Source organism: Pseudomonas sp. HMSC065H01, assembly GCF_001815235.1.
In the GTDB taxonomy this organism is placed as follows: domain Bacteria; phylum Pseudomonadota; class Gammaproteobacteria; order Pseudomonadales; family Pseudomonadaceae; genus Pseudomonas; species Pseudomonas aeruginosa.
Genome location: NZ_KV819906.1, coordinates 179,914 through 381,686 on the forward strand (window position 1 = coordinate 179,914; position 201,773 = coordinate 381,686).

209 protein-coding genes, 2 tRNA genes and 1 other RNA gene are annotated in these 201,773 nt (G+C 65.2%); 138 read left to right on the forward strand and 74 right to left on the reverse strand.

Going from position 1 to position 201,773, the window contains the following annotated elements; genetic code table 11:
- From HMPREF3014_RS21025 to pdxJ, 6 genes are all read left to right on the forward strand, one after another.
- On the forward strand, positions 1-176 hold a 176-nt coding region (locus HMPREF3014_RS21025), incomplete at its 5' end, for a S26 family signal peptidase (RefSeq protein ID WP_049291184.1).
- Positions 177-344: 168 nt separating this feature from the next.
- Positions 345-722, forward strand: a complete 378-nt coding sequence (locus HMPREF3014_RS21030) for a DUF4845 domain-containing protein (protein WP_003085562.1) — start codon at positions 345-347, stop codon at positions 720-722.
- Positions 719-1,408 (forward strand): ribonuclease III, encoded by a 690-nt coding sequence (rnc, locus tag HMPREF3014_RS21035; protein WP_003085565.1) that lies wholly within the window; start codon positions 719-721, stop codon positions 1,406-1,408. Before HMPREF3014_RS21030 ends, rnc begins: the two co-directional genes overlap by 4 nt.
- Complete coding sequence (era, locus tag HMPREF3014_RS21040; RefSeq protein WP_003085566.1) at positions 1,401-2,318, forward strand: GTPase Era; 918 nt, start codon at positions 1,401-1,403, stop codon at positions 2,316-2,318. Before rnc ends, era begins: the two co-directional genes overlap by 8 nt.
- Before the next feature lie 60 nt (positions 2,319-2,378).
- Positions 2,379-3,080: a DNA repair protein RecO gene (gene recO / locus HMPREF3014_RS21045; protein WP_003101972.1), complete on the forward strand. Its 702-nt coding sequence runs from the start codon at positions 2,379-2,381 to the stop codon at positions 3,078-3,080.
- Positions 3,073-3,819, forward strand: coding sequence for a pyridoxine 5'-phosphate synthase (pdxJ, locus tag HMPREF3014_RS21050; protein WP_003101974.1), 747 nt, complete (start codon positions 3,073-3,075; stop codon positions 3,817-3,819). The genes recO and pdxJ overlap by 8 nt, the downstream gene beginning before the upstream one ends.
- A 90-nt stretch (positions 3,820-3,909) precedes the next feature.
- Here the strand turns inward: pdxJ and cmoB are convergent, their stop codons facing one another.
- The 6 genes from cmoB to lon all read right to left on the reverse strand — a co-directional run bounded on the left by cmoB (position 3,910) and on the right by lon (position 10,189).
- Entirely contained in the window at positions 3,910-4,878 is a 969-nt protein-coding gene (cmoB, locus tag HMPREF3014_RS21055) for a tRNA 5-methoxyuridine(34)/uridine 5-oxyacetic acid(34) synthase CmoB (protein WP_003085573.1), read from the reverse strand.
- Positions 4,875-5,615: a carboxy-S-adenosyl-L-methionine synthase CmoA gene (gene cmoA, locus HMPREF3014_RS21060; protein ID WP_003123029.1), complete on the reverse strand. Its 741-nt coding sequence runs from the start codon at positions 5,613-5,615 to the stop codon at positions 4,875-4,877. Before cmoA ends, cmoB begins: the two co-directional genes overlap by 4 nt.
- A 104-nt stretch (positions 5,616-5,719) precedes the next feature.
- A complete protein-coding gene (locus HMPREF3014_RS21065; RefSeq protein ID WP_003085577.1) occupies positions 5,720-6,292 on the reverse strand; it encodes a hypothetical protein in 573 nt (190 codons plus the stop codon).
- A 131-nt stretch (positions 6,293-6,423) separates the two neighbouring features.
- Complete coding sequence (locus HMPREF3014_RS21070; RefSeq protein ID WP_003114186.1) at positions 6,424-7,176, reverse strand: substrate-binding periplasmic protein; 753 nt, start codon at positions 7,174-7,176, stop codon at positions 6,424-6,426.
- Between the two features lie 98 nt (positions 7,177-7,274).
- A complete protein-coding gene (locus HMPREF3014_RS21075) occupies positions 7,275-7,679 on the reverse strand; it encodes a protease inhibitor I42 family protein (protein ID WP_003085581.1) in 405 nt (134 codons plus the stop codon).
- 110 nt (positions 7,680-7,789) lie between these two features.
- The gene (gene lon, locus HMPREF3014_RS21080) at positions 7,790-10,189 is read right to left on the reverse strand and encodes an endopeptidase La (RefSeq protein WP_003101982.1); all 2,400 of its coding nucleotides are present in this window, start codon (positions 10,187-10,189) and stop codon (positions 7,790-7,792) included.
- A gap of 190 nt (positions 10,190-10,379) precedes the next feature.
- On the opposite strand from lon, the gene HMPREF3014_RS21085 reads away from it, so the two are divergent.
- On the forward strand, positions 10,380-11,132 hold the full coding sequence (locus tag HMPREF3014_RS21085; RefSeq protein ID WP_003085585.1) for an AraC family transcriptional regulator: 753 nt from the start codon (positions 10,380-10,382) through the stop codon (positions 11,130-11,132).
- A 120-nt stretch (positions 11,133-11,252) separates the two neighbouring features.
- Here the strand turns inward: HMPREF3014_RS21085 and HMPREF3014_RS21090 are convergent, their stop codons facing one another.
- Positions 11,253-13,316, reverse strand: a complete 2,064-nt coding sequence (locus tag HMPREF3014_RS21090; protein ID WP_023087763.1) for a TonB-dependent receptor — start codon at positions 13,314-13,316, stop codon at positions 11,253-11,255.
- Positions 13,317-13,779: 463 nt separating this feature from the next.
- On the opposite strand from HMPREF3014_RS21090, the gene putA reads away from it, so the two are divergent.
- Together putA and putP are read left to right on the forward strand one after the other, a co-directional pair.
- Positions 13,780-16,962 carry a bifunctional proline dehydrogenase/L-glutamate gamma-semialdehyde dehydrogenase PutA gene (gene putA, locus HMPREF3014_RS21095; RefSeq protein ID WP_070734488.1) on the forward strand — a complete coding sequence of 1,061 codons (3,183 nt, stop codon included), beginning with the start codon at positions 13,780-13,782 and terminating at the stop codon, positions 16,960-16,962.
- 311 nt (positions 16,963-17,273) lie between these two features.
- On the forward strand, positions 17,274-18,794 hold the full coding sequence (gene putP / locus HMPREF3014_RS21100) for a sodium/proline symporter PutP (RefSeq protein WP_003103073.1): 1,521 nt from the start codon (positions 17,274-17,276) through the stop codon (positions 18,792-18,794).
- Positions 18,795-18,938: 144 nt separating this feature from the next.
- Here putP and HMPREF3014_RS21105 read toward each other — a convergent pair whose 3' ends face one another.
- Positions 18,939-19,868, reverse strand: coding sequence for a LysR substrate-binding domain-containing protein (locus tag HMPREF3014_RS21105; RefSeq protein WP_023912739.1), 930 nt, complete (start codon positions 19,866-19,868; stop codon positions 18,939-18,941).
- Positions 19,869-19,994: 126 nt separating this feature from the next.
- On the opposite strand from HMPREF3014_RS21105, the gene azoR1 reads away from it, so the two are divergent.
- Genes azoR1 through HMPREF3014_RS21120 form a run of 3 tightly spaced genes read left to right on the forward strand, consistent with a single transcriptional unit; the run spans position 19,995 to position 22,167 of the window.
- The gene (azoR1, locus tag HMPREF3014_RS21110) at positions 19,995-20,633 is read left to right on the forward strand and encodes an FMN-dependent NADH-azoreductase AzoR1 (RefSeq protein WP_010793862.1); all 639 of its coding nucleotides are present in this window, start codon (positions 19,995-19,997) and stop codon (positions 20,631-20,633) included.
- 9 nt (positions 20,634-20,642) lie between these two features.
- A complete protein-coding gene (locus HMPREF3014_RS21115; RefSeq protein WP_003103070.1) occupies positions 20,643-20,948 on the forward strand; it encodes a DMT family transporter in 306 nt (101 codons plus the stop codon).
- Between the two features lie 55 nt (positions 20,949-21,003).
- Positions 21,004-22,167: an AAA family ATPase gene (locus tag HMPREF3014_RS21120; RefSeq protein WP_023087762.1), complete on the forward strand. Its 1,164-nt coding sequence runs from the start codon at positions 21,004-21,006 to the stop codon at positions 22,165-22,167.
- Positions 22,168-22,171: 4 nt separating this feature from the next.
- Here HMPREF3014_RS21120 and HMPREF3014_RS21125 read toward each other — a convergent pair whose 3' ends face one another.
- Positions 22,172-25,297, reverse strand: a complete 3,126-nt coding sequence (locus tag HMPREF3014_RS21125) for a transglycosylase domain-containing protein (RefSeq protein ID WP_003123023.1) — start codon at positions 25,295-25,297, stop codon at positions 22,172-22,174.
- A 154-nt stretch (positions 25,298-25,451) separates the two neighbouring features.
- On the opposite strand from HMPREF3014_RS21125, the gene HMPREF3014_RS21130 reads away from it, so the two are divergent.
- Both HMPREF3014_RS21130 and HMPREF3014_RS21135 read left to right on the forward strand, forming a co-directional pair.
- On the forward strand, positions 25,452-25,661 hold the full coding sequence (locus HMPREF3014_RS21130) for a hypothetical protein (protein WP_009875978.1): 210 nt from the start codon (positions 25,452-25,454) through the stop codon (positions 25,659-25,661).
- Positions 25,662-26,073: 412 nt separating this feature from the next.
- The gene (locus tag HMPREF3014_RS21135) at positions 26,074-27,489 is read left to right on the forward strand and encodes an amino acid permease (RefSeq protein WP_009875979.1); all 1,416 of its coding nucleotides are present in this window, start codon (positions 26,074-26,076) and stop codon (positions 27,487-27,489) included.
- A gap of 125 nt (positions 27,490-27,614) precedes the next feature.
- On the opposite strand, the gene HMPREF3014_RS21140 is transcribed toward HMPREF3014_RS21135, so the two are convergent.
- The gene (locus tag HMPREF3014_RS21140; protein ID WP_003085615.1) at positions 27,615-28,430 is read right to left on the reverse strand and encodes a sulfite exporter TauE/SafE family protein; all 816 of its coding nucleotides are present in this window, start codon (positions 28,428-28,430) and stop codon (positions 27,615-27,617) included.
- Between the two features lie 106 nt (positions 28,431-28,536).
- On the opposite strand from HMPREF3014_RS21140, the gene HMPREF3014_RS21145 reads away from it, so the two are divergent.
- Positions 28,537-29,325: an AraC family transcriptional regulator gene (locus tag HMPREF3014_RS21145; protein ID WP_009875980.1), complete on the forward strand. Its 789-nt coding sequence runs from the start codon at positions 28,537-28,539 to the stop codon at positions 29,323-29,325.
- Here HMPREF3014_RS21145 and prpD read toward each other — a convergent pair.
- The 6 genes from prpD to HMPREF3014_RS21175 all read right to left on the reverse strand — a co-directional run bounded on the left by prpD (position 29,303) and on the right by HMPREF3014_RS21175 (position 37,813).
- On the reverse strand, positions 29,303-30,787 hold the full coding sequence (gene prpD / locus HMPREF3014_RS21150; RefSeq protein WP_009875981.1) for a 2-methylcitrate dehydratase: 1,485 nt from the start codon (positions 30,785-30,787) through the stop codon (positions 29,303-29,305). The two genes, HMPREF3014_RS21145 and prpD, sit on opposite strands and share 23 nt — an antisense overlap.
- A gap of 133 nt (positions 30,788-30,920) precedes the next feature.
- Complete coding sequence (prpF, locus tag HMPREF3014_RS21155) at positions 30,921-32,108, reverse strand: 2-methylaconitate cis-trans isomerase PrpF (RefSeq protein WP_003103056.1); 1,188 nt, start codon at positions 32,106-32,108, stop codon at positions 30,921-30,923.
- A gap of 118 nt (positions 32,109-32,226) precedes the next feature.
- Positions 32,227-34,833 (reverse strand): Fe/S-dependent 2-methylisocitrate dehydratase AcnD, encoded by a 2,607-nt coding sequence (gene acnD, locus HMPREF3014_RS21160; RefSeq protein ID WP_003085627.1) that lies wholly within the window; start codon positions 34,831-34,833, stop codon positions 32,227-32,229.
- A 130-nt stretch (positions 34,834-34,963) separates the two neighbouring features.
- Positions 34,964-36,091 (reverse strand): bifunctional 2-methylcitrate synthase/citrate synthase, encoded by a 1,128-nt coding sequence (prpC, locus tag HMPREF3014_RS21165; RefSeq protein ID WP_003103050.1) that lies wholly within the window; start codon positions 36,089-36,091, stop codon positions 34,964-34,966.
- Positions 36,092-36,183: 92 nt separating this feature from the next.
- Positions 36,184-37,080, reverse strand: a complete 897-nt coding sequence (gene prpB, locus HMPREF3014_RS21170; protein ID WP_003103044.1) for a methylisocitrate lyase — start codon at positions 37,078-37,080, stop codon at positions 36,184-36,186.
- A gap of 10 nt (positions 37,081-37,090) precedes the next feature.
- Positions 37,091-37,813 carry a GntR family transcriptional regulator gene (locus tag HMPREF3014_RS21175; RefSeq protein WP_003085635.1) on the reverse strand — a complete coding sequence of 241 codons (723 nt, stop codon included), beginning with the start codon at positions 37,811-37,813 and terminating at the stop codon, positions 37,091-37,093.
- Between the two features lie 117 nt (positions 37,814-37,930).
- On the opposite strand from HMPREF3014_RS21175, the gene HMPREF3014_RS21180 reads away from it, so the two are divergent.
- On the forward strand, positions 37,931-38,581 hold the full coding sequence (locus tag HMPREF3014_RS21180; protein WP_003118644.1) for a class I SAM-dependent methyltransferase: 651 nt from the start codon (positions 37,931-37,933) through the stop codon (positions 38,579-38,581).
- 13 nt (positions 38,582-38,594) lie between these two features.
- Here the strand turns inward: HMPREF3014_RS21180 and HMPREF3014_RS21185 are convergent, their stop codons facing one another.
- Positions 38,595-40,586 (reverse strand): DEAD/DEAH box helicase, encoded by a 1,992-nt coding sequence (locus HMPREF3014_RS21185; RefSeq protein ID WP_073647892.1) that lies wholly within the window; start codon positions 40,584-40,586, stop codon positions 38,595-38,597.
- 655 nt (positions 40,587-41,241) lie between these two features.
- On the opposite strand from HMPREF3014_RS21185, the gene HMPREF3014_RS34835 reads away from it, so the two are divergent.
- From HMPREF3014_RS34835 to HMPREF3014_RS21210, 5 genes are all read left to right on the forward strand, one after another.
- Positions 41,242-41,538 (forward strand): DUF3649 domain-containing protein, encoded by a 297-nt coding sequence (locus HMPREF3014_RS34835; protein WP_003085639.1) that lies wholly within the window; start codon positions 41,242-41,244, stop codon positions 41,536-41,538.
- Positions 41,535-43,055 carry a PepSY-associated TM helix domain-containing protein gene (locus HMPREF3014_RS21195; RefSeq protein ID WP_003103038.1) on the forward strand — a complete coding sequence of 507 codons (1,521 nt, stop codon included), beginning with the start codon at positions 41,535-41,537 and terminating at the stop codon, positions 43,053-43,055. The genes HMPREF3014_RS34835 and HMPREF3014_RS21195 overlap by 4 nt, the downstream gene beginning before the upstream one ends.
- Positions 43,055-43,378 carry a DUF3325 domain-containing protein gene (locus HMPREF3014_RS21200; protein ID WP_003103035.1) on the forward strand — a complete coding sequence of 108 codons (324 nt, stop codon included), beginning with the start codon at positions 43,055-43,057 and terminating at the stop codon, positions 43,376-43,378. Before HMPREF3014_RS21195 ends, HMPREF3014_RS21200 begins: the two co-directional genes overlap by 1 nt.
- 85 nt (positions 43,379-43,463) lie before the next feature.
- The gene (locus tag HMPREF3014_RS21205; protein WP_003085641.1) at positions 43,464-43,904 is read left to right on the forward strand and encodes a VOC family protein; all 441 of its coding nucleotides are present in this window, start codon (positions 43,464-43,466) and stop codon (positions 43,902-43,904) included.
- 31 nt (positions 43,905-43,935) lie between these two features.
- The gene (locus HMPREF3014_RS21210) at positions 43,936-44,757 is read left to right on the forward strand and encodes an aldo/keto reductase (protein ID WP_003109743.1); all 822 of its coding nucleotides are present in this window, start codon (positions 43,936-43,938) and stop codon (positions 44,755-44,757) included.
- 209 nt (positions 44,758-44,966) lie between these two features.
- Here the strand turns inward: HMPREF3014_RS21210 and HMPREF3014_RS21215 are convergent, their stop codons facing one another.
- A complete protein-coding gene (locus tag HMPREF3014_RS21215; RefSeq protein ID WP_003085644.1) occupies positions 44,967-45,194 on the reverse strand; it encodes a hypothetical protein in 228 nt (75 codons plus the stop codon).
- 560 nt (positions 45,195-45,754) lie between these two features.
- On the opposite strand from HMPREF3014_RS21215, the gene HMPREF3014_RS21220 reads away from it, so the two are divergent.
- The 3 genes from HMPREF3014_RS21220 (at position 45,755) to HMPREF3014_RS21230 (ending at position 48,086) form a co-directional block, all read left to right on the forward strand.
- Entirely contained in the window at positions 45,755-46,150 is a 396-nt protein-coding gene (locus tag HMPREF3014_RS21220) for a DoxX family protein (protein ID WP_023087760.1), read from the forward strand.
- Between the two features lie 626 nt (positions 46,151-46,776).
- Positions 46,777-47,544 (forward strand): N-acetylmuramoyl-L-alanine amidase AmpDh3, encoded by a 768-nt coding sequence (gene ampDh3 / locus HMPREF3014_RS21225; RefSeq protein WP_003106625.1) that lies wholly within the window; start codon positions 46,777-46,779, stop codon positions 47,542-47,544.
- 68 nt (positions 47,545-47,612) lie between these two features.
- Positions 47,613-48,086, forward strand: a complete 474-nt coding sequence (locus tag HMPREF3014_RS21230; RefSeq protein ID WP_023086586.1) for an SRPBCC family protein — start codon at positions 47,613-47,615, stop codon at positions 48,084-48,086.
- 51 nt (positions 48,087-48,137) lie between these two features.
- On the opposite strand, the gene HMPREF3014_RS21235 is transcribed toward HMPREF3014_RS21230, so the two are convergent.
- The 6 genes from HMPREF3014_RS21235 to HMPREF3014_RS21260 all read right to left on the reverse strand — a co-directional run bounded on the left by HMPREF3014_RS21235 (position 48,138) and on the right by HMPREF3014_RS21260 (position 54,798).
- A complete protein-coding gene (locus tag HMPREF3014_RS21235) occupies positions 48,138-49,454 on the reverse strand; it encodes an Nramp family divalent metal transporter (RefSeq protein ID WP_003159597.1) in 1,317 nt (438 codons plus the stop codon).
- Positions 49,455-49,559: 105 nt separating this feature from the next.
- Complete coding sequence (locus HMPREF3014_RS21240; RefSeq protein ID WP_003116497.1) at positions 49,560-50,261, reverse strand: haloacid dehalogenase type II; 702 nt, start codon at positions 50,259-50,261, stop codon at positions 49,560-49,562.
- Positions 50,262-50,291: 30 nt separating this feature from the next.
- Complete coding sequence (locus tag HMPREF3014_RS21245; protein WP_003085654.1) at positions 50,292-51,539, reverse strand: MFS transporter; 1,248 nt, start codon at positions 51,537-51,539, stop codon at positions 50,292-50,294.
- A complete protein-coding gene (locus HMPREF3014_RS21250; RefSeq protein WP_003085656.1) occupies positions 51,536-52,831 on the reverse strand; it encodes a 3-keto-5-aminohexanoate cleavage protein in 1,296 nt (431 codons plus the stop codon). The genes HMPREF3014_RS21245 and HMPREF3014_RS21250 overlap by 4 nt, the downstream gene beginning before the upstream one ends.
- A 288-nt stretch (positions 52,832-53,119) precedes the next feature.
- Entirely contained in the window at positions 53,120-54,367 is a 1,248-nt protein-coding gene (locus HMPREF3014_RS21255; RefSeq protein WP_023086585.1) for an aminotransferase class V-fold PLP-dependent enzyme, read from the reverse strand.
- Positions 54,364-54,798: a RidA family protein gene (locus HMPREF3014_RS21260; protein WP_003158601.1), complete on the reverse strand. Its 435-nt coding sequence runs from the start codon at positions 54,796-54,798 to the stop codon at positions 54,364-54,366. Before HMPREF3014_RS21260 ends, HMPREF3014_RS21255 begins: the two co-directional genes overlap by 4 nt.
- 220 nt (positions 54,799-55,018) lie before the next feature.
- Here HMPREF3014_RS21260 and HMPREF3014_RS21265 point away from each other — a divergent pair, with 220 nt between their 5' ends.
- Complete coding sequence (locus HMPREF3014_RS21265) at positions 55,019-55,972, forward strand: LysR family transcriptional regulator (protein WP_003085661.1); 954 nt, start codon at positions 55,019-55,021, stop codon at positions 55,970-55,972.
- On the opposite strand, the gene HMPREF3014_RS21270 is transcribed toward HMPREF3014_RS21265, so the two are convergent.
- Positions 55,945-56,829: a LysR family transcriptional regulator gene (locus HMPREF3014_RS21270; protein WP_009875989.1), complete on the reverse strand. Its 885-nt coding sequence runs from the start codon at positions 56,827-56,829 to the stop codon at positions 55,945-55,947. The two genes, HMPREF3014_RS21265 and HMPREF3014_RS21270, sit on opposite strands and share 28 nt — an antisense overlap.
- Positions 56,830-56,929: 100 nt before the next feature.
- Between HMPREF3014_RS21270 and HMPREF3014_RS21275 the strand changes: the two genes are divergently transcribed.
- Positions 56,930-57,355, forward strand: a complete 426-nt coding sequence (locus tag HMPREF3014_RS21275; RefSeq protein ID WP_003116492.1) for a VOC family protein — start codon at positions 56,930-56,932, stop codon at positions 57,353-57,355.
- 30 nt (positions 57,356-57,385) lie between these two features.
- Here HMPREF3014_RS21275 and HMPREF3014_RS21280 read toward each other — a convergent pair whose 3' ends face one another.
- Positions 57,386-57,658, reverse strand: a complete 273-nt coding sequence (locus HMPREF3014_RS21280; RefSeq protein ID WP_003124230.1) for a hypothetical protein — start codon at positions 57,656-57,658, stop codon at positions 57,386-57,388.
- Positions 57,659-57,864: 206 nt separating this feature from the next.
- Here HMPREF3014_RS21280 and HMPREF3014_RS33780 point away from each other — a divergent pair, with 206 nt between their 5' ends.
- On the forward strand, positions 57,865-58,125 hold the full coding sequence (locus tag HMPREF3014_RS33780) for a hypothetical protein (protein ID WP_049234094.1): 261 nt from the start codon (positions 57,865-57,867) through the stop codon (positions 58,123-58,125).
- A 298-nt stretch (positions 58,126-58,423) separates the two neighbouring features.
- Positions 58,424-59,236, forward strand: coding sequence for an HNH endonuclease (locus HMPREF3014_RS21285; RefSeq protein ID WP_023087758.1), 813 nt, complete (start codon positions 58,424-58,426; stop codon positions 59,234-59,236).
- A gap of 106 nt (positions 59,237-59,342) precedes the next feature.
- Here the strand turns inward: HMPREF3014_RS21285 and HMPREF3014_RS21290 are convergent, their stop codons facing one another.
- The 7 genes from HMPREF3014_RS21290 to HMPREF3014_RS33785 form a co-directional block, all read right to left on the reverse strand.
- Positions 59,343-60,431: a DUF3396 domain-containing protein gene (locus tag HMPREF3014_RS21290; protein WP_003140888.1), complete on the reverse strand. Its 1,089-nt coding sequence runs from the start codon at positions 60,429-60,431 to the stop codon at positions 59,343-59,345.
- 16 nt (positions 60,432-60,447) lie between these two features.
- Positions 60,448-61,149, reverse strand: a complete 702-nt coding sequence (locus HMPREF3014_RS21295) for a VRR-NUC domain-containing protein (protein WP_003111822.1) — start codon at positions 61,147-61,149, stop codon at positions 60,448-60,450.
- On the reverse strand, positions 61,146-61,664 hold the full coding sequence (locus HMPREF3014_RS21300; RefSeq protein WP_023087757.1) for a PAAR domain-containing protein: 519 nt from the start codon (positions 61,662-61,664) through the stop codon (positions 61,146-61,148). Before HMPREF3014_RS21300 ends, HMPREF3014_RS21295 begins: the two co-directional genes overlap by 4 nt.
- A 173-nt stretch (positions 61,665-61,837) precedes the next feature.
- The gene (locus HMPREF3014_RS21305) at positions 61,838-62,173 is read right to left on the reverse strand and encodes a TM2 domain-containing protein (protein ID WP_003140884.1); all 336 of its coding nucleotides are present in this window, start codon (positions 62,171-62,173) and stop codon (positions 61,838-61,840) included.
- 242 nt (positions 62,174-62,415) lie between these two features.
- Positions 62,416-63,054: a hypothetical protein gene (locus tag HMPREF3014_RS21310; RefSeq protein ID WP_023087756.1), complete on the reverse strand. Its 639-nt coding sequence runs from the start codon at positions 63,052-63,054 to the stop codon at positions 62,416-62,418.
- Positions 63,055-63,717: 663 nt separating this feature from the next.
- Positions 63,718-65,589: a DUF262 domain-containing protein gene (locus HMPREF3014_RS21315; RefSeq protein ID WP_023087755.1), complete on the reverse strand. Its 1,872-nt coding sequence runs from the start codon at positions 65,587-65,589 to the stop codon at positions 63,718-63,720.
- A 73-nt stretch (positions 65,590-65,662) separates the two neighbouring features.
- Complete coding sequence (locus HMPREF3014_RS33785; protein ID WP_079263281.1) at positions 65,663-66,148, reverse strand: Arc family DNA-binding protein; 486 nt, start codon at positions 66,146-66,148, stop codon at positions 65,663-65,665.
- A gap of 37 nt (positions 66,149-66,185) precedes the next feature.
- Between HMPREF3014_RS33785 and HMPREF3014_RS21320 the strand changes: the two genes are divergently transcribed.
- From HMPREF3014_RS21320 to HMPREF3014_RS21350, 6 genes are all read left to right on the forward strand, one after another.
- Positions 66,186-66,404: a hypothetical protein gene (locus HMPREF3014_RS21320; protein WP_003109441.1), complete on the forward strand. Its 219-nt coding sequence runs from the start codon at positions 66,186-66,188 to the stop codon at positions 66,402-66,404.
- Positions 66,401-66,616, forward strand: coding sequence for a hypothetical protein (locus HMPREF3014_RS21325; protein ID WP_023087754.1), 216 nt, complete (start codon positions 66,401-66,403; stop codon positions 66,614-66,616). Before HMPREF3014_RS21320 ends, HMPREF3014_RS21325 begins: the two co-directional genes overlap by 4 nt.
- Complete coding sequence (locus HMPREF3014_RS21330; protein ID WP_070734485.1) at positions 66,609-66,998, forward strand: hypothetical protein; 390 nt, start codon at positions 66,609-66,611, stop codon at positions 66,996-66,998. The genes HMPREF3014_RS21325 and HMPREF3014_RS21330 overlap by 8 nt, the downstream gene beginning before the upstream one ends.
- A gap of 634 nt (positions 66,999-67,632) precedes the next feature.
- Positions 67,633-68,925: a hypothetical protein gene (locus HMPREF3014_RS21340; protein ID WP_023087751.1), complete on the forward strand. Its 1,293-nt coding sequence runs from the start codon at positions 67,633-67,635 to the stop codon at positions 68,923-68,925.
- Entirely contained in the window at positions 68,925-69,920 is a 996-nt protein-coding gene (locus HMPREF3014_RS21345; protein ID WP_023087750.1) for a phage integrase, read from the forward strand. Before HMPREF3014_RS21340 ends, HMPREF3014_RS21345 begins: the two co-directional genes overlap by 1 nt.
- A gap of 160 nt (positions 69,921-70,080) precedes the next feature.
- Complete coding sequence (locus tag HMPREF3014_RS21350) at positions 70,081-70,926, forward strand: DUF2971 domain-containing protein (protein ID WP_049233430.1); 846 nt, start codon at positions 70,081-70,083, stop codon at positions 70,924-70,926.
- Between the two features lie 178 nt (positions 70,927-71,104).
- Here HMPREF3014_RS21350 and HMPREF3014_RS21355 read toward each other — a convergent pair whose 3' ends face one another.
- The 8 genes from HMPREF3014_RS21355 to HMPREF3014_RS21400 form a co-directional block, all read right to left on the reverse strand.
- Positions 71,105-71,647, reverse strand: coding sequence for a hypothetical protein (locus HMPREF3014_RS21355; RefSeq protein ID WP_070734483.1), 543 nt, complete (start codon positions 71,645-71,647; stop codon positions 71,105-71,107).
- Between the two features lie 59 nt (positions 71,648-71,706).
- Positions 71,707-72,828, reverse strand: coding sequence for a tyrosine-type recombinase/integrase (locus HMPREF3014_RS21360; RefSeq protein WP_031634636.1), 1,122 nt, complete (start codon positions 72,826-72,828; stop codon positions 71,707-71,709).
- Between the two features lie 202 nt (positions 72,829-73,030).
- Entirely contained in the window at positions 73,031-73,360 is a 330-nt protein-coding gene (locus HMPREF3014_RS21365) for a hypothetical protein (RefSeq protein ID WP_132445111.1), read from the reverse strand.
- Positions 73,353-74,072 carry a hypothetical protein gene (locus tag HMPREF3014_RS21370; RefSeq protein WP_049885769.1) on the reverse strand — a complete coding sequence of 240 codons (720 nt, stop codon included), beginning with the start codon at positions 74,070-74,072 and terminating at the stop codon, positions 73,353-73,355. The genes HMPREF3014_RS21365 and HMPREF3014_RS21370 overlap by 8 nt, the downstream gene beginning before the upstream one ends.
- Before the next feature lie 172 nt (positions 74,073-74,244).
- On the reverse strand, positions 74,245-74,436 hold the full coding sequence (locus tag HMPREF3014_RS21380) for a hypothetical protein (RefSeq protein ID WP_003129607.1): 192 nt from the start codon (positions 74,434-74,436) through the stop codon (positions 74,245-74,247).
- 112 nt (positions 74,437-74,548) lie between these two features.
- A complete protein-coding gene (locus tag HMPREF3014_RS33790) occupies positions 74,549-75,859 on the reverse strand; it encodes a hypothetical protein (protein ID WP_079382038.1) in 1,311 nt (436 codons plus the stop codon).
- Complete coding sequence (locus HMPREF3014_RS21395) at positions 75,856-76,191, reverse strand: hypothetical protein (RefSeq protein ID WP_034017227.1); 336 nt, start codon at positions 76,189-76,191, stop codon at positions 75,856-75,858. Before HMPREF3014_RS21395 ends, HMPREF3014_RS33790 begins: the two co-directional genes overlap by 4 nt.
- Positions 76,192-76,193: 2 nt before the next feature.
- On the reverse strand, positions 76,194-76,424 hold the full coding sequence (locus tag HMPREF3014_RS21400) for an Arc family DNA-binding protein (protein WP_034017225.1): 231 nt from the start codon (positions 76,422-76,424) through the stop codon (positions 76,194-76,196).
- A gap of 158 nt (positions 76,425-76,582) precedes the next feature.
- Here HMPREF3014_RS21400 and HMPREF3014_RS21405 point away from each other — a divergent pair, with 158 nt between their 5' ends.
- Positions 76,583-76,954, forward strand: coding sequence for a hypothetical protein (locus tag HMPREF3014_RS21405; RefSeq protein ID WP_034017223.1), 372 nt, complete (start codon positions 76,583-76,585; stop codon positions 76,952-76,954).
- Between the two features lie 5 nt (positions 76,955-76,959).
- On the opposite strand, the gene HMPREF3014_RS21410 is transcribed toward HMPREF3014_RS21405, so the two are convergent.
- Together HMPREF3014_RS21410 and HMPREF3014_RS21415 are read right to left on the reverse strand one after the other, a co-directional pair.
- On the reverse strand, positions 76,960-77,346 hold the full coding sequence (locus HMPREF3014_RS21410; RefSeq protein ID WP_034017221.1) for a helix-turn-helix domain-containing protein: 387 nt from the start codon (positions 77,344-77,346) through the stop codon (positions 76,960-76,962).
- Positions 77,347-77,488: 142 nt separating this feature from the next.
- The gene (locus tag HMPREF3014_RS21415) at positions 77,489-78,226 is read right to left on the reverse strand and encodes a LexA family protein (RefSeq protein ID WP_226021080.1); all 738 of its coding nucleotides are present in this window, start codon (positions 78,224-78,226) and stop codon (positions 77,489-77,491) included.
- Between the two features lie 22 nt (positions 78,227-78,248).
- On the opposite strand from HMPREF3014_RS21415, the gene HMPREF3014_RS33795 reads away from it, so the two are divergent.
- The 17 genes from HMPREF3014_RS33795 to HMPREF3014_RS21500 all read left to right on the forward strand — a co-directional run bounded on the left by HMPREF3014_RS33795 (position 78,249) and on the right by HMPREF3014_RS21500 (position 87,331).
- Positions 78,249-78,542, forward strand: a complete 294-nt coding sequence (locus tag HMPREF3014_RS33795) for a transcriptional regulator (protein ID WP_071537964.1) — start codon at positions 78,249-78,251, stop codon at positions 78,540-78,542.
- Positions 78,543-79,071: 529 nt separating this feature from the next.
- Positions 79,072-79,422 carry a hypothetical protein gene (locus tag HMPREF3014_RS21420; protein WP_019396628.1) on the forward strand — a complete coding sequence of 117 codons (351 nt, stop codon included), beginning with the start codon at positions 79,072-79,074 and terminating at the stop codon, positions 79,420-79,422.
- Positions 79,419-79,697: a hypothetical protein gene (locus HMPREF3014_RS21425; RefSeq protein WP_031630392.1), complete on the forward strand. Its 279-nt coding sequence runs from the start codon at positions 79,419-79,421 to the stop codon at positions 79,695-79,697. The genes HMPREF3014_RS21420 and HMPREF3014_RS21425 overlap by 4 nt, the downstream gene beginning before the upstream one ends.
- Positions 79,694-80,002: a hypothetical protein gene (locus tag HMPREF3014_RS21430; RefSeq protein WP_023123497.1), complete on the forward strand. Its 309-nt coding sequence runs from the start codon at positions 79,694-79,696 to the stop codon at positions 80,000-80,002. The genes HMPREF3014_RS21425 and HMPREF3014_RS21430 overlap by 4 nt, the downstream gene beginning before the upstream one ends.
- Complete coding sequence (locus HMPREF3014_RS34840) at positions 79,999-80,595, forward strand: hypothetical protein (protein WP_177344156.1); 597 nt, start codon at positions 79,999-80,001, stop codon at positions 80,593-80,595. Before HMPREF3014_RS21430 ends, HMPREF3014_RS34840 begins: the two co-directional genes overlap by 4 nt.
- The gene (locus tag HMPREF3014_RS21445; RefSeq protein ID WP_031630393.1) at positions 80,592-80,921 is read left to right on the forward strand and encodes a hypothetical protein; all 330 of its coding nucleotides are present in this window, start codon (positions 80,592-80,594) and stop codon (positions 80,919-80,921) included. The genes HMPREF3014_RS34840 and HMPREF3014_RS21445 overlap by 4 nt, the downstream gene beginning before the upstream one ends.
- Positions 80,914-81,249 (forward strand): hypothetical protein, encoded by a 336-nt coding sequence (locus tag HMPREF3014_RS21450; RefSeq protein ID WP_015980939.1) that lies wholly within the window; start codon positions 80,914-80,916, stop codon positions 81,247-81,249. The genes HMPREF3014_RS21445 and HMPREF3014_RS21450 overlap by 8 nt, the downstream gene beginning before the upstream one ends.
- Positions 81,246-82,007 carry a Rha family transcriptional regulator gene (locus HMPREF3014_RS21455; protein ID WP_023123501.1) on the forward strand — a complete coding sequence of 254 codons (762 nt, stop codon included), beginning with the start codon at positions 81,246-81,248 and terminating at the stop codon, positions 82,005-82,007. The genes HMPREF3014_RS21450 and HMPREF3014_RS21455 overlap by 4 nt, the downstream gene beginning before the upstream one ends.
- Positions 82,004-82,234, forward strand: coding sequence for a hypothetical protein (locus HMPREF3014_RS21460; RefSeq protein ID WP_029528997.1), 231 nt, complete (start codon positions 82,004-82,006; stop codon positions 82,232-82,234). The genes HMPREF3014_RS21455 and HMPREF3014_RS21460 overlap by 4 nt, the downstream gene beginning before the upstream one ends.
- On the forward strand, positions 82,231-82,416 hold the full coding sequence (locus tag HMPREF3014_RS21465; RefSeq protein ID WP_034017217.1) for a hypothetical protein: 186 nt from the start codon (positions 82,231-82,233) through the stop codon (positions 82,414-82,416). Before HMPREF3014_RS21460 ends, HMPREF3014_RS21465 begins: the two co-directional genes overlap by 4 nt.
- On the forward strand, positions 82,403-83,404 hold the full coding sequence (locus HMPREF3014_RS34940; RefSeq protein WP_023094542.1) for a DUF1376 domain-containing protein: 1,002 nt from the start codon (positions 82,403-82,405) through the stop codon (positions 83,402-83,404). Before HMPREF3014_RS21465 ends, HMPREF3014_RS34940 begins: the two co-directional genes overlap by 14 nt.
- On the forward strand, positions 83,401-84,189 hold the full coding sequence (locus HMPREF3014_RS21475) for an ATP-binding protein (RefSeq protein WP_003123987.1): 789 nt from the start codon (positions 83,401-83,403) through the stop codon (positions 84,187-84,189). Before HMPREF3014_RS34940 ends, HMPREF3014_RS21475 begins: the two co-directional genes overlap by 4 nt.
- A complete protein-coding gene (locus HMPREF3014_RS21480; protein ID WP_052155245.1) occupies positions 84,186-85,616 on the forward strand; it encodes a replicative DNA helicase in 1,431 nt (476 codons plus the stop codon). The genes HMPREF3014_RS21475 and HMPREF3014_RS21480 overlap by 4 nt, the downstream gene beginning before the upstream one ends.
- On the forward strand, positions 85,613-85,984 hold the full coding sequence (locus tag HMPREF3014_RS21485; RefSeq protein WP_073661850.1) for a hypothetical protein: 372 nt from the start codon (positions 85,613-85,615) through the stop codon (positions 85,982-85,984). Before HMPREF3014_RS21480 ends, HMPREF3014_RS21485 begins: the two co-directional genes overlap by 4 nt.
- Positions 85,981-86,670 carry a metallophosphoesterase gene (locus HMPREF3014_RS21490; protein ID WP_010791981.1) on the forward strand — a complete coding sequence of 230 codons (690 nt, stop codon included), beginning with the start codon at positions 85,981-85,983 and terminating at the stop codon, positions 86,668-86,670. The genes HMPREF3014_RS21485 and HMPREF3014_RS21490 overlap by 4 nt, the downstream gene beginning before the upstream one ends.
- Positions 86,667-86,945, forward strand: a complete 279-nt coding sequence (locus HMPREF3014_RS21495) for a hypothetical protein (RefSeq protein ID WP_010791980.1) — start codon at positions 86,667-86,669, stop codon at positions 86,943-86,945. Before HMPREF3014_RS21490 ends, HMPREF3014_RS21495 begins: the two co-directional genes overlap by 4 nt.
- Positions 86,942-87,331, forward strand: a complete 390-nt coding sequence (locus HMPREF3014_RS21500; RefSeq protein ID WP_004353175.1) for an antiterminator Q family protein — start codon at positions 86,942-86,944, stop codon at positions 87,329-87,331. Before HMPREF3014_RS21495 ends, HMPREF3014_RS21500 begins: the two co-directional genes overlap by 4 nt.
- 317 nt (positions 87,332-87,648) lie before the next feature.
- Here HMPREF3014_RS21500 and HMPREF3014_RS21505 read toward each other — a convergent pair whose 3' ends face one another.
- Both HMPREF3014_RS21505 and HMPREF3014_RS21510 read right to left on the reverse strand, forming a co-directional pair.
- Complete coding sequence (locus tag HMPREF3014_RS21505) at positions 87,649-87,975, reverse strand: helix-turn-helix domain-containing protein (RefSeq protein WP_003129667.1); 327 nt, start codon at positions 87,973-87,975, stop codon at positions 87,649-87,651.
- Positions 87,959-88,213, reverse strand: a complete 255-nt coding sequence (locus HMPREF3014_RS21510; RefSeq protein ID WP_010791979.1) for a type II toxin-antitoxin system RelE family toxin — start codon at positions 88,211-88,213, stop codon at positions 87,959-87,961. Before HMPREF3014_RS21510 ends, HMPREF3014_RS21505 begins: the two co-directional genes overlap by 17 nt.
- Positions 88,214-88,349: 136 nt before the next feature.
- On the opposite strand from HMPREF3014_RS21510, the gene HMPREF3014_RS21515 reads away from it, so the two are divergent.
- The 32 genes from HMPREF3014_RS21515 (at position 88,350) to HMPREF3014_RS21665 (ending at position 111,681) form a co-directional block, all read left to right on the forward strand.
- Positions 88,350-88,425: transfer RNA gene (locus tag HMPREF3014_RS21515), tRNA-Met, on the forward strand.
- 63 nt (positions 88,426-88,488) lie between these two features.
- Entirely contained in the window at positions 88,489-88,821 is a 333-nt protein-coding gene (locus HMPREF3014_RS21520) for a phage holin, lambda family (protein ID WP_003129668.1), read from the forward strand.
- A complete protein-coding gene (locus HMPREF3014_RS21525; protein WP_034017214.1) occupies positions 88,818-89,435 on the forward strand; it encodes a glycoside hydrolase family 19 protein in 618 nt (205 codons plus the stop codon). The genes HMPREF3014_RS21520 and HMPREF3014_RS21525 overlap by 4 nt, the downstream gene beginning before the upstream one ends.
- Positions 89,435-89,674 carry a hypothetical protein gene (locus tag HMPREF3014_RS21530; protein ID WP_227373443.1) on the forward strand — a complete coding sequence of 80 codons (240 nt, stop codon included), beginning with the start codon at positions 89,435-89,437 and terminating at the stop codon, positions 89,672-89,674. The genes HMPREF3014_RS21525 and HMPREF3014_RS21530 overlap by 1 nt, the downstream gene beginning before the upstream one ends.
- Positions 89,671-90,141 (forward strand): lysis system spanin subunit, encoded by a 471-nt coding sequence (locus HMPREF3014_RS21535; RefSeq protein ID WP_031634617.1) that lies wholly within the window; start codon positions 89,671-89,673, stop codon positions 90,139-90,141. Before HMPREF3014_RS21530 ends, HMPREF3014_RS21535 begins: the two co-directional genes overlap by 4 nt.
- Complete coding sequence (locus HMPREF3014_RS21540) at positions 90,138-90,881, forward strand: hypothetical protein (RefSeq protein ID WP_031634616.1); 744 nt, start codon at positions 90,138-90,140, stop codon at positions 90,879-90,881. The genes HMPREF3014_RS21535 and HMPREF3014_RS21540 overlap by 4 nt, the downstream gene beginning before the upstream one ends.
- A gap of 151 nt (positions 90,882-91,032) precedes the next feature.
- A complete protein-coding gene (locus HMPREF3014_RS21545; protein WP_023083814.1) occupies positions 91,033-91,578 on the forward strand; it encodes a terminase small subunit in 546 nt (181 codons plus the stop codon).
- A complete protein-coding gene (locus HMPREF3014_RS21550) occupies positions 91,550-93,514 on the forward strand; it encodes a phage terminase large subunit family protein (protein ID WP_031634615.1) in 1,965 nt (654 codons plus the stop codon). The genes HMPREF3014_RS21545 and HMPREF3014_RS21550 overlap by 29 nt, the downstream gene beginning before the upstream one ends.
- Positions 93,505-93,720 carry a hypothetical protein gene (locus tag HMPREF3014_RS21555; protein WP_003159069.1) on the forward strand — a complete coding sequence of 72 codons (216 nt, stop codon included), beginning with the start codon at positions 93,505-93,507 and terminating at the stop codon, positions 93,718-93,720. The genes HMPREF3014_RS21550 and HMPREF3014_RS21555 overlap by 10 nt, the downstream gene beginning before the upstream one ends.
- A complete protein-coding gene (locus HMPREF3014_RS21560; protein ID WP_031634614.1) occupies positions 93,720-95,366 on the forward strand; it encodes a phage portal protein in 1,647 nt (548 codons plus the stop codon). The genes HMPREF3014_RS21555 and HMPREF3014_RS21560 overlap by 1 nt, the downstream gene beginning before the upstream one ends.
- The gene (locus tag HMPREF3014_RS21565) at positions 95,338-97,419 is read left to right on the forward strand and encodes a ClpP-like prohead protease/major capsid protein fusion protein (RefSeq protein WP_034017240.1); all 2,082 of its coding nucleotides are present in this window, start codon (positions 95,338-95,340) and stop codon (positions 97,417-97,419) included. The genes HMPREF3014_RS21560 and HMPREF3014_RS21565 overlap by 29 nt, the downstream gene beginning before the upstream one ends.
- Before the next feature lie 66 nt (positions 97,420-97,485).
- A complete protein-coding gene (locus tag HMPREF3014_RS21570; RefSeq protein ID WP_003129701.1) occupies positions 97,486-97,803 on the forward strand; it encodes a DUF2190 family protein in 318 nt (105 codons plus the stop codon).
- A complete protein-coding gene (locus tag HMPREF3014_RS21575; RefSeq protein WP_003159073.1) occupies positions 97,800-98,129 on the forward strand; it encodes a hypothetical protein in 330 nt (109 codons plus the stop codon). Before HMPREF3014_RS21570 ends, HMPREF3014_RS21575 begins: the two co-directional genes overlap by 4 nt.
- Positions 98,126-98,596, forward strand: a complete 471-nt coding sequence (locus tag HMPREF3014_RS21580) for a hypothetical protein (protein WP_033943140.1) — start codon at positions 98,126-98,128, stop codon at positions 98,594-98,596. Before HMPREF3014_RS21575 ends, HMPREF3014_RS21580 begins: the two co-directional genes overlap by 4 nt.
- Before the next feature lie 3 nt (positions 98,597-98,599).
- Complete coding sequence (locus HMPREF3014_RS21585) at positions 98,600-98,794, forward strand: DUF7210 family protein (protein ID WP_004351266.1); 195 nt, start codon at positions 98,600-98,602, stop codon at positions 98,792-98,794.
- Between the two features lies 1 nt (position 98,795).
- Positions 98,796-99,548, forward strand: coding sequence for a phage tail tube protein (locus HMPREF3014_RS21590; protein ID WP_034017211.1), 753 nt, complete (start codon positions 98,796-98,798; stop codon positions 99,546-99,548).
- An 81-nt stretch (positions 99,549-99,629) separates the two neighbouring features.
- Positions 99,630-100,271, forward strand: a complete 642-nt coding sequence (locus HMPREF3014_RS33805; protein ID WP_079382037.1) for a pilus assembly FimT family protein — start codon at positions 99,630-99,632, stop codon at positions 100,269-100,271.
- Positions 100,272-100,330: 59 nt separating this feature from the next.
- Complete coding sequence (locus HMPREF3014_RS21595; RefSeq protein ID WP_024082449.1) at positions 100,331-100,633, forward strand: phage tail assembly protein; 303 nt, start codon at positions 100,331-100,333, stop codon at positions 100,631-100,633.
- A 102-nt stretch (positions 100,634-100,735) separates the two neighbouring features.
- The gene (locus tag HMPREF3014_RS21600; RefSeq protein ID WP_034017209.1) at positions 100,736-103,219 is read left to right on the forward strand and encodes a tape measure protein; all 2,484 of its coding nucleotides are present in this window, start codon (positions 100,736-100,738) and stop codon (positions 103,217-103,219) included.
- 39 nt (positions 103,220-103,258) lie between these two features.
- Positions 103,259-103,780, forward strand: a complete 522-nt coding sequence (locus tag HMPREF3014_RS21605) for a hypothetical protein (RefSeq protein WP_031642692.1) — start codon at positions 103,259-103,261, stop codon at positions 103,778-103,780.
- Positions 103,780-105,477: a hypothetical protein gene (locus HMPREF3014_RS21610; RefSeq protein WP_034017207.1), complete on the forward strand. Its 1,698-nt coding sequence runs from the start codon at positions 103,780-103,782 to the stop codon at positions 105,475-105,477. The genes HMPREF3014_RS21605 and HMPREF3014_RS21610 overlap by 1 nt, the downstream gene beginning before the upstream one ends.
- A gap of 2 nt (positions 105,478-105,479) precedes the next feature.
- Entirely contained in the window at positions 105,480-105,890 is a 411-nt protein-coding gene (locus HMPREF3014_RS21615) for a hypothetical protein (RefSeq protein WP_003129732.1), read from the forward strand.
- On the forward strand, positions 105,890-106,435 hold the full coding sequence (locus HMPREF3014_RS21620; protein WP_034017205.1) for a hypothetical protein: 546 nt from the start codon (positions 105,890-105,892) through the stop codon (positions 106,433-106,435). Before HMPREF3014_RS21615 ends, HMPREF3014_RS21620 begins: the two co-directional genes overlap by 1 nt.
- 10 nt (positions 106,436-106,445) lie before the next feature.
- Complete coding sequence (locus HMPREF3014_RS21625) at positions 106,446-106,850, forward strand: hypothetical protein (RefSeq protein ID WP_004351256.1); 405 nt, start codon at positions 106,446-106,448, stop codon at positions 106,848-106,850.
- Positions 106,847-108,505, forward strand: a complete 1,659-nt coding sequence (locus HMPREF3014_RS21630) for a hypothetical protein (protein ID WP_034017204.1) — start codon at positions 106,847-106,849, stop codon at positions 108,503-108,505. The genes HMPREF3014_RS21625 and HMPREF3014_RS21630 overlap by 4 nt, the downstream gene beginning before the upstream one ends.
- Positions 108,506-108,534: 29 nt before the next feature.
- On the forward strand, positions 108,535-109,122 hold the full coding sequence (locus HMPREF3014_RS21635; RefSeq protein ID WP_034017203.1) for a hypothetical protein: 588 nt from the start codon (positions 108,535-108,537) through the stop codon (positions 109,120-109,122).
- The gene (locus HMPREF3014_RS21640; protein WP_003159486.1) at positions 109,115-109,306 is read left to right on the forward strand and encodes a hypothetical protein; all 192 of its coding nucleotides are present in this window, start codon (positions 109,115-109,117) and stop codon (positions 109,304-109,306) included. The genes HMPREF3014_RS21635 and HMPREF3014_RS21640 overlap by 8 nt, the downstream gene beginning before the upstream one ends.
- Positions 109,307-109,310: 4 nt before the next feature.
- The gene (locus HMPREF3014_RS21645) at positions 109,311-109,871 is read left to right on the forward strand and encodes a hypothetical protein (protein WP_031634607.1); all 561 of its coding nucleotides are present in this window, start codon (positions 109,311-109,313) and stop codon (positions 109,869-109,871) included.
- A complete protein-coding gene (locus HMPREF3014_RS21650) occupies positions 109,871-110,152 on the forward strand; it encodes a hypothetical protein (RefSeq protein ID WP_023092536.1) in 282 nt (93 codons plus the stop codon). The genes HMPREF3014_RS21645 and HMPREF3014_RS21650 overlap by 1 nt, the downstream gene beginning before the upstream one ends.
- Complete coding sequence (locus HMPREF3014_RS21655) at positions 110,145-111,128, forward strand: pyocin knob domain-containing protein (protein ID WP_031634605.1); 984 nt, start codon at positions 110,145-110,147, stop codon at positions 111,126-111,128. Before HMPREF3014_RS21650 ends, HMPREF3014_RS21655 begins: the two co-directional genes overlap by 8 nt.
- Positions 111,128-111,439 carry a cupin domain-containing protein gene (locus HMPREF3014_RS21660; protein WP_023093256.1) on the forward strand — a complete coding sequence of 104 codons (312 nt, stop codon included), beginning with the start codon at positions 111,128-111,130 and terminating at the stop codon, positions 111,437-111,439. The genes HMPREF3014_RS21655 and HMPREF3014_RS21660 overlap by 1 nt, the downstream gene beginning before the upstream one ends.
- On the forward strand, positions 111,436-111,681 hold the full coding sequence (locus tag HMPREF3014_RS21665) for a hypothetical protein (RefSeq protein WP_031634603.1): 246 nt from the start codon (positions 111,436-111,438) through the stop codon (positions 111,679-111,681). Before HMPREF3014_RS21660 ends, HMPREF3014_RS21665 begins: the two co-directional genes overlap by 4 nt.
- Positions 111,682-111,782: 101 nt before the next feature.
- Here HMPREF3014_RS21665 and ssrA read toward each other — a convergent pair.
- Positions 111,783-112,135: a transfer-messenger RNA gene (gene ssrA, locus HMPREF3014_RS21670) on the reverse strand.
- A gap of 61 nt (positions 112,136-112,196) precedes the next feature.
- On the reverse strand, positions 112,197-113,075 hold the full coding sequence (locus HMPREF3014_RS21675) for a hypothetical protein (RefSeq protein ID WP_023087748.1): 879 nt from the start codon (positions 113,073-113,075) through the stop codon (positions 112,197-112,199).
- An 87-nt stretch (positions 113,076-113,162) separates the two neighbouring features.
- Here HMPREF3014_RS21675 and HMPREF3014_RS21680 point away from each other — a divergent pair, with 87 nt between their 5' ends.
- The gene (locus tag HMPREF3014_RS21680) at positions 113,163-113,846 is read left to right on the forward strand and encodes a TetR/AcrR family transcriptional regulator (protein WP_003116489.1); all 684 of its coding nucleotides are present in this window, start codon (positions 113,163-113,165) and stop codon (positions 113,844-113,846) included.
- 108 nt (positions 113,847-113,954) lie between these two features.
- A complete protein-coding gene (locus HMPREF3014_RS21685) occupies positions 113,955-114,896 on the forward strand; it encodes an alpha/beta fold hydrolase (RefSeq protein ID WP_003085798.1) in 942 nt (313 codons plus the stop codon).
- A 135-nt stretch (positions 114,897-115,031) separates the two neighbouring features.
- Here HMPREF3014_RS21685 and HMPREF3014_RS21690 read toward each other — a convergent pair whose 3' ends face one another.
- A complete protein-coding gene (locus HMPREF3014_RS21690) occupies positions 115,032-115,865 on the reverse strand; it encodes a metal-dependent hydrolase (protein WP_003109433.1) in 834 nt (277 codons plus the stop codon).
- Between the two features lie 124 nt (positions 115,866-115,989).
- Here HMPREF3014_RS21690 and oruR point away from each other — a divergent pair, with 124 nt between their 5' ends.
- The 3 genes from oruR (at position 115,990) to HMPREF3014_RS21705 (ending at position 118,571) form a co-directional block, all read left to right on the forward strand.
- Entirely contained in the window at positions 115,990-117,009 is a 1,020-nt protein-coding gene (gene oruR / locus HMPREF3014_RS21695) for an ornithine utilization transcriptional regulator OruR (RefSeq protein ID WP_003114220.1), read from the forward strand.
- A 101-nt stretch (positions 117,010-117,110) separates the two neighbouring features.
- Positions 117,111-117,752 (forward strand): MBL fold metallo-hydrolase, encoded by a 642-nt coding sequence (locus HMPREF3014_RS21700; protein ID WP_003085806.1) that lies wholly within the window; start codon positions 117,111-117,113, stop codon positions 117,750-117,752.
- 105 nt (positions 117,753-117,857) lie between these two features.
- Positions 117,858-118,571: a YiaD family glycine zipper/OmpA-like lipoprotein gene (locus HMPREF3014_RS21705; RefSeq protein ID WP_003085808.1), complete on the forward strand. Its 714-nt coding sequence runs from the start codon at positions 117,858-117,860 to the stop codon at positions 118,569-118,571.
- 69 nt (positions 118,572-118,640) lie between these two features.
- Here HMPREF3014_RS21705 and HMPREF3014_RS21710 read toward each other — a convergent pair whose 3' ends face one another.
- The 4 genes from HMPREF3014_RS21710 to HMPREF3014_RS33810 all read right to left on the reverse strand — a co-directional run bounded on the left by HMPREF3014_RS21710 (position 118,641) and on the right by HMPREF3014_RS33810 (position 123,381).
- Positions 118,641-119,555: an acyltransferase gene (locus HMPREF3014_RS21710; RefSeq protein ID WP_003085811.1), complete on the reverse strand. Its 915-nt coding sequence runs from the start codon at positions 119,553-119,555 to the stop codon at positions 118,641-118,643.
- A gap of 126 nt (positions 119,556-119,681) precedes the next feature.
- Positions 119,682-121,796 carry a phosphate acetyltransferase gene (pta, locus tag HMPREF3014_RS21715; RefSeq protein ID WP_023087747.1) on the reverse strand — a complete coding sequence of 705 codons (2,115 nt, stop codon included), beginning with the start codon at positions 121,794-121,796 and terminating at the stop codon, positions 119,682-119,684.
- 62 nt (positions 121,797-121,858) lie between these two features.
- Complete coding sequence (locus HMPREF3014_RS21720) at positions 121,859-123,043, reverse strand: acetate kinase (protein ID WP_003085814.1); 1,185 nt, start codon at positions 123,041-123,043, stop codon at positions 121,859-121,861.
- Positions 123,043-123,381, reverse strand: coding sequence for a DUF3565 domain-containing protein (locus tag HMPREF3014_RS33810; protein ID WP_003109430.1), 339 nt, complete (start codon positions 123,379-123,381; stop codon positions 123,043-123,045). Before HMPREF3014_RS33810 ends, HMPREF3014_RS21720 begins: the two co-directional genes overlap by 1 nt.
- Between HMPREF3014_RS33810 and HMPREF3014_RS21725 the strand changes: the two genes are divergently transcribed.
- The 5 genes from HMPREF3014_RS21725 to HMPREF3014_RS21745 all read left to right on the forward strand — a co-directional run bounded on the left by HMPREF3014_RS21725 (position 123,350) and on the right by HMPREF3014_RS21745 (position 127,567).
- Positions 123,350-123,835 carry an FKBP-type peptidyl-prolyl cis-trans isomerase gene (locus tag HMPREF3014_RS21725; RefSeq protein ID WP_003085816.1) on the forward strand — a complete coding sequence of 162 codons (486 nt, stop codon included), beginning with the start codon at positions 123,350-123,352 and terminating at the stop codon, positions 123,833-123,835. The two genes, HMPREF3014_RS33810 and HMPREF3014_RS21725, sit on opposite strands and share 32 nt — an antisense overlap.
- A 205-nt stretch (positions 123,836-124,040) precedes the next feature.
- On the forward strand, positions 124,041-124,523 hold the full coding sequence (locus HMPREF3014_RS21730; protein ID WP_003109429.1) for a glutathione peroxidase: 483 nt from the start codon (positions 124,041-124,043) through the stop codon (positions 124,521-124,523).
- Positions 124,524-124,673: 150 nt separating this feature from the next.
- A complete protein-coding gene (locus HMPREF3014_RS21735; RefSeq protein ID WP_003085819.1) occupies positions 124,674-125,264 on the forward strand; it encodes a TetR/AcrR family transcriptional regulator in 591 nt (196 codons plus the stop codon).
- A gap of 40 nt (positions 125,265-125,304) precedes the next feature.
- Positions 125,305-126,417 carry an NADH:flavin oxidoreductase gene (locus tag HMPREF3014_RS21740; protein WP_003120762.1) on the forward strand — a complete coding sequence of 371 codons (1,113 nt, stop codon included), beginning with the start codon at positions 125,305-125,307 and terminating at the stop codon, positions 126,415-126,417.
- 190 nt (positions 126,418-126,607) lie between these two features.
- On the forward strand, positions 126,608-127,567 hold the full coding sequence (locus HMPREF3014_RS21745) for a DegV family protein (protein WP_014603213.1): 960 nt from the start codon (positions 126,608-126,610) through the stop codon (positions 127,565-127,567).
- Between the two features lie 3 nt (positions 127,568-127,570).
- On the opposite strand, the gene HMPREF3014_RS21750 is transcribed toward HMPREF3014_RS21745, so the two are convergent.
- The 6 genes from HMPREF3014_RS21750 to HMPREF3014_RS21775 all read right to left on the reverse strand — a co-directional run bounded on the left by HMPREF3014_RS21750 (position 127,571) and on the right by HMPREF3014_RS21775 (position 137,224).
- Positions 127,571-128,791, reverse strand: a complete 1,221-nt coding sequence (locus HMPREF3014_RS21750) for a glycosyltransferase family 4 protein (RefSeq protein WP_003116486.1) — start codon at positions 128,789-128,791, stop codon at positions 127,571-127,573.
- A gap of 87 nt (positions 128,792-128,878) precedes the next feature.
- On the reverse strand, positions 128,879-129,502 hold the full coding sequence (gene plcR, locus HMPREF3014_RS21755; protein WP_003134321.1) for a phospholipase C accessory protein PlcR: 624 nt from the start codon (positions 129,500-129,502) through the stop codon (positions 128,879-128,881).
- A 17-nt stretch (positions 129,503-129,519) separates the two neighbouring features.
- Positions 129,520-131,712, reverse strand: coding sequence for a phosphocholine-specific phospholipase C (locus HMPREF3014_RS21760; RefSeq protein WP_003159645.1), 2,193 nt, complete (start codon positions 131,710-131,712; stop codon positions 129,520-129,522).
- Between the two features lie 341 nt (positions 131,713-132,053).
- On the reverse strand, positions 132,054-134,066 hold the full coding sequence (gene cerN / locus HMPREF3014_RS21765) for a ceramidase CerN (RefSeq protein WP_023087746.1): 2,013 nt from the start codon (positions 134,064-134,066) through the stop codon (positions 132,054-132,056).
- Positions 134,067-134,443: 377 nt separating this feature from the next.
- Entirely contained in the window at positions 134,444-135,184 is a 741-nt protein-coding gene (gene cysZ, locus HMPREF3014_RS21770; protein WP_003116482.1) for a sulfate transporter CysZ, read from the reverse strand.
- Positions 135,185-135,268: 84 nt separating this feature from the next.
- On the reverse strand, positions 135,269-137,224 hold the full coding sequence (locus HMPREF3014_RS21775; protein ID WP_031633408.1) for a sensor domain-containing diguanylate cyclase: 1,956 nt from the start codon (positions 137,222-137,224) through the stop codon (positions 135,269-135,271).
- Positions 137,225-137,408: 184 nt separating this feature from the next.
- Here HMPREF3014_RS21775 and HMPREF3014_RS21780 point away from each other — a divergent pair, with 184 nt between their 5' ends.
- The 3 genes from HMPREF3014_RS21780 (at position 137,409) to HMPREF3014_RS21790 (ending at position 139,765) form a co-directional block, all read left to right on the forward strand.
- On the forward strand, positions 137,409-138,008 hold the full coding sequence (locus HMPREF3014_RS21780) for a peroxiredoxin (protein WP_003085842.1): 600 nt from the start codon (positions 137,409-137,411) through the stop codon (positions 138,006-138,008).
- 133 nt (positions 138,009-138,141) lie between these two features.
- Complete coding sequence (gene trxB, locus HMPREF3014_RS21785) at positions 138,142-139,092, forward strand: thioredoxin-disulfide reductase (RefSeq protein WP_003114229.1); 951 nt, start codon at positions 138,142-138,144, stop codon at positions 139,090-139,092.
- Between the two features lie 253 nt (positions 139,093-139,345).
- Positions 139,346-139,765, forward strand: a complete 420-nt coding sequence (locus HMPREF3014_RS21790) for an MAPEG family protein (protein ID WP_003085846.1) — start codon at positions 139,346-139,348, stop codon at positions 139,763-139,765.
- A 10-nt stretch (positions 139,766-139,775) separates the two neighbouring features.
- Here HMPREF3014_RS21790 and HMPREF3014_RS21795 read toward each other — a convergent pair whose 3' ends face one another.
- The 5 genes from HMPREF3014_RS21795 to HMPREF3014_RS21815 all read right to left on the reverse strand — a co-directional run bounded on the left by HMPREF3014_RS21795 (position 139,776) and on the right by HMPREF3014_RS21815 (position 145,522).
- Complete coding sequence (locus tag HMPREF3014_RS21795) at positions 139,776-140,738, reverse strand: threonine dehydratase (protein WP_003114230.1); 963 nt, start codon at positions 140,736-140,738, stop codon at positions 139,776-139,778.
- Between the two features lie 176 nt (positions 140,739-140,914).
- Positions 140,915-142,084 (reverse strand): chitin-binding protein CbpD, encoded by a 1,170-nt coding sequence (gene cbpD, locus HMPREF3014_RS21800; RefSeq protein ID WP_003120756.1) that lies wholly within the window; start codon positions 142,082-142,084, stop codon positions 140,915-140,917.
- Positions 142,085-142,363: 279 nt separating this feature from the next.
- Positions 142,364-142,987 carry an NAD(P)H-dependent oxidoreductase gene (locus tag HMPREF3014_RS21805; protein ID WP_003114232.1) on the reverse strand — a complete coding sequence of 208 codons (624 nt, stop codon included), beginning with the start codon at positions 142,985-142,987 and terminating at the stop codon, positions 142,364-142,366.
- Positions 142,980-144,374 carry a class II fumarate hydratase gene (locus HMPREF3014_RS21810; RefSeq protein WP_003085854.1) on the reverse strand — a complete coding sequence of 465 codons (1,395 nt, stop codon included), beginning with the start codon at positions 144,372-144,374 and terminating at the stop codon, positions 142,980-142,982. The genes HMPREF3014_RS21805 and HMPREF3014_RS21810 overlap by 8 nt, the downstream gene beginning before the upstream one ends.
- 128 nt (positions 144,375-144,502) lie before the next feature.
- Positions 144,503-145,522 (reverse strand): DUF2804 domain-containing protein, encoded by a 1,020-nt coding sequence (locus tag HMPREF3014_RS21815; RefSeq protein WP_003114233.1) that lies wholly within the window; start codon positions 145,520-145,522, stop codon positions 144,503-144,505.
- Positions 145,523-145,689: 167 nt separating this feature from the next.
- Between HMPREF3014_RS21815 and HMPREF3014_RS21820 the strand changes: the two genes are divergently transcribed.
- From HMPREF3014_RS21820 to HMPREF3014_RS21850, 7 genes are all read left to right on the forward strand, one after another.
- Complete coding sequence (locus tag HMPREF3014_RS21820) at positions 145,690-146,238, forward strand: DUF2059 domain-containing protein (RefSeq protein ID WP_003120754.1); 549 nt, start codon at positions 145,690-145,692, stop codon at positions 146,236-146,238.
- Positions 146,239-146,251: 13 nt separating this feature from the next.
- On the forward strand, positions 146,252-146,557 hold the full coding sequence (locus HMPREF3014_RS21825; protein WP_003114234.1) for a BolA family protein: 306 nt from the start codon (positions 146,252-146,254) through the stop codon (positions 146,555-146,557).
- A gap of 164 nt (positions 146,558-146,721) precedes the next feature.
- Entirely contained in the window at positions 146,722-147,660 is a 939-nt protein-coding gene (locus HMPREF3014_RS21830; protein ID WP_003085861.1) for an oxygen-dependent tRNA uridine(34) hydroxylase TrhO, read from the forward strand.
- A 39-nt stretch (positions 147,661-147,699) separates the two neighbouring features.
- Positions 147,700-148,302 carry a DsbA family protein gene (locus HMPREF3014_RS21835; protein WP_010895526.1) on the forward strand — a complete coding sequence of 201 codons (603 nt, stop codon included), beginning with the start codon at positions 147,700-147,702 and terminating at the stop codon, positions 148,300-148,302.
- Complete coding sequence (locus tag HMPREF3014_RS21840) at positions 148,295-150,085, forward strand: ABC transporter ATP-binding protein (RefSeq protein ID WP_023087744.1); 1,791 nt, start codon at positions 148,295-148,297, stop codon at positions 150,083-150,085. The genes HMPREF3014_RS21835 and HMPREF3014_RS21840 overlap by 8 nt, the downstream gene beginning before the upstream one ends.
- 294 nt (positions 150,086-150,379) lie before the next feature.
- Complete coding sequence (locus HMPREF3014_RS21845) at positions 150,380-152,836, forward strand: EAL domain-containing protein (RefSeq protein ID WP_034017199.1); 2,457 nt, start codon at positions 150,380-150,382, stop codon at positions 152,834-152,836.
- A gap of 74 nt (positions 152,837-152,910) precedes the next feature.
- Positions 152,911-153,693, forward strand: a complete 783-nt coding sequence (locus HMPREF3014_RS21850; protein ID WP_003106577.1) for an iron-containing redox enzyme family protein — start codon at positions 152,911-152,913, stop codon at positions 153,691-153,693.
- A 51-nt stretch (positions 153,694-153,744) separates the two neighbouring features.
- Here HMPREF3014_RS21850 and HMPREF3014_RS21855 read toward each other — a convergent pair whose 3' ends face one another.
- The 3 genes from HMPREF3014_RS21855 to HMPREF3014_RS21865 form a co-directional block, all read right to left on the reverse strand.
- The gene (locus tag HMPREF3014_RS21855; protein WP_023087743.1) at positions 153,745-154,704 is read right to left on the reverse strand and encodes a quinone oxidoreductase family protein; all 960 of its coding nucleotides are present in this window, start codon (positions 154,702-154,704) and stop codon (positions 153,745-153,747) included.
- A 25-nt stretch (positions 154,705-154,729) separates the two neighbouring features.
- The gene (locus HMPREF3014_RS21860) at positions 154,730-154,903 is read right to left on the reverse strand and encodes a DUF1427 family protein (RefSeq protein ID WP_003106572.1); all 174 of its coding nucleotides are present in this window, start codon (positions 154,901-154,903) and stop codon (positions 154,730-154,732) included.
- An 83-nt stretch (positions 154,904-154,986) separates the two neighbouring features.
- Positions 154,987-155,775 carry an AraC family transcriptional regulator gene (locus HMPREF3014_RS21865; protein WP_003106570.1) on the reverse strand — a complete coding sequence of 263 codons (789 nt, stop codon included), beginning with the start codon at positions 155,773-155,775 and terminating at the stop codon, positions 154,987-154,989.
- 321 nt (positions 155,776-156,096) lie between these two features.
- On the opposite strand from HMPREF3014_RS21865, the gene hppD reads away from it, so the two are divergent.
- The 4 genes from hppD (at position 156,097) to arfB (ending at position 159,956) form a co-directional block, all read left to right on the forward strand.
- The gene (hppD, locus tag HMPREF3014_RS21870) at positions 156,097-157,170 is read left to right on the forward strand and encodes a 4-hydroxyphenylpyruvate dioxygenase (RefSeq protein WP_003106569.1); all 1,074 of its coding nucleotides are present in this window, start codon (positions 156,097-156,099) and stop codon (positions 157,168-157,170) included.
- Between the two features lie 297 nt (positions 157,171-157,467).
- Entirely contained in the window at positions 157,468-158,886 is a 1,419-nt protein-coding gene (locus HMPREF3014_RS21875; RefSeq protein ID WP_003085884.1) for an amino acid permease, read from the forward strand.
- Positions 158,887-159,038: 152 nt separating this feature from the next.
- A complete protein-coding gene (locus HMPREF3014_RS21880; protein ID WP_003085889.1) occupies positions 159,039-159,422 on the forward strand; it encodes a lysozyme inhibitor in 384 nt (127 codons plus the stop codon).
- 120 nt (positions 159,423-159,542) lie between these two features.
- Complete coding sequence (gene arfB / locus HMPREF3014_RS21885) at positions 159,543-159,956, forward strand: alternative ribosome rescue aminoacyl-tRNA hydrolase ArfB (RefSeq protein ID WP_003105972.1); 414 nt, start codon at positions 159,543-159,545, stop codon at positions 159,954-159,956.
- A gap of 22 nt (positions 159,957-159,978) precedes the next feature.
- Here the strand turns inward: arfB and pbpG are convergent, their stop codons facing one another.
- The 4 genes from pbpG to phhA all read right to left on the reverse strand — a co-directional run bounded on the left by pbpG (position 159,979) and on the right by phhA (position 163,670).
- Positions 159,979-160,911, reverse strand: coding sequence for a D-alanyl-D-alanine endopeptidase (gene pbpG / locus HMPREF3014_RS21890; protein ID WP_003105974.1), 933 nt, complete (start codon positions 160,909-160,911; stop codon positions 159,979-159,981).
- Positions 160,912-161,224: 313 nt separating this feature from the next.
- On the reverse strand, positions 161,225-162,424 hold the full coding sequence (locus HMPREF3014_RS21895) for an amino acid aminotransferase (protein ID WP_003114240.1): 1,200 nt from the start codon (positions 162,422-162,424) through the stop codon (positions 161,225-161,227).
- Positions 162,421-162,777, reverse strand: a complete 357-nt coding sequence (locus HMPREF3014_RS21900) for a 4a-hydroxytetrahydrobiopterin dehydratase (protein ID WP_003085898.1) — start codon at positions 162,775-162,777, stop codon at positions 162,421-162,423. Before HMPREF3014_RS21900 ends, HMPREF3014_RS21895 begins: the two co-directional genes overlap by 4 nt.
- Before the next feature lie 104 nt (positions 162,778-162,881).
- Positions 162,882-163,670: a phenylalanine 4-monooxygenase gene (gene phhA, locus HMPREF3014_RS21905; protein WP_003105977.1), complete on the reverse strand. Its 789-nt coding sequence runs from the start codon at positions 163,668-163,670 to the stop codon at positions 162,882-162,884.
- Positions 163,671-163,953: 283 nt separating this feature from the next.
- Here phhA and HMPREF3014_RS21910 point away from each other — a divergent pair, with 283 nt between their 5' ends.
- The gene (locus HMPREF3014_RS21910) at positions 163,954-165,513 is read left to right on the forward strand and encodes a sigma-54-dependent phenylalanine hydroxylase transcriptional regulator PhhR (RefSeq protein WP_003105980.1); all 1,560 of its coding nucleotides are present in this window, start codon (positions 163,954-163,956) and stop codon (positions 165,511-165,513) included.
- Positions 165,514-165,730: 217 nt separating this feature from the next.
- Here HMPREF3014_RS21910 and HMPREF3014_RS21915 read toward each other — a convergent pair whose 3' ends face one another.
- Positions 165,731-165,997, reverse strand: a complete 267-nt coding sequence (locus HMPREF3014_RS21915; protein WP_003085904.1) for a DUF2790 domain-containing protein — start codon at positions 165,995-165,997, stop codon at positions 165,731-165,733.
- Between the two features lie 268 nt (positions 165,998-166,265).
- On the reverse strand, positions 166,266-168,461 hold the full coding sequence (locus HMPREF3014_RS21920) for an FUSC family protein (RefSeq protein WP_003105982.1): 2,196 nt from the start codon (positions 168,459-168,461) through the stop codon (positions 166,266-166,268).
- 219 nt (positions 168,462-168,680) lie between these two features.
- Here HMPREF3014_RS21920 and HMPREF3014_RS21925 point away from each other — a divergent pair, with 219 nt between their 5' ends.
- The gene (locus HMPREF3014_RS21925) at positions 168,681-169,625 is read left to right on the forward strand and encodes a LysR family transcriptional regulator (protein ID WP_003085907.1); all 945 of its coding nucleotides are present in this window, start codon (positions 168,681-168,683) and stop codon (positions 169,623-169,625) included.
- Positions 169,626-169,758: 133 nt separating this feature from the next.
- Here HMPREF3014_RS21925 and HMPREF3014_RS21930 read toward each other — a convergent pair whose 3' ends face one another.
- Positions 169,759-170,655 carry a LysR family transcriptional regulator gene (locus HMPREF3014_RS21930; RefSeq protein ID WP_003085908.1) on the reverse strand — a complete coding sequence of 299 codons (897 nt, stop codon included), beginning with the start codon at positions 170,653-170,655 and terminating at the stop codon, positions 169,759-169,761.
- A gap of 116 nt (positions 170,656-170,771) precedes the next feature.
- Between HMPREF3014_RS21930 and HMPREF3014_RS21935 the strand changes: the two genes are divergently transcribed.
- The 16 genes from HMPREF3014_RS21935 (at position 170,772) to argR (ending at position 187,675) form a co-directional block, all read left to right on the forward strand.
- On the forward strand, positions 170,772-171,599 hold the full coding sequence (locus HMPREF3014_RS21935; protein WP_003085910.1) for an HTD2 family dehydratase: 828 nt from the start codon (positions 170,772-170,774) through the stop codon (positions 171,597-171,599).
- Between the two features lie 45 nt (positions 171,600-171,644).
- The gene (locus tag HMPREF3014_RS21940) at positions 171,645-172,805 is read left to right on the forward strand and encodes an acyl-CoA dehydrogenase family protein (protein ID WP_003085913.1); all 1,161 of its coding nucleotides are present in this window, start codon (positions 171,645-171,647) and stop codon (positions 172,803-172,805) included.
- 14 nt (positions 172,806-172,819) lie between these two features.
- Positions 172,820-173,200 carry a VOC family protein gene (locus tag HMPREF3014_RS21945; protein WP_034068082.1) on the forward strand — a complete coding sequence of 127 codons (381 nt, stop codon included), beginning with the start codon at positions 172,820-172,822 and terminating at the stop codon, positions 173,198-173,200.
- A 38-nt stretch (positions 173,201-173,238) separates the two neighbouring features.
- The gene (locus HMPREF3014_RS21950) at positions 173,239-174,591 is read left to right on the forward strand and encodes an MmgE/PrpD family protein (RefSeq protein WP_003120744.1); all 1,353 of its coding nucleotides are present in this window, start codon (positions 173,239-173,241) and stop codon (positions 174,589-174,591) included.
- Between the two features lie 55 nt (positions 174,592-174,646).
- The gene (locus HMPREF3014_RS21955) at positions 174,647-175,849 is read left to right on the forward strand and encodes a CaiB/BaiF CoA transferase family protein (protein WP_003085918.1); all 1,203 of its coding nucleotides are present in this window, start codon (positions 174,647-174,649) and stop codon (positions 175,847-175,849) included.
- Between the two features lie 10 nt (positions 175,850-175,859).
- Complete coding sequence (locus HMPREF3014_RS21960) at positions 175,860-176,687, forward strand: HpcH/HpaI aldolase/citrate lyase family protein (protein WP_003123245.1); 828 nt, start codon at positions 175,860-175,862, stop codon at positions 176,685-176,687.
- Between the two features lie 113 nt (positions 176,688-176,800).
- Positions 176,801-177,796, forward strand: coding sequence for a TRAP transporter substrate-binding protein (locus HMPREF3014_RS21965; protein WP_003114244.1), 996 nt, complete (start codon positions 176,801-176,803; stop codon positions 177,794-177,796).
- Positions 177,797-177,844: 48 nt separating this feature from the next.
- On the forward strand, positions 177,845-178,483 hold the full coding sequence (locus HMPREF3014_RS21970; protein WP_003114245.1) for a TRAP transporter small permease: 639 nt from the start codon (positions 177,845-177,847) through the stop codon (positions 178,481-178,483).
- Positions 178,480-179,763 (forward strand): C4-dicarboxylate TRAP transporter large permease protein DctM, encoded by a 1,284-nt coding sequence (gene dctM, locus HMPREF3014_RS21975; RefSeq protein WP_003117122.1) that lies wholly within the window; start codon positions 178,480-178,482, stop codon positions 179,761-179,763. The genes HMPREF3014_RS21970 and dctM overlap by 4 nt, the downstream gene beginning before the upstream one ends.
- Before the next feature lie 182 nt (positions 179,764-179,945).
- Positions 179,946-181,901: an acetate--CoA ligase gene (gene acs, locus HMPREF3014_RS21980; RefSeq protein WP_003110260.1), complete on the forward strand. Its 1,956-nt coding sequence runs from the start codon at positions 179,946-179,948 to the stop codon at positions 181,899-181,901.
- A 540-nt stretch (positions 181,902-182,441) separates the two neighbouring features.
- Positions 182,442-183,221: an ABC transporter substrate-binding protein gene (locus tag HMPREF3014_RS21985; RefSeq protein WP_003085932.1), complete on the forward strand. Its 780-nt coding sequence runs from the start codon at positions 182,442-182,444 to the stop codon at positions 183,219-183,221.
- Between the two features lie 118 nt (positions 183,222-183,339).
- A complete protein-coding gene (locus HMPREF3014_RS21990; protein WP_003085934.1) occupies positions 183,340-184,029 on the forward strand; it encodes an ABC transporter permease in 690 nt (229 codons plus the stop codon).
- Positions 184,030-184,045: 16 nt separating this feature from the next.
- Positions 184,046-184,744 (forward strand): ABC transporter permease, encoded by a 699-nt coding sequence (locus HMPREF3014_RS21995; protein ID WP_003085936.1) that lies wholly within the window; start codon positions 184,046-184,048, stop codon positions 184,742-184,744.
- A gap of 13 nt (positions 184,745-184,757) precedes the next feature.
- Positions 184,758-185,870 carry a M14 family metallopeptidase gene (locus HMPREF3014_RS22000; protein WP_009876012.1) on the forward strand — a complete coding sequence of 371 codons (1,113 nt, stop codon included), beginning with the start codon at positions 184,758-184,760 and terminating at the stop codon, positions 185,868-185,870.
- Between the two features lie 18 nt (positions 185,871-185,888).
- Positions 185,889-186,653: an arginine/ornithine transport ATP-binding protein AotP gene (aotP, locus tag HMPREF3014_RS22005; RefSeq protein ID WP_003085940.1), complete on the forward strand. Its 765-nt coding sequence runs from the start codon at positions 185,889-185,891 to the stop codon at positions 186,651-186,653.
- Positions 186,654-186,685: 32 nt separating this feature from the next.
- Positions 186,686-187,675 (forward strand): transcriptional regulator ArgR, encoded by a 990-nt coding sequence (argR, locus tag HMPREF3014_RS22010; RefSeq protein WP_003085944.1) that lies wholly within the window; start codon positions 186,686-186,688, stop codon positions 187,673-187,675.
- Between the two features lie 20 nt (positions 187,676-187,695).
- Here argR and HMPREF3014_RS22015 read toward each other — a convergent pair whose 3' ends face one another.
- Positions 187,696-188,019, reverse strand: a complete 324-nt coding sequence (locus HMPREF3014_RS22015) for a hypothetical protein (protein WP_025270892.1) — start codon at positions 188,017-188,019, stop codon at positions 187,696-187,698.
- Positions 188,020-188,185: 166 nt separating this feature from the next.
- On the opposite strand from HMPREF3014_RS22015, the gene aruC reads away from it, so the two are divergent.
- The 12 genes from aruC to HMPREF3014_RS22075 all read left to right on the forward strand — a co-directional run bounded on the left by aruC (position 188,186) and on the right by HMPREF3014_RS22075 (position 201,626).
- A complete protein-coding gene (gene aruC, locus HMPREF3014_RS22020; protein WP_023087742.1) occupies positions 188,186-189,406 on the forward strand; it encodes a bifunctional succinylornithine transaminase/acetylornithine aminotransferase in 1,221 nt (406 codons plus the stop codon).
- A 198-nt stretch (positions 189,407-189,604) separates the two neighbouring features.
- Positions 189,605-190,621: an arginine/ornithine succinyltransferase subunit alpha gene (gene aruF / locus HMPREF3014_RS22025; RefSeq protein ID WP_003085950.1), complete on the forward strand. Its 1,017-nt coding sequence runs from the start codon at positions 189,605-189,607 to the stop codon at positions 190,619-190,621.
- A gap of 11 nt (positions 190,622-190,632) precedes the next feature.
- Complete coding sequence (gene astA / locus HMPREF3014_RS22030; RefSeq protein WP_003112607.1) at positions 190,633-191,655, forward strand: arginine N-succinyltransferase; 1,023 nt, start codon at positions 190,633-190,635, stop codon at positions 191,653-191,655.
- A 42-nt stretch (positions 191,656-191,697) separates the two neighbouring features.
- Entirely contained in the window at positions 191,698-193,164 is a 1,467-nt protein-coding gene (astD, locus tag HMPREF3014_RS22035) for a succinylglutamate-semialdehyde dehydrogenase (RefSeq protein ID WP_073647905.1), read from the forward strand.
- The gene (gene astB, locus HMPREF3014_RS22040; RefSeq protein WP_023087740.1) at positions 193,161-194,507 is read left to right on the forward strand and encodes an N-succinylarginine dihydrolase; all 1,347 of its coding nucleotides are present in this window, start codon (positions 193,161-193,163) and stop codon (positions 194,505-194,507) included. The genes astD and astB overlap by 4 nt, the downstream gene beginning before the upstream one ends.
- A gap of 13 nt (positions 194,508-194,520) precedes the next feature.
- The gene (locus HMPREF3014_RS22045; RefSeq protein ID WP_003085959.1) at positions 194,521-194,811 is read left to right on the forward strand and encodes a hypothetical protein; all 291 of its coding nucleotides are present in this window, start codon (positions 194,521-194,523) and stop codon (positions 194,809-194,811) included.
- Between the two features lie 13 nt (positions 194,812-194,824).
- Positions 194,825-195,823 (forward strand): succinylglutamate desuccinylase, encoded by a 999-nt coding sequence (astE, locus tag HMPREF3014_RS22050; protein WP_003085962.1) that lies wholly within the window; start codon positions 194,825-194,827, stop codon positions 195,821-195,823.
- Positions 195,824-195,967: 144 nt separating this feature from the next.
- Positions 195,968-196,972 carry a low-specificity L-threonine aldolase gene (gene ltaE, locus HMPREF3014_RS22055; RefSeq protein ID WP_003112603.1) on the forward strand — a complete coding sequence of 335 codons (1,005 nt, stop codon included), beginning with the start codon at positions 195,968-195,970 and terminating at the stop codon, positions 196,970-196,972.
- Positions 196,973-197,093: 121 nt separating this feature from the next.
- Complete coding sequence (gene alaS / locus HMPREF3014_RS22060) at positions 197,094-199,718, forward strand: alanine--tRNA ligase (RefSeq protein ID WP_003112602.1); 2,625 nt, start codon at positions 197,094-197,096, stop codon at positions 199,716-199,718.
- Positions 199,719-199,865: 147 nt separating this feature from the next.
- Positions 199,866-201,104, forward strand: coding sequence for an aspartate kinase (locus HMPREF3014_RS22065; RefSeq protein ID WP_003085971.1), 1,239 nt, complete (start codon positions 199,866-199,868; stop codon positions 201,102-201,104).
- Between the two features lie 184 nt (positions 201,105-201,288).
- Complete coding sequence (csrA, locus tag HMPREF3014_RS22070; RefSeq protein WP_003085981.1) at positions 201,289-201,474, forward strand: carbon storage regulator CsrA; 186 nt, start codon at positions 201,289-201,291, stop codon at positions 201,472-201,474.
- Positions 201,475-201,535: 61 nt separating this feature from the next.
- Positions 201,536-201,626: transfer RNA gene (locus tag HMPREF3014_RS22075), tRNA-Ser, on the forward strand.
- Positions 201,627-201,773: the final 147 nt, after the last annotated feature.

Here is a 201,773-nt window from a genome sequence, read left to right on the forward strand (position 1 = left end):
ACCGCGACAACTCCAACGACAGCCGCTACTGGAACGATCCGAAGATCCCCAAGGATCTGCTGGGCATGGTTCCGGACCGCAATATCGTCGGCAAGGCCTTCGCTGTATGGATGAGCTGGCCCGATCCGAAGATGAGCAACCTGCCGAACTTCTCCCGGGTCGGCGTGATTCACTGACCTGTGCGCAGGTTCGCCACGCGGAAGGGCGCTCCTGCTGAATAATCGCGAAGCGGGGCTGCTCCCGAGGGCAGCCCCGCTTTCACTTCCGCGAACGCCGCCGCAGGGCCCTGCCCGATGGCGTTACCGCTCGCTGGACGGAATAACTACACTGACATGAGGTCCGACATGAGGTTCGCGCGTTCGCAGAAGGGGATGTCCCTGCTGGGGTGGCTGGTGGTGCTGGGCGTGGTGGCGTTCTTCGCCAGCGCCGCATTCAAGATCATCCCGCACTACATGGATTACTACTCGCTGGAGAAGGTGATCACTTCCGTGGAGACCGACAAGGCGGCCGAGGTGCGTTCCGTGCCGGAGTTCTACAGCTACGTCGGCAAGGGGATGCAGATCAACGGCATCCGCAACCTGGACCTGGAGAAGGCCCTGGAGGTGCAACTGGAAGACAACCAATTCCGGGCGCACCTGAAATATGAAAAACGCGAGCCACTGATCAGCAACATCGACCTGGTGGTCCACTTCGACAAAGAATTCCGTGTACGCATGCCGTGAGTAATTCGCTGGACCGACTCGAGCGCAAGCTCGGCTATACCTTCAAAGACCGGGACCTGATGGTCCTGGCCCTGACCCATCGCAGCTACGCCGGGCGCAACAACGAGCGCCTGGAGTTCCTCGGTGACGCCATTCTCAACTTCGTCATCGGCGAGGCGCTGTTCCACCACTTCCCGCAGGCTCGCGAAGGCCAGCTTTCGCGCCTGCGCGCGCGACTGGTCAAGGGCGAGACCCTGGCCCTGCTGGCGCGCGGCTTCGAGGTGGGCGACTACCTGCGGCTGGGCTCGGGCGAGCTGAAGAGCGGCGGGTTCCGCCGCGAGTCGATCCTCGCCGATGCGATGGAAGCCCTGATCGGCGCCATCTACCTGGATACCGGCATGGACTCCGCGCGCGAGCGGATCATCGCCTGGCTCGGACCGCAACTGCGCGAGCTGACCCCGGTGGACACCAACAAGGACCCCAAGACCCGCCTGCAGGAGTTCCTGCAGTCGCGTGGCTGCGACCTGCCGCGCTACGAGGTGGTGGATATCCAGGGCGAACCCCATTGCCGGACCTTCTTCGTCGATTGCGAAGTGGCCCTGCTGAGCGACAAGACCCACGGGCACGGCGGCAGCCGCCGCATCGCCGAGCAGGTGGCCGCGGCCGCCGCGCTGGTGGCCCTGGGCGTGGAGAATGGCCATGACTGACATGCACGACGACATCCCCGCCGGCAGCCGTTGCGGCTACGTGGCGATCGTGGGGCGCCCCAATGTGGGCAAGTCCACCCTGCTCAACCACATCCTCGGGCAGAAGCTGGCGATCACCTCGCGCAAGCCGCAGACCACCCGTCACAACATGCTCGGGATCAAGACCGAGGGCGAGGTGCAGGCCGTTTACGTCGATACGCCCGGCCTGCACAAGAGCGGCGAGAAGGCCCTCAACCGCTACATGAACCGTACCGCCAGCGCGGCATTGAAGGATGTCGACGTGGTGATCTTCGTGGTCGACCGCACCCGCTGGACCGAAGAGGACCAGATGGTCCTGGAGCGCGTGCAGTACGTCAGTTGCCCGGTGCTGATCGCGGTGAACAAGACCGACCGCATAGAGGAGAAGGCCGACCTGCTGCCGCACCTCGAATGGCTCACCCAGCAGTTGCCGAAGGCCGAGGTAGTACCGATCTCGGCGCAGCACGGGACCAACCTGGACGTGCTGGAGAAGCTGGTCGCCGAGCGTCTGCCGGAAAGCGAGCACTTCTTCCCCGAAGACCAGATCACCGACCGCAGCAGCCGCTTCCTGGCCGCCGAGCTGGTCCGCGAGAAGATCATGCGCCAGCTCGGCGCCGAGCTGCCCTACCAGATCACCGTGGAGATCGAGGAGTTCAAGCAGGAAGGTCGCATCCTGCATATCCATGCGCTGATCCTGGTGGAGCGCGAGGGGCAGAAGAAGATCATCATCGGCGACAAGGGCGAGCGGATCAAAAGCATCGGCCAGAACGCGCGCAAGGACATGGAAGTGCTGTTCGACTCCAAGGTCATGCTCAACCTCTGGGTCAAGGTCAAGGGCGGCTGGTCCGACGACGAGCGTGCCCTGCGCTCGCTGGGCTACGGCGACCTCTGACCGTTCCCGGCAGCCCGGCGCCAGCCGGGCGCCATTCCTCTCGCGCCCGGTCGACCCGCCATGTCCTTCGCCGCCGCCCAAGCCACCTACGTGCTGCATAGCCGGCCGTACAAGGAAACCAGCGCCCTGGTGGACTTCTTCACCCCGTTGGGTCGCCTGCGCGCGGTCCTGCGCGGCGCCCGCGGCAAGGCTGGCGCCCTGGCGCGGCCATTCGTGCCGCTGGAAGCGGAGTGGCGCGGGCGCGGCGAACTGAAGACCGTGGCCCGGCTGGAAAGCGCCGGTGTTCCCAACCTGCTCAATGGCCAGGCGCTGTTCAGCGGTCTCTACCTCAACGAGCTGTTGATCCGCCTGTTGCCGGCGGAAGACCCGCAGCCGGAAATCTTCGCCCACTACGCCGCGACCCTGCCGCTGCTGGCGGCGGGGCGACCCATTGAACCGCTGCTGCGCGCGTTCGAATGGCGCCTGCTGGAGCAACTGGGCTATGGTTTCGCTCTCGATGTCGACATCGATGGGCGCCCGATCGAGCCGCAGGCGTTGTACCAGCTTTTGCCAGAGGCCGGCCTGGAGCCGGTGGCGCAGCTGCAACCCGGGCTGTTCCAGGGCTCCGAACTGTTATCCATGGCCGACGCCGACTGGAGCGCCCCCGGCGCCCTGGCGGCGGCCAAGCGCCTGATGCGCCAGGCGCTCGCTCCCCATCTGGGCGGCCGGCCGCTGGTCAGCCGCGAGCTGTTCATGAACCGTAAGGAGTCACCCCGTGACTGAAGCCACTCGAATTCTGCTCGGCGTGAACATCGATCACGTCGCCACCCTGCGCCAGGCCCGGGGCACCCGCTATCCGGACCCGGTGAAGGCCGCCCTGGACGCCGAGGAAGCCGGCGCCGACGGTATCACCGTGCACCTGCGCGAGGACCGCCGGCATATCCAGGAACGCGACGTGCGAGTGCTCAAGGAAGTACTGCAGACGCGGATGAACTTCGAGATGGGGGTCACCGAGGAAATGCTCGCCTTCGCCGAGGAGATCCGGCCGGCGCATAGCTGCCTGGTCCCCGAGCGCCGCGAGGAACTGACCACCGAGGGCGGCCTCGACGTCGCCGGCCAGGAACAGCGCATCCGCGACGCGGTGCGACGCCTGGCTGCGGTGGGCAGCGAAGTGTCGCTGTTCATCGATCCCGATCCGCGGCAGATCGAGGCCTCCGCCCGGGTCGGCGCGCCGGCTATCGAACTGCATACCGGTCGCTACGCCGACGCCGAAGACCCCGAGGAGCAGGCCCGTGAGCTGCAGCGGGTACGCGAGGGCGTGGCCCTCGGGCGTTCCCTCGGCCTGATCGTCAACGCCGGGCATGGCCTGCACTACCACAATGTCGAGCCGGTCGCGGCCATCGACGGCATCAACGAGCTGAACATCGGCCACGCCATCGTTGCCCACGCCCTGTTCGTCGGCTTCAGGCAGGCGGTGGCCGAGATGAAAGCGCTGATGCTGGCCGCGGCGACCAAGCGCTGAGGCAATCGCGCCCCGCTTCCCGTCGACCTGCGGGGCGGATGAAAGCACGAAAAAAAGCCCATCCGAGGATGGGCTTTACCCTACCCGCTGTCAGGGCTTGCGCGCCACCAGCGTGGCGCGCATCGGTGCCGGCAGGCCTTCGACGGTTCGCGAACGGTCCTGTGGATCGAGGAATTCCGGCAGCGACTGGAAACGCATCCATTCGGTGGAGCGTTGTTCCTCGACGCTGGTCAGGCTGACGTCGACGCAGCGCGCGTCGGCGAACCCGGCGCGGCGCAGCCAGAGCTCCAGGGCTGCCACCGAGGGCAGGAACCAGACGTTGCGCATCTGCGCGTAGCGGTCCTCGGGCACCAGCACGGTGCTGGCGTCGCCTTCCACCACCAGGGTCTCCAGGACCAGTTCGCCGCCGCGCTTCAGGCAGTCCTTGAGCGCCAGCAGGTGGTCGATGGGCGAGCGACGGTGATAGAGCACGCCCATGGAGAATACCGTGTCGAAGCCTTCGAGCTTCTCCGGCAGGTCTTCCAGGGCCAGCGGCAGGTGCCAGGCCGGCAGCTCCGGCAGGTAGCGCTTGGCGGCGAGGAACTGGCAGAGGAACAGCCAGTTCGGATCGACCCCGACCACGCTTTCCGCGCCGGCGCCGAGCATGCGCCACTGGTAGTAGCCGTTGCCGCAGCCGACGTCGAGGACGCGTTTGCCACGCAGTTCGACATGTGGCGAGACACGCTCCCATTTCCAGTCGGAACGCCATTCGGTATCGACCTGTACGCCGAAGAAGTCGAACGGCCCCTTGCGCCAGGGAATCAGCCCTTGCAGCGCTTCCTTCACCTGCGCTTGTAGCGCCGCATCGTGGTCGCTGTGCAGGGCGAAGCGCTGGGCCAGTTCGACCTTCGGCGCGGGCACCTGGGGCAGGCGCTGGACCGCGCTCCACCAACGGGCCAGGTCGCCGTGGCCTTCCTCGATGCGCGCGGCGATCTGCGCGGGCAGGCTGGTCGCCCAGCCGTACAGCGGAGAGCCGGCGAGGTGTCGCTGGAGGGCGTCGAGGGCGAGGTGCTGGATCATGGCAGGGCGATCATCGAGGCGAAGTTGAGACACTGGAACCATTGGCTGACCCGGCTGAAGCCGGCGGCCAGGAGCCGTTCACGGTGTTCCTCGAAGGTGTCGGGGAGCATGACGTTTTCCAGCGCGCTGCGCTTCTGCGCGATCTCCAGCTCGCTGTAGCCGTTGGCACGCTTGAAGGCGATGTGCAGGTCGGTGAGCAGCGCGTGCTCCTGCGCATCGGCGAAGCGCAGTTTCTCCGAGAGGATCAGCGCGCCGCCGGGCAGCAGTGCCTGGCGGATCCTGCGCAGCAGGCCGAGGCGCTGGTCGGGGGCGACGAACTGCAGGGTGAAGTTCATCGCCACCAGCGAGGTGGGTTGCAGGTCCAGGGCGAGAATGTCGGCCTCGATCAGCTCGACCGGCAGCAGCTCCTGGTACATGGCGTCCTGGGCATGCAGGTATTCACTGCAGCGCTCGATCATCGCGTGCGAGTTGTCCACCCCGATCACCCGGCAGCCGTCGTTGCGGACGTGGCGGCGCAGCGACTGGGTGACCGCGCCGAGCGAGCAGCCGAGGTCGTAGAGCACGCTGTTCGGCTGGGCGAACTGCGCGCCGAGTACGCCGATGTTCTCGACGATGGTGGGGTAGCCCGGCACGGAGCGCTTGATCATGTCGGGGAACACGCGCACCACGTCTTCGTTGAACACGAAGTCGGCGACACGTTGCTGGGGTTGGGCGAACAGGCGATCGGACTCGCTCACGCGGGTGACCTCGGGCATCACGGCTTTTCAGGGGGCCGAATTGTAGCCGAGGGATGAGCGTCGCCCAACTGCGCGGCGACGATTCACCCATGCGCGCAGGCGAATCACCTGAGCTTGTCGGAGAAGTACTCTCCCGCGCCCTGCAGCGGACCCAGCGGGTTCTTCTTGTCTTCCAGGCGATGGATGTTCGGTTCGCCGTTGCTGACCTTGTGCACCAGCACGTCGTTGACGAAGACGAACACCGCCTTGAACGACCAGCCCTGCAACTCCCGTTTCTTGCGGAAGTTGAACACGTCCGCCCAGAAGCTGCCGACCCGCTGGGTGTCGGTCTTGCTGAAATCGAAGGCGTAGCCGATGCAACGGTCCTTCGCTTCCAGGCATTGCACCAGGCCGCCCGGCAGGTAATCGATGGGGATGTTCGGCTGGATGAACATGAGCCGCACGTCGATGAACGACAGCATGCGGCCGTTGCCCTGGGTCAATGGATCGAAACCCAGCCCGAACAGCTGCGAACGGGTCGTGCTGCCGGGTTGCGCCTGGGAATAGCGCAGTTCGGCATCGAGGTAGTCGACGAAGGGGGATTGGACTTCCGCTCGTTCGCTGGGCAGCAGGCTGCCGCAGGAGGAAACGAAGACAGTGGATGCCCAGAGCAGTGAGTAACGAAGAGCGGTGCCCATGACGCGCCTCCTTTCGGTGCCGTCGTAGATTGAGTAATAGACGACGCCAAAAAGGCCTGCCGGAATTTATTCAATCGGCTGAAAGCAGCGTGGTTGCTGGTCTGGCGGCGGATTTCCGGCGGCCCGGAAAGTCATTCGAAAGAAAGCCTATAGCGCTCGCCGAGGACCTTCAGGGTGCCTTCGCGACGCAGTTGGCGTAGCCCTTCGTCGAGTTCCGCGAGACGCGCGTCGACCTCCGGCAGGTGCGGGCTGAGGCCGACGTGCAGCGGCTGCCGCCCGGGTAGTTCGCCGGCGCGGCGGATCTGTCCGGCGAGCTGCGGATGATGCTCCAGGTAGTGCTCGATGATGTCGCGGTCTTCCAATAGCACGTCGATGCGGCCGAGCAGCAGTTTCTGCAGGTTGCGCGGCAGCACGCGCTCGCCGCCGAGGACCTGCAGGTGCAGGTCGTCGTCGCCGGCCTGGCTGCGCCAGGCTTCGAAGCGCGGATTGTTCACGTAGCCCTGGGCGAGGCCCAGGCGCTGGCCGAGCAGGGATGCATCGCCGGAGTAGTGCCAGTCGCTGTCGTGGCGGGTATAGAAGGCCAGCCCGACCCAGCCGATGGGCTCGCTGCCGACCCGCAGGCCGTCGAGTCCATAGGCGCCGACCAGGCCGTCGCGATGGCCGTCGCGGACCATCTGCACGGCGCGCGGCCAGGGCAGGCTGTCGAAGTGCGGTGGCTCCCGAAGGACCTGGCTGAGCGCCTCGACCAGGTAGCCGGGCCGCTGCGGCGTGCCAGGGCACAGGTAGGGGCAGCCGTCGTCGCCTGCGAAGCGCAACGGTTCGGCCAGCGAGAGCAGAGGAGCGGCGCAGGACAGGGCGAGCAGGACGAAGGAGGCGCGGAGCATGGAGTCCTCAGGGCGACGGGGCCTGTCAGGATAGGCCAGGTCGCCACGGCGCAGGACGTCGGTCTTCGTACAGAATGTGTCCGCCGCGGGCAGCGGTTTCAGCGCACCTGGATCGCGCAGGAAAAGCTTTCCGCCGGTTCCGCGTCCTTTTCCCAGGGCCGCCGGTAGACCAGTTCCAGGCGGTCGTCGCCGCTGGCGGCGACGCGGAAGCGCCAGGTCGATTCGCCGCCGCTGCCAACCAGGCCGCTGTCTTCTTCGGAATTGCTGTAGACCTCCGGGCCAAGGCGCTTGAGCACGCTGGCAGCAGGGTTGCGCAGTTCCCAGCGGAAGCCGGTGGTGGGATTGCTCGGCAGGGTCAGCACCAGTTCCTGGCCTTGCGTCAGCTTCAGCGGCGAACAGTCGTCGGCGTCGTCCAGGGTGACCACCGGCTTCTGTTGCCCGGCGCAGCCGGCCAGGACCACGATGGACAATGGCAGCAGCAGACGGGAGGGGGAAAAGGACATGCAGCGCTCCTCGGCTCGAATGGAAAGGGCGCCAGCATAAACCCTGCTGGCGCCCGAGTGCCAAGGTTGGCGCGGCGGACGGCCGAACCGGTCGGCCATCCGCCGCCGGCTCAGGCCGGGAACAGCACCTTGGCCACGTCGCCGTAGCGCTTGGCGAAATGCACGGTCAGCCCTTCCCTGAGATAGTCGGGCAACTCTTCGAAGTGGCCGCGGTTGGCTTCCGGCAGGATCAGCTCGAAGATCTTCTGCCGGCGCGCGGCGATCACCTTCTCGCGGACCCCGCCGATGGGCAGGACCTGGCCGGTCAGGGTCAGTTCGCCGGTCATCGCCACGCCTTTCTTCGGCACCTGGTTGCGCGCCAGGGAGAGCAGGGCGCTGGCCATGGTGACGCCGGCGCTGGGACCGTCCTTGGGCGTGGCACCTTCCGGCACGTGCAGGTGGACGAACGCCTGGTCGAAGAAGGTCGGGTCGCCGCCATACTTCTTCAGGTGCGAGCCGATGTAGCTATAGGCGATCTCGGCGGATTCCTTCATCACGTCGCCGAGCTGGCCGGTGAGCTTGAAGCCACGGTTCAGCGTGTGGATGCGGGTCGCCTCGATCGGCAGGGTGGCGCCGCCCATGCTGGTCCAGGCCAGCCCGGTGATCACGCCGATCCCGGAAAGCACCTGCTCGCTGCGGAACACCGGCATGCCGAGGTAGTCCTCGAGGTCCCTGGGACCGATCTTCACCTTCGACTCGGGATCCTCCAGCAGCTTGACCACCGACTTGCGCACCAGCTTGCCGAGCTGTTTCTCCAACTGGCGCACCCCGGCTTCCCGCGCATAGCCCTCGATCACCGCACGCAGCGCGGCATCGCTGATGCTCAGGCGGCCCTTGGGCACACCGGCCTTTTCCAACTGCTTGGGCCACAGGTGACGCTTGGCGATGGCCAGTTTTTCCTCGGAGATGTAGCCGGACAGGCGGATCACTTCCATCCGGTCGAGGAGCGGTCCGGGGATCGAGTCGAGGGTGTTGGCGGTGCAGACGAACAGCACCTTGGACAGGTCCAGGCGCAGGTCCAGGTAGTGGTCGAGGAATTCGACGTTCTGCTCCGGGTCGAGGGTTTCCAGCAGCGCCGAGGCCGGGTCGCCCTGGTAGCTGGCGCCGAGCTTGTCGATCTCGTCGAGCATGATCACCGGGTTCATCACCTCGACTTCCTTCAACGCCTGCACCAGCTTGCCGGGCAGGGCGCCGATGTAGGTGCGGCGGTGGCCCTTGATCTCCGCCTCGTCGCGCATGCCGCCGACGCTGAAACGGTAGAACGGCCGGCCGAGGCTCTCGGCGATGGATTTGCCGATGCTGGTCTTGCCCACTCCCGGCGGGCCGACCAGGAGCACGATGGAGCCGGCGATCTCGCCCTTGAAACTACCCACGGCGAGGAACTCGAGGATGCGATCCTTGATGTCGTCGAGGCCCGCGTGATGCTTGTCGAGGACCTTGCGCGCATGCTTGAGGTCGAGCTTGTCCTTGCCGTACACGCCCCAGGGCAGGGCTGTGGCCCAGTCCAGGTAGTTGCGGGTGACGGCGTACTCGGGCGAGCCGCTCTCGAGGATCGACAGCTTGTTCAGCTCTTCGTCGATACGCTTGCGCGCCTGCTCGGGCAGCACCTTGCCTTCCAGGCGGGCGCGGAATTCGTCGGCGTCGGCGCTCTTGTCGTCCTTGGTGATGCCCAGCTCCTGCTGGATGATCTTCAACTGTTCCTTGAGGAAGAATTCGCGCTGGTGTTCGCCGATCTTGCGGTTGACCTCGGCGGACAGTTCCTTCTGCAGGCGCGCGACTTCCACCTCCTTGCGCAGCAGCGGCAAGACCTTCTCCATCCGCTTGAGGATCGGCACGGTGTCCAGCACTTCCTGCAGTTCGCCGCCGGGCGCGGTGGTCAGGGCCGCGGCGAAGTCGGTGAGTGGCGACGGGTCGTTGGGACTGAAGCGGTTCAGGTAGTTCTTCAGTTCCTCGCTGTACAGCGGATTGAGCGGCAGCAGCTCCTTGATCGCGTTGATCAGGGCCATGCCGTAGGCCTTCACTTCGTCACTGGGATCGATCGGGGTCTTCGGATAGTCCACCTCCACCATGAACGGCGGACGATGGCGCTTGATCCAGCCCCGGATACGCACCCGCGACAGGCCCTGGGCGACGAACTGCAGCTTGCCGCCCTCGCGCGAGGCATGGTGCACTCGGACCAGCGTGCCGTGCTCGGGCAGGCTGTTGACGTCGAAGTGGCGCGGGTCTTCCGGAGGATTGTCCATGAAGAACAGGGCCAGCGAATGGTGGTCGGTCTTGGCCACCAGTTCGAGGGTTTCCGCCCAGGGTTCTTCGTTGACGATCACCGGCAGCACCTGCGCCGGGAAGAACGGGCGGTTGTGGATCGGGATCACGTAGAGGGTGGTCGGCAGGGTCTGGCCGGGCAGCACCAGGCCGGTGCCGGCGGGCTGCGCGTCGCTGATGTGTTCGGGATTAACGTCCTGGTCGCTCATGAGGCACCTGACTGACTGAAACATGAGAGTCTAGATGGGGCCCCGGGGGCGGGTTTCAATCCCTGTCCGTTCAAGGATGTTGCCGAAGGTTTCCACGCAGCACGCGGTACGCAGGTACCACTTGCGGCAAGGTGCTGGGCAGCGTCGGGCAAGTCGAGTAGAGTGCGCAAAAATTGAGCAGTTGCCGTTCATGTTCGACACCCGCCTCATCCGTCTGCCCGACCAGTCGCACACCCACGCCCACGAGCATCACCAACTGGTGATGTCGCTGGCCGGGCGCGCCGAATTCGAGGTCAACGGCTGTGGCGGGGAAGTCTGCCGGATGCGCGCCTGCCTGGTGCCGGGCGAGGCGGGCCACGTGTTCGCCGGGGTGGGCGACAACCGCATGCTGATCATCGACCTGGGCGAGGACAACCCGACCCCGGAAGACCCCGACCTGCTCGCGCGCCTGTTCGAGGCGCCGCGCTACCCGACCCTGGACGCCGACTTCCAGAACCTGCTCAGCTACGCCGGCGCCGAACTGGCCCGCTACGGCAGCGACCCGCTGCTGACCCGTGCCCTCGGCGGAGTGCTGATCCGCGCCCTGCACCTGCGCCTGTTCGGCGAGCAGCAGCCCCTGGCGGCCAGCGGGCCGCTCGACCTGGAGCGCCTGGACGCGCATATCGTGCGGAACCTGGCGCGGCGCATCACGGTCGCCGAACTGGCCCAGGTCGCCTGTCTCAGCCCGAGCCATTTCCACGCGCAGTTCAAGGACAGCGTCGGCCTGACCCCGCACCAGTACCTGCTCAAGGTCCGCCTCGACTGCGCCGCGCGGTTGCTGCGGGAAAGCCGCCTGCCTCTGGTGCGGATCGCCGAGGAATGCGGCTTCTCCAGCCAGAGCGCGCTGACCACGGCGATGCGCCGCTACCTGGGGCTGACGCCGAAGTCGCTGCGCAAGGGCTGAGCGCCATCCGCCACCTTCGGCGGATAACCGCAGGCGGTTATTCGCCCTACCGGGAGTGGTGTAGGACGGATAACGGCGCGGACGTCATCCGCCGAGCGAATTCGTCCCGCACGGCCTGTCTCAGAACGCCACCTTCACCCCCGCCTCGATGCCGCGTCCCGCCGCCGGCACCCGGTCGCGCAGGATCGAACTGGCGTAGCGCACGGTCTGGTTGGTCAGGTTGGTGCCCTTGACGAAGGCCAGCCAGCGGCTCTCGCCGAGGTCGAAGTTGTAGCCGAGGCTGGCGCCGAGGGTGGTGTAGCCGTCGGTGGAGAGTTCTTCCTCCGGCACGCGGTGCTGCGAGGCGGCGTGTTCGACGTCGACCCGCGCCTGCCACTGCTGCAACTCCCAGATCAGCGCGGTGTTCAGGCGCAGCGGGGCGATGCGTGGCAGCGGTTCGCCGGTGTCCTTGTTCTTGGCGCGGGTGTAGTCCCCGGAGAGTTCCAGGTCGAAGTTGCCGTACGGGCTTTCCAGCAGGTGGATGCGGTCCTGCGCCTCGACGCCGTAAAAGTCCGCGCGAACGCCGCTGTAGAGGTATTCCGGCAGCGCCTCGTCATCGCCGGCGGCGACCACTTCGCCTTCCTCGTTGCGATGGCGACCGCTGGCGAGCAGGCTGATGTAGTTGGAGAAGCGGCTGTAGAACACCCCGACGCTGCCCTTGTGCACGCCGTTGTCGAAGCGCAGGGCGAGGTCGGTGGAGACCGCCTTTTCCTTGTCCGCGTCGGCATCGCCTACCTCGTAGGTGCCGGTGGCGGCGTGCGGACCGTTGGCGTACAGCTCGTAGAAGGTCGGTGCGCGCTCGGTGTAGCTGAGGGTGGCGGCCAGCGACCAGATCGGCGTCAGCTTGTACACCGCGCCGGTGGACAGGCTGCCGGTGGTGAAGCTCTGCGAACCGTCGTTCTCGGCGAAGCGCTCGTTGCCCTTGGCGTCGGGGTCCACGCGGGTGTGCTCCAGGCGGGCGCCGAAGCTGAGGTCGAGGCGGTCGCTGAGCTTCCATTCCTCCAGGGCGAACAGCGCGGCGCTGTCGGTTTCCGTGTGCGGCACGAAGGCTTCCTCGCCGAGGGCGGAGAAGCGGCTGTTGGCGAACTGCGCGCCGACCACCCCGTTCAGCGGGCCGAGCGGGCGGTGGCGGGCCTCGATGCGGCCTTCGTAGCCTTCGTTCTTGAAGGTGGTGCCGGTCTCGCCATCCTCGATTTCCTTGTGCTCGTACTTGGTATAGGCGGCGTCCAGCTTCAGCGAGGTGAACGGGCCTTCGAGGTCGCGGATCTCGGAGGCGAAGGTGTAGCGGTCCTGCTGCATCTTCAGGCGCACGTCGTCCTCGGCCGGCGAGCCATAGTTGCTGTCGTAGCCGCTGTAGGAGAGGCCGGCGTAACCGTGCTCCCAGTGATAGGAGCCACCGACGGCGCCGCCGTCCTGGCGGCCGTCGCTGTTCTGCACCCGATGCTTGCCGGTGTCGCCGTCGATCTGCCGCTGGCGGCTGGAATGGGCGTAGCCGGGAATCCTGACGTCGTTGAACTCGCGGCTGGCGGCGTCCACGTGCAGGGCGAAGTTGCCGTCGCCGGCCTCCAGTGCGCCGGAGCGGCTACGGGTGGTGTCGGCGCCGCCGTAGCGCAGTTCGCCGCTGCCGTGGATGCCGTCGACGGGTTCGCTGGGGATGCGGTTGTCGAAGCTGTTCACCACCCCGCCGATGGCATTGCCGCCGTAGAGCAGGGCGGCCGGGCCGCGTACCACTTCCAGGCGCTCGACGCTGTTGGGGTCTTCCGGCACCGCGTGGTCGTAGGACAGCGACGAGGCGTCGAGCGCACCGACGCCGTTGCGCAGCAGGCGGATGCGATCACCGTCCATGCCGCGGATCACCGGTCGGCTGGCGCCCGGTCCGAAGTAGGTGGAGGACACCCCGGGCAGGCCGTTGAGGGTTTCGCCGAGGCTGCCTTTCTGTCGCAGGGTCAGCTCGTCGCCTTCGAGCACGCTGCTGGGCGTGGCGGGAGATTCGTTGCCCAGCGGGTTGGCGGTGATCACCTGGGAGGGCAATTCGCTGGGGCGGCCGTCGGCGCCGAGCGTTTCCCCCGAAACAATCAGGCAGGCCAGCGCCAGTGGCGTGAGAGGCCAGAGCGGACGGGAAGGGAAAAGGCCGGAAGAGGACATTGCGGGCTCCATGGTCATGGGTCGGACTTTTTTCAGGCCAAAGCGAACCCAGGCCCTTCCCGGAGGAAGGGCGACGGGGTCGGATCGGCGTATTTATTGGGATGTTATATTATTTCTTTTTGTGTCGGTAGACCCGCGTAGCCACTCTGCATGGCGTCGTGCCGACGTGCAGCGGCAATGTCCGCATGCCTGCCGGCGAAGAGGAACGGGAAAGTTCCGCAGCCAGGAGTTTTCCGCAAAAACTCCAGAGTCTTTCGCAAGAATCGCCCCTCTCGCAGCCACTACATTCCGCTATCCGCTGGTGCCTCGCGCCGGCGGAATGGGCCTGACCCATACTGATCCGTATTCCCGCGCCACAGGACGTGCCGCGCCGCCGGCACAACCCGCCGGCGGCGGTGCCCCGGGCAATGGACGCCTGGCCGGACTTCTTTCAATAACAATGGCTCCACAAGAGGAGGGCGTGATGTTCAAAGCCAGTCACGTCTTGCAGGGCGAGGACCAGACCCGGTCCGCAGCCGAATTCTTCCCTGTCATCAGCGCCAACTACGCGGTCGACGAGGAAGCCTACCTGGGCGAACTGCTGCAGCTCGCCGACCCCGGTCCCGACGGCATCGAGGCTATCCGCCGCAACGCCCGCGCACTGATCGAAACCGTGCGCAGCCGGGACAACGCCGTCGATACCCTCGACGCACTCCTGCGCCAATACAGCCTGGACACCCAGGAAGGCCTGATGCTGATGTGTCTGGCCGAGGCGCTGTTGCGTGTGCCTGACGCGGCGACCGCCGACGCGCTGATCCGCGACAAGCTGTCCGCCGCCGACTGGCAGCGCCATCTCGGCCAGAGCGACAACGTTCTGGTCAATTTCGCCGCCTGGGGCCTGGTGATGACCGGCAAGGTGGTGAACATCGACGAACGCACCGACGGCCGCGCCCCGAGCGTCATCAGCCGGCTGGTGCAGCGCTCCGGCGAACCGGTGATCCGCGCCGCGATGAACCAGGCGATGAAGCTGATGGGCAAGCAGTTCGTGCTTGGCCGGACCATCTCCGAAGCGCTGAAGAACGGTCGTCCATGCCGCGAGCAGGGCTACACCTATTCCTTCGACATGCTCGGCGAGGCCGCGCTGACCGCCGCCGACGCCGAGAAATACATGGCCGACTACCGCCAGGCCATCGACACCGTCGGCGCCGAGCCGCAGGTCGGTCCGGGGCCGCGGCCGTCGATCTCGATCAAGCTCTCGGCGCTGCATCCGCGCTACGAAGTGGCGCAGCGCGAGCGGGTGCTCAGCGAGCTGTTCGCCAACGTCCTGGAACTGGCGGTGCGCGCGCGCAAGCTGAACGTCGGCATCACCATCGACGCCGAGGAAGCCGATCGCCTGGAGCTGTCCCTCGAACTCTACGAGAAGCTGATGCGCGACCCGGCCATCGCCGGCTGGGGCGAGTTCGGCCTGGTCATCCAGGCCTACTCCAAGCGCTGCCTGCCGGTGCTGGTATGGCTGACCCTGCTTGGCCGCGAGCTTGGCGCACGCATCCCGCTGCGCCTGGTGAAGGGTGCCTACTGGGACAGCGAGATCAAGCAGTGCCAGGTGCAGGGCGCCGACGGCTACCCCGTCTACACCCGCAAGGAAGGCACCGACACTTCCTACCTGGCCTGCGCCCGCTACCTGCTCAGCGAGCATACCCGCGGGGTGATCTACCCGCAGTTCGCCAGCCACAACGCCCACACCGTGACCGCCATCCTCGCCCTGGCCGACGAAGCCAGGGCCGCCGGCGGCGAGGAGCGCGACTTCGAGTTCCAGCGCCTGCACGGCATGGGCGACGCGCTGTACGACACGGTGATCGAGAAGTACCGCCGCAACGTGCGCATCTACGCCCCGGTCGGCGCGCACAAGGACCTGCTGCCGTACCTGGTCCGCCGCCTGCTGGAGAACGGCGCCAACTCTTCCTTCGTGCACAAGCTGGTGGACCCGCGCGTGCCGGTGGAGACGCTGATCCAGCACCCGGTTACCCAACTGCGCCAGTTCAAGACGCTGGCCAACGACCGTATCCCTCTGCCCCAGGCGATCTTCGGCGCCGGGCGGAAAAACTCCCAGGGCATCAACATGAACATCCAGAACCAGTGGAACGAGCTGGAGCTCGCCTACAAGCCGCACGTGACCCGCCAGTGGCAAGCCGCGCCGATCGTCAACGGCGAGAAGCTCTCCGGCCCGGCCCACGAAGTGCGTTGCCCGTACGACCTGGAGAGGCTGGTCGGCAGCGTCCAGTACGCGTCCGCCGAGCAGGCCGGCAAGGCCCTCGACGTGTTGCAGGCGGCCTGGCCGCGCTGGAGCGCCACCCCGGTGGACGAGCGTGCCGGCATCCTCGAGCGTCTCGCCGACCTGCTGGAAGCCCAGCGCGGCGAGCTGATGGCGCTGTGCACCCTGGAAGCCGGCAAGTCGTTGCAGGACGGTATCGACGAGATCCGCGAGGCGGTCGACTTCTGCCGCTACTACGCCCAGCAGGCCCGCCAGCGCCTGGTCCGCGAGGAACTGCGCGGCCCGACCGGCGAGCGCAACGAGCTGTTCTACGAAGGCCGCGGCATCTTCGCCTGCGTCAGCCCGTGGAACTTCCCGCTGGCGATCTTCCTCGGCCAGATCAGCGCCGCGCTGGTGGCCGGCAACACTGTGCTGGCCAAGCCGGCCGAGCAGACCAGCCTGATCGCCGCGCGCACCGTCGAACTGATGTTCGAAGCCGGCCTGCCGAAGGACGTTATCGCCCTGCTGCCGGGCGACGGCGCCACCCTCGGCGGCGTGTTCTGCCGTGACGCGCGGGTCGCCGGGGTGGCCTTCACCGGCTCCACCGACACCGCCCGCATCATCAACCGCCAACTGGCCGAGAAGCCCGGCGCCATCGCCACCCTGATCGCCGAGACCGGCGGGCAGAACGCGATGATCGTCGATTCCACCGCTTTGCCGGAACAGGTGATCAAGGATGCGGTACAATCCGCGTTCACCAGCGCCGGCCAGCGCTGCTCCGCGCTGCGCGTGATGTACGTGCAGCAGGACATCGCCGAGCGGGTGATCGAGTTGCTCAAGGGCGCCATGGCCGAGCTGAAGGTCGGCCCGACCGACGTGCGCGTCAGCGACGTCGGCCCGGTGATCGACGCCGAGGCCAAGGCCGGCCTGGAGCAGCACATCGCCGCGCTGAAGGCCGCCGGCAAGCTGATCGCCGAGACCAAGGTGCCGGGCAACCTGAACGGTCACTTCGTCGCTCCCGTCGCGTTCGAGATCAGCGGCATCGACGAGCTGAAGAAAGAGAACTTCGGCCCGGTGCTGCACGTGGTGCGTTATGCCGCGCAGGACCTGGAAAAGGTCGTGCAGGCGATAAACGCCACCGGTTTCGGCCTGACCATGGGGGTCCATAGCCGCAACGAGGAAACCGCCCGTCGCATCGAAGAGCTGGCGCGGGTCGGCAACCTCTACATCAACCGCAACCAGATCGGCGCGGTGGTGGGCGTGCAACCGTTCGGCGGCCACGGGCTGTCCGGCACCGGTCCCAAGGCCGGCGGGCCGAACTACCTGCTGCGTTTCGTCAGCGAGCGCACCACGTCGGTGAACACCACCGCGGTGGGCGGCAACGCGTCGCTGCTGTCGCTGGCCGACGCCGAGTGATACTCCGTTCCCGGGCGCCTTGGCGCCCGGGTCGGTTTCCGGGGTTCGCCGCAGCGAACGCCAAGGGAAATGACCGCCGTTCCGGTGCGTGCCCGGAACGGACCATAAAGGACGATTTTCCCTGCCCGACAGGGGAGGGATCGTGAGGCGTGGGCCTGTTCGGACTCGTTTGAGGCCACCCACGTTTCCGGCTTGCTCCGGCAAGCGCTTACGGAGTGACGCCACAAGCGCCATTCTGCCAACCAAGGGCCCGCTACCCGTTGCTTGCACACGCAAGGGCCCGGATAAAAACAAGCAATAGGGGAGTCCCTATGAGTGTCAATACGCCCACGCTGATCACCTTCGTGATCTACATCGCGGCCATGGTCCTGATCGGCCTGGCGGCATATCGCTCCACCAACAACTTCTCCGACTACATCCTCGGTGGCCGCAGCCTCGGCAGCTTCGTCACGGCGCTGTCCGCCGGCGCCTCCGACATGAGCGGCTGGCTGCTGATGGGCCTGCCCGGCGCGGTGTACCTGTCCGGCCTGTCCGAAAGCTGGATCGCCATCGGCCTGATCGTCGGCGCCTACCTCAACTGGCTGTTCGTCGCCGGCCGCCTGCGGGTGCAGACCGAGCACAACGGCAACGCGCTGACCCTGCCCGACTACTTCACCAACCGCTTCGAGGACAACAGCCGCCTGCTGCGGATCTTCTCGGCCCTGGTGATCCTGGTGTTCTTCACCATCTACTGCGCTTCCGGCATCGTCGCCGGTGCGCGCCTGTTCGAGAGCACCTTCGGCCTCTCCTACGAGACCGCGCTGTGGGCCGGCGCCGCGGCGACCATCGCCTACACCTTCATCGGTGGCTTCCTCGCGGTGAGCTGGACCGACACCGTGCAGGCCTCGCTGATGATCTTCGCGCTGATCCTCACCCCGGTGATCGTGATGCTCGCCACCGGCGGCGTCGAGCCGACCTTCACCGCCATCGAGCTGAAGGACGCGACCAGCTTCGACATGCTCAAGGGCGCCTCCTTCATCGGCGTGATCTCGCTGATGGCCTGGGGCCTGGGCTACTTCGGCCAGCCGCACATCCTGGCGCGCTTCATGGCCGCCGACTCGGTGAAATCGATCCCGGCCGCGCGCCGCATCTCCATGACCTGGATGATCCTCTGCCTCGGTGGCGCCGTGGCCGTGGGCTTCTTCGGCATCGCCTACTTCCAGGCGCATCCGGAGCAGGCCGGCGCGGTCAGCGAGAACCCCGAGCGGGTATTCATCGAGCTGGCCAAGATCCTGTTCAACCCGTGGATCGCCGGCGTGTTGCTGTCCGCCATCCTCGCCGCGGTCATGAGCACCCTGAGCTGCCAGCTGCTGGTCTGCTCCTCGGCGCTCACCGAGGACTTCTACAAGGCCTTCCTGCGCAAGGGCGCCAGCCAGCTGGAACTGGTCTGGGTCGGTCGCGCCATGGTGCTGCTGGTGGCGGTGATCGCCATCTGGCTGGCCTCCAACCCGGAAAACCGCGTGCTCGGCCTGGTGTCCTATGCCTGGGCCGGCTTCGGCGCCGCCTTCGGCCCGCTGGTGCTGTTCTCCCTGCTGTGGAAGCGGATGACCCGCAACGGCGCGCTGGCCGGCATGATCGTCGGCGCGGCGACGGTGATCCTGTGGAAGAACCTGTTGGGTTGGACCGGCCTGTACGAGATCATCCCCGGCTTCCTCTTCGCCAGCGTCGCCATCGTCGTCTTCAGCCTGCTCGGCAAGGCGCCTTCGACGAGCATGCTCAAGCGCTTCGACGATGCGGAGCAGGAGTACCGCGAGGCGCACCAGGGCTCCGCCGCTCCGGTAACCCAGCGCTGATCGAGCCTGCGGGCGGGTAAAGCGCCCGCGCATGGAGACGGCCCGCCCCGCAAGGTGCGGGCCGTCGTTTTGTCCGGCGGCTGCTGCGCCTGGCCGCGCAGGACGGATAACGGCAGCCGCGTTGTCCCTGTCCCGCCGCGCCGCTCAGGCGTCCCGCTCCAGCCGGCAAGCGTGCCCCGACTGTCGTGCCTCCAGCCTCAGCCATTCGAAGAATGCCTTCACCGGCGGATGACGTTCCCGTCCGGGCACGCATAGCGCGCTGTAGCCGGCGCCGTCGACACTGATATCCGCTCTGTAGGGTCGCAGCAGGCCGCTGGCGACGCTTTCCGAAACCAGGATCGAACTGGCCAGCACCAGTCCCTGGCCGGCGATGGCCGCCTGCAGGGCGTAGTGCTCCTCGTCGTACTGGCGGATCACCGGCTGGCCCTCCATCCAGTCTTCGCCGGCCTGCGCGCACCAGGCCTCCCAGCCGTGGGCGTAGAGCCTGGAGTTGTGCCAGCGCACGCTGATCAGGGTCGGCTGCCGTTCTGCGGCCAGGGCGACCTGGGCCGGCGAGCCGTAGACCGCGAAGCATTCGTCGAACAGGCAGAGACCGTAGAAGTTCGGATGGTCGTCGAGGCTGTAGCGGATCACCAGGTCGATGCTGGCGTCCTGGTGCAGGTCGAGGACTTCGCAGTTGGTGTCCAGGCGCAGGTTGATCTGCGGGTGCGCGGCGTAGAAGCGGCCGAGACGCGGCACCAGCCAGAGGGCGGCGAAGGCCGGGGTGGTGGAGACCGTCAGGTTGCCTACGCTGCGCTGCGGACGCAGCGTGTCGACGCTCTGCGAAATTTCCAGCAGGGCCCCGTGCAGGCTGCGGAACAGCCGTTCGCCGCAGTCGGTCAGGCGCACTTTCCGTGGCAGGCGCTGGAACAGCGGAACGCCGAGCCAGGCTTCCAGCGAACGGATCTGGTGGGAAACCGCGGTTGGCGTTACCGCAAGCTCCTCGGCGGCGGCCTTGAAGCTCGACTGGCGGGCCGCCGATTCGAAGGTGCGCAACGCGGTCAGCGGCAGGGAAGCGAACATTGGAATCTCCATGGGTGAACTGAATTCACCCTGAACAACTATTGCTCATTTGTCGGGAACCCCCGCTGCCAATAATTTCTGGCTCCAGGAGAAGGGCCTTGAGGCCATTCGAGTCTAGCCGAATCCAAGGAGATACAGATGAGTAGAATTCTTGCAGTGCATGCCAGTCCGCGAGGCGAGCGCTCGCAGTCCCGGCGTCTCGCCGAGGTTTTCCTGGCGGCCTATCGCGAAGCCCATCCGCAGGCCCGCGTGGCTCGCCGCGAAGTCGGCCGGGTACCGCTTCCGGCGGTCACCGAGGCCTTCGTCGCCGCCGCCTTCCATCCCCAGCCGGAACAGCGTTCGCTGGCGATGCAGGCCGACCTGGCGCTGAGCGACCAACTGGTCGGCGAACTGCTCGACAGCGACCTGCTGGTGATCTCCACGCCGATGTACAACTTCAGCGTGCCCAGCGGCCTGAAGGCCTGGATCGACCAGATCGTGCGCCTCGGGGTGACCTTCGATTTCGTCCTCGACAATGGCGTCGCCCAGTACCGGCCGCTGCTGCGTGGCAAGCGTGCGCTGATCGTCACCAGTCGCGGTGGCCATGGCTTCGGCCCGGGCGGCGAGAACCAGGCGATGAACCACGCCGATCCCTGGTTGCGCACCGCGCTGGGTTTCATCGGCATCGACGAGGTCACGGTGGTCGCGGCGGAAGGTGAGGAATCCGGCGGCAGGTCCTTCGAGGACTCCTGCGCCGAGGCGGAACAGCGCCTGCTGGCGCTGGCGCGGTCGGCCTGAGGAGCCGCCATGGCCTGGTTCCATCTGCTGGTGGCGGCGGCCTTCGAGGTCGCCTTCGCCATGGGCATGAAGTTCTCCAACGGCTTCGGCAGACTCTGGCCGTCGCTGCTGACGGTGGTCGCGGCGATCGGCGGGATCTATTTCCTGACCCTGGCGCTGCGCGAGTTGCCGGTCAGCGTCGCCTATCCGATCTGGACCGCGATCGGCTCGCTGGGCACGGTGTTCCTCGGCGTCCTGCTGCTTGGCGAGAGCCTGACGGCGGTGAAGCTGGTTTCTGTCGGGTTGATCGTCGCCGGGGTAGCCGGGCTCAAGTAAGCGATGCGGCATTTGGCCTACAATCGGCCGCGTTTCCGTTCCTTCGAGAGCAGCCATGCTGACCACCCTGGCGGTGTCCAACTACCGCATCCTGCGCGACCTGGTGATGCCGCTGCGGCGCCTGAACCTGATCACCGGCGCCAACGGCGCCGGCAAGTCCAACGTCTACCGGGCCTTGCGCCTGCTGGCGGACAGCGCGCGCGGCGAAGTGATCCCGTCGCTGGCGCGCGAGGGCGGCCTGCCATCGACCCTGTGGGCAGGACCGGAGGACATCAGCCGGGCCACGCGCAGTGGCGCCCAGCCGATCGAAGGCAGCGTGCGCCGGCAGTCGGTGAACCTGCGCCTGGGCTTCGCCGGGGAGGATTTCGGTTATTGCATCGACCTCGGCCTGCCGGAGCCAAGCCAGAGCAAGTTCGGTCTCGACCCGGTGATCAAGCGCGAATGCATCTGGGCCGGCCCGTTCCTGCGCCCGGCCAATGTCCTCGTCGACCGTCGCGGGCCGTTGTTGCGCGCACGCGGCGGCGGCGGTCGCTGGGAAGTGGCGGCGCAGCACCTCGCCACCTTCGACAGCATGCTGGGCGCGGCGGTGGACCCGCGACAGGTGCCGGAACTGCTCGGCCTGCGCGAGCGGATCCGCTCCTGGCGCTTCTACGACCATTTCCGCAGCGACGCCGAGGCACCGGCGCGGCGGCCGCAGATCGGCACCCATACGCCGGTGCTGGGCGCCGACGGCGCCGACCTGGCCGCGGCCCTGCAGACCATCCGCGAGATCGGTGATGCGGCGGCGCTGGACGAGGCGGTGGACGATGCCTTTCCCGGCAGCCGCCTGCACATCGACAACCCGGGAGGGCGCTTCGAAGTGCTGATCGAGCAGCCCGGCCTGCTGCGGCCGCTGCGCACCGCGGAGCTGTCGGACGGCACCCTGCGCTACCTGCTGTGGATCGCCGCCCTGTTGTCGCCACGGCCGCCGGCGCTGCTGGTGCTCAACGAACCGGAAACCAGCCTGCATCCCGACCTGCTGCCGGCCCTCGGGCGCCTGGTCGGCCAGGCCGCGCAGCACTCCCAGGTGCTGGTGGTGTCGCACGCCGCGCGGCTTGTCGCGACGCTCGAAGAGCACCCGGAATGCCATTCGCTGGGGCTGGAGAAGGACTTCGGCGAGACCCGCATCCAGGGGCTGCGCGAGCTGGACCGGCCGGCCTGGTACTGGCCGGTGCGCTGAACCGCTACAGGCGGCCGATCTGTTGCGGCGACAACGGTACCTGGCAGCGGGTGGCGGTGCGTGGGTCGAGGTAGTCCCTGAGGAGCGGTGCCATGCCCTTGAGTACCTGCACCGGCAGGGCTGAGGTGAACTTGAACTGGCTCGACTCGCTGCCGTCGACGTAGGCGGTGAGGGTACCGAAGTGCCGCGGGCCGATGTAGAAGACGAAAGTGGCGGTGCGGTTCAGTGCCTTCGAACTGCGCACGTGGCCGCCGGCGCTGAAGGTCTGCAGGCGGTTGTCGCCGGTGCCGGTCTTGCCGCCCATCACCAGTGGCGCGCCGTCCGGACGGCTGAAGGTGCCTTGCAGGCGCCGCGCGGTGCCGGCGTCGACCACCTGGGACAGCGCGTTGCGCAGGGTGGTGGCGACCTCCGAGGTCATCACCCGCTGGCCGAGGGTGGCTTCCGGGGCGAAGCGCGTCTCGTAGGGCGTACCCAGGGCGAAGTCGAGGTGCTCCAGGCGCAGGGTCGGCATGCGCACGCCATCGTTGACGATGATCCCCATCAGTTCGGCCAGCGCCGCCGGGCGGTCGCCGGAGCTGCCCAGGGCGGTGGCGTAGGAGGGCACCAGGTGATCGAAGGGATAGCCGAGTTTCTTCCATTGCTGGTGCAGGTCGAGGAAGGCCTCCACCTCCAGCAGGATGCGGATGCGCTTGTCGCGGGCGTTCTTGTGCCGCGACTTGAACAGCCAGCCGTAGACCTCCTTGCGCTCGGCGCCGCTGGCCGCCACCGCCTCGCCGAAGGTCGCCTGCGGCTGCTTCTGCAGATAGCCGAGCAGCCATAGCTCCAGCGGGTGCACGCGGGCGACGTAGCCCTGGTCGTTGAGGTTGAACTTGCCCGGGCCGTAGCGCTCGTACAGCTCGGCGGCGCGCTTGTCGGTCAGGCTGCCGCGGGGCAGGCGTTCGCGGAGGAAGGCGCTGAAGCTCGCCAGGTCGGCCTGTGGCTGCAGGTAGCGATGGATCGCAGCCAGCCGCACCGGCCAGGGACGCAGGCCGTCGAGGAAGGTCTCCAGGCGCTGGTTGGCGTCCTTGTCGCGGTACTTGACCCAGAAGCGGCGCAGGTAGACCTGGCTTTCCTTGTCGACGAAACGGTCGAGGTAGTCGGCGCGGCGCGGGTCCTTGTCGTCGGCCAGCAATTGCACCTTGCTCCCGGCGTTCTGGTAGATGTCGTGGCGGATCAGGTCGCGCAGCAGGCGCACGAAGGGCAGGTTGATCGATTCGCGCAGGGCTTCCAGCAGCATCGGCCGGCGGCCGTTGTCTTCCTTGCGGAAGTTGTTGAAGGTGTGCAGCCCGCCGCCGGTGAAGAAGCTCTCGTAGGGGCTGGCCGAATAGCGCCGTTCCATGGCCGCCTGGAGCATCGCGGAAAGATCGCGGTCGCGGCTGGCGACCAGGTAGTCGATGCCCCAGCGGAGGATGAAATCGAGCGGCTCCACTTCCACCTTGCGCAGCTCGGCGACGCTCATGCCGCCATAGTCGCGGTGGATCTGCGCGACGGTCTCCAGGTAGCTGGCCAGCACCCGTAGCTTGGCGGTGGAGCCCAACTCCAGCTTGCTGCCTTCGTTGATGTCGAAGGGCTGGTCGGTGTTGTCGGTCTGCACCCGCACCTGGTTGCCGCTCGGCGTACGTTCGAACAGGGTGAAGCTGTAGCGTACCGAGCGGGTCGAGGTCGGGGTCAGCAGGCGTTCGCCGATCAGCCCGAGCTGGGCGGCGTAGTCCGGGTCGGCGAGTTTCTGCAAGTAGGCGGTGACGCTTTCCTGCAACTCGTGCTGGAGGGTGGTATTGGCCCGCAGGTCGAGACGGTCGAGGTCGTACAGTGGCACGCCGAGCATCCCGGCCAGGCGGGTGCGAGCCAGGGTCACGCCCTTGTTGGTCGGCAGCGGTTGCACCGTCGGCTGGCTGCGTGGGTCGCGGAACGCCAGCTTCTGCGCCAGCGCCGCATCGCGTAACGGCGCCTCGATGACGCCGGCCTGGGTCAGGACCCGCAGGTGGCTGTCGGTCATCCGGTCCAGCTCGTCGCGGCCGCGCGGCGCCAGATAGAAGGAAGGCCGGCGGTGGGCGATCATCAGCGCCAGCACCTGGCGCAGGGCCAGGCCCTGGGCGGCGAGTCCGGCCTTGCCGTCGAGTGCCTCGCCGACCTGCCGGTAGTCGGCGCCGTACCAGACCCACAGGCCATCGGCCAGGCCGGTGACCTCGCCGTAGCCCGGCGCCGCCGACAGTGGCACCGAGTTGAGGTAGGTGAGCACGATGTCCTGGCGCGCAGCGAAGTTGGCCGGGCCTTCGCGATAGCTGCGTACGCTGGCCGAGAGCATCTGCCGCAGCTTGTCGCCGATGCTGCCGGTGCGCCCTTCGGCAGAGTGGCGGTATTTCTCGATCTGGGTCGCCAGGGTGCTGCCGCCGGAGGAGTGCGCGCTGAAGCCGAGCATCTTGCCGACCTGCGACAGCGCCGCCTGGGTGAAGCGACCCCAGTCCACCGCCGGGTTGAGGTAGGGGCGTTCGTGATCGAGCAGGTCGCGGTTCTCGATGAACAGCAGGCTCTGCACCACCAGCGGCGGCAGGCTGGCGAAGTTCGCGTAGCGCCGTTGCGGATAGCGGAAGTCGTAGATCGGCACGCCGCGGCAATCGGCGATGTCCAGCCCGGCCTGGGCCTTTTCCGCGTAGGGCGGGAACAGCCGGTGTTCGGCGTAGCGCATCAGTGCCGGGGAGAAGTGCGCCTGGCGGGTGATGGCGTAGTCGCGGTCGTACAGGCGCTGCATGAACGAAGGCAGCAACTGGTAGCCGAGGCGGCGGTCGAAGGGGCCGTCCGCCGGGAACAGGATGGCCTCGCTGGGACCCTGGCGCACCTCGTAGTCCAGGGTCGCGGCATAGCGTGCCAGCTCGCGTGCCTGCAGCCGCGAGGTGTGCGCTTCGTGAAGTACCACGATGCCCACCGCGGCGAGGATCGGCAAGGCGAAGCCGATCAGCATCAGGCGTTGGCGGAGACGGCTTTTTCGAGGAGAAGCGGAGGCAGGGAGACTGCAGGGTTGCAGCTCGGAAGGGTCGTTCGTGGATCGTTCTGATGCACCCATGCTCGCACCGCCTGTAGCTGCGCAATTCATCCGCACCTGGGGGGAAGTCTAGTTGTCCCGCTGCAACCCTGCTGTCATTCGTGCAAGGAAAATCTCCCCGGTGGCAATCGGACGACCGAGGATTGGAGCGGCGTGGCGCAGGGGTTAGAGTGTCTGTCTAAGTTCCTTGTGTTTCGGGTCCGGAATGTCGATGCGCACACTTTTTCCCCTTCTCGTCGGTGTCGTCCTGGCGGGTTTCTCCGGCCTCGCGGCGCAGGCCGCGCCGGCGCCCTTCTACAAATGGCAGAGCAAGCTCGACGGCCAGGTCGCCTGCATGCAGACCTCGCCGGGAGACGGCTGGGTCAGGCTCGACGGCCCCTACCGCGATCTCCGCTGCCGCGAACCCCTGCGCTGACCCCATGCAGCGCAGCTGGCGCCTGCAAGGCCAGCGCGAAACCGTCCACTCCCGGCTCGGCCGGCCGCTGTCCCTGCTGCTGCGCGCGCGGCCCAGGGAGTGAATCCATTCAGCGTTGGCGGTCCTTACGCCTTTGGTCCAGTTGCCCCATCGCGGGGCATGACGGCCTTGAAATCTTGTGTAAAACTCCGGCCCGACCTCAGTTGTAGTCGACTCCCGCAATGCCCACGTTCGCTCCACGAGAGCGGACAGCCTCTTCCGGTGTGCAGTCCTGGAACCTATGACGCCCCGTCGTCGCCCGCTGTGCGGTATCGCGCAGGGGCCGCGCCGTTGGCGAAATCCGCTTCCCTACCCCGACCGCACGAGCGAGTCCGCAACTGATCTATCTCAATAACAAAATGAGGTTGTTCCCATGTCGTCTGTCGGCGAACAGAAGGTTCAAGACGGCTCCCTGAAGCGCGAGCTCGGTGAGCGACACATCCGCCTGATGGCGCTCGGCGCCTGTATCGGCGTCGGCCTGTTCCTGGGCTCGGCGAAGGCCATCCAGATGGCCGGCCCGGCCATCATGATCTCCTACATCCTCGGCGGCCTGGCGATCCTGGTGATCATGCGCGCCCTCGGCGAGATGGCGGTACACAATCCGGTGGCCGGTTCCTTCAGCCAGTACGCCAAGGACTACCTGGGCCCGCTGGCGGGCTTCATCACCGGCTGGAACTACTGGTTCCTCTGGCTGGTGACCTGTGTCGCCGAAATCACCGCCGTCGCCGTCTACATGGGTATCTGGTTCCCCGACGTGCCGCGCTGGATCTGGGCCCTGGCGGCCCTGGCGAGCATGGGCACGATCAACCTCATCGCGGTGCGTGCCTTCGGCGAGTTCGAGTTCTGGTTCGCCCTGATCAAGATCGTCACCATCCTGGCGATGGTGGTGGTCGGCATCGGCATGATCGCCTTCGGCTTCGGCAACGACGGCATCGCCACCGGCATCTCCAACCTCTGGGCCCACGGCGGCTTCATGCCCAATGGCATCCAGGGCGTGCTGATGTCGCTGCAGATGGTGATGTTCGCCTACCTCGGGGTGGAAATGATCGGCCTCACCGCCGGCGAAGCGCGTAACCCGACGAAGACCATTCCCAGCGCGATCAACTCGGTGTTCTGGCGCATCCTGCTGTTCTATGTCGGCTCGCTGTTCGTGATCATGTCGCTCTATCCGTGGAACGAGATCGGCACCCAGGGCAGCCCCTTCGTGATGACCTTCGAGCGCATGGGCATCAAGACCGCCGCCGGGATCATCAACTTCGTGGTGATCACCGCCGCACTGTCGTCCTGCAATGGCGGCATCTTCAGTACCGGGCGCATGCTCTACAGCCTGGCCCAGCATCGCCAGGCCCCGGCCTTCTTCGGCAAGGCCTCGCGCAGCGGCGTACCGCGCCGGGCGCTGATCCTGTCGATCCTGGCGCTGCTGCTGGGCGTGTTGCTGAACTACCTGGTGCCGGAGAAGGTATTCGTCTGGGTGACTTCCATCGCCACCTTCGGCGCGATCTGGACCTGGGCGATGATCCTGCTGGCCCAGTTGCGCTTCCGCAAGACGCTCAGCCCGGCCGAGTGCGACAAGCTGCAATACCGCATGTGGCTGTACCCGGTCAGTTCCTACCTGGCGCTGGCGTTCCTGGTGATGGTGGTGGTGCTGATGGCCTTCTTCGAGGACACCCGCATCGCCCTCTACATCGGCCCGCCGTTCATCCTGCTGCTGACCGTCCTGTACTACGCCTTCAACCTGGCGCCGAAGGATCCTGCCGGCACCGGCTCGGTAAGCCGCGCGGCGTCCTGAGCGGTGTAGCGCCGGAAAAGAAAAGGGGCCTCGGACGAGGCCCTTTTTTCGTTGCGCCGATATCCGGTCCGGTGCATCCGGCGGATAACGCCGTTGGCGTTATTCGCCCTACCCAGGCTGGGGCATCAGCCCGCCAGCATGCTCAGCATCACCGCCGCCAGCAGGCCGACGTACACCCGTGCATGCAGCGCATCGGGAATCCGCCCGATCAGCGGGGTCGCCAGGCGGATGCCGAGCCAGCCGCCGCCGGCCAGGGTGGCGAAGGCCAGCAGGTCGATGTAGCCGACGAAGCCTCGGCCCAGGCCTTGCTCCTGGTAGCCGGCCAGGACCAGGTAGGTAAGGGTGCCGCCAAGAGCCACCGGCAGGCTCAGCGGGTTGGCCATGGAGGTCGCCTGGGTCATGCTCAGCCCGCAGCGACGCAGCAGCGGTACGGTCATCACGCTGCCTCCGACGCCGAGGAAGGTGGCGATCGCACCGATCAGCGTTCCGCCCAGGCGCGTCTCGCCGACACCCAGCGGCCGCGCCTGGCGCTCCTCGGCACGGCTGAGGAAGCCGCGGCGCAACAGGCAGTCGAGGATGGTGATGGCGAGGTAGGCGACGAAGGCCAGGCGGATGAAGTCGCCGCTGGCCAGGCCGACCAGCGCCGCGCCGAGCACCGCGCCGACACCGATGTACGCGCCCAGCGGCCAGACATAGGCGCGCAGCAGGCTGCCGGCGCGCCGGTGGCGATAGGTGGCGAGGGCGGCGTTGACGATCATCACGCAGGTCGAGGTGGCCACCGCGACCTGCATGGCCGCCTGGGCCAGCGGGTCGTCGGCGGCGCGACCGAGTTGCAGCAGGTGATAGAGCAGCGGCACCACCACGAAGCCGCCGCCAAAGCCGAACAACACGGCGCTGACCCCGGTGAGGCAGCCGCAGAGAAAGAGCAGGAGATAGAACATGGCGGGTTTCCGGAACGAGAGCGGAAGGCCAGCTTAGGTGTCCCGGGATTGGCCCGCTTCGCGAGGTTGGCCAATACTATTCGTGTTTCGGCCAGGTGCTTCGACCATGCGCAACGCTTCCATCGAGCAGTACGACGCCACGCCCCGGGCCGTGGTGGCCATGGGTACCGACTATCCCGACGGCTACCTGCTGCCGCGCCATCGGCACCGTCGCGCGCAATTGCTGTACGGTGCCAGCGGAGTGATGCAGGTGCGTACCGGCGACGCCGGCTGGGTGGTGCCGCCACAGCGCGCGGTGTGGATTCCGCCGGGCGTCGAGCACGAGGTGCGAATGCTCGGGGTGAGCACCCGCAGCCTGTACATCGAGCCCGGCAGCGCCACGGCGATGCCGGCGCACTGCCAGGTGCTGGCGGTGTCGCCGTTGCTGCGGCAACTGTTGCTGGCGGCGGTGGACATGCCCCTGGAATACGACACCGAAGGTCGTGACGGCGCGCTGGCGACGCTGTTGCTCCATGAGCTGGCGGCGGCCGAGACGCTGCCGCTGCACGTGCCCTTGCCGCCCGAGCCGCGCTGGCTGGCGCTTTGCGAGGCGTTCCTCGTCGAGCCCGACATCCGCGCCAGCGCCGAGCGCTGGGCCGGGCTGCTGCATACCAGCCTGCGCAGTTTCAACCGCACCTTCCGTCGCTACACCGGCCTCAGCTTCGGGGCCTGGAAGCAACGCGCCTGCGTGGTGCAGGCACTGGCGCGGCTGGCCGGCGGCGAAACGGTCACCGCCATCGCCCTGGACTGCGGCTACCAGAGCCCGGCAGCCTTCTCGACCATGTTCCGCCGGGTCCTCGGCCAGCCGCCCAGCGCCTTCCAGGCGGGCGCGCTCAGATCGCCAGGAGGTCCATGAAGCGGTTCACCGGCGTGGCTTCCAGTGACGCCTGGTGGCTGCACAGGTCGAAGATCCTCTGGCAGCGCTGCGGCGGGAAGCGCGTGGCCAGGTTGGCCTTGAACTTCTCCTGCAGCAGCGGAATGCCCTCGGCGCGCCGGCGGCGATGGCCGAGCGGGTACTCCACGGCGACCTGGCCGGTGCTGCTGCCGTCGTCGAAGAACACTTCCACGGCGTTGGCGATGGAGCGCTGGTCCGCCTCCAGGTATTCACGGCTGTAGCGCGGCTCCTCGACGATCTCCATTTTCTCGCGCAAGCGGTCGATCAGCGGGTGGGCGGCGTGGAAGGCGTCCTCGTAGTGCTCGGCCACCAGGTCGCCGAAGATCAGCGGCACGGCGGTCATGTACTGCAGGCAATGGTCGCGGTCTGCGGGGTTGGCCAGCGGGCCGACCTTGGAAATGATGCGGATCGCCGACTCGTGGGTGGTGATGACGATGCGGCTGATCCGTTGCAGGCGGTCCTTCACCAGCGGATGCAGGCGCACGGCGGCCTCGGCGGCGGTCTGCGCGTGGAATTCGGCGGGGAAGCTGATCTTGAACAGCACGTTTTCCATCACGTAGCTGCCGTAGCCCTGGGGGAAGCTGAAGCGCCGCTTGTCCTCGGGCTTGGTCGCCAGGTCCTTGCTGGTGTGGCTGAACAGGACATCGTAGAAACCCCACTGCGGCGCGCTGAGCACGCCGGGGATGCCCATCTCGCCGCGCAAGGCGATGTCCGCCAGGCGCACGCCGCGGCTCGTCGCGTCGCCAGCGGCCCAGGACTTGCGCGAGCCGGCGTTCGGTGCGTGACGGTAGGTGCGCAGGGCCTGGCCGTCGACGAAGGCGTGGGAGAGGGCGGCCAGCAGTTGCTCGCGGTCGGCCCCCATCAGCTTGGCGCAGACGGCGGTGGACGCGACCTTGACCAGCAGCACATGGTCGAGGCCGACGCGATTGAACGAGTTCTCCAGGGCGATCACGCCCTGGATCTCGTGGGCCATGATCATCGCTTCCAGTACCTGGCGCATGCTCAGCGGCGCTTCGCCGTTGGCCAGGCGTTTCTGCGAGAGGTGGTCGGCGACGGCGAGGATGCCGCCGAGGTTGTCCGAGGGATGGCCCCACTCGGCGGCCAGCCAGGTGTCGTTGTAGTCCAGCCAGCGGACGATGCAGCCGATGTCCCAGGCGGCCTTGACCGGGTCGAGCCGGAAGGAGGTGCCCGGCACCCGCGCGCCGTGCGGGACCAGGGTGCCCTCGACCAGCGGGCCGAGGTGCTTGGTGCATTCCGGGAAGCGCAGCGCCAGCAGGCCGCAGCCGAGGGTATCCATCAGGCAGTTGCGGGCGGTGTCCAGGGCCTCCGTGGAATCGATGCGGTAGTCCAGCACGTAGTCGGCGATGTCCTGCAGGACGGCGTCGTAGTCGGGACGTTGGTTGAGATCGACGTTGGCACTCATCGCGTACTCCAGTGGTTCGTAAGTGGTGGGTTTCCTCTCGGTCAGGCTGGTTCGGGGATGGTTTTTCTTGTCGTGGCTGCAAGACGCCCCGGCCTTTCGCGGTGGCGGAAGGCCGGGGCAAGGATAGGTCGGTTCAGAAGGCGTCGCCGGGTACGCGCACCCAGCCTTCCATGAGGATTCGCGCGCTGCGGCTCATGATCGCCTTGGTCACCGTCCATTCGCCGTTCGCCTGGCTGGCCTCGGCGCCCACTCGCAGGGTGCCGGAGGGATGGCCGAAGCGTACCGCGCTGCGTTCGCCGCCGCCGGCGGCGAGGTTCACCAGGGTGCCGGGAATGGCTGCGGCGGTGCCGATGGCCACCGCCGCGGTACCCATCATCGCGTGGTGCAGCTTGCCCATGGACAGCGCGCGGACCAGCAGGTCGATATCGCCGGCCGCCACCAGCTTGCCGCTGGCGGTGCGGTAGTCGCGGGGCGGGGCGACGAAGGCGATCTTCGGCGTGTGCTGGCGGGTCGCGGCTTCCTCGGGGGTCTTGATCAGGCCCATGCGCAGGGCGCCGGCGACGCGGATCCGTTCGAAGCGCGCCAGTTGCTGCGGGTCTCCGTTGATCTCTTCGCGCAGCTCGGTGCCGCGGTAGCCGATCTCCTCGGCATTGACGAACACCGTGGGAATCCCGGCGTTGATCATGGTCGCCTTGAAGGTACCGACCCCCGGCACCTCCAGATCGTCCACCAGGTTGCCGGTGGGGAACATGGCGCCGCCGTCCTCGCCGTCGTCGGACGGGTCGAGGAACTCCAGCACGATCTCGGCCGCCGGGAAGGTCACTCCGTCCAGCTCGAAGTCGCCGGTTTCCTGGACTTGGCCGCCGCTCACCGGCACGTGGGCGATGATGGTCTTGCCGATATTGGCCTGCCAGATGCGCACCTCGCAGATGCCGTCTTCCGGTATCCGCGCCGGATCCACCAGCCCGGCGTGCAGGGCGAAGGCGCCGGCCCCGGTGGAGAGATTGCCGCAGTTGCCGCTCCAGTCGACGAAGGGCTTGTCGATGGAGACCTGGCCGTAGAGGTAGTCGACGTCATGGCCCGGCTGGCTGCTCTTCGAGAGGATCACGCACTTGCTGGTGCTGGAGGTGGCGCCGCCCATCCCGTCGATGTGCGCGGCATAGGGGTCGGGGCTGCCGATCACCCGCATGAACAGCCGATCGCGCGCCTCGCCGGGGACCCGGCAGGATTCCGGCAGGTCTTCCAGGCGGAAGAACACGCCCTTGCTGGTGCCGCCGCGCAGGTAGGTGGCGGGGATGCGGATCTGGGGTGGGTGGGCCATGCGTCGTCGTCCTCGGCAATCGAATTCAGGGGCAGCGGCTGCGTTCGACAGCCGCTGCCGGTCGTCGGCGGATGACGCTACGCGTCGTCCGTCCTACCAGGGTGTTTCGCCGGCGCCATCAGGCGCCGGCCGCCTCCAGGAAGTCCTGGGCGAAGCGTTGCAGTACGCCGCCGGCTTCGTAGATGGAGACTTCCTCGTCGCTGTCCAGGCGGCAGGTCACCGGCACTTCGAGCCGCTCCCCGTCGCGCCGGTGGATGACCAGGGTCAGGTCGGCGCGCGGCCGGCGAGCGCCGAGCACGTCGAAGGTCTCGCTGCCGTCGATCCCCAGGGTCAGGCGGGTGGTACCCGGCTTGAACTCCAGCGGCAGCACGCCCATGCCGATCAGGTTGGTGCGGTGGATGCGCTCGAAGCCCTCGGCGACGATCGCCTCCACCCCGGCCAGGCGCACGCCCTTGGCTGCCCAGTCGCGCGAAGAACCCTGCCCGTAGTCGGCGCCGGCGACGATGATCAGCGGCTGCTTGCGCTCCATGTAGGTCTCGATGGCTTCCCACATGCGCATCACCTTGCCTTCCGGCTCGACCCGCGCCAGCGAACCCTGCTTCACGCTGCCGTCGGCGTTGCGCACCATCTCGTTGAACAGCTTCGGGTTGGCGAAGGTCGCGCGTTGTGCGGTGAGGTGGTCGCCGCGGTGGGTGGCGTAGGAGTTGAAGTCCTCCTCGGGCAGGCCCATTTTCGCCAGGTATTCGCCCGCCGCGCTGTCGGCGAGGATCGCGTTGGACGGCGACAGGTGGTCGGTGGTGATGTTGTCCGGCAGCACCGCCAGCGGGCGCATGCCGCGCAGGGTGCGTTCGCCGGCGAGGGCGCCTTCCCAGTACGGCGGGCGGCGGATGTAAGTGCTCGTCGGGCGCCAGGCGTAGAGCGGGTCGACCTTCTCGCGCTCGCCGTGGGTGATGTCGAACATCGGGATGTAGACCTGGCGGAACTGCTCGGGCTTCACCGCCGCCCTGACCACCGCGTCGATCTCCTCGTCGCTCGGCCAGAGGTCCTTCAGGCGGATCTCCTTGCCGTCCACCACGCCGAGCACGTCGCGCTCGATGTCGAAGCGGATGGTCCCGGCGATGGCGTAGGCCACCACCAGCGGCGGCGAGGCGAGGAAGGCCTGCTTGGCGTAGGGGTGGATGCGCCCGTCGAAGTTGCGGTTGCCGGAGAGCACCGCGGTGGCGTACAGGTCGCGCTCGACGATCTCCTGCTGGATCGCCGGGTCGAGGGCGCCGGACATGCCGTTGCAAGACGTACAGGCGTAGGCCACCACGCCGAAGCCGAGGGCTTCCAGGTGCGGCAGCAGGCCGGCTTCGCGCAGGTATTCGGTGACCACCTTGGAGCCGGGTGCCAGCGAGGTCTTCACCCATGGCTTGCGGACCAGGCCGAGGCGGTCGGCGTTGCGCGCCAGCAGGCCGGCGGCGATCACGTTGCGCGGGTTGCTGGTGTTGGTGCAACTGGTGATCGCGGCGATGATCACCGCGCCGTCCGGCATCAGGCCCTCGGCTTCCTCGGCGCGGGCCCGCTCGAGGTTGCCGGCGATGCCTTTCGCCGCCAGTTCGCTGGTGGCGACCCTGGCGTGCGGATTGGACGGGCCGGCCATGTTGCGCACCACGCTGGACAGGTCGAACTTCAGTACCCGCTCGTACTCGGCGTCGACCAGGCTGTCGGCCCAGAGTCCGGCGGTGCGCGCATAGGCCTCCACCAGGGCGACCTGCTCGTCGTCGCGGCCGGTGAGGCGCAGGTAGTCGATGGTCTGCTGGTCGATGGCGAACATCGCCGCGGTGGCGCCGTATTCCGGAGCCATGTTGGAGATGGTCGCGCGGTCGCCGAGGGTCAGGCTGGAGGCGCCTTCGCCGTAGAACTCCAGGTAGGCGCCGACCACCTTCTGCTTGCGCAGGAACTCGGTCAGGGCCAGCACCACGTCGGTGGCGGTGATGCCCGGCTGGCGACGGCCGCTCAGCTCGACGCCGACGATGTCCGGCAGGCGCATCCAGGAGGCGCGGCCGAGCATCACGTTTTCCGCTTCCAGGCCGCCGACGCCGATGGCGATCACGCCCAGGGCGTCGACGTGCGGGGTATGGCTGTCGGTGCCCACGCAGGTATCGGGGAAGGCCACGCCGTCGCGCGCCTGGATCACCGGCGACATTTTCTCCAGGTTGATCTGGTGCATGATGCCGTTGCCCGGCGGGATCACGTCGACGTTGCGGAAGGCCTGCTTGGTCCAGTCGATGAAGTGGAAGCGGTCCTCGTTGCGGCGGTCCTCGATGGCGCGGTTCTTGGCGAAGGCCTCGGGGTCGTAGCCGCCGCATTCCACCGCCAGCGAGTGGTCGACGATCAGTTGCACCGGCACCACCGGGTTGACCTGGGCCGGGTCGCCGCCCTTGTCGGCGATGGCGTCGCGCAGGCCGGCGAGGTCGACCAGCGCGGTCTGCCCGAGGATGTCATGGCAGACCACCCGCGCCGGGTACCAGGGGAAGTCGAGGTCGCGCTTGCGCTCGACCAGTTGGCGCAGCGAAGCCTCCAGGGTCGCCGGGTCGCAGCGGCGCACCAGGTTTTCGGCGAGCACGCGGGAGGTATAGGGCAGCTTGGCGTAGGCGCCGGGCTGGATCGCCTCGACCGCCTCGCGGGCGTCGAAGTAGTCCAGGCGGGTGCCGGGGAGCGGTTTGCGGTGTGCGCTGTTCATGGCTCGGACTCAATCACGGGGTGTTCGGAAGCGTGTCGCTCGCGCCGTGGCGCAGCCCACGCCGGCCTTTCGAATTCTGGGTGCGGCAACCGTCCGGCGCGCTCGCGTTCGGCGCGCCGGACGGCATGGATCAGCGTTGCTCCAGCGGCACGAACGCGCGCTGCTCGACGCCGGTGTACTCGGCGCTCGGGCGGATGATGCGGTTGTTGGCGCGCTGTTCGAAGACGTGGGCGGTCCAGCCGCTGGTCCGCGAGCAGACGAAGATCGGCGTGAACAGCTTGGTCGGGATGCCCATGAAGTGATACGCCGAGGCGTGGTAGAAGTCGGCGTTGGGGAACAGCTTCTTCTGCTCCCACATGGTCTTGTCGATGGCCTCGGAAACCGCGAACAGGACCTTGTCGCCGACCTCGTCGGCGAGCTGCTTCGACCAACCCTTGATCACTTCGTTGCGTGGGTCGGAATCCTTGTAGATGGCATGCCCGAAGCCCATGATCTTGTCCTTGCGCTCGAGCATCTTCAGCAGCTCGGCGGTGGCTTCCTGCGGCGAAGAGAAGCGTTCGATCAGTTCCATCGCCGCCTCGTTGGCGCCGCCGTGCAGCGGGCCGCGCAGCGAGCCGATGGCGCCGGTGACGCAGGAGTAGAGGTCGGACAGGGTCGAGGCGCAAACCCGCGCGGTGAAGGTGGATGCGTTGAACTCATGCTCGGCGTAGAGGATCAGCGAGACGTTCATCACCTTCACGTGCAGCTCGCTGGGCTTCTTGCCGTGGAGCAGGGCGAGGAAGTGCCCGCCGATGGTCGGCTCGTCGCTGTTGCAGTCGATGCGCTGGCCTTCGTGGGTGAAGCGGTACCAGTAGGTCATGATCGCCGGGAAGGCGGCGAGCAGGCGGTCGGCGACGTCGCGCTGCTGGTCGAAGCTCAGCTCCGGTTCCAGGGTGCCGAGGACCGAGGCGCCAGTGCGCATCACGTCCATCGGGTGGGCGTCCTTGGGAATCCGTTCGAGAACTTCCTTCAGCGCCTGCGGCAGGTCGCGCTGGCCCTGGAGCTTCTTCAGGTAGGCGTCGAGCTGTTGCTTGTTCGGCAGTTCGCCGTAGAGCAGCAGGTAGGCGACTTCCTCGAAGATCGCCGCCGCCGCCAGGTCGCGGACGTCGTAGCCACGGTAGGTCAGGCCGGCGCCTTCCTGGCCGACGGTGGACAGGGCTGTCTGACCGGCCACCTGGCCACGCAGGCCGGCGCCACTCAGTACTTTTGCTTCAGCCATTGCTCTCTCCTTTCTTGAACTTTTTCTGGATGCTGCAACTCGGTTTCACGGGGTTCGCGGACCGGCGCTCAGGCGCACGCCGGGCTCGATGTTCAGGCGTTCTTCTTCTGCGCGAAGAGCGCGTCGAGCTTCTGCTCGAAGCTGTGGTAATCGATGCGATCGTACAGCTCCATGCGGGTCTGCATGGTATCGATCACATTCTTCTGGGTGCCGTCGCGACGGATCGCGGTGTAGACGTTCTCCGCCGCCTTGTTCATGGCGCGGAAGGCCGACAGCGGGTAGAGCACCAGGGACACGTCGGCGGAGGCCAGTTCGTCGGTGGTGAACAGCGGGGTGGCGCCGAACTCGGTGATGTTGGCCAGCACCGGCACCTTCACCGCGGCGGCGAATTCCTTGTACATGGCCAGTTCGGTCATGGCTTCCGGGAAGATCATGTCGGCACCGGCCTCGACACAGGCGCAGGCGCGGTCGATGGCGGCCTGCAGGCCTTCCACGGCCAGCGCGTCGGTGCGCGCCATGATCACGAAGGAGTCGTCGCTGCGGGCATCGACGGCGGCCTTGATGCGGTCGACCATCTCCTGCTGCGAGACGATCTCCTTGTTCGGCCTATGGCCGCAGCGCTTGGCGCCGACCTGGTCCTCGATATGCATCGCGGCGGCGCCGAACTTGATCATCGACTTCACCGTGCGGGCGACGTTGAACGCCGAGGAGCCGAAGCCGGTGTCGACGTCCACCAGCAGCGGCAGGTCGCAGACGTCGGTGATCCGGCGCACGTCGGTGAGCACGTCGTCGAGGCCGCTGATACCCAGGTCCGGCAGGCCCAGGGAACCGGCGGCGACGCCGCCGCCGGACAGGTAGATGGCCTTGAAGCCGGCGCGCTTGGCCAGCAGGGCGTGGTTGGCGTTGATGGTGCCGACCACCTGCAGCGGGTGTTCGGTGGCCACGGCTTCGCGGAAGCGCTGGCCGGGGGTAAGGGACGTCTGGCTCATCACGGACCTCTTAGACGGTGGAGGAAGCGGAGGCGAGCTTCGCCGGCTGGGGTTCCAGCTGGCGCTCGATATTGCGGCGCGACGCACTGATGTGGCGGCGCATCAGCAGCTCGGCCAGTTCGCCGTCACGGTCGGCGATGGCGTCGAGAATGCGGTGGTGTTCGGCGAAGGCCTGGCGCGGCCGGTTCGGCGTGGTCGAGTACTGGATGCGGTACATCCGCACCAGTTGGTAGAGCTCGCCGCAGAGCATGCGGGTGAGAGTGGCGTTGCCGCTGCCCTGGATGATCCGGTAGTGGAAGTCGTAGTCGCCTTCCTGCTGGTAATAGCCGCGCCCGGCCTGGAACGCCTCGTCGCGCTCGTGGGTGTCGAGCACCCGGCGCAACTCGTCGATCTCGGCCTGGCTCATGCGCTCGGCGGCCAGTCGGCAGGCCATGCCTTCCAGGGACTCGCGGATCTCGTAGAGCTCGATCAGCTCGGCGTGGCTCAGCGACACCACCCGCGCCCCGACATGCGGCACCCGCACCAGCAGGCGCAGGCCTTCCAGGCGGTGGATCGCCTCGCGCAGCGGGCCGCGGCTGATGCCGTAGGTGCGCGCCAGCTCCGGCTCGGAGATCTTGCTGCCCGGCGCGATCTCGCCGCTGACGATGGCGCTCTGGATCTTGCGGAAGACGTGTTCCGACAAGGTCTCGCCGTCGTCATGGGCAATCTCGAGAGGGGGCGGGTTCTGGGTCATGGTACTGGCTGTTCGGGTCGATGTGTCGACAATGTTTGCGAAAGCTACCGCCTGGATTGCGTGGGGTCAATCATTCGTCGCTTGATTGTCGACAATCGTCTAATGCATCGCTGGTCTATGCTTTCCCCTCCAGCCGCTGTGCCAGGAGAGAGTTTCGTGGGCATCTATGACCGTTACGTGTTGCCGCGCCTGATCGACTTCGCCTGCGGCATGGGCGACGTGATGAAGCAGCGTTCGCTGCTGGTGCCGCGCGCCCATGGGCGGGTGCTGGAGATCGGTCTGGGCACCGGGCTCAACCTGGGCTTCTACGACGCGGCGAAGGTGTCGGCGATCGTCGGCGTCGACCCGGCCGCGCAAATGCAGGCGCTGGCCCGCGAGCGCGCGGCGCAAATCGGCATCCCGGTGGAAATGGTCGCCCTCGAGCTTGGCGAGATCCGCGCCGAGGCGGAAAGCTTCGACACCATCGTCTGCACTTTCACCCTTTGCTCCATCGCCGCGCCGCTGCCGGCGCTGGGCGAGATGCGTCGGGTGCTGAAGCGTGGCGGCGAATTGCTGTTCTGCGAGCATGGGCGCGCGCCGGACGCCTCGGTGCTGGCCTGGCAACGGCGCCTGACGCCCTGGTGGAAACCGCTGGCCGGCGGTTGCCACCTGGACCGCGACATGCCGGCCTTGCTGCGCGAGGCCGGCTTTCGCATCGACGAGCTGGAACAGGGCTACCTGCCCGGGCCGCGGCCGATGACCTACGTCTACCGCGGCGTCGCGCGCTGAATCCGGGCGGCCCTCAGAGCGCGTTGGGCAAGGGCGCGAACAGCGCGTCGATATCGGCCTCGTCGAGCTTCCAGCCGTCGCCGTTGCCTTCGCTGAACAGGCCGTCGGCGAGGGCGGCCTTTTCCTGCTGCAGGTGCTGGATCTTCTCTTCCACCGTGCCGCGGGCGATCAGCCGGTAGACGAACACCGGCTTGTCCTGGCCGATGCGGTAGGCGCGGTCGCTGGCCTGGTTCTCCACTGCCGGGTTCCACCAGGGATCGTAGTGGATCACGGTGTCCGCCGCGGTCAGGTTGAGGCCGACCCCGCCTGCCTTCAAGCTGATCAGGAACACCGGCACCTTGCCGCTCTGGAAGCGCTGTACCGGGGCGCGGCGGTCGCGGGTCTCGCCGGTCAGCAGGACGTAGTCGACGCCGCGCTGGCGCAGGGCGTCCTCGATCAGCGCGAGCATCGAGGTGAACTGCGAGAACAGCAGGACCCGGCGACCCTCGGCGATCAGTTCGTCGAGCATGTCGAGCAGGTAGGCCAGCTTGCCCGAGCTGAGCGCCCGGCCGCTGCGCGCGCCGTCTTCCTGGCGTTGCAGCAGGCGCGTGTCGCAGCAGACCTGGCGCAGCTTGAGCAGCGCCTCGAGGATCACGATGCGGCTGCGCGCCAGGCCGCGCCGGGCGATCTCCTCGCGGACCTTGCGGTCCAGCGCCAGGCGCACGGTCTCGTAGAGTTCGCGTTGCGCCTCGCTGAGTTCGACGAACTGGGTGAACTCGCTCTTCGGCGGCAGTTCCGAGGCCACCTGTTCCTTGGTCCGTCGCAGCAGGAACGGCCGCAGGCGCGCGGCCAGGTGACTGAGGCGTGCCTCGTCGCCGTGCTTCTCGATCGGCGTGCGGTAGTCCTGGGCGAACTGGCGGGCGTCGCCGAGCCAGCCGGGCATCAGGAAATGGAACAGCGACCAGAGTTCGCCGAGGTGGTTCTCCAGCGGCGTGCCGGTCAGGCACAGGCGATGCCGTGCCGCCAGCTCGCGGGCGGCGACGGCGGCCTTGGTGGTGGCGTTCTTGATGTTCTGCGCCTCGTCGAGGATCAGCAGGTGGAACCGCCGCTTGCCCAGCTCGGCGGCGTCGCGTGGCAGCAGGGCATAGGTGGTCAGCACCAGGTCGTGCTCGTCGATGCGGGCGAAGTCGCGGCGCCGGCCGGCGCCGTGCAGGGCCAGCACGCGCAGATCGGGGGCGAAGCGCTCGGCCTCGTCCAGCCAGTTGGGGATCAGGCTGGTGGGCATCACCACCAGCGCCGGCGTGTCGAGCCGCCCGGCCTGCTTTTCCAGGAGCACGTGGGCCAGCGACTGCAAGGTCTTGCCCAGCCCCATGTCGTCGGCCAGCACGCCGCCGCTGTCGAGTTCGCGCAGGGTCTGCATCCAGCTCAGGCCTTCGAGCTGGTAGGGCCGCAGTTCGGCGCGCAGGCCTTGCGGCGGGGTCGCCGGACGAGCCTGGAAACTGCGTAGGCGGCGGGCGAAGTCGCGCAGGTTGTCGCCGCCTTCCCAGGCCAGCGGCAACTCGTCGAGATCGGCCAGGCGCGCCGCGTCCGGTGCGCCCAGGCGCAGCTTGCGCTGCGGTTCGGGGTCGCCCAGGTAGAAGTCGGAAAGCGCCGCCAGCACCGGCTTCAGGCGGCCGAAGGGCAGCGCCACGCGCAGCGGCGGGTTGAGTTCCAGGCGCAGCACCAGTTGCTCTTCGTCGGCGTGCCGGGCGAGGGCGCGCGGATCGAGCAGGGCCGGACTGCGGCGGATCAGTTCGGTCAGCGCCGGCAGCAGGCTGACCCGCTGGCCGGCGACCTGGATGCCCAGTTCCAGCTCGAACCACTGGCGGTCGTCGGCTTCCTCGACCTCGGCGTACCAGGCGTCGATGGGCGTCAGGTCGTAGGCGAAGTCGGCGCGGATGTCGATGAACCAGCCTTGCTGGCGCAGGCGCGGCAGGTCGTCCTGCATGAAGTGCAGCCAGGCGTTGTCGCCGGGCAGTTCGAACATCTCGCCGGCGCTCTCCTCGAGCGCGTCGCTGCGCCGGGTCGCCGGCTTGAAGCCGAGGCGGCGCAGGGTCTCGCGGTATTCCTGCTCGTGCGCCGGACGCCGTTCGATACGCCGCTGGGCCTCCCGTGGCTCGCTGCCGGGACGCCCGGAAACCGCCTCGCCGGCATAGATGAAGGCCAGCGCCGCACGGTGCCGGGAAATGCTCTGCATGCGTCCGCTGCGCAGGTCGTAGCCGCTGTGCACGTGGCTGCCGAGGGTCAGCCGCGCATACGGCCGGGCCGGGTCGATGGCCAGGCTGAGCTGGGTGTCTGGGGCGGAGGGTGAAGTCATCCGGTATGTCCTTCGGCGAAACCAGCCGAAACCGCAAACAGCCGATATTACCAAGCTCGGCGCGCTTGCGCAGAGCGGAGATGGACGTATGGCGCGGCGGACGAATGCGACGGGATACGACCCGCACTCGTCGGACCCCGGCAATCCCTGGCGCGACGCGACCTGGCGGTCGTCCGGAGCAAGTACAAATGCGAACGTAATTGAGATACAGTCGCAAACCTTCCGAATCGACGACCGCCTCGCCACCCGCGAGCGCGGCGTCGCCGTGCCAGCCAGACGAGGTAGCGACGATGCAAGGCCCAGTTTCCACCCGGGACGCCGCCCCATGACCAGCCAGGCCCTGGCCGGCGGACTGTCCGTCACCGGCCGCATCCTCGTCGCGGTCCTGCTTGGCTACGCGCTGGCCTATGCGGTCACCGCCTGCCTGAGCATCTACCTGCCGCTGCCGCGTCCCGACCGGGTCTCGTTCGGCAGCCTCGGCTGCTTCGCCGTGTGGGTCGCGGCCATCGTCTACGCCTTCGCCGCGCGCAGCGCCTGGCGCGCCTGCTGGGTGCTGGCGCTGGCCAGCCTGGCGCTGGGCGGCCTGGCCTGGCTCGGCCTCGACTACGGAGCGCGTCCATGAACCTGCGTCAATCGATGTCCGGCCTGCATACCTGGTCGGGGCTGCTGGTCAGCTGGCTGCTGTTCGTCATCGTCTTCGCCGGCAGCCTGGCCAGCTTCGACAAGGAGCTGACCCGCTGGATGCAGCCGGACCTGCACCTGCCCGGCGCGCAGTCGCTGGGCGCCGACCAGGTGCGCGACTGGTTGCGCCAGCGCGCCCCCGATGCCCATGCCTGGTGGATGCTGCCGCCGAGCGAGCGGGCGCCCTACTGGAACGCCGGCTGGGAGCCGCGCGACGGCAGCGAGTTCAAGGTCTTTCAGCTGGACGCGGTGAGCGGCCAGCCGCTGCCGAAGACAGTCGGCGGCGAGTTCTTCTTCACCCTGCACTACGACCTGCACGCCGGCATGGTCGGCCTGTACATCGTCGGCATCGCCGGGATGCTGATGCTGGTGGCGCTGGTCAGCGGGACCATCGTGCACCGGCGGATCTTCAAGGACTTCTTCACCCTGCGCCCGCAGGCGGCGCGGCAGCGCGCCTGGCTCGACGCGCACAACGTGCTGGGGGTGATCGGCCTGCCGTTCCACCTGATGATCGCCTACACCGGCCTGGTGATCTTCATCGTCTACTACATGCAGGCGGGCCTGCAGGTGGTCTACCAGAACGATGGCGAGCGCTTCTTCCATGAAGTGCAGGGCTCCTACGAACGCGAGGAAGTCGGCCGCCCGGCGGGGCCGCCGGCGTCCATCGACGGCCTGATCGTCGAGGCCGGCAAGGTCTGGGGCGACGGCGGCGCGCCGGGCTGGATCAGCGTCCACCATCCCTATGACGAGGCGGCCACCGTGGACATCCGCCGGCGCGACGCCTCGCGCATCCTCGACGACCAGCGCACGGTCAACTTCGATGCCTCCAGCGGCGAACTGCTGCATGCCCAGCCGTCCTATGCGCCCGGCTACGCCACCTACGGCTGGCTGACCGGCCTGCACATGATCCAGTGGGGCGGCCAGTTGGTGCGCTGGATGTACCTGTTGCTCGGGCTGTCCGGGGCGATGATGATCTTCGGCGGGTTGCAGGTCTGGCTGGCCAAGCGCGAGGTCCGCGGCAGTCGTGGCGTTGGTCTGGTGCGGGCGCTGAACCTGGCGGTCTGCGGCGGCCTGCCGCTGGCCAGCCTGGCGCTGCTGTGGGGCAACCGCCTGCTGCCGACGCAACTGGCCGGCCGCGACACCTGGGAGATCCGCGTGTTTTGCGCCAGTTGGGCGCTGGTCGCGCTGTGGGCCATCGTCCGCCGCAACAGCGGGACCCTCGGTCGCACGCAACTGCGCCTCGCCGCCGTGCTGGCGCTGGGCCTGCCGCTGCTCGGCCTGCTGCGTAGCCCGGAAGGCAACCTGTTGGCCAGCCTGCAGCGCGGCGACTGGGTGCTGGCCGGCGTCGACCTCAGCCTGCTGGGCCTCGGCCTGCTCTGCGCCTGGCTAGGTTGGCGACGTCGGCAAGCGTCGAGCAAGCCCGTCCGGCGACGCCTGAACGTCCAGGAGGTGGCCTGATGCTGCTGGTCTTCGGCCTCAACCTGCTGGCTTTCACCGCTCTCTGCCTGGCCATGAACCGCCACCACAAGAACCTCCTCGGCCACGAGCCGTCGGCTTCCCGGGTGCTTCTGCTACGCGGCGTGGCGCTGCTCGACCTGGGCCTGGCACTGGCCTTCTCGATCCACCGGCAGGGCGTGGAGATCGGCATCGTCTTCTGGTCCTGCCTGCTGATGCTGGCGGCCGGCACGCTGGTCCTGCTGCTCGCCTGGCGGCCACGCTGGGCATTGCCTTGCGCCGCCGGAGTGCCGTTGCTCGGCGGGGTGCTGGCGCTGCTGCGCTGAAGGGCGCGCCGCCCATCCGTGCCTCGGGGGCGGTCCGGTCCAGCGTCTATGCTGGTGGTCGTGCTTTCCCCCGGAGGTATGCGCCATGCACACGCCCGCCAGCAACACCGTCGCCAGCGTCATTCCCTGCCTGCGTTACCGCGATGCGCCGGCCGCCATCGACTGGCTGTGCCGGACCTTTGGCTTCCAGCGCAAGCTGGTGGTGCCCGGCGAGGACGGACAGGTGCTCCACGCCGAGTTGACCTACGCCAGCCCGAACGGCGCCAACGGCATGCTGATGCTCGGCTCGAGCGTCCGCGACAACGCCTACGGTCGGCTGATGCGGCACGTCGACGAAGCCGGCGGCAATACCCAGAGCCTCTACCTGGTGGTCGCCGATCCCGACGCCCTGTTCCGCAGCGCCCAGGCCGCCGGCGCCGAGATCGTCATCGACATCAAGGACGAGGACTACGGCGGTCGCGGCTTCACTTGCCGCGATCCGGAGGGCCACGTCTGGAGCTTCGGCAGCTATGATCCCTGGGCATGAGGCCCCGTCCATTCACCACAGGAGACGCTGCATGAAAACGCTCACGCTGATCGATGGCCAGGAGGTCGCCGCCATCGGCCAGGGTACCTGGCATATCGGTGAGCAGCCCGGCGAACGCAAGCGCGAGGTCGCGGCGCTGCGCGAAGGCATCGAGCTGGGGATGACGCTGATCGATACCGCCGAGATGTACGCCGAGGGCGGCGCCGAAGACGTGGTCGGCGCGGCTATCGCGGGACGCCGCGAAGAGGTCTTCCTGGTCAGCAAGGTCTACCCGCACAACGCCAGCCGCAAGGGTCTGCCGGCGGCCTGCGAGCGCAGCCTGCGCCGGCTCGGTTGCGAAACCATCGACCTCTACCTGCTGCACTGGCAGGGCCGGTATCCGCTGGAGGAAACCATCGAAGCCTTCGAGCGGTTGCGCGACCAGGGCAAGATCCTGCGCTGGGGCGTGTCCAACTTCGACCTGGGCGACATGTACGAACTGGACGGCAGCGCCTGTGCCGCCAACCAGGTGATGTACAACCTGGAGGAACGCGGTATCGAATACGACCTGCTGCCCTGGTGCCAGGAGCGCGGCATGCCGGTGATGGCCTACTGTCCGGTGGGGCAGGGCGGCAGGCTGCTACGGCACCCGGCGCTCGGCGAGATCGCCGCGCGCCACGACGCCAGCAGCGCCCAGGTCGCCCTGGCCTGGCTACTGGAGCAGGGGGTGATCGCGATCCCGAAAGCGGTGACGTCCGCTCACATCCGCCAGAATGCGGCGGCGGCCGACCTGGAACTGAGCGCCGACGACCTGCGGGCGCTCGACCAGGCGTTCCCGCCACCTACCCGCAAGCGAAACCTGGCGATCGTCTGAGTGGAGTACGGGAGAAACGGCCTGCGCTTGTTTCCCCTGGCCGCGGGAATATGACGAAGTTGCCGAGGAAATATTTAAAAAGGAATAAGTAAATATTTATTTCCTGCGTGGGAACTTTCTTCAACTTAACCTGTACTTTTCGCTGTCCCACAAAAAAGCCCCGTCGGGGACGGGGCTTTTCCTTGCATTCGCGCTGATGCTTGCATGATTCAGGCAGCCAGTGTTTTCTTGCGAACTCGATTGATCACTTCTTCCATTTTGCCGGAGTCGTCGTACTGCTCCGGATACAGGCGCTCGCTGTGGCAGGCCACGCCATGCTGGTCAACGATGGTGAAACTGAAGTTTCCTTTACGAGTTGCCTGGATCAGGCAGTCGAACGGCGCAAATGCGGCGGTTAGGGTGCGAATTGCATCCTGAGTACGATGTTGAATAGACATATTCTTATGTTCCTTTACTTTCACGCTTATGGAGCAGCGTATATTGCAAATGTTCCCGCTCCGTGACAGTGCCAAGAAAGCTTTGTGTCGGGGGAACGTACTGGTTATGCCGGCTTTTTTCGAAAAGAGCAAGCTGGCAGTTCAGGTACTAATCAGAGGATCGATTGGCAGGAAAGTTTCCAGGCCAGGATCCTGATCAATCTGCGGGTGGTATTGCGGGACGCCGGTCTTCCCATCGGCCCTGCTTGGCAGGGGATTGCTTCAGAAGAGTGGCGACCGAAGAACCATCGGAAGGCTGTAACCCTGATGGTAGAGCCCTTTTCATCTGTGGGCCCGGTCTTGGGGTAAAGCCTGATTGACTTTCAGTTTGGTACGCAGTCCCGGATTGTATGTCTTTCGACGAAGAAAGGCCAGGACATTTTTTGAGCAGATGTCGCCCCGGCGGCGGGAATGTTTGAGCATTTGTTTCGGCGGACGCCTGCCAACCGGGCAAAGGTTATGGGCCTGGCGTCGGCGGCGCGTGGCAGGATTGCCGTTCCATCGCCGCGCCGAGGTTATCCATGCCGTCGCCCGCTCGCACGCTGCTCCTGGCCTTCGTGTCCGCCTGGTTCCTGCTGGGTGGGCTGGGCCACTTCGTCTTCACCGATTTCTTCGTCGGCATCGTCCCGCCCTACGTGCCCTGGCCGCTGGCGGCGGTGTGGGTCAGCGGGGTCTTCGAACTGCTCGGCGCCGCCGCCCTGCTGGTGCCGGCATGGCGCCGGCTGGCGGCGTGCGGGCTGTTCATCCTGACCCTCTGCGTGACCCCGACCAACCTCTACATGTGGCAGCACCCCGACCTGTTCCCATCCTTCCCGCCGACGCTGCTGGCCGCTCGCCTGGCGCTGCAGGCGTTCCTCCTCGGCTGCATCCTGGCGCTGATGCTGGCGCGGGACGAGGCGCCGCTGGCACGACGCTAGGCGCAGGCGAAAAAAAGCCACTGTGCGGGGGTGGACAGTGGCCGGGAATGCCAGGAGATGGAGGAGCAATCGGACCTGGCGTGGATAGAGTAGTAGTCACTCTGTCGAGGGTCTGTATGGCTATTGGTGAACTTTGTGAAGAAGTGCAAAGTAGAGCGGCCAACGGACGAACGGTGTTGCACGCGGCGGGACGCTCGCGGTAGTTTTTTCCCATGATCACGTTTCCCGTGGTCGCCCTCGAAGCCCGGCCCCAGCGCCGGGCTTCGTCGTTTCTGCCCGCCGCGCAACCGGACGCAGCGGGCGGCGACCGGTGCGAAAGGCTCTGGGGTGCGCCCGCACGGCGTCCGGCCAACTTAAAGTTCGGTTGTGCCGGGTGCTGTCATAACGCCATCGTTCAGTGGCCTCGGTGAGCCCCCGCACCCCCAGTTCGCTGGGGCTTGCCTTTGGTGTATCCCTTTTGCCCGGCCGCGTGCCGGGCTTTTTTATGCCCGGTCTTCTTCCTTCCGGTTTAGCCGGGGTCCGCGTTTCCTTGGCCGGCCCCTGAACCTCATCGCTGCATCGACGTCCCTAGCTACAGGCGAGCCTGTGGCCGGGGGCTTTCCATCATCCGCAAAAAGGTGAAAACCATGCTGACCATCGACTACAACAGCTATCGCACCACTACCCCCTACGGCAAACGCGTGCGCTTCCTGGTGCTGCACTACACCGCGCTCGACTTCGCCGCCTCGGTCAAGGCGCTGACCACCGGCGCCGCCAGTGCCCACTACCTGATCCCGGCGCCGCATGACCCCAGCTACAAGGCCGCCGGCTTCAAGGGCCAGCGCATCTTCAACCTGGTCGCCGAGGAAGACCGCGCCTGGCACGCCGGCGTCAGCGGCTGGGCGCGCCGCGACAACCTCAACGACACCTCCATCGGCATCGAGATCGTCAACCTCGCCCGCGACGACGACGGCGTGTTCACCTTCCCCGACTACGAGCGCTCGCAGATCAACGCACTCAAGCAACTGGCGAAGAACATCCTGCAGCGCTACCCGGACATGACCCCGAAGAACGTGGTCGGCCACTCCGACATCGCCGTCGGGCGCAAGTCCGACCCGGGTCCGAAGCTGCCTTGGAAGGAACTCTACGAGGCCGGTATCGGCGCCTGGTACGACGACGCCACCCGCGATCGCTATCGCGAAGGCTTCGAGCGCGACGGCCTGCCGCCGCGCGCCGACCTGCTGGAGGCGTTCCGCCTGTACGGCTATGCGCTGCCGGCGACGGTCGACGATGCCTACTTCACCAGCCTGCTGCGCGCTTTCCAGATGCATTTCCGCCCGGAGAACTACGACGGCGCGCTGGATGTGGAGACGGCGGCGATCCTCTACGCTCTGAACGAGAAATACCCGGCCTGAGCCATTAACCGCGAGCGGCCGCCCGATGCGGCGGCCGCTTCCTTGCCCACCCCCATGGAGGACTTGCCATGACTGCCGTCGCACAGGTCGTCGCCAAGGCGGAAATGCTGATCCGCCGCCCCATCGCCGAGGTCTTCGAAGCCTTCGTCGATCCGGCCATCACCGCCAGGTTCTGGTTCAGCCGCGGCGATGCCCGCCTCGAAGCCGGGAAACGGCTGCGCTGGCACTGGGACATGTACGGGGTTTCCCAGGAAATCGAAGTGAAGGACCTGCAGACGAACCGCCGCATCCTCATCGAATGGCCGAATGGCGACAGCAACCCTTCCCAGGTGGAGTGGCTGTTCGAGGAACTGCCCGGCGCCGGGACCTTCGTCAGCATCCGCAACAGCGGTTTCGTCGGCACCCTGGAAGAGGTCATCCCGCGGGTGGTCGACGCCACCGAAGGTTTCACCCTGGTGCTGGCCGGGCTCAAGGCCTGCCTGGAGCACGGCATCGCCTTGAACCTGGTGGCCGACCGTTTTCCCCGCGGTCTCGATGGCTGAGCATTGCCTGAGTGCGCGTCCCGCACCGCGCAGCGTGCCCTCAGGCAATGCTCAGCCGAACGCGAAGTCGGCCAGCAGTTGCAGGTTCAGGCCGACGATCGCCAGCGCTACCGCCCAGGCCAGCCACCGGGTCCCGGCGCCGATCGCCAGCGGGCCCATCAGGCGCCGGTCGGAAACGAACTGTAGTAGCGGGATCACTGCCAGCGGCAACTGCATCGACAGGATCACCTGGCTGAAGATCAGCAGCCGCGCGGTGCCGTCCTCGCCGTAGAGCAGGGTCACCAGCAGCACCGGCAGCACTGCGACGCCACGGGTCAGCAGGCGCCGCGCCCAGGGCGCCAGGCGCAGGCGGAGGAAGCCCTCCATGACGATCTGCCCGGCCAGGGTGGTGGTGACCGTCGAGTTGAGGCCGGACGCGAGCAGCGCCACGGCGAACAGCAGCGAGGCGAGTTCCAGGCCGAGCAATGGCGAGAGCAGCGCGTGGGCCTGCTCGATATCGACCACCTCGGTGTGCCCGTTGCGGTGGAACACGCTGGCGGCGACGATCAGGATCGCCGCGTTGACCAGCAGCGCCAGGGTCAGCGCCAGGCTGCTGTCGGCCACCGCCCAGCGCAGCGCCTGGCGCTTGCCGGCGAGGCTGCGTGGGTAGGCGCGGCTCTGCACCAGCGAGGAATGCAGGTAGAGGTTGTGCGGCATGACGGTCGCGCCGACGATGCCGATCGCCAGGTACAGGGCAGCCGGATCGCTGAGCACCCGCGGGCTCGGCAAGAACCCTTGGAGCACCTCGCCGAGTTCGGGACGCGAGAGCAGCAACTGTACCGCGAAGCAGGCGAAGATCAGTGTCAGCAACGCCACCACGAAGGCCTCCAGCGGCCGCTGGCCACGTCCGATCAGGACCAGCACCAGCAGCGCGTCGCCCACGCAGAGCAAGGCGCCCCAGGCCAGCGGCAGGCCGAACAGCAGCTTCAGGGCGATGGCGGTGCCGATCACCTCGGCCAGGTCGCAGGCGATGATCGCCGTCTCGCAGGCCAGCCACAGCAGGCGGCAGGTGCTCGGCGAGTAGCGTTCGCGGCAGGCCTGGGCCAGGTCCAGGCCGCTGGCGATGCCCAGGCGCGCGGACAGCGCCTGCAGCAGCATCGCCATCAGGCTGGAGAGCAGGATTACCGAGAGCAGCAGGTAGCCCAGTTGCGCGCCGCCGGCGACGTCGGTGGCCCAGTTGCCCGGGTCCATGTAGCCCACCGCGACCAGGTAGCCGGGGCCGGCGAAGGCCAGCAGGCGGCGCCACCAGTGGCCGCCACCGGGGACTTCGACCGGTTGTGCGCGACCGGGCTCGGCGGTCTGGGTGGCCGGGGTATCCTTCGCGGACATGACGAAGCTCCTGCCGGACGCGTGCCGGCGCTGCGCGCGCCTTTCCCGGCGCGCCGTAGCGCGCGGGTTGGGCGAGCGGTTCAGGGGCAGGAAGTAGGAAGTCGGTCAGGCCGAGGCCGCCAGTTGCCGGTGCAGGTCCGGCAGGTCGCTGGCGATCAGGTCCCAGTCCTGCTCGGCGGCGAGGTCCTGGGTCTGGCCGGGGCCGTATTCCAGCGGCCGGGCGATGAACGCGGTCTTCAGGCCGAGGGCGCGCGCGGCCTTGAGGTCGTAGTTGTGCGCCGCGCAGAGCATCACCTCCTGCGGCGGCAGGTCGAGCAGGCGGCAGGCGCCGAGGTAGACCTGCGGGTCGGGCTTGTAGTGGCCGAACAGGTCGGCGCACAGCAGCATGTCCCAGGGCAGCCCGGCGTGCCGTGCGACGTCGAGCATCAGCGCGGTATTGCCGTTGCTCAGCGCGGCGAGCCAGTAGTCGGCCTTCAGCGCGTGCATCCCGGCGAGCGTGTCCGGCCACGGCCGCAGGCGGTGCCAGAAGCCAGTGATGCGTTGCAGCAGGGCCTCGTCCAGCGCCAGGCCGAACTCTCCGGCCAGGGCCTCGAGACTCTGCCGGTGCAACTGGTCGAGGTGCTGCCAGGGCGCCTGGCCGTTGCGTACCCGGTCCATCGCCGGCTTGTATTGCTGGCGCCAGCGGTCGGTCAGTTCCACGCAGGGCAGGGTTCCGCCGAGTTCGCGCTCCAACGCCTGGAACTGCTCGATCAGGCTGGAACGCCAGTCCACCAGGGTACCGAACACATCGAACAGGATCGCGCGCATCGTGCCTCCTCGGCCGTGGCCGTCATCGCTTCAGTGCTTCTGTGGCAGCGCCGTGGGCAGGCCGCGGCCGCTCCAGGCAGTGACCACAAGGGCTACCGCCGCCATCAGGCAGAGTGCCAGCCAGCCGGGGACGAAGCTGTGGCTGAAGTCCTTGAGCAGCCCCAGCGCCGGCGGCGCGAGAACGATCGCCAGCTGGTTGATGGCCATCGCCAGGCCGAGGGCGAAGCCGGTCTTGCCGACCGGCGCGGTATCCGCCACATAGGCCACCCAGGGACCGTACCAGCCGAAGCCGAAGAAGCCCAGCCAGGCCACTACCAGGCCCATCCCCAACGGTGATTGCAGGGGCAGCAGGACCAGCGCCAGCAGGCCGAGGATCACCGCGCCGAGGCAGACCATCACCGGGAAGTAGCGCCCGGCGCGGCAGCGGTCGCTCCAGGCGGCCAGCAGGATGCGCCCGGCGACGCCGCTGCCCTGGGCGACGAACAGCAGGGTCGCGGCCATGCCGATGCCGATCTCCAGGGTCTCGTGCAGGTAGAGCACGGTGAACACCAGGATGCCGTACTGCACCGAGATCAGCGCCACCCCGGAACAGACGATGTTCTTCATCGCCGGGTCGGTGATCATCGCCAGCCGCGACTTCACCACCGCGCCCAGGTCGCGTTCGGCGGGGTTCGCGCCGGGCGCGGGGGCGTCCGGCGGGGTGCGGTAGAAGAGCATGAAGGCCAGCGCGCCGAGGAACGCCACCAGGCCGCCGGCGAGGAATGCGCTGCGCCAGCCGTAGATCCCCGCCAGGTACGGCAGCAGCGCGGCGGACAGCGCGCCGCCCAGCGGCAGCCCGGCCTGGCGGATGCCCATGGCGAAGCCCAGCTGGGTCTTGGCGAACCAGCGCGACACCGACTTGCTGCCGCCCGGCTGCGCCGTGCTGTAGCCGGCGCCGACGACCACCAGGAACAGCAGGATGGTCAGGTAGTCGGTGGCCCACAGCGAGGCGCAGAGGGCCAGCGCGACGATCAGCGTGCCGAGGCCGACCACCAGCCGTTCGGAGTAGCGGTCGAGCAGCTCGCCGGCCACCAGCAGGCCGACGATCGGCACCAGCTGCGCCGCCGACACCAGCAGGCCGATCTGCAGCGACGAGAGTTGCAGGTCGTTCTGGATGAACACGGCGATCGCGCCGATGCCCTGGACGAAGAAGCAGGCGCAGGCCTGGGCGAAGGTGGCGATCAGCAGGATGACCCAGCGGTAGCGCTGGGTCGGGTTCGCGGCGAGGGCGGCGGTCACTGGACGAACTCCCGTGCGAGGGTGAAGTTGGCTTCGCCGAGCGGATGCAGGCGCTGCAGCGACAAGTATTCGCCGAGGGTGCGTTCCATGCCCATGCGCTGGAAGATCCGTTCGCCGTCGAGCTCGGCCTCGGCGCCGTTGGCGCGCAGTTCGTCGAGGGCCTGGCGCAGCAGTTGGCAGTTGTCGCTGAGCGTCACCCGGCCGTCATCGTCCACTGCATAGGGCGTGTCCTCCATGCCGACCCGCAGCACATCGACCTGGCTGTCCGCCTGCGCGGCATAGGCGGCCAGCCGGCGCACCGCGCAGAGCGGGGTGCCGGCGCGAGGACCGACGTCGAGCGGCCGGAAGTGCTGCGCGGCATGCTGCGGCATCACCGCCGCGCCGACCGTGATGCTGACCTTGCGCTTGCGCACGCCGGGTTCGCCGATGTCGTACTCCAGGCTCTTGGCGCTCTCGATCACCGCGCGGAACTGCTGGTAGGTCTCCGGGAACGGCAGGCGTGGCGAGAAGCCGAACAGCAGGATCACGTTCAACTGGCCGGAACCGCCCAGGCGCAGGCGCGGGTGCTCCACGGCGAAACGGGTCATGGCGTAGCTGCGCACATGCTGCACCCACTCCACCTCGTGGAACAGGCCGAGCTTCTGGCGCGCCTGGATGGCGTTGCGGTAGACCTGGAACTGGGTCATCGGCGAGGTCACCCCGTAGTCGGCGCCCTTGCTGGTGGAGTGGGTCTGCAACTCGGCCCTTTCCAGCGCCGTCGACGGCTGGTAGTCGCGCAGGTCGGCGAGGAAAGCCGGGCTGGAGGCATAGTCGAGGTCGAGCTTGCGCCTTTGCTTCTCCAGCTCGCAGATCACCTGCAGTTCGATGGCCGCCTGGATCGTCACGAAGTGCGCACCGCCCAGGTGCAGCGGGATGGCGCAGTGGCTGACCCGCTCCCACTCGCCGAAGCGGCGGATGTTCTCCTGCACCTCGCTGCCGTTGCGGCTGGCGCCGAAGCTCAGCATCAGGTCGGGGAAGCGGTTCTGCAGGGCGCGGCTGACCGCCTGGTAGATGTCGTTGTCGGTGGTCTGTTCCTGGGTCAGCGGGTTGCGCGCATGATAGTGGTAGTAGCGGCAACCCATCTCGTAGAGCTGGCGCGCTTCGTCCAGCAGTTCGCCGGGGGCGGTGCGGATGGTGGCGCCGGTGCAGATGCTGTCGAGCAGGCGGTCGCCGGTGGCGGCGTGGTTGCGCGGGGTGAACTTGGCGCCGGTGGAGGCGCATCCGAGAATCAGGGTTTTCCGGGATCCGGTCATGGTCGTCTTTCCTCCATTCATCATTCCATTGAGGGCGGAGCGGTCCGCGGCGGACCGAAAGGCTGCCCAGGGCGTCGAAAGTCGTCGGTGTCTCAGGCAGGTGAAAGATGTCGCTGGCGGGATCGTTATGCGTTGTTCTACGAGAGGGATTTAAACCGCATGGCGGCGGCCGTGCGCGGCGCATTCGGCAACGCTCGTTGCCGCCGGCACAAAGACCTTGCGCAAATCGCCCGGCGTTGCGCCAACCGCCGGCACGGCGGCGCAACGTTGCCATTCGCGCAAGGTCGCTCAACTGGCGGCGCGCTGTCGCAGGCAATCCTCCAGGGCCTCGCCGAGGCGCTCGATCTCGCCGTCGTCGGTCAGGTAGTGCGGAGTCAGGCGCAGTACCCCCGGCAGCGCCTGCTCGCGCAGCGCCCAGCGGGCATACTGCGGGCCGATGTAGGAGGCGTTCACGCCGCGCGCGTGGAGGCGCTTCAGCCATTGCTCGCCGCTCAGTTCGGGGGCCGCGTAGGTCATCAACGCGCTGGCGTGCGGCCCTTGTTCCAGCGGCGTCCAGCCGAGCCGGCGGTAGAGCTGCTGGGCGATGCGTTCGCGCAACTGGCGGTTGCGTCGGGCGATGCGCCGGACATCGGTCTGCAACAGGTAGTCGCAACTGGCCTTGAGCGCCAGGCGCAGCCCCGGGTTGAACTCCGAGCATTCGAAGCGCCGCGCGTCATCCCGCGCCTGCAGGGCGAAGGCGTCGCTCCATTGCGCGCCGCCGACGTCCAGCCCGTCGGGCAGGGCCAGGCGCTCCAGGGCACGTTCGCCGAGATAGAGCACGCCGAGTCCCTTTGGCCCGCGCAGCCACTTGCGTGGCGGGAACACCAGCACGTCGCAGCCGGTCGCCTCCACCGCCAGCGGCAACTGGCCGACCGCATGGCTGGCATCGAGGAAGAACAGCCCGTCATGGGCGCGGATGCGCTCGGCCACGCCCTCCAGTGCGGTAGCCGCGCCATGCCCGGTGGGCACCGCGCTGAGCGACAGCAGCGGCGTCTGGCCGGGGGCGAGGTCGTGCAACTGCTCGTCGAGCCGTTGCAACAGCTGTGCGGCGTCGCCGCGCGCGTCGATCAGGCGCAGCTCCAGCCCGCGCTGCTGGCGCGCGGCGAGCAGGCACAGGCTGTTGGAACCGTATTCGTCGAAGCTGCTGATCGCCCGTATCCGTGGATGGGCGGCCAGGGCCGCGGCAAAGGCCACCGACCATGCGCGGCTGGCGCAGTCGAGCAGGGCGATGTGCCGTGGCTGGGTGCCGAGCACCCGCGCGACGCTGTCGCGGACCGCCTGCAAGGGCTCGGCGAAATGCTCGGCGGCGCGCTGCACGCCCCAGCGCCGCTCGGCTTCCAGCCAGCTGTCGAGGGCCTCGTAGAGCACCTGCGGCGGCAGACTGGCGGAGCCGTGGGCGAAGTGCGCGTAGCTGCCCCAGGCCGGGGTCTCGCGGCGCAGGCGCAGCAGTTCGTCGGCACCGAAGGCGTCGGGGCCGGCGGGGAAGAGCGCGCTCATGGCCGCACCGCCGCGATCAGTTCCACCTCCACCGCGGCGCCGCGCGGCAGCTCGGCCACGCCGACGGCGGCGCGGGCGTGGCCGCCGCGCGCGCCGAGCACCTCGTCGAAATACTCGCTGGCGGCATCGATCACCGCCGGCTGCTGGACGAAACCCGCCGCGCTGGCGACGTAGCCGGTCACCTTGAGCAGCCGCTCGACCCGTTGCAGGCCGCCCAGCGCCTCCTCCAGCGCCAGCAGGCAGCGCGCCGCGCAGAGCCGGGCGGCCTGGCGGGCCTGTTCCAGGTCGAGTTCGCTGCCGACCTTGCCGGTCCAGCGCAGCTCGCCGTGCTGGCGCGGCAACTGGCCGCTGACGTAGGCGATGCCGGCGTGGAGCACCACCGGCTGGTAGGCGCCGCCGGCGACGATGGCCGGAGCGGGGGATGTCTGCATGGTCCTGTCCTCGTGGCGGACCCGCCCGGCCACGATGCTCGGGCGGGTCGATGGCTGGAAAAGCGCGACCTCACTACTGTGGGCCGGTTTTCCCGGTCTGTTTTGCGGGAGTCGACGAGCTGCTTGCCAAATCGGCAAAACAAACCGAACTTTAGCCTTGCAACAGGCACCGCCGCGCGAAGTAGACTGAAAACGCCCGACCGTTGAGGAACGCGCAACGATGATCGACCTGGTGATGCTCAAGGACTTCCTCGTCCTCTGTCGGATCAAGAGCTTCAGCCGTGCGGCGCAGGAGTGCCATGTCTCCGTGTCCGGGCTCAGCCGGCGTATCCAGACCCTGGAACAGTGGCTCGGCGCGCCGGTCTTCGAGCGCCACAAGCACGCCCTCGAACTGACCGAGGCCGGCCGCCAGTTGCAAGGCGTGGCGCAGGACGCGGTGCGCGCCCTGGACAACCTGCGCCAGTCGATCCGCGAGCGCGACGAAGACGCCCAGCGGCGCATCCGTTTCTGCGCCCCGCACATCCTCTCCTCGGTGTTTTTCCCGCACTGGATTCCGCGTCTGCAGGCGGACTTCCGCAGCGCCAAGTTCAGCGTCGACTGCGATTACCTGCCGCAATGCCTGTCGCGCCTGCGCGACGGCTCGGTGGACTACGTGGTGGCGTTGCTCGACGAAGGCGAGGCGGTGTCGCGCCGCCTGGGCATCGACAGCGAAGCCGAGTTCCAGCGCCTGGAGCTTGGTCACGAACAACTGGTGGCGGTCTGCGCGCCGGACGCCGCCGGCCAGCCGCTGTTCAACCTCGACCGCCTGCAGACCGAAGCGCTGTCGTTCCTCGGCTACTCCGAGGAATGCCACCTGGGCTGGGCCCTGGAACCGCTGCTGCGCGACAGCGGCCTGTTCCTCCAGCGCCATCACAGCTCCAGCCAGACCGAGGGGCTGCGCTTCTTCGCCCAATCGCGCCTGGGCGTCGCCTGGCTGCCGCATACCCTGGTCCGCGAGGACCTCGCCAGCCGTCGCCTGGTGCGCGCCGGCGGCCAGCGCTTCGACGTACCGCTGCGCTACACCCTGATCCGTCGCCGCCTGCCGCTACCCGGCGAGGCCGAACGCCTGTGGACCTTCCTCGGCGAGCTGGCGCGCCCGGCGCCGCGCTACGCGGTGGTCGGCGCGGCCTCCTGAGCCGCCGTCTCGGCGAGCAGGGCGCGGCGGAATTCACCGACCAGGTCGTCCTGCGCCGAACCGCTGCGGCTGACCATCACCAGCTCGCGCTGGAATTCCAGCGCGCCCAGTTCGATCACCCGTACCCGCGCCGGCTCGCGTAGCCACAGCCCGGCCCGGGGCAGCAGCGCCACGCCGAGACCGTTCTCCACCATCCGCGCGATCGCGTCGATCTCGTCCAGCTCCATCACCTGGCGCGGCCTGAGCTGCTGCGCCTCGAGGAAATCGCCCACCAGGCGACCGCCGAAGGACACATGGTCGTAGCGGATGAACGGTTGCGTGCGCAGCAATTCCAGCGCATCCGTCGCGGTGCATTGCGGCGGCGCGATCAGCACGAACGGCTGGCGCTCGACCCGTTGCGCGAAGAGCCCGCGCGGCAGGTTGAACGGCGGGCGGATGAGGATCGCCAGGTCCAGTTCGGCGGCGTCCACCTGGTCCAGTAGGTGCAGCGAGACGCCCGGCACCACCTGCGGCTCGATGTGCGGCGCCTGTTCGGCGAGGCGCTTGAGCACCTCCGGCAGCAGCCCGGTCTGCGCCGTGTTCACCGCACCGATGCGCAGGCGTCCGCGCGGGCTGTCGCCCTGGCCGATGCCGTCGAACAGCGCGAGGATCTGCTCGGCCGTACGCACTGCCTGCCGCCCGGCCTCGTTCAGGTGCGCCGCGCGCGGCGTACGCTGGAACAACTCGACGCCGACGCTGCGTTCCAGCGCGCGGATCTGCGCGCTCACCGCCGACTGCGTCAGCCCCACCTGTTCCCCCGCCGCGGCGAAGGAGCCCCGGCGCGCCACGGCGACCAGGGTGCGGAGTTCGCGGATCATCCAAGCCTCGAAAAAAGTATTGCTCAGGCGAAATATTATGCGCTTTCCATCGAAATCGGCACGGCAAATAATCCCGGCACACCCACAGAGGAACCGCGCCATGAGCCTGATGCCCTTCCACCTCGCCATCCCCGTCCACGACCTGCCCGCCGCCCGGCGCTTTTACGGCGAGGTCTTCGGCCTGAGCGAAGGCCGCTCCGCCGAGCACTGGGTCGACTTCGACTTCTTCGGCCACCAGTTGGTCATCCACCAGCACCCGCAGACCGACTCCCAGCGCCACGCCGGTAGCAACCCGGTGGACGGCCACGACGTGCCGGTGCCGCACTTCGGCGTGGTCCTCGCCTGGGACGACTGGCACGCCCTGGCCGAACGCCTGAAGCAGCGCGGCACCCGCTTCGTGATCGAGCCCTATATCCGCTTCAAGGGCCAGGTCGGCGAGCAGGCCACGCTGTTCCTCTTCGACCCCTGCGGCAACGCGCTGGAGTTCAAGAGCTTCCGCGACATGGACCAGTTGTTCGCCAAGTGAGATTGCCGGCGCTCCGCCTGGAGGCTGCGCTTACTGCGCGCAGTCCGTGCAGAACTCCAGCGCCGCGCAGCTGGACTGCTCATCCGGCAGGTTCGACGTTGCGCACTCTTTCTTGCGCACCACGCTACCCAGCGGCGCCAGCTTGAACCGCTCCGGCGGCGGGCTGGCCGGCTTTGCGCTTGTCGTCCCGTCGAGGTCGGGCTTGAAGGCGTGTTCAAGGTCGCCCAGGCGTTCGTCCAGGGTGGCGGAGGAGGCGAGGGCGGGCGTTAGGGCCAGGATGAGCAGGAGAACGCGGTAGGGCATGGGGTTTCCGGTGTGGGTGGCGATGCGCTGGAGCCGGGCACGGCATCCCCGCATGACGAGGAATCGAAGCGGCCATTCAAGGCGATTGCGTGTTGGCGATGGGATGCGCTCGCCCTCTGTTTGGCATTTTGTGAAGCGCTTCGCACCTTGCCCGAGCGGCGCCTTGTCCTGGCAAAACCGTCACCGCACAGTCCCCTTCCACCTTCATCCCCCTGCGACGCACCTCGCAATGCAACCAGCACCCCGGTTGCGCCACCCTCTACCTGGACAGCAGCGCAGCCAGCGAAGACCTGTTCGACACCGCCCGCCGCCGGCTGGAGTCGGCGATCGGAACGCTGAGCGTCCTCGACCTGCTCGACGAAACCGAAGACCGGCGAAAGCACCGCCGCATCACCGGCTCCTTGCTGTCGTTGCTCAGCGACGCCCTGTCGCTGTTCGAGGCGGAATACGCACGCAGACACCGATAACCGACGGAGGCGGTGCCCCCCGGCGAGGCCGGGGGTTAGAGGAGTCTCTATGTGAGCCGGTATGTTCATTGAGCCGAATTCACACAGGCCTTAACTATGAGCGTCTGTGCCGTACTATCCGCCTTGTCTGGCTAGGCTGTTGTGGTGAATTGGGCATACCTTTTCGCTACATGCCTAACGATCTCAAGTAGGTTTAGGTTTCTAGTAGAGGGGCATCGCTCCCGCTCTTTGCCAGGTTCGATTTTGGGCAGGTGCCTGATAGGCTGTCGCTCAACCATCATGAAAGGACTCTGCAGCTATGCCCGCCGTTATCGCTGAGAATGATGTGTCGATCTGGGACGACGAAACTGGAGCTGTCTACCACTACCCAAGGCGATACAGCGCCATCCTTAAGCCAGGGGTGCAGGTGGTTTACTACAAGGGCAAGCTGACAGATAAGTCCTTTGCTGATCAGCGCCTCAGTGCTCAGCCGCATTACTTTGGTATTGCGCGTATCGGCAAGGTTTACCCTGACCCTGAAAGCTCGAAAGGTGATCTCTTCGCGTTGATCGAGAGTTTTCAGCCATTTGAGCAGGCAGTCCTGGCAAAAGAAGGGAATAGCTACCTAGAGCCCATTCCGCCATCGAAGGCCAGCAACTACTGGCGTAGTGGTGTCCGGGAGATTGGACAGGTCACCTTTGATAGCATCCTGGCAAGGGCCGAGATTAAGCCTTTGCAGGTTGCCGAGAGTTGGGGCGATAGAGCTTTGGGGGGCTTTGAGTCTCGCACCGAGGGCAGTCTGTCCACCTACTACGGGGTCCGCTACGAGCGTGACCCAACACTGCGTCTCCAGGCAATTGCGATTCATGGTGTAGCTTGCAAGGCGTGCGGTTTTGATTTCGGAAAGGCATACGGCGAGTACGCGAAGGGTTTTATCCACGTTCACCACACGCAGCCCATTTCTGAGTTCGAAGCCCCCAAAGCCGTGAACCCTGAAACTGACCTGGTGCCCCTCTGTGCAAATTGCCATGCAGTTGTTCATCGCAGGCGTGATCGAACTCTTAGCGTCGATGAGCTGAAGGGGCTTGTTCGTGGGAGGTGGGTTTGCGCGGAGGCTGATGTAGTCATTTAGGTAAGGAAAAAGAAGGAAAAAGGGGACATATTTATTTTTCTGTCAGGCTCGCCTCATAGGGAGTGTAGCCTTGGCGAGCACTTTTGATCCCAGAAAACGTAAGCCCCTACGGGCGCTCCGGCAGTGAGTTCGTCGCGTCCAAGCATGGCTCAGTGTTGAGCAATTTGTCGCGCCAGCGGGGGAGTTCGCTGTCTTCCACATCCAGCCGTTTCAGCCATTGATCGGCCGCCCAGCCCACCAGCCGCAATTCGCCGTCGTGGGAGCCGCCGTGTAGCGAGCCGACGGTTTCATAGCGAATGCCTTTGAGCGCGTGGTTCAGCAGCACATACGGAGCGGGTCTGGAGTCTTCCGCATCACCCGCGATATAGGGATAGGCACCGGCCTGGATTACCACGCCATCGCCGTAGCGGTAGAAGGCAAAGTGGCTGGAGGGCAGTTGCGCACGCAGGGCATCGAGCCCGCCGGCCAGCGCCAGGCGCTCGTTGTTCAGGAGGGTTAGCCAACTGACAGTTTTGATTCTTGTAGGTTTGAACTCGGGAGTATTGGCCAGCAGACAAGCCGTCCCTACATCCAAACCCGGCATACGCGCCGCCATAAAGGCTTCGGAGGGCTCGTCATTGTCCCAACTGGTCGGCGAGAGATTGTAGGCATGCCCCGCATACCCCTGCTCCGGCTCTAGTCGCCGTGCGAAGTCAATAAACAGCTGTAGGAAATCCAATGGCTGCCGCTCTTGATATAGCAGAGGTACGGAGAACTCCAGAACACTAAGATCATGCCCCATTTTGGCTTGCCAGCTCCGCTTGCCGTAAATATCAAACAGCCAGGCGCCTGCATCGCGGGATTTCTTGCCGCTGGTGTAGCAGAAGCTGAGATGATCGTCTTCATCCATTGCCCCCATCATCTCGCGCAGTGGTTGGGTGTCACGGTATGCGGTCAGTGGCTTTCCTTGTGCAGGCTCTTCACGCCAGAGCCAGGTGAGGTGAGGCTCTGCTAGGCGCTTGAACTCATCGAAGCATTGGCATAATGACTCACGTACCAGTGGGGTATGGGCCTCTTTGAAGTAGAGAGTACCGCGTAGGCAAAGCACGGCACCGATATAGTCTTCGGGGCCGCCCTTCATCAACAGGTTGCCGGCTATTTCCAGTAGATGGGGTTGCTTGGCTAACTCTGCAGCCAGATCGAATGGCTGTTCCATGGGCTTTTCCTCTTGATCAATAGGCGGGAATCATCGGGCGAGGGGAACGGCCTCGGGTCAAGACGAACATCACTCCACCTGCGATGGCGACGGCCCACCCTGCTTGCTCTACTGGCACCTTGGATCGTTGATTTTCCTGGCCACAGTCGCAGTCGGAGGGTTTCATTTCAACAATCTTGTTCTTGTTGCCGGCAATCGCTGCATAATCCTCAAGTTGTTCCCTATTATGTGGGTCAGGCGGAAACTTCATCTCCACCACCTGTTTGATATTGTCCTGGGTTGGCGGCCTGTTGGGATTCTGAACGATGATCACGTCGGGCCTGCGAATCATTCCTTTCCCTGGCTTGAACGGCGGATGCTCCGGATCTTCATCCCAATACTTGCTGATCCATCCCGGTATCCAGCCATGTGGACTGTTACCGGTCTGGCTATCGAGAATCGGCTGCGGTGGGTTCTTGGTCATGTCGTAGCTGACCTCGGGCTTGTAGGGGCTGCGTCCCTGGAGAACTTCGTCCAACTCTCCCAGCCGCTGTGCCACGCACGCCTGCTTGAGGCTTTTGCCATCCTGGCTTAGGTTGGGCGTGCTGCTGCAATGGCAGACCGCCGAGCACAGCACCTTCTTGTCCTGCGGATCGAGCCTGGATTCCAGGGTGCCGACGGGGTTGGTCCTGCCTTCGGGGCTCATGCCTCCCCGGGACAGGCTGGGCTGGTCGCTCATGCGTCGCCCCTCTGCACCAGGTCGATGTAGAGGGTCTCCGCGGTGGGGCGCTCGATCCAGGAGGTCATGCCGTCGGCATCCGTGGTGTCGAACGCATTCCAGCCGCCACTCGACCAGACCCTGACCCGGCGTCCGGCGGCGGGCTTGCCCGTTTCGTGGTCGATGAGCTGGAAGCGCCCGGAACAGGGCACGCTGTTGCGGTTAAGGGGAAGGGCGGGAGCGCGCGGGGCGGGCGTGAAGACGTCGCCGATGAGTACCGTCCCCGAGCCGCCGATCACCACGTTGCCGTGCGCCCCGATACTACCCAGCGTCACCGCCGGTAGGCCGTTGATGAGTACCGTCGACGAAACGGCTGAGATCATCGGGCTTCCGCAGGCTGAGGTGTCGCCTTGCCGTGCTGCCGGCAGGCCGTCGAAAACGACGTCGGGAGAGCCCTGGACGATGGGGTTGCTGCCATGCCCTGGCACTGGGCAGGTCGTTGGATCGGTGACGCGGGCGGCGGGTTTTCCACTCATGTGCGGGTCCTTGCATCAGTGAGATGTGCTGGCCGTTCTGGCGGCCAATTCGGGATTGAACGAGTCGGCACCTATCGCCAGCGGAAGAAACGCAGAAGGGGACTTCTCCTTGTCCCACCTCCCGGCATTGGTTTCTTCTCCGGCCCGCCGAGGACCGTAGCGAGGTGCGCCGGTCAGTCTTGAGGGTGCGACGCGGAAGCGCCGGCTACCTGCAGCGCTGCAACTTCCAGCCGGGCGTCGCGGCGGGTCTGCTCCGTATGGCCCTGGATGATGCCGGGAATCAGGAAGGCATCGACGATCCACCAGATGCCGGTAATGATCAGGGGGAACAGGGTGAAACAACCGATCAGCGTGATGATCAGTTGGGTAACCGCCGTGCCGGTTTTCCCCAGGTAGAAGCGGTGTGCGCCGAAACCGCCCAGGAAGAACCACAGAAGATAGGCGGTGCCGGTGGATTTCTGGGCGTTGGAAACTTTCTGCTCCACGAGCATTTCAGACTGTAGTGACATGAGTTTTCCCACTGATCCATGCGGAAGACATGGTGGGAATTGAAACGTTGCCAACGGTGTTTTTTCAAGCGTCCAGTCTGAGGATGTTTTTGATTTGTAGTTTTATTGCGGGGCTCTGGAAGAGTCGGCCAGGAGTCGGAACTCCTGGACTTCGTAGAAGTGCTTAAAACAAACTGGCGAGTGGCTGGAGTTTATGGGCGAAAGGCGTCCGGCCGGGCGCCTTTCGCTTTTGTCCGTTAACTTCATAGTGGCGTGGTTTCGAACTTTATCTTTTGATAGTTCTCGAAAATAAACCTGTCTTCCGGCGACAGGGCCGTTTCGTCGAAGGGCAGGATCGCGCCGTCATGCATGACCTTGTAGTCGCGAGAGGTGATTTTCGTCTCCGCCGTGGTGAATGTACTCATGAAGCGCTTATGGGCATCCCCCTGGAACTCCTTCCTGTGCTGGAGGAAGTAGGCGAAGTCCATGTGCCCAACCATGAAGACGATGCTCCAGTCCTTCCTGGCGGCTATGTCCCATTTCCACATGGCGGAGAGTTTCCGCCTAATGGCCTGGTCGGACTCCCTCAGGGCCTTCTTGAGACAGTCGAAGGCGTAGGTACTGTCTATGTCGAATTCGCAGATGGTCAGGTAGTTCACGAACTTTTCGCCGAAGACACAACTGGAGCCGAGGGTGAAAATCTCGTATCCCGGGCAATACCTGCGAAAGAAATCAAGTTCCGTCAGGAACCAGTCTTCCAGTGCGGGTCGGCTGCTCTTTCCGTAGACGTTCTTGACGATGTCTGGCGTATATTCGAATCCTTCGCTGGTGCAGGTCAGAACGTTCTTCTCATCTTTGGCGATGACTATCCTGTTTTTTGCTACTTTCGGTTCCTTTTTCATTTTTCTTGTCCTTCGAGCGTCTGTGGAGGCCGGTTTATCGTGTTTTGGAATCTCTGTTTTAGGTTTCGCTTTCCAGGGATATAAGACGCCTGCTTACCCTGGTAGTGAGTGTCTAGCTCAAATTCTTTTTCTGTGCTTGACGAAAAGTATGCGTCGGTTTCTCGGAGGCTCGTTTTCTTGGACGGGGAGTTTCGAACCTGAATCCATGAATGTTTTCCTGCCAGCGTTCCAGAGCCTTGTTGGCGGCGGAGTCGAACGGTCTCATTAACAGATTCGGGAAATATCATTCCGCGCGTCCGCAGCCAAAAGAGTGGGCTGGCGAAGCTCGCCGGGTGTCGGTCACGGTAGGGGAGGGAGCAGCAAGGCGAGCCGGCAACAGGAAAGGCCCGGCGCTGGAGGAGCAGGCAAGGGACTGGGCAAAGAAAAAGCCCCTGAAATTCACTAGGAAAATCAGGGGCTTATCGTTTGCGTTTGGTGGGGGCGGGGGGATTTGAACCCGCCTTTCGCCGCGTCCGTTAATGGCAATTGGTGGTCGACATTAGTAATTCCGGGGCGCTATCCGTTGCATTACTGAACAATGATGGCGAGTATTGGCGAGTGATTTCGACACTTTTTCGACAATTTTAGCGCCTCCCCTGTCATCGACATCGCTACCCAAATCACCTACACAATGGGGCATCTCCACGTTTTCTTCGCCACAGCCATATAGACATTTGCGCGCTCGTCAATATCGGCTGACGTGAAGTCACCAATTGCTTTTAGCTGCACTTCGGGATTCGCAGCCAAAAAAGCCGTTAGCTTTGGGTTGTTTTGATAAAATCCATCGCAGAACGACTTTGCGAGGGTGTTTTCTGTGCTGTAGACGGCAAGTTTATTAGAGTAGCGTTCATCTTGAAGTGATCTGTTTCTCGCACGAGGGAGCAGGGTAAGTGCTCCAAGTAAATTGCGCCTGTCATCGTATTCTTTGGCATCTGCGAAGCCGTGGTTTGCCGGTAGACTGGTAACGTCGTAGGTTTTCTTAAGCAAATGCTCTATGTCGAAAGTTTTTGCGCCACGATCCCGCTGCCAATATACAGAGAACTCTGTTTTGTTGGCAGTATCGAAGTCATTTTCGATGTAGCAGGAGATTCTTGCTAGATAGTAGAGAATGTCGCTCCTATCTGCCTTGGTATATTTCACGCCAGCAAGGCCGTTCAGAGCCGCATAGTACCTTGGCCACTCCTGTTTAACGTATGCATCTAGCTCTACCTTCGACTTTCCTCTTATATCCTTAGTTATCTGGAAAGAGATCTCTTTTAAATTGTCGTAGTTATTTTGCTTGCCTTCGATGGATCTGGATGTGAGGATAAGATCCAGAAGTTTCGAGGCTTGAGAGATTTTGTGCTTCCAGTCGGCTTCAAGGTCATCAACGCCTGTACATGCCAAAAGAATCATCGACTGAAGGCTAAATCTTCTCGCGGAGTTATAGTAGATCTCTTCGTAGCCAGAAGTTAGGCTGTCTTCTGCAGTCTTAATGAATCTGTAAATATCTGCAAATTTGCTTATAGTCTTCTCAATGAATTTTTTATAGTCATCGCCATTTTGAAGCTGAAGCTTGGCTGAGTTGTCTTGAAACCAGCGATGATATGCATCGCCTATTAAATCAAAGTCGCCGGCCTGATCCCCTTTATTCTTTCCGCGCATTGTGTCCGCCCACTGCGCTCTGAATAAAGTACGAATAAATATAGAGTCACCTTCTGCGTCATCCGCTCGAAGCTTGCTTACCTTATCAATCCAGATAGCGTTGCAGGCACGCGCGTCATCGTTTAGGTCAATTTTCGATAGGATCTGGCCTTTGAGCAGATCGATAGGTCCAAGACGAAGCCCTCTGTCATTCATGCTCACAAATACTTTGTGTGCTTCTGACTCACTTCCGACAGAAATGTCTATTAGGCTAACCTTGCCAAGCAAGTAGTCTACAAAGTACGGGAGGGCTTGAATTACTTCTGTATCTATGAGTGACTCAAGGCTTCGGAGCGCTTGGAGAATTTTCTTATCGCTCTCGTCAAGATCTTGTACATCTTCTGCGTCCTTCAGAGCAGCAGCGCCTAGCTTCTTTGTATTCAGGTATTTGTCAAATATGTCTTTTCTGACAGGGCTGAATTCAATAGTGTAGTCTTTTACTCCGTAGTTTAAGTTCCAGAGTAAATCGCTAAGGTTGGCTGCATCAGAAATTTTATTATCTTCTATGTATCTATACAGGTACGCCATAAGAATAAATATCGAAGTAAGGCGCTGCTGTCCATCAATCAAAGGGATTTTGCCATCCTGATCTGGCGCGGTAATAATCGAACCCAAAAAATAGGAGCTATATTGAGAAACTGCAGCTCGACCATCTTTCTGGTCATAGTTATCCAGGAATGCCTCTTGGATATCGCTGGTAAACTCTTCTAGATGCCTTGGTTCCCATTTGTACTCCCTCTGAAAGTACGGGAGGGAGTAGTGGCTCTGAAAGCATTGTTTAACATTTTTGTGCTGCGGAACTACAGTTGCCAATTTTCAAGTCCCTCTGGTTTGGCCAGTTTCTTGGAAGCCGATTTTTTTACGAAGAAGATAATGGCGGAGTCGCTTAGAATTTAATCCAAAGAGCAGTTACGTCATCCCATTTAATCTTATATCCTGCGGACTCTAACTCTTGGATAACACCAGTCATTAGCTCCTCAAGCTCTGAGTCTGGAATTCCGCCATCCAGGTTTAAATCACTAAGAGATGCAATTGCCTCGCTGTGGCCTAGCCTTACCGCTCTATAGATTGATTCTACCGCTCGCTTTCGAATCTCATCAGGAATGGCACTTCTTGCCATCATCGCTAACTCACGAGCACGTTCGGCTGTAATCAGCCTATCGGTGGCGTTTTCGGCTATGAAGCTCGACTCGAGCCGAGCGACTAACTCGGCATTCAACGAACGTCCGGATGCCTTTGCTGCTTGCTCGGCTTGAGCTCTCAGCTCTGGGGTCATCCGTAATTTGAATTGGGGGTCTTCTCTGCTCATCCGGTGATGATGGATCACGGTGGTCTTGACGACAATGGAACCACCGTGGTCCCATTGCTCCATGGGATCACGGTGATCCCTTTTGGTGAGGGGAGTCGCAATGGATCTTCAAGAGCTGCAGTCACGGATCGGGAATACAGCGCCGCCTGTGATGCCCTGGAGAGAGTTCGCCGACTGGATTCGCATGGGTGACCGCCATGACGTTGTCTGGGGTTGGATTCGCAATGGCTACATCCCTCACGAGAAGGTCGGCAAGCACGTGCTGGTCAACGTCGCGTTGTTCACCAGCCAGCTTATGGAAAAGGAGATGCCCCTATGAGCGAACACCAATCGAGCCCCGACATTTGCACCATCCCGGCCTTCGCCGAGATGTGCGGCGTGAGTGTTGAAGAAGCTGGGGAATGGGTGCGTAACGGCACCATCCCTAGCACCACTATGGGGGAAATGCGCGTGGTGAACATGGTCCGCCTCCGCGTTGAACTACTCAGTGGAAAAGAGAATTTCGAAGCGGGGGATTACAGCAATGACTAGCAACCGTGTTTCCCTGGATACCGAAAGCGCCCTGACCTATCTGGGGCAAACCGTCCTCTTCGAATTGGTATGGGAACAAGACCCCGAGCCGCTCTGGTGTCTCCTTCATGTTGTCGGCGTCGTCCTGGCACTCGAAGGCGTTCACAGTGATCCCTACTTCCTCGTCGTCGCGGCCAACGGCGAGGGGCGCTATCCGAACGAATTGTTCTGGTCCGACATTCGCACGATTCGGGTGATGCGGCACCGCGACCGGCATGGTTCCGGCAACGTACTGGACCGCATCGCCCACCCTAAAGATCCGCGCTCAAGGGCCGCGCTCCCGGCTCGTCGGAACAGCTTCACCGTTCCGGCGAACGGAAGCACGGGCGCAGCGAACCCTTGAACGCATGCCCGTCACCAGCCTTGGCCGGTGAGCGTGGGGCAGCTTCTCCGCCCCGCGCTCCCGAGCCCTCGGCGGCAAGAGCGGGATGACAAGGGCAGAGCCCTTGGTGTTGGGCGATACCGGTCGTGCATATCCGAGCGGAGTGAATGGACTTAACTGGATAGTGTTGGACTACGTTTCCGGCCCCATTCGCCTTCGGCATAGCCCCGTTCCAGCACCTGATTTTGTGGTGAGATAACCACAGCGGCGCGCCCCAGAGCCCCGTTCCAAAGCCTCTTAATTCCACCATTTCCGAACGCTGAATCACCGGCGCGAGCGCCTGTATTCCAGCGACGGGCACGCTCATGCCCAGGAAATGCAAACGAGGAAAACGCGATGAGCCTAGAGGGACTGATCAACGTCGTTGCTCTCGTGCTGACGGCCTACCTCCTGTGCGGCGGCGCTCCGCTCAAGCAACCCACCATCCCCTCCTGTTGGGTCAGTCCGGTGCAACTGGAGTGTTGGACGTTCGCCGCGACGCCGGCCGGGAGCGCAAGGCATGAGCGGTAGGCCGAAGGCGCGGCGACGTCCCTGTAACACGTCTAACAACACACGCAGTGAAATGGACATTAATGGATAACGTTGGAGAATTCAGATGGCAAAGTTCAGTGATCAGCGTCGACTGCTAGTTCAACCAGACGGTCAAATCATCGAGTCACCGCGTGGCCGCCTTTTCATCGACGCCTACACAGCGAAAATGACCGACCTTTCCGGGGTGCGCGTTTTGCGCTGCGGCGTGGATACCGTCCGCCAGTTGTACAACGGGCTGATTCGCCCTGAAGTCATCGCGCTATTCGACTCCCAGGAACCTATCGTTGAGTTCGCCGGCTACGAGTGGTCCAAGGGGCGCATTGGGCGCGACTCCGGGTATCAGTTCCGACTGCAGAACGCAGACCTCGGCCTGATCCTGCTGATCAAGAATCACAATATGAAGCTGGAGAGCATCGGTTCTCACCTCAAGATTGAGGTTTCGCCGCATGCGATTGATGGCGTGGCCCCGAAGGCGCTCCAGGGACTCATGGATTCACTCGCTGCGGCGGTGATGACTCACTGCGAGCCCAACCAGTGTGCTGTCCACATCGCCCTGGACGTGCAAGGTTGGACTCCGAAAGAAAACATCGTGGATCGCATGTACTGCCGATCCAATCGGGTACGGCAGATCAGCGGCATCGACCGAATCGAGTTCAACGGCAACGCCTCGGTCTATGGACGTGGTGAAACCTACATGTTCGGCTCACCGACAGGCATCCAGCTGGCGGTCTACAACAAGTCGCTACAGGCCCGTGCCACCGACAAGCTCGACTACTGGAACGCCGTCTGGTCGACCCACAACGGCAATCCGTTTGGTGACAGCGACGCAGCCTACAACCCCAAGCAGCCGGTCTGGCGTATCGAGTTTCGCTACCACCACACCATCATAAATCAGTTCGCTCAGGGCTCCGTAAAGGCCTCTGGTGGCGTGATCGGCACCCGGACCTATGAAGGTATCTCCCAGCACCTCGATCACCTCTGGGTGTACGGCTGCGAGGCGTATCGGCTGCTCGGTCTGCGTACTCAGCATGACCCGTTCTGGACGCTCATCATGCAAGACGTGAAGGTCCAGGTGGAGGCCGATCCGCTCATTGAGCGTGTCGAGTATCGGCGTTATCGCAAGACGGCCATGGGCTTCTCCGGCAAGAACTGCGAGATGTTCCTGGGCCAGTTCATCAGCCTGATTGCACGCGAGCGTATCCCCGCAAAAAAGGCGATTGAGTCCGCCTACAGCCTCGAATTCTGGCATGTGATCGAAGACCACTACTTAGCGAAGGGTTGGACTCGGCGGGACCTCGAAAAGCACATCAAGAACCTGATCTCAGACCGCTATTTGCGAAGGGGATATGCCGTCTGATGGCAATCACGAAGCTGGAGGATGGACGCTGGCTGGCTGATATCGAACCCATCAAGGGCAAGCGCTTCCGCAGGCGATTCAAGACCAAGGGAGAGGCTCAACGCTTCGAAGCCACGGTTAGGCAGAAGTGCATCGAGAACCCTGCTTGGAGCATCAAGCCCAAGGATCGCCGCAGACTCTCGGAGCTGGTGCAGCTCTGGTACGACCTGCACGGCCATTCACTGCGTGATGCGCCTCGGCGGCTATCAAAGATGCTGCAATTGGCTGTTCGATTAGGCGACCCAGTAGCGACGGCCCTGGATGCGTCTTTGTATGCGAGCTTGCGGCGTAAGCGGCTGGAGGAGGGAATATCCGGGAAGACTTTGAACAACGAACTGGGCTACCTCCGCGCGGTGTTCAATGAACTGAAGGATTTGGGCCAGATCGACTATGGCAACCCGCTGGCTGGGGTGAAGCTGCTCAAGCTGCAAGAGCGCGAGCTGTCATGGCTGACTACCGAGCAGATCGGCGAGCTTCTCGATTCCATCCGCACTCGTTGCGACAACCCGCATACCGAGTTGGTGACGCTGCTTTGCCTGGCTACCGGTGCTCGATGGTCCGAGGCGGAAAAGCTCCCCGCGCATCGACTCCAGGGCAACGTCGTGACGTATGCCGGAACCAAGTCAGGGAAGGTGCGTCACGTACCGATTCCAGCAGAGCTGGCTGACCGGGTGAGAGCGCATTGGCGAATGAATGGCCCGTTCACGTCCTGCATCACATCCTTCCGCCGCGCCCTGGGGCGCACCACGATTCAACTGCCGCAAGGTCAGGCTAGCCATGCTCTACGGCATACCTTTGCCAGTCACTTCATGATGAATGGAGGCAACATTCTCACGCTTCAAAAAGTACTAGGCCATTCCACTCTGACGATGACAATGCGCTACGCGCATCTATCTCCAGATCATCTACAGGAAGCTCTGAAATTTGGTCCACTTACGGTTGCTCTGATAGATTAACCGACGGTGAAATTTTGATTTTAAGGAGACTGAATTGAATGGAGTTCCTGCACGTTTATGCCGTTACAGGTCGCTAGACGAGAGCCTGTTTCGCAGAGAGATGGACGCACTTAAGGATTCATATTTGTATGCGCCTTCGTTTCGGAAGATGAATGATCCGATGGAGGGGTTCTATCAGCTTGGAGGTAACGAGGACTACTTCCTTAAGACTTGGCTGGGTGCAGAGGATGAGTATCGTAAGCTCCACAAAATGGCCAGTGATATTTTTGACCGGCTAGCCATTATCTCGCTTTCTCAGACAACTCTCGATTATCCCCTGTGGGCGTACTACGCATCCAGTTTCTCTGGGATGTGCCTAGAATTCGATACCTCCATTCTACAAGTTGGCGGGCTGCAAGGAGAGAACCTCGTCAAGGTCGTCTACCAGTCAGAAGAGCTTCCCGCTCTGGGCCTGATGCGCTTTGCTAGCGAAAGTGGTCGGGAAGAATTAGTGAAGCGCATTTCCATTAAGCGGGAGGAATGGGCCCATGAGAAAGAGTGGAGGTTTGTCGTTGGCGAGGAGGGGAAGCGTTATTACAGAGATGATGCTATAAAGAGAGTTCTCTTAGGTCCAAAGATTGATCCTAGGTTCGAAAGTGAGATTCTTGAGCTGCTATCAAATCGGCCTGTTCAAGTTCTTAAAGGAAGTATCGAGGGTATGTCTATGCATTTTGATGTAATTCAGGATGCATGTGAACTAGAAAAATGCGAAAGGGTTGGCGAAGGAGCGTTTGAGCCGGAAAATGATTTGTATGGTGAAGAGATCAAAGAGTTTCTCAAGGTTCCTTTTGAACGGCTTGTCGAGAAGTGCAAAGAGATCTCACGGCTACCCAACATGGATTCGTTTGGGGGAGTAGGCGTCTCAAAAGAGCGACGCCTGTTTCTCTGGACGAGCTACCGGCTGCGCTCTGGCACTTCGGCATACGAAAGGGTGTATTTCGATGAGTATCTCAACCCGCTAGGCTAGCTTGAGCGACTACCTTCGACAGTTTTTCGACAGCTGTAGGGCCTAAACGAAAAAGCCCCTGAAATTCACTAGGAAAATCAGGGGCTTATCGTTTGCGTTTGGTGGAGCCGGGGGGATTTGAACCCGCATCTAACCCTGTATTGGTGCGGCTTTCAGGTTCAAGGCTGCCATAAGGCTGTCATTCATCCAGAGATTCGTATTCATGCATGGCAGGCTTCCTGTGTGCCGCGCTCAGATCCCACTGATTCCAGATGTTCCGAAGATAGGTTGAAGTATTCTCCAGATCATCTTGGATGATCATCGGTTCGCCATCAGGGTCGCCGAAGGCGTAGACATACGCCGGCCAGTAATCGCCGTTCACATTAGAGGCTATATGTGCCCATTCCTTCAGGTATGCCTCTTTGTCGTATACGGCCCAGAAGGCTTGGTCGACAAGGACGGTCAGCGAACCTTTCCTTTCCCCAATGAACTTGACCGGGCCGAGTAGCCCCCTGAAGTACCCCGCGTTAATCACATCGATAATTCGCTCGTCATGGTCCTCATCCCAAATGACAGCGAATTTTTGAATGTTGGCTGAGTGATCGGGGTGCGGAACCATATGTTCATCGCACCATTGAGCACAGCTCAATATGGAGTAATGGGTTCCCCTTCCGATGTAGCCCGCGGGTTCTGATTGGTCGTAGACGGTAGAGAAATAGGGGGAATAGCTGCGATTTTTCATAGTTGGTCCTTTAGTATTTTTCCAATACTGCGTCGCGCCTTTCGGGCGCTGCACGGTCGCTAGCCAGTTGGCAGGTTTTCTAGGTCTGGTGTCAAGCGCTTTTTGCCCCACAGGTCCTCCGCTTTCGATCCAGCGTGCTCATCAGCTGTTGGCATCCACCTGCCGTAGACCCTGGCAATCATCGTCCAGTCGCTGTGCCCCATCTGCTGCGCAACCCACATGGGGTGCTCGCCGGCGGACAGCATCATCGAGGCATAGGTGTGCCGGGTCTGGTAGGGACGACGGTAGCGCACGCCGGCCTTCTTCAGCGCGTAAACCCACAGTGTTTTCCGGATCGGTCCGTCGCCGACCCATCGCTCGCCCGTCCTTGGATTCTGGAAGACTTCCTGGTTGGCCAGGTAGGTGAATGCCTTCTGCGCTTTCAGGGCTTCCAGCGCAGGGCCGAGCAGCTTGATGCTGCGCCGGCCGGATGTGGTTTTCGTCACCTCCGCTTTCCCCTTGGCCGCCTGGGTCATGGCGCGAGTGACATGCACCTCGCCGCGGAGCCAGTCAATATCGCCCCACTCGAGGCCGACGAGTTCGCTGGTCCGCATCCCCGTCCAGAGTGCGAACTGCACCAGGTTCCGCCCTTGACCATCCAAGGCATCCAGAATCGCTCGCTGCTCTTCCGGCGAGAACGGGTCCACGTCGTCGCCCTTGACCTCTCCCTTCCTTGCGTATGTCCAGCCGGCGAGGGGATTGTTGTCGATCAGTTCCTCTTCCATCGCATCACTGAGGGCCGAGCGTAGGCAGCTCTGGATATTGCTGAGTGTCTTGTTGCTCACCTTCAAAGTATCCAGCCAATCCTTGACGGTTTTCCGCTTCAGGTCGACCACCATGACGGGGCCTAGGGCTGGCACCAGGCGAAGCTCTACAATCTTCCTGTAGCCCTCGAAGGTACTGCTGGAGACGTGCTTGCGCTTCGACTCAAGCCATCGGCCAAGGAATCCCGTAACCGTTTCGCGTGACGCCTCAGGCGCAAACTTGGCGGCGCGCGGAGATCCAGGAAATGTCACCGAGTAGTCGAAGGTGCCGGCGGCGATCGCATGTTCGACAGCCGCCTTATGCTGCTCCGCTCGCTTCAGGTTAGTGGCGGTGGGCTTGAGCGAGATGCGCTCCCGGCACCTGACGCCGCGATACATGAACGTGATTTCGATACTCGAATCAGAGACCGCCCTGACTCCCCGCCCATCTCTACCCATGCTTCATAGCCTTCTACATCAATAAGCGTCCGGCCATCCGGTGCTTTCTTCCATACGTCGCCGAGGCGCCAGATTCCGTCGCGGATCTTCGAGCGCACAGCGTCTTCGGTGTAGCCAGACTCGCTGGCGAATTTTTTAACAGTCAGGTAGCGCATTCCTGAGGTCTAGGCTTGAATGCAAGCCCCTCCCAGCGGCCGGATGGGCCGCGGATCTCGCTGCGCCGAACGTAGGCCCGGCGTTTCTTGCTATCGAACAGTGCCTGGCAGACATCCATCCGCTCATCATTATTCGTTATTGCCAGTAGTCTGGCGCGGTCACCGCTGTTGACGAAGACAAAGCCGTCCTTGACCTTCCCGAATCCACTGGTCCGGTATAAGGCCCAGCGCGCCCCTCCTTTCTTGCCCCCCTTCGACCCTTCGGTCAGGTAGAACGCGAACTCTCCCCTCATCACGCGGAACAGAGTTCTAGCCATGGCGACCCCCTCCATCTTTCCCCACTTCCGTATAGACCTCAGGCTTTCGCTCGACCGTGCGGATTGAACCGTCTCGGCAGTGCAGCGTCAGCGCGGCCCGCTTCGTCTCGATCGTGCCGTCGTTGCGGATCACTGTCTGGGGCACGCCATAGAGTGGCCCGCCGGGAGCGAACGGATCGGGTAGAGCCTCAGGGTTCTCCTCTGCGAATCGCAGCATCTCGGCTATGATGCAGTTGAACAGTGGGCCGTCCTTCAGGTCCGCCTCTCGCCTTCCGCTGAAAGCATTCGAGCTGTCCTCAAGGCCTTCGACGAAGGCGATGTGATTGAGCATCTGCCCAGGCTTGGCGCCTTGGATGGCGGCGCGGTGGACCGGATTGACGCCGAGGGCATCGCAGATGCGATCGACTCCAATCTCTCCCTCGATCCACCTCTCGGCCTGCAGGAGCCAGGCGCCAAGGGCGGCTTGGGCTTTCTCGTGGTAGCTGCTGGATGTTTTCCGAAACTCCTTCGCCTGTTCCAACTGGGCCCTGGTGAATGGAAGGCCCTTCCTTGCCTCCTTGATCTTTCGATCAGCGCAGGTCCTGTCGGCCTCCCAGCCGAACTGGTACTGCCTGGCCATGCGACGCGCGACCAGGAGGCGGGTGAGTGCGGAGAGGTCTGGCTTGTCCCAGATGTTGAGCAGACGCTTCAGGTTCTCGTAGGTCATCAGCATGATGGCGGCTCCTTGTCCACGCCCATCCTATGGAGTAAACGTTCCTTGCAGAGCTGTTCTTGAAGGCGTTGGATCTCGCAGGTGTAACTCTTCGCAGTCAGCAGCGAGCCGAGCGCGTATCCGACGTAGAGGCCGCCCGCGCACCAGACGATGCAGAGGAGTAGTGTTCCGATCATGGCTGGCGCCCCTTGTCCGTGTCGCAGATCCGCAGGTCGACCCCGCAGGCCTGGACCAGTTCGGTCAACTCGCCGAGCTTGGTGTTGGGGTTCTGCATCGCCTGGCCCAGGCGGACCAACTGCTGGCCGAGGGTGGCGAGCGGGGTAGGGCGATACCCTGGTGGTGGCGGAATATCGGAGCCTCTCATCACTGGCATACCTCCCAGATGAACAGGGTCTTGAATGGCTGGAGCGCGATGCCAGCGGAAACAGCAGCCAGGCCAAACAGCGCGACGAGTGCGATAGCGGTCAGTGCTTTTCTCATGCTTCACATCCAGGCGCTGGCGCGTTTTCCATGCAGTCCGGGCACGGCTCACCGTCATCTTCCAGGTCGTCGCTCTTGATGAGGACCAGGCGTCCGCCGCAGTGGTGACAGAACAGCGCGCCGTTCTCTGCTGGTCCATCCTCAACGAAGCCCCAGGTCTGGCCGCAACCTGTTTCCCAGATGCCGCTGCTTTCGGTCCATTTGCACGACGGGGATGCCGAACTGGTCGGTTCGGCGGCGAGCATGGCGCGCAGTTCTCGGAGCAGAGCTTTCCCGGTAGCGCCGCGCTGCGCGAGGAATTCAGACAGGCGCCCGATGAACTCTTCCGGCACGCTGTGCTGAGCCTGGGCTTCGAATTCAGCGACCCTGGCCAAGGCAGCGTCTCGCTCTTTCTCGCAGCGCCCCCAGCCGTTCGTTGCGCTACCGAGCTTGAAGATCAGCTCGGTGTTGCGCTCTCGCTGAGATTGAAGCTCCGCTCGTAGTGCTTCGACTTGCGCCAGGGCGGCCTTCAGTTGATCCTCCAAGCGCTTGGCATAGCCGCGAATGCCTTGCACGGTCCAGCCACCATCGATGGCGTCTTGCGGCAGCCCTTCGCAGATACGCTCGAACTGGCGCAGGCGCCTCAGCTCATTGGCCGCTACCTCGACGGCTTCAATCACTGGCACGCCGACGTAGCCGTCCTCGATATCTACTCGATCAAGCCAGCGTTCCAGGGTTTGAAGGCCTTCGGCCAACTCGCGCCGCTCCTCATTCGCCTGGTCCTCGTGCAGGGCGGCACCGGTCTGCTCGACCTGGGCCAGGTGTTCCTCCAGCGGAGGTAAGTCCTGGGCAGCATCCTGGGGCTGGTTGGCGGTGCCGGTGATGAGGTCGAAGGCAGAAGGCTTCAGCCCCTGTGCTGGCGCTTCGTTGAATGCCTGAGCGAGCGGAGCAAGTCCGAGCGGGTCGCGCTCGCGGGCCAATCCCGGCGCGGGGTGGGGTCGCCCGCCGGCATTACCCGGTCCGGAAACAGGTTCGCGGCCAGGGTTGCCCGGCTCTGAACTCGCTTCAGCGCCACCCAAGGCCGCCAAGGCGATCTGTCGCATGTTCGCCGCCGGCAGGTCGTCCTGCTCTGGACAGGGGAACTCGGCGATGGTGCGGAGCGCCAGGAGGGCGCGCTCGAGCGGAATCTCTCCTGCACCCTCGGTGCCGGCCAGGTGCTTCGCTACCGTTTCCCGGATGACGCGTAGCGCGTTCATGGCCTGGAGCGAGCTACCGTCCTGGCCGAGCTTGGCGGTCAGGTCGATCTGTTTAAACAGGGCATGGGTCATAGGTCACCCCCTTGCTCGGCGCTGCGCACCGCCTGGTAGGCGAGGGCGTAGCAAGCCATTTGCACCAGCAGGCTCGAAGCCGCGAGTGCGGGGTGATCTGTGAGGGCCAGGGCCGCCACGTGCAGAGCGCCGGTAGGGATGGAGAGCCAAGGGCGGGCGAGCAGGTTCGCGGCTCCTTGCCCCTTGATGCCGCCGGCGAATATCAGCAGCCAGCAGAGAACGTTCGTGGCCGCCGCCACATAGAAGGCGAACTGGTGAAGCGACCCCTGACCGAAGTACAGGCACGCGCTGAGCAGCAGGCTGATCGCGGTGCCGATGAGTGCTTGCTTCATGGTCAGTGCCCTCCGGTGGCAGCGGTCAGAGCATCGAGGAGCGCTTGCTTCCGGCGCTGACCGTGCAGGTACTCGCGTAGGACGATGATGACCACGCTGTTCATGCTGCGTTCGTCTCGCTTGGCCTCGGCTTCCACCTCGGCCCTCAGTCCGTCCGGCAGTCGGACAACGAACTTGTCCATATCCCGGCTGGCGCTGGCCGGCAGTTCGGTTACAACGGTTGCTCGTTTCATAGTTTCTCCAGGGCGAGCAAGGGCCCGCCGGCATTTGTGGCTTTGCCAAAATCGGTTGGGTGTCGGTCAGCCCCGACTGCTCACCACTGCCCAGGTGACGGGCTTTGCGCTAGGCTGAGCGCTCTCACACAACACAGCCAGCAAAGGAGGGCGGAGCCGTGGCGGTTTCCGTAATTGCAAAATTCATCGCAGATGAGTGGTTCAAGATCATGGCGATCCTGTGTTTCCTGCTGCTGGCGGCCTCGCTCACTCTCGACCTCAAGGTCGACAACGGCATCGTCGGGCTTTTTGCCCTGTCGGGGATGATCTGGGGGATCGGCGAAATGGCCTGCCGCCCCTTCGTGTCCGGGATGGCGCCACACCCATACCAATTTGGCTCGGTCGTCATCAGTGGCAGGCCGCGCCGGATGAACAAGACCGGCTTTGTGCTATTCGTGCTGTCCATCATCGTGGCGATCCTTGGCTGCCTGAGGGCCTGGCCGTTCGTGCTGCCCATGATTGAAATAGTTCTTCACCCGAACACCCTGTAGCGGGGTCACGCCACCCAGGCCACGCCATCGCGGCGAGCAGTCAGGCGAGTTTCGATCTTCCTTTCGCCGCCACGGCGCGCCCGCATGGCAGGGGCTTCATGGAGGAGGGGTTGTGCTGCCGCCAGGATGGCGAGGATGCCAACGCACAGGGGGCTGATGATCTGGCGCTTGTATGCCTCCAGCACGAGGCCGCGGACGGTCTTGGCGCCGAGCTTGAACCTCGCATCATCCAACCGCTTGGACACGGTTCCAGGCGCGATGCCCATCAGCTTGGCGATCTCCTTTGCGGTCAGGTCGCTCGCCGCATGCAGGGTGGCCTCCAGTTCGCGCGGAGCGAGACCCATGCCGAGAGTGCCTTTCCATTTGCCTGCCGTGATGGTTGCTGTGTCCATGGCCGCCTCTCTGTGTACAAGTAAATCTTGTAATAAAGGCTACAAGAAAAACTTGCAGGCCTGCAAGAGCTTTTTGTTGGGCGCTTTCGGCGGGCACAAAAAAGCCGGCGCTTGGCCGGCTTCTTCTGCAGTTGATATCGGTCTAGAGGCCTGTGATCTTAGCGTCCACGACTCGGCCGATGATGCTCCAGTCCTCGTCGAGCTCCACGAGCTTGAATGCGGCGTTCAAGGGGGCGAGGTACTCCACTCCGCCATCGTTGACGTACTGTTTGAAGGTCGTCTCTCCATCGCGGTGCTTGGCGATATAGAACTTTCCGCTGATCAGGTCGAAGCCTTCCGGTCGAATGAGAATCGGCGTGCCCTCAGGGAAGCTGGGTGGAGTGTCAGAGGTCATCGACTTTCCTCTCACCCGCACCCAATAACCGTGCTTGCCAGCATTCTCCGTGGACGGAAGCCATTCCTCCGCGATGCCAGGCGCATAGTTGTCTGGTGACTCTGCGCGCTCTCCTGCATTTACCCAGCTAATCACCGGGTACTCCTTAGCTTCCCTGGCAGGCTGAAGCATTGGGGCGAAATTCATCAGTTCCGAGGCCTCGCGAAGCCTTGGATCATCTCCGGTTACAAGCCAGGTAACAGTGACCTGAAGTAAACGGCAAAGCTCATCAAGCCGCTTACCTCTGGGGGACGACTTTCCAGACTCCCAGCTCTGAACGGCCTGAGGGGTGACGCCAAGATTCCGCGCCAGCTCGGACTGACTGAGTCCGACCAGCTCTCTGGCGGCTGTAATTCGCTGTTGAAGAGTGCTCATACGGCCACTATGCAAATAAATCTTGTAGATTGCATTGCAATTTTCTCTTGTTGATGTGTAGGCTTTCTGCAAGAAACTCTTGTAGAGATCGACAATGGAACAATCCCCGATTCAGAGGGCGGTGAGCGCCGCTGGAAGCCAAACCGCTTTAGCAAGGGCCTTGGGGTGTACCCCGCAGAACGTTCAGCACATGTGTGCAACGGGGAACGTTCCGGCAAAGCACGTCCTGAAGATCGAGGCTTCTACCGGCGTCTCTCGAACAGAGCTGAGGCCCGACTTGTACCCGGAAAGCTCCGCCGACCATGCCCAAAAGATACCGCTCGACTGCCAATCCGAGCAGACCGGCAACCGTGCTGTGAATCCATCCAGTGCCGAGGTGGCACCGTGAGCATCCGGCCTGCGGTGCCCTACCGAGGGGTATTCCGAGTTCTGCCAGGCGGATCAGTTTCGCATGCTAAACCGCCACGGTCCGAATCATTAAACCCGGTTAAAAGCCCAGGAACTCCCTGCTGGTGGAAGCTCTGCCCACAAGCTCGGGGTGACGCGCCCAAAAAAGGGGCACTGGCAACCCACTATTCCTATGAACGCCCCTGTGCGGAGTCTGGGCAGGGTGATTATCGGCAGGGCCTCTTCAGGGCCTTCGTTTACATGGGCGCTTGGGATATTTCTAAACGGGTGCAGGCTGTCTGCGTCGTTCAACGAAATTCGGGAGCTTGCACTTTGAAAAAGCCTGATACGCGCGCTCGCGCCCCTTCCTCAAAGCCGCCCTGATCTGGGCTGCGCTTTTCAGAATGTGTGGAGGATAGGGATTCCCCGTCTCCAGACAGCAAAAAGCCCCGCTTTCGCGAGGCCTTTAGTCGGTAGTCGTTGGAGCGACTGCCTGGATATCAATTTGTCTTTCGAAGGACGAATTAACTATGCAACAGAAAACTCAAAGCGCGCAAGTCCCCTGCGCCGTTACCACTGACCACCAGGTTTGCTTCGATCCTCTCAACGGGGATGAGTTCTTGTTCTCCATTGTTGCCGACCGGCCGGTTGACGCGGCTCTGGCCGCCGCCGAGGACATCAGCGAGGCGGTTCACCTGATTCTTTTGAGAATGACCCGGGCGATGGACGATGCCGGCGAGCCGCTGCTCTCTCAGGAACTCAATACTCTCGCCCTGCTGGGGGCCATGTCTGGCGCATTGCTCAGAGCTTGCCGGGCCGGTGTCGCGACCCAATCCGGAAATCCTGAAAGCGTGTCGCGACACGCAGGCGGTGCAGCATGAGCGCGGTCTGGAACAAGCCCCAGTCGTCTGCACTGAAGGCTCCGATATCTCAGCTTCCGCCGCGGAGATTCGCAGCGATTAACCCGACCACGACGGTCGAAGAGGCGTTGAGCGAGGCCATCGCGCTGACGCTAAGTGCGTCTAGCATTCTCGGAGCACTGACCACCTCCGACGAAGAGCACGCATGCTTGTATGCCCTGGAGATTGCTGCAGAGATGGCTGCCGATTTGGTTGACGCCGCGCTCGACTCCCTGCGTGAGGAGGGCCAGCAATGAACCTCGCAAACCTGATCAATAAGCAGTGTTCCCGCGACCCCTCTGAGGTGCTCACGGAAGAGCAGGCGATGTCTCTTTGGGGGGAGCGTGAAGTAGCCCGGCAGGCTGCTCAGAACATGGCGCTTGGTGTCGCCGCTGTCGGGAACCTGCTGGCGAACGTTGGCGCTGAAGGCGAAGTAGGCCAGGAAACCTCAGAGCGTCTCGGCTGGTTTCTGGAGGAGATCGGGGGGGGCATCTTCCAGTTGGTGGAGCTCGAACAGGTCCTATCGGATCGCATCAACCGGCAGAAGGAGCGGAAGCAATGAGCGCCTCAATCACCATGCTCCGCCAGGGTATTCGGGCAGAGCGCGACCTGACCTCGCACCTCTGGACGATCCTCAACGAAATGCGGCTACAAAGGCAACTCCCCGAGTGGGCCGAGCGCGCCATCGATGGCACTTCGCAGCAGGCGGACGAGATCAGCGCGCATCGCAAGCAGGTCGACACGGTCTTGTTCGAGTTGGTCCCTGGGCTTCGCGAGGATGTCGAAAGGACTGATCGCGAGAGCTACCTCGAATGGAGAGCCCGTGAGCGCGAGGTTAAGGACGCGCTGGGGGTGGTCATGTCTGATCTCTCGAAGGCACAGGCCTCTCGTCCTCCGCTTCCTGTCGACGGGGAGGTGATGGAGCGGGTCGAGCTCAGTCGTAATGAGTTCGATCTATTCAATCACGCTCGGAGTGATATGACGCAACTTCGGGCTCTGCTGATGGACTCGGTCGTTCCCGCCCTTGGTGGTCGAGGGCACCCCGTTGTGACGGAGATTCATGACCTGATCGAGCGGATCATCTTGTACACCGGGAATTTTCTCTACCGCTACAACCAGCAGATCGGCGCCGCCTATCGGGAGCGTGACCTGTGAACCATGGCAGCTTCGATACCGGTCCCGTGTTTCAGCGTGCGTCTTCAGGCGATGGAGTTCTGTTCTGGTTCATCTCCACACCGGCCGTTCAGAAGGGCGGGATTGCGATAGCCCAGATGGTCGCCCCGTTCTCGACCGAGGAAGAGGCCCAGCGCGGCGCCGATCTGCTGAACGACCGCTACCCCGGCAACCGTTGCTGGGTAGGCCGCGGCGAGTACGCGCCGGAATACGCCACCCCTGATCGTTTGGACCACGACGCCAAGCGAGCACGCGCCGACCTCGCCGGGCTTCTGTCTGGCATTACCGGGAGGAGCGGCCATGACTGAGCTCGATATCAAGAAGTCTTTGCGCTCGAGGAGAGGGCTGGTCCCGGACACTCCGTCAAGGCTGTGCGGGACGTTTAGCTACGGCTTGCACTACCACGGCCCGCAGCAGGTTCTGGACGATTTTCTTGGTCGGGTAGAGCGCGAGCAAGATCACGCCAAGCGATTAATGCAGGCACAGCGCACGATCGGCGCGCTGATGGCGTTGTCGGCGGCGAAGGTCAGTCCGGCTTGCGCCTGGTACACACACCGCGACGTGTTCCGACGCCTCGCTGACCTTACCGGCGAAACGGAAAACGCACTGGTGCAGATGGCGGGAGTAGAACGATGAACCTGACTACCATCGGCGGCCAGGCCGCCACCATGACCAGCCGCGAGATCGCGGATCTTGTTGGGTCGCGTCACGACAATGTACGCGTGACCATTGAGCGGCTGGCCGAGCGTGGGGTGATTGCTTTACCTGCAATGCAGGAAAAGCCCACCGCTGGCCGCCCCACTCAGGAGTATGTCTTCACCGGCGACCAGGGCAAGCGCGACAGCATCATCGTCGTCGCCCAGCTCTGCCCGGAGTTCACCGCGCGGCTGGTGGATCGCTGGCAGGAACTGGAACAGCAGGCTTCCCGGCCACTGACCGCCGCCGAGCAACTACTGGCCAGCGTGCAACTCACCGTCGATCTGGAGCGGCGGCAGCGGCAGACCGAGCAGCAGGTGGCAGCGCTGACCGAAACCGTCGGCGACATGGACCGATCGCACCCGCTGCTCGACTCGATCCCCAACGGCATGGAGAGCATCACCGCTATCCGGCAGCGGATAGGGAAGCAGTACGGCCTTCCGCCCAGGGTGATCGACGCGGTGGTGCGCGACATGCCGCACAGCCCGCGCCCCTTCGCCATGGTGCGCAGCAAGCACGAGGAACTGAACGCGCGCCCCTACGCGGTCTGGGCAAAGGCCGAGATCAGCAGGGTGTTCGAGCGCTTCGCGCGCGGCTGCACCTTCGTGACCCAACACCGAGCCACGCACCCGGACTTCGGCGCCGGCCGGGAGCGCTTCCAGATGCGCGGCACCCCTTCGCAGGAGATCGGCGAATGACCACACAACCGAAACCGGGCCGGATCACCACTGGCCCCAACGGCCACCCGGTGATCGCCGGACCCTGGCCGTCCTACCGTCAATTCCGCGACCTGCCCGAGCGTGAGCGTTGGGTGCTCTACGGCCACGCCAAGGCATGCCGCGGTGCGCTTGAAGATCAAGGGTTCCTCATGGCCGAGGGATACCACGACTTCGTGAAGCGCGTCACCGAGGAACTGGACATATGAAGCTCAGAGCAACGCTGAAAACTGAAGTGGGCCTCGCGGGAGATGGGGTCTTCATTGTTCAAGAGGACAGTCATGGCGAGCAGCAATACGTCGAATTGTCCGCCGGCCAGGCAATGCTCGTAGGAGCGGAGCTCCTGCGCCTTGCTCGTGAGCTTGAAGGGAGCAGCGATGTCGTTTCCTGATCCGATGACTCCGGCCGACTGTGACCTGCGGGATTTCCAGTTCATGCCGCTCGACATTGCCCGCCTCTTCGGTTCGGAGTTTCACGCGCGGGCCTCGGATGGAGAGTGGAGGGCAGGGCTTACCTTGTGGCTCAAGTCTTACCACCAGGTGCCGGCGGGCAGTTTGCCTGATGATGATGTTGCCCTGGCCCGCCTGGCTGAATACGGGCGCGACCTGAAGTCCTGGCGAGCGGTGAAGGATGGTGCGCTACATGGATGGGTCAAGTGCTCTGATGGCCGGCTCTACCATCCCGTGGTCGCGGAGAAGGCGCTGGAGGGCTGGCTGCAGAAGTTGCATGCCAGGCTGCGCGGCGGCAAGGGGAATGCCAAGCGGTGGAAACTGCCGTTCGACGCCAAGGTGCTGGAGGACAAGATAAGCGAGGCGGCCCGTCTGCTGCGCGAGCTTAACCCGTCTTCCACCATCGATCATTCTCCGATCCCTGATGCACAGAAAGAGGAATGCACGGCGAGTCCTTCAAGCATCCCCGAAGTATCGAGCGAGCAATCCACTGAGGATCGCAAGGGACAGGGACAGGGACAGAGAAAAGATCAAGAGCTGGCGCCGCAGGAGCAGCGCCCAACACCAGAGTCCGAGCAGCCCCCTCCAGCCGTCAGGCCTAAGCGAGGCTCCCGCTTGCCGGAGGACTGGACCCTGCCGGATGACTGGTTGGCTTGGGCGTTGGCCGAGCGTCCTGAGTTCGGTGAGGCCGGTCTGCGCAAGGTCGGTGAGAGCTTCGGTGATCACTGGCGATCCGCAACCGGGAAGAACGCGACGAAGCTCGACTGGTTCGCGGCCTGGCGCAACTGGGTGCGAAACCAGCGGCCTCCGTTCGGCGCGCAGCGCGCTGGACCTCCTCCTGCTTCGCCTCATCTGGGCCTCGACCAGACCAACCACGAAGAGGGCCTGGAGCGCCAGGCCGACGGCACCTACCGAATTGCGAGACCATGACCATGACCAAAAACCAAGTGAAAACCAGGGACGAGACCTGCCCCGTTCACGGCGGCTTCGAGAGCAAGCAGCAGGAGCAGTTCGACGGCGGGTTCGTCTGGACTGGATGCGGGCGCTGCGAGTTCGAAGCTCGCCAATCATCCGACCCGGAGGTTCGCTCCAAGGCTCAGGCTGCGCGTGATGCCCGGATGGTCAACGCCGCGTTGCTGGAGAGCCAGATACCGCCGCGCTTCCGACTGGCGACCCTGGATAACTACCGCACCGACTTCGCACCGGACCAGCAGTCGCCAGTCCTGGCTCGCTGCAAGGCTTACGCAGATGACTTCGCCTCGAACTGGAAGGTTGGTCGCTCGCTGATGCTGCTGGGCACCATGGGAACCGGGAAGACACACCTTGCCTGCGCGATCATCCAGCAGGTGCTCCGCACCGAAGGTCTGGCTGGCGCGACGGCGCGCTACATCACCGCACCCGACCTGATCCTGGGCGTGAAGGACACGTTTGGGCGGAAGGGTAAGAGCGAGTCCGAGGTCTACGAGAGCCTGCACGCTCCGGACCTGTTGGTGATCGACGAGGTAGGTGCCCAGCACGGCACCGACTTCGAGCGCCAGGTGCTGTTCCAGGTTGTCAATGGTCGCTACGAGCGCCTGCTTCCGACCATCCTGATCAGCAACCTGAGCCTGGTAGATATCCGGCGATTCATCGGGGATCGCGTGATTGATCGGCTCTGCGACGCCAACGGCGAGGTGGTGCTGCTGCGCTGGAAATCCGTGCGAGGTTCGGTATGACCGGGTACCTCGAGATGCACGATATCCCGGTGATGGGCTACGAGGTACCAGAGTCGAAGCTCTACAGCCACGAAGCCGAGTATGCGGTGATCGGCGCGATGATCCAGAAGGGCGATCTGATCGAGGACATGGGCGCCAAGCTGGAGGTCTCGGACTTCCATCACCCAGCTTGCGCGGAACTGTTCGAGCTGCTACTGGCTTGCCAGGCGAAAGGTATCGCGGTCGACATCGTGACCCTCTATGAGGCGCGGGCTCAACTGGCGGACGGGCAGAGCACCCTGCAGGTCGCCGCCCACCTGGTGAAGAACACCCCAAGCACCGCGAACGCCGATGAGTACGCCCGGATCATCAAGCAGCGGTCGGTGGCGCGCCGGGTGATCGCCGCGGCCGAGGTCATGAGCCAGCGTCTGCAGGATGGTGAACCGTTGGACGAGGTTCTGAGTCAGGGCCAGCAGGCATGGGTTGCCCTCGAGGCCGAGGGGCTCGACTCCCGGCGCCGGTACCGCTTCATCGGCGAGGTGCTGCCCGAAGCCATTGACGGCATCGACAGGCGATTCAACCGTGAGGTGAAACTGGGGTATGACACCGGCCTGCCCTCGTTGGACGCCTTCATTCCGGGTATCTGTCCCGGCCATATGGTGGTTGTGTCCGGCGAGCCGGGCAGCGGCAAGACCACGCTTGGCCTTGGGTTCGCCGAGCGGGTGGCGCTGGCGTGCAACGAGCCGGCGCTGGTGTTCAGCCTGGAGATGACCGATGTCGAGTTGGCCAACCGCGTGCTGTCATCGGTGGGCAGCGTTCCGCTCAAGCACATTGCCGAAGGCCACTCCATGGCCGATTCCGATTGGCCGGGCCTGACTGGTGCGGTGAACAAGCTCAACCATGCCCCGCTGATCCTCTGCGACGACGCCTCGCTGACACTCCGGGACATCCGCCAGATCTGCCGGACGGTGAAGCGCGAGCACGGCCTGGGGATGGTTGCCGTCGACTACATCGGTCTGATCAAGGGCGAGCAGCGTAACGCGAGCCGCTACGACGTGGTGACCGAGATCAGCAAGGGCCTGAAGCGCCTGGCCAAGGAGCTCGGCGTACCCGTGGTGGTGCTGGCGCAGCTCAACCGTGGGCCGAAGGCGCGGGGCAACAAGCGCCCGACCAAGAGCGACCTGCGCGATTCCGGGCAGATCGAGGCCGATGCCGATGTGGTTGTGCTGGTCCACCGGGATCAGGAAAGCGACGCCGGCAAGGCCGGCATTACCGAGTTGATCGTCGACAAGAACCGGCACGGGCAGGTTGGCGTGGCGCACGTTCAGCACCAGGGTCAGTTCCATCGGTTCGTGGAGATTATCGGCGGCTATCAGCCCAGCGACGAAGAAGTCGAAATGGCCAGACCCTACAAGGGCCGTCAGTACGGCAAGGGGAAAGCAGCGTGAATACCGAACACAAATTCCCGATCACCCTCCCGAACACGTTGGAGGCGTGCGAAGAGTTGATGGAGCGCTTGAGCGCTTCCTGCATCAGTTGTCGCAGCCAGATTGAGGCGGCCAAGGCCGAGCAGAAGGCGACGGGACGCTACGTTGACGAAATCTGGTTCAGCCGGGCCAACACCGCGCTCCGCTGGATGAACCGAGACAAGGTCCGTCTCCAGAACCATATCGCGAAGCTGCGCAAGGACAGTCGCAGGGCTCACAACGACCTGGCCAATCGGTTGCTGATCGAAGCCTTGCGTGAGCACGTGGGGGTAGAGGTGTTTCAAGCCTGTGCAGAGAAGGCCAGGCAGCAGATGGAGGGTATGCAGTGACTCTGGTTCAGCGCTTCGAGCGCAACACCGTTGGGCGTGACTTCTGCGTTGGCGATGTGCATGGCTGCTTCGATCTACTGGACGCGTTGCTGGCGCAGGCCGGCTTCGACAAGGCGGTTGATCGGCTGTTCAGCGTTGGTGACCTGGTGGACCGCGGGCCGGGGTCGGACCTGGTCCAAGAATGGCTAAGCCAGCCCTGGTTCCACGCGGTCAGGGGGAATCATGAGCAGATGGTCGTCGATACCTACAAGCATGGCGGCGACGACTGGCTCCATGTCGCCAATGGGGGCGCGTGGCTGCTTGGCTTGCCGGAGACAGAGCAGCGGGGCTACGCCGAGTTGTTCGACGACTTGCCGCTGGCCATCGAGGTGGAGACCGCCGCTGGCGCCGTCGGGATCGTTCATGCTGAGTGCCAGGCGAAGAGTTGGCAGGCGTTTTGCGCCGGCGTGGGGGCCGGAGAGAAAGCGCACGTCACCGCCGCTCTGTGGGCAAGGTCCAGGGCAGCGAACGAGGACTCCACTCCTGTCGAGGGCGTTGCCGCAGTACTGGTTGGGCACACACCGCACAACAGGCTTACCAGGCTGGGGAACGTGTTCTATCTGGACACAGGCGCATGTTTCGGCGGTTCGCTGACCATGTTTTGCCTGAACGACTGGAGCGTCAGCTCTGCGCGAGGTACCCGATGAGTAACGTACAACCGATGGCACCCCGCAAGGTCATGACCAGGCTGGAGCGGGAGTTTCTCAAGGTGGCCGGCCAGGAGCTGGCGCAGGTCAAGGTGGGCGGTGCTGCTGCCTTGGCTGCGCTGTTGGTCATGATCGCCAACTGGCACGGCGACCGCGGCACGCTGGGCTTCCACGATTACGGTCGGCTCTGGCTGCAGGACGGCAACGCAAAGGGCGCGGCGGTGGAAACGCTGCTGCGCGATCTGTTTGGCCTGAACGGTCCGGGGGCGGCATGAGCAGAACTCGAACCTACGTGGACAAGCTGCTGGGCGATACCGAGTATCTCCTCGAACAGTGGGGGTGGTGGCGCATGGATGGGATGGGGGTTCCCGGGTATGTGTCGCCGGCCGCCGCTATCATGAGCCAAGCCATGCCAATGTCGAGCCCCAAGGCCTACCACGTCACTGACGATATGGCCTTGGCCGTCGACCGGGTCATTGCTCGACTCATCGACAGGGCGCCGCAGGCCGGCGACTTCGTGTGGCTCTACTACGGCGCGAAGTGGCCGGCCCTGCGCATCGCGCGTGAACACCAGATCGGCGAGGCCAAAGTCAGGGAGACATTGAAGCTGGCTGTAGGGTGGGTCGACAGCGCCCTGGAGCGGTTCCGCGAGAGCGCTTGAGGAATAGCTTTACACGCGGAATAAGGGGTGTTTTCATCCCAGCGTGAATTGCTGTGAACGCAGCGTGACGCACTCGAAACCCGGCCCCTGGCGCCGGGTTTTTTATTGCGTAGCCTGGCCTGGCGCGGCATCATCACGCCCCCGCCGATGCCGTGGTTTCCACCTGGGCTATTCCTCGACAGCGGCGGGAAGCCCGGTCGGCCCCTCCCGCCGGGCTTTTTCATTCGAAGGTCGAAACTCGGTAGACGGCAGTCTCACCTGCCACATCGGGCTGTAAGCAAAGTGACGGGTTACCGACCCACAAGGCCTTCACCCTCTCATATGTCCAACAGGTCCGGCGCGATCCCTAGGGCGGCGGCGATTTTTTCGCGGGTCGCCTTTCTTGGCTTCGCCGCGGTCTCCTGCTGGGCATAGGCCGGCTGAGTAATGCCAATCCGGCTGGCGACTTCAGCCTGACTCAATCCGAGGTGTTTGCGCCAGGCAGCGGCGGGGCTGAGCCCTTCCTTGACCATGTAGCCGACCACTTCGTTGGGCACCAGGTCATCCTTGGGATGGTCCTTGATGTACTCGGCGTAGGGGATGACAACGAAGGCCGGCGATCCGTCCGGCCCGTTGATGATTTGAACGTTAGTAGGTGTGTTCATCGCGCTTCTTGACCTCCTCGATGTTGACGATCTTGATGGCTCCATCCCAGTCGAACATGACCCGGTAGTTGCCGACCCTGAGGCGGTAGCCGTAGCGGTGATTGGACAGGGCCTTGATGTTCTGGACGTTCGGCATATGTGCCAAGGCTTGGGCGGCGTCGTAGATCTTGGCCTGGTCGGCCTTGTGAATCTTGCTGAGCTGCTTAACCGCCTTCCGTGTCCAGTTGATCTTGTTCATGGCTACCTCGCTGTTCATGGTTGCCATTATAAGTATTTCAATAAGTATTGTAAAGGATTTTACCGCAGGGAAGTCGGAAAAATACTTATTTTTCTTATCAGGCTGAAAGCCTGGCGAATTGTGAAGCTACGCCCATGGCAGCTGTAGACCACCGGTAGGTTGCCAGCCTCATAAGCTGGAGATACGGGGTTCGACTCCCTGCGCTGCTACCACTCCCCAAGCCCCGCCAAGTGCGGGGCTTTTTCATTTCTGCCCCGGCGAGGGGAACTGAGACGATGAAGATGCCCGACAAACCCGACACCTGGGCGGCCCTGCTCGCCTGGCTGAGCCAGCATGCGCCGATCATCTACGCCTCCCTGCTGTCGTGGGCCATGGCCATGGCCAGGATCATCTACGGCGGCGGCACGCGCCGGCAGGCGCTCTTGGAGGGCGCGCTGTGCGGGGGGCTGGCGCTGACGATCATCAGCGGCTTCGAGTTCTTTGGCGTGCCGCAGAGCATGGCCACTTTCATTGGTGGCTGGATCGGCTTCCTGGGCGTCGAGAAGATCCGTGACCTGGCCGACCGTTACGCTGGGATCAAGCTGCCGCGTCGAGGGTCTGGCGAATGAAGATCACTGCCGATCAACTCGACCGCGCTACCGGCTGCGGCGCCGCTACTGCATCGACCTGGGTCGAGCACATCAACGGCGCCATGGCTCGGTTCGAGATCAACACGGCTGAGCGGGTGGCGATGTTCCTGGCTCAGGTCGGGCACGAAAGCCAGAGCCTCAAGCGTCTGGTCGAGAATCTGAACTACTCCGCCGAAGGCCTGCTCGAGACATGGCCGAAGCGGTTCACGCCGGTAGAAGCGAAGCAGTGCGCCCGACAGCCTGAGCGCATCGCCAACCGCGTCTACGCAAACCGGATGGGCAACGGGTCGCCGGATACGGGCGATGGGTATCGATACCGGGGGCGCGGCCTGATCATGATCACCGGCCACGACAACTACGCCGAAGCCGCCCGCGCCCTGGCGCTACCACTGGTAGCGCAACCGGAACTGCTGGAGCAACGGACCTGGGCAGCTATCGCCTCGGGGTGGTGGTGGAAGTCGCGGGGTTTAAACGACCTGGCTGACCAAGGCCGATTCGAGCGAATCACGCTGAAGATCAACGGCGGCTACAACGGTGCTGAGGATCGAGTGGCGCGTCTCGAATGGGCGCGCGCAGCGCTCAAGGGGGAATGATGCTCGGGTTCAAGACGAAAGCCGAAGCTCGAAAGATCGGCGTCTCGCACCATGGGAGCTATTACGGCATTCCGATGTGGCTGGGGGATGTCGATAGCGATTGCCCGCTGGCGTTCGCCAAGTGGGCGCCGCTTGAACTTGTCGTCTCCCTGTTCTCGGTCATCGAGGGCATCGTCAACTCGATGCTCGATCAAGAGCCGACGTTCAAGTTCAAGGTTGGTCGGAGGATCGATCAGTGACCTGGCGGCCATGGTTGGTGGTCGCCCTGGTAGCTGCGCTGGTGTTCTGGCGTCTCGATCACGTGACCGCTCAGCGTGATGACCTGCAGGCCGCCGTCGAGCAATCCGCCGAGACGATCACCGCTATGGCCCAGCAGGCCCAGCGCGATAGCCAGGCACAGGCTCAGACCGACGCAATGGCCCGCACATACCAAGCAGCACTACAGGCCTCCCATGAAGAAAACCAATTGCGCCGCGATGCTATCGGCACTGGTGCTCGCGTCGTGTACGTCAAAGCCCGCTGCCCCGCAGGCGGAGTGCACCAGGCTCCCGGAGCCACCGGCAGCGCTGATGCAGGAAGAGCCGTCCTTGCTGCCGCTGATGGACAGGTTGTTTCTGATCTCCGAGCCGGAGTCGAGCGGCGCGAACTGATGATCGCGGCGTTGCGTAAGCATATCGCCGGCCTGCCCAGGTATTGCCGAAGATGATCAGCATCAAGCCAGAAGGGTTCCAGCAGCAGCTCGCCGACCTGACTGAGCTTGAGCAGCGGCAGATTCCTTACGCGACAGCCACTGCGCTTACGCGGACCGCGCAAGGTCTGATGGATCGATTGCGCGACGAGATGCGTGTCGTGTTCGACCGCCCGACACCGTACACCCTGAACAGCCTGCGCATGGTGCCAGCCAGGAAAGACCGGCTCGAAGCGCGGGTTTGGTTCAAGGACGAAGCGGACGGGGCGCAGCCTGCATCGGTGTGGATTGCCCCCGAGGTCTACGGTGGGCCGCGTCGGAACAAGCCGGCCGAGCTTCAGCTCAGGGCCAAGGGGATCCTGCCCGAAGGGAAGTACGTGGTGCCAGGCGCCGGTGCTGATCTTGATCGCTACGGGAACATCAAGCGCGGACAGGTCACCAGAGCATTGAGCGGCATCCGCGGATTCACTCAGGCTGGGTACAACGCAAACGCGACCGATAGCAGACGGAGCAGGGCGAAGGGTAATGCTCGCCGCTACTTCGTCATGACCCGCAAGGGCCAGCCCATTGGCATTGCTGAGCGCACAGGCCGAGGCCGGGATGCCGTCTCAATCATCATGGCCTTCGTGTCTCGTCCTTCGTATCGCCGCCGACTGAGCTTCTTCGAGATCGCGCAGCAGTACGCCGACGAGAACCTGCCGCGTGAGTTCGAGGTGGCGATGCGCGGCGTGGCTGCTCGGTTCGCCGCGAGGCGCTGACGGGCGCACCAAAGTGGTGCGAATTCTTGTTGTCCAGCACAAGTTTGAAAATTTGGCGGGGCCTCCCGGAGGTGCCCCCGTCAGAGGGTAATTCGAGCCCCGCGCGCCAAATATGTATGACCTTTTTTCGGAGGTTGGTTGTTGTTTAGTCATGAGCAAAAACGAAACAACCAAGCAGCGCGGATGGTTGAACAAGTCCGAGATGGCCTCGAGCCTCGGGATTTCTCCGCAAGCCTTTGATAAATGGGGCGTTCAACCAATCGAGCGAATAGGTCGAGAGGCCTTCTACACGGTGGCGGATGTGGTCGAAAACCGCATCCAGCACGCCGCTCGGAAACAACAACCTGAGGGGGAGCTACCGGAAGGTGTTGATCCCTACGTCGAAGCGAAACTGATGCAGGCGCGGCTCGAACTTACACGCGCTCAAACCTACGCCCAGGAACAGAAGAACCAGGTGAATGACAAGCTCCTGGTCCCCGTCCCATTTGCCACCTACGCGCTGGCCAAGATCGCCGCCAAGATAGGTTCGAAGCTGGAGACGGTCGGAAAGACCGTGAGCCAACGCCACCCAGAGATGGACCCCTTAATCCTGGAAGCCTTCGAGCGGGAGATCGCCCTGGCGCGCAACCTCTCGGCCGACTTCGGCGACGACCTTCCGGGATATCTCGATGAGTACCTTGCAACCCTGGATGAATGACCTGCGCAATGCGGTCAAGCTGGGCTTGCAGGCCATGTTCAAAGACCTGCCGATGACGGCGGTCCAATGGGCCGACGATAACTTCTATATGTCGGCCGAGTCCTCGTACAACGAGGGCGATTGGAAGACGGCCCCGTTCCAGGTCGCGATCCTGAACGCGATGGGCAACGACCTGATCCGGGTGGTCAACTTCGTGAAGTCGGCCAGGATCGGCTACACGAAGCTGCTGATGGCCAACATCGGCTACAAGATCCAGCACAAGCGCCGCAACATCATGATGTGGAGCCCGACGGACCCGGATGCCGAGTCCATCAGCAAGAAGCACGTGATGGGGATGGTGCGCGACGTCGACGTGATGCTGGCCCTCGCGCCCTGGTATGGCAAGAAGCACAGCGACAACACCCTGGACAACAAGGTGTTCTCGAACCGGCGGAACCTCTGGATTCTCGGCGGGAAGGCCGCCAGGAACTACCGCGAGAAATCGCCCGACGAGGTGATCTACGACGAGTTGTCGAAGTTCGACGCTGACGTCGAGGGGGAGGGCTCGCCGACCTTCCTCGGCGACAAGCGCTTGGACGGTGCGATCTACCCGAAGTCCATCCGCGGCTCGACGCCCAAGACGGCTGGTAGCTGCCAGATCACCAAGGCGGCCGAGGAGTCGCCCTACCGGCTGCACTTCCACGTCGCCTGTCCGCATTGCCACCAAGAGCAGTCCCTGAAGTGGGGCGGCAAGGATTGCGCATTCGGTCTGAAGTGGCGGAAGAACGCGCTGGGCGAGGCCGAGGAGGCCTGGTACTCCTGCGAGCACTGCAATGCCTGCTTCATCCATCGCGACATGGTGGCAGCCCAGGAGAACGGGCGCTGGATCTGTTCGGAGACCGGCATCTGGACGCGCGACAGCATGGACTGGTTCGGCCCGGACAACGAGCCGATCCGCACGCCGCGCTCGGTCAGCTTCTACTGCTGGGCCATCTACAGCACCTGGAAAGACTGGGTGTCGCTGGCTGATGAGTGGCTCAAGGTCAAAGGCGACCGCGAGAAGCTGATCGCCTTCATCAACACCACGCGCGGAGAGGTGTGGGAGGAGGACCAGGGCGAGCGTGTGGAGTGGAAGACGCTCTACGCTCGCCGCGAGAACTACCCGAAGGTGCCACCCCAGGCGCTGGTCCTGATGGGTGGAATCGACACCCAGGACGACCGCTACGAGGGCCGCGTTTGGGCTTTCGGTCTTGGCGAGGAGGCATGGCTTGTTCACCGTTTCATTCTGACCGGCGATCCGGCCAGTGAGGAATTACGGCGTAAGGTCGGCTTGGAGATCCACCGGCAGTTCACTCGGGCTGACGGCGTTCCCATGCGTGTCGAGCGTTGGTGCTGGGATGCCGGCGGCCACTATGCCGATGAGGTAGAGGCCGAGAGCATCAAGCATGGTGTGCACTGGGTGGTTCCGACTTTCGGGGCCAGCACATACGGCAAGCCAATCGCCAACTTCCCGAAGCGTCGCAAGCGCAAAGTCTACAAGACCGAGCTGGGCACTGATAACGCGAAGGAGCTGATCTACAGCCGCCTGCGCATCGATGTGCCCATTCCGTGGCAACCGACGCCCGGCTGTGTGCACTTTCCGATCGACAGCGATATCTGCGACGAAGACGAACTGAAGCAGATCACCGCCGAGAAGAAGAAGTCGGTGATGGCGAAGGGTGTTCGCGTCCTGCGATGGGACTCCGGCGGGCGCCGCAATGAGGCGCTGGATTGCTTCGTGTACGCCCTTGCCGCGCTGCGCATCAGCCAGCAGCGCTTCGGCCTCGACCTCGACCAACTTGAGCGCGCGCGCGTTGATCCCGTGCCGGAGCAGGTCGCCCAACAGCAACCCTCGAACGAAAACCATGCCAGCACCTCTAGGGGCTGGCTCAACACTGGAAGCGGACCATGGCTCTGACAGCGCAGCAGATGCTCGACAAATACCTGGAGGCCGAGGCCGCCGTGCTCGAAGGGCGGACGGTGATCTTCAACGGACGCACCCACACCATGGAGGATATCGAGAAGATCCGTGCCGGACGCCGGGAGTGGGAGCGCCGCGCGGCGGCAGATCGGGACCGCGCCGCCGGTCGCCGTCCAGGCCCGGCGCTGGCGGAGTTCTGCTGATGAACCTGATCGATCGTCTACTGAAACCCTGGGCCCCCGACCTGGTGGCTCGGCGCCTGGCCGCCCGCGAGGCAATCCAGGCGTATGAGGCTGCCAGGCCAGGGCGAACCCACAAGGCCAAGCGTCAACCGCTGGGCGCCGACACCTCGCTACAGAAGTCTGCGGTCTCCATGCGAGAGCAGTGCCGGAAACTGGACGAAGATCACGATCTGGTTACCGGCTTGCTCGATCGCCTCGAGGAGAGGGTGGTGGGCGGTAGTGGCATCGGCGTGGAACCGCTGCCGCTGCGCCTGGATGGCTCGGTGCATGCCGAGTTGGCCATGGAAATCCGCAGTGCGTGGGCCGAGTGGTCACTCTCGCCGGAGACCTCTGGTGAGCTGACGCGGCCCCAGGTAGAGCGGCTGATGTGCCGCACTTGGTTGCGCGATGGCGAAGGCTTGGCGCAGAAGTTGATGGGACGAGTCCCGAACTACACGTTTGCCACGTCGGTGCCTTTTGCCCTGGAGCTGCTGGAGCCCGACTACTTGCCCTTCAGCTACAACAACCTGTCGAAAGGCATTGTCCAGGGTATCGAGCGTGACACCTGGCGCCGGAAAAGGGCCTATCACCTGCTCAAGGATCACCCCGGCAACCTGCAGACGCTGGGCGGCAGCCTGGCGGTGAAGCGCGTCGAAGCGGAACGGATCATCCACATCGCCTACCGCAAGCGGATCGGCCAGAACCGAGGCGTGCCGATGTTGCACGCAGTGCTGATCCGCCTTGCCGACTTGAAGGACTACGAGGAGAGCGAGCGGGTGGCGGCGCGCATCAGTGCTGCCCTGGCGATGTATATCAAGAAGGGCAACCCCGACAGCTACACGGTGGAGCCCGGGAAGGACCGGAAGAGCCGAACGATCCCCATCGCCCCCGGCATGGTCTTCGACGACCTCGAGCCAGGTGAAGACGTCGGGATGATCGAGAGCAACCGGCCGAACCCCTTCCTTGAAGGTTTCCGCAACGGCCAACTGCGGATGATCGGCGCTGGCACTCGCAGCACCTACTCCTCGGTGTCCAGGGCCTACGACGGCACCTACTCGGCACAGCGCCAGGAACTGGTCGAGGGCTGGCTGGGCTACGACCTGTTGCAGCACGAGTTCATCGACTACTGGTGCCGGCCTGTCTATCGGTCCTGGCTGCAGATGTACCTGTTGGCTCGGAAGGAGCGCCTGCCCGCCGACGTTGATCACCGCACTCTCTACGCGGCGGTCTACCAGGGGCCGGTCATGCCATGGATTAACCCGATGCATGAGGCCAACGCATGGGAGTTGCTGGTCAAGGCCGGCTTCGCCGATGAGGCGGAAGTTGCCCGCGCTCGTGGTCGAGATCCGCGCGAGCTGAAGAAGTCCCGTGAGACGGAGATCAAGGCGAACCGGGCAGCCGGCCTGGTCTTCAGTTCGGATGCCTACCACCAACTGGTCAAGTCCGGGATGGACCCGGTTGAGGCGGTGCAGAAGGTGTACCTGGGCGTCGGGAAGATGCTTACCGCCGCCGAGGCTCGCGAGCTCGTCAACAGATACGGCGCCGGCCTACCCGTGCCTGGGCCGGATTTCCCCAACGAGAGCAACAATGGAGGCGCCGATGGGCAGCCATCAAACCCTGATCCATAAAAGCCTGATGCTGCCGATGGCGGCGGCGTTGACTGAGGCCAACGCCCCGCATGAGTCCTGGTACAGCATTAAGGCTGCCGGTCGCGGCGTCGCCGAGGTGCTGTTGTACGACGAGATCGGCGTCTGGGGCATCACCGCGCTGCAGTTCGCTCGAGACCTCAAGGCAATGGGCGACCTGACCAAGATCAACCTGCACATCCACTCCCCGGGCGGCGACGTCTTCGAGGGGACGGCGATCTATAACCTGCTGCGCAACCACCCGGCCAGCGTCGACGTGTACATCGATGGCTTGGCGGCCTCGATGGCCTCGGTCATCGCCATGGCCGGCGACACCATCTACATGCCCGAGAACGCCATGATGATGGTGCATAAGCCCTGGGGCATCCAGGGCGGCGATGCGGACGACATGCGCCGCTATGCCGAACTGCTCGACAAGGTCGAGGACACCCTGGTCATGGCCTACGCCAACAAGACCGGGAAGTCCGCCGACGACATCAAGGCGCTCCTCAAGGAGGAGACCTGGATGAATGGCCGAGAGGCCGTCGCTGCCGGTTTCGCCGACCAGCTCACTGAGCCGCTGCAAGCGGCCGCTCACCTTTCCTCCAAACGCATGCAGGAGTTCGCCCACATGCCCGAAGCTCTGAAAACTCTACTGGCCCCGCGCGCCCAGACCCCCGCCGCGCCGACCAACACTCCCGCGCCGACTCCGGCACCGGCCGTGCCGGCGGCTCCCGTGGCCGCCGCCCCAACCGAGGCCGATATTCGCGCCCGCATCCTCGCCGAGGAATCTGGTCGCCGCAGCGCAATCACTGCTGCCTTCGGCGCGTTTGCCAGCGGGCACGCCGAACTGCTCGCCACCTGCCTGAACGACATGACCATCACCGTCGACCAGGCACGCGAGAAGCTGCTGGCTGCCATTGGCGCCGATACCAAGCCGGCCGCCACCCCTGGCGCTGGCGCCCACATCCATGCCGGCAACGGCAACCTGGTGGGCGACTCGGTGCGCGCGAGCGTGCTGGCCCGCATCGGTCGCGGCGAGCGCCAGGCCGATAACGCCTACAACGGCATGACGCTCCGCGAACTGGCCCGTGCCTCGCTGGTCGATCGCGGGATCGGCGTGGCCTCGCTCAACGCCCCGCAAATGGTCGGCTTGGCCTTCACCCACACTTCCAGCGACTTCGGCCTGATCCTTCTGGACGTCGCCAACAAGTCGGTGCTGGCGGGCTGGGAAGAGGCCGAAGAAACCTTCCCGCTGTGGACCAAGCCCGGCATTCTCACTGACTTCAAGCCGGCGCGCCGCGTCGGTCTGGGCGAGTTTTCCTCGCTGCGTCAGGTGCGTGAGGGCGCCGAGTACAAGTACGTCACCCTTGGCGAGCGCGGCGAGCAGATCATCCTGGCTACCTACGGAGAGCTGTTCAGCATCACCCGTCAGGCGATCATCAACGACGACCTGCAGATGCTCTCGGATATCCCGTTCAAGCTGGGCCAGGCGGCCAAGGCCACCATCGGCGACCTGGTCTATGCGGTTCTGACCGGTAACCCGGCGATGAGCGATGGCAAGGCCCTGTTCCATGCCGACCACAGCAACCTGCTCACTGGCGCGGCTTCGGCGCTTTCCATCGACAGCCTGAGCAAGGCCAAGACCCAGATGGCCACCCAGAAAGCCCAGGTAGAGAAGGGCAAAGGGCGCACCCTCAACATCCGTCCGGGCTTCGTTCTGACTCCGGTGGCACTCGAGGACAAGGCCAACCAGATCATCAACTCCGAGTCCGTGCCGGGCGCCGACGTCAATAGCGGCATCGTTAACCCGATTCGCGCATTCGCACAGGTGATCGGCGAGCCGCGCCTGGACGATGCCTCGGCGACCGCCTGGTACATGGCTGCCAAGAAAGGCTCTGACACCATCGAAGTGGCCTACCTGGACGGCGTCGATACCCCGTACCTGGAGCAGCAGGAAGGCTTCACTGTCGACGGCGTGGCCAGCAAGGTGCGCATCGACGCTGGCGTGGCGCCGCTGGACTTCCGCGGGCTGCAGAAATCCAACGGTGCCTGATCGGCGCCAACTCCCGAGCCCCGCACCTAGCGGGGCTTTCTGTTTCTGCCATTAGGAGAATCAACCATGGCGAAGAACTATGTGGAGGACGGCAACGTCCTGACTCTCATTGCGCCCGCTGGCGGCGTTCAGTCCGGCGTACCTGCGGTGATCGGAGACCTGGTGGTGGTGCCGCTGGTAGATGCCGCCGCGGGCGAGCCGTTCGCCGGAAAAACTGGCGGCGTCTGGAGCCTGCCTGCTGCCGCTGGCCTGACCCAGGGTGCCAAGTGCAGCGTCCTCGATGGGGAGCTGGTAGCTGCTGCCACTGCCGACTCGGTGGCGTTCGGCAAGATCACCGAGCCCACCGTTGACGGCTTCGCGTCGGCGATGCTGATCCAACAATGAGCGCGCCGGGCCGTTTTGGCCGGCTGATCCAACGGCTCCACGAGCGTGGGCAAGAGCGGTTATCTGATGCCGTGGGCGAGTTCCGCGGCATCGGTCGCCCCCCGATCAAGGGGATACCTCTGCAGGTCGATCGAAACCTCAGTTACGACGGACCTGATGGGGTTTTCATCACGGACAAGGTTGGGATCAGTTGGCTGGCGAAGGATGTTCCCACGGCATCACGTGGTGACCTCTTCGTTATCGGGTCGTCGCGCTATCTCGTCGAAAAGCTCATTGCGAACGACGGTTGGTTGCTGACGGCAGCAACGATTGAGGAGGAAGCATGAAGCCGAACGTGCTCACGATCGGCCGCTTGGCCTTGCTGGCGCGCCTGCAAACCATCACGCCAAACCAGGGATACCGGACGGACGCGGGCACTCGCGTGCTCTCTGGGTGGTTTAACGAGCTGGTCAAGGAGCGGCATGAGGGCTTTCCGCTGATTGTCGTCCAGCCGGGCAAGGAGCAGCCGCCGGAGCATCTTGATGCCGCCGTTCGCTTCCATCGCGGCTTCGACGTGGTAGGCGCGGTGCAAGGTGGGTATGACCACTATGAGGAGGCTCTGGAGGACCTACAGCTAGACCTTCTGGCGTGTCTGATGCCTGCCCCCAAGGGTCAGTTCCTGCGCTGGCTGCCCCGAGAGCGCGGCATTACCGGGCTGACGTTGGGGGCGCCTGAGCCGTACCCGCCGGGCGATGGAGTGGCCGCTGCCGTGATTCGAGTCCCTGTGTATCTGAAAACCATCATCGAGGCGTAACCCATGAAGAGCGATCCCCAGGTGCCGGCCTCGGTCGACGCCGCGCCGCCGGCTGCGCTGAACAAGGCCGTCGAGGTCACCCTGGTCAAGGTGCATTGGCACCAGGGCAAGGAGAAGGCGGCCGGCGAAAAGATCAACGTCAGCCCTGACCAGGTTGAATTCCTGCGCCGCGAAGGCGTGATCAAGAAGGAGGCCTGATATGGCTATCGAGAAAGAGACGTATGTGATCGGCGGACCCTTCAAGATCCGCGAGTCCGGCGCTACCACCCCCTTCCAGTTCGCTGGCCTGGCGTCCACTATCCAGCAGACCATCGAGACCAACGAGATCACTTTGCCGGATACCACCACCCCGCAGGGCGGTGAGTACGATGCCGTTTCGCGCATCACTTCGGTCGGTTTGTCGATCAACTTCCGCGAGCTCAAGACCAGCATCCTGGCTGCCTTGGTGTGGGGGGACGCCACCAATGTTCCTTCTGCCACCCACACCGACGAAGCGCACACCGCCGTTCCAGGAGGCACGATCGCGCTCGACTTCATGCCGCTGGAGATCACCAGCGTGAAGAGTGATGACGGCACCACGACCTACGAAGAGTTCGACGACTGGAACATGACCGGCGCCGGTATCGAAATCGTTGAAGGGGGTGCGATCTCTGCGGCCACGCCGATCAAGGTGACTTACAAGTCCGCCACCGTTGATGTGATCGAAGCGCTGACCAACAGCGGCAAGACGTTCGAGTTCCTCTTCGAGGGCGAGAACGCCGCCGGTACCCAGCGCCGTATCCAGGCGCGCTATTTCCGGTGCCGCCTGAACCCGTCGAGCCAACAGGACTGGCTCAATACCGAAGACTTCCTCGCTGCCGAGGCCACTGCCAAGGTGCTGATGGACCCGACCAAGGTCGGCGCAGGAAAGTCGAAGTACTTCAACATCAAGAAGGAACTGGCGACGGTGTGACGCCGTTCATGCCCGGCAGGGACGCCGGATGTGGGCGAGCCCGCGTGGTGCTACAGTGGCGCCATTTAGGGAGGGGTTGAAATGTACTCTAGGTCGCGCGGATTTACCCTTGTCGAGCTGATGGTCATTGTCGTCCTTTTGGGTGTCATGGTCGCTTTCGCCATTCCGTCTTTTGTGAATCTCATAAAAGGCAACAGCACGGCCTCGGCGCGCAATGATTTGCAAAAGAGTCTCGATTATGCGCGCGCGATGGCGATGACAAATAAGACCGGTGCGCAGGTCTGCGTAGCTGATGGGACAATAACTATCAGCAATGCACGTAAAGCGGAAAAAATCATAACAGGCGGAAGCGGGGGCTCTGTTCAGTACGGATTTAAGTATGACTGGGAGGTCGCAAGTAAGCTCTCGTCTAAAGAGTACAAAGCTATTGGGTCCAATGGGCTAGATTCTGGCTGTGTTGTGTTTGCTTACAATGGTTCAATACCTGAGATTGCTAAGAAGGCGCCGAAGTCTCCTAAGCCGCCTCTTAGTTCTGAGGGTAAGTGTGACACCAGTTCTTCGCCTCCTCCATATGTAAATAAGGATGGATTCTTCGGCCGCTCGGATGGCTCTGCCGATCCGGAATGGGAGCTGATCTTCAACGGCGCCGGTTTCTATGTTGTCAGAAAGCCTGGAGGGGCTGACTTTACAAGTGATCTGTCTTGGGACACTTCTGGCTGCTGATAGTTTTTCCAGTTACGGACCCCGCTATTTGCGGGGTTTTCTTTTTTATGGAGTCGAAAATGTCCACATTCACAGCAAGTCGGGTTGTTGATATTGATGGCGTTGAGTTGACCGTGCGGGAACTTAGCGTTGCGGATGTTCGAAAGCTAATGCAGGAGGTCAGTGACCAAGACCTCGTCAGTAATGCTCTCTTCGAAGATATCAGGCTTTCCGATCTGTGCCTGATGACGTCGGTTACGGAGAGCCAAATTAACGATCTCCGGCCTAGCCAACTCGCCAAGTTGCGGGATGCATGTAAAGAGGTGAACCCGCATTTTTTCGGAATGCTGGGCCGTCTCTCGAAACTCCGCGACAAGCCTTGAGGAGTTTGGAGCGCGCCATTTGCGTTCTGGTGAGGCTTGGGCATCACCACGTCCTTGAATATCCCTGGTCGCTGTTCTTGACCGCGCTGAAGGCTGAATGAAATGGCTGACGTAAAGATCCGGCTGACTGCTGACCTCGATGATGCGCTGCGCGAGGTGTCAGGTTTCCGCAAGGAATACGCCGAACTGGTCAGACAGGTCGCGCAACCTCTCAAGCGTTTAAACGATTTCACTGCTCTCGAAAGCACCCTTGAGGACACGCAACGCCAGGCGCGCTCGGCGCGCGAGCAGATCCGCACGCTCGGCAACGAACTGGCATCGACGATCAGGCCAAGCCGCGAATTGCAGCAGGCTTACCGGGACTCCATTTCGGACTTGCGCAGCCTGGAGCGGGCAGAGACGGTCCAGATAGCTCGGCTTTCCGCGATGCGGCGGGAGTTGAAGCAGGCGGGGCTGGATACGAGGAGCCTGACATCCGAACGGCAGCGGCTCCAGCGGGAGTTGGATCGAAACCTCCAGGCTGGCCGGAATGATGCGGCCACCACCAGCCTCCGGCAACAGGCCGCAGCGATCAAGCAGAGCGCGATCGAACAGCGCCGCTTCAACTTGGAGCAAGCGCGCAGCAGCCTGGGAGTAGCCAGGGTGCGCGAACTGCAGGCTGCCATCGGGCAGTTGAACCAGCAATATCGCTTGCTTCGGTCCAGCGGAACGCTATCCACAAGGGAGCTTGCCGTTGCGCAGCGGGCGCTCAAGAAGCAGATCGCGGAGACCAAGAGCGAACTCAACTCGCTTGGGGCCGGCTCGCGGCTGTCGAGCATCGGCTCTCTCCGCGGGAGCGGCCCGGCACTGGCGGTTGCAGGTCTCGCCGCCGCAGTAGGCGCTGCAACGGCGAAGCTAGCGAACGGGGCCGACACTGTTGGCCGGCTTGATTCTAGGCTTGGCCTGGCAACCCGCTCGCAGGAAGAGTTCAACACCGCGCAGATCGAGCTCGACCGTATCGCCGATGATGTCCAGGGTGATGTCGGCGACCTCATCGGCCTTTATTCGCGGTTGCAGCGCCCGCTTCGGGATGCGGACATGGATCAGCGCGCCGCCCTTGAAACCGTAGAGGCGGTGTCGCTCGGACTGAAAATCGGCGGGGCATCTGCCGAGGAGGCGGCCTCGGTCATTACCCAGTTCTCCCAGGCCGTCGGCAGTGGTGTTCTGCGGGGCGAAGAGTTCAATACCGTTCTGGAGTCCTCGGATCGCATTGCTGGCGCCCTGGCGGACTCCTTCGGAGTGACTGTCGGCCGGCTTCGCGAGATGGCTGCCGCCGGTGAACTGACCTCGGAGCAGATCGTTATCGCGTTGCGGAAGGAACTGCCGAAGCTCCGCGAGGAGATGGCGTCGTTTGCCCCGGAGATTGGTGCGGGGCTGAACCGGATCTTTTCCGAAACCCAGAAATACTGGGGGCGTCGCGCGAAGGAAACAGGCGTCGTCGACTGGGTTGCGAACCAGTTGAACGATGTTGCGAAGGGAATCAACACGGCGAATACGCTGGTAAAAAAGGGGGAGGGCAGCCTCACAGCCACCCTCGCCGCCGAGAAGGCTCGACAAGAGCAGATCGTGAAGCGCCAGAACGATGCCCTGAAGCGGGCTCGGGAACAGAACGTCGCCGATCTCCAGTCTGAGGTTGTTCGGACCAAGGCCCTCCTTGAGCAGTCCACAAAGAACCTCAACGACGCGCTTTCGCGCCAGGCAGATGTCCGCAAGGAGTTTGCCGATCTGGTGAAGGGCATCCAGGCGACGCCCACCTCCGGAACGCAGACCTTCGGTGATGCCACTGCGGCCCAGGCCTCGGCTCGCAACGCCCTGAACGCTGGCAACAACCAAAAGGCGATCGAGGAGGCGCGCCGCGCGCTGCAGATCCTTCAGCAACTGAAGGACGCTGGCGCGAACAGCTACGGCTTCGAAGGCGTGGCCAAGGAGGTGGAGCGCATCGCCAACAAGGCTGCGGAGGTCGAGGCTGGTAACGCCAAGGCCGCGGATGACGTCAACCGCCTGAACCTGGCCGACCTCGAGGAGCGCATCAAGGCTGTGCAAAACGTCGAGGTATCGTTCGGAATGGACTTCGAAAGCGCGGAGACCTTGAAGCAGCAGGTCGCCGACATCGCCGCCGGATTGGCTGAGCAGCTCGTGATACCGATCACGCTGGTTCCGCCTCCGGAGATGGGCTTGCCTGGCGTGCCCAGCATCACCCCCAAGATACCCGGGTTTGCCACTGGTACGCAGAGCGCTCCCCCTGGCATGGCGTGGGTTGGGGAGCGCGGGCCGGAGTTGATGATGATGCGCGGAGGAGAGCGCATCTTCAACGCGGTGCAGTCGCTGCAGATGTCGCAGAGGTATCAACGAACTCTCCCCGAGATACCCGAGATTCCGACCGCGGCGCTTCAGCAGGCGAATCCGCCGGCAGCCATGCAAAACCTGGGTTCGCTGACCCTCAACCTGGGCGGAGACGATGCCGGTTTCACCGTTTTCGGGACACACGACACGCTCCGCGATATACGCAAGGCCGCCTCGAAGTTCGGGCGGACACGCCCAAAATGACCGAGCCCGCCTAGCGCGGGCTTTTTTATGGAGCTGGGAATGATCATTCCGAACGTGATGCTTGGGGGCGTGCCGATCGTGATACACGGCGGCGCCCCGCAGTGTCAGTACCAGGCTGTAGATGGCGGCGTCGAGCGATTGAGGCTCAGCGGAGGTGCGGCAGTACAGATGACGCACTGGCGCAAGACGGCAATCACCATCAGCGGTTCAGGATGGATCGGCACGGGGATGCTTGGACTCGACTTCGACAACCCGTTGGAGCTGCGATGCAATGCGTCGCTTGGCATTTCCGGCCGTACTGCCGCCGACCGAGTGTTCACCATCCCGGGAGAGGTTCGCCCCGACGCCGGTCCGTGGGGGCTGGCGCTGGTCGGTCGTGAGTGGGTCAGAACGGACGTGTCGTCCGCGGGCCAGGTGGTCACTGTGTCGGAGATTCCTGGCGCGCAACTCTACCGCGTCGAGTGGTGGCCGCTGTTCCACGTCTTCGCGTCGATCCCACCTGAGGCGCTTGATGCTTCGAACAACAGCCGGACCTGGCAAATTGTCGCTGAGGAAATCTGATGCTCAACGGTGGACCGCTCAATAGCGCTGCGCTGAACTCGGCCGCTCACTCCGCTGTGCCTGGTCCTGAGCCGATCATCCCTGGCTACGCTTTCACATGGCGCCCAATCGTGCGCGTTGGCGATGACGACGTTACGCCGCTCCTGACCGGGGAGATCGAGGTCGATCGTGAAGAGGGGGCGGCTGGCGTCGCGTCCTTTTCGATCTATCTCGGCGACGGCCCTGTTGTCCCTACGGACTGGATTGGTCGAACCGTAACCATCGACTACGCAACGGAGACTGCGGGTGAGCTGAGTCAGGGCCGGCGGTTTACGGGAAGGGTTACGCAGCCAGCCTGGAATCCTGTTCGGCGCGTCTTGGACGTCAGTTGCACGGACCAGTTGCAGCAGCGTGTAGAGGCCATGGAGATTGCGGCCGTCGACGCCCTGGTCGGCGGTGCCTGGTCCGCCGATGTGTTCGAGCCGGTCGATGGACGCTCGCGGTGGGACTATGCCCAGGAGCGTTTGACCAGCGTCACCGGGAGCTTGGACTGCTCGCCATATGGTGCTCTCCGCGTCACATCATGGCTTGCTGTGGCGCCTGCCTTCGAGTTCGGCCCAGGCTCTACGGTGTACGGAACGCTTGCAGTCGAGCTGGCCGACCTGAGTTCGCAGACGAACAGGGTCGAGATCGAGTGCGACTACCGATTCAGCCGGCTCTGGCAGTTGAACGCCTCGTATGGTTGGCAGCACCCCGGCACGGGGAACGCGGTCGGCGAGGCGGGGTTCTGTAATTGGCGCGGCGACGACACCGAGTTACCTGATGTCGAGATGATCACATCGGCGACCGAAAGCAGCGGCCAGACGTTGTTCTATGCAACTTGGTATCCGCTGCCACCCACTGGGGTCTACTGCAATCCGCCGGCGGCATGGGTCAACAACTTCACCGAATTGCTGCTCGGCGGAAATTGGATTGCTGGCCGGCGATGGGTGCAGTCCGTAACCGAGCGCTACCGGCTGGTCATGGAAGTTCAGCCGAGCGTGGCGGCGACCGGCCCGATTGTCGGTCGGCAGCGTGCATCGTTCGAGATCGAGTCGGACAGTGCCGAGCGCTGGGAAAACGACCCCATCACGGGCGGCAACACAGGCCATAGCGATGAAAAGGACGACAGCCGGCGATTGGCTGCGCTGAACTGCCTGCTCGCTCAGGGAGCAACGACGCTCATCGCAGCGCACCGTGGGACGACTGTGACGTGGGACGTGCCTACCAGCATGGTTTTACCGATCGACCTGGTGCATACGCTCCGCCTCGATGATCAGGGCGCGCGTGCGGTGGGCAAGTGTCGGCGCATTGTCGACCGGCTCGACCTCGCATCCGGAAGCGCCCTGACCACGATCTCTATCGCGGTGATGCGAGGCGGCGCTGGCGCAGCAGATCCCCTTGTTCCGCCGGCTGGCTCGTCCGATCCCGCCAGCCCACCGTCGGGCGGTGGCCAACTTACGACGCAGCTCGGAGGTCGCAACGGAAGTCCGGCGTATGACGATGAGGCGGATGGTTTCTCGGGCAACTGGAGCAATCGCGATCCCGGCGCCGAACTGTTCCCGCGGCGCTTCTCGTTGACTGCAAACGATATTCCGGAGGCCTACCGGGACGAACATGCGCCGGAGATCGCAGCCACTTACCGGGTAGCTGTACCTGATGACGTACTGGAGATGTAGCGATGGCGAGAGCCTGGATCAACAACTGGAAGACGACGCTGAGCGTAGGGCTGTCGCCTGGCGCGTTGAGCCTGACGGTGCCGGATGCCGCCGCCGCGCTGCTGCCTCTCTCCGGCGGTAGCTGGGTGCTGTTGACGCTGGCGGATGACGCTGGCGCGCAGCATGAAATCGTGAAAGCAACCGCGCGTGCCGGCGGGGTGGTGACGATCGATCGCGCCCAGGAAGGAACCTCCGACGGCAACTGGCCGGCGGGAACGGCGATCTATGCAGCCGTCACGGCCGGCGACCTCATGACGCTCCAGGCGCGCATCCAGGCTCTGGAGTCCGGGGCGTCTGGCGGCACCCTTGTCGACGAAACCGGCGCAACGCTGGTCGACGACGCCGGCAACAACCTGATCATGGAGAACATTTGATGGCAACTGTTACGCACGTCCTGTCCGGCGCCGGGGAGCCGCTCGACCCGCCACCAAGCATCGGTGCTCACTACGTGAACACGAACAACGGCGCGCTATACCTGGCGAAGGGCACCGCGAGCGGTGCCGATTGGGTGAGGCTGGGTAGTGGCGGTGGCAGCGCTCCGAGCGAGGTGCTGCATGTCAATACCGACGGCCAGTTCCTCCTCGGGCCTCAACACTCATTTGTTGATGCCCGTCTGTTCGCAATTCCCGAGCTTGGCACCGCCGCAATTGGAATCGATCCCAGCACATCCCGACAGTTCGACCTGAACATCAGAACCTGGGCTCCGAGCGGGCAACAACTGCAAATCAGGGTTACGTCGGGTGAATTGCCCGGAGGTATGTCGATCGTGGGCACCTCCAGGCAGTGGGCGGCGCAGGAGTCGTATGGGTTCGTGATCAATGCAAATGACCTCAACGGCGAGGTGTGGGCGCGCATCTATTTCGATGCTGACGAACTCACCCTGTCGATGCTGGTGTTCAGCGATGTGCTGAACGCGTAGGAGATAGCGTATGGCTCTTTCAGATGAGCGCCGCAGCCTCGGCGCGAGGAATGAAGCGATCCGCCGCGCCGGCGGCCAACGGGTTGAAGCGGAGCGGCGTGGCGACCAGGGGTTGACCGCGGCACTCAACCGGCTGATCGAGCCGGAGCGTCAGGCGCGGTCGCTACGGAAAATCGACCCGCGCGGCGCCCTGGATGCTGCGCGCGGCAGGGCCGACTACAACCCCGCCGGCAAGCAGATCGGCGGGGGCGGTGTGTCCTGGCCGCTGGCCGAGACCGACAAGTCGAAGCGCACGGTGGCCGACGAGGAGATCGTGAGCACCGATGGCCTGGTGGTGGTTGTGTTCAAGCGTGTCACCAGCTTCGAGATGCAGGATGGCGGTGAGAATATTGGCCGCATGGAGTTCAAGGCATGAACCAGCTTATGCCCTGGGACGGAGAGGTCGTTCGCATGGGCTGGCCGTGGCACGGAAAGATCCGCCAGCCGAACAAGGATCTGGCCGGCTACGTCACCCTGCCGAACGGGGCGACGCGCCCAGCGATCGCGTACTACGGCACCTGGCCGATGAATCACACGCATCTGTTCGACATGGGCCTACCGGACCATGACGACCCGCAGGTCGAGGAGCAGGGCGGGAAGTGGTGGGGGCGGACTATCCTTCGGGGTGGCGGCAATTACGACTATCAGTTGTACTACGGCGGCGCGACGACCTCGGCCGAGGGGCAGCCCTATACAGGCGACGCCCCATTCAGGGGGCTCCCCCTCTGGTGGTCTAGCGACGAGGAGCCGCGCCGCCCGCTGTATGTGGATATCTACCTCAATGTGGAGCAGGGCAGCTACTACCTCGATTTTTGGACAAAGGGCGGAACGATTCACGCCCTTCGGAAGAAGATAACGCTTGAGGATGTTGGGCAGGGCGCAGGACAGCCGGAGTGTGCGGTAAAAGATCTGCTCGGGAGCAACTTCGACTACTGGTTTTTTGGTGAAAACGTCAAGCTGGACTACCTGAAGCTGCTGGGGGTCTACCGAAATCGGTTGCTGCTGGGGGTGGTGGTGACACAGGGTGAAGGGATGCGGCAGATTGACCCGCCGCCCGGAACGTCGGTGGTCAGCGGTTCGTCCCCGTCTGGCGCCCCTCAGGGGTTGTATGGTCTCGTCGAGGTGACCATTGCCCCGGATATCCGAGATCCAGAGGCGGATCACAGTCAGACGGTCACAATAGGCGTGATCGAGAATCGCCAGGCCGCGCTCGGTAATCCGGTTCATCAGGTGACCGACGAGAGCAGTCAGCCGGGCGATCCCATCGAAACCACGCTCTATCGAGAGGAATGGAACCAGACCTCCGGGTTGCTGACCGCTTGGTATGACGCCCAGGGAAACATCCATACCGCGCGCTACAACCGACGCCACTATGCACTTAAGGAGTACCGCAACGAGCCCGGCGTGACGACAAGAACAGCGACGGAGCGAAGCAGCGAGGTTGCGCTGTTGAGCGGCTCCGGATCAGTTGTCGACAGCACTGTACTGACAGAGCAGTTCGAGGCGATCTACATCCCAGGGACAGGACTGCAGATCACTCGGACGGTGAAGTGTACGGGGGAGCCGGATGACGTCACGACCTATACCGACCCAGACCATACGGGTGGGCCGGTGGTCACCCCGCCGACGACGACATTCCCCCCAGGCATGCATATCGTCAACACCGTTGCGACCTATCAGTGGCTGGTGAATGACGAGAACATGCTGGCCAACCAAGACCAGCACCAAGTGTGGCTCGCCGCGTTGAGCAACAACAGCGCAGCCATCTGCCACATCCGCGATCCGTTCGACTATCCCGAGGGGCAGACCACAACAACCGTCAGCGTTCGCCAGGGGCCGGCCGTGCGCCTCGGCGGCGTGACCTCTGGAACGGTTACCGACACCCTGACCAAGAGTAAGCCCGCGCATGAGTACCGGCGCGGATTTTTCTGGGAGCCAGCCGACCGCTGGGTGCGAGCCAGTTGCAACCCGATCACCGGAGAGCTCTCTCGCGGCCCGGAGTGCATCCAGTACCTGACCAGTTGGGTTTAGCCCCTCCTACTACTTCAAGGAGAAGCCGCATGACGCCGGCCTGTGTACCCCTGCGCATTGAAAAAGGGGCGACGTTCCGCGACACGATGCGGATCATGCAACCGAGCCTTGTCTACCGGCCGATCACCCAGATCGCGTCGACCGCTCCCGTCCGGCTGACCATCCCTGGGCACGGATTGCCTGGCACGTGGCTGGCCTGGATCGATGGCGTCCAGGGCATGTCCGAACTGAACCGCGCTCGGCTTCGGCAATTGCCTCACCGGGTAGCGTCCATTGACGACGACACGATCGAGATCAACCTGCTGTCAGCCGTTGGACTGGCGCCTGTGGGTGGGCAACTGATCTATCAGCCACCGGTTGACCTCACTGGCGCCGAGGTGCGGATGCAGATCCGCGCCGAGCCAGGCGGGACTGTGCTGATGACGCTGGCGCTCGGCTCTGGTCTGGAACTCGCCGGCGCCGGAACGATCTCGCGCGAGATATCGGCATCGGCTACCGCGGCGCTGGAATGGTCGGCGGCGGTCTACGACGTGGACGTGACCTACTCGGATGGAACGGTCCATCGCTACTACAGCGGGCCGATCACTGTGAGCCGTGGGGGAGGGTGCGATGGATGACACCGCCGAGCCCTGGGCGCTGGCGATCGAGGTGGATTGCGAGCCGCTTGTGCTCAGCGAGATGCAGGAATACGCGGTCACAGTGACGCCGCCGGCAGATGTGCTTGTGGTTGTTGCGGGTGACCAAGGGCCTCCCGGGAGGGATGGCGTAGACGGTGCCCAATGGGGCGCGACTGATTGGTGATGAAATGGCCCAGATTCGATTTTTCAAAGTGGCGACCCTGCCGGGTACGCTGGAGCCGGACAGCTTCTACTTCGTGGAGAACAGCAACTTCGCCGAATCGTATTTGACGAACTCGGCGGGGGTGGCGCGCTCGATCGGCAACAGCGCGATGATCAATGCGCTGATCAACGAGGCGTTGGCCAGCCTGCCCGGCACCGGCGCGCCGATCCTGTTCGTAGCCGATATCGCTGCACGCGATGCACTGGAGCCTGAGGGCGCAATCTTCGTCCTGGTTCAGGATGCGAGCGCGGACCCGACAGTCGAATCGGGCGCTGCGCTGTACGCATGGAACCCTGCGACCAGCGCCTGGCTGAAGGTTGCCGAGTATGAGTCGATGGACGTCGAGCTCAACTGGGACGCGATCAACGGGCGCCCGACGTCGACGCCGGCGCAGATCGACACTGCCGTTTCCCAGGCGCACACGCACGCGAACAAGTCGACGCTGGACAAGTTTGGTGAGGAGTCGGGCCTGGTGCGCTTCAACGGCCAGCCGATCCCGGCTGAGTGGAATGGGACGGCCTGGTAATGGCTGTGCTCCAGACCCACAAGGTCGTCGCGCAGTTGCCTGCGGTGCTGGAGCCGAACGCGATCTACTTCGTCCGGCGCAGCACCGGATACGACCAGTTCGTGACCAACGGCGCGGGCGTCGTGGTGGCATACCCGATGAACGTCCGCATCCCCGCGGCTGTTCCTGGGTATCTCGCCGATGGTTCCATGCTTCGGCTCACGATGAACCCTGACGGCCAACTGCCGGCCTATACCGCCGGCGGCGCAACTCTCAACCTACAGGTGCTTTTCAATGGCTGATGTACGACCGACGAAGTTGCAGAACGACGGCAACGGCTATGGCTCGCTTCGAGAGTTCGGGGACGGCGACACGGTGCCGGTTGCGCTTGGCGGAACAGGAGCAGCAACCGCTGCCGGCGCGCGCTTGAGCCTGTTCGACGCCAGGCTGCAGAACTTCAGCCTTCTGCTCGGTGGCGCTGACCAGCTCCCGTTCCAGACTGGGCCGAATAGCTGGTCGCAAACCCCGCTGACAAGCGTAGGGCGCGCTATGATCGCGGCATCTACGCAGGCAAATGCCCTGAACTACCTCGGCGGCGTTCCCAAGAGCCTGTCGTCCAGCCGGACCGTCTCGGACCCGAACACGGTACCGGACGAGTGCGGGTTCTACGGTATCGGTGTCGGTCCTTACTCGAACTTGCCGCCAGGCATCGATGCTCTGAACCCCATCGGGTCGATGCTCTATCACCACCCATACGACGTAAGCACCGCCGTGCAGATGCTTATCCCGCGTACTCTCGATTTCATGTACTTCCGTCGCAAGGCGGTTGGAACGTGGCAGCCCTGGGTGCGGATGCTTTCGGATAACCAACTCGTAGGTACGGTATCTGTCGATGGGGTGAATGCTCCGAACGGCGCGATTATGCAACAGAACGGGACCACGGCTACCAACGTTGGCACCAGCCTGCGTTTTGCCGACGGTACTCAAATCGTCTACGCGAGGCTTCGTCTAGACTTCAGCGCGGTTGACATCCTGACCCGTCAGTACACGTTCCCCATGTCTTTTTTCTCGCCGCCGAATGTTACCGCTACCTTGATCCAGGGCCAGCAGGCGGATATCAACCCGTTGCAGTTCCAGCAACTCGGGCCGGTTCTCGTCGCTGCTATTACGGTCAGCTCGTGCAACGTCCGAGTCATGCGCCCGACCTACGTGTCGGGTAGCTGGGCTTCGGGGAACTTCATCGAATGCTCTGTGATTGCTTCGGGGAGGTGGCGCTGATGAAATTCATGCTGAAGCCTGACCTGCAAGTCGGGCTGCCCGGCCAGGAGCGGGTGAGTTCGGTTTCTGTGTCCGGCCTGCGGTTGACCATCGACGGCGAAGAGTACGATTTCACCCCGCTCGCAGCGGGTGGGTACCTGCCTCCCGATGCGTACATAAGCGTAACCCCTCTACAGGAGGTGGAAGTCCGAGGTGACTTCCTTTTCGTGCGTTACATCCATCAGGTGACTGCGGATATCTCGACTGCGTACTGCGCCGAGGTCGATCCTATCCTGGTGGAAGTTGACGGACCCGTGGAGCTGCCGAAATGAGCATCGACTGGAGTCAACTGGTAACCCCCGAACAGCAGGCTGAAGAACGCCGGCAGGCTGAGTACGATGCCGCAACCGCGGCGCGGGCGAATGCCTACCGCCTGGAGAGTGACCCGCTCAAGACCGAGGCCGAGTTCGACGCTATCAAGGCCGGCACCGAGCCGGACTACCGCGCTTGGGTCGCCAAGGTCGAGGAGATCAAGGCCCGCTTCCCGTTGCCGGAGGCGAACAGAGGCGAATGACAGGTTGTCATAAAGCTGGCATTACCGAGCCAAAACAGCCCATTCAGGCACAAAAAAGGCACTTGCGATAATCGCTAAGTGCCTGATTTGTAAGGGTTGTTTGGTGGAGCCGGGGGGATTTGAACCCCCGTCCGCCAGCTCTCCGCTATCGGTTCTACATGCTTAGCCAGCTCTACTGAGTTAACTCCGCGCCGCCCGAGTGGCAGGGTGCTTGGAGCGAGCTGTATGAGTTTTAGCCGTTACGTCTACAGCGAACTTGGCGGCGATCCTGTTCTATCTGACAGTCGTTTCGGGTTTACAGGCATCCCCTAGCGACTGCTAGCCGCATTAAGCAGCTAGAGCGTAGTTGTCGTCGTTGGCAACTATAAGTTTGCAGCAGCGAATTTACGAGTTCTGCTACCAGCTCGGCATGCCCCTCAAGTTTTGTTACCGGCGTCGAATCCTAATCGGCCCCAAAACCTTGACAGGTCGACGACCAGTCTACGGCAAAGGGCTGCGAGAGTCCAATCCGCCGCTCATAAACCTTTGACGCCGCTGGGTTTCCCCTCCGGAGGCGGGCTCAGGTCCAGGGGTTTGTCCGGTGCCTTGGCGTTCCGCCCGGGCGCCAGCTGTTTTTCCACGTCGGCCTGGATCGCCTGCAACACCGGTTGCAGGTCGCGCATGTTGTCGCGGACCTTGGGGTAAGGGTGGTCCTTGGCGAAACCGGCGATGCGTTCCAGCAACTGGGCGCGCACCGGGGAGGGCAGGTGGATGAACAGCTCGGGCATTTCCTTGGCCAGTTCGGCGGAGTAGAGCACCAGGTCCTGGCGCTCGAACTGGGCGGTGAGGCCGAGGTAGTCGAGGGCGCTGCCGGTGAGCATCGCCGCGGCCGCCTTGGTTTCCTGCATGCCCTGCAGGCGCGCGGGGTTGCGCTGTTCGGCCTGGGACAGGGTCATCCAGAATTCGACGGTGAGGGTGAACAGGATCGACTGCTCGCGCAGCGAGTAGCTCATCAGGCCCAGCGCCTCGGCGCCGTAGGGCTGTTTGGCGGCGCGGAAGTCGAAGTACAGGCGCATTAGCTCCTTGAGCTTGAACAGTACTTCGCGGGCCTCGTTCTGGCGGATCTCCAAGGGGCTGTAGATGTTCAGCTGCGGGCGGAAGTTTTCCTCGCTGACCATGCGCAGGTAGAGCGGCCCGGTGAATTCGCCGCTGCGTCGCGGCAGGGCGTTCTTCTGGGTTTCCTCGATCTTCTTCAGGGCGTCGATCAGCACCTGGTAGTCGTGGCTGTCCCAGGGCTTCTGGATGTCCGGGATGCGCTGGCCGAGGTAGTAGAGGTCGGCGGCCGCGAGCGGGCGGCCGAGAACCAGTAAAAGGATGGCCAGCGGCCAGAGCAGGCGGCGTGATAGGGTCGGCACGGACTTTCCTTGCGGGGCGCGTGGATCGGCCTAGGTTAGCGATGGCCGGGGCCGCCGTCACCCCGCGCTTCGATTGGGGCGGACGGGATGGCAACGGCGCAGTGGGACGGCTTGCAGGCGGTATTCGAGGATCTCGGCGGCTACGGCGCGCTGGCGCGCCAGGCGGCGCAGGGCGAGGGGCCGCTGGTGGGGCATCTGCAACGGACCAACATCCAGCTCGCGGCGATCCCGGTGTTCACCCGCAAGGGAGTCGCCGAGACCACGGTCAACGACCTGCTGGAGGCGGCGCGGGTCTCGCGGCGGACTTTCTACAAGTATTTCGCCGGCAAGCTGGAGGTGCTGGAAAGCATCTACCACAGCGCCGTGCAATTGCTGCTGGCGCGCTTCGGCGGGCTGCGCAGCGAGGCCGGCAGCGACGAGGACTGGTTGCGGGCGATGGTCTCGCTGTTCTTCGACTACCACCTGGCGGTCGGTCCGATCATTCGCATGATGCAGGAGGAGGCCCTGCATGCCGGCTCGCCGCTGGCGGCGCACCGGCAGCGCGCGCACCTGAAGATTATCGAGCTGTGGGCCGAGCGCCTGGGCGCCCAGGGCGCGGCCCACGATGCGCTGACCTACCGGGTGCTGATCTGGGCGATGGAGGCGGCTTCGCTGGAGCTGCTCAATGCCAGCGACCCGCTGGAGCTGCCGCGGGTCAAGCGGGTGCTCGGCGACCTGCTGGTGGGTACGCTCTGTCCCCGCACCCAGGCTCCGACGAGACTGCAAGGGTAACAGCCGGGCAGTCGCCGCTCGCGCCTACAGAACCTAGGTTGGGCTCGCAGTCCGTCGTGGCCATGCTCTGATGCCCTGTCATAACAACAAGACGGGAGACGTGCGTCCATGTCCGCGACACCCTATCTGCTGCAACCGCCGCTGGCGGTCGGATTCGCCCGCCTGGGCTTCGGCTCTCTCTCGCTGGAGTCGTTGCGCGAACGCTACGCCGCACCGTCCAGCGGCTCGCGCTTCATCGAGCTGGACGGTTTCCCGCTGCACTACCGCGACGAAGGCAGCCGCGACAAGCCGGTACTGGTGATGATCCACGGCGTAGTGGCCTCGCTGCACACCTGGGACGACTGGGTGAAGGCGATGTCGCCGTACTTCCGCATCGTGCGCTTCGACGTACCGGGCTTCGGCCTGACCGGGCCGGGGCGTGACAGCCGTTACTCTGGCGAGCGCATGGTGGCGATCCTCGGCCAGTTGCTCGATTTCCTGAAGATCGACAAGGCCTCGATCGCCGGCAACTCCCTGGGCGGCTATATCGCCTGGAACTTCGCCCTGGCGCAGCCGCAGCGGGTGGAGCGGCTGGTGCTGATCGACCCGGCCGGTTACCAGATGCGCAAGGTGCCGTGGATGATCGCCTCGGCGGCGCTGCCCGGCTCGACCCTGGCGATGCCGCTGTGGATGCCGCGAGCGCTGATCGCCCAGGGCATCAAGGAAGTCTATGGCGAGCCGGGGCGGATCAAGCCGGGGGTGGTCGACCGCTACTACGACCTGAGCCGCCGCCCGGGCAACCGCAAGGGCATGATGGAGATCTTCCGCGTGTTGCTGAAGGTCAACCGCGAGGAGCTCGGCACCTCCGGCGAACGCATCGCCCGGATCGTCGCGCCGACCCTGCTGATGTGGGGCGAACGCGACCGCTGGATCTCGCCGAAGCATGTACCGCTGTGGCAACGCGACCTGCCGGGGATCCAGGTGAAGACCTATCCGGGCGTCGGGCATATCCCCATGGAGGAGATTCCCGAGCAGACCGCGGCGGATGCACTGCGCTTCCTGATGGCCTGATCCCAGGCCTTCATGAAGAAGCCCGCGCTGGTCAGTCGCGGGCATTTTTAATGCGTGGACGAAAGGCCGAAATACCAGGCAGGGCAGGGAAGCGATGCATGCCCCTCTCGCGGCGCGGAGGGGCGGCGAGGAGGGTCAGGCGGCCTTCGGTTCCGGTTCGAATTGGTCGCGGTACTGCTCGATGAGGTGCAGGTTATTGTGCTGCCAGGGGTGGAAGTCCTTCTTGTAGAAGTCCAGGTACACGCCCACCAGCGAGCGGAACACGCCGTCCTTGCCCCACAGCCACTTGATGCCGTCGCGCCAGACCTTGAAGTTCCACAGCAGGCCGTCGCGCTTGAGCATGTGGACCAGGCCCTTGGTGGTGTCGAGGGCGAAGAAGAAGGTGCCCTGGACCATCGCCCGGCGGCGCAGCCTGGCCTTGCCGTTGACCAGCATGAACACGTCGTAGGCCACCGCCTTGTGCTCGGTTTCCTCCAGTGCGTGCCAGCGCCACAGGCGGGCCATGGTCGGGTCGGCGCCTTCCAGCCACCTGGGGTTGCTCAGCAGGCCGTCGGCCATGATCGCGGTGAGGTGCTCCAGGGCCGCGGTGGCCGCCAGTTGCCGCGACGGGTGCAGTTTCTGCTGGGCGAAGCGGATGCGCCGTTTGGCGCCGCCTTCCAGGCGGTCGATGTCGTAGCCGAGGGCGCGCAGGCGGTCGCTGTAGACCAGGTGCTCGCGGCTGTGGTGGCCTTCCTGGCCGATGAAGCCACGGATCTGTTGCTTCAGCGCCGGGTCCTCGACCCGTTCGCGGTAGTGGCGCACGGAGTCGATAAAGAAGCGCTCGCCATCGGGGAACAGCACCGACATGGCGTTGAACATGTGGGTCTTGAAAGCGTCGCCGCTGTGCCAATGGCGCGGCATCGGATCGGGCAGGTCGAAGTCCAGATGACGCGGGCGGATCTCCAGACCTTCGGGGGTGGTGCTGGCCATAGCGGCTCCCTGTGATGGTGAAGGACCATGGGATCGACTATCGCTTGCGGGGGATAGCCTCACAAGGTTATCTTCTGCCAACTTTCCGGTCATATCCGGCCAGCGGTCAGAACAATAAACAACCATGAAACAACCGCTCAATTTCACCGCCGAACTGGTGCCGGTGGCCTATGCCGAGGCACTCCTCGATCTTGTCGCGGAGTACGGCGTATCCCGCCAGGCGCTGTTCGACGCTGCGCGGGTGCGTCCCGAGGTGCTGGACAGCCCGAACGGCCGCCTGTCCTTCCTCGACTTCAACCAGCTCACCTACAGCGCCCAGGCCCTGTGCGGCGAGCCGGCGCTGGGGCTGGTGCTCGGCCAGCGCCTGAACGTCTCCGCCCACGGCATCCTCGGCTACGCGGTGCTGTCCAGCGCCAACCTGGGCAAGGCCATCCAGTTCGCCCTCAAGTACTACCGGGTGCTCGGCCTGGCCTACGAACTGGAACTGGTGCTCGATGACGGCCGCGCCGAGTTGCGCGCGGTGGAGTCGATGCCGCTGGGCGCCGCTTCGGTGTTCGCCGCCGAGGGCCTGATGGCGACGCTGTATTCCATCGCCTGCTTCCTGGTCGGCGAGCCGTTGCAGGACGTGCGGGTCGGCTTCGCCTATCCGCCGCCGGCCCATGCCCGGCGCTACGCCGAGGTGTTCGGGGTGGCCGCGGAGTTCGAGCAGCCCTGGCACTGGCTGAGCATGCCCAGCGAGTACCTGGAACGACCGATGGCGCTGGCCAACCCGGCCACGGTGCAGATGTGCGAGCAGCAGTGCGAGGCGCTGCTGGCCACCCTGGACGTCCAGGAAGGCCTGCTGACCCGTGTGCGCCGCCTGCTGCTGGCGCGTCCCGGCGACTTCCCCGATCTCGAACAGGCCGCCCGCGAACTGCACACCAGCGGGCGCAGCCTGCGCCGGCACCTGTCGTCGTTGGGCACCACCTACCAGCAGGTCCTCGACGATGTGCGCAAGCGCCTGGCCCTGCAATACCTGACCACCACCCAGCTACCGCTGTACGAGATCGCCCTGCTGCTCGGCTTCAACGATTCGTCGAACTTCCGCCGGGCGTTTCGCAAGTGGACCGGCAAGCTGCCCAGCGACTACCGCGAAGCGCCCTGAGCCGACGCCGGCGATCCTCGGCAGCGGATGGATGTGCCATGCTTGGCGTTTCATAGAAATCCATGGCGCGCTTGCCGCGCCGACCGTGATCGGAGTCTTGCATGTCGACATCCCCCGCGCTGATCCGCGAAACCTTTCCCGTCGGGCCTTTGCAGTGCAACTGCACCATCATTGGCGATCCGCTGACCAGGAAGGCCATCGTCGTCGATCCGGGCGGCGACCACGAACTGATCCTGCAGCGCCTCGACCGCCTCGGCCTGCAGGTGGTCAGCATCATCCATACCCACGCGCACCTGGATCACTTCCTCGCCTCCGGCGAGATGAAGAAGCGCACCGGCGCCAGCCTGCACCTGCACAAGGACGACCAGTTCCTCTGGGACAACCTGGAGATGCAGTGCCAACTGTTCGGCGTGCCCTACACGCCGGTGCCGGCCCCGGACCGCTGGCTGGCCGACGACGAGGAACTGGCCTGCGGTTGCGGAGTGGCACTGCACACGCCGGGGCATACGCCGGGCTCGATGAGTTTCTGGTTCCCCCGGGCGAAGCTGCTGATCGCCGGCGACACCCTGTTCCGCCGTGGCATCGGCCGCACCGACCTGTGGGGCGGCGACTCGGCGGCGATCCAGCGTTCGATCCGGCAGCGCCTGTACAGCCTCGACGAGGACGCCACGGTGGTCGCCGGCCATGGCCCGGACACCACGCTGGGCGAAGAGATGCGCGAGAACCCCTTCGTCAGGGGCTGAAAAGGATTTTTCCGAGCATCGGGAATTTTGCCACTTGGCTATGCTCTAAGATATCGGCCGCCCCTCACGCAGGGGCGTTTCAGTACCTCGAGGAGTAGTTTTCCCATGTTCACCTCCCGTTGCCTGCCTCTGGCCGCAGCCGTCACCGCACTGGCGCTGCTCGCCGGTTGTGCCAACAACAACCCCTACGACACGCAAAGCCAAAGCCAGGGTGGCATGAGCAAGACGGCCAAGTACGGCGGACTGGGTGCGCTGGCCGGCGCCGTCGCCGGCGCTGCGATCGACCACAACAACCGTGGCAAGGGCGCGCTGATCGGCGCTGCCGTTGCCGGCGCGGCCGCCGCGGGTTATGGCTACTACGCCGACAAGCAGGAAGCCGAGCTGCGTCGGCAGATGGAAGGCACCGGCGTGGAAGTGCAGCGCCAAGGTGACGACATCAAGCTGATCATGCCGGGCAACATCACCTTCGCCACCGATTCGGCGAACATCGCCCCGAGCTTCTACGCGCCGCTGAACAACCTGGCGAACTCGTTCAAGCAGTACAACCAGAACACCATCGAGATCGTCGGCTACACCGACAGCACCGGCAGCCGCCAGCACAACATGGACCTGTCCCAGCGTCGTGCGCAGAGCGTGGCCGGCTACCTGACCGCCCAGGGCGTCGACGGCACCCGCCTGAGCACCCGCGGCATGGGCCCGGACCAGCCGATCGCGAGCAACTCCACTGCCGACGGTCGCGCGCAGAACCGGCGCGTCGAGGTCAACCTGCGACCGGTTCCGGGCGCCCAGGGCCCGGCGCAGACCCAGCCGCAGTACTGATCGCGGCCTGGACGAAAAAGCCCGCCATTCGGCGGGCTTTTTCATGGGCGCTGGTCGGCGCTCTTCGTCCTACGCCTTGGCGTTACCGGGAAACTCGCGGTGCAGGCTGTCGAGCAACTGGTCCTTGCGCTCCCACAGCTGGTTGACCCATTGCTGGAATTCCGCGCGGTAGCCGGCGTCCTGGTCGTAGCTCTTGCCGACGAACTGGCGCGGAATCTCCAGTTCCTCGAAGCGCACCACGACGTCCTTCAGGCGTCCGGAAAGCAGGCACCAGAAGGTCGGGCTGCCGTCCGGGTAGTGGATGGTCACGTTGACCAGGGTCTTCAATTGCTCGCCCATGGCGTCGAGGACGAAGGCGATACCGCCGGCCTTGGGCTTGAGCAGGTGGCGGAACGGCGACTGCTGCTCGTCGTGCTTGGCGCGGGTGAAACGGGTGCCTTCGAGGAAGTTGAACACCGCTACCGGGATGCGGCTGAACTTGGCGCAGGCCTTGCGCGTGGTCGCCAGGTCCTGGCCTTTCTTCTCCGGGTGCCTGGCCAGGTAGGCCTTGCTGTAGCGCTTCATGAAGGGGAAATCGAGGGCCCACCAGCACAGGCCGATGATCGGGACCCAGATCAGTTCCTGCTTGAGGAAGAAGCGCAGCAGCGGGATGCGTCGGTTCAACTGGTATTGCAGGACGAGGATGTCGACCCAGCTCTGGTGGTTGCTGGTGACCAGGTAGGAGTGTTGGTACTCCAGGCCCTCCAGGCCCTGGACGTTCCAGCGGGTGCGCTGGACCAGGTTCATCCAGCCCTTGTTGCAGGCGATCCAGCCTTCGGCGATCAGGCTCATGATCTTGCTGCACAGGCGCTGGGCGGCGGCGAACGGCAGGAGCAGCTTGACCAGGGTCATGCCGAACAGCAGGCAGGCCCAGCACAGGGTGCTGGACACCAGCAGCAGGCCGGCCAGGGAGCCGCGCAGGAAATGGGGGAGAAACGACAGCATCAAGGAGTCCTTGTACGTAGGCGCCCGGCCAGGGCCGGGCGCGTGGAGCGGGGCGTGGTCCCGCCGTTCACATGGCACATCCTCGTGCCTGGCCGAAGCCAGTGCCGCCCACTGGGCGGCGTTCCTTCAGGCCGGGGCCTGGGCGTCCGCCTGGATGGCGGTGAGGGCGATGGTGTAGACGATGTCTTCCACCAGCGCGCCGCGCGACAGGTCGTTCACCGGTTTGCGCAGGCCTTGCAGCATCGGCCCGACGCTGACGCAATCGGCGCTGCGCTGCACCGCCTTGTAGGTGGTGTTGCCGGTGTTCAGGTCGGGGAAGATGAACACCGTGGCCTGCCCGGCCACCGGGCTGTTCGGCGCCTTCTGGCGGCCGACGCTGGCGATGGCGGCGGCATCATACTGCAAGGGTCCGTCGATCAACAGGTCGGGGCGCTGCTCGCGCGCCAGGCGGGTGGCCTCGCGAACCTTGTCGACATCCACCCCGGAACCGGAGTCGCCGGTGGAGTAGCTGATCATCGCGACCCGTGCAGGGATGCCGAAAGCCTGCGCCGACGCGGCACTCTGCACGGCGATCTCGGCCAGGTCACTGGCCGAAGGATCGGGATTCACCGCGCAATCGCCGTAGACCAGCACCTGGTCCGGTAACAACATGAAAAACACTGACGACACCAGGTTGTAGCCGGGCGCGGTCTTGATCAGTTGCAGCGCCGGGCGGATGGTGCTGGCGGTGGTGTGGATGGCGCCGGAGACCAGGCCGTCGACCTCGTCCAGGGCAAGCATCATGGTCGCCAGGACCACGCTGTCCTCCAGTTGCTGCTCCGCCATCGGCGCGTTCAGCCCCTTGCCCTTGCGCAGCTCGACCATCGGTTCGACGTAGCGCTGCCGCACCAGGTCAGGGTCGATGATCTCCAGGCCTTCCGGTAGCACGATGCCCTGGGCCTGGGCCACTGCCTGGACCTCCTCCGGCTTGGCCAGCAGCACGCAGCGGGCGATGCCGCGCGCCTGGCAGATCGCCGCCGCCTGTACGGTGCGCGGCTCGCTGCCCTCGGGCAGGACGATGCGCTTGCCGGCCTTCTGCGCGCGTTGCACCACCTGGTAGCGGAACGCCGGTGGTGACAGGCGCAGCTCGCGCGGCGTGCCGCAGCGCTGCTTGAGCCATTCGAAATCGATGTGCCCGGCGACGAACTCGGTGACCCGCTCGGCGCGCTCGCGGTCGTCCACCGGGATTTCCTTGTTCATCCGGTTCAGGTTGGTCGCGGTGTCGTAGGAGCCGGTGGCCACCGACAGCACCGGCAGGCCGCCCAGCAGGGCGCCGCGGCAGAGTTCCATGATCCGCGGGTCGGGCGGGAAGTCGCTGCACAGCAGCAGGCCGGCCAAGGGTACGCCGTTCATCGCGGCCAGGCTGGCGGCGAGGATGATGTCGTCGCGGTCGCCGGGGGTCACCACCAGCACGCCGGGCTTGAGCAGTTGCACGGTGTTGGGCACGGCGCGGGCGCATAGCACGATCTTCTGCACCCGGCGCTGCTCGTAGTCGCCGGCGTTGATCACCCGTGCGCTGAGCAGGTCGGCGATGTCGCGGGTGCGCGCGGCGTTGAGTTCGTCCTGCCAGGGAATGCAGCCGATCAGGCGGAAGTCGTCGCGCAGCAGCGGCGAGTGTTCGGTGAGGCGCCGGGCGAAGTCCGCCACGCCGTCCTCGGCGTTGGCCGCGTCGGCCTCGCCGCGGACCTTGTTGAGGATCACCCCCAGCACCTTCGGATCGCGCGGGCCGCCGAACAGCTGGGCCTGGATCTCGATACGGTCGGTCAGTTCGGTGAGCGTCTCGTTTTCCGGCGCGGAGACCAGGATCACCTCGGCGTCGAGACTCTTCGCCAGGTGGAAGTTGACCCGCGCGGCGTAGCTGGCGTGACGGGTCGGTACCATGCCTTCGACGATCACCACGTCCTTGTCGGCGGCGGCGCGCTGGTAGAGGCTGATGATCTCTTCGAGCAGTTCGTCCAGTTGGCCGTCGCCGAGCATGCGCTCGACCTGGGCCAGCGGCAGCGGCTTCGGCGTATCCAGGCCGTGGGTGCGCGCCACCAGTTCGCTGGAGCGCTCCGGGCCGAGGTCGCCGGGATGCAGTTGGGCGATGGGTTTGAAGAAGCCAACCTTCAGCCCGGCGCGTTCCAGGGCGCGAAGCAGGCCGAGGCTGATCGAGGTGAGGCCGACGCCGAAACCGGTCGGGGCGATGAAGAAGGTATGCATCTGGGCTCCTTAAGCCGTGCGTTTGGCCACGCCGCCTGGTTGGGCGGGGGCGTCGATCCAGTTCAGTCGAGCAGGGCCAGCGTGTCGAGGGCGATCTGCCGCTCTTCGTTGGTCGGGATCACCAGTACCCGCGGATGCCCCGCGGCCTGGATCGGCCCGGCGACGCCGCGCACGCAGCGGGCGTTGGCCTCCTGGTCGAGGCGCAGGTCGAACAGCCGCAGGTGGGCGGCGGTCTTGGCGCGCACCAGCGGCGAGTTCTCGCCGATGCCACCGGTGAAGATCACCCCGTCCAGTTGCGGCAGGGCGCAGCTCATCGCCGCCAGGGACTTGGCCAGGCGGTAGCAGAACACCTCGATCGCCAGGGCCGCGCCGGGGTGGCCCTGCTCGCGCTCCTGCTCCAGGGTGCGCATGTCGTTGGACAGGTCGGAGAGGCCGAGCAGGCCACTTTCGTTGTTCAGCATCGAGTCGATGCGCTCCAGGCTCCAGCCCAGGGTCCGCGCCAGGTGGCTGTGCAGGTTGGGGTCGACGTCGCCGCTGCGGGTGCCCATTACCAGGCCTTCCAGCGGGGTCAGGCCCATGCTGGTGTCGAGGCTCTGGCCGTTGACGATGGCGCAGGTCGAACTGCCGTTGCCGAGGTGGGCGCTGAGCCAACTGCTGTCGCCGACCGCCAACCCGGCCATTTCCGCGGCGCGGTGGCTGACGTAGCGGTGGCTGGTGCCGTGGAAGCCGTAGCGGCGTACGCCATGCTCGCGGTAGAGGGCTTCCGGGAGGGCGTAGCGGTAGGCGTGCTCCGGCAGGCTCTGGTGGAAGGCGGTGTCGAACACGGCGACGTGGGGCAGCTTGGGAAACAGCGTCATCGCTGCCTCGATGCCTTGCAGGTTGGCCGGGTTGTGCAGCGGCGCCAGCGGCGCGGTGGCCCGGATCGCCTCGACCACCCGGTCGTCGATGCGCGTGGCATGGGTGAACAGCTCGCCGCCATGCACCACCCGGTGGCCGATGCCGTGGAGCTTGCCGCCCGCGGCGTTCTGCACCATCGGCAGCAACTGGGCGAGGGCGGCGCGGTGGTCGGCGTTGGGAATCATCAGGCTGTCGCTGTCGCCGCCGCGCTTCCAGCGCAGCACCGCATCGCGGCTGCCCAGGCGCTCGGCGAGGCCGTGCAGGGGAAACAGGGAGTGGGCCTCGTTGACCAGGGCGAACTTGATCGACGAACTGCCGCAGTTGATCACCAGTATGTTGCGTGAGGGCATCACTGCTCCTTGGTCTGCTCTTCTTCTTCCCGGGCACACCAGCCGCAGCGAAATTCGCGGCCGAGCTGTCTGTGCCGCTCGTTTTCGTCAAGGACCCAGGCGCGCGATTGCCAGGGCGGTTGGTGGCGCAGGTGTTGAGTATGGCCACAGGACAAGACTGCCACCCAATGGCCTTCCTCGTCCTGATGAAAATCAATCACCCGCGACGGCGCTCGCGCGCCCCGTTCATCAGGGGCGCGGTCGCTTTCGGGGCTATTGATGCGTACACTTACGCATTCATCTTCTTTATCGAAAAGGTTTCGAACCATGCAGATCGCGGCCAACAAGGCGGTTTCCATCGACTATACCCTGACCAACGACGCCGGGGATGTCATCGACAGTTCCGCTGGTGGCGCGCCGCTGGTCTACCTGCACGGTGCCGGCAACATCATCGTCGGCCTGGAGAAGGCCCTGGAAGGCAAGAACGTCGGTGACGAACTGAGCGTCGCCATCGAGCCGGAAGACGCCTATGGCGAATACAGCGCCGAACTGGTCGCGACCCTGACCCGCGAGATGTTCGAAGGCGTCGACGAACTGGAAGTCGGCATGCAGTTCCACGCCTCGGCTCCGGACGGCGGCATGCAGATCGTCACCATCCGCGACATCGACGGCGACGACGTGACCGTCGATGGCAACCATCCGCTGGCCGGCCAGCGCCTGAACTTCAAGGTCAAGGTAGTCGACGTGCGCGAGGCCAACGCCGAGGAAATCGCCCATGGTCACATCCATGGCGAAGGCGGTCACCACCACTGATCGGCGTTCATTCGCCGATTGATGGCCTGGGCCGTCCGCCGGCGGAACTGCTAAGCTGGTATAGCGAAAGGCGCCTTTGGGCGCCTTTCGCGTCATGCGCCATGCCTGGGCTCTTTACCCCGTCCCTGGGGATGCGCCGCAGCCAGGGTTCTTGCCCGGTGCGGGGCTTGGCACGTTGTGTCGCTGAATGCGCAAGGAGTACGTCATGAGTGCCTTTCACGATCTCACCCTGCAGGGGTTGGATGGACAGGACCTGCCGCTTTCCCCGTTCAAGGGCAAGGTGCTGCTGGTGGTCAATGTCGCCTCCAAATGCGGCCTGACACCCCAGTACGCCGGCCTGGAGAATCTCTACCAGACCTACCGCGAGCGCGGTTTCGCGGTGCTCGGCGTGCCCTGCAACCAGTTCGCCGGCCAGGAGCCGGGCAGCGAGGCGGATATCCAGTCCTTCTGTAGCCTGAACTATGGCGTCAGCTTCCCGATGAGCGCCAAGGTCGAGGTCAACGGCAGCGCGCGGCATCCGCTCTATCGCCTGCTGGCGGGCGAGGGCGCGGAGTTTCCCGGCGACATCACCTGGAACTTCGAGAAATTCCTCCTCGGTCCCGACGGTCGCGTGCTGGCGCGTTTCAGCCCGCGCACGGCGCCGGACGACCCGGCCCTGGTGCAAGCCATCGAGAAGGCCCTGGGTTGATCTCCCGCGGGACGCGTTCGCGTCCCGCCGCTTCCTTTCCTGTCTTGCGCCGCTTCATGACGCAACGCGATAAGTCCCTGCCTGTAACGCCTGATCACCGCCGTTGATAATGCTGGGCGGACGAGACGACCGGTCATATTCTCTCGTTCCATGACTAGCAACCGACTCGACAAGCGCGAACTGATCCTGGCCAAGGGCTCCGAGGTCATGACCCGGCGTGGCTACCACGGCACCGGGGTGCTGGAGATCGTCCAGGCCGCGCGCATCCCCAAGGGCTCCTTCTATCACTACTTCGACAGCAAGGAAGCCTTCGCCCAGCAGGCCCTGGAGCACGTCTACGCGCCGCGCCTGGCGCGCTACGCCCAGGCCCTCGGCGACAGCCGCTTCAGCCCGCGCGAGCGGGTGCTGCGCTACTACGGCGAGCTGCTGGAGCACTTCGCCCGCCAGGAAAAGCCCGAATACCACTGCTTCATCGGCAGCCTGAGCTTCGAGATGGCCGAGCTGTCGCCGCCGATCGCGGCCAAGGTCGAGTCGATCCTGCAGGCTTCCGCGCAAATCCTCCAGGACTGCCTGGAGCAGGCGCGCGAGGCCGGCGAACTGGCCGCCGACGAGGACTGCGCGAGCCTGGCCGGCTTCATCGGCTTCGCCTGGCAGGGCGCCCTGGCGCGCTTCAAGGTCGGCGCCGGCCTCGCTCCGTTGAATGCTTTCATGTCGCGCCTGGAGCTGCTGCTCCGCGCCTGATACCTGCCCGAACCTCCCATTCCCCCTCAGGAGTCCGTCCATGAGTGCCCCCGTAGAAGCCCTGTTCCAACCGTTCCGCCTCGGCGCCCTGGAACTGCCCACCCGTGTGGTGATGGCACCGATGACCCGCAACTTTTCCCCCGGCGGCGTACCCAACGCCAAGGTCGTCGAGTACTACCGCCGGCGCGCCGCCGCCGGCGTCGGCCTGATCGTCAGCGAAGGCACAACGGTCGGCCACAAGGCCGCCAACGGCTATCCGAACGTGCCGCGCTTCTATGGCGAGGACGCCCTGGCCGGCTGGAAGCAGGTGGTCGACGCGGTGCATGCCGAGGGCGGGCGCATCGTTCCGCAGCTCTGGCACGTCGGCAGCGTTCGGCGCCTGGGCGTGGAGCCGGACGCCAGCGTGCCCGGCTACGGCCCGATGGAGAAGGCCAAGGACGGCAAGGTGCTGGTCCACGGCATGAGCAAGGCCGACATCCAGGACGTCATCGCCGCCTTCGCCCAGGCCGCCCGCGACGCCCAGGCGATCGGCATGGACGGGGTGGAGATCCACGGCGCCCACGGCTACCTGATCGACCAGTTCTTCTGGGAAGGCAGCAACCAGCGGGACGACGAGTACGGCGGCAGCCTGGCCAATCGCTCGCGCTTCGCCGTCGAGCTGGTGCGGGCGGTGCGCGCGGCGGTCGGTGCGGATTTCCCGATCATCTTCCGCTTCTCCCAATGGAAGCAGCAGGACTATTCCGCGCGCCTGGTGGAAACCCCGGAGGGCCTGCGCGAGTTCCTCGCGCCGCTGGTGGAGGCCGGCGTCGATATCTTCCACTGCTCGACCCGCCGCTTCTGGATTCCCGAGTTCGAAGGCTCGGAACTCAACCTGGCCGGCTGGACCCGCGAGCTGACCGGCAAGCCGACCATTACCGTGGGTAACGTCGGCCTGGACGGCAGCGAGTTCCTGCAATTCTTCGGCAAAACCGACGAGGTGGCGCAGCCGGCGAGCATCGACGGCCTGGTGGAGCGCCTGGACAAGGGCGAGTTCGACCTGGTCGCGGTGGGCCGCGCGCTGCTGGTGGATCCGGAGTGGGCGGTGAAGGTCCGCGAGGGGCGTATCGGCGACATCAAGCCGTTCAGCCGCGAGGCCCTGGCCAGCCTGGTCTGAAGGCGCGTCCGCGACGCACCGGCCCGGCGCCGCGCCGGCAAGCAGATCCCACCCCTCGGGGTGGGATTTTTCATGGCCGTGATTTTTTCCGAAAACCCGCCGTGCGGCCGGCTGACTTCAAAGTCCGAAACGGGCATTGTATGACCGCCAACACAACAATAGGCCGAGAAACGGCCAGAGGAGCGAATCCATGCGTATCGGCCTGGTGGTCGACGCGACCTGCGACCTGCCGCCCGAATTCCTCGCCGCCCACGGCATCCGCGTGATGCCGATCGGGATCCGCCTGGGCGAGCAGCGGCTCATCGATCGACGCGACCCCGACACCACCCTGAGCTTCTACCGCGACCACCTGGCCAAGGTCGGTAGCAAGGACGGCAGCCAGCCGCTCTCCGCCGCCGAGTTGCAACAATGGTTCCTCGACGAACTGGTGACCGACTTCGACTACGTGGTCTGCCTCACCGTCGACAGCCTGCGCAGTCCGATCTTCGAGCACGCCACCCAGGCCTCCTTCGGCCTGCTCCAGCACTACCACGAGCGCCGCCACGCGGCCGGCATCGCCGGTCCCTTCACCCTGCGCGTACTCGACAGCCACTCGGTGTTCGCCGGCATCGCCTGCCTGGCGGCCGAGGGCACGCGCCTGCTGGCGCAGGGCAGCCACCCCAACGCGCTGCGTACGCGCCTCGAACAGCTCAGCCAGCAGACCTGCACCTACCTGGTCGCCGATGACCTGGGCCACTTGCGCCGGCGCGGCTTCCAGAAGGGTGATCGCAGCGGTTTCGTCGACCGGGTCAAGGGCGCGGCGCTGGGGTTGGGCTCGCTGCTCGACGTCAAGCCGGTGTTCAGCCTGGCCGATGGCGAGGACAAACCGGTGGCGCTCTCGCCGAGCTTCGAGAAGTCGGCGGAGAAGCTGTTCGGCTATGCCCTGGCGCGGGTACAGGCGGGTGAGCTGCTGGCACCGCAACTGGGTCTCAGCTATGCCGGCGATCCGACCGCGCTGCGCGACCTGCCGGGCTTCGCCGCGCTGGAGAACGCCTGCCGCGAGCGCGACATCCACTTGCACCTGGGCATGCTCAGCCCTACCGGCGGCATCAATCTGGGCGCCGGGGCCATGAGCCTGGGCTTCATCGCCACGCCGAAAGCCTTTGCCTGAGAGCTACTCGCGGCTGCGTGGCAAGGCCCCGCCATCCTCTGCCGGCGGCCGCTCGGGCTTCGACCGAGCGGGCTGGACCAGCGGACTGGCGCAGGCGTCTTCCAGGTAGTTCTGGAAGTGCTCGACGATACTGTCCCAACCTTGCCGGCTGGCGTGTTGGCGGGCGTTGAGACGGACCCGGCGCAGGCGTTCCTGGTCGTCCAGCAGCCAACTGGCGACTTCGACGAAGCCGCTCTTGTCGCCCGGCGCGGCGAGCACGCCGTTGTGCCCATGGCGGATGTGCTGGCCGGCGGCGGCCTGGTCGAAGGCGACCACCGCGAGGCCGGCGGCCTGGGCTTCGAGGACCACGTTGCCGAAGGTCTCCGACAGGCTTGGGAAGAGGAACAGGTCGCCCGAGGCGTAGTGGGCGGCCAGGGTTTCGCCGCGCTGGACGCCGCAGAACAGCGCTTCGGGCAGGTCCCGTTCGAGGTGCCTGCGCTCCGGCCCGTCGCCCACCAGTACCAGGCGCAGCTTCAGCTGCGGATGGGCGGCGCAGAGCGCGCGGAAGGTGCCGCCGAGCAGGCCGAGGTTCTTCTCTGCCGCCAGCCGGCCGACGTGCAGCACGGCGATGTCCTGTTCGCCCAGGCCCCAGCGCCGGCGTAGTTCGGGATCGCGCCGGGAGGGATGGAAGAGTTGGCTGTCGACCCCGCGGGAGAGCAGGTTGAGACGTTCGAAACCGCGCCGCTGCAATTCCATGCGCTGGCTGCCGCTGGGCACCAGGGTCATCTGCGTGCGGTTGTGGAACCAGCGCAGGTAGCCGGTGACCAGCCGGGTCAGCGGACCGAAGCCGTAGTGCTCGCTGTATTGCTGGAAGTTGGTGTGGAAGCCGCTGACCGCCGGGATGCCCAGGCGCCGCGCGGCGCGCAGGGCAGAGAAGCCGAGCGGGCCTTCGGTGGCGATGTAGAGCACGTCCGGGCGCTGGCGCTTCCAGCAGCGCAGCAGCTTGTGCAGGCTCGACATGCCCCATTGCAGGCCGGGGTAGCCGGGCAACGGCCAGCCGCGGGTCAGCACCAGCTCGGCGTCGCTGCGCCGGCCGTCGTCGCCGGGCTGGCGCGGGCGCACCACCTGGACCCGATGGCCAAGCTGCTGGAGACCGGCATGCAGGCGCCCCAGGGTATTGGCGACGCCGTTGACTTCCGGTGGGTAGGTTTCGCTGATCAGGGCGATGCTTAGAGGTCTGCTCATGACGTCAGTGTCGACCGACGCCGTGTAGCGGATGTGAAGTTTTGGTGACGCTTGCGTGACGGCGCCCCTGTCGGGGCGCCGTGGATTTCAGCGTTGCAGCAGGCGTGGGTTCTCCTCGCCGAAGATCTGCTTGCGCAGGGCCTTGAGGCGTTCGTCGATGGCGGCGTGACGCTGCTCCTCGTCGTCGACGCTGGCGAGCACCTCGGCGATCACCTTGTCCGACTCTTGCGCGTATTCGCGCAGTTGCTCTTCCTCGCCAGGCGTCGGCGCTTGCTGCTGGACGGAGGCGTTGTCCTTGAGCGCCATCCAGATCTCGAAGTCGAGCGCCTCGCGGCGCCTGGCATCGGCCTCCACATAGGGCGTCAGACGCTGGATCTCCTCGAAGGTCTGGCGCGGATCGGCGCCGACCGCCACCTCGCGCTTGAGCTGTTCGATCAGGCCTTCGGCGGCCTGCTTGCGTTCGATCTCGGACATCTGCCCGGCGTTGCGGCCGAACTCGCCGAGTTGCTGTTCCAGGTTGTCGGGAGCGGTGGCTGTATTCATCTCGGGGGCTCGGGAAGGAATGGAAGGTTTTGCCGCCGGTGTGGCCTGCGGGGGAGACGCGAAGGGCGCGACGGGCGCCGGCTCCGATGGGTAAAACAACAGGACGGCGCCGATGGCCGTGCCGCAGAGCAGCAGGGCCAGCAAGGTCCAGGTCAGGGTAGGTCTCATGCGATGGACTCCTCGCTTCAGGTCGCTGCGATGTCGAGCAATGGATCGCTCCTGCTCGGCTTGCCGGTCTCGACGTGTCCGGCCAGGCGGCGGAGATAGTTGGCTTCCGTATTGCTGGCGGTCACGCTGAGGTCGTACCAGCCCTGGCTGCTGCGTAACAGCCACACTTCACTGATCGCCTGGTTCGGTTCGAGTTCATAGCGACGGCTGCCCTCCCGGGTATAGGCCGGGTTCGGCGTCACCGTCACGCTGCACGGCAGGCGGCCGAGATTGCGGATGTTCAACTGCAGGTTGCCGTTGCGTTGATAGGTGACCGATACCTCGGGCCGCGCCATCTGCGCGGCGAGATGCAGGTTGCCGTGGAACTCGCGGAAGAAGCCGTTGGGGCCGTGCACCTCGAAGGCGTAGCGGCCGTTGGCGTCGAGCAGGTCGTCGAGTTCGTCGTTGAGGGTCCGGCCCAGTTCCTCTCCGCTTTCCTGGACCACCGGATAGCTGGTCACGGTATAGAAGCGCGGATTGCCGACTTCCCGCGGCTGCACCTGGAATACCGCAGCGGAGTGTCCCTGCGGATTGCCCGGCAGGCTCATGCCGTCGTTGCCCAGGGTCAGGCGCAGCTTGCCGGCGGCGATGTCGAGGGCCAGCGTGGCGTGCAACTGGTAGGGCACCGCGAGGGTAGGGCGCTGGCCCTTTTCCTGGCCGGGCAGGCTCTTGGGCTCGTAGGACCAGTACTTGGGACTGGGCCGGTAGAACTGCTGCCAGTAGGCGTCCTCCTTGCGCGCGTCGCTCTGCGGGACGTTGGTCAGGTCGGGGGCGACCTGGGTGTCGCCTGCGCCCTGGAAGTCGAACAGCGAAGTCAGGTCGCCGCAGACGGCACGCCGCCAGGGCGAGATGTTTTCCTCGACGACGCCGAAGCGGCGTTCGAGGAAGCGCAGCACCGAGGTATGGTCGAACACTTCGGCGCTGACCTTGCCGCCCTTCGACCAGGGCGAGATGGCGATCAGCGGGACGCGGTGGCCGAGCCCGATGGGCAGCCCGCTGGATGCCTCGATCTCGCCGGCGGTGCTGACCGTGGAAAGGCCGACGCCATCCTTCCACGGCGGCACCGGGGCGCTGGCGTGGTCATAGAAGCCGTCGCCCTCGTCGTAGTTGAGGATGAACACGGTCCTGGCCCAGACCTCGGGGTTGCTGGTCAGCGCCTCGAGCACCCGGGTCACGTAGTACTCGCCGAACGAGGGGCCCCACCAGGGATGCTCGCAGTAGCAGTAGGGCGCGACGATCCACGACACCTGCGGCAGCGTGTTCTCCTGCACATCCTTGCGCAACTGGTCGACGCCGCGGGCGAGCATGGCGCGCTGCCAGAGGTCCGAATCGCGCGGAGCGTTCTTGAAGTTCCTGAACCAGGCGAGGGCGTTGCAGTCGTAGTTGTTCTGCTCCTGGAGCCGGTATTTCCAGTAGGCGTCGACGTACAGGTACCAGAGTGACGAGGAGCGGTAGCCGCCTTCCTGGTAGACCCGCCAGTCCACGCCAGCGGCGCTTAGCCGCTCGGGATAGGTGGTCCAGTCCACCGTGCCGCTGGCGCCGATGGTGCCGTCGCCCATGTCGTTGCCGATGTGTACGTCCTTGCCGTCGCCGCTGGGGGCGGCGCGTCCGCTCATGTGGTAGAGGCGGTTCGGATTGGTCGGGCCCATCATCGACTGGTAGTAGGCCTCGCACAGGGTGAAGGCGTCGGCCAGGGCGTAGTAGTAGGGAATGTCGCCGCGCTTGAAGTAGCCCATGGCTTCGGGGTACTGCACCGCCATCCACTTGTCGTTGCGGCCCTGGTTCCAGATCGCGTGGAAGGCCGACCATTCATGGTTCTGCGAACTCACCCACTGGGCGCTGGTGACCTTGGTATCCCAGTGATAGGGGGAGAACTCGTACTTGTAGTTCTGGTACCAGACCGGCTTGCCGTCCTGGCGCTTGAGCGCGCGAGGGTCGTTGAAGCCGCGGACGCCGTTGAGGTGGCCGAAGTAGTGATCGAAGCTGCGGTTCTCCTGCATCAGGATGACCACGTGCTGGACGTCCTGGATGGTCCCGGTGCGGATGTCCGGCTCGACGGCCAGGGCGCGCCGGAGCGTCTCCGGGAACAGCCCGGAAAGGCCGGCCAGGGTAGCGGCCTGGGCGCCGTGCTTGAGAAAGGTTCGACGGCGGAATTTCCAGTTTTCGGTCATCGTTTTATTTCCCGGGTGGTTTTTTGATTTCCATCAATCTGCGTACTTCTTGTTTCGAGATGATTAATCGTCTTCGCTGTTTTTCCGGCAGGGAATATAGCGAGCCGATGGTTTCATGGCGATAATTTATCGGTTGATCCCGAAAGCGACTTCGATATGACCTTGAGCGACAACTTGAGAAGTTTTTCGGGATAAAAACAAAGGGCATGGAAATGGAGTTCCATGCCCTTCTCGGCTGAATGAAAGTTCACTTTTTCATGTGTTTTAAATCACATTTTATTTGACGAATTTCATGCGTCATAAAGTTGGCAGGCGAATCTCGCAACCTTGGCTGGAGCCCGCTAGGGAGCGGGGTCGAGCACCTCGAAGGCGCGGGTCGAACCGCCGATCTCGCTGATCTTCTGGGTCCAGAAGTTCTTCGCGTTGCCGTAGTGCCTGATGTAGTAATGGCCGGGCTCGGTCCCAGGTGGAATGGTCCAGCTGATAGTCGCTTTCGAGGCAGATATACCCACTCTCTCCCAGCGGTATTGGGTATCCCAGTCATTATCGGTGGCAATGGTCACGGGCGTCTGTTTGCCATCCTTGCCGATATTCACTACTTCAAGGAAAGTCTTCTCGGTGCGCAAGTCATTCTTCGGATGTCCGGTCACGAAAGCGACGGTCACCTTGTCGCCGATGCGATAACTTTCCCTGGGTTGTTGCAATACGTCGCCGAAGGACTTGCCGATATAGGGATCGTCGGCCACTACTCCGGTCTGGAAGTTCATCTGGCAGCAGGACAGGTCCGGCGCTATCGCCGAGGTTTCCACCGGCAGGCGTTCGCGCAGCGCCACCGCCATGTCGACGAACAACTGCTGGTAGGCGGCCTGGGTCCAGGGGCCGTAGAGGGTCGAGCCGCCTTCGTATTCCTGGGCGGCGTATTCCTCGCGGGTGGTGACGTAGCTGGCATAGGCATTCGCGTAGCCATTGAAGATCACATGGCGGATACCGGCCGCTTCGCTGGCCGCCTGCACCGCGCGGCGGATCCGCACCCCGGCCATCACGGTGAACTCGGCGGGGGCGCCGAGCAGTTCCAACTGGCCGATGCGGAACATCTGGATCGGCAGCACCGTCGGCGTCCAGGGGTAGGGTTTCTTGTTGCCGGTGTCGGCGAGGATGGTCTTTTCCGCCTGGCATTGCACCAGTTCCTGCGGCGGCACGCCGGTGAGCAACCCGCCCAGGGCCGAGAGGAACGGATTGTTGCCTTCATCCAGCCCCAGCGGGCCTGGACCGTCTTCGGTGCTACCGGCGGCCAGACTGGTGCCGATGGCCGCGGTGCACAACTGGCGCGGCTGGCCGTCGGTGAACTCCGGGCGGATCGGCAGGCGGGTGAAGTCGACGAAACGGAAGCGCGAATCCAGTTCGCCGAGCACTTCCTCCTGGGCCTGGCCGGCGATCTCGTAGGCCTTGGCGAATTGGCGCAGACCGATCTCGCGGGTGTTGTCGAACTCGTTGTCGAAGGGACCGGAGCCGGGCTTCAGGTTCAGGTTGGGCGACAGGTTGCCGGCATTGGTCTGGGCGAAGGCGGCGACGAAACCGCTCTTGCGGCTGACGTCGTGCTCCCAGTGATAGGAGGCGTAGCCCTTGTTGTCCGGGGAGATCAGGTGATTGGCGTTGGTCATCGAGGTGCTGTGCACCGGGAACCAACTGATCGCGCCGGCCAGCTCGCCGTTGGCGTCGACGAAGCTGAGCACGCTCATCTGCGGGTCGATGCCATCCTCGTAGCCGGCGATGTCCGGGTTCTTCAGGTGCGACAGCAGCGAACGGTTGCGGCTGGCGTTGCGCAGCTCGCCGCTGCCGTAGAACAGGCGGCCGGGCTGCAACCTGGCCTGGGCCCGCTCGATGGAGCGGACGATGCCGTCGACGATGGCGTTGAAGGTCTTTTCCTGGAAGCCGAGCACCGACAGGTTGTACATCGCGTAGTGGGAGAAGCCGCCCGGACCGGAGTGGGTGTGGGTGGCGGCGAGCATCACGTTGTTCTCGTCGTAGACACCGGGGTACTTCGCCTTGAGCCGGGCCAGGACCTTCAGGTGCACGGCCTGGAAGATCATCCCCAGGTCGGTGTTGACGTAGACCAGGCGACGTCCGCTGGCCGCTTCCTCGATCACGAAGGCACGCGCCCACTGGCGCATGTGGATGCCGGCGGTCTTCTGTTCGAGGGAGGAGTAACCCATCATGCCGACTTCGGCGGCTTCGCCGGTGATGTCCGCCTTGCCCAGGCCGAAGCGGTAGGGCAGGTCGTCGGCCTTGGCAGGCATGGAGAGCGCCAGCAGGACGCAGGACAGCAAGAGCGCGGTGAATGCGGAACGTGACATGGCGACCCTCTTCTTGTTTTCCGCCGCTGGGCGGGCTGGGGACGGTGGTCATCGAAAGCGGGCCGGAGCCTGCTTCGCCTGGTTGCCACTGTAGTGCCAGGGTGGTGGAGTCGAGGGGGGCGTAGCGGACAGGAAGGGGGTGAGCGCCGGCCATCCTGCATGGACGGCAAGGCAGGCGGGTAAAAAAAGGCCGCCTGCGTGGGGAGGCACCGGCGGCCAGTCGGTTCGGCAGCGTCGAGCCGGTCTGCAAGGGCTGGCGCAGGTCTCGGCTGCGGCCTGCGCCGACGCTCCCGAGGGCATTCGTAGTGTGCCCGACGCCGGCTGTCAGGGTGCTGACGCCCGCCTGACAATGCCGACAGCGGACACCGGGCGCATGCTTATTTCACCAGCGCCTTCTCGCCTTCCTCGCGGACCCAGAACAGGGTGGCGCCGGCGACGGCGGCGGGCATCATGACCAGGTTGACCAGCGGGATCAGCAGCGCCAGGTAGGTCACCCCGCCGAAACCCATGCACGCCCAGCGCTTGCTGCGCAGCCAGGCGAGCATCTCGTTCCAGCCGAGCTTGTGGTTGTCCGCCGGATAGTCGATGTACTGCACCGCCATCATCCAGATGCCGAAGAGGATCCACAGCGGCGTGGCGATCAGGTTGACCCCGGGCACGAAGCTCAGCACCAGCAGCACCAGCGCGCGCGGCAGGAAGTAGGCGAGCTTGCGCATCTCGCGACCCATGGTGCGCGGGATCATCGCCAGCAGTTCGGCCCAGCTGAACGGCGGGAAGTCGTCGCGGCCGCGAACCACCACCTCGACCTTTTCCGAGAGGAAGCCGTTGAACGGCGCGGAGATGATGTTGGCGACCATGGTGAAGGTGAAGAACACGATCACCAGCACCAGCAGGACGAACAACGGCCAGACGATGTACTGCAGGAAGCTCAGCCAGTCGGGCAGGCTGGGCATCAGCAGGTCGACCCAGTGGCTGAACTGCTGCATCGCGAAGCCGATCAGCAGGGCGAACACCAGCAGGTTGAGGGTCAGGGGGATCAGCACGAACAGGCGCAGGCCGGGACGCATGATCAGCTTCAGGCCTTCGCCGAGGTATTGCGGGCCGCTCAGGGCTGGCATAGGGAATGGTTCTCCGATGGGATGCGGGCTGAAACCTTAGCAGACTGGCGAAAGCCCGCGACAGAGCCTGTTTGACCGCGCATTTCAGGCTGGCGCCTGGTACAGGCAATAGTGGTTGCGCTGGCGCTTGGCCTCGTACATGGCGCTGTCGGCGGCACGGACCAGTCCTTCGGCATCGCCGGCATGCCGCGGGTAGAGAGCGATGCCGATGCTCGGGGTGACGAAGTCGATGCGTTCGCCATTCAGCGCGATCGGTTGGACCAGCGCCGCCAGCAGGCGTTCTGCGAGGCGCTGCGGATTGTTTTCCTGGCTGTCCTCGAGGAGCACGGCGAATTCGTCGCCGCCCAGGCGGTAGGCCTTGTCCGGCTGCCGCAGGGTGCTGCGTACCCGTTCGGCGACGGTCCTGAGGAGGGCATCGCCGATGTCGTGGCCGAAGCGGTCGTTGACCTCCTTGAAGCGGTCCAGGTCCAGGTACAGCAGCGCCAGTTCGCTTCCGCCGGAGCCGGCGCGAAGCAACGCCTGGCCGAGCTGTTCGTCGAAGGCCTTGCGGTTGCCCAGGCCGGTCAGCGGGTCGCGGTAGGCCATTTCCAGCAATTGCTGCTGGTAGGCGATCTGGCCGCTGACGTCGCGGACGATGCCGCGGTAGCCCCGTAGTTCGCCCTGCAGGTCGTGGATCAGCGAAACCGTGGCCTCGAAGTAGCCGAGGCTGCCGTCGGCGCGCTGCAGGGGGATGGCGAAGGTCTTGCCTGCGCCGCTCTGCATGGCGCGCTGGAAGGGTTGGCGGGCACGCGCCAGGTCGTCTTCGCCGAGCAGTTCGTAGTAGGGATGGCCGATCAGCGTTTCGCGCGTCTGGCCGAGCAGTTGGCAGAGCGCGGGGTTGACGGTGAGGATCACGCCGTCGACGTCCATTTCGAAGTAGCCGTCGCGCATCGACTGGAGGATCGCCCGGTCGCGCGCCTCGCTGTGTTCCAGGCGCTCGAGCATCTGGTTCATCTCGCCCGCCAGTTGTCCCAGCTCGTCGTTGCCGAAGTCGCTCAGGCGTATCGAGTGGGCGTTGCGTCCGACTTCGGCGACCTCCCGGTTGAGCCGTTGGACCCGGCGCAGGACCCACAGCTCCAGGGCCAGGTAGCCGACCAGGAAAGCGCCCAGCGCGACCAGCAGGGAGGCGCCGAGGAAGAAGTTGATGGCCTTCTCGCCCTGGATGTAGAGCAGGCGTTTCTTGGTGATGTCGAAGCGCAGCTGCGGCTCGCCGCTGGAACTCAGGTACTGCACCGAGACCTGCTGGACATGTTCGCCGATGAACCGCCGTGGGCTGAGCAGGGCCTGGTTGTGGGTACTGCCGCTGCGGCTGCGCAGCGGCTTCCAGGTGGAGTCGGTGGCGATGTTGGGCATCGGTTGCAGGTCGGCCTGCATCTGTTCGCGGAGGTTGGCCAGGCGTTCCCGGTCGAGGAAGTAGCCGGCGAGGATCGCGCCCTTCGCCGGCGCGCTACCCTGGTTGTTGCTGATAGGCACGCTGACCAGCAGGGTCGGCAGGTTGTCGACCAGCAGCAGCTCGCTCAGGCTGTGGTCGGTGCGTCCGCGAAAGTCCAGCGCGCCGAGGCGGATGGCGCGTTGCTGCAGTGCCTCGAGCAGGGCCTGGTCGCTCGCCGAGGGGGCGCCGAAGAGCACGCGCTGGTCGGGCGCGGGCGGGGACCACTGCTTCAGTTGCAGGTGACCCCGGTCGTCGAGGAACAGGACGAAGTCGAATCCCAGGTCGTCGAGCATCTCGTGGTCGAGGTTTTCCTGTTCGAAGGTCTCGTTGGGGCGCTGGATGAAGTCGTAGCTGGCATCCCACCAAGCGTAGGTGCGAACGATGTCCAGGTGGCGCTTCAACTCGAAGTCCAGCCGGTTGTGCAGGACGGTGGCGCCCTCTTGCAGGCGTTGCTGGTCCTCTCGGTCGAAACGGCTCAGCAGGATGCTTTCCGACAAGAGCCAGATACCGCCGAGACTGGCGGCCAGCAACGGCAGGAACAGCCAGAGCAGGCGTGTGCGTAGGGGCATGCGGTGAGGACGGGTAATGGGCGACAGCATGAGTCTAGCCGCAGGTTGAGAGCATAGGCTGACTCTATCGTGCGAATTAAAATTCGACATTTCAATGCATCGTCGTGACTGGGTAACCTGCGCTGCATATTCTTCCGGGAGCCTGGCGTCGCCGGGCGCAACCCAACCTTCTAGGAGCCTCGCGATGAGCGTACTGGTCAACAAGCAAGCCCCCGATTTCACTGCCGCCGCGGTCCTCGGCGACGGTTCCATCGTCGATGCCTTCCAGCTTTCCAGCCTGCGCGGCAAGTACGTCGTACTGTTCTTCTGGCCGCTCGACTTCACTTTCGTCTGCCCCTCGGAAATCATCGCCCACAATAACCGCATGGATAAGTTCCGCGAGCTGGGCGTCGAGGTGGTCGGTGTCTCCATCGACTCGCAGTTCACCCATCACGCCTGGCGCAGCACGCCGGTGGAGAAGGGCGGCATCGGTGCGGTCGAGTTCACCATGGTCGCCGACGTCAAGCACGAGATCACCCGCGCCTACGGCATCGAGCACGAGGACGGCGTGGCCTTGCGTGCTTCGTTCCTGATCGACCGCGCCGGGGTGGTCCAGCACCAAGTGGTGAACAACCTGCCGCTGGGGCGCGAGGTGGACGAGATGGTGCGCCTGGTCGAGGCCCTGCAGTTCACCGAGGAACACGGCGAGGTCTGCCCGGCCGGCTGGCGCAAGGGCCAGAAAGGCATGAAGGCGAGCGCCGAGGGCGTGGCCTCGTACCTGGCCGAGAACGCCGAGGCACTGTGATCCCGATGCCGGGCGCGAAGTGTGCCCGGCCGACCTTTTCCCGGGGCGACCGCTCCTTCCAAGCCTTCCCCATGTGCTTTGGTGGCCCCGTTTTTATTCGCGCCGACGCTGATGTCGGCAGGAGTCCGACGAGATGCCCGATACCCTCCGCCACGCCCGAGTGATCATCCTCGGTTCCGGTCCCGCCGGTTACAGCGCGGCTGTCTACGCCGCGCGCGCCAACCTCAAGCCGCTGCTGATCACCGGCATGCAGGCCGGCGGCCAGTTGACCACCACCACCGAGGTCGACAACTGGCCGGGCGATCCCCACGGCCTGACCGGCCCGGCACTGATGCAGCGGATGCAGGAGCACGCCGAGCGCTTCGAGACCGAGATCGTCTTCGACCACATTCATGCCGTGGACCTGGCCGGCAAGCCGTTCACCCTGCGCGGCGACAATGGCACCTACACCTGCGACGCACTGATCGTCGCCACCGGTGCCAGCGCGCGCTACCTGGGGTTGCCGTCGGAGCAGGCGTTCATGGGCAAGGGCGTGTCGGCCTGCGCCACCTGCGACGGTTTCTTCTACCGCAACCGCGAAGTGGCGGTGATCGGCGGCGGCAATACCGCTGTCGAAGAGGCCCTGTACCTGGCCAACATCGCCAGCCGGGTGACCCTGGTGCATCGTCGCGAAACCTTCCGCGCCGAGAAGATTCTCCAGGACAAGCTGCAGGCGCGGGTCGCCGAAGGCAAGATAGTGCTCAAGCTCAACGCCGAGGTCGATGAGGTGCTTGGCGACACGATGGGCGTCACCGGCGTGCGCCTGAAGACCCGCGATGGTGGCAGCGAGGAGATCGCCGTGGATGGCATGTTCGTCGCCATCGGCCATACTCCCAATACCTCGCTGTTCGAAGGGCAACTGGCCCTAAAGGACGGCTACCTGGTGGTCAACGGCGGGCGCGAAGGCAACGCCACCGCGACCAACGTACCGGGTGTGTTCGCCGCCGGCGACGTGGCCGACCACGTCTACCGCCAGGCGATCACCTCGGCCGGTGCCGGCTGCATGGCCGCGCTGGATGTGGAGCGCTATCTCGATTCGCTCTGATGAGAAGACAGCCCTGAGTGCTGCGTGCAAGGAAGGCCCCGCTTCGGCGGGGCTTTTCTTTGTCCGTTCGGAAGGCCGCGGGCAGTGGGTCGTCCGGTTACGCATCCGCCGACGGCGTACATCGGGGCCGAGCGGCGTGCCGGCAGAACACGACTTAAGGACGGCGGACTGCGAATAGAGCAATTGCTCTAGCCGGCCTAGAATCCAGACGCTTCATCCTTCCCACGACAACACAATAGAAGGAGCGTCATCCATGTTTCTCAGCCCTAGCGCGATCTGCCTGCTCGGCCTGATCGCCTGGACCCTGTTGCTGGTCTTCCTGCTGGTCAGCCAGCGCGGCCTGCTGGTACTCGGCGGGCGGATGGCGGTGAACGCCTTCGCCGCCGATGGCAGCAACACGCCTGGCGGTTTCGGCCAGCGGCTGGTGCGAGTCCATGCCAACTGCGTGGAGAACCTGCCGCTGCTGGCCGGCGCGCTGCTCTACGCGATCGCCAGCGGGCAGAGCAGCCTGACCGACCCGTTGGCGCCACTGGTGCTCGGCGCCCGGCTGTTCCAGTCGCTGATGCACCTGGTCAGCACCTCCGCGCTGTTCGTCTGGCTGCGTTTTGCCGGCTTCTTCGTGCAGTTGCTGGTGCTCGCCTGGTGGCTGCTGCTCCTCGCGGGGCTGGCCTAGCGGCGCCGGCTCAGTCGCCGGCGGCCAGTTGCTCGGCGAATACCTCGCGGTCGACGTTCGCTCCGCTGAGGATCAGGCCTACCTTCAGCCCCTTCAGGCGCTCGCGCTCCTGCCAGGCGGCGGCCAGCGCCGCCACCCCGGCGCCCTCGGCGACGTTGTGGGTGCTGGTGAAGCACAGGCGCATGGCCGCGCCGATCTCCCTGTCGCTGACCCGCACCAGACGATCGGCGCCGGCCAGGATCATTTCCAGCGCGCTCGGGTCCGGCGTACTGCACGCCATGCCGTCGGCCAGGCGGGTGTCGACCGGGTGGCTGATCGCCGTGCCGGCCTCGAACGACAGGGCGTAGGCCGGCGCATGGGCGGACACTACGCCGACGATGCGGGTCTTCAGGCCCAGCGCGTCGCGCGCGGCGATCAGGCCGCAGATGCCCGAACCCATACCGATCGGCACGTAGACTTCGTCAAGGTCGGCCAGCGCGGCGAACAACTCCAGGCTGTAGCTGGCGACCCCGGCCACCAGCCAGGGATGGAACGCCGGAATCAGGTGCAGGCCTTCGCGCCGGGCGCGCTCGGCGGCGTATTCGCGGGAGGCCTGGAAGTCCTCGCCGTGCTCGATCAGCTCCGCGCCAAGGCTGCGCATCGCCGCGTTCTTCTCGCGGCTGTTGCCGTGCGGCACGACGATGATCGGCTGGATGCCGTAGCGGCTCGCCGAGAAGGCCACCGACTGGCCGTGGTTGCCGCGGGTCGCGCTGATCACGGCGGCCGGCCGCTCGCCCTGGTGCGCCAGGTGGTGGAAATACACCAGGCCGCCGCGCAGTTTGAAGGCCCCCACCGGCAGGTGGTTCTCGTGCTTCATCCACACTTCGCAACCCAGTGCCTCGCATAGCAGCGGCCAGCGTATCTGCGGCGTCGGCGGCAGGCTCTGGTGGACGATGGCGGCGGCCTGTTGGAGGGCGGCGAGAGAAAAAGGCATGCGTGGTTTCCCCGTGCTGGTGGTCGGACCAGCCTAGGGAGCGCACGGCAGATTGAACAGGCACACGTAGCCAGGGTTTCGCCGGGGGACTGTACCGTTGCGCGGATTCGCCGTCTCGCGGCGGGTGCCTGGCGGCGAAAACGACTGCCGCCCGGAGCGGGCGGCAGTCGAGGGCGTTACAGCAGGGTCCAGGCGTCCTGCCAGGCCATGCCCTTGCCCGGGGCGTAGTAGAGGTCCCAGCCCTTGCACCAGCCGGAGTTCGGGTAGGGCTTGCACTGGTAGCGCTTGCCATCGGCACCGCGCACTACGGTCCCGGCGTCGTATTGCTGCAGGCCTTGCGGATAGTCGAAGTCGACCTTGCCGTCGCCGCCCGGTTGCTCGCCGCCGCCCTCGACCGGCAGTTCGATGTCGATCTGGAAGCGGTAGCCGGCCTGGCGCACGTAGACCTGGTTGTCCTGCGAGCTGGCCACCGGGCTGACCGCCCCGTAGGCATCCAGCACGCCGATGTTGACCAGGGTGGAGTCCTGGTTGACCTTCTGCGCCAGCGCCAGCGGCCATTGCTTGGCACCGTTGGCGCCCTGGGCCAGGGTCAGGCTGTGACGCTGGGCGTCGCGGCCCTGGGCATCGAACAGACGCAGGGTGACGGTAGCACCGGCTGGCAGGTCCTGCTGCGCGCGCAGGTTGCCCAGCGCTTGCCAGGGGTTGGCGACGGCGCCGCTGAAGCTCACGTCGATGCAGGCGTAGAAGGCTTCCGGGCTGTCCGAGCGCTGCCAGACGTTATAGATCACATGCTTGCCGGTCTTGCCCTGGGGCAGCGGGCAGTTCATCCGGTAGGTGCCGTTCTCCAGCTTGACGCTGGTGATCGAGCAGAACGGCGCGGGTTCCAGGTCGCTCCAGGCCAGCGGCTTCTCGGGGTTGTAGCCGTCCTTGGTGATGTAGAAGTCGAAGTAGCGGGTCGCGTGCGGCGCGCTGGCCTTGTAGACGAACTGGAAGTTGCCGCTGGCGTCCGGCGCGATGGCAGTGCTGGGCCAGTCGCTGCGAGCCAGGTTCAGGCCCTTGAACAGTGCCTTGCCGGCGCCGCAGAGCTGGCCGTCGGGGACCACCGCCTGGTGGTTGCCGTTGGCGTTGCCCTGGTTGACGCCATTCCAGTCGTACAGCGCCTGGGTGCCGCCGGCGGCGACGGCGGCCTTGCAGGCGGCCGACTTGGGATTCTCCGGACCTTCGAGGAAGCAGCCGTAGACCCGACTGGGCGGCGTTTCCATCGAGCCGTGGGCATGGGCTGCCTGGGGCAGGAACAGGGCGAGGGTGAGTGGCAGGAGTGCCAGGGTGGCTGAGTAGTGTTTCATGACAAGTCCTTTTTTCCAGAACCGGATTCATTTCGAAGCGGGCTGATCCTAGCCCTCGGTGCCGGTTTGAGGTCCCTACCAAATGTGACGGGCCGGTCAGATTCGCTACCCATTCCTGATGGATGTCGCGGAATGCAAAGCGGTCGGCACCCGCACTGTGAGCCGGTAGAGGCAGGCAAAGGGCCGCCATGGGGGCGGGGAAGGGAAGCCGGCGGGAAGGTGGCGGACCTGTCAGAACGATCAGTGTCCGCGCCCGGCCGCAGCCGGGCGGGAAGGGAACTAGACCTGGCTGCCGAGCTGTTCGGCGCGACGCAGCCAGCCCTGGCGCTGTTCCTCGCTGGAACTGCGCATCGGCGCGAACTCTTCCAGGCGGCGGGTGGCGATGCCACAGGCGCCGAGCACGCTGCGCACCATCTGCCGGTGCGCCGGCGGGCCCTTGAGGAAGCGCAGCCGCGACAGCGGCTGGTCGTGGCAGACCAGCAGGTCGGCGCTGCGCCCGCCCAGCAGTTGCTCCCAGTCCTTGTCCTGGGTGCCGCGGTAGCGGAAGGCGAAGCCCGGCTGCAGGACGCGGTCGAAGAAGCCCTGCAGCAACGCCGGCAGGCCGCCCCACCAGACCGGGTAGACGAACACCAGGTGCTCGGCCCAGTGGATCTGCCGCTGCGCTTCCAGCAGGTCGGGTTCGAGCACCTGGCTCTGTTCGTAGCCTTCGTGGAGGATCGGGTCGAAGGCCAGCTCGCCCAGCTTCAGTTCGCGCACCACGTGATCCTTGCTGCGCGCGCCCTGGGCGTAGCATTCGGCGAGCAGGTGGCAGAAGCTCTTGCGCTTGGGCGAGCCGACGATCAGCAGGATGCGCTTGCCGTCGCCTTCCAGCGGGGTGGCGCCGGTCTTGGCGGTTTCAACCATGGTGGCCGGCCTCCAGCATCTGCTCCGGCCGTACCCATTCGTCGAACTGCGCTTCGTCCAGGTAGCCCAGCTGCAGCGCCGCGGCGCGCAGGGTGGTGCCTTCGGCGTAGGCCTTCTTGGCGATTTCGGCGGCCTTGTCGTAGCCGATGTGCGGGTTCAGCGCGGTGACCAGCATCAGGCCGCGCTCCAGCAGGTCGGCCATGCGCTGGGCGTCCGGCTCCAGGCCGGCGACGCAATGCTTGTTGAAGTTGCGGCAGCCGTCGGCGAGCAGGCGGATGGACTCCAGCAGGTTGTAGACGATCACCGGCTTGAACACGTTGAGTTGCAGATGGCCCTGGCTGGCGGCGAAGGAAATCGTGCTGTCGTTGCCCATGACCTGGCAGGCCAGCATCGACAGCGCCTCGCACTGGGTCGGGTTGACCTTGCCGGGCATGATCGAGCTGCCCGGCTCGTTGGCCGGCAGCTTCACCTCGGCGAAGCCGGCGCGTGGGCCGGAACCGAGCAGGCGCAGGTCGTTGGCGATCTTCATCAGGGCCACCGCCAGGCTCTTCAGGGCGCCGGAGAGGATGACCAGCGGCTCGTGGCCGGCCAGGGCGGCGAACTTGTTCGGCGCGGCGACGAAGGGCAGGCCCGATTCGGCGGCGATTTCCGCGGCGATGGCGTCGGCGAAGCCCTTCGGCGCGTTGAGCCCGGTGCCCACCGCGGTGCCGCCCTGGGCCAACTGGTAGACCGCCGGCAGCGCCGCGCGGATGGCGCGCTCGGCGTAGTCGAGCTGGGCGACGAAGGCCGAGAGTTCCTGGCCGAAGGTGATCGGCGTGGCGTCCATCAGGTGGGTGCGCCCGGTCTTGACCAGGCTGGCGTGCCGCGCCGACTGTTCGGCGAGACCGCCGGAAAGCTCGGCGATGGCCGGCAGCAATTGTTCGTGCACGGCCTTGGCGGCGGCGATGTGCATGGCGGTGGGGAAGCTGTCGTTGGAACTCTGCGCGCGGTTGACGTGGTCGTTGGGATGCACCGGCGACTTGCCGCCGCGCGGATTGCCGGCCAGTTCGTTGGCGCGGCCAGCGATCACCTCGTTGACGTTCATGTTGGTCTGGGTGCCGCTGCCGGTCTGCCAGACCACCAGCGGGAAGTGTTCGTCGTGGCGGCCTGCGAGGACTTCGTCGGCGGCCTGTTCGATCAGCCGGGCGACTTCCGGCGGCAGTTCGCCGAGGTGGTCGTTGACCCGCGCGGCGGCTTTCTTGATCAGCGCCAGGGCGTGGATCACGGCGAGCGGCATGCGCTGGCCGCCGATGGCGAAGTTCTCCAGCGAACGCTGGGTCTGGGCGCCCCAGTAGGCGTCGTCGGGCACCTCGATGGTGCCCAGGCTATCGGTTTCGGTCCGGCTCATGAGTGTTCTCCAGGGTGCGTATCCGGCAGTTTAGGCCTTCGCTCCCGCCTTGGGTTCCGCTGCCGTCGCTTCCTCGTGGGCATTTTTCGCCGCGCTGCGGGTCGGAAATAGATTGCCCGCCGCCGGCCTCACCAGCGCGCGCGGGTCGAACCGATCCAGCCGAGGGCGCCGTCCACCGGCACGCAGTCGCCGTCGTCGTGGCGCAGGGTGCCGTTGAAACGGCCGAACCACTGGCGGGTATTGGCATAGAACAGGCCGACGCTGGGCCGCGCCTGGTGCAGCTGTTCGGGACGGAAGAGCAGCTCGACGCGACCGCAGGCGCTGTCCAGGCGCCATTCGGCCAGCGGGTCGCGAGGCTCGCGGATGTGCACGTCGTCGAGCACGCGGCTGAGCTTGCCGCCGAACCACAGGGCGTTCTCGCGCAGGTCGCTGGCTTCGGTCCAGCCGGTGCCGAAGTTGCCGGCGATGCCGCCGGGGGCGGCGAAGGCGGCGCGGGTCCAGTAGGTATGCAGCGGCCAGACACCGCGGCCGAAGTCCAGCGCGGCGAAGCTCTGGCCCGCCTGGCAGTCGTAGCGTCGGCGGCCGAGCTGCAGGCAGCCGCTGATCGGCAGGCCGAGCTGGCGGCTGCAGGCATGGAAGGTGTGTTCGCCCATCGGCACCACCAGGTTCACCGACTCCAGGTGCGACGGTCGTCGCACTTCCAGCGCCAGCTCCAGCGGCAGGCCACCGAGGTCCGGGGCCTGGCCGGTGACGCGCAGGCGCCCGGGCTGTTCGTCGAAGCGCAATTGCAGGCGGGGATGCTCGAAGGCATGGCTGGCCTGCGGCTCGTCGGGCAACTGGCAGCCGAGGCCGAAGAAGCGGATCTGCGTGTGCGCTACCGCCTGGCCGCTGTCCAGGTCGAGGAAATAGGCGGCGCCGTAGGTCAGGTAGTCGAGGTCGGCGATGGTCAGCGAGAGCATCCAGCCGGGGCTGACGATGCACCAGTGGTTCCAGCGCTTGCGCCGGCCGAAGTGGCCGGGGATGTGGCAGAGCACCCGCGGCCGGGCGGACCAGCCGACCGCCCGGGGATCGAGCCGGCCGTGGCCGTCGCAGAGGTTGCGCAGGGGCGGGGGCGATACGGCGAGGGTATCGGCGGCGGTTCCGTTCATCTAACACATCCATGTGACAGGCCGACGCAAGCATGCCGGCTGCGGAAGGAAGGCGGCAAGTACCCACTACAGAACTGATAGTAGACGGCATGGAGCGGGCGGGCGCCGGATAGGATTCTCCCGATATTCGGCGCCGCGCTTGAGCGGATTTCGAACTTAGGCGCAGAATGTCGGGTCCCACGGACACATCTACCCAACCTCAAGGATTTTCCATGACCCGTCTTCGCCTCATCGGCAGCGCCGTGCTGCTCAGCCTCAGCTCCATGGCCATGGCCGATTCCGCCAGCCAGGCCGAGCAATTCCTCAAGCTGGTCCATGCCGACAAGCTGACGGTCCCGGTCTATGCCCAGGTGCAGCAGATGCTGGCCCAGCGCTTCGCCCAGGCCAAGGCGCCGGAGAGCAAGAAGGCGGTTCTCGAGCGTTACCAGGCCAAGGCCAATGCCGAACTGGACCGCGCCATCGGCTGGGACAAGATCAAGCCCGAGCTGATCAAGCTCTACACCACCAACTTCACCGAGTCCGAGCTGAAGGACCTGAATGCCTTCTACCAGTCGCCGCTGGGCAAGAAGGTGCTGGAGAAGATGCCGCGCCTGACTGCCGAATCCGCCCAACTGACCCAGGCCAAGCTGCAAGGCGCCGTCGAGCCGGTGAACAAGCTGATGGCCGACATGGACAAGGAACTCGGCGTCGCCGCGCCGGCCCAGAAGAAAAAGTGAGTCGTGATTCGCGATGAGCATGCGTGACCGTATCCAGACCGCCCTGCAGCCCCTCGATCCGCAACACGTCGAGGTGCTCGACGAGAGCCACATGCACAGCCGCGGGCTGGAGACCCACTTCAAGGTGGTGCTGGTCAGCCCGCAGTTCGCCGGGTTGAACGCGGTGAAGCGGCACCAGAAGGTATATGCCACCCTCGGTGGGTTGATGGGCGAGTTCCACGCCCTGGCGCTGCATACCTTCACCCCTGAGGAGTGGAGCCAGGCTGCGGTGCCGGCCTCGCCGACCTGCCGCGGCGGGAGCAAGCACGACATACCCTGAGACGGCGTCCGTCGCGGCGGGGTGCAGAGCCTGCCCCTGCTGCGCTAGACTACGCACCCAGCGCCGGCCTTCCGCCGGCGTTGTCGTTTCCATGGCGCCAGCGGCTGGCGCTTTTCGTTCCGGTCCGCCCTTTACGCGGGCGACCACCTGGAGGCTATATCCCCATGACATCCATCGTCGTGGCGGCGCTGTACAAGTTCGTGACTCTCGACGATTACGTGGCGCTGCGTGAACCCCTGCTGCAAACCCTGCTCGACAACGGTGTGAAAGGCACCTTGCTGCTGGCCGAGGAAGGCATCAACGGCACCGTCTCCGGTAGCCGCGAAGGCATCGATGCGCTGTTCGCCTGGCTGCGCAGCGATCCCCGGCTGGCCGATATCGAGCACAAGGAATCCTACTGCGACGAACAGCCGTTCTACCGCACCAAGGTCAAGCTGAAGAAGGAAATCGTCACCCTCGGCGTGCCTGGCGTCGATCCGAACAAGCAGGTCGGCCAGTATGTCGAGGCGAAGGACTGGAATGCCCTGATCAGCGATCCGGAAGTCCTGCTGATCGATACCCGCAACGACTACGAGGTGGCGATCGGCACCTTCGAGGGCGCGGTCGATCCGAAGACCAGGTCGTTCCGCGAGTTCCCCGAGTACATCAAGGCCCACTACGACCCGGCGCGGCACAAGAAGGTGGCGATGTTCTGCACCGGCGGCATCCGCTGCGAGAAGGCTTCCAGCTACATGCTCGGCGCCGGTTTCGAGGAGGTCTTCCACCTCAAGGGCGGCATCCTCAAGTACCTCGAAGAGGTGCCGCAGGAACAGAGCCTGTGGCGCGGCGACTGCTTCGTATTCGACAACCGCGTGACCGTGCGCCACGATCTTAGCGAGGGCGAGTACGATCAGTGCCACGCCTGCCGCAACCCGGTTTCGCTGGAGGACCGCCAGTCCGAGCACTACGTGCCCGGCATCAGCTGTCCGCACTGCTGGGACTCGCTGAGCGAGAAGACCCGCGCCGGCGCCCGCGAGCGGCAGAAACAGATCGAACTGGCGCGGCAGCGCAACCAGCCGCACCCGCTCGGTCGCGATCCGCGCCAGTCCACGCTGGAGAACTGAACCTTGGCCAAGGCCCGCCTGCTGTACGTGATGGACCCCATGTGCTCCTGGTGCTGGGGCTTCGCCCCGGTCGCCGAGGCGCTGTCCCGGCAGGCGGCCGCCGACGGCGTCGCTTTCCACCTGGTAGCCGGTGGCCTGCGCGCCGGCCACGGCGCGGCGCTCGACCCGAATACCCGCGGCTACATCCTCGGCCACTGGCAGACCGTGCAGCAGACCACCGGCCAGCCGTTCCGCTTCGACGACGCGTTGCCCGATGGCTTCGTCTATGACACCGAGCCGGCCTGCCGGGCCCTGGTGGCGGCGCGCAGCCTCGACGAGGAAAGCGCCTGGCCGCTGGTAAGGGCGATCCAGCGGGCGTTCTACGCCGAGGGTCGCGATGTCACCCAGGCGGCGGTGCTCGCCGGCCTGGCGGAAGCGGTGGGGCTTCCGCGCATCGAGTTCGCCGCGGCCTTCGACAGCGGCGAGGCGCGTGACGCCACCGCCGCCGATTTCGCCTGGGTCCAGGACCTCGGCATCGCCGGGTTCCCGACCCTGCTGGCCGAACGCAACGGCCAACTGGCGTTGCTCACCAACGGCTACCAGCCGCTTGCCGAACTTTCACCCTTGCTCGGCCGCTGGCTGGAACGGGGCCGGCATGAGTGAGCGCGGAGACCGCCTGAGCTGGGCGGAGATTCGTCGACTCGCACTGCGCCACAAGAAAGCCCTGTTGTTCGCCAACCTGGTGGCGGTGCTGACCACCCTCTGCACCGTGCCGATTCCCTTGCTGCTGCCGCTGCTGGTGGACGAAGTGCTGCTCGGCAAGGGTGACGGCGCGCTGCGTTTCATGGACCGCCTGTTGCCCGCCGACTGGCAGGTGGCGTTCGGCTACATCGGCCTGATGCTGGCGGCGACCCTTCTGTTGCGGGGGGCGGCGCTGGTATTCAACGTGCTCCAGGCGAAGCTGTTCGCGCGGTTGTCCAAGGACATCGTCTACCGCATCCGCCTGCGTCTGATCGAGCGCCTCCGGCATATCGCCCTGGGCGAATACGAAACCCTCGGCGGCGGGTCGATCAGCGCCCACCTGGTCACCGACCTGGATACCCTGGACAAGTTCGTCGGGGAAACCCTCAGCCGCTTCCTGGTCGCCTTGCTGACGCTGCTCGGCACCGCCGCGATCCTGGTCTGGATGCACTGGCAGCTGGCCTTGCTGATCCTGCTGTTCAACCCGCTGGTGATCTGGTCCACGGTGCAGCTGGGCAAGCGCGTCAAGCATCTCAAGAAGCTCGAGAACGACAGCACCGCGCGCTTCACCCAGGCGCTCACCGAGACCCTCGAGGCGATCCAGGAAGTCCGCGCCGGCAATCGCCAGGGCTATTTCCTCGGCCGCCTCGGCCACCGCGCCCAGGAGGTCCGCGACTACGCCGTGGCCTCGCAATGGAAGAGCGACGCCGCCGGGCGCGCCAGCGGCCTGCTGTTCCAGTTCGGCATCGACGTGTTCCGCGCCGCGGCGATGCTCACCGTGCTGCTCTCGGACCTGTCGATCGGCCAGATGCTCGCGGTGTTCAGCTACCTCTGGTTCATGATCGGTCCGGTCGAACAGCTGCTCGGCCTGCAATACGCCTACTACGCCGCTGGCGGCGCGTTGCAGCGGATCAACGAGTTGCTGGCGCGGGCCGACGAGCCGCGCTACCTGCCGCTGCGCGATCCGTTCGCCGGCCGCACGACCGTTGGCATCGAGGTGCGCGGGCTGGATTTCGCCTACGGCGAGGACAAGGTCCTGGAGCAGTTGGACCTGAACATCGGCGCCGGCGAGAAGGTTGCCCTGGTCGGCGCCAGCGGCGGCGGCAAGAGCACGCTGGTGCAACTGCTGCTCGGCCTCTACAGTGCGCAGCGCGGCAGCATCCGCTACGGCGGGGTGCCCCTGGAGGAAATCGGCCTGGACTGCGTGCGCGAACATGTCGCGGTGGTCCTCCAGCATCCGGCGCTGTTCAACGACAGCGTGCGGGCCAACCTGACCATGGGCCGCGAACGCAGTGACCAGGCCTGCTGGCGGGCTTTGGAGATCGCCCAGTTGGCCGACGGCGTGCGGCGCCTGCCGCAGGGGCTGGACACCGTGGTCGGGCGTTCCGGGGTGCGCCTGTCGGGCGGTCAGCGGCAGCGCCTGGCGATCGCCCGGATGATCCTCGCCGAGCCCAAGGTGGTGATCCTCGACGAGGCCACCTCGGCCCTCGACGCCGCTACCGAGTACGCCCTGCACCAGGCGCTCGGGGACTTCCTCGAAGGCCGCACCACATTGATCGTGGCCCATCGGCTGTCGGCGGTGAAGCAGGCCGACCGGGTCCTGGTCTTCGATGGCGGGCATATCGCCGAAGACGGCGATCACCAGCAACTGATCGCCGAAGGCGGCCTCTACGCCCGGCTCTACGGACATCTGCAACAGATGTGAGGCGCCAGGCTGTCGCCTGGCGGTTTTTCTCGTATATTCCATATAAGACATCCGGTTTTTATTGGCTGCGGCAATAAAAAACGCTGTCTGTTCCGCCAGGTGCAGGGCAGGTTCGGCAAACAGCCACTAGACTCCTACTGTTTGCCAGGTGTCCGCCTCCTCCAGCGTCGTGGCTGCCGGCAGGCAAGGCCTCGGGAGTTCTGCGACGGGATCTTGAGCGGCCGACAGGTGATGCAGTCAGGGGCGACGGAGACGGCGCCCGATCGCTTAGCGCCAGTTTGAATGGTAGATGGAATGAGGCAGAACCGGACTCTCGACAAGCCCCGCCTGCTCGGCCTGGTATGGCCCTTCATCGTCGTGGTACTGCTGCAGGCCATGCTGGCGGGCGGCAGTCTCTACGTCCTCTCCGCGGTGCGCAGCTATGTCGGCGGCGAAAGCCTCTGGTCGAAGGGCCAGAAGGATGCCATCTACTACCTCACCCTCTATGCCGACTCACGCGCCGACGAAGACTTCCGCCGCTACGAGGAGGCCATCGCGATCCCCCTCGGCGACCGCGAGATGCGCCTTGCCCTGGACCAGCCCGACCCGGACATCGAGGCGGCCCGCCAGGGCATCCTCAAGGGCGGCAACCATGCCGACGACGTTACCGCGATCATCTGGCTGTACCGCAACTTCCACGACTTCAGTTACTTCGAGCGCGCCATCGAGCTGTGGCTGGTGGGCGACAAGTACGTCATGGAACTGATCGACGTCGCCGGCAAGATGCGCGCGGGCATCGGCGCCGGGCAGGCCAGCGCCGAGCAGGTGCAACAGTGGAAGACCGAGATCCACGCGATCAACGAGAAGGTCACGCCGGCGGCCAAGGCCTTCAGCGACGCCCTTGGCGAGGGCTCGCGGGCCTTGCTCAGGCTGCTGCTGGTGGCCAACCTGACCACCGCCAGCGTGCTCATCCTCCTGGCGTTCCTGCGGACCCGGCAGCAACTGATGCAGCGCCAGGAAGTGGAGAACGCCCTCGATGCCGAGCGCGAACGGGCCCAGATCACCCTGGCCTCGATCGGCGACGGAGTGATCACCGCCGACACCCAGGGGGGCATTTCCTACCTCAACCCGGCCGCCGAGCAGATGACCAACTGGACGTTGGACAAGGCCCGCGGCCTGCCCCTGGCGTCGCTGTTCCGGATCGTCGACGAAAGCTCGCGGGAGGAGGGCATGCTGCTGATCGAGCAGATCCTCAGCGGCGAGATCGACGGCGGTCGCGAGCATTCCAAGCTGGTTCTGCGTCACGACGGCAGCAGCGTGCCGGTGACCCTGGTGGGCGCGCCGATCCACCGTGGCGCCGAGATCACCGGGGTGGTCCTGGTGCTTCACGACATGACCCGCGAGCGCCAGTACATGGCGCGCCTGTCCTGGCAGGCGACCCACGATGCGTTGACCGGGCTGACCAACCGCCGCGAGTTCGAGTATCGCCTGCAGATAGCGCTGGAACGCCTGGAGCGCAACAGCGGGCGGCACGCCCTGATGTTCCTCGACCTGGACCAGTTCAAGCTGGTCAACGACACCTGCGGCCACGCCGCCGGCGACGAACTGCTGCGCCAGGTCTGTACCCTGCTGCAACAAGGCTTGCGCGAGGGCGACACGCTGGCGCGGCTGGGCGGCGACGAGTTCGGCATCCTGCTGGAGAACTGTCCGGCGGAAAAAGCCGTGGAGATCGCCGACCATCTGCGCAAGACCATCCAGGACCTGCACTTCACCTGGAGCGGGCAGCCGTTCAACTGCACCGTCAGCGTCGGCCTGGTGCACCTGCTGCCGGGTATCTCGACCCTCGAGGAGGCGCTGCGCTCCGCCGACATGGCCTGCTACATGGCCAAGGAAAAGGGCCGCAACCGGGTCCAGGTGTTCCATCAGGACGACGTCGAACTATCGATGCGCTTCGGCGAGATGACCTGGGTCCAGCGCATCCACCTGGCGCTGGAGGAAGACCGCTTCAGTCTCTATGCCCAGCCCATCGTGCCGCTGGGCGAAGGTGCGGAGGAGGGCTTGCACGTCGAACTGCTGCTGCGCCTGCGCGACGAGGGCGGGCGCCTGGTGCCGCCGCTGAGCTTCATACCCGCCGCCGAGCGCTACGGCCTGATGACGCTGATCGATCGCTGGGTGGTGGAGAATGCCTTCCGCACCCTTGTCGAACGCGCCCAGGACCCTCGCGCCGAGCCGATCGGCACCTGCGCCATCAACCTCTCCGGCGCGACCATCGGCGACGAGTCGTTCCTGCAGTTCCTCACCGAGCTGTTCGCCCGTTACCGCATTCCGCCGCAGACGATCTGCTTCGAGGTCACCGAAACCGTGGCGGTTGCCAACCTGGCCAGCGCCATCCGATTCATCAACGAGCTCAAGGACACCGGCTGTCGTTTCTACCTGGACGATTTCTGCGCCGGCATGTCGTCCTTCATCTACCTCAAGCACCTGCCGGTGGATTACCTGAAGATCGATGGCAGCTTCGTCAAGGACATGCTCGAGGATCCCATCGATCGCGCCATGGTCCAGGTGATCAACCATATCGGCCACGTGATGGGCAAACGTACCATCGCGGAGTTCGTCGAGACCGTCGAAGTCATGGAAGCGCTGCGCGAGATCGGCATCGACTATGCCCAGGGCCTGGCCATCGGCGCGCCCCTGCCGTTCAGTCGCCAGCCTCCGGGGGCTGGAGTGGATGCCCAGGGCCTGTGGCCGAGCCTGGGACAGAACCTCCGGTAGGTGACCGCGGGGCGAAGAAAGAGTAGTTTCGCTGCTATGAGGCCGTTGCCGACAAGAAGAGAAGGGAGACGGGTGTGAGCGAGTTCTTTGACCGTACGGGCCCCTTGCAGGAGGCGGGAAGCTATCCGCAGTGGGCGCAGCAACTGATCGTCGACTGCCAGGCGAGCAAGGACCGGGTTTCCGGTCACGAGCTGTACCGGCGCATGCGCGACGCCGAGCTGAGCCCGGCGCTGATGCGCCTGTACCTGATCGGCGGCTGGCCGGTGGTCGAGCAGTTCCCCTTGTACATGTCGCAGAACCTGCTGAAGACCCGTTTCGCCCGCCATCCCGGCGAAGACATGGCGCGCCGCTGGCTGATGCGCAACATTCGGGTCGAACTCAACCACGCCGACTACTGGCTGCACTGGGCCGAGGCCCACGGTGTGAGTCTGGCCGAGATCCAGGCGCAAGACGTGCCGGCCGAACTGCACGCGCTCAGCCACTGGTGCTGGCACACCTGCGCCAGCGACTCACTGGCGGTGGCCATGGCCGCCACCAACTACGCCATCGAAGGCGTCACCGGCGAGTGGTCGGCGCTGGTCTGTTCGAACGGCGTCTACGAAAACGCCTTCCCCAAGGAAGGCCGCAAGCGCGCCATGAAGTGGCTCAAGCTCCACGCCCAGTACGACGATGCCCACCCCTGGGAGGCGCTGGAGATCATCTGCACCCTGGCCGGCACCAATCCCAGCGCCGAGCTGCGCCGGCAACTGCGCGACGCGATCTGCAAGAGCTACGACTATATGTACCTGTTCCTCGAGCGCTGCATGCAGCTGGAGGAGGCGCGCAGCGCCCGCAAGCTCGCGGTCGGCGCGGAGTAGCCTTGCGCACAGCGGAATCCCGGTGTGTTCCGCCGGGATTCCGCCCGCTCCTCAGGGCACCAGGATGATCTTCTCGCAGGTGCCTTCGTTCACCGCCCGGTACTGCTCAACGCCCTGCTCCAGCGGGACTTCCCGCAGCCCGTCCGGCAGCGGCAGGTGGCCTTGGTCGAACAGCTTGCCGAAGGCGTCGAGGAAGCCTGCGCAGGCTTCCACGCCATAGAGCAGCGAGTTGATCCCCACCACCGAGCCACCGCGACGGTACAGGTTCAACGCCGGCAGGCGCACATGGCCGTCGGCCGGTGCGGCGATGATCGCCAGGCGACCGAAGGCGGCCAGCGCCGGGACCGCCGCCTCGAGCCAGAAACCGGTCGTATCGAAGATCACCTCGGCCCCGCCGGGGAAGATCCCTTCCACCTGTGCCGCCAGTTCGGCCGGCTCGCCCAGCAGCAGCGCGGCGATGCCCTGCGTTTCCAGCGCCTGGCGTTGCTCCTCGCGCCGCACCGCGCCGATCGCTTCGGCCCCCAGGGCCTTGGCCAGCGCCAGCGCGGCCTTGCCGACCGCGCCGTTGGCGCCGATTACCAGGAGCCGGGTGCCGGCCTTGACCTGGCTGCGTTGCAGGGCGTCCCAGGCGGTGCTGTAGGGCACCCCGCAACTGGCGGCCTGGGCGAAGCTCAGGCTTTCCGGCTTGAGCGCGACGCCGGCGGCCGGCAGGGTCAGGAACTGCGCGTGGCTACCGTCGCGGAAGAATCCCGGCTCCCGCCCGGTGCCCCAGACCGCCTGGCCGAGCAGAGCCTTCGGTCCCTCCACCACCACCCCGGCGAAGTCGCGGCCCGGTACCCGGGGCAGGGTGGTATAGGGGAAGCGGCCGAGGACGTTCTTCACGTCGCTCGGATTCAGCCCGGCGGCGCGGATTTCCACCCGCACCTCATCGGCGGCGGGAAGCGGGTCGGGCATGTCCACCAGCTCGAGGGCGGCGAGGTCGCCGGTACGGTCGAATTGCAGTGCTTTCATCGGGGGCTCCGTGTCGTCGCGGCGATCAGTGCAGCCACTGCTGCAGCAGGTCGCGGCCAAGGGGGAAAAGCTGTTCGCCGAGCTGCATGCCAAGCAGGCCGACCAGGGCGATGGCGGGGGGCGCCGGCGAGCGGAAGTCGAGGACGGCGTAGAGCGCGCCGACCAGCAGGCCGATGCCGAGGGAGATCAGGTAGTTCATGGCGGCTGACAGGGACGGTGAACGATGGCACCAGTCTAGTTGGCCGAAAAAACATCTATCGGCCAATCACTATCGAATGCCGGTCAAGGCTGGAACGGCTGGTGATGCTCGGCCCTGTACTCGGTGGGAGAGACGCCCAGCTCGCGGCGGAACATGTCGCTGAAGGCGCTCGGCGTATATCCCAGGGCATGGGCGATGCCTGCCACCGGACGGCCATCGATCAGTGCGGCGGCGGCGGTCGCCAGCTGCACCTGCCGCCGCCAGTCGGCGAAGCCCATGCCCAGGCTGCGCTGGAACAGGCGCGAGAGGGTCCGCACGCTGGCCCCGGCGTCTTCGGCCAGGCGCTCCAGGCCGATGTCCAGGGAGGGATTGGCCATCACCGCCTGGCACAGCGCGAGCAGGCGCCTGTCGGAGGCGTCCGGCAGCGGTACGCGGAGGCTGGAACGGCGCGCGCGGCCGAGTTCGAGCACGGCGAGATCGGCCAGCGCCCGATAGTAGTCGGGGTCGCTCTGCCGTTCCTGCTCCACCAGGCTGACGATCAGCTCGCGCAGCAGCGGGCCGACCACCAGCACCAGGGTGCGGTCCTCCAGGCCGCGGGAGAGTTCCGGGCTCAGGTAGATGTTGCGCATCTGCAACTCGGAGGCGACCCGCACCGCATGGCGCAGGCCCGGAGGCAACCAGACCGCCCGTTGCGGCGGGACCGGCAGGGCCTCGTCGGGCGTCTCCAGCCACATCATCCCGGACACCGCATAGAGCACCTGGCCCCAGGCGTGCTCGTGGGCATCGACGCGGTGCCCGGCAGGATAGCTGCGGGCAACGCCGCGCAGGGGCCGGCGGCTGTCGCTCAGGTCGGGTGGGGCGGGTCGTGCCATGGGAATGCCGTCGCGGAGGAAAGACGCAGGTTAACCGCTTGACGCCGATCATGCAGCGCCGGCTTTCAGCGCAGCCGTGACAGCGCTGCTGGCAGCTTTTCGCACCGCACTGTAAAGATAACTTTACGAAGACCGGGCGTTCGCCATGCATGCCGCCGGCGCGTAAGGAATAGTTGCCAGAAACCCTGCGCCAGGCCCTGTGCCGGGCCCTGCCGACGGCTTGTCCGCCGCGCCGCCACGGGGTGAGATGAAGGCATCTCCCATGTCGTCGGCCGCCTGGACCGGCGGCGGTCCATTCAACAAGAACAACGAGGAGGCCGGATGAACGCCGTGGCCAAGATCGAACAGCACAATCCCATCGGTACCGACGGATTCGAATTCGTCGAGTTCACCGCCCCCGACGCCAAGGGCATCGAGCAGCTGCGCCAGCTGTTCAACATGATGGGCTTCACCGAAACCGCCAAGCATCGTTCCAAGGAAGTCTTCCTGTTCCAGCAGAACGATATCAACATCGTGCTCAACGGCAGCCCGACCGGGCATGTCCATGAATTCGCCCTCAAGCACGGCCCGAGCGCCTGCGCCATGGCCTTCCGGGTGAAGAACGCTTCCCAGGCCGCCGCCTACGCCGAATCCCAGGGCGCCAAGCTGGTGGGCAGCCACGCCAACTTCGGCGAGCTGAACATCCCTTCCCTGGAAGGCATCGGCGGTTCGCTGCTGTATCTTGTCGACCGCTACGGCGACCGCAGCATCTATGACGTCGACTTCGAGTTCATCGAAGGCCGCAGCGCCAACGACAACTCGGTCGGCCTGACCTACATCGACCACCTGACCCACAACGTCAAGCGCGGCCAGATGGACGTCTGGTCCGGTTTCTACGAGCGCATCGCCAACTTCCGCGAGATTCGCTACTTCGACATCGAAGGCAAGCTCACCGGCCTGTTCTCCCGCGCCATGACCGCACCTTGCGGGAAGATCCGCATCCCGATCAACGAGTCGGCCGACGATACCTCGCAGATCGAGGAATTCATCCGCGAATACCATGGCGAAGGCATCCAGCACATCGCCCTGACCACCGACGACATCTATGCCACCGTGCGCAAGCTGCGCGACAACGGCGTGAAGTTCATGTCGACCCCGGACACCTACTACGAGAAGGTCGACACCCGCGTCGCCGGGCATGGCGAGCCGCTCGAGCAACTGCGCGAACTGAACCTGCTGATCGACGGCGCCCCGGGCGACGACGGCATCCTGCTGCAGATCTTCACCGACACGGTGATCGGCCCGATCTTCTTCGAGATCATCCAGCGCAAGGGCAACCAGGGCTTCGGCGAGGGCAATTTCAAGGCCCTGTTCGAGTCCATCGAGGAAGACCAGATTCGCCGCGGCGTGATCTGATCCCGCTGCCGCCAGCCTCTTCCGGGGCTGGCGGTTTTCCTTGCGCTCCGCGTTTCCGTTCCAGCGGCGCCGATCGCGCCAGCCTTGCCCGCACCGCCGAGCCACGAGCCTGGCGGCCCATTCACGTCACGTACAACAACAAACAGGTGACGCATGATCCGTGAGTCCTCCCTCCGCCCAGCCGACCGCCCGCCGCCACGCGCCCTGCATGGCGCCCGCCGTGCGCCTGCCGCCTGAGCCGCACGGCCCCGTTTCGCCTCCGACAACAATAAATTTCCACTTGCGTGAGATAATTCAATGGACGGCCAACATCCGCATTCGGGCGAGCTCAAGCGCGGCCTGAAGAATCGTCACATCCAGTTGATCGCCCTCGGCGGCGCCATCGGCACCGGCCTGTTCCTCGGCTCGGCCGGGGTGCTCAAGTCGGCGGGCCCGTCGATGATCCTCGGCTACGCCATCGCCGGCTTCATCGCTTTCATGATCATGCGCCAGCTCGGCGAGATGATCGTCGAGGAGCCGGTCGCCGGCTCCTTCAGCCACTTCGCGCACAAGTACTGGGGCGGCTTCGCCGGCTTCCTCTCCGGCTGGAACTGCTGGGTGCTGTACATCCTGGTCGGGATGTCGGAACTGACCGCGGTCGGCAAGTACATCCACTACTGGTGGCCGGAGGTGCCGACCTGGGCCACGGCGGCGTTGTTCTTCGTCGTCGTCAACGCGATCAACCTGGCCAACGTCAAGGCCTTCGGCGAAGCCGAGTTCTGGTTCGCGATCATCAAGGTGGTGGCGATCATCGGCATGATCCTGCTCGGCTGCTACCTGCTGTTCAGCGGCAGCGGCGGTCCGCAGGCTTCGGTGAGCAACCTCTGGGCACACGGCGGTTTCTTCCCCAACGGAGTGAGCGGACTGGTGATGGCCATGGCGATCATCATGTTCTCCTTCGGTGGCCTGGAAATGCTCGGCTTCACCGCGGCCGAGGCGGACAAGCCGAGGACGGTGATCCCGAAGGCGATCAACCAGGTGATCTATCGCATCCTGATCTTCTACATCGGCGCCCTGGTCGTGCTGCTCTCGCTGACGCCCTGGGACAGCCTGCTGCAGACCCTCAACGCTTCCGGCGATGCCTACAGCGGCAGCCCGTTCGTGCAGATCTTCTCGATGATCGGCAGCGGCACCGCCGCGCACCTGCTGAACTTCGTGGTGCTCACCGCCGCACTGTCGGTGTACAACAGCGGCACCTATTGCAACGGCCGCATGCTTCTCGGCCTGGCCGAGCAGGGCGATGCCCCGCGCGCGCTGGCCAGGGTCGACAAGCGCGGCGTACCGGTACGCGCCCTGGTGGTATCGGCGCTGGTGACCTTCCTCGCGGTGGTGGTGAACTATGTGATCCCGCACCAGGCGCTGGAGCTGCTGATGTCGCTGGTGGTGGCGGCGCTGGTGATCAACTGGGCGATGATCAGCATGGCGCACCTGAAGTTCCGCGCGCAGATGGACCGCCAGGGCACCCGCACGCACTTCCGCGCGTTCTGGTATCCGTACGGCAACTACCTGTGCATGGCCTTCGTGGTGTTCATCCTCGGCGTCATGTTGCTGATCCCCGGCATCCAGGTCTCGGTCTATGCCATCCCGGTCTGGCTGCTGGTGATGTGGGCCTGCTACCGACTCAAGGGAGCCCCGCGGCCGATGCCGGGCCTGCGGGTGAAGCCGGTCACCGAGTGATCGATGGGGCGCCGGCGCGCAGAGGAGAGGGGAGCGCTCCTTTGCGTGTCCCGGCGGCCCACAAGACTTTTTCTAGGGGCGCCTGTCGTTGACGCGGCAGGTGCCGAATTCCTACAGTGGCAGCGCCATTTTTTCTCGTTAGAGGGATTTCCATGAAAAAAGCGCTCTGGCTGCTTCTGGCTGCCGTTCCCGTGGTCCTGGTCGCCTGCGGCGGCAGCGACGACGACAAGCAGACCGCCCAGGTCGATTACCTGGCCCTGCCGGGGGATGCCAAGCTGGATACCCGCAGCGTCGACTACAAGTGCGAGAACGGTCGCAAGTTCACCGTGCAGTACCTGAACAAGGGCGACAACAGCCTCGCCGTGGTGCCGGTCAGCGACAACTCGACGCTGGTCTTCAGCAATGTGATTTCCGCCTCCGGCGCCAAGTACGCCGCCGGCCAGTACATCTGGTGGACCAAGGGCGAGGAAGCCACCCTCTACGGCGACTGGAAGGGCGGCGAGCCCACCGACGGGGTCGCCTGCAAGGAGCGTTGAGTTCGACCTGGCGCCTTAGCCGAAATGAAGGAACCCGGCCGCGGCCGGGTTTCTTTTGGCCTGCTTCTCCGCTCGGCAAAGGGGTTATGCTGGCAGCCCGTTGGTCCACCGTGCCGCCCCATGCTGATCATCTCCAATGCCGTCCACCTGCCCGACCATGAGATCGAGCTGAATGCCATTCGCGCCCAGGGCGCCGGCGGGCAGAACGTCAACAAGGTCTCCAGCGCGGTGCACCTGCGCTTCGACATCCAGGCCTCGTCGTTGCCGCCGTTCTACAAGGAGCGTCTGCTGGCACTGAACGACCAGCGCATCAGCGGCGACGGCGTGGTGGTGATCAAGGCCCAGCAGTACCGGACCCAGGAGCAGAACCGCGAGGATGCCCTGGAGCGCCTGGCGGAGTTGATCCGCAGCGTGGCCAAGGTGCAGAAGGCGCGCCGCCCGACCAAGCCTACGCGCGGCTCGCAGAAGCGCCGGCTGGACGGCAAGGCCAAGCGCGGCGCGGTGAAGGCCGGGCGCGGCAAGGTGGATTTCTGAGCCGGCCGGTCTTCGCGACGGATCAGCGTACGGCCTGGGCCACCGGCTGGCCGAGGCCGCGCTCGCGGTCGCGTTGCAGGCGATAGGCCTTGGCCGCGGCCGGGATCGCAGTGACCTGGCCGGTTTCCAGCCAGCGTCGCAGGCGCGTGGCGTCGGCGAAGTGGGTGTACTTGCCGAAGGCGTCCAGCACCACCAGATTGACCGGATTGCGGTTGATCGTGGTGCGCATCACCAGGCAGTGGCCTGCTTCGTTGGTGAAGCCGGTCTTGGTCAACTGGATGTTCCAGGTCTTGTTGTTGATCAGGTGGTTGGTGTTGCGGAAGCCCAGGGTGTAGTTGGGGTGGCGGAAGGCCACGGTCTTCTCCGGAGTGGTGCTCCACTGACTGAGCAGCGGATATTGCCGGCTGGCCACCAGCAGGCGGGTGAGGTCGCGAGCGGTGGAGACGTTGTGCAGCGACAGCCCGGTCGGCTCGACGTAGCGGGTGTTCTTCATTCCCAGGGCGTGAGCCTTGGCGTTCATCGCCTTGACGAAGGCGTTCTTGCCGCCCGGATAGTTCTGCGCGAGGCTGGCGGCGGCGCGGTTCTCCGAGGACATCAGGGCGAGCAGGAGCATGTCCCGGCGGCTGATCTGGCTGCCGACCCGCACCCGGGAAAACACCCCGCGCATTTCGCTGGTCTCGCTGATGGCGATCGGCAGTACCTCGTCCAGCGGCAGTTTCGAGTCGAGCACGACCATGGCGGTCATCAGCTTGGTGATCGAGGCGATCGGCACCACCAGGTCGGGGTTGCGCGAGTAGAGCACCTTGCCGGTGTTCTGGTCGGTAACCAGCGCGCTGCCCGACGCCAGCTCCTGTTGCAGCGGCAGCCCGGCCTTGGGCGGCGGGGAGGCGGATACCGCGGTGGCAACGCTGAGGGACAGGAACAGGGTGACCAGTGACAGGAGACGGTTTCTCACGTGCGTTGCTCACTAAGACGAGAAAGTGGGGGCCGTGGGGCGCAGTGTGAACTGGTGCCCATAATTGAGCATTTTATGCTCTTTTGTAGGAAAAGCACGTAGGGCTTTGAAAGTGCTGACTTATGGTTGGCCCGGTTCAGAGAGGTTCGGCGGATAACGCCTGTGGCGTTATTCGCCCTACGCCCACAAGGTCGTGGTGCGGTAGGGCGAATAACCGCAACGCGGTTATCCGCCGCCTCGGCGGGAGTGCGCGGCATTCGCTGGGGCGAAAAAAAGCCGGCCATCACAGCCGGCTCAGGGTAACCGTGAGGGTTCAGTCCGCGCAGACCTGGGCGATGGCTTGCGCCAGGCGGTCGAGGCGGCGCGCGTCGAGACCGGCGACGTTGGCCCGGCCGCTGGAGACCAGGTAAACGGCGTGCTCGTCGCGCAGCCGAGCGACCTGCTGCGGGCTCAGTCCGGTATAGGAAAACATCCCGCGTTGCGCGCCGACATGGGCGAAGCGCTCGGCCAGGCCGTGCGGCGCCAGGGCTTCGACCAGGCCGATGCGCAGGCTGGCGATGCGCGAGCGCATGCCTTCGACCTCTTCCTGCCAGAGTCCCTTCAACTCGCTGTCGCCGAGGATCGCCGCGACCACCTCGGCGCCATGCGCCGGCGGGGTCGACCAGAGGTTTCGGGCGAGGAAGGCCAGTTGGCTACGCAGGTCGGTGAGCTTCTCGGCGTTCTGCGCGCAGACGATCAGCGCCCCGACGCGGTCGCGGTACAGGCCGAAGTTCTTCGAGCAGGAACTGGTGACCAGCACCTCCGGCAGTTCGCCGGCGAACAGGCGTACCGCCCAGGCGTCTTCCTCGAGACCGTCGCCGAAGCCCTGGTAGGCGAAGTCGATCAGCGGCAGCAGCTCGCGGCGACGCACCACGTCGAGCACCCTGCGCCAGTCGTCGTGGCTCAGGTCGAAACCGGTCGGGTTGTGGCAGCAGGCATGCAGCAGCACCACGTCTCCCTGGGGAATGCGCTCCAGGCCAGCAAGCATCGCCTCGACATCCAGGCGGTTGTCGGCGCTGACGTAGGGGTAGTGGGAAACCTTCAGGCCGGCGGCGGCGAACAGGGTCTCGTGGATCGGCCAGGTCGGGTCGCTCAGCCAGATGCCGCGGCCGGGCAGGCAATGGGCGATGAAGTCGCCGGCCAGGCGCAAGGCGCCGGTGCCGCCGGGCGTCTGGGTGGCGTCGGCGCGTTGCTCCAGCAACAGCGGCGAGGCGGCGCCGAGCGCCAGTTCCGCCAGGCGCGCGGCGAACAGCGCATCGCCGTGGCCGCCGACGTAGCTCTTGGTGGTTTCCTGCTCGACCAGGCGCTGCTCGGCGAGTTTCACCGAGCGCAGGATCGGGGTCAGGCCCTGGGCATCCTTGTAGACACCGACGCCGAGGTCCAGCTTGTCCGCGCGCGGATCGTTGCGGTAGGCGTCGAGCAGGCCCAGGATCGGGTCGCCCGGTACGCGGGCGACCTTGGCGAAATGACTCATTTGCGCCCCTCGGCGGTTTTCGCTACCTCGTCGGTGCGCGCCGCCATGATGAAATCGTTGCGGTGCAGGCCCTTGATCGAGTGGCTCCACCAGGTCACGGTGACTTTGCCCCACTCGGTCAGCAGGCCCGGATGGTGGCCTTCGGCCTCGGATATCTCGCCGACGGCATTGGTGAAGGCCAGGGCATGCTTGAAGTTCTTGAACAGGTAGACCTTCTCTAGCTGCATGATGCCGTCGCGGACTTCGATGTTCCAATCCGGGATCTGCCGCAGCAGCACGGGCAGTTCTTCGTCGCTGACGTGCGGGGCGTCTGCGCGGCAGGCTTCGCAATGGGCTTGGGTGAGTGCGGTCATGGTGGGAGTCCTTGGTTGTCGCATGTGGGAGCGGCGGACGGGCCGTGCCCGTCCACCATAGTACAAGGCCGCCGCGGGGTCAGCCGCGGCGGCGGCGTTTCTCGTCAGGCCGCCTGCTTGGGCGGGAACAGCGGCGCGTGCAGGCCCAGGCGCATGGCCTCGTGGACCAGCGCCATGATGTCTTCCTGGGCCAGTTGGAACAGGCGCTTGAGGTCGGGCAGGACGAAATAGAGCGGTTGCAGGATGTCGATGCGGTAGGGCGTGCGCATCGCCTCCAGCGGATTGAAGGCCTGGTGCAGCGGCTCGTCGGAGAGGCTGTAGACGGTCTCCTTCGGCGAGGAGAGGATGCCGCCGCCGTAGATGCGCTTGCCCTGGTCGGTCTCGACCAGGCCGAACTCGATGGTCATCCAGTACAGGCGGGCGAGGAACACGCGTTCCTCCTTGCTCGCCTTGAGGCCGAGCTTGCCGTAGGTATGGGTGAACTCGGCGAACCAGGGGTTGGTCAGCAGTGGGCAGTGGCCGAAGATCTCGTGGAAGATGTCCGGCTCCTGCAGGTAGTCCAGTTCTTCCGGGGTGCGGATGAAGGTGGCGACGGGGAATTGCTGGCTGGCCAGCAGTTCGAAGAAGGTCTGGAACGGAATCAGCGCCGGAACCCGCGCCACGCGCCAGCCGGTGGTGGCCTGGAGAACCCTGTTGATCTCGTCGAGCTGGGGGATCCGGTCGTGGGGCAGGCCGAGCTGTTCGATGCCGTCGAGGTATTCCTGACAGGCGCGGCCTTCGATCACCTTCAGTTGCCGGGTGATCAGGGTATTCCAGACCTGGTGCTCGGTTTCCGGATAGTGGATGAAACCGTTGTCGTCGGGCTGGCGGGCCACGTACTGCGTCGTTTTCATACGGACTCCATGAGCGGCTTGTGGCCGCGGGGTCTTTGTTGTTGTCGTTGCCTTATCGATACCGCGTCGGGACGGTCCGTGCAGCCCCGGATAGGGACCGGGCAACGGGGAGGAATCGGCGTTTTCGTAAAGTTTTCCTTACGAATTGGCCTGGGTCGCCTGTTCATTGGGTCAGGCATTGTTGCTGGTGAGTCTAACTGTCACATATTCTTGACGGAAATTTCCGGCCGGGAGTTAAAAAACCGGCCGCGAGCCCATCAGAACGACAACACCGGGCCACGCCATGCGTATCAAAGTGCACTGCCAGAACCGTGTAGGCATCCTCCGCGACATCCTCAATCTGCTGGTCGACTACGGCATCAACGTCAATCGCGGCGAAGTCGGCGGCGACCAGGGCAACGCCATCTACCTGCTCTGTCCGAACATGATCAACCTCCAGTTGCAGTCGTTGCGGCCCAAGCTGGAGGCGGTGCCGGGGGTCTTCGGGGTCAAGCGCGTCGGCCTGATGCCCAGCGAGCGCCGGCACCTGGAACTCAACGCGCTGCTCGCCGCCCTGGACTTCCCGGTGCTCTCGGTGGACATGGGCGGGCAGATCGTCGCCGCCAACCGTGCCGCCGCGCAGTTGCTCGGCGTGCGCGTCGACGAGGTGCCGGGGATTCCGCTGTCGCGCTATGTGGAGGACCTCGACCTGCCCGAACTGGTGCGCGCCAACAAGGCGCGGATCAACGGGCTGCGGGTGAAGGTGAAGGGCGACGTGTTCCTCGCCGACATCGCGCCGCTGCAATCCGAGCACGACGAGAGCGAGGCGCTGGCTGGAGCGGTGCTGACCCTGCATCGCGCGGATCGCGTCGGCGAGCGCATCTACCATGTGCGCAAGCAGGAGCTGCGTGGCTTCGACAGTATCTTCCAGAGTTCGCGGGTAATGGCCGCGGTGGTCCGCGAGGCGCGGCGCATGGCGCCGCTGGACGCGCCGCTGCTGATCGAGGGCGAGACCGGCACCGGCAAGGAGCTGCTGGCGCGCGCCTGCCACCTGGCCAGCCCGCGCGGGCAGTCGCCGTTCATGGCGTTGAACTGCGCCGGCCTGCCGGAATCCATGGCCGAGACCGAGCTGTTCGGCTATGGTCCGGGAGCCTTCGAGGGCGCCCGCCCGGAGGGCAAGCTCGGCCTGCTGGAGCTTACCGCCGGCGGCACGCTGTTCCTCGACGGCGTCGGCGAGATGAGCCCGCGCCTGCAGGCCAAGCTGTTGCGCTTCCTGCAGGACGGCTGTTTCCGCCGGGTCGGCAGCGACGAGGAGGTGTACCTGGACGTGCGGGTGATCTGCGCCACCCAGGTAGACCTGTCCGAACTCTGCGCCAAGGGCGAATTCCGCCAGGACCTCTATCACCGTCTCAATGTGCTCTCGCTGCACATCCCGCCGCTGCGCGAGTGCCTGGATGGCCTGGCGCCGCTCGCCGAGCATTTCCTCGACCAGGCCAGCCGGCAGATCGGCTGCGGCCTGCCGAAGCTTTCCGCGCAGGCGCTGGAACGTCTCGAACGCTACCACTGGCCGGGCAACGTGCGGCAATTGGAAAACGTGCTGTTCCAGGCGGTTTCGCTGTGCGAAGGGGGAACGGTCAAGGCCGAGCACATCCGCCTGCCGGACTACGGCGCGCCGCAGCCGCTGGGGGATTTTTCCCTGGAAGGAGACCTCGACGCCATCGTCGGGCGCTTCGAGAAGGCGGTGCTGGAGCGCCTGTTCCGCGAACATCCGAGCAGCCGCCAGTTGGGCAAGCGCCTCGGCGTTTCGCATACCACGGCGGCGAACAAGCTGCGCCAGCATGGCGTGGGGCAAGGCGAGGGCTGAGCGGCATGCTTGCCGGTTTGTTGCAGGCTGGGAAAGAAACGGTGGAGGCGTCGGCCCTTGTGAAAGGGCGGCAGCACGATGAGGCGTGGGGAAGACGGCCAGGATGTTCGCCGAGGGGCGGGATTGTCGCCGCCGAGTACACAATGATCGCGCCGGATGGGCGAGCTGCCCCTCGTGGCGCGATCCTTCGGAGGTCGACCCGGAGGTCGAGCAGAGTTTAGCCGCCAGTGCAGCCGTTGCCCCAGACCTGATATTCGACGGTATGTTTCTGGCCGTTCGAATCTTCGTAGGTCATGCGTGCGGGAACGATGCCGCAGGCATTGGAAGTGTCGGTTGAAGATATAACGCGAGCCACATCCAGTTGCATGCCATAGGCATATTCTTCAACAGCGTTTTCCTGCTGGCTGGCAGGTTGATCCTGGGCGCCAGCCGCCATCACCAGCGGCGAGCAGGCGAACAGGGCCATCAGGGCGAAAGCCTTCATTACTATTTACCTGAGTAGTTTCTGAGTGGGTACGATCTGCCGTCGGAAGACAGGCGGACAGGTCACCGGGGCAACTCGATAAACAAGGCTGGGTAAGTAAGTCTGCAATCAAGTTGCGGAGTCGAAGTTCAACGGGAGTTAACTTCGGCTGTTAGGTTTATTGTAAGTTGGGATAGGCTGCGACATATAGACTCAGTCAAGACAAGAACCTTGTACGGATCGGTAACAATATCCCTGTGGCCTTCTGCGCCGCGGCTTTGCGACCGGCTCACGGGTTTCTTTCCTGGCCCAGGGGCGATTGCGGGTCGAGCAGGGCGCTGCGAATGAAGTGCAGGTAGCTGAGCACCCGTCGCAGCGGCGAGGTATCGAACTGCGGTGCGCGCGGCTCCGGCGCCGCCCGTACCGCCATGATCGCCTGGTTCACCGCGTGCAGGGCGCGCTGGCGGTTGCTCGGCCCGGGTTGCAGGAACAGCCGGATCAGCGCCCGGCCCATCAGGCGGATCGCCCGGCGCCAGGCGGTGCGTTCGGCGTAGCAGGGCTCCTGGGGCAGGCGTTGCTGTTCGAGGCGCAGCTCGATGATCGCCTGGCCGACCTCCAGCACCAGGAACATCCAGCCCAGCAACCGGCGTTGCACGTCCGGGCGGCCGGCGGAGAAGGTGTAGGCCTGGTTCAGCAGGTCGCGGGTGCCGCTTTCGAAACCGGAGACCAGGCCCTTGCTCTTGCCGCTGATGGCGAACACCACCCGCTCGCGCAGGTCGTGCTCCAGGCGCTTCCACATCCACGGCCGGTTCGGCGGCAGGATCACCATGGCGGCGACCGTGGCGAGGACCATCGACAAGAGTAGTGCCAGGTATTCGTTGAAGAAGGCCAGGGCGTCGTAGCGCGCCATGTTGGCCGGCAGCGAGGCGAAGCAGAACCACACCAGTAGGCCGACGCCGTAGCCGTTCCACTGCGGCCGCCAGAGCAGCAGGGCGCCGACCGCGAAGACCGGCAGCAGGCAGCAGAGCAGCATCGGGAAACCGTCCACGTGGGGTAGCAGGTAGAGCAGCACGAACAGCCCGGTGCAGGCCCCGGCGAGGGTCCCGAGGGTGAGTTGCAGCGACAACCGGCCGGGATTCGGCGAGGTCGAGGAGAGCGCCGAGATCAGTACCGCGGTGAGGGCGAAGGTGCCGCCGTGGGGCCAGGAGGTCTGGATCCAGAACGTGCCGAGCAGGCCGATCATCAGCGCGCTGCGCGCTCCGGCGACCAGCGCGGCGACCGGGTTGGCGCGGGCGACGAAGCTTTCCTTCCATTGCTCGCGGGCATGGTGGTGTTCGGCCAGGGAAGCGTGGGTCAGGGCGTAGTTGTGCAGGTCGTCGGTGAAACGGAAGGCCAGTTCGGCAGCGGTGTTGAAATCCAGCAGGTCGTTCTCGCCGGGGCGCTGCTCCACCAGGCGCTGGCGGGCCTGGCGGATGTTCTGCATCAGTTCCGGCTTGTAGGCCTCGATGCGTTCGGCCAGGCGCGCGGCGTCGGCGTCGGTGGGCGTCCGTTCGCGAATCGGCGCGAGCAGCCCGGCAAGCTCCGCCAGGCAGGGCGCCAGGACCTCCAGGACATTCTGCGCCCCGCGCCCGCGCAGGCGTTCGAGCAGGCGGTGGAGGCCGTGGAAGCGACTGGTCATGACCATGAATTCGTTGTTCAGGCGAATCAGCCGGCCGCTGCGCAGGCGCATGTGCGGATCTTCGAAAGTAGTGGCGCTGCGCAGGTTTTCCAGGCCCACGGACTGGGCGACGAAGCGCGCGCTGAGCTCGCCGAAGCGCTCGCCGTCGAGGCTGCCCTGCAGGCCTTCGGCGGCGAACCCGGCGAAGTCGCGGAAGCGCCCGTAGAGTGTGTTGCGCAGGGCGGCGCCGCTGGTCTGCGGCAGGAAGATGGCGCTGACGGTACCGGTGCAGAGGATGCCCAGGGATATTTCCAGGACCCGCCACAGCGCCGCCATGAAGGCGCCTTCCGGGTGCGCGGTGGCTGGAATCCCGATCATGGTCGCGGTGTAGCCGGCGAGTACGCAGGCGTAGCCGCGGAAATCGCGGTAGCGCGCGGCGCCTGCGGTGCACAGGCCGACCCAGAGCGCCAGGCAGGCGAGGAACAGCACGCGCTCCTGGGCGAACAGGGCGATCAGAGTGACCATCACGCTGAGGCCGATCAGGGTTCCGACGATGCGGTAGAAGCTCTTGGCCAGGACCTGCCCGCTCTGCGTCTGCATGACGATGAAGACCGTCACCAGCACCGTGCTCGGCTGCGGCAGTTCCAGGCGATAGGCCAGCCACAGGGCGAGGCTGGCGGTGAGCAGGGCCTTGAACACGAAGACCCAGGCGACGCCGTCGCTACGCGCCCATTCGAGCAGGGCGCGGCGCAATTCGTCGGGGCTGGGAAAGAACGCGAGGGGAGCCGGTGGAACCAGGGGGAGACCTTTCCGGGTGGCGCGGGGCACTGCTGCGAATCCTGAACGACGGCGAGGGGAGGCCGAAACGGCTGGGAATTCTAGGAGCGCCCGCGCTTGCGGATAAGAGCTCGGATAGGTGAAAAATTTTTGTCACAAAAGGCAATAATAGGTGGGTTGACTCGTGACAGAATCTGCGCCGCCTTGGGGTGTCCTCCGGGTTGCGTGGAAAAGAGACGCGCCATAAGCGTCAGAGCCTAGAGGGCCGTGATGGATATCCTGTTCAATATGCGCGCGTTCGTCAGCGTCGCGGAGACCGGCAGTTTCACTGCCGCCGCCCAGCGCCTGGACCTGACGACCGCCTATGTCTCCCGTGCGGTGGCCAAGCTGGAGGCCCACCTGCAGACCCGCCTGCTGCATCGCACCACCCGGCGCATCGCGCTGACCGAAGCCGGGCAGCGCTACCTGATGCGCGCCCAGCAGATACTCGCCTACATCGAGGAGGCCGAGGCCGAGGCGGGCGACGCCCATGCGCGGCCGTCGGGCACGCTGAAGGTCCACGCGATGACCGGCATCGGCCAGCACTACCTGATCAAGGCCATCTCGCAATATTGCGAGACCTACCCGGAGGTTGGCTTCGACCTGACCCTGGCCAACCGGATCACCGACATTCTCGACGAGGGCTACGACATTTCCGTGGTGATCGCCCCCGAGCTGCCGGACTCCGGTTTCGTCTCCAAGTGCATCGGCCAGACCTACAGCATCCTCTGCGCCTCGCCGGGCTACATTGCCGCGCACGGCTTCCCCAAGCTGCCGGCGGAGCTGTCCGCGCACCGTTGCCTGCGCCTGGTGAACTCGGTGATGTCGCTGGACCGCTGGCTGTTCGACGGTCCCGACGGCCAGGAACTGGCCTGCATCAACCAGACGCATTTCCAGGTCAACACCGCCGACGCCATGACCGAGGCGGTGGTCTCCGGCATGGGTATCGGCGCGCTGCCGGTGTACGCGGCGGTCAACGGCCTGAAGGACGGCAGCCTGGTGCGGGTGTTGCCGCGCTATAGCCTGTTCCATCTCAACGTCTACGCCCTCTACCCCTCGCGGCAGTACCTGGATGCGAAGATCCGCACCTGGGTCGAGTTCCTCCGCGAGCACATGCCGGCGATGCTCGCCGCGGACGAGCGCAGCCTGGCGGAGAGCGGTGGGTTGGCGAACTGAGCGGGAGTGGTGGGCGGCGCCCTTCGCGACGATCGCACCCCGGCTTGTCGGGAGTCGTAGGGCGGATAACCGCCTGGCGGTTGTCCGCCGATTCTCCGGAGCCCCGCGGACAACGCCAGGGGCGTTATCCGCCCTACAGGCTGTCTCCCACCCTCTGCAACTCCTCGATCAACGCCCGCAGGCAACTCGGCAGTGCTTCCAGGTCGCGTACCAGCAGGCTGCGCTCGCGGATCGCCCAGGGCTCGTCGAGTTCGATGGTCGCCAGCTTCATCGTCCGGCTGTGGCGGCGCGCGGCGGACTGCGGGATCACGCCGATGCCGACGCCGCCCTCGATCATCCGGCAGATCGCCTCGAAGCTGGAGACCTGGATGCGCAGCGATAGCTGCTCGCCCATCTGCTCCACCCGTTCGTACAGGAAGGCGTGCAGGGTGGTGCCCTCGGGCAGGCCGATATGCTGGAACTGCAGGGTGTCGCGCAGGCGTACCCTGGCCTGTCCGGCCAGCGGATGGCCCTGGGGCACCGCCATCACCAGGCGGTCGGTGCTGAAATGCAGGACCTGCAGGCCACTGGCCGCCACCGGCCCGGCGATGATGCCGAGGTCGGTGGAGCCGTCCAGCACGCCGCGGACAATGTCGCGGCTGAGGCGTTCCTGCAGGTCGACGGTGACCCCGGGACGAGCGGCGAGGAAGCCGGCGAGGATTTCCGGAAGGAATTCGGTGACCGCGGTGGTATTGGCGAAGATGCGGATATGCCCGGCGGCGTCGCTGCCGTACTCGGTGAACTCGCTCTTCAGGTATTCCACCTGGCGCATGATCAGCCGCGCGTGCTGTAGCAGGCGCTGGCCCGCCGGGGTCAGTTCGACGCCGCGGCTGTCGCGATACAGCAGGCGGCTGCCAAGCTGGCCTTCGAGCGCCTTGACCCGCGCGCTGGCGGCGGCCGGGGAAAGGAAGGCGCGGCGCGCGCCCTGGGTCAGGCTGGGCGACTCGGCGATATGGATGAACAGGCGCAGGTCGGCGAGATCGAAATGCATAGGCACTCCATGGCGTTCGGCAAATCCGAACGCGCCATTGCGTAATTGCAAATTCTCAAAACGCTAGCATCCTATCATTCTCCTCCCATCACCCCCTAGGTCATGGGAAGCCACGCATGAGTGAGTCCGCTTTCGCCCCCTGGATCGGTCGCCAGGAAGAAACCCACGATCAATTGAGCCGCAACCTGGTCAAGCGCATCGCCGCCACCTTCGGCGAGCCGACCCCGGCCCACGGCGAAGCGCTGCCGCCGCTCTGGCACTGGGCGTTCTTCCAGGACCCGGTGGAGGCCGCCGGCCTCGGCGTCGACGGCCACCCGGCGCGCGGCGGTTTCCTGCCGCCGGCGGACGATCGCAACCGCATGTGGGCCGGCGGGCGCCTGGAGTTCCACCAGCCGCTGCGGGTCGGCGGCGAGGCCAGCCGCACCTCGACCATCCTCCGGGTCGAGGAGAAGCACGGTCGCAGCGGCGCGCTGCTGTTCGTCACCCTGCGCCACGACTACCGCCAGGACGGCCAACTGGCGCTGAGCGAAGAGCACGACATCGTCTACCGCGAACCGACCCCGCCCAAGCTCGGCGGTACCGAGGCCTTGCCCGAGGGCGACTGGCGCGAGGCGCTGGAGCCCGATCCGGTGTTGCTGTTCCGCTACTCGGCGGTGACTTTCAACGGCCACCGCATTCACTACGACTGGCCCTATGTCACCGATGCCGAAGGCTATCCGGGCCTGGTGGTGCACGGTCCGCTGATCGCCACCCTGGCCCTGCGCGCGTTCTGCCGGGCCAATCCGCAGGCGCGCCTGCGTCGCTTCGCCTATCGCGGCCTGCGCCCGCTGATCTGTCCCGAGCCGTTCGAGGTCGGCGGCCGCCTGCTCGCTGCCGGCAAGGCCGAGGTATGGGTCGGCAATGGCGCCGGCCTGGCCCAGCGCGGCGACGTGGAATTCGACTGAAAGGGCCCCAGCGCCCATCCAACGACAAGAATCGAGGAGTCACCGATGAATCCGAACAGCGAAGAGCTGAACGCGATCCGCGAGGGTGTACGTGCCCTCTGCGCCGAATTCGACGCCGCCTACTGGCGCCGCATCGATGAGCAGCGCGGTTTTCCCGAGGCCTTCGTCAAGGCCCTGACCGACGCCGGCTGGCTCTCGGCGATGATCCCGGAGGAGTACGGCGGTTCCGGTCTGGGCCTGGCCGAGGCCTCGGTGATCCTGGAGGAAGTCAACCGCTGCGGCGGCAACTCCGGCACCGTGCACGGGCAGATGTACAACATGTTCACGTTGCTGCGTAACGGCAGCGAGGCGCAGAAGCGCTTCTACCTGCCGAAGCTGGCCAGCGGCGAGCTGCGCCTGCAGTCGATGGGGGTGACCGAGCCGACCACCGGCACCGATACCACCAAGATCAAGACCACCGCCGTGCGCAAGGGCGACCGCTATGTGATCAACGGGCAGAAGGTGTGGATCTCGCGGATCCAGCACTCCGACCTGATGATCCTGCTGGCGCGCACCACGCCGCTGGCCGAGGTGAAGCGCAAGTCCGAAGGCATGTCGATCTTCCTCGTCGACCTGCGCGAGGCCATCGGCAAGGGCCTGACCGTGCAGCCGATCGCCAACATGGTCAACCACGAGACCAACGAGCTGTTCTTCGACAACCTGGAGATCCCCGCCGATAGCCTGATCGGCGAGGAAGGCAAGGGCTTCCGCTACATCCTCGACGGCCTCAATGCCGAGCGCACCCTGATCGCCGCCGAATGCATCGGCGACGGCCGCTGGTTCATCGACAAGGCCAGCCACTATGCCCGCGACCGCGTGGTCTTCGGCCGGCCGATAGGGCAGAACCAGGGCGTGCAGTTCCCCATCGCCGAGGCGCACATCGAAGTGGAGGCCGCCGACCTGATGCGCTGGCGCGCCTGCCAGGAGTACGACGCCGGGCTCAACGCCGGGGCCAGCGCGAACATGGCCAAGTACCTGGCGGCGAAAGCTTCCTGGGAGGCGGCCAACGCCTGCCTGCAGACCCACGGCGGCTTCGGCTTCGCCTGCGAGTACGACGTCGAGCGCAAGTTCCGCGAGACCCGCCTGTACCAGGTGGCGCCGATCTCCACCAACCTGATCCTGTCCTACGTGGCCGAGCACCTGCTCGAACTGCCGCGCTCGTTCTGAAGCGGGAGCCGCCCATGCAGATCGACCGTCTCGACCACCTGGTGCTCACCGTCCGCGACATCGACGCCAGCATCGATTTCTACACCCGCGTGCTGGGCATGCGCGCCGTTACCTTCGGCGCGGGTCGCAAGGCCCTCGCCTTCGGTGCGCAGAAGATCAACCTGCACCAGGCCGGGGGCGAATTCGAACCCAAGGCCGAGCGACCTACGCCAGGGTCCGCCGACCTCTGTTTCATCGTCGCCACGCCACTCGAGGCGGTGGCCGAGCAACTGCGCCAGCAGGCCGTGGAAATCCTCGAGGGCCCGGTGCAGTGCACCGGCGCCGGCGGGCCGATCCTCTCGCTGTACCTGCGCGACCCCGACCTGAACCTGATCGAACTGAGCAACCCGCTGTAGGCCGTGTGCCTCGGGACAACTACAAGAGAGCGTTGGTCATGACCGACTACACCCAGCAACTCGCCGGCTTTCTCGCCGGCCTGCGCTACCAGGACCTGCCGCCGGCGGTGTTGGCGCGGATGGAAGAATTGTTCCTCGACTGGCTCGGCTCGGCGCTGGCCGGCAAGGGCCAGCATCCGATCCCATTGTTCGAGCGCTACGCCGAACGCATGGGCCCGGCCGACGGTAGCGCGCAGATCCTGCCCAGCCGGCGGCGCAGCTCGCCGTATTTCGCCGCCCTGGTGAACGGCGCGGCTTCCCACGTGGTGGAGCAGGACGACCTGCACAACAGCTCGGTGCTGCACCCCGCGGCGGTGGTCTTCCCTGCTGCCCTGGCCGCGGCCCAGGACCTCGGCCGCAGCGGCGCCGAGCTGATCCTCGCGGCGGTGGCCGGCTACGAGGCCGGCATCCGCATCGGCGAATTCCTCGGCCGTTCCCACTACCGGGTGTTCCATACCACTGCCACGGTCGGCACCCTCGCCGCGGCAGTGGCGGTGGGCAAGCTGATGGACTTCGACCGCGAGCGCTTCGTCGACCTGCTCGGCAGCGCCGGAACCCAGGCCGCCGGGCTCTGGGAGTTCCTCCGCGACGCCGCCGATTCCAAGCAGTTGCATACCGCCAAGGCCGCCGCCGACGGGCTGCTCGCCGCCTATCTCACCGCCGACGGCCTGAGCGGCGCGCGACACATCCTCGAAGGCGAGCAGGGGATGGCCGCCGGGATGTCCAGCGACGCCGACCCCGAGCGCCTGGTGGATCGCCTCGGCAGCCGCTGGGCGTTGCTGGAAACCTCGTTCAAGTTCCACGCCTCGTGCCGCCATACCCATCCCGCGGCCGACGCGCTGCTGGCGCTGATGCAGCGCGAAGGGCTCGATCACTCGCAGATCGCCGCGGTCACCGCGCGGGTCCACCAGGGCGCCATCGACGTGCTCGGCCGGGTGGTCGAGCCGCAGACCGTGCACCAGGCGAAGTTCTCCATGGGCACCGTGCTGGGCCTGATCGCCGTGTACGGCAAGGCCGGCCTCGGCGAGTTCCATCGGCATGCGCTGAGCGACCCGCGGGTCGCAGCGTTCCGCGAGCGGGTCGAGATGCGCCTGGACCCGGAGGTCGATGCCGCCTATCCGCAGCGCTGGCTCGGGCGGGTCGAAGTGCTCGATCGCCAGGGGCGGCGCCATACCGCCGCCATCGACGAACCCAAGGGCGATCCCGGCAATACCCTCAGCCGCGACGAACTGGCCGATAAGTTCCGCCGCCTGCTGGCGTTCTCCGGCGCGGCCACCGACGCCGAGGCGGAAATCCTCATCCAGCGCGCCTGGGGCCTGCGCCAGGCGCCTTCCGTAGCGCCGCTGATCTGATCAACCGAACCAGCCGCACCTCGTCTTCGACGGACGAGGGCAGGGAGTCCGACCCATGACACAATCCCACCGACCGCGCCCGCTCGACGGCATCACCGTGGTCAGCCTGGAGCACGCCATCGCCGCGCCGTTCTGCACCCGCCAACTGGCCGATCTCGGCGCGCGGGTGATCAAGATCGAACGCCCCGGCGTCGGCGATTTCGCCCGCGGTTACGACGAGCGGGTCAACGGCCTGTCGTCGCACTTCGTCTGGACCAATCGTTCCAAGCAGAGCCTCAGCCTCGATCTCAAGCAGGCCGAGGCGCTGCCGTTGCTGGAGAAGCTGCTGGCCGGCGCCGACGTGCTGGTGCAGAACCTCGCGCCGGGCGCCGCCGCGCGCCTGGGCCTGTCCTACGAGGCGTTGCGCGAGCGCTTCCCGCGACTGATCGTCTGCGATATCTCCGGCTACGGCGAAGGCGGTCCCTACGAGAAGAAGAAGGCCTACGACCTGCTGATCCAGAGCGAGGGCGGCTTCCTTTCGGTGACCGGCGGCGCCGGGCCGAACGAGATGGCCAAGGCCGGCTGTTCGATCGCCGATATCGCCGCCGGCATGTACGCCTACAGCAGCATCCTTTCGGCCCTGCTGCTGCGCGAGCGCACCGGCGAGGGCAGCCGCATCGACGTGTCGATGCTGGAGAGCCTGGTGGAGTGGATGGGCTACCCGATGTACTACGCCTACCAGGACGCGCCGCCGCCGCCGCGCGCCGGCGCTTCGCACTCGACCATCTACCCCTATGGGCCATTCCCCGCCGGCGACGGCGGCACAGTGATGCTCGGCCTGCAGAACGAGCGCGAGTGGCGGGCCTTCTGCGACAAGGTCCTGCGCCGCCCGGAGCTGGCCGACGACGAACGCTTCTCGGCGAACTTCAAGCGCTCGGCCAACCGCGAAGAGCTGCGTGCGCTGATCGTCGAAGCCTTCGCCGCCTTGCCGGCCGCCGAGGTGGTGGCGCGCCTGGAACAGGCGCAGATCGCCAGCGCCCACGTCAACGACATGGCCGGGGTCTGGGCGCACCCGCAGTTACAGGCGCGGCAACGCTGGACCTCCATCGACAGCCCGGCCGGGCGCCTGCCGGCGTTGTTGCCGCCGGCCAGCAGCAGCGCCTTCGTTCCGCGCATGGATGCGGTGCCGGCGCTGGGCGGCGACAGCGACGCGCTGCTTGCCGAACTGGGCTGTACCGCGGCCGATATCCAGCGCCTGCGCGCGACCGGAACGGTATGAGGAGGCGGACATGAACCGACAGATCGTGCGCAGCGCGCTGTTCGTCCCGGCGACCCGCCCGGAGCGGATCCCCAAGGCCCTTGCCAGCGGCGCCGACCGGGTCATCGTCGACCTCGAGGATGCGGTGGAGGAGGGGCTGAAGGTCGAGGCGCGGGCCAATCTCCGGCGTTTCCTCGTCGATACGCCGGAAGCCCGGGTGCTGGTGCGGATCAACGCGGCGGAGCATCCCGGGCATGCCGACGACCTGGCGCTGTGCCGCGACCACGCCGGAGTGATCGGCCTGCTCCTGCCGAAAGTGGAGAGCGCCGCCCAGGTGCGCCACGCCGCCGTGGCCAGCGGCAAGCCGGTCTGGCCCATCGTCGAGAGTGCCCGCGGCCTTGCCGCGCTAGGCGAGATCGCCGCCGCCGCGGGGGTCGAGCGGCTGTCCTTCGGCAGCCTCGACCTGGCCCTGGACCTCGATCTCAACAGCGGCAGCAACGCAGCCGAACAGATTCTCGGTCACGCCCGTTACGCACTGCTCCTGCAATCGCGCCTGGCAGGCCTGGCGCCGCCGCTGGACGGCGTCTATCCGGCGATCCAGAACCGTGCCGGACTGGTCGAGGCAGTGCGCTTCGCTCGCGACATGGGCTTCGGCGGGTTGCTGTGCATCCATCCGAGCCAGGTCGAGCCGATCCACCAGACATTGATGCCGAGTCCCGCGGAACTGGAGTGGGCGCGTCGGGTGGCAGAGGCCGGCGCCTCCGGTGCCGGCGTCTTCGTGGTCGACGGCGAGATGGTCGACGCGCCGGTGCTGGGGCGCGCGCGACGCCTGCTGGAGCGGGCCGGGGAGGGTGGCTGAACGCGTTCGACAGACGCGAACGCGGGCTTGAGCAATGGCGAATTCTCCGAACGCGCCGGCTGCGTCAGGCTCGTCGATACCTCGAAAGCACAACAACAATCTGAGGTCACGAAATGTTCAAGACGATGGTACGGGCGCTGTTGTGCGCCCTGGCGATCGGTGGCTCCTGCCTGGCGAATGCCGCGCAGCCGATCGTCATCAAGTTCTCCCACGTGGTCGCGGAAAACACGCCCAAAGGCCAGGGCGCGCTGCTGTTCAAGAAACTCGTCGAACAGCGCCTGGGCGGCCGGGTCGAGGTAGACGTCTATCCCAACTCGTCGCTGTTCGGCGACGGCAAGGAAATGGAGGCGCTGCTGCTGGGCGACGTGCAGATGCTGGCGCCGTCCCTGGCCAAGTTCGAGCAGTACACGCGCAAGGTGCAGATCTTCGACCTGCCGTTCCTCTTCGACGACATCCAGGCGGTCGACCGCTTCCAGCGCAGCCCGCAGGGGCGCGCCTTGCTGACCAGCATGCAGGGCAAGGGCATCCTCGGCCTGGCCTACTGGCACAACGGGATGAAGCAGCTCTCCGCCAATCGCCCGTTGCTGGAGCCGGAAGACGCGCGCGGGCTGAAATTCCGCGTGCAGGCGTCCGACGTGCTCAACGAGCAGTTCCGCCAGCTCCGCGCGATCTCCCGGAAGATGTCCTTCGCCGAGGTCTACCAGGGCTTGCAGACCGGCGTGGTGAATGGCACCGAGAACACCTGGTCGAACTACGAGAGCCAGAAGGTCAACGAGGTACAGAAGTATTTCACCGAGTCCAACCACGGCCTGGTGGACTACATGGTGATCACCAACGCGAAGTTCTGGAATGGCCTTCCGGCGGACATCCGCGAAGAACTGCAGCGGATCATGGACGAGGTCACCGTGCAGGTGAACCTCGAGGCCGAGCGCCTCAACCGCGACGCCCGCCAGCGCATCCTCGCCAGTGGCGCCAGCGAGATCCATACCCTGAGCCCGCAGCAGCGCGCCGACTGGCGCCAGGCGATGCAGCCGGTATGGCAGAAATTCCGCGGCAATGTCGGTGCCGATCTGCTCCAGGCCGCCGAAGCTTCCAACCGTCCCGATTGACCCGTCCGGCCCCGCCCGGCCGGGCGGGGCATTGTGGAGAACGCTGCGATGAATCGACTCGTGCGCGTCTGGAACCGCTTCGAGGAGGGCGCTATCGCCTTCCTGCTGGCGGCGATGACGCTGGTGACCTTCCTCTATGTGGTGATGACCAACGTCTTCACCCTGTTCTACGACCTCGGCGACCGCCTGCCGACACTGCGGGCTCCGCTGTACTCGATGGGCGACGCGATCCTCGGGGTAGCCCAGGATATGTCCTGGAGCAACGCGCTGACCAAGGCGCTGTTCGGCTGGCTGATCTTCCTCGGCATCGCCTACGGCGTACGCACCGCCGGCCACCTCGGGGTGGATGCCCTGGTGCGCCTGGCGCCGCGTCCCTTGCAGCGCCTGATCGGGATACTCGCCTGCCTCTGCTGCCTGGGCTACGCCGGGCTGTTCATGGTCGCCAGCTACGACTGGGTGAAGACCCTGTTCGTCGCCGGCATCGGCGCCGAGGACCTCGACCACTTCGGCATCCTCCAGGCCTACATCGCGGTGGTGGTGCCGGTCGGCTTCGGCCTGGTGCTGCTGCGCTACCTGGAAATCCTCGTCAACCTGTTGCGCGGTCGCCAGCTCGGGCTGGGCCTCGCCGACGAGGCCGCCGAGGCCTCCAAACTGGCCGGCGAAGAGGCCGGGGAGAACCGTCCATGACCGTGCTGATCCTGTTCCTGCTGCTGTTCCTGTTCATGTTCATCGGCGTGCCCATCGCCATCTCCCTGGGGCTGTCCGGCGCCCTGACGATCCTGCTGTTCAGCCCGGATTCGGTGCGCTCGCTGGCGATCAAGCTGTTCGAGACCTCCGAGGCCTACACCCTGCTGGCGATCCCGTTCTTCCTGCTCTCCGGCGCGTTCATGACCACCGGTGGCGTGGCGCGGCGCCTGATCGACTTCGCCAATGCCTGCGTCGGGCATATCCGCGGCGGCCTGGCGATCGCTGCGGTGCTTGCCTGCATGCTGTTCGCCGCGCTGTCCGGTTCGTCGCCGGCGACAGTGGCGGCGGTCGGCTCGATCGCCGTGGCCGGCATGGTCCGCTCCGGCTATCCGCGCGCCTTCGGCGCGGGGATCATCTGCAATGCCGGGACCCTGGGCATCCTCATCCCGCCATCGATCGTAATGGTGGTCTACGCCGCCGCCACCGAGACCTCGGTGGGCAAGCTGTTCGTCGCCGGGGTGGTTCCGGGGCTGCTGCTCGGGGTGATCCTGATGGTGGTGATCTACATCGTCGCGCGGGTCAAGAAGCTGCCGGCGCAGCCGCGCGCCAGCTTCCGCGAGTGGCTGGCCGCCGCACGCCGTGCAGGCTGGGGCCTGTTGCTGCTGGTGATCATCCTCGGCGGCATCTATTCCGGGCTGTTCACCCCCACCGAGGCGGCGGCGGTGGCGGCGGTGTATTCGGCCTTCGTCGCGCTGTTCGTGTACAAGGACATGCGCCTGCGCGACTGTCCCAAGGTGCTGCTGGAGTCGGGGCGGCTGAGCATCATGCTGATGTTCATCATCGCCAATGCCATGCTCTTCGCCCACGTGTTGACCACCGAGCAGATCCCCCAGCAGATCACCGAATGGGTGGTGCAGGAAGGCCTGACCCCGATCGGCTTCCTGCTGATGGTCAACGTGGTGCTGCTGGTCGCCGGCAGCTTCATGGAGCCCTCGGCGATCGTGCTGATCCTGGCGCCGATCTTCTTCCCCATCGCCATGAAGCTGGGCATCGACCCGATCCACCTGGGTATCGTCATGGTGGTGAACATGGAGATCGGCCTGGTACACCCGCCAGTGGGCCTCAACCTGTTCGTCACCTCGGCGGTCACTGGCATGCCGCTGGGGGAGACCATCCGCGCGGCGCTGCCGTGGCTGATGATCCTGCTGCTGTTCCTGATCCTGGTGACCTACGTGCCGTTGATCTCGCTGTGGCTGCCGGGCCTGCTGGGCATGAGTTGAGGTCGCGGCGGCGGGGCGCGGGACGCGCTCCGCCGCCCGGCGCAAGGCTACGATCGGCGCGGCTTATAGCTACGATCGGCGCTGTCGCGCAGTGGTAAGACCATGGTCGTATGGTTCGTGGGGTGTGCGCTCGCTACAACTGGGCACAACAAAAACAACACTCACGTACCGAGGTTAAAGCCATGTCTGCGGCATCCCTGTACCCCGTGCACCCGGAAGCGGTGGCACGGACCTTCACCGACGAAGCCACCTACAAGACGATGTACCAGCAGTCCGTCGTCAACCCCGACGGCTTCTGGCGCGAGCAGGCCCAGCGGATCGACTGGATCAAGCCGTTCGAGAAGGTCAAGCAGACCTCCTTCGACGACCATCACGTGGACATCAAGTGGTTCGCCGACGGCACCCTCAACGTGTCGCACAACTGCCTCGACCGTCACCTCGCCGAACGCGGCGACCAGGTGGCGATCATCTGGGAAGGCGACGATCCCGCCGACCACCAGGAAATCACCTACCGCCAGCTCCACGAGCAGGTCTGCAAGTTCGCCAACGCCCTGCGCGGGCAGGACGTGCACCGCGGCGACGTAGTGACCATCTACATGCCGATGATCCCCGAGGCCGTGGTCGCCATGCTCGCCTGCACCCGCATCGGCGCGATCCACTCGGTGGTCTTCGGCGGCTTCTCCCCCGAGGCCCTGGCCGGACGCATCATCGATTGCAAGTCGAAGGTGGTGATCACCGCCGACGAAGGCGTGCGCGGCGGCAAGCGCACTCCGCTGAAGGCCAATGTCGACGACGCCCTGACCAACCCGGAAACCTCCAGCGTGCAGAAGATCATCGTCTGCAAGCGTACCGGTGCGGAGATCAAGTGGAACCAGCACCGCGACGTCTGGTACGACGACCTGATGAAGGTTGCCGGCAGCACTTGCGCACCCAAGGAAATGGGCGCCGAGGACCCGCTGTTCATCCTCTACACCTCCGGCTCCACCGGCAAGCCGAAGGGCGTGCTGCATACCACCGGCGGCTACCTGGTGTACGCCTCGCTGACCCACGAGCGGGTCTTCGACTACCGTCCGGGCGAAGTCTACTGGTGCACCGCCGACATCGGCTGGGTCACCGGCCACACCTACATCGTCTATGGCCCGCTGGCCAACGGCGCCACCACCATTCTGTTCGAGGGCGTGCCGAACTACCCCGACGTGACCCGCGTGGCGAAAATCATCGACAAGCACAAGGTCAACATCCTCTACACCGCGCCGACCGCGATCCGCGCGATGATGGCCGAAGGCAAGGCGGCGGTGGCCGGTGCCGACGGTTCCAGCCTGCGTCTGCTCGGTTCGGTGGGCGAGCCGATCAACCCGGAAGCCTGGCAGTGGTACTACGAGACCGTCGGCCAGTCGCGCTGCCCGATCGTCGACACCTGGTGGCAGACCGAGACCGGCGCCTGCCTGATGACCCCGTTGCCGGGCGCCCATGCGATGAAGCCGGGCTCCGCGGCCAAGCCGTTCTTCGGCGTGGTCCCGGCGCTGGTGGACAACCTCGGCAACCTGATCGAGGGCGCCGCCGAGGGCAACCTGGTGATCCTCGACTCCTGGCCGGGCCAGGCGCGGACCCTGTTCGGCGACCATGACCGCTTCGTCGACACCTACTTCAAGACCTTCAAGGGCATGTACTTCACCGGCGACGGCGCGCGCCGCGACGAGGACGGCTACTACTGGATCACCGGGCGGGTCGACGACGTGCTCAACGTCTCCGGCCACCGCATGGGCACCGCCGAGGTGGAAAGCGCGATGGTCGCCCACCCGAAGGTCGCCGAGGCGGCGGTGGTCGGCATGCAGCACGACATCAAGGGGCAGGGCATCTATGTCTACGTCACCCTCAACTCCGGGGTCGAGCCGAGCGAGGCGCTGCGCCAGGAGCTGAAGCAATGGGTTCGCCGCGAGATCGGTCCGATCGCCACGCCGGATGTGATCCAGTGGGCGCCGGGACTGCCGAAGACCCGTTCGGGCAAGATCATGCGGCGCATCCTGCGCAAGATCGCCGCGGCCGAGTACGACACCCTCGGCGACATCTCCACCCTTGCCGACCCGGGCGTGGTCCAGCACCTGATCGAGACCCATCGCTCGATGCAGGCCGCCTGACTTCCGCCTGATCCGAAACGACCCCGCGCGGTGCGAGCCGCGCGGGGTCTTTCATTTGGCGCGGGCCGAGGAGGAGGGCGTTTCGAATGGGCTCGCGCCGGGAATGGGGCGGCGGTAACACTTCGGTGATGCGCGCCTGCGCATAATTGGGGCGAGAGGAAACGCCACGCACAGCCAAGGTGCGACACGGGGTAGCAGTCGAGGCGAGTCGTAGCGGCCAAGCCATTGAAGGAGAAGGAATTGGCAATTTATGGCTTGAGATTTGCTTTAGTCATTGATTACACTTCGCGCTTTCCGGGCACAAATGTCGCTGCCTGTCAATATCGCCGAATGCCCTCTTCGGTGCTTTTATAATTAGTTGTCGCATTGAAGAAATAACCACTTTCGGCCTGTCGCTAGAATGCCGCTCACCCCAGCTGGCGCCCTGTCCACGAGAAGGCGCCATGCGCAAGAGCCGGTGATCACGCATATCCGTCGGCAGCCTGGGCAAGGTTCTATTTCTCCTGCCAATCGATGCCATCCCCTTCGAAGGAGTTCCAGATGAAGAAGCTCGCACTTCTCGGCGCCCTGGCGCTGTCCGTGCTCTCCCTGCCCACTTTCGCCGCCGACAAGCCGGTGCGCATCGGCATCGAGGCGGCCTACCCGCCGTTCTCGCTGAAGACCCCGGACGGCCAGTTGGCAGGCTTCGACGTGGATATCGGCAATGCCCTCTGCGAAGAGATGAAGGTGCAGTGCAAGTGGGTCGAGCAGGAGTTCGACGGCCTGATCCCGGCACTCAAGGTGCGCAAGATCGATGCGATCCTCTCGTCGATGACCATCACCGACGAGCGCAAGCGTTCGGTCGACTTCACCAACAAGTACTACAACACCCCGGCGCGCTTCGTGATGAAGGAAGGCGCCAGCCTCAACGATCCCAAGGCCGACCTGAAGGGCAAGAAGGCCGGCGTGCTGCGTGGCAGTACCGCCGACCGCTACGCCTCCGCCGAACTGACCCCGGCCGGCGTCGAAGTGGTGCGCTACAACTCCCAGCAGGAAGCCAACATGGACCTGGTGGCCGGTCGCCTCGACGCGGTGGTCGCCGACTCGGTGAACCTCGAGGACGGCTTCCTCAAGACCGATGCCGGCAAGGGCTACGCCTTCGTCGGTCCGCAACTGACCGATGCCAAGTACTTCGGCGAAGGCGTCGGCATCGCCGTGCGCAAGGGCGATAGCGAGCTGGCCGGCAAGTTCAACGCGGCCATCGACGCGCTGCGCGCCAACGGCAAGTACAAGCAGATCCAGGACAAGTACTTCAGCTTCGACGTCTACGGTTCGAACTGACGCTATTCGTCAGAGGTGGCACAAACGTCCGCGACGCCTCGCGCTGTTTGTGCCACTTTTTTATTGACTGGACGCCACTGCTTTAGCGCTGCATTAGCTGCATAGAGGTACCGTTTTGATGATCACTGGCTACGGTGCGACCATCGTCGATGGCGCCTGGCTGACTCTCCAGCTGGCCCTGCTTTCCATGCTCCTGGCCATCGTCCTCGGCCTGCTGGGCGCGGCCTTCCGCCTGTCGCCGGTGCGCTGGCTGGCCTGGTGCGGCGACCTGTACGCCACGGTAGTGCGCGGCATCCCCGACCTGGTGCTGATCCTGCTGATCTTCTACGGCGGCCAGGGCCTGCTGAACTGGGTCGCCCCGCAACTCGGCTACGACGACTACATCGACCTGAATCCCTTCGTGTCCGGCGTCGGCACCCTCGGCTTCATCTTCGGCGCCTATCTCTCGGAGACCTTCCGCGGCGCCTTCATGGCGATTCCCAAGGGGCAGGGCGAGGCCGGCTACGCCTACGGCATGAGCCACCGCCAGGTGTTCTTCCGCATCCAGGTGCCGCAGATGATCCGCCTGGCGATCCCCGGCTTCACCAACAACTGGCTGGTGCTGGTCAAGGCCACCGCGCTGATTTCCGTGGTCGGCCTGCAGGACATGATGTTCAAGGCCAAGCAGGCCTCCGATGCGACCCGCGAGCCGTTCACCTACTACCTCGCCGTGGCCGGCCTGTACCTGCTGGTGACCAGCGTGTCGCTGCTGTTGCTGCGCCTGCTCGAACGCCGCTATTCGGTCGGCGTGAAAACCGCGGAACTGTGAGTCAAGGGGCCCTATCGTGATCTTCGATTTCTCCGTCATCTGGGACAGCCTTCCGCTCTATTTCGACGGCCTGCTGGTCACCCTCAAGCTGCTCTCGATCTCCCTGCTGATCGGCCTGCTGCTGGCGGTGCCGCTAGCGCTGATGCGGGTCTCCAAGCAGCCGCTGGTGAACTTCCCGGCCTGGCTCTATACCTACGTGATCCGTGGCACGCCGATGCTGGTCCAGCTGTTCCTGATCTACTACGGCCTGGCGCAGTTCGACGCGGTGCGCGAGAGCGCGCTGTGGCCCTGGTTGTCGAACGCGTCCTTCTGCGCCTGCCTGGCGTTCGCCATCAACACCAGCGCCTATACCGCCGAGATCCTCGCCGGCAGCCTGAAGGCCACGCCCCATGGCGAGATCGAGGCGGCCAAGGCGATGGGCATGTCGCGCCTGAAGATGTATCGCCGTATCCTCCTGCCGTCGGCACTGCGGCGCGCCCTGCCGCAGTACAGCAACGAAGTGATCATGATGCTGCAGACCACCAGCCTGGCGTCCATCGTCACCCTGGTGGACATCACCGGCGCCGCGCGGACCGTCTACTCGCAGTACTACCTGCCGTTCGAGGCGTTCATCACCGCCGGCCTGTTCTACCTGTGCCTGACCTTCATCCTGGTGCGCCTGTTCAAGCTTGCCGAGCGCCGCTGGCTGGCCTACCTGGCGCCGCGCAAATCCTGATCCGGAGGACCGCATGGAGCGTATCGACCACCTGCTGCCGTGGAGCACCCTGGGAAGCGAGAAGCGCCTGAGCGTGTTCCGCTTCGGCTGCGGCGCGCGCAAGGTCTACATCCAGTCCAGCCTGCACGCCGACGAGCTGCCGGGCATGCGCACCGCCTGGGAGCTGAAGCAGCGGTTGCGCCTGCTGGAGGTGGAAGGCCGCCTGCGTGGCACCGTCGAGCTGGTGCCGGTGGCCAATCCGGTCGGTCTCGGGCAGATGATCCAGGCGCTGCACCAGGGACGCTTCGAAATGAGCAGCGGGCGCAACTTCAACCGCGATTTCCCCGACCTGCTGGACGCGGTGATCGACAGCGTCGGCGAGCGTCTCGGCAGCGATCCGGCGGCCAATGTCGCGCTGGTCCGCCAGGCCCTGCGCGCGGCGCTGGACGCCCTGCCGCCGGCGACCTCGGAACTGGAGGGCATGCAGCGCCTGCTGTATCGCCACGCCTGCGACGCCGACCTGGTGCTCGACCTGCATTGCGACTTCGAGGCCGCCATCCATCTCTATACCCTGCCGCAGCAATGGCCCGCCTTCGCCTCCCTGGCCGCACGCCTGGGCGCCGCTGTCGGGCTGCTCGCCGAGGAGTCCGGCGGCGGTTCCTTCGACGAGGCCTGCTCGGTGCCGTGGCTGCGCCTGTCGCGCCTGTATCCGCGCGCCGAGCTGCCGCTGGCCTGCCTGGCGACCACCGTCGAACTCGGCGGCCAGGCCGACACCACCGTGCAGCAGGCCGAGGCCAACGCCGCTGCGATCCTGGCCTTCCTCGCCGAGCAGGGCTTCGTCGAGGGCGAATGGCCGGCGGCGCCCGAAGCCTGCTGCGAAGGCTTGCCCTTCGAGGGCACCGAATACGTCCACGCCCCGCATACCGGCGTGGTGAGTTTCCTGCGCCGGCCGGGCGAATGGGTGGAGGCGGGCGAACCGCTGTTCCAGGTCATCGATCCCCTGGCCGACCGTGCCAGCACCGTGTGCGCCGGGGTTTCCGGCGTGCTTTTCGCCATCGAACGGATGCGCTACGCGCAGCCGGGACTCTGGCTGGCCAAGGTGGCCGGTCGTCAACCGATCCGTCAGGGACGCTTGCTCAGCGACTGATTAGCCGAGAACACACACATGTACAAACTGGAAGTCCAAGACCTGCACAAGCGCTACGGTAGCCACGAGGTGCTCAAGGGCGTCTCGCTGGCGGCGAAAGCGGGCGACGTGATCAGCATCATCGGCTCGAGCGGTTCCGGCAAGAGCACCTTTCTGCGCTGCATAAACCTGCTGGAACAGCCGCACGCCGGCAAGATCCTGCTCAACGGCGAGGAGCTGAAGCTGGTGCCCGGCCGCGACGGCGCGCTGAAGGCCGCCGACTCCCGCCAGTTGCAGCGCATGCGCTCGCGCCTGTCGATGGTGTTCCAGCATTTCAACCTGTGGTCGCACATGAGCGCCCTGGAGAACGTCATCGAGGCGCCCGTGCATGTGCTCGGCGTGTCGAAGAAGGAAGCCATCGAGAAGGCCGAGCACTACCTGGCCAAGGTCGGCGTGGCGCACCGCAAGGACGCCTACCCGGCGCACATGAGCGGCGGCGAGCAGCAGCGCGTGGCGATCGCCCGGGCGCTGGCGGTGGAGCCGGAAGTGATGCTGTTCGACGAGCCGACCTCGGCGCTCGACCCCGAACTGGTGGGCGAAGTGCTGAAGGTCATGCAGGACCTGGCCCAGGAAGGCCGCACCATGGTGGTGGTGACCCACGAGATGGGTTTCGCCCGCGAGGTGTCGAACCAGTTGGTGTTCCTGCACAAGGGCCTGGTCGAGGAACACGGCTGCCCGAAGGAAGTCCTCGCCAACCCGCAGTCGGACCGCCTCAAGCAGTTCCTCTCCGGCAGCCTCAAGTAACATTCATCGCAGAGGCCGGCTAAGCTGCTCCCATGACTGCCCAACCCCAACGCATCGGTTTCCTCCTCTGGCCCGCCACCCGCGCGCTGACGCTATCGCTTGCCGAGGAAGCCCTGCGGGCGGCCCGGCGGTTGCACCCCGAGGCGCTCTACGAGCCGCTGTTCCTGCTCGCCGAAGCGCCGGCCGAAGAGGAGGGCTGGCGCCTGCCGGGAACGGCCTGGAACGGCAGGCTGGAGCAATGCTCGCGGCTGTTCCTGGTCGCCGACGAGGCGCCGGCGGCGGTGTCGCCAGCGCTGGGCCTGGCGCTCAAGCAACTGGCGCGTTCGGGAGCGGCGATCGGCGCGCTGTCCGCCGGCATCTACCCGCTGGCCCAGCTCGGCCTGCTCGACGGCTATCGCGCCGCGGTGCACTGGCGTTGGCACGATGACTTCACCGAGCGCTTCCCCAAGGTCATCGCCACCAATCACCTGTTCGAGTGGGATCGCGACCGCATGACCGCCTGCGGCGGCATGGCGGTACTCGACCTGCTGCTGGCGCTGCTGTCCCGCGACCATGGCGCTGAACTGGCCGGCGCGGTCTCGGAGGAGCTGGTGGTGGAGCGCATTCGCGAAGGCAACGAGCGCCAGCGCATCCCGCTGAAGAATCGCCTCGGCTCCAGCCATCCGAAGCTGACCCAGGCGGTACTGCTGATGGAAGCCAATATCGAGGAGCCACTGACCACCGACGAGATCGCCCAGCATGTGTGTGTTTCGCGGCGCCAGTTGGAACGGATCTTCAAGCAATACCTGAACCGCGTACCCAGCCAGTACTACCTGGAGCTGCGCCTGAACCGCGCGCGGCAGATGCTGATGCAGACCAGCAAGTCGATCATCCAGATCGGCCTGTCCTGCGGTTTCTCTTCCGGGCCGCATTTCTCCAGCGCCTACCGCAACTTCTTCGGCGTCACTCCGCGCGAGGACCGCAACCAGCGGCGCGGCGGCAGCGCCTTCGAGACGACCTTCACTCCCGTCGAACGCGGCTGATCGCCAACGGCGCGGCGGTTTCAGCCGGGCTTTGCGACGCCCCGGGAGGCGGATCGCCTCGGGAAGTCGCCGAGTTCGCGACGGGCCGTCGGAATGATCGTCTCCAGCAGTTCCAGCGGAACGTCGCTGGCGAACAGGTTGACCACGAAACGCCGGCCGACGTCGTCGCGAAAGACCTCGAACAGCGGCTGTTCGCCGCGCCAGCACTCCAGGCCGAGGCCGTCGCGCGGATTGACGTCGGAGGCGAAGACGAGACGGTAGTCGATTCCCTCGATGGGCATGGCTTGTTTCCCTGCTGTTCCCGCCCGCGGGGCGGCGTAGAAGAAGTATGCACCCGAGTGCATCGCGCGTTTACACTGCGCCTTCCCGATGCTTTCTGTCGCATTTCCGAAAGCCGCGGAAATTCCCGGGTTGGCGCTATAACAAGTTGTCGCATGGCGGCAATGCCGGCCCGGTCCCAATCCCTACAATCCTTTCATCGATAGCCGCCTTCAGGCAGGAGAAACACCGATGTCCGCTCCCCATGCGCAGGTAGAACGTGCCGATTTCGACCGGTATATGGTCCCCAACTACGCCCCCGCCGCCTTCATTCCGGTGCGAGGCGAGGGATCGCGCGTCTGGGACCAGAGCGGCCGCGAACTGATCGATTTCGCCGGCGGCATCGCCGTGACCTCCCTGGGCCACGCGCATCCGGCGCTGGTCAAGGCGCTCACCGAGCAGGCCCGGCGCATCTGGCACGTTTCCAACGTCTTCACCAACGAGCCGGCCCTGCGCCTGGCGCGCAAGCTGGTGGACGCCACCTTCGCCGAGCGGGTGTTCCTCGCCAACTCCGGCGCCGAGGCCAACGAGGCGGCCTTCAAGCTGGCTCGCCGCTACGCCAACGATGTCTACGGCCCGCAGAAGTACGAGATCATCGCCGCCAGCAACAGCTTCCACGGGCGCACCCTGTTCACCGTCAACGTCGGCGGCCAGCCGAAGTATTCCGATGGCTTCGGGCCCAAGTTCGAGGGTATCACCCACGTTCCCTACAACGACCTGGAAGCGCTGAAGGCGGCGATCTCCGACAAGACCTGCGCCGTGGTGCTGGAACCGATCCAGGGCGAGGGCGGCGTGCTGCCGGCGCAGCAGGCCTACCTGGAAGGGGCGCGCAAGCTGTGCGACGAGCACAACGCGCTGCTGGTCTTCGACGAGGTCCAGAGCGGCATGGGCCGGGTCGGCGAGCTGTTCGCCTACATGCACTACGGCGTGGTCCCGGACATCCTCTCCAGCGCCAAGAGCCTGGGCGGCGGCTTCCCTATCGGTGCGATGCTGACCACCGGCGAGATCGCCAAGCACCTGTCGGTCGGCACCCACGGCACCACCTACGGCGGCAACCCGCTGGCGTCGGCGGTGGCCGAGGCGGCGCTGGACGTGATCAATACCCCGGAAGTGCTGGATGGCGTGAAGGCCAAGCATGAGCGCTTCAAGTCCCGCCTGCAGAAGATCGGCCAGGAGTACGGCATCTTCGGCGAGATTCGCGGCATGGGCCTGCTGATCGGCGCGGCGCTGACCGACGAGTGGAAGGGCAAGGCCAGGGATGTGCTCAACGCCGCCGAGAAAGAGGCGGTCATGGTGCTCCAGGCCAGCCCGGACGTGGTGCGCTTCGCGCCGAGCCTGGTGATCGACGACGCCGAGATCGACGAAGGCCTGGAGCGCTTCGAGCGCGCCGTGGCCAAGCTGGTCCGCGGCTGAGCGAACCCACGGGGCCCCGGCGCAGGCCGGGGCACCCGATGCGACATCCCGGAGCGGCCCGCGCCGGAGCCGGGAACCGTGCCGCCGTGCGTGGCGCGGGATCTTCCCTGCTGGACGTTCGAAACCGTGGCACAGGAAGGTGCCGCGGTCCCGCGCATGGATGCGGCAATCATCGTTGTCTGAGAAAGGAGTGACGCCATGTTGGTGATGCGCCCCGCCCAAGCGGCCGACCTGCCACAGGTGCAGCGTCTGGCGGCGGACAGCCCGGTAGGCGTCACGTCCTTGCCGGATGACGCCGAACGCCTGCGCGACAAGATCCTCGCTTCCGAGGCCTCGTTCGCCGCGGAGGTGAGCTACAACGGCGAGGAAAGCTATTTCTTCGTCCTCGAGGACAGCGCCAGCGGCGAGCTGGTCGGCTGCTCGGCGATCGTCGCCTCGGCCGGGTTCTCGGAACCGTTCTACAGCTTCCGCAATGAAACCTTCGTGCACGCCTCGCGCTCGCTGTCGATCCACAACAAGATCCATGTCCTCTCGCTGTGCCACGACCTTACCGGCAACAGCCTGCTGACCAGTTTCTACGTACAGCGCGACCTGGTGCAGAGCGTCTATGCCGAACTCAACTCGCGCGGTCGCCTGCTGTTCATGGCCAGCCATCCGGAGCGCTTCGCCGACGCGGTGGTGGTGGAGATCGTCGGCTACAGCGACGAGCAGGGCGAATCGCCGTTCTGGAACGCGGTCGGGCGCAACTTCTTCGACCTGAACTACATCGAGGCGGAAAAGCTCTCCGGGCTGAAGAGCCGCACCTTCCTCGCCGAACTGATGCCGCACTATCCGATCTATGTGCCACTGTTGCCGGATGCCGCCCAGGAGTCCATGGGCCAGGTCCACCCGCGAGCGCAGATCACCTTCGATATCCTGATGCGCGAAGGCTTCGAGACCGACAACTACATCGACATCTTCGATGGCGGCCCGACCCTGCACGCGCGTACCTCGGGGATTCGCTCGATCGCCCAGAGCCGGGTGGTTCCGGTGAAGATCGGCGAGGCGCCGAAGAGCGGGCGTCCATACCTGGTCACCAACGGCCAGTTGCAGGACTTCCGCGCGGTCGTGCTGGACCTGGACTGGGCGCCCGGCAAGCCGGTGGCCCTGAGTGTTGAAGCCGCCGAGGCCCTGGGCGTCGGCGAAGGCGCCAGCGTGCGCCTGGTAGCGGTCTGAAGGAGCCAGTCATGATCGTACGTCCTGTTACCAGCGCCGACCTGCCGGCCCTGATCGAGCTGGCGCGCAGCACCGGTACCGGTCTGACCACCCTGCCGGCCAACGAGCAGCGCCTGCAGCATCGCGTCAGCTGGGCCGAGAAGGCCTTCCGCGGCGAGGCCGAACGCGGCGACGCCGACTACCTGTTCGTCCTCGAGGACGACGCCGGCAAGGTCGTCGGCATCTCCGCCATCGCCGGAGCGGTGGGGCTTCGCGAACCCTGGTACAACTACCGGGTCGGCCTCACCGTGAGCGCCTCGCAGGAACTCAACATCCATCGCGAGATCCCCACGCTGTTCCTGGCCAACGACCTGACCGGCAATTCCGAGCTGTGCTCGCTGTTCCTCCACGCCGACCACCGCAGCGGCCTCAACGGCAAGCTGCTGTCGCGCGCGCGCTTCCTGTTCATCGCCGAATTCCGCCACCTGTTCGGCGACAAGCTGATCGCCGAGATGCGCGGCATGTCCGACGAGGAGGGGCGTTCGCCATTCTGGGAAAGCCTCGGCCGGCACTTCTTCAAGATGGAATTCTCCCAGGCCGACTACCTCACCGGGGTCGGCAACAAGGCCTTCATCGCCGAGCTGATGCCGAAGTTCCCGCTCTACACCTGCTTCCTCTCCGAGGAGGCGCGCGGGGTGATCGGCCGCGTCCATCCGAACACCGAGCCGGCGCTGGCCATGCTCAAGGCCGAGGGCTTCAGCTACCAGGGCTACGTCGACATCTTCGACGCCGGCCCGGCGATCGAGGCCGAGACCGACAAGATCCGCGCCATCGCCGAGAGCCAGAACCTGGTGCTGGCGGTGGGCACTCCCGGCGACGACGCCGAGCCCTACCTGATCCACAACCGCAAGCGCGAAGACTGTCGCATCACCGCCGCGCCGGCGCGGGCCGCCGCCGGCACCCTGGTGGTCGATCCGCTGACTGCCAAGCGCCTGCGCCTGTCGGCCGGCGCCTCGGTACGCGCGGTGCCGCTGTCGGCGCAGAAGCGCGGTTGAAAGCCTGATGGAGGCGTCCCGGCGAGGGCGCCCGAGGAGTCGATGATGAGTACCCATTACATTGCCGGCCAGTGGCTGGCGGGCCAGGGCGAGACCCTGGAGTCCCTCGACCCGGTTGGCCAGGGCGTGGTCTGGTCCGGGCGCGGCGCTGACGCCACCCAGGTCGACGCCGCCGTGCGCGCCGCCCGCGAGGCCTTCCCGGCCTGGGCGCGGCGCCCGCTGGAGCAGCGCATCGAGTTGCTCGAGCGCTTCGCTGCGACCCTCAAGTCCCGCGCCGACGAGCTGGCCCGAGTGATCGGCGAGGAAACCGGCAAGCCGCTGTGGGAGTCGGCCACCGAAGTGACCAGCATGGTCAGCAAGGTGGCGATCTCGGTGCAGGCGTTCCGCGAGCGCACCGGCGAGAAATCCGGTCCGCTGGCCGACGCTACCGCCGTGCTACGGCACAAGCCGCATGGCGTGGTGGCGGTATTCGGTCCCTACAATTTCCCCGGCCACCTGCCCAACGGGCATATCGTCCCGGCGCTGCTGGCCGGTAACTGCGTGGTGTTCAAGCCCAGCGAGCTGACCCCGAAGGTCGCCGAGCTGACGCTCAAGGCCTGGATCCAGGCCGGCCTGCCGGCCGGCGTGCTCAACCTGGTCCAGGGCGGTCGCGAAACCGGCGTCGCGCTGGCCGCCCACCGTGGGCACGACGGTCTGTTCTTCACCGGGTCCAGTCGCACCGGCAACCTGCTGCACAGCCAGTTTGGCGGCCAGCCGCAGAAAATCCTGGCGCTGGAGATGGGCGGCAACAACCCGCTGGTGGTGGAGGAGGTCGCCGACCTCGACGCCGCCGTCTACACCATCATCCAGTCCGCCTTCATCTCCGCCGGCCAGCGTTGCACCTGCGCCCGCCGCCTGCTGGTGCCGCAGGGCGCCTGGGGCGACGCACTGCTGGCGCGCCTGGTGGCGGTCAGCGCTACCCTGCGGGTCGGTCGCTTCGACGAACAGCCGGCGCCGTTCATGGGCGCGGTGATTTCGCTGAGCGCCGCCGAGCACCTGCTCAAGGCCCAGGAGCATTTGATCGGCAAGGGCGCACAGCCGCTGCTGGCGATGACCCAGCCGATCGACGGCGCCGCCCTGCTGACCCCGGGCATCCTCGACGTCAGCGCGGTGGCCGAGCGACCGGACGAAGAGTTCTTCGGGCCGCTGTTGCAAGTGATCCGCTACTCCGATTTCGCTGCGGCGATCCGTGAAGCCAACGCCACCCAGTACGGCCTGGCCGCCGGGTTGCTGTCGGATTCCCGCGAGCGTTTCGAGCAGTTCCTCGTGGAAAGCCGCGCCGGCATCGTCAACTGGAACAAGCAGCTCACCGGCGCCGCCAGCAGCGCGCCGTTCGGCGGTATCGGCGCGTCCGGCAACCACCGGCCGAGCGCCTACTACGCCGCCGATTACTGCGCCTATCCGGTCGCCTCGCTGGAAAGCCCCAGCGTGTCCCTTCCTGCCACCCTGACTCCCGGGATCAGCCTATGAATGCCCATGAAGTGAATTTCGACGGCCTGGTCGGCCCGACCCACAACTACGGCGGCCTGTCCTACGGCAATGTCGCTTCGCAAAGCAACAGCCAGGCGGTGTCCAACCCGAAGGAAGCGGCGAAGCAGGGCCTGGCGAAGATGAAGGCGCTGATGGAGATGGGTTTCAAGCAGGGGGTACTCGCTCCGCAAGCCCGCCCGGATACCGCTGCGCTGCGTAGCCTGGGCTTCTCCGGCAGCGACGAGGAGGTGATCCGCCGCGCGGCGAAGGAAGCGATGCCTCTCCTCGCCGCCTGCAGCTCGGCGTCGAGCATGTGGACCGCCAATGCCGCCACGGTCAGCCCGAGTGCCGACACCGCCGACGGCCGCGTGCATTTCACCGCGGCCAACCTGAACTGCAAGTTCCACCGATCCATCGAGCATCCCACCACCAGCCGCGTGCTGGCGGCGATGTTCAACGACGAGCGGCATTTCGCCCATCACGCGGCGCTGCCGGCGGTGAGGCAGTTCGGCGACGAAGGCGCGGCCAACCACACGCGCTTCTGCAAGGACTATGGCGATGCCGGCGTGGAGTTCTTCGTCTTCGGCCGCAGCGCCTTCGACAGTCGCTTCCCGGCGCCGCAACGCTATCCGGCGCGCCAGACCCTGGAAGCCTGCCAGGCCGTCGCGCGCCTGCACGGGCTGAGCGAGGCCGGAGTGGTCTACGCTCAACAGAACCCGGCGGTGATCGACCAGGGCGTGTTCCACAACGATGTGATCTCGGTGGGCAATGGCGAGGTGCTGTTCCATCACGAGGATGCCTTCCTCGATACCGAGAAGGTCCTTGCCGAACTGCACGACAAGCTTGGCCGCCGCGGCGGCCGCTTCCGCGCCATCTGCGTGCCGCGCGACCAGGTCGCGGTGGAGGACGCGGTGAAGTCCTATCTGTTCAACAGCCAACTGCTGTCGAAGGCCGACGGTTCGATGCTGCTGGTGGTACCGGAGGAGTGCCGGAACAACCCGCGGGTCTGGAACTACCTGGACCAGCTCACCGGCGACGACGGCCCGATCCGCGAAGTGAAGGTCTTCGACCTCAAGCAGAGCATGCAGAACGGCGGCGGCCCGGCCTGCCTGCGCTTGCGCGTGGCGCTGCAGGAGCGGGAGCTGGCGGCGGTGAATCCGGGGGTGATCATGAGCGCCGGCCTGTACGACACGCTGGTAGCCTGGGTCGACCGGCACTACCGCGACCGCCTGAGCGAAACCGACCTGGCCGACCCGCAACTGCTGCTGGAGTGCCGGACGGCATTGGATGAACTGACGCAGATCCTTAAACTGGGTTCGGTTTATTCCTTCCAACTCGATTGAGAGCCTCGCCACCATGTCCGATAGCCTGCAACTGATCCTCGAAGATACCGACGGCACCCAGCTGGAAACTTCCTGCACCCGTTTCGCCGTGGTCTGGCAGGGCAAGGAAGTGTGGGTCCAGCAAGCCGGCAACGGCCAGTTGCTGATCGGCGTCGACGTCGAAGACGGCGATACCGAATACACCAACCTGCTGCTGCGGCCGATGGCGACCAACCTGGTCAGCCTGCAACTGGAGATGGAGCCGATCGAAGAGGGCGACGACCACGAGCACGGCCCCGACTGCGGCTGCGACCACACCCACTGACTGAGGACATCCCATGCTCGCCCTCGGCAAACTGCTCGACTTGACCCTGGCCGGCCGCGAGCCGACCGAGAAGATCCAGCTCACCGCCGACGGCACCCGCCTGCACTGGCTGGCCGAGGGCGCGCTGGAAGTCACGCCGATCGGCGCCCGCGACAACGGCGTCGACCTGTTGCTCTCGGCCGGTATCCACGGCAACGAGACCGCGCCCATCGAACTGCTCGAACGGCTGATCCGCAAGGTCGCCGCGGGCACCCTCAAGCCTGCCGCCAGGGTCCTCTTCCTGTTCGGCAACCCAGAAGCCATCCGCCGCGGCGAGCGCTACGTCGAACAGGACATGAACCGCCTGTTCAACGGTCGCCACGAGGAGGGCAGCGGCAACGAGGCCTTCCGTGCCGCCGAGCTGGAGCGCCTGGCCCAGGTGTTCTTCAGCAAGACCGAGCGAGTCCACCTGCACTACGACCTGCATACCGCGATCCGCGGCTCGAAGATCGAGCAGTTCGCCCTCTACCCCTGGGCCGAGGGCCGCGAGCATTCCCGCAGCGAACTGGCCCGCCTGCGCGACGCCGGCATCGAGGCGGTGCTGTTGCAGAACAAGCCGGGCATCACCTTCAGCGCCTACACCTACGGCCAGCTCGGCGCCGAGGCTTTTACCCTGGAACTGGGCAAGGCACGTCCGTTCGGAGAGAACCAGGAGGTCAACCTGGAGCGCCTGGAGCGGAGCCTGGAGCTGCTGATCGACGGCAGCGAGGAACAGCCGGACGGCTCCCGACTCGATGGCCTCAAGCTGTTCAGCGTGTCGCGCGAGGTGATCAAGCACAGCGACCACTTCCGCCTGCACCTCGACGACGACGTGGCCAACTTCACCGAACTCTCGCCGGGCTACCTGCTGGCCGAGGATATCGGCGGCACGCGCTGGGTGGTGGAGGAGGTCGGCGCGCGCATCATCTTCCCCAATCCGCGGGTGAAGAACGGCTTGCGCGCCGGAATCCTGGTGGTGCCGGCCAAGCTCTGAGGCGTATCGGCCTTCCCTCTCGATCATGACGGAGCGCTTCGGCGCTCCGTTTCCGTTGCGGCCGGGAAGATTTCCCGACTTCCCTTGTGGCTGTCGGTAGAGCGCCGTAGGATCGGGCTTTTCCGCCGAACCGAGGAGCCCTCCGTGCCTGTCATCGACCTGCGCAGCGACACCGTCACCCAGCCCACCGCCGGCATGCGCGAAGCCATGGCCGCGGCCGAACTGGGCGACGACGTCTATGGCGAGGACCCCACGGTCAACCGCCTGGAGGCCGAGCTGGCGGCGCGCCTGGGCTTCGCCGCGGCGCTCTTCGTACCGACCGGGACCATGAGCAACCTGCTCGGATTGATGGCCCACTGCGAGCGCGGCGACGAATACATCGTCGGCCAGCAGGCGCATACCTACAAATACGAGGGCGGCGGTGCCGCGGTGCTGGGCTCGATCCAGCCGCAGCCGATCGACGGCGAGGCCGACGGATCGCTCCACCTGGACAAGGTCGCGGCGGCGATCAAGGCCGACGATTTCCACTTCGCCAGGACCCGCCTGCTGGCCCTGGAAAACACCATGCAGGGCAAGGTGCTGCCGCTCGACTACCTGGCCGCGGCGCGCGCCTTCACTCGCGCGCGTGGCCTGGCCCTGCACCTGGATGGCGCGCGCCTGTACAACGCGGCGGTGAAGCTGGGCGTAGACGCCAGCGAGATCACCCGACACTTCGACTCGGTGTCGGTGTGCCTGTCCAAGGGCCTCGGTGCGCCGGTGGGCTCGGTGCTTTGCGGCAGCGTCGAACTGATCGGCAAGGCCCGTCGCTGGCGCAAGATGGTCGGCGGCGGGATGCGCCAGGCCGGCCTGTTGGCGGCTGCCGGCCTGTACGCCCTCGACCACCAGGTGGCACGCCTGGCCGACGACCACGCCAACGCCGCGCGCCTGGGCGACGGGCTGCGCGAACTGGGCTATGCGGTGGAGCCGGTGCAGACCAACATGGTCTATGTCGATGTCGGCGAGCGGGCGGTCGCGCTGCGCGACTTCCTCGCCGAGCGCGGGGTGCGGATCAGCGCGGCGGCGCGTTTGCGCCTGGTCACCCACCTGGACGTTTCCGCCGAGTCCATAGGACAAGTACTGGATGCCTTCGCGGCCTTTCGTCGCTCATAAGCGAAAAGGTCGGCAATAGGCAATAACTATCGCGCAAATACACTACAACCTTGCCCAAGGGCCGATATAATGCGGCCCTTTGCCGGCGATTCGTGGCCGCCAATTTTCCGTGGAAGAACCTATGAAAAGCGCTGAAATCCGTGAAGCCTTCCTCCGCTTCTTCGAAGAGAAGGGACACACCCGTGTCGCTTCCAGTTCGCTGATCCCGGCGAACGATCCGACCCTGCTGTTCACCAACGCGGGCATGAACCAGTTCAAGGACTGCTTCCTCGGCCTGGAAAAGCGCGCCTACACCCGTGCGACCACCAGCCAGAAATGCGTGCGCGCCGGCGGCAAGCACAACGACCTGGAAAACGTCGGCTACACCGCGCGGCACCACACCTTCTTCGAAATGCTGGGTAACTTCAGCTTCGGCGACTATTTCAAGCGCGACGCCATCCATTACGCCTGGGAGTTCCTCACCGGCGAGAAATGGCTGAACCTGCCCAAGGAAAAGCTCTGGGTCACCGTCTACGCCACCGACGACGAGGCCTACGACATCTGGACCAAGGAAGTCGGCGTGCCCGCCGAGCGTATGGTGCGGATCGGCGACAACAAGGGCGCGCCCTATGCGTCCGACAACTTCTGGGCGATGGGCGATACCGGACCCTGCGGTCCCTGCACCGAGATCTTCTTCGACCATGGGCCGGAGATCTGGGGCGGCCCGCCCGGTTCGCCGGAAGAGGACGGCGACCGCTACATCGAGATCTGGAACAACGTGTTCATGCAGTTCAACCGCACCGCGGACGGCGTCATGCACCCGCTGCCGGCGCCGAGCGTGGACACCGGCATGGGCCTGGAGCGCGTCAGCGCGGTACTCCAGCACGTGCACTCGAACTATGAGATCGACCTGTTCCAGAACCTGCTGAAAGCCTCCGCCGAGGCCATCGGCTGCGCCAACGACGACGCGCCGTCGCTGAAGGTGGTAGCCGACCACATCCGTTCCTGCAGCTTCCTGATCGCCGACGGCGTACTGCCGTCCAACGAGGGTCGCGGCTACGTCTTGCGGCGGATCATCCGCCGCGCCTGCCGCCACGGCAACAAGCTGGGCGCCAGGGGCACCTTCTTCCACAAGATCGTCGCAGCGCTGGTCGCCGAGATGGGCGATGCCTTCCCCGAGCTGAAGCAACAGCAGGCACACATCGAGCGCGTGCTGAAGACCGAGGAAGAACAGTTCGCCAAGACCCTGGAGCAAGGCCTGAAGATCCTCGAACAGGACCTCGCCGAACTGCAGGGCAGCGTGATTCCCGGCAACGTGGTGTTCAAGCTGTACGACACCTATGGCTTCCCGGTCGACCTGACCAATGACATCGCCCGCGAGCGCGAGCTGACCATCGACGAGGACGGCTTCGAGCGCGAGATGGAGGCCCAGCGCGAGCGCGCCCGCGCTTCCAGCGCCTTCGGCATGGACTACAACAGCCTGGTCAAGGTCGACGGCGAGACCCGCTTCCTCGGCTATCAGGGCGTCTCCGGCGCCGGGCAGATCGTCGCGCTGTTCAGGGACGGCCAGGCCGTCGAGCGCCTGGAGGAGGGCGAGGAGGGCGTCGTGGTCCTCGACCAGACGCCGTTCTACGCCGAGTCCGGCGGCCAGGTCGGCGACAGTGGCTACCTCGAGGCGGCTGGCGTGCGCTTCGACGTGCGCGATACCACCAAGGCTGGCGGCGCGCACCTGCACCATGGCGTGGTCGCCCGGGGCAACCTGAGCGTCGGCGGCGCGGTCAAGGCCGAGGTCGACGCCTCGGTACGCCAGGCCACCGCGCTCAACCACTCCGCGACCCACCTGCTGCATGCCGCGCTGCGCCAGGTACTGGGCGACCACGTACAACAGAAGGGCTCGCTGGTGGACAGCCAGCGCCTGCGTTTCGACTTCAGCCACTTCGAGGCGATCAAGGCGGAACAACTGAAGGCCCTGGAGGATATCGTCAACGCCGAAATCCGTCGCAACACCGAGGTCGAGACCGAGGAAACCGATATCGACACCGCCAAGGCCAAGGGCGCCATGGCGCTGTTCGGCGAGAAGTACGGCGACCAGGTGCGCGTACTGAGCATGGGCGGCGATTTCTCCGTCGAGCTGTGCGGTGGCACCCACGTATCCCGCACCGGCGACATCGGCCTGTTCAAGATCACCAGCGAGGGTGGCGTGGCTGCCGGCGTACGCCGTATCGAGGCGGTCACCGGCGCGGCGGCGCTGGCCTACCTGAACGGTGCCGAGGAGCAGCTCAAGGAAGCCGCCAGCCTGGTCAAGGGCAGTCGCGACAACCTGCTGGACAAGCTCGGCGCCCTGCTGGAGCGCAACCGTTCGCTGGAGAAGGAGCTGGAACAGCTCAAGGCCAAGGCTGCCAGCGCGGCCGGCGACGATCTTTCGGCGGCGGCGGTGGAAATCAAGGGCGCGAAGGTACTCGCCGCGCGCCTCGATGGTCTGGACGGCAAGGCGCTGCTGGCGCTGGTCGACCAGTTGAAGAACAAGCTCGGCCGCGCAGTGATCCTGCTCGGCGGCGAGCTGGACGGGAAGGTCGTACTGGTCGCAGGCGTGACCCAGGACCTGACCGGCCAACTGAAGGCCGGCGAGCTTATGAAGCAAGCCGCGGCGGCAGTTGGTGGCAAAGGTGGCGGACGCCCGGATATGGCCCAGGGCGGCGGCACCGATGCAGCGAAATTGGACGAGGCCCTGGCCCTGGCCCAGCGCTTCGTCGAGCAAGGGCTCTGATGCCATGCCGGCCCCGCGCCAGAGCGATGCGGGGCCGGGCGGCCAGCGCCCCTTGATGCCCGGCCGGCGGTGCGCCCCGCCAGTCCGGGTAGCGAAAGAATGAGGCAGGTTCAAAAGGGCGCCCTTCACGGAATCAGGCGGTTTGAAATGGCTTTGATCGTACAGAAGTTTGGAGGGACCTCCGTCGGCACCGTCGAGCGTATCGAGCAGGTGGCCGAGAAGGTGAAGAAATTCCGCGAAGCGGGCGATGACGTCGTCGTGGTGGTATCCGCCATGAGCGGCGAGACCAACCGTCTGATCGGCCTGGCCAACCAGATCATGGAGCAGCCGGTTCCGCGCGAACTGGACGTCATGGTCTCGACCGGAGAGCAGGTGACCATCGCCCTGCTCAGCATGGCCCTGATCAAGCGCGGCGTGCCGGCGGTCTCCTATACCGGCAACCAGGTGCGTATCCTCACCGACAGTGCGCACACCAAGGCGCGCATCCTGCACATCGACGACACCCACATCCGCGCCGACCTCAAGGCCGGCAGGGTAGTGGTGGTCGCCGGTTTCCAGGGCGTCGACGGCAACGGCAACATCACCACGCTGGGCCGCGGCGGTTCCGATACCACCGGGGTGGCCCTGGCGGCGGCGTTGAAGGCCGACGAATGCCAGATCTACACCGACGTCGACGGCGTCTACACCACCGATCCGCGCGTAGTGCCGCAGGCCCGTCGGCTGGACAAGATCACCTTCGAGGAAATGCTGGAAATGGCCAGCCTCGGTTCCAAGGTGCTGCAGATCCGGGCGGTCGAGTTCGCCGGCAAGTACAACGTTCCGCTGCGCGTGCTGCACAGCTTCCAGGAGGGTCCGGGCACCCTCATTACTATCGATGATGAAGAGGAATCCATGGAACAGCCGATCATCTCCGGCATCGCCTTCAACCGCGACGAAGCCAAGCTGACCATCCGTGGCGTACCCGATACCCCCGGCGTGGCCTTCAAGATCCTCGGGCCGATCAGTGCCGCCAATGTGGAAGTCGACATGATCGTGCAGAACGTGGCGCACGATAACACCACCGACTTCACCTTCACGGTGCATCGCAACGATTACCTGAACGCCCTGGAAATCCTCAAGCAGACCGCCGCCAACATCGGCGCGCGCGAAGCCATCGGCGACACCAACATCGCCAAGGTTTCCATCGTCGGCGTCGGCATGCGTTCGCACGCCGGCGTGGCCAGCCGCATGTTCGAAGCGCTGGCCAAGGAAAGCATCAACATCCAGATGATCTCCACCTCGGAAATCAAGGTTTCCGTGGTGATCGAAGAGAAGTACCTGGAACTGGCGGTACGTGCCCTGCACACGGCGTTCGAGCTCGACGCGCCGGCGCGACAGGGTGAGTGACGCTGACAGGCGAAAGGCGCGGCAACCCCGCGCCTTTTGTCGTTTTTGACCGTTTGGCAGGAACTTTCATTCCGGCGGGACTGGTCAATACTGGGTGAAGGATCGCGCTCTTGATTTCTGCGGATCCGCCGCCATTTCTTTTTTGCAGACTGTTGTCCTGAAATATTCGCGTGAGGAGAAAGGAATGCTGATTCTGACTCGTCGGGTCGGAGAGACCCTGATGGTAGGTGACGACGTCACCGTGACGGTACTGGGTGTCAAAGGGAACCAGGTGCGCATCGGCGTCAACGCGCCGAAGGAAGTCGCCGTACACCGGGAGGAAATTTACCAGCGCATCCAGAAAGAGAAAGATCAAGAGCCAAACCATTAATTTTTATCTAATTTTCCCTTTGCAAACGGGGTAAAGATGGGTATCATGCGCCCCGTGTTGCGGAGAGGTGGCCGAGTGGCCGAAGGCGCTCCCCTGCTAAGGGAGTACACCTCAAAAGGGTGTCGGGGGTTCGAATCCCCCCCTCTCCGCCATTCAAGTGTTAGAGGTTGATTCAGGCGGCGAAAGCCATCTTGGTAACTAAGTTACTGATTTGATTGAAAAAATCGCTTGACGGATAAAATCCACAATCTATAATGCGCCCCCACGACGCACTCATAGCTCAGCTGGATAGAGTACTC

Coding starts and splice junctions, on each gene's coding strand:
- HMPREF3014_RS21270 (WP_009875989.1), bottom strand. CDS start 56,829: ATGATCCGCGAACTCCGCACCCTGGTCGCCGTGGCGCGCCGGGGCTCC.
- HMPREF3014_RS21985 (WP_003085932.1), top strand. CDS start 182,442: ATGAAGAAGCTCGCACTTCTCGGCGCCCTGGCGCTGTCCGTGCTCTCC.
- HMPREF3014_RS21460 (WP_029528997.1), top strand. CDS start 82,004: ATGACCACACAACCGAAACCGGGCCGGATCACCACTGGCCCCAACGGC.
- HMPREF3014_RS21505 (WP_003129667.1), bottom strand. CDS start 87,975: ATGAACACACCTACTAACGTTCAAATCATCAACGGGCCGGACGGATCG.
- acnD (WP_003085627.1), bottom strand. CDS start 34,833: ATGAACAGCGCACACCGCAAACCGCTCCCCGGCACCCGCCTGGACTAC.
- HMPREF3014_RS21395 (WP_034017227.1), bottom strand. CDS start 76,191: ATGAAGCAAGCACTCATCGGCACCGCGATCAGCCTGCTGCTCAGCGCG.
- cysZ (WP_003116482.1), bottom strand. CDS start 135,184: ATGCCAGCCCTGAGCGGCCCGCAATACCTCGGCGAAGGCCTGAAGCTG.
- HMPREF3014_RS21295 (WP_003111822.1), bottom strand. CDS start 61,149: ATGAGCGACCAGCCCAGCCTGTCCCGGGGAGGCATGAGCCCCGAAGGC.
- HMPREF3014_RS21560 (WP_031634614.1), top strand. CDS start 93,720: ATGAACCTGATCGATCGTCTACTGAAACCCTGGGCCCCCGACCTGGTG.
- HMPREF3014_RS21265 (WP_003085661.1), top strand. CDS start 55,019: ATGATCGACCTGGTGATGCTCAAGGACTTCCTCGTCCTCTGTCGGATC.
- HMPREF3014_RS21540 (WP_031634616.1), top strand. CDS start 90,138: ATGATCAGCATCAAGCCAGAAGGGTTCCAGCAGCAGCTCGCCGACCTG.
- HMPREF3014_RS21910 (WP_003105980.1), top strand. CDS start 163,954: ATGCGTATCAAAGTGCACTGCCAGAACCGTGTAGGCATCCTCCGCGAC.
- alaS (WP_003112602.1), top strand. CDS start 197,094: ATGAAAAGCGCTGAAATCCGTGAAGCCTTCCTCCGCTTCTTCGAAGAG.
- HMPREF3014_RS21145 (WP_009875980.1), top strand. CDS start 28,537: ATGCGCAACGCTTCCATCGAGCAGTACGACGCCACGCCCCGGGCCGTG.
- putA (WP_070734488.1), top strand. CDS start 13,780: ATGTTCAAAGCCAGTCACGTCTTGCAGGGCGAGGACCAGACCCGGTCC.
- HMPREF3014_RS21305 (WP_003140884.1), bottom strand. CDS start 62,173: ATGTCACTACAGTCTGAAATGCTCGTGGAGCAGAAAGTTTCCAACGCC.
- HMPREF3014_RS21120 (WP_023087762.1), top strand. CDS start 21,004: ATGCTGACCACCCTGGCGGTGTCCAACTACCGCATCCTGCGCGACCTG.
- plcR (WP_003134321.1), bottom strand. CDS start 129,502: ATGAGACCTACCCTGACCTGGACCTTGCTGGCCCTGCTGCTCTGCGGC.
- HMPREF3014_RS21645 (WP_031634607.1), top strand. CDS start 109,311: ATGGCCCAGATTCGATTTTTCAAAGTGGCGACCCTGCCGGGTACGCTG.
- HMPREF3014_RS21690 (WP_003109433.1), bottom strand. CDS start 115,865: ATGGCCAGCACCACCCCCGAAGGTCTGGAGATCCGCCCGCGTCATCTG.
- HMPREF3014_RS21590 (WP_034017211.1), top strand. CDS start 98,796: ATGGCTATCGAGAAAGAGACGTATGTGATCGGCGGACCCTTCAAGATC.
- HMPREF3014_RS21510 (WP_010791979.1), bottom strand. CDS start 88,213: ATGAACAAGATCAACTGGACACGGAAGGCGGTTAAGCAGCTCAGCAAG.
- arfB (WP_003105972.1), top strand. CDS start 159,543: ATGCTGATCATCTCCAATGCCGTCCACCTGCCCGACCATGAGATCGAG.
- HMPREF3014_RS21130 (WP_009875978.1), top strand. CDS start 25,452: ATGTCGATGCGCACACTTTTTCCCCTTCTCGTCGGTGTCGTCCTGGCG.
- HMPREF3014_RS21900 (WP_003085898.1), bottom strand. CDS start 162,777: ATGACCGCACTCACCCAAGCCCATTGCGAAGCCTGCCGCGCAGACGCC.
- HMPREF3014_RS22000 (WP_009876012.1), top strand. CDS start 184,758: ATGGAGCGTATCGACCACCTGCTGCCGTGGAGCACCCTGGGAAGCGAG.
- trxB (WP_003114229.1), top strand. CDS start 138,142: ATGCCCGATACCCTCCGCCACGCCCGAGTGATCATCCTCGGTTCCGGT.
- HMPREF3014_RS21105 (WP_023912739.1), bottom strand. CDS start 19,868: ATGGAGATTCCAATGTTCGCTTCCCTGCCGCTGACCGCGTTGCGCACC.
- HMPREF3014_RS21655 (WP_031634605.1), top strand. CDS start 110,145: ATGGCTGATGTACGACCGACGAAGTTGCAGAACGACGGCAACGGCTAT.
- HMPREF3014_RS21935 (WP_003085910.1), top strand. CDS start 170,772: ATGAGTGAGTCCGCTTTCGCCCCCTGGATCGGTCGCCAGGAAGAAACC.
- HMPREF3014_RS21750 (WP_003116486.1), bottom strand. CDS start 128,791: ATGAGCAGACCTCTAAGCATCGCCCTGATCAGCGAAACCTACCCACCG.
- HMPREF3014_RS21825 (WP_003114234.1), top strand. CDS start 146,252: ATGAGCATGCGTGACCGTATCCAGACCGCCCTGCAGCCCCTCGATCCG.
- HMPREF3014_RS21665 (WP_031634603.1), top strand. CDS start 111,436: ATGAGCATCGACTGGAGTCAACTGGTAACCCCCGAACAGCAGGCTGAA.
- HMPREF3014_RS21410 (WP_034017221.1), bottom strand. CDS start 77,346: ATGGACACAGCAACCATCACGGCAGGCAAATGGAAAGGCACTCTCGGC.
- HMPREF3014_RS21630 (WP_034017204.1), top strand. CDS start 106,847: ATGAACCAGCTTATGCCCTGGGACGGAGAGGTCGTTCGCATGGGCTGG.
- HMPREF3014_RS21065 (WP_003085577.1), bottom strand. CDS start 6,292: ATGGGCACCGCTCTTCGTTACTCACTGCTCTGGGCATCCACTGTCTTC.
- HMPREF3014_RS21525 (WP_034017214.1), top strand. CDS start 88,818: ATGAAGATCACTGCCGATCAACTCGACCGCGCTACCGGCTGCGGCGCC.
- HMPREF3014_RS21500 (WP_004353175.1), top strand. CDS start 86,942: ATGAGCAGAACTCGAACCTACGTGGACAAGCTGCTGGGCGATACCGAG.
- HMPREF3014_RS21760 (WP_003159645.1), bottom strand. CDS start 131,712: ATGACCGAAAACTGGAAATTCCGCCGTCGAACCTTTCTCAAGCACGGC.
- HMPREF3014_RS21700 (WP_003085806.1), top strand. CDS start 117,111: ATGTCGACATCCCCCGCGCTGATCCGCGAAACCTTTCCCGTCGGGCCT.
- HMPREF3014_RS22045 (WP_003085959.1), top strand. CDS start 194,521: ATGTCCGATAGCCTGCAACTGATCCTCGAAGATACCGACGGCACCCAG.
- HMPREF3014_RS21950 (WP_003120744.1), top strand. CDS start 173,239: ATGACCGACTACACCCAGCAACTCGCCGGCTTTCTCGCCGGCCTGCGC.
- HMPREF3014_RS21915 (WP_003085904.1), bottom strand. CDS start 165,997: ATGAAGGCTTTCGCCCTGATGGCCCTGTTCGCCTGCTCGCCGCTGGTG.
- HMPREF3014_RS21275 (WP_003116492.1), top strand. CDS start 56,930: ATGAGCCTGATGCCCTTCCACCTCGCCATCCCCGTCCACGACCTGCCC.
- HMPREF3014_RS21820 (WP_003120754.1), top strand. CDS start 145,690: ATGTCGGGTCCCACGGACACATCTACCCAACCTCAAGGATTTTCCATG.
- HMPREF3014_RS21620 (WP_034017205.1), top strand. CDS start 105,890: ATGGCAACTGTTACGCACGTCCTGTCCGGCGCCGGGGAGCCGCTCGAC.
- aotP (WP_003085940.1), top strand. CDS start 185,889: ATGTACAAACTGGAAGTCCAAGACCTGCACAAGCGCTACGGTAGCCAC.
- azoR1 (WP_010793862.1), top strand. CDS start 19,995: ATGAGTAGAATTCTTGCAGTGCATGCCAGTCCGCGAGGCGAGCGCTCG.
- HMPREF3014_RS21815 (WP_003114233.1), bottom strand. CDS start 145,522: ATGAACGGAACCGCCGCCGATACCCTCGCCGTATCGCCCCCGCCCCTG.
- HMPREF3014_RS21795 (WP_003114230.1), bottom strand. CDS start 140,738: ATGCCTTTTTCTCTCGCCGCCCTCCAACAGGCCGCCGCCATCGTCCAC.
- HMPREF3014_RS21115 (WP_003103070.1), top strand. CDS start 20,643: ATGGCCTGGTTCCATCTGCTGGTGGCGGCGGCCTTCGAGGTCGCCTTC.
- HMPREF3014_RS21030 (WP_003085562.1), top strand. CDS start 345: ATGAGGTTCGCGCGTTCGCAGAAGGGGATGTCCCTGCTGGGGTGGCTG.
- HMPREF3014_RS21070 (WP_003114186.1), bottom strand. CDS start 7,176: ATGCTCCGCGCCTCCTTCGTCCTGCTCGCCCTGTCCTGCGCCGCTCCT.
- HMPREF3014_RS21135 (WP_009875979.1), top strand. CDS start 26,074: ATGTCGTCTGTCGGCGAACAGAAGGTTCAAGACGGCTCCCTGAAGCGC.
- HMPREF3014_RS21285 (WP_023087758.1), top strand. CDS start 58,424: ATGCCCGCCGTTATCGCTGAGAATGATGTGTCGATCTGGGACGACGAA.
- HMPREF3014_RS21195 (WP_003103038.1), top strand. CDS start 41,535: ATGAACCTGCGTCAATCGATGTCCGGCCTGCATACCTGGTCGGGGCTG.
- HMPREF3014_RS21775 (WP_031633408.1), bottom strand. CDS start 137,224: ATGCCCCTACGCACACGCCTGCTCTGGCTGTTCCTGCCGTTGCTGGCC.
- HMPREF3014_RS21575 (WP_003159073.1), top strand. CDS start 97,800: ATGAGCGCGCCGGGCCGTTTTGGCCGGCTGATCCAACGGCTCCACGAG.
- HMPREF3014_RS21330 (WP_070734485.1), top strand. CDS start 66,609: ATGACTAGCAACCGTGTTTCCCTGGATACCGAAAGCGCCCTGACCTAT.
- HMPREF3014_RS21660 (WP_023093256.1), top strand. CDS start 111,128: ATGAAATTCATGCTGAAGCCTGACCTGCAAGTCGGGCTGCCCGGCCAG.
- HMPREF3014_RS21465 (WP_034017217.1), top strand. CDS start 82,231: ATGAAGCTCAGAGCAACGCTGAAAACTGAAGTGGGCCTCGCGGGAGAT.
- HMPREF3014_RS21940 (WP_003085913.1), top strand. CDS start 171,645: ATGAATCCGAACAGCGAAGAGCTGAACGCGATCCGCGAGGGTGTACGT.
- HMPREF3014_RS21480 (WP_052155245.1), top strand. CDS start 84,186: ATGACCGGGTACCTCGAGATGCACGATATCCCGGTGATGGGCTACGAG.
- HMPREF3014_RS21855 (WP_023087743.1), bottom strand. CDS start 154,704: ATGAAAGCACTGCAATTCGACCGTACCGGCGACCTCGCCGCCCTCGAG.
- HMPREF3014_RS21185 (WP_073647892.1), bottom strand. CDS start 40,586: ATGTTCGAACTGCCCGGCGACAACGCCTGGCTGCACTTCATGCAGGAC.
- HMPREF3014_RS21725 (WP_003085816.1), top strand. CDS start 123,350: ATGCAGATCGCGGCCAACAAGGCGGTTTCCATCGACTATACCCTGACC.
- HMPREF3014_RS21125 (WP_003123023.1), bottom strand. CDS start 25,297: ATGAATTGCGCAGCTACAGGCGGTGCGAGCATGGGTGCATCAGAACGA.
- HMPREF3014_RS34840 (WP_177344156.1), top strand. CDS start 79,999: ATGAGCGCCTCAATCACCATGCTCCGCCAGGGTATTCGGGCAGAGCGC.
- HMPREF3014_RS21635 (WP_034017203.1), top strand. CDS start 108,535: ATGACGCCGGCCTGTGTACCCCTGCGCATTGAAAAAGGGGCGACGTTC.
- astB (WP_023087740.1), top strand. CDS start 193,161: ATGAATGCCCATGAAGTGAATTTCGACGGCCTGGTCGGCCCGACCCAC.
- HMPREF3014_RS21565 (WP_034017240.1), top strand. CDS start 95,338: ATGGGCAGCCATCAAACCCTGATCCATAAAAGCCTGATGCTGCCGATG.
- HMPREF3014_RS21325 (WP_023087754.1), top strand. CDS start 66,401: ATGAGCGAACACCAATCGAGCCCCGACATTTGCACCATCCCGGCCTTC.
- prpD (WP_009875981.1), bottom strand. CDS start 30,787: ATGAGTGCCAACGTCGATCTCAACCAACGTCCCGACTACGACGCCGTC.
- ampDh3 (WP_003106625.1), top strand. CDS start 46,777: ATGCTGACCATCGACTACAACAGCTATCGCACCACTACCCCCTACGGC.
- HMPREF3014_RS21425 (WP_031630392.1), top strand. CDS start 79,419: ATGAGCGCGGTCTGGAACAAGCCCCAGTCGTCTGCACTGAAGGCTCCG.
- astD (WP_073647905.1), top strand. CDS start 191,698: ATGATGAGTACCCATTACATTGCCGGCCAGTGGCTGGCGGGCCAGGGC.
- HMPREF3014_RS21340 (WP_023087751.1), top strand. CDS start 67,633: ATGGCAAAGTTCAGTGATCAGCGTCGACTGCTAGTTCAACCAGACGGT.
- HMPREF3014_RS21545 (WP_023083814.1), top strand. CDS start 91,033: ATGAGCAAAAACGAAACAACCAAGCAGCGCGGATGGTTGAACAAGTCC.
- HMPREF3014_RS21550 (WP_031634615.1), top strand. CDS start 91,550: ATGAGTACCTTGCAACCCTGGATGAATGACCTGCGCAATGCGGTCAAG.
- HMPREF3014_RS21865 (WP_003106570.1), bottom strand. CDS start 155,775: ATGGCACGACCCGCCCCACCCGACCTGAGCGACAGCCGCCGGCCCCTG.
- HMPREF3014_RS21475 (WP_003123987.1), top strand. CDS start 83,401: ATGACCATGACCAAAAACCAAGTGAAAACCAGGGACGAGACCTGCCCC.
- HMPREF3014_RS21075 (WP_003085581.1), bottom strand. CDS start 7,679: ATGTCCTTTTCCCCCTCCCGTCTGCTGCTGCCATTGTCCATCGTGGTC.
- HMPREF3014_RS21705 (WP_003085808.1), top strand. CDS start 117,858: ATGTTCACCTCCCGTTGCCTGCCTCTGGCCGCAGCCGTCACCGCACTG.
- HMPREF3014_RS21895 (WP_003114240.1), bottom strand. CDS start 162,424: ATGAGTCATTTCGCCAAGGTCGCCCGCGTACCGGGCGACCCGATCCTG.
- HMPREF3014_RS21585 (WP_004351266.1), top strand. CDS start 98,600: ATGAAGAGCGATCCCCAGGTGCCGGCCTCGGTCGACGCCGCGCCGCCG.
- HMPREF3014_RS21875 (WP_003085884.1), top strand. CDS start 157,468: ATGGACGGCCAACATCCGCATTCGGGCGAGCTCAAGCGCGGCCTGAAG.
- cmoB (WP_003085573.1), bottom strand. CDS start 4,878: ATGATCCAGCACCTCGCCCTCGACGCCCTCCAGCGACACCTCGCCGGC.
- argR (WP_003085944.1), top strand. CDS start 186,686: ATGACTGCCCAACCCCAACGCATCGGTTTCCTCCTCTGGCCCGCCACC.
- HMPREF3014_RS21745 (WP_014603213.1), top strand. CDS start 126,608: ATGCGTATCGGCCTGGTGGTCGACGCGACCTGCGACCTGCCGCCCGAA.
- phhA (WP_003105977.1), bottom strand. CDS start 163,670: ATGAAAACGACGCAGTACGTGGCCCGCCAGCCCGACGACAACGGTTTC.
- HMPREF3014_RS21520 (WP_003129668.1), top strand. CDS start 88,489: ATGAAGATGCCCGACAAACCCGACACCTGGGCGGCCCTGCTCGCCTGG.
- HMPREF3014_RS21370 (WP_049885769.1), bottom strand. CDS start 74,072: ATGCTGATGACCTACGAGAACCTGAAGCGTCTGCTCAACATCTGGGAC.
- HMPREF3014_RS22065 (WP_003085971.1), top strand. CDS start 199,866: ATGGCTTTGATCGTACAGAAGTTTGGAGGGACCTCCGTCGGCACCGTC.
- HMPREF3014_RS21960 (WP_003123245.1), top strand. CDS start 175,860: ATGAACCGACAGATCGTGCGCAGCGCGCTGTTCGTCCCGGCGACCCGC.
- HMPREF3014_RS21290 (WP_003140888.1), bottom strand. CDS start 60,431: ATGGAACAGCCATTCGATCTGGCTGCAGAGTTAGCCAAGCAACCCCAT.
- HMPREF3014_RS21300 (WP_023087757.1), bottom strand. CDS start 61,664: ATGAGTGGAAAACCCGCCGCCCGCGTCACCGATCCAACGACCTGCCCA.
- HMPREF3014_RS21430 (WP_023123497.1), top strand. CDS start 79,694: ATGAACCTCGCAAACCTGATCAATAAGCAGTGTTCCCGCGACCCCTCT.
- HMPREF3014_RS21610 (WP_034017207.1), top strand. CDS start 103,780: ATGCTCAACGGTGGACCGCTCAATAGCGCTGCGCTGAACTCGGCCGCT.
- recO (WP_003101972.1), top strand. CDS start 2,379: ATGTCCTTCGCCGCCGCCCAAGCCACCTACGTGCTGCATAGCCGGCCG.
- HMPREF3014_RS21280 (WP_003124230.1), bottom strand. CDS start 57,658: ATGCCCTACCGCGTTCTCCTGCTCATCCTGGCCCTAACGCCCGCCCTC.
- HMPREF3014_RS21720 (WP_003085814.1), bottom strand. CDS start 123,043: ATGCCCTCACGCAACATACTGGTGATCAACTGCGGCAGTTCGTCGATC.
- HMPREF3014_RS21845 (WP_034017199.1), top strand. CDS start 150,380: ATGAGGCAGAACCGGACTCTCGACAAGCCCCGCCTGCTCGGCCTGGTA.
- cerN (WP_023087746.1), bottom strand. CDS start 134,066: ATGTCACGTTCCGCATTCACCGCGCTCTTGCTGTCCTGCGTCCTGCTG.
- HMPREF3014_RS21240 (WP_003116497.1), bottom strand. CDS start 50,261: ATGCGCGCGATCCTGTTCGATGTGTTCGGTACCCTGGTGGACTGGCGT.
- HMPREF3014_RS21250 (WP_003085656.1), bottom strand. CDS start 52,831: ATGACCGGATCCCGGAAAACCCTGATTCTCGGATGCGCCTCCACCGGC.
- HMPREF3014_RS21260 (WP_003158601.1), bottom strand. CDS start 54,798: ATGCAGACATCCCCCGCTCCGGCCATCGTCGCCGGCGGCGCCTACCAG.
- HMPREF3014_RS21965 (WP_003114244.1), top strand. CDS start 176,801: ATGTTCAAGACGATGGTACGGGCGCTGTTGTGCGCCCTGGCGATCGGT.
- HMPREF3014_RS21555 (WP_003159069.1), top strand. CDS start 93,505: ATGGCTCTGACAGCGCAGCAGATGCTCGACAAATACCTGGAGGCCGAG.
- HMPREF3014_RS21930 (WP_003085908.1), bottom strand. CDS start 170,655: ATGCATTTCGATCTCGCCGACCTGCGCCTGTTCATCCATATCGCCGAG.
- HMPREF3014_RS21205 (WP_003085641.1), top strand. CDS start 43,464: ATGCACACGCCCGCCAGCAACACCGTCGCCAGCGTCATTCCCTGCCTG.
- HMPREF3014_RS33790 (WP_079382038.1), bottom strand. CDS start 75,859: ATGACCCATGCCCTGTTTAAACAGATCGACCTGACCGCCAAGCTCGGC.
- HMPREF3014_RS21955 (WP_003085918.1), top strand. CDS start 174,647: ATGACACAATCCCACCGACCGCGCCCGCTCGACGGCATCACCGTGGTC.
- HMPREF3014_RS21180 (WP_003118644.1), top strand. CDS start 37,931: ATGCTTTCCCCTCCAGCCGCTGTGCCAGGAGAGAGTTTCGTGGGCATC.
- acs (WP_003110260.1), top strand. CDS start 179,946: ATGTCTGCGGCATCCCTGTACCCCGTGCACCCGGAAGCGGTGGCACGG.
- dctM (WP_003117122.1), top strand. CDS start 178,480: ATGACCGTGCTGATCCTGTTCCTGCTGCTGTTCCTGTTCATGTTCATC.
- hppD (WP_003106569.1), top strand. CDS start 156,097: ATGAACGCCGTGGCCAAGATCGAACAGCACAATCCCATCGGTACCGAC.
- cbpD (WP_003120756.1), bottom strand. CDS start 142,084: ATGAAACACTACTCAGCCACCCTGGCACTCCTGCCACTCACCCTCGCC.
- HMPREF3014_RS22015 (WP_025270892.1), bottom strand. CDS start 188,019: ATGCACTCGGGTGCATACTTCTTCTACGCCGCCCCGCGGGCGGGAACA.
- HMPREF3014_RS21650 (WP_023092536.1), top strand. CDS start 109,871: ATGGCTGTGCTCCAGACCCACAAGGTCGTCGCGCAGTTGCCTGCGGTG.
- HMPREF3014_RS21830 (WP_003085861.1), top strand. CDS start 146,722: ATGACATCCATCGTCGTGGCGGCGCTGTACAAGTTCGTGACTCTCGAC.
- HMPREF3014_RS34940 (WP_023094542.1), top strand. CDS start 82,403: ATGTCGTTTCCTGATCCGATGACTCCGGCCGACTGTGACCTGCGGGAT.
- HMPREF3014_RS21310 (WP_023087756.1), bottom strand. CDS start 63,054: ATGAAAAAGGAACCGAAAGTAGCAAAAAACAGGATAGTCATCGCCAAA.
- HMPREF3014_RS21255 (WP_023086585.1), bottom strand. CDS start 54,367: ATGAGCGCGCTCTTCCCCGCCGGCCCCGACGCCTTCGGTGCCGACGAA.
- pta (WP_023087747.1), bottom strand. CDS start 121,796: ATGCATACCTTCTTCATCGCCCCGACCGGTTTCGGCGTCGGCCTCACC.
- HMPREF3014_RS21730 (WP_003109429.1), top strand. CDS start 124,041: ATGAGTGCCTTTCACGATCTCACCCTGCAGGGGTTGGATGGACAGGAC.
- HMPREF3014_RS21840 (WP_023087744.1), top strand. CDS start 148,295: ATGAGTGAGCGCGGAGACCGCCTGAGCTGGGCGGAGATTCGTCGACTC.
- HMPREF3014_RS21880 (WP_003085889.1), top strand. CDS start 159,039: ATGAAAAAAGCGCTCTGGCTGCTTCTGGCTGCCGTTCCCGTGGTCCTG.
- HMPREF3014_RS21450 (WP_015980939.1), top strand. CDS start 80,914: ATGACTGAGCTCGATATCAAGAAGTCTTTGCGCTCGAGGAGAGGGCTG.
- HMPREF3014_RS21495 (WP_010791980.1), top strand. CDS start 86,667: ATGAGTAACGTACAACCGATGGCACCCCGCAAGGTCATGACCAGGCTG.
- HMPREF3014_RS21805 (WP_003114232.1), bottom strand. CDS start 142,987: ATGGTTGAAACCGCCAAGACCGGCGCCACCCCGCTGGAAGGCGACGGC.
- HMPREF3014_RS21600 (WP_034017209.1), top strand. CDS start 100,736: ATGGCTGACGTAAAGATCCGGCTGACTGCTGACCTCGATGATGCGCTG.
- HMPREF3014_RS21215 (WP_003085644.1), bottom strand. CDS start 45,194: ATGTCTATTCAACATCGTACTCAGGATGCAATTCGCACCCTAACCGCC.
- HMPREF3014_RS21140 (WP_003085615.1), bottom strand. CDS start 28,430: ATGTTCTATCTCCTGCTCTTTCTCTGCGGCTGCCTCACCGGGGTCAGC.
- aruF (WP_003085950.1), top strand. CDS start 189,605: ATGTTGGTGATGCGCCCCGCCCAAGCGGCCGACCTGCCACAGGTGCAG.
- astE (WP_003085962.1), top strand. CDS start 194,825: ATGCTCGCCCTCGGCAAACTGCTCGACTTGACCCTGGCCGGCCGCGAG.
- HMPREF3014_RS21780 (WP_003085842.1), top strand. CDS start 137,409: ATGAGCGTACTGGTCAACAAGCAAGCCCCCGATTTCACTGCCGCCGCG.
- HMPREF3014_RS21230 (WP_023086586.1), top strand. CDS start 47,613: ATGACTGCCGTCGCACAGGTCGTCGCCAAGGCGGAAATGCTGATCCGC.
- aruC (WP_023087742.1), top strand. CDS start 188,186: ATGTCCGCTCCCCATGCGCAGGTAGAACGTGCCGATTTCGACCGGTAT.
- prpF (WP_003103056.1), bottom strand. CDS start 32,108: ATGGCCCACCCACCCCAGATCCGCATCCCCGCCACCTACCTGCGCGGC.
- prpC (WP_003103050.1), bottom strand. CDS start 36,091: ATGGCTGAAGCAAAAGTACTGAGTGGCGCCGGCCTGCGTGGCCAGGTG.
- HMPREF3014_RS21350 (WP_049233430.1), top strand. CDS start 70,081: ATGGAGGGGTTCTATCAGCTTGGAGGTAACGAGGACTACTTCCTTAAG.
- HMPREF3014_RS21860 (WP_003106572.1), bottom strand. CDS start 154,903: ATGAACTACCTGATCTCCCTCGGCATCGGCCTGCTGGTCGGCGCGCTC.
- HMPREF3014_RS21970 (WP_003114245.1), top strand. CDS start 177,845: ATGAATCGACTCGTGCGCGTCTGGAACCGCTTCGAGGAGGGCGCTATC.
- HMPREF3014_RS21570 (WP_003129701.1), top strand. CDS start 97,486: ATGGCGAAGAACTATGTGGAGGACGGCAACGTCCTGACTCTCATTGCG.
- HMPREF3014_RS21365 (WP_132445111.1), bottom strand. CDS start 73,360: ATGGCTAGAACTCTGTTCCGCGTGATGAGGGGAGAGTTCGCGTTCTAC.
- HMPREF3014_RS21200 (WP_003103035.1), top strand. CDS start 43,055: ATGCTGCTGGTCTTCGGCCTCAACCTGCTGGCTTTCACCGCTCTCTGC.
- HMPREF3014_RS21640 (WP_003159486.1), top strand. CDS start 109,115: ATGGATGACACCGCCGAGCCCTGGGCGCTGGCGATCGAGGTGGATTGC.
- HMPREF3014_RS21810 (WP_003085854.1), bottom strand. CDS start 144,374: ATGAGCCGGACCGAAACCGATAGCCTGGGCACCATCGAGGTGCCCGAC.
- csrA (WP_003085981.1), top strand. CDS start 201,289: ATGCTGATTCTGACTCGTCGGGTCGGAGAGACCCTGATGGTAGGTGAC.
- HMPREF3014_RS21680 (WP_003116489.1), top strand. CDS start 113,163: ATGGCAACGGCGCAGTGGGACGGCTTGCAGGCGGTATTCGAGGATCTC.
- HMPREF3014_RS21420 (WP_019396628.1), top strand. CDS start 79,072: ATGCAACAGAAAACTCAAAGCGCGCAAGTCCCCTGCGCCGTTACCACT.
- era (WP_003085566.1), top strand. CDS start 1,401: ATGACTGACATGCACGACGACATCCCCGCCGGCAGCCGTTGCGGCTAC.
- HMPREF3014_RS21345 (WP_023087750.1), top strand. CDS start 68,925: ATGGCAATCACGAAGCTGGAGGATGGACGCTGGCTGGCTGATATCGAA.
- HMPREF3014_RS21580 (WP_033943140.1), top strand. CDS start 98,126: ATGAAGCCGAACGTGCTCACGATCGGCCGCTTGGCCTTGCTGGCGCGC.
- HMPREF3014_RS21355 (WP_070734483.1), bottom strand. CDS start 71,647: ATGAAAAATCGCAGCTATTCCCCCTATTTCTCTACCGTCTACGACCAA.
- HMPREF3014_RS33810 (WP_003109430.1), bottom strand. CDS start 123,381: ATGGAAACCGCCTTGTTGGCCGCGATCTGCATGGTTCGAAACCTTTTC.
- HMPREF3014_RS34835 (WP_003085639.1), top strand. CDS start 41,242: ATGACCAGCCAGGCCCTGGCCGGCGGACTGTCCGTCACCGGCCGCATC.
- HMPREF3014_RS21530 (WP_227373443.1), top strand. CDS start 89,435: ATGCTCGGGTTCAAGACGAAAGCCGAAGCTCGAAAGATCGGCGTCTCG.
- HMPREF3014_RS21235 (WP_003159597.1), bottom strand. CDS start 49,454: ATGTCCGCGAAGGATACCCCGGCCACCCAGACCGCCGAGCCCGGTCGC.
- HMPREF3014_RS33785 (WP_079263281.1), bottom strand. CDS start 66,148: ATGGAGCAATGGGACCACGGTGGTTCCATTGTCGTCAAGACCACCGTG.
- HMPREF3014_RS21090 (WP_023087763.1), bottom strand. CDS start 13,316: ATGTCCTCTTCCGGCCTTTTCCCTTCCCGTCCGCTCTGGCCTCTCACG.
- HMPREF3014_RS21710 (WP_003085811.1), bottom strand. CDS start 119,555: ATGCTGTCGTTTCTCCCCCATTTCCTGCGCGGCTCCCTGGCCGGCCTG.
- HMPREF3014_RS21625 (WP_004351256.1), top strand. CDS start 106,446: ATGGCTCTTTCAGATGAGCGCCGCAGCCTCGGCGCGAGGAATGAAGCG.
- HMPREF3014_RS21790 (WP_003085846.1), top strand. CDS start 139,346: ATGTTTCTCAGCCCTAGCGCGATCTGCCTGCTCGGCCTGATCGCCTGG.
- HMPREF3014_RS21220 (WP_023087760.1), top strand. CDS start 45,755: ATGCCGTCGCCCGCTCGCACGCTGCTCCTGGCCTTCGTGTCCGCCTGG.
- HMPREF3014_RS21925 (WP_003085907.1), top strand. CDS start 168,681: ATGGATATCCTGTTCAATATGCGCGCGTTCGTCAGCGTCGCGGAGACC.
- HMPREF3014_RS21615 (WP_003129732.1), top strand. CDS start 105,480: ATGGCGAGAGCCTGGATCAACAACTGGAAGACGACGCTGAGCGTAGGG.
- HMPREF3014_RS21380 (WP_003129607.1), bottom strand. CDS start 74,436: ATGAGAGGCTCCGATATTCCGCCACCACCAGGGTATCGCCCTACCCCG.
- HMPREF3014_RS21990 (WP_003085934.1), top strand. CDS start 183,340: ATGATCACTGGCTACGGTGCGACCATCGTCGATGGCGCCTGGCTGACT.
- HMPREF3014_RS21085 (WP_003085585.1), top strand. CDS start 10,380: ATGTTCGACACCCGCCTCATCCGTCTGCCCGACCAGTCGCACACCCAC.
- oruR (WP_003114220.1), top strand. CDS start 115,990: ATGAAACAACCGCTCAATTTCACCGCCGAACTGGTGCCGGTGGCCTAT.
- HMPREF3014_RS21605 (WP_031642692.1), top strand. CDS start 103,259: ATGATCATTCCGAACGTGATGCTTGGGGGCGTGCCGATCGTGATACAC.
- HMPREF3014_RS33805 (WP_079382037.1), top strand. CDS start 99,630: ATGTACTCTAGGTCGCGCGGATTTACCCTTGTCGAGCTGATGGTCATT.
- HMPREF3014_RS21945 (WP_034068082.1), top strand. CDS start 172,820: ATGCAGATCGACCGTCTCGACCACCTGGTGCTCACCGTCCGCGACATC.
- HMPREF3014_RS21685 (WP_003085798.1), top strand. CDS start 113,955: ATGTCCGCGACACCCTATCTGCTGCAACCGCCGCTGGCGGTCGGATTC.
- HMPREF3014_RS21320 (WP_003109441.1), top strand. CDS start 66,186: ATGGATCTTCAAGAGCTGCAGTCACGGATCGGGAATACAGCGCCGCCT.
- HMPREF3014_RS21595 (WP_024082449.1), top strand. CDS start 100,331: ATGTCCACATTCACAGCAAGTCGGGTTGTTGATATTGATGGCGTTGAG.
- HMPREF3014_RS21400 (WP_034017225.1), bottom strand. CDS start 76,424: ATGAAACGAGCAACCGTTGTAACCGAACTGCCGGCCAGCGCCAGCCGG.
- HMPREF3014_RS21210 (WP_003109743.1), top strand. CDS start 43,936: ATGAAAACGCTCACGCTGATCGATGGCCAGGAGGTCGCCGCCATCGGC.
- HMPREF3014_RS33795 (WP_071537964.1), top strand. CDS start 78,249: ATGGAACAATCCCCGATTCAGAGGGCGGTGAGCGCCGCTGGAAGCCAA.
- prpB (WP_003103044.1), bottom strand. CDS start 37,080: ATGAGCCAGACGTCCCTTACCCCCGGCCAGCGCTTCCGCGAAGCCGTG.
- HMPREF3014_RS21175 (WP_003085635.1), bottom strand. CDS start 37,813: ATGACCCAGAACCCGCCCCCTCTCGAGATTGCCCATGACGACGGCGAG.
- putP (WP_003103073.1), top strand. CDS start 17,274: ATGAGTGTCAATACGCCCACGCTGATCACCTTCGTGATCTACATCGCG.
- HMPREF3014_RS21360 (WP_031634636.1), bottom strand. CDS start 72,828: ATGTATCGCGGCGTCAGGTGCCGGGAGCGCATCTCGCTCAAGCCCACC.
- HMPREF3014_RS21740 (WP_003120762.1), top strand. CDS start 125,305: ATGAGTGCCCCCGTAGAAGCCCTGTTCCAACCGTTCCGCCTCGGCGCC.
- HMPREF3014_RS21835 (WP_010895526.1), top strand. CDS start 147,700: ATGTGCTCCTGGTGCTGGGGCTTCGCCCCGGTCGCCGAGGCGCTGTCC.
- HMPREF3014_RS21735 (WP_003085819.1), top strand. CDS start 124,674: ATGACTAGCAACCGACTCGACAAGCGCGAACTGATCCTGGCCAAGGGC.
- lon (WP_003101982.1), bottom strand. CDS start 10,189: ATGAGCGACCAGGACGTTAATCCCGAACACATCAGCGACGCGCAGCCC.
- HMPREF3014_RS21455 (WP_023123501.1), top strand. CDS start 81,246: ATGAACCTGACTACCATCGGCGGCCAGGCCGCCACCATGACCAGCCGC.
- astA (WP_003112607.1), top strand. CDS start 190,633: ATGATCGTACGTCCTGTTACCAGCGCCGACCTGCCGGCCCTGATCGAG.